This is a genomic window from Streptomyces sp. NPDC048516 (genome assembly GCF_043199875.1).
Lineage (GTDB): Bacteria > Actinomycetota > Actinomycetes > Streptomycetales > Streptomycetaceae > Streptomyces.
In genome coordinates, this window is the sequence record NZ_JBICWS010000005.1 from 57,672 (window position 1) to 284,420 (window position 226,749).

At 72.5% G+C, this 226,749-nt stretch carries 199 protein-coding genes and 1 pseudogene (2 of these 200 running past the window's edge); 106 read left to right on the forward strand and 94 right to left on the reverse strand.

Features of this window, described 5'->3' with window-relative positions; all coding sequences use genetic code 11:
* Both ACGFR7_RS11980 and ACGFR7_RS11985 read left to right on the forward strand, forming a co-directional pair.
* Positions 1-454, forward strand: the 3' end of a protein-coding gene (locus tag ACGFR7_RS11980; protein ID WP_393316659.1) for an aminoglycoside phosphotransferase family protein. It extends 680 nt beyond the left edge of the window; the window shows 454 of its 1,134 coding nt (coding positions 681-1,134); its start codon lies off the left edge, out of view; its stop codon occupies positions 452-454.
* Positions 455-872: 418 nt separating this feature from the next.
* Positions 873-2,879 (forward strand): N-acetylmuramoyl-L-alanine amidase, encoded by a 2,007-nt coding sequence (locus ACGFR7_RS11985; RefSeq protein ID WP_393316661.1) that lies wholly within the window; start codon positions 873-875, stop codon positions 2,877-2,879.
* A gap of 100 nt (positions 2,880-2,979) precedes the next feature.
* Here the strand turns inward: ACGFR7_RS11985 and ACGFR7_RS11990 are convergent, their stop codons facing one another.
* The 3 genes from ACGFR7_RS11990 to ACGFR7_RS12000 all read right to left on the reverse strand — a co-directional run bounded on the left by ACGFR7_RS11990 (position 2,980) and on the right by ACGFR7_RS12000 (position 4,591).
* The gene (locus ACGFR7_RS11990; protein ID WP_018090673.1) at positions 2,980-3,480 is read right to left on the reverse strand and encodes a hypothetical protein; all 501 of its coding nucleotides are present in this window, start codon (positions 3,478-3,480) and stop codon (positions 2,980-2,982) included.
* Positions 3,481-3,577: 97 nt separating this feature from the next.
* A complete protein-coding gene (locus ACGFR7_RS11995) occupies positions 3,578-3,973 on the reverse strand; it encodes an ACT domain-containing protein (protein ID WP_393316663.1) in 396 nt (131 codons plus the stop codon).
* Between the two features lie 9 nt (positions 3,974-3,982).
* The gene (locus tag ACGFR7_RS12000; protein ID WP_393316665.1) at positions 3,983-4,591 is read right to left on the reverse strand and encodes a CGNR zinc finger domain-containing protein; all 609 of its coding nucleotides are present in this window, start codon (positions 4,589-4,591) and stop codon (positions 3,983-3,985) included.
* 49 nt (positions 4,592-4,640) lie between these two features.
* Here ACGFR7_RS12000 and ACGFR7_RS12005 point away from each other — a divergent pair, with 49 nt between their 5' ends.
* The 3 genes from ACGFR7_RS12005 (at position 4,641) to ACGFR7_RS12015 (ending at position 6,510) form a co-directional block, all read left to right on the forward strand.
* Positions 4,641-5,294, forward strand: a complete 654-nt coding sequence (locus ACGFR7_RS12005) for a pyridoxal 5'-phosphate synthase (protein WP_393316667.1) — start codon at positions 4,641-4,643, stop codon at positions 5,292-5,294.
* On the forward strand, positions 5,291-6,037 hold the full coding sequence (locus tag ACGFR7_RS12010) for a maleylpyruvate isomerase family mycothiol-dependent enzyme (protein WP_393316670.1): 747 nt from the start codon (positions 5,291-5,293) through the stop codon (positions 6,035-6,037). Before ACGFR7_RS12005 ends, ACGFR7_RS12010 begins: the two co-directional genes overlap by 4 nt.
* A gap of 305 nt (positions 6,038-6,342) precedes the next feature.
* Entirely contained in the window at positions 6,343-6,510 is a 168-nt protein-coding gene (locus tag ACGFR7_RS12015) for a hypothetical protein (protein ID WP_393316673.1), read from the forward strand.
* Between the two features lie 3 nt (positions 6,511-6,513).
* Here ACGFR7_RS12015 and ACGFR7_RS12020 read toward each other — a convergent pair whose 3' ends face one another.
* The 5 genes from ACGFR7_RS12020 to ACGFR7_RS12040 all read right to left on the reverse strand — a co-directional run bounded on the left by ACGFR7_RS12020 (position 6,514) and on the right by ACGFR7_RS12040 (position 10,951).
* The gene (locus ACGFR7_RS12020) at positions 6,514-6,753 is read right to left on the reverse strand and encodes a DUF397 domain-containing protein (RefSeq protein ID WP_393316676.1); all 240 of its coding nucleotides are present in this window, start codon (positions 6,751-6,753) and stop codon (positions 6,514-6,516) included.
* A gap of 150 nt (positions 6,754-6,903) precedes the next feature.
* Complete coding sequence (locus ACGFR7_RS12025) at positions 6,904-8,070, reverse strand: thiolase domain-containing protein (RefSeq protein WP_393316679.1); 1,167 nt, start codon at positions 8,068-8,070, stop codon at positions 6,904-6,906.
* On the reverse strand, positions 8,067-9,152 hold the full coding sequence (locus ACGFR7_RS12030; protein ID WP_393316681.1) for a thiolase domain-containing protein: 1,086 nt from the start codon (positions 9,150-9,152) through the stop codon (positions 8,067-8,069). Before ACGFR7_RS12030 ends, ACGFR7_RS12025 begins: the two co-directional genes overlap by 4 nt.
* Positions 9,152-10,135 carry a Zn-ribbon domain-containing OB-fold protein gene (locus tag ACGFR7_RS12035; RefSeq protein WP_393316684.1) on the reverse strand — a complete coding sequence of 328 codons (984 nt, stop codon included), beginning with the start codon at positions 10,133-10,135 and terminating at the stop codon, positions 9,152-9,154. Before ACGFR7_RS12035 ends, ACGFR7_RS12030 begins: the two co-directional genes overlap by 1 nt.
* Positions 10,136-10,150: 15 nt before the next feature.
* The gene (locus ACGFR7_RS12040; RefSeq protein ID WP_393316686.1) at positions 10,151-10,951 is read right to left on the reverse strand and encodes a crotonase/enoyl-CoA hydratase family protein; all 801 of its coding nucleotides are present in this window, start codon (positions 10,949-10,951) and stop codon (positions 10,151-10,153) included.
* A gap of 165 nt (positions 10,952-11,116) precedes the next feature.
* Between ACGFR7_RS12040 and ACGFR7_RS12045 the strand changes: the two genes are divergently transcribed.
* Positions 11,117-12,745, forward strand: a complete 1,629-nt coding sequence (locus ACGFR7_RS12045) for an acyl-CoA synthetase (protein WP_393316689.1) — start codon at positions 11,117-11,119, stop codon at positions 12,743-12,745.
* 92 nt (positions 12,746-12,837) lie between these two features.
* On the opposite strand, the gene ACGFR7_RS12050 is transcribed toward ACGFR7_RS12045, so the two are convergent.
* Positions 12,838-13,503 (reverse strand): chorismate mutase, encoded by a 666-nt coding sequence (locus ACGFR7_RS12050; protein ID WP_393316692.1) that lies wholly within the window; start codon positions 13,501-13,503, stop codon positions 12,838-12,840.
* 210 nt (positions 13,504-13,713) lie between these two features.
* Entirely contained in the window at positions 13,714-14,403 is a 690-nt protein-coding gene (locus ACGFR7_RS12055) for an alpha/beta fold hydrolase (RefSeq protein WP_393316695.1), read from the reverse strand.
* 121 nt (positions 14,404-14,524) lie between these two features.
* On the opposite strand from ACGFR7_RS12055, the gene paaK reads away from it, so the two are divergent.
* Positions 14,525-15,871 carry a phenylacetate--CoA ligase PaaK gene (gene paaK / locus ACGFR7_RS12060; RefSeq protein ID WP_393317585.1) on the forward strand — a complete coding sequence of 449 codons (1,347 nt, stop codon included), beginning with the start codon at positions 14,525-14,527 and terminating at the stop codon, positions 15,869-15,871.
* Between the two features lie 112 nt (positions 15,872-15,983).
* Here paaK and ACGFR7_RS12065 read toward each other — a convergent pair whose 3' ends face one another.
* From ACGFR7_RS12065 to ACGFR7_RS12090, 6 genes are all read right to left on the reverse strand, one after another.
* On the reverse strand, positions 15,984-16,856 hold the full coding sequence (locus tag ACGFR7_RS12065) for an alpha/beta fold hydrolase (protein WP_393316697.1): 873 nt from the start codon (positions 16,854-16,856) through the stop codon (positions 15,984-15,986).
* Positions 16,857-17,015: 159 nt separating this feature from the next.
* Complete coding sequence (locus ACGFR7_RS12070; protein WP_393316700.1) at positions 17,016-17,816, reverse strand: VOC family protein; 801 nt, start codon at positions 17,814-17,816, stop codon at positions 17,016-17,018.
* A gap of 162 nt (positions 17,817-17,978) precedes the next feature.
* Entirely contained in the window at positions 17,979-19,589 is a 1,611-nt protein-coding gene (locus ACGFR7_RS12075) for an acyl-CoA synthetase (protein WP_393316703.1), read from the reverse strand.
* A gap of 77 nt (positions 19,590-19,666) precedes the next feature.
* Positions 19,667-21,226, reverse strand: a complete 1,560-nt coding sequence (locus tag ACGFR7_RS12080; protein ID WP_393316706.1) for an acyl-CoA synthetase — start codon at positions 21,224-21,226, stop codon at positions 19,667-19,669.
* 67 nt (positions 21,227-21,293) lie between these two features.
* Positions 21,294-22,397: an NAD(P)H-dependent flavin oxidoreductase gene (locus ACGFR7_RS12085; RefSeq protein ID WP_393316709.1), complete on the reverse strand. Its 1,104-nt coding sequence runs from the start codon at positions 22,395-22,397 to the stop codon at positions 21,294-21,296.
* 131 nt (positions 22,398-22,528) lie between these two features.
* Positions 22,529-24,100, reverse strand: a complete 1,572-nt coding sequence (locus tag ACGFR7_RS12090) for a phytoene desaturase family protein (RefSeq protein ID WP_393316712.1) — start codon at positions 24,098-24,100, stop codon at positions 22,529-22,531.
* Positions 24,101-24,279: 179 nt separating this feature from the next.
* On the opposite strand from ACGFR7_RS12090, the gene ACGFR7_RS12095 reads away from it, so the two are divergent.
* On the forward strand, positions 24,280-25,587 hold the full coding sequence (locus tag ACGFR7_RS12095) for a glycoside hydrolase family 27 protein (RefSeq protein ID WP_393316715.1): 1,308 nt from the start codon (positions 24,280-24,282) through the stop codon (positions 25,585-25,587).
* 141 nt (positions 25,588-25,728) lie between these two features.
* Here the strand turns inward: ACGFR7_RS12095 and ACGFR7_RS12100 are convergent, their stop codons facing one another.
* The 6 genes from ACGFR7_RS12100 to ACGFR7_RS12125 form a co-directional block, all read right to left on the reverse strand.
* On the reverse strand, positions 25,729-27,846 hold the full coding sequence (locus tag ACGFR7_RS12100; RefSeq protein ID WP_393316718.1) for a tetratricopeptide repeat protein: 2,118 nt from the start codon (positions 27,844-27,846) through the stop codon (positions 25,729-25,731).
* 25 nt (positions 27,847-27,871) lie between these two features.
* On the reverse strand, positions 27,872-28,720 hold the full coding sequence (locus tag ACGFR7_RS12105; protein ID WP_393317588.1) for an oxygenase MpaB family protein: 849 nt from the start codon (positions 28,718-28,720) through the stop codon (positions 27,872-27,874).
* Between the two features lie 227 nt (positions 28,721-28,947).
* The gene (locus ACGFR7_RS12110; RefSeq protein ID WP_393316721.1) at positions 28,948-30,171 is read right to left on the reverse strand and encodes an acyl-CoA dehydrogenase family protein; all 1,224 of its coding nucleotides are present in this window, start codon (positions 30,169-30,171) and stop codon (positions 28,948-28,950) included.
* 425 nt (positions 30,172-30,596) lie between these two features.
* Entirely contained in the window at positions 30,597-31,019 is a 423-nt protein-coding gene (locus ACGFR7_RS12115; protein ID WP_393316724.1) for an SH3 domain-containing protein, read from the reverse strand.
* 176 nt (positions 31,020-31,195) lie between these two features.
* The gene (locus tag ACGFR7_RS12120; RefSeq protein WP_393316726.1) at positions 31,196-31,960 is read right to left on the reverse strand and encodes a VOC family protein; all 765 of its coding nucleotides are present in this window, start codon (positions 31,958-31,960) and stop codon (positions 31,196-31,198) included.
* Positions 31,961-32,093: 133 nt separating this feature from the next.
* The gene (locus ACGFR7_RS12125; protein WP_393316728.1) at positions 32,094-33,251 is read right to left on the reverse strand and encodes an FAD-dependent oxidoreductase; all 1,158 of its coding nucleotides are present in this window, start codon (positions 33,249-33,251) and stop codon (positions 32,094-32,096) included.
* Between the two features lie 324 nt (positions 33,252-33,575).
* Here ACGFR7_RS12125 and ACGFR7_RS12130 point away from each other — a divergent pair, with 324 nt between their 5' ends.
* From ACGFR7_RS12130 to ACGFR7_RS12200, 15 genes are all read left to right on the forward strand, one after another.
* On the forward strand, positions 33,576-34,586 hold the full coding sequence (locus tag ACGFR7_RS12130) for a FecCD family ABC transporter permease (RefSeq protein ID WP_393316731.1): 1,011 nt from the start codon (positions 33,576-33,578) through the stop codon (positions 34,584-34,586).
* A complete protein-coding gene (locus ACGFR7_RS12135; RefSeq protein WP_393316734.1) occupies positions 34,583-35,659 on the forward strand; it encodes a FecCD family ABC transporter permease in 1,077 nt (358 codons plus the stop codon). Before ACGFR7_RS12130 ends, ACGFR7_RS12135 begins: the two co-directional genes overlap by 4 nt.
* Complete coding sequence (locus ACGFR7_RS12140) at positions 35,656-36,468, forward strand: ABC transporter ATP-binding protein (RefSeq protein WP_393316737.1); 813 nt, start codon at positions 35,656-35,658, stop codon at positions 36,466-36,468. The genes ACGFR7_RS12135 and ACGFR7_RS12140 overlap by 4 nt, the downstream gene beginning before the upstream one ends.
* A 60-nt stretch (positions 36,469-36,528) precedes the next feature.
* Complete coding sequence (locus ACGFR7_RS12145; RefSeq protein WP_393316740.1) at positions 36,529-37,542, forward strand: ABC transporter substrate-binding protein; 1,014 nt, start codon at positions 36,529-36,531, stop codon at positions 37,540-37,542.
* A 92-nt stretch (positions 37,543-37,634) separates the two neighbouring features.
* On the forward strand, positions 37,635-38,825 hold the full coding sequence (locus ACGFR7_RS12150) for an acetyl-CoA carboxylase biotin carboxylase subunit family protein (RefSeq protein ID WP_393316743.1): 1,191 nt from the start codon (positions 37,635-37,637) through the stop codon (positions 38,823-38,825).
* Positions 38,822-40,675 carry an IucA/IucC family protein gene (locus tag ACGFR7_RS12155; RefSeq protein WP_393316746.1) on the forward strand — a complete coding sequence of 618 codons (1,854 nt, stop codon included), beginning with the start codon at positions 38,822-38,824 and terminating at the stop codon, positions 40,673-40,675. The genes ACGFR7_RS12150 and ACGFR7_RS12155 overlap by 4 nt, the downstream gene beginning before the upstream one ends.
* Positions 40,672-41,967, forward strand: coding sequence for an MFS transporter (locus ACGFR7_RS12160; RefSeq protein WP_393316749.1), 1,296 nt, complete (start codon positions 40,672-40,674; stop codon positions 41,965-41,967). The genes ACGFR7_RS12155 and ACGFR7_RS12160 overlap by 4 nt, the downstream gene beginning before the upstream one ends.
* Positions 41,967-43,748 (forward strand): IucA/IucC family protein, encoded by a 1,782-nt coding sequence (locus ACGFR7_RS12165; RefSeq protein WP_393316752.1) that lies wholly within the window; start codon positions 41,967-41,969, stop codon positions 43,746-43,748. The genes ACGFR7_RS12160 and ACGFR7_RS12165 overlap by 1 nt, the downstream gene beginning before the upstream one ends.
* On the forward strand, positions 43,745-44,992 hold the full coding sequence (locus ACGFR7_RS12170) for a type III PLP-dependent enzyme (protein ID WP_393316755.1): 1,248 nt from the start codon (positions 43,745-43,747) through the stop codon (positions 44,990-44,992). Before ACGFR7_RS12165 ends, ACGFR7_RS12170 begins: the two co-directional genes overlap by 4 nt.
* Positions 44,993-45,763, forward strand: coding sequence for an HpcH/HpaI aldolase/citrate lyase family protein (locus tag ACGFR7_RS12175; protein WP_393316758.1), 771 nt, complete (start codon positions 44,993-44,995; stop codon positions 45,761-45,763).
* Between the two features lie 87 nt (positions 45,764-45,850).
* Positions 45,851-47,083, forward strand: coding sequence for an NAD(P)/FAD-dependent oxidoreductase (locus ACGFR7_RS12180; RefSeq protein WP_393316761.1), 1,233 nt, complete (start codon positions 45,851-45,853; stop codon positions 47,081-47,083).
* A 141-nt stretch (positions 47,084-47,224) separates the two neighbouring features.
* On the forward strand, positions 47,225-51,496 hold the full coding sequence (locus ACGFR7_RS12185; RefSeq protein WP_393316764.1) for a molybdopterin-dependent oxidoreductase: 4,272 nt from the start codon (positions 47,225-47,227) through the stop codon (positions 51,494-51,496).
* 175 nt (positions 51,497-51,671) lie between these two features.
* Positions 51,672-51,866: a hypothetical protein gene (locus tag ACGFR7_RS12190; RefSeq protein ID WP_393316767.1), complete on the forward strand. Its 195-nt coding sequence runs from the start codon at positions 51,672-51,674 to the stop codon at positions 51,864-51,866.
* A gap of 40 nt (positions 51,867-51,906) precedes the next feature.
* Positions 51,907-54,366: a phosphoketolase gene (locus tag ACGFR7_RS12195; RefSeq protein WP_393316770.1), complete on the forward strand. Its 2,460-nt coding sequence runs from the start codon at positions 51,907-51,909 to the stop codon at positions 54,364-54,366.
* A gap of 144 nt (positions 54,367-54,510) precedes the next feature.
* Positions 54,511-55,626: a cation diffusion facilitator family transporter gene (locus tag ACGFR7_RS12200; protein ID WP_393316773.1), complete on the forward strand. Its 1,116-nt coding sequence runs from the start codon at positions 54,511-54,513 to the stop codon at positions 55,624-55,626.
* Positions 55,627-55,698: 72 nt separating this feature from the next.
* Here the strand turns inward: ACGFR7_RS12200 and ligD are convergent, their stop codons facing one another.
* On the reverse strand, positions 55,699-56,595 hold the full coding sequence (gene ligD / locus ACGFR7_RS12205) for a non-homologous end-joining DNA ligase (RefSeq protein WP_393317591.1): 897 nt from the start codon (positions 56,593-56,595) through the stop codon (positions 55,699-55,701).
* Positions 56,596-57,430: 835 nt separating this feature from the next.
* Here ligD and ACGFR7_RS12210 point away from each other — a divergent pair.
* The 5 genes from ACGFR7_RS12210 to ACGFR7_RS12230 all read left to right on the forward strand — a co-directional run bounded on the left by ACGFR7_RS12210 (position 57,431) and on the right by ACGFR7_RS12230 (position 61,870).
* Positions 57,431-58,270, forward strand: coding sequence for a hypothetical protein (locus tag ACGFR7_RS12210; RefSeq protein ID WP_393316776.1), 840 nt, complete (start codon positions 57,431-57,433; stop codon positions 58,268-58,270).
* 98 nt (positions 58,271-58,368) lie between these two features.
* Positions 58,369-58,770: a hypothetical protein gene (locus ACGFR7_RS12215; RefSeq protein ID WP_393316779.1), complete on the forward strand. Its 402-nt coding sequence runs from the start codon at positions 58,369-58,371 to the stop codon at positions 58,768-58,770.
* Positions 58,771-58,813: 43 nt separating this feature from the next.
* Positions 58,814-60,208 (forward strand): DUF2252 domain-containing protein, encoded by a 1,395-nt coding sequence (locus tag ACGFR7_RS12220; RefSeq protein WP_393316782.1) that lies wholly within the window; start codon positions 58,814-58,816, stop codon positions 60,206-60,208.
* Positions 60,209-60,484: 276 nt separating this feature from the next.
* Positions 60,485-61,522, forward strand: coding sequence for a Ku protein (locus ACGFR7_RS12225; protein ID WP_393317593.1), 1,038 nt, complete (start codon positions 60,485-60,487; stop codon positions 61,520-61,522).
* A 120-nt stretch (positions 61,523-61,642) separates the two neighbouring features.
* Positions 61,643-61,870: a DUF6458 family protein gene (locus ACGFR7_RS12230; RefSeq protein WP_393316785.1), complete on the forward strand. Its 228-nt coding sequence runs from the start codon at positions 61,643-61,645 to the stop codon at positions 61,868-61,870.
* Positions 61,871-61,910: 40 nt separating this feature from the next.
* Here ACGFR7_RS12230 and ACGFR7_RS12235 read toward each other — a convergent pair whose 3' ends face one another.
* The gene (locus tag ACGFR7_RS12235; RefSeq protein ID WP_393316788.1) at positions 61,911-63,434 is read right to left on the reverse strand and encodes an alpha/beta hydrolase; all 1,524 of its coding nucleotides are present in this window, start codon (positions 63,432-63,434) and stop codon (positions 61,911-61,913) included.
* Positions 63,435-63,786: 352 nt separating this feature from the next.
* Here ACGFR7_RS12235 and ACGFR7_RS12240 point away from each other — a divergent pair, with 352 nt between their 5' ends.
* The 5 genes from ACGFR7_RS12240 to ACGFR7_RS12260 all read left to right on the forward strand — a co-directional run bounded on the left by ACGFR7_RS12240 (position 63,787) and on the right by ACGFR7_RS12260 (position 68,414).
* A complete protein-coding gene (locus tag ACGFR7_RS12240) occupies positions 63,787-64,785 on the forward strand; it encodes a histone protein (protein ID WP_393316791.1) in 999 nt (332 codons plus the stop codon).
* 6 nt (positions 64,786-64,791) lie between these two features.
* Positions 64,792-65,778 carry an SRPBCC family protein gene (locus ACGFR7_RS12245; protein WP_393316794.1) on the forward strand — a complete coding sequence of 329 codons (987 nt, stop codon included), beginning with the start codon at positions 64,792-64,794 and terminating at the stop codon, positions 65,776-65,778.
* Positions 65,775-66,704 (forward strand): Rieske 2Fe-2S domain-containing protein, encoded by a 930-nt coding sequence (locus ACGFR7_RS12250; RefSeq protein ID WP_393316797.1) that lies wholly within the window; start codon positions 65,775-65,777, stop codon positions 66,702-66,704. Before ACGFR7_RS12245 ends, ACGFR7_RS12250 begins: the two co-directional genes overlap by 4 nt.
* A 15-nt stretch (positions 66,705-66,719) precedes the next feature.
* Positions 66,720-67,688 (forward strand): SDR family NAD(P)-dependent oxidoreductase, encoded by a 969-nt coding sequence (locus ACGFR7_RS12255; protein WP_393316800.1) that lies wholly within the window; start codon positions 66,720-66,722, stop codon positions 67,686-67,688.
* A 150-nt stretch (positions 67,689-67,838) separates the two neighbouring features.
* Entirely contained in the window at positions 67,839-68,414 is a 576-nt protein-coding gene (locus ACGFR7_RS12260; protein WP_393316803.1) for a Dps family protein, read from the forward strand.
* 119 nt (positions 68,415-68,533) lie between these two features.
* On the opposite strand, the gene ACGFR7_RS12265 is transcribed toward ACGFR7_RS12260, so the two are convergent.
* The 9 genes from ACGFR7_RS12265 to ACGFR7_RS12305 form a co-directional block, all read right to left on the reverse strand.
* Complete coding sequence (locus ACGFR7_RS12265) at positions 68,534-68,707, reverse strand: CsbD family protein (RefSeq protein ID WP_393316806.1); 174 nt, start codon at positions 68,705-68,707, stop codon at positions 68,534-68,536.
* A gap of 17 nt (positions 68,708-68,724) precedes the next feature.
* Complete coding sequence (locus tag ACGFR7_RS12270) at positions 68,725-69,132, reverse strand: gas vesicle protein K (protein ID WP_393316809.1); 408 nt, start codon at positions 69,130-69,132, stop codon at positions 68,725-68,727.
* The gene (locus ACGFR7_RS12275; RefSeq protein ID WP_393316812.1) at positions 69,119-69,370 is read right to left on the reverse strand and encodes a gas vesicle protein; all 252 of its coding nucleotides are present in this window, start codon (positions 69,368-69,370) and stop codon (positions 69,119-69,121) included. Before ACGFR7_RS12275 ends, ACGFR7_RS12270 begins: the two co-directional genes overlap by 14 nt.
* Positions 69,367-70,185, reverse strand: coding sequence for a GvpL/GvpF family gas vesicle protein (locus tag ACGFR7_RS12280; protein ID WP_393316815.1), 819 nt, complete (start codon positions 70,183-70,185; stop codon positions 69,367-69,369). Before ACGFR7_RS12280 ends, ACGFR7_RS12275 begins: the two co-directional genes overlap by 4 nt.
* Positions 70,182-70,736 (reverse strand): gas vesicle protein, encoded by a 555-nt coding sequence (locus ACGFR7_RS12285; RefSeq protein ID WP_393316818.1) that lies wholly within the window; start codon positions 70,734-70,736, stop codon positions 70,182-70,184. The genes ACGFR7_RS12280 and ACGFR7_RS12285 overlap by 4 nt, the downstream gene beginning before the upstream one ends.
* Before the next feature lie 84 nt (positions 70,737-70,820).
* Entirely contained in the window at positions 70,821-71,075 is a 255-nt protein-coding gene (locus ACGFR7_RS12290; RefSeq protein WP_328388949.1) for a gas vesicle protein GvpG, read from the reverse strand.
* A gap of 19 nt (positions 71,076-71,094) precedes the next feature.
* On the reverse strand, positions 71,095-71,808 hold the full coding sequence (locus tag ACGFR7_RS12295; protein WP_393316820.1) for a GvpL/GvpF family gas vesicle protein: 714 nt from the start codon (positions 71,806-71,808) through the stop codon (positions 71,095-71,097).
* A gap of 3 nt (positions 71,809-71,811) precedes the next feature.
* Entirely contained in the window at positions 71,812-72,261 is a 450-nt protein-coding gene (locus tag ACGFR7_RS12300; RefSeq protein ID WP_393316823.1) for a gas vesicle structural protein GvpA, read from the reverse strand.
* Positions 72,262-72,348: 87 nt separating this feature from the next.
* The gene (locus ACGFR7_RS12305; RefSeq protein WP_393316825.1) at positions 72,349-72,741 is read right to left on the reverse strand and encodes a gas vesicle protein; all 393 of its coding nucleotides are present in this window, start codon (positions 72,739-72,741) and stop codon (positions 72,349-72,351) included.
* Positions 72,742-73,033: 292 nt separating this feature from the next.
* Between ACGFR7_RS12305 and ACGFR7_RS12310 the strand changes: the two genes are divergently transcribed.
* The gene (locus ACGFR7_RS12310; protein ID WP_393316827.1) at positions 73,034-75,202 is read left to right on the forward strand and encodes a SpoIIE family protein phosphatase; all 2,169 of its coding nucleotides are present in this window, start codon (positions 73,034-73,036) and stop codon (positions 75,200-75,202) included.
* 75 nt (positions 75,203-75,277) lie between these two features.
* Here ACGFR7_RS12310 and ACGFR7_RS12315 read toward each other — a convergent pair whose 3' ends face one another.
* On the reverse strand, positions 75,278-76,405 hold the full coding sequence (locus ACGFR7_RS12315; protein ID WP_393316830.1) for a PP2C family protein-serine/threonine phosphatase: 1,128 nt from the start codon (positions 76,403-76,405) through the stop codon (positions 75,278-75,280).
* 312 nt (positions 76,406-76,717) lie between these two features.
* Between ACGFR7_RS12315 and ACGFR7_RS12320 the strand changes: the two genes are divergently transcribed.
* The 4 genes from ACGFR7_RS12320 (at position 76,718) to ACGFR7_RS12335 (ending at position 80,817) form a co-directional block, all read left to right on the forward strand.
* A complete protein-coding gene (locus ACGFR7_RS12320; protein WP_393316833.1) occupies positions 76,718-78,226 on the forward strand; it encodes a glutamate synthase subunit beta in 1,509 nt (502 codons plus the stop codon).
* Positions 78,227-78,624: 398 nt separating this feature from the next.
* On the forward strand, positions 78,625-79,617 hold the full coding sequence (gene dhaK, locus ACGFR7_RS12325) for a dihydroxyacetone kinase subunit DhaK (RefSeq protein WP_393316835.1): 993 nt from the start codon (positions 78,625-78,627) through the stop codon (positions 79,615-79,617).
* A gap of 166 nt (positions 79,618-79,783) precedes the next feature.
* On the forward strand, positions 79,784-80,380 hold the full coding sequence (gene dhaL, locus ACGFR7_RS12330; RefSeq protein ID WP_350256725.1) for a dihydroxyacetone kinase subunit DhaL: 597 nt from the start codon (positions 79,784-79,786) through the stop codon (positions 80,378-80,380).
* A complete protein-coding gene (locus tag ACGFR7_RS12335) occupies positions 80,377-80,817 on the forward strand; it encodes a PTS-dependent dihydroxyacetone kinase phosphotransferase subunit DhaM (protein WP_393316838.1) in 441 nt (146 codons plus the stop codon). Before dhaL ends, ACGFR7_RS12335 begins: the two co-directional genes overlap by 4 nt.
* Before the next feature lie 37 nt (positions 80,818-80,854).
* Here ACGFR7_RS12335 and ACGFR7_RS12340 read toward each other — a convergent pair whose 3' ends face one another.
* Complete coding sequence (locus tag ACGFR7_RS12340) at positions 80,855-81,673, reverse strand: SAM-dependent methyltransferase (RefSeq protein WP_393316840.1); 819 nt, start codon at positions 81,671-81,673, stop codon at positions 80,855-80,857.
* 384 nt (positions 81,674-82,057) lie between these two features.
* On the opposite strand from ACGFR7_RS12340, the gene ACGFR7_RS12345 reads away from it, so the two are divergent.
* Together ACGFR7_RS12345 and ACGFR7_RS12350 are read left to right on the forward strand one after the other, a co-directional pair.
* Entirely contained in the window at positions 82,058-82,702 is a 645-nt protein-coding gene (locus ACGFR7_RS12345; RefSeq protein ID WP_393316843.1) for an RNA polymerase sigma factor, read from the forward strand.
* A gap of 2 nt (positions 82,703-82,704) precedes the next feature.
* Positions 82,705-83,457 carry a hypothetical protein gene (locus ACGFR7_RS12350; RefSeq protein WP_393316846.1) on the forward strand — a complete coding sequence of 251 codons (753 nt, stop codon included), beginning with the start codon at positions 82,705-82,707 and terminating at the stop codon, positions 83,455-83,457.
* Between the two features lie 76 nt (positions 83,458-83,533).
* On the opposite strand, the gene ACGFR7_RS12355 is transcribed toward ACGFR7_RS12350, so the two are convergent.
* A complete protein-coding gene (locus ACGFR7_RS12355) occupies positions 83,534-83,956 on the reverse strand; it encodes an STAS domain-containing protein (protein WP_393316849.1) in 423 nt (140 codons plus the stop codon).
* Between the two features lie 322 nt (positions 83,957-84,278).
* On the opposite strand from ACGFR7_RS12355, the gene ACGFR7_RS12360 reads away from it, so the two are divergent.
* From ACGFR7_RS12360 to ACGFR7_RS12380, 5 genes are all read left to right on the forward strand, one after another.
* Entirely contained in the window at positions 84,279-85,040 is a 762-nt protein-coding gene (locus tag ACGFR7_RS12360; RefSeq protein WP_393316851.1) for a DeoR/GlpR family DNA-binding transcription regulator, read from the forward strand.
* A 285-nt stretch (positions 85,041-85,325) separates the two neighbouring features.
* Positions 85,326-86,708, forward strand: coding sequence for an ABC transporter substrate-binding protein (locus tag ACGFR7_RS12365; protein ID WP_393316854.1), 1,383 nt, complete (start codon positions 85,326-85,328; stop codon positions 86,706-86,708).
* Positions 86,689-87,672 carry a carbohydrate ABC transporter permease gene (locus ACGFR7_RS12370; RefSeq protein WP_393316857.1) on the forward strand — a complete coding sequence of 328 codons (984 nt, stop codon included), beginning with the start codon at positions 86,689-86,691 and terminating at the stop codon, positions 87,670-87,672. Before ACGFR7_RS12365 ends, ACGFR7_RS12370 begins: the two co-directional genes overlap by 20 nt.
* Positions 87,669-88,556, forward strand: coding sequence for a carbohydrate ABC transporter permease (locus ACGFR7_RS12375; protein ID WP_393316859.1), 888 nt, complete (start codon positions 87,669-87,671; stop codon positions 88,554-88,556). The genes ACGFR7_RS12370 and ACGFR7_RS12375 overlap by 4 nt, the downstream gene beginning before the upstream one ends.
* Positions 88,553-89,545, forward strand: coding sequence for a zinc-dependent alcohol dehydrogenase family protein (locus ACGFR7_RS12380; protein WP_393316862.1), 993 nt, complete (start codon positions 88,553-88,555; stop codon positions 89,543-89,545). The genes ACGFR7_RS12375 and ACGFR7_RS12380 overlap by 4 nt, the downstream gene beginning before the upstream one ends.
* Before the next feature lie 321 nt (positions 89,546-89,866).
* On the opposite strand, the gene ACGFR7_RS12385 is transcribed toward ACGFR7_RS12380, so the two are convergent.
* Positions 89,867-91,315 (reverse strand): DHA2 family efflux MFS transporter permease subunit, encoded by a 1,449-nt coding sequence (locus ACGFR7_RS12385; RefSeq protein WP_393316865.1) that lies wholly within the window; start codon positions 91,313-91,315, stop codon positions 89,867-89,869.
* Positions 91,316-91,338: 23 nt separating this feature from the next.
* Here ACGFR7_RS12385 and ACGFR7_RS12390 point away from each other — a divergent pair, with 23 nt between their 5' ends.
* Positions 91,339-91,815 carry a MerR family transcriptional regulator gene (locus ACGFR7_RS12390; RefSeq protein ID WP_393316868.1) on the forward strand — a complete coding sequence of 159 codons (477 nt, stop codon included), beginning with the start codon at positions 91,339-91,341 and terminating at the stop codon, positions 91,813-91,815.
* A 23-nt stretch (positions 91,816-91,838) separates the two neighbouring features.
* Here the strand turns inward: ACGFR7_RS12390 and ACGFR7_RS12395 are convergent, their stop codons facing one another.
* The 5 genes from ACGFR7_RS12395 to ACGFR7_RS12415 form a co-directional block, all read right to left on the reverse strand.
* The gene (locus ACGFR7_RS12395) at positions 91,839-92,852 is read right to left on the reverse strand and encodes a winged helix-turn-helix domain-containing protein (protein WP_393316870.1); all 1,014 of its coding nucleotides are present in this window, start codon (positions 92,850-92,852) and stop codon (positions 91,839-91,841) included.
* 220 nt (positions 92,853-93,072) lie between these two features.
* Positions 93,073-93,543: an NUDIX domain-containing protein gene (locus ACGFR7_RS12400; RefSeq protein ID WP_393316873.1), complete on the reverse strand. Its 471-nt coding sequence runs from the start codon at positions 93,541-93,543 to the stop codon at positions 93,073-93,075.
* A 5-nt stretch (positions 93,544-93,548) separates the two neighbouring features.
* Complete coding sequence (locus ACGFR7_RS12405; protein WP_393316875.1) at positions 93,549-95,096, reverse strand: ATP-dependent DNA ligase; 1,548 nt, start codon at positions 95,094-95,096, stop codon at positions 93,549-93,551.
* 106 nt (positions 95,097-95,202) lie between these two features.
* Complete coding sequence (locus tag ACGFR7_RS12410; RefSeq protein WP_393316878.1) at positions 95,203-96,603, reverse strand: FAD-binding oxidoreductase; 1,401 nt, start codon at positions 96,601-96,603, stop codon at positions 95,203-95,205.
* A 10-nt stretch (positions 96,604-96,613) separates the two neighbouring features.
* A complete protein-coding gene (locus ACGFR7_RS12415) occupies positions 96,614-97,594 on the reverse strand; it encodes an antibiotic biosynthesis monooxygenase (RefSeq protein ID WP_393316881.1) in 981 nt (326 codons plus the stop codon).
* A gap of 94 nt (positions 97,595-97,688) precedes the next feature.
* On the opposite strand from ACGFR7_RS12415, the gene ACGFR7_RS12420 reads away from it, so the two are divergent.
* Positions 97,689-98,255, forward strand: coding sequence for a nucleoside deaminase (locus ACGFR7_RS12420; protein ID WP_393316884.1), 567 nt, complete (start codon positions 97,689-97,691; stop codon positions 98,253-98,255).
* A gap of 263 nt (positions 98,256-98,518) precedes the next feature.
* Here ACGFR7_RS12420 and ACGFR7_RS12425 read toward each other — a convergent pair whose 3' ends face one another.
* Positions 98,519-99,622: a hypothetical protein gene (locus ACGFR7_RS12425; protein ID WP_393316887.1), complete on the reverse strand. Its 1,104-nt coding sequence runs from the start codon at positions 99,620-99,622 to the stop codon at positions 98,519-98,521.
* Positions 99,623-100,050: 428 nt separating this feature from the next.
* Between ACGFR7_RS12425 and ACGFR7_RS12430 the strand changes: the two genes are divergently transcribed.
* Together ACGFR7_RS12430 and ACGFR7_RS12435 are read left to right on the forward strand one after the other, a co-directional pair.
* Entirely contained in the window at positions 100,051-100,740 is a 690-nt protein-coding gene (locus tag ACGFR7_RS12430) for a histone deacetylase (RefSeq protein WP_393316890.1), read from the forward strand.
* Positions 100,741-100,923: 183 nt separating this feature from the next.
* On the forward strand, positions 100,924-101,502 hold the full coding sequence (locus ACGFR7_RS12435; protein WP_393316893.1) for a dihydrofolate reductase family protein: 579 nt from the start codon (positions 100,924-100,926) through the stop codon (positions 101,500-101,502).
* 164 nt (positions 101,503-101,666) lie between these two features.
* Here ACGFR7_RS12435 and ACGFR7_RS12440 read toward each other — a convergent pair whose 3' ends face one another.
* On the reverse strand, positions 101,667-102,467 hold the full coding sequence (locus ACGFR7_RS12440) for an HAD-IIA family hydrolase (protein WP_393316895.1): 801 nt from the start codon (positions 102,465-102,467) through the stop codon (positions 101,667-101,669).
* A gap of 290 nt (positions 102,468-102,757) precedes the next feature.
* Here ACGFR7_RS12440 and ACGFR7_RS12445 point away from each other — a divergent pair, with 290 nt between their 5' ends.
* Positions 102,758-104,092, forward strand: a complete 1,335-nt coding sequence (locus ACGFR7_RS12445) for a phosphoribosyltransferase family protein (protein ID WP_393316897.1) — start codon at positions 102,758-102,760, stop codon at positions 104,090-104,092.
* A 133-nt stretch (positions 104,093-104,225) separates the two neighbouring features.
* Here the strand turns inward: ACGFR7_RS12445 and ACGFR7_RS12450 are convergent, their stop codons facing one another.
* Positions 104,226-104,549, reverse strand: a complete 324-nt coding sequence (locus tag ACGFR7_RS12450) for a putative quinol monooxygenase (RefSeq protein ID WP_393316900.1) — start codon at positions 104,547-104,549, stop codon at positions 104,226-104,228.
* A gap of 243 nt (positions 104,550-104,792) precedes the next feature.
* Here ACGFR7_RS12450 and ACGFR7_RS12455 point away from each other — a divergent pair, with 243 nt between their 5' ends.
* A complete protein-coding gene (locus tag ACGFR7_RS12455; protein WP_393316902.1) occupies positions 104,793-105,608 on the forward strand; it encodes a DUF899 domain-containing protein in 816 nt (271 codons plus the stop codon).
* A 148-nt stretch (positions 105,609-105,756) separates the two neighbouring features.
* Positions 105,757-106,815: a serine hydrolase domain-containing protein gene (locus ACGFR7_RS12460; protein WP_393316905.1), complete on the forward strand. Its 1,059-nt coding sequence runs from the start codon at positions 105,757-105,759 to the stop codon at positions 106,813-106,815.
* A gap of 103 nt (positions 106,816-106,918) precedes the next feature.
* Here the strand turns inward: ACGFR7_RS12460 and ACGFR7_RS12465 are convergent, their stop codons facing one another.
* The 4 genes from ACGFR7_RS12465 to ACGFR7_RS12480 form a co-directional block, all read right to left on the reverse strand.
* Complete coding sequence (locus ACGFR7_RS12465; RefSeq protein WP_370454205.1) at positions 106,919-106,996, reverse strand: 50S ribosomal protein bL37; 78 nt, start codon at positions 106,994-106,996, stop codon at positions 106,919-106,921.
* A gap of 209 nt (positions 106,997-107,205) precedes the next feature.
* Entirely contained in the window at positions 107,206-108,414 is a 1,209-nt protein-coding gene (locus tag ACGFR7_RS12470; RefSeq protein ID WP_393316907.1) for a 4-hydroxybenzoate 3-monooxygenase, read from the reverse strand.
* 129 nt (positions 108,415-108,543) lie between these two features.
* Entirely contained in the window at positions 108,544-109,263 is a 720-nt protein-coding gene (locus ACGFR7_RS12475; protein WP_393316910.1) for a class F sortase, read from the reverse strand.
* Positions 109,260-110,084, reverse strand: coding sequence for a hypothetical protein (locus tag ACGFR7_RS12480; protein WP_393316912.1), 825 nt, complete (start codon positions 110,082-110,084; stop codon positions 109,260-109,262). The genes ACGFR7_RS12475 and ACGFR7_RS12480 overlap by 4 nt, the downstream gene beginning before the upstream one ends.
* Before the next feature lie 231 nt (positions 110,085-110,315).
* Between ACGFR7_RS12480 and ACGFR7_RS12485 the strand changes: the two are divergent.
* A pseudogene (locus ACGFR7_RS12485) lies at positions 110,316-110,552 on the forward strand (VOC family protein); the annotation flags it as partial.
* Between the two features lie 25 nt (positions 110,553-110,577).
* On the opposite strand, the gene ACGFR7_RS12490 reads toward ACGFR7_RS12485, so the two are convergent.
* Entirely contained in the window at positions 110,578-111,354 is a 777-nt protein-coding gene (locus tag ACGFR7_RS12490; protein ID WP_393316914.1) for an SDR family oxidoreductase, read from the reverse strand.
* A gap of 493 nt (positions 111,355-111,847) precedes the next feature.
* Here ACGFR7_RS12490 and ACGFR7_RS12495 point away from each other — a divergent pair, with 493 nt between their 5' ends.
* Entirely contained in the window at positions 111,848-113,263 is a 1,416-nt protein-coding gene (locus ACGFR7_RS12495) for an MFS transporter (protein ID WP_393316917.1), read from the forward strand.
* 104 nt (positions 113,264-113,367) lie between these two features.
* Here the strand turns inward: ACGFR7_RS12495 and ACGFR7_RS12500 are convergent, their stop codons facing one another.
* From ACGFR7_RS12500 to ACGFR7_RS12510, 3 genes are all read right to left on the reverse strand, one after another.
* Entirely contained in the window at positions 113,368-113,562 is a 195-nt protein-coding gene (locus ACGFR7_RS12500; protein WP_393316919.1) for a CsbD family protein, read from the reverse strand.
* 131 nt (positions 113,563-113,693) lie between these two features.
* Positions 113,694-115,784 (reverse strand): helix-turn-helix domain-containing protein, encoded by a 2,091-nt coding sequence (locus tag ACGFR7_RS12505; protein ID WP_393317596.1) that lies wholly within the window; start codon positions 115,782-115,784, stop codon positions 113,694-113,696.
* Positions 115,785-116,246: 462 nt separating this feature from the next.
* On the reverse strand, positions 116,247-117,041 hold the full coding sequence (locus ACGFR7_RS12510) for a 3-hydroxybutyrate dehydrogenase (protein ID WP_393316922.1): 795 nt from the start codon (positions 117,039-117,041) through the stop codon (positions 116,247-116,249).
* Between the two features lie 396 nt (positions 117,042-117,437).
* Between ACGFR7_RS12510 and ACGFR7_RS12515 the strand changes: the two genes are divergently transcribed.
* Entirely contained in the window at positions 117,438-118,016 is a 579-nt protein-coding gene (locus ACGFR7_RS12515; RefSeq protein WP_393316925.1) for a hypothetical protein, read from the forward strand.
* A gap of 269 nt (positions 118,017-118,285) precedes the next feature.
* Here ACGFR7_RS12515 and ACGFR7_RS12520 read toward each other — a convergent pair whose 3' ends face one another.
* The 3 genes from ACGFR7_RS12520 to ACGFR7_RS12530 all read right to left on the reverse strand — a co-directional run bounded on the left by ACGFR7_RS12520 (position 118,286) and on the right by ACGFR7_RS12530 (position 120,579).
* On the reverse strand, positions 118,286-118,825 hold the full coding sequence (locus ACGFR7_RS12520; RefSeq protein WP_393316927.1) for an NUDIX domain-containing protein: 540 nt from the start codon (positions 118,823-118,825) through the stop codon (positions 118,286-118,288).
* Positions 118,826-118,995: 170 nt separating this feature from the next.
* Entirely contained in the window at positions 118,996-119,613 is a 618-nt protein-coding gene (locus ACGFR7_RS12525) for a hypothetical protein (RefSeq protein ID WP_393316930.1), read from the reverse strand.
* 117 nt (positions 119,614-119,730) lie between these two features.
* Positions 119,731-120,579 carry a glutamate racemase gene (locus tag ACGFR7_RS12530; RefSeq protein ID WP_393316933.1) on the reverse strand — a complete coding sequence of 283 codons (849 nt, stop codon included), beginning with the start codon at positions 120,577-120,579 and terminating at the stop codon, positions 119,731-119,733.
* Between the two features lie 368 nt (positions 120,580-120,947).
* Here ACGFR7_RS12530 and ACGFR7_RS12535 point away from each other — a divergent pair, with 368 nt between their 5' ends.
* Positions 120,948-122,150 (forward strand): glycosyltransferase, encoded by a 1,203-nt coding sequence (locus ACGFR7_RS12535; protein ID WP_393317599.1) that lies wholly within the window; start codon positions 120,948-120,950, stop codon positions 122,148-122,150.
* Positions 122,151-122,195: 45 nt separating this feature from the next.
* Here ACGFR7_RS12535 and ACGFR7_RS12540 read toward each other — a convergent pair whose 3' ends face one another.
* Positions 122,196-123,542, reverse strand: coding sequence for a TerD family protein (locus tag ACGFR7_RS12540; protein WP_393316936.1), 1,347 nt, complete (start codon positions 123,540-123,542; stop codon positions 122,196-122,198).
* Positions 123,543-123,788: 246 nt separating this feature from the next.
* Between ACGFR7_RS12540 and ACGFR7_RS12545 the strand changes: the two genes are divergently transcribed.
* From ACGFR7_RS12545 to ACGFR7_RS12560, 4 genes are all read left to right on the forward strand, one after another.
* Positions 123,789-124,271, forward strand: a complete 483-nt coding sequence (locus tag ACGFR7_RS12545) for a DUF6643 family protein (protein ID WP_393316939.1) — start codon at positions 123,789-123,791, stop codon at positions 124,269-124,271.
* 47 nt (positions 124,272-124,318) lie between these two features.
* Positions 124,319-125,143, forward strand: coding sequence for an MOSC domain-containing protein (locus ACGFR7_RS12550; RefSeq protein WP_393316941.1), 825 nt, complete (start codon positions 124,319-124,321; stop codon positions 125,141-125,143).
* 173 nt (positions 125,144-125,316) lie between these two features.
* On the forward strand, positions 125,317-125,910 hold the full coding sequence (locus ACGFR7_RS12555) for a hypothetical protein (protein ID WP_393316944.1): 594 nt from the start codon (positions 125,317-125,319) through the stop codon (positions 125,908-125,910).
* Between the two features lie 168 nt (positions 125,911-126,078).
* Entirely contained in the window at positions 126,079-128,511 is a 2,433-nt protein-coding gene (locus ACGFR7_RS12560) for a right-handed parallel beta-helix repeat-containing protein (RefSeq protein WP_393316947.1), read from the forward strand.
* On the opposite strand, the gene ACGFR7_RS12565 is transcribed toward ACGFR7_RS12560, so the two are convergent.
* A complete protein-coding gene (locus tag ACGFR7_RS12565; protein WP_393316949.1) occupies positions 128,481-130,898 on the reverse strand; it encodes a hypothetical protein in 2,418 nt (805 codons plus the stop codon). The genes ACGFR7_RS12560 and ACGFR7_RS12565 overlap by 31 nt on opposite strands.
* 358 nt (positions 130,899-131,256) lie before the next feature.
* On the opposite strand from ACGFR7_RS12565, the gene ACGFR7_RS12570 reads away from it, so the two are divergent.
* The gene (locus ACGFR7_RS12570; RefSeq protein WP_393316952.1) at positions 131,257-132,102 is read left to right on the forward strand and encodes a DeoR/GlpR family DNA-binding transcription regulator; all 846 of its coding nucleotides are present in this window, start codon (positions 131,257-131,259) and stop codon (positions 132,100-132,102) included.
* A 63-nt stretch (positions 132,103-132,165) separates the two neighbouring features.
* Positions 132,166-132,639 carry an SRPBCC family protein gene (locus tag ACGFR7_RS12575; protein WP_393316955.1) on the forward strand — a complete coding sequence of 158 codons (474 nt, stop codon included), beginning with the start codon at positions 132,166-132,168 and terminating at the stop codon, positions 132,637-132,639.
* A gap of 61 nt (positions 132,640-132,700) precedes the next feature.
* Here the strand turns inward: ACGFR7_RS12575 and ACGFR7_RS12580 are convergent, their stop codons facing one another.
* Positions 132,701-133,930, reverse strand: a complete 1,230-nt coding sequence (locus tag ACGFR7_RS12580; protein ID WP_393316958.1) for a PLP-dependent cysteine synthase family protein — start codon at positions 133,928-133,930, stop codon at positions 132,701-132,703.
* A 242-nt stretch (positions 133,931-134,172) separates the two neighbouring features.
* Between ACGFR7_RS12580 and ACGFR7_RS12585 the strand changes: the two genes are divergently transcribed.
* Together ACGFR7_RS12585 and ACGFR7_RS12590 are read left to right on the forward strand one after the other, a co-directional pair.
* Positions 134,173-134,460 carry a hypothetical protein gene (locus ACGFR7_RS12585; RefSeq protein WP_393316961.1) on the forward strand — a complete coding sequence of 96 codons (288 nt, stop codon included), beginning with the start codon at positions 134,173-134,175 and terminating at the stop codon, positions 134,458-134,460.
* A gap of 186 nt (positions 134,461-134,646) precedes the next feature.
* Positions 134,647-135,165: an ATP-binding protein gene (locus ACGFR7_RS12590; RefSeq protein ID WP_393316964.1), complete on the forward strand. Its 519-nt coding sequence runs from the start codon at positions 134,647-134,649 to the stop codon at positions 135,163-135,165.
* 55 nt (positions 135,166-135,220) lie between these two features.
* Here the strand turns inward: ACGFR7_RS12590 and ACGFR7_RS12595 are convergent, their stop codons facing one another.
* Positions 135,221-135,538, reverse strand: a complete 318-nt coding sequence (locus ACGFR7_RS12595; RefSeq protein WP_393317602.1) for an SHOCT domain-containing protein — start codon at positions 135,536-135,538, stop codon at positions 135,221-135,223.
* Positions 135,539-135,829: 291 nt separating this feature from the next.
* Here ACGFR7_RS12595 and ACGFR7_RS12600 point away from each other — a divergent pair, with 291 nt between their 5' ends.
* The 3 genes from ACGFR7_RS12600 (at position 135,830) to ACGFR7_RS12610 (ending at position 138,182) form a co-directional block, all read left to right on the forward strand.
* Positions 135,830-136,468, forward strand: coding sequence for a TetR/AcrR family transcriptional regulator (locus ACGFR7_RS12600; protein ID WP_393316966.1), 639 nt, complete (start codon positions 135,830-135,832; stop codon positions 136,466-136,468).
* 32 nt (positions 136,469-136,500) lie between these two features.
* Complete coding sequence (locus tag ACGFR7_RS12605; protein WP_393316969.1) at positions 136,501-137,085, forward strand: DUF4865 family protein; 585 nt, start codon at positions 136,501-136,503, stop codon at positions 137,083-137,085.
* Between the two features lie 74 nt (positions 137,086-137,159).
* On the forward strand, positions 137,160-138,182 hold the full coding sequence (locus tag ACGFR7_RS12610; RefSeq protein WP_393317605.1) for a phosphotriesterase: 1,023 nt from the start codon (positions 137,160-137,162) through the stop codon (positions 138,180-138,182).
* Here ACGFR7_RS12610 and ACGFR7_RS12615 read toward each other — a convergent pair.
* Both ACGFR7_RS12615 and ACGFR7_RS12620 read right to left on the reverse strand, forming a co-directional pair.
* Positions 138,172-138,555 carry a PPOX class F420-dependent oxidoreductase gene (locus tag ACGFR7_RS12615; RefSeq protein WP_393316972.1) on the reverse strand — a complete coding sequence of 128 codons (384 nt, stop codon included), beginning with the start codon at positions 138,553-138,555 and terminating at the stop codon, positions 138,172-138,174. The genes ACGFR7_RS12610 and ACGFR7_RS12615 overlap by 11 nt on opposite strands.
* Positions 138,556-138,818: 263 nt before the next feature.
* Positions 138,819-140,039, reverse strand: coding sequence for an ROK family protein (locus ACGFR7_RS12620; protein ID WP_393316975.1), 1,221 nt, complete (start codon positions 140,037-140,039; stop codon positions 138,819-138,821).
* A gap of 17 nt (positions 140,040-140,056) precedes the next feature.
* Here ACGFR7_RS12620 and ACGFR7_RS12625 point away from each other — a divergent pair, with 17 nt between their 5' ends.
* From ACGFR7_RS12625 to ACGFR7_RS12635, 3 genes are all read left to right on the forward strand, one after another.
* Entirely contained in the window at positions 140,057-141,292 is a 1,236-nt protein-coding gene (locus ACGFR7_RS12625; protein WP_393316977.1) for an MFS transporter, read from the forward strand.
* Between the two features lie 117 nt (positions 141,293-141,409).
* Complete coding sequence (locus tag ACGFR7_RS12630; RefSeq protein WP_393316980.1) at positions 141,410-142,177, forward strand: maleylpyruvate isomerase family mycothiol-dependent enzyme; 768 nt, start codon at positions 141,410-141,412, stop codon at positions 142,175-142,177.
* 646 nt (positions 142,178-142,823) lie between these two features.
* Positions 142,824-143,135 carry a DUF6332 family protein gene (locus ACGFR7_RS12635; RefSeq protein ID WP_393316983.1) on the forward strand — a complete coding sequence of 104 codons (312 nt, stop codon included), beginning with the start codon at positions 142,824-142,826 and terminating at the stop codon, positions 143,133-143,135.
* On the opposite strand, the gene ACGFR7_RS12640 is transcribed toward ACGFR7_RS12635, so the two are convergent.
* From ACGFR7_RS12640 to ACGFR7_RS12650, 3 genes are all read right to left on the reverse strand, one after another.
* Complete coding sequence (locus ACGFR7_RS12640; RefSeq protein ID WP_393316986.1) at positions 143,096-143,761, reverse strand: response regulator; 666 nt, start codon at positions 143,759-143,761, stop codon at positions 143,096-143,098. The two genes, ACGFR7_RS12635 and ACGFR7_RS12640, sit on opposite strands and share 40 nt — an antisense overlap.
* On the reverse strand, positions 143,758-145,095 hold the full coding sequence (locus ACGFR7_RS12645; RefSeq protein WP_393316989.1) for a sensor histidine kinase: 1,338 nt from the start codon (positions 145,093-145,095) through the stop codon (positions 143,758-143,760). Before ACGFR7_RS12645 ends, ACGFR7_RS12640 begins: the two co-directional genes overlap by 4 nt.
* A gap of 230 nt (positions 145,096-145,325) precedes the next feature.
* Positions 145,326-146,531, reverse strand: a complete 1,206-nt coding sequence (locus ACGFR7_RS12650; protein ID WP_393316992.1) for a geranylgeranyl reductase family protein — start codon at positions 146,529-146,531, stop codon at positions 145,326-145,328.
* 177 nt (positions 146,532-146,708) lie between these two features.
* On the opposite strand from ACGFR7_RS12650, the gene ACGFR7_RS12655 reads away from it, so the two are divergent.
* A complete protein-coding gene (locus ACGFR7_RS12655) occupies positions 146,709-148,061 on the forward strand; it encodes a dipeptidase (protein WP_393316995.1) in 1,353 nt (450 codons plus the stop codon).
* A 258-nt stretch (positions 148,062-148,319) separates the two neighbouring features.
* Here the strand turns inward: ACGFR7_RS12655 and ACGFR7_RS12660 are convergent, their stop codons facing one another.
* Entirely contained in the window at positions 148,320-148,766 is a 447-nt protein-coding gene (locus tag ACGFR7_RS12660) for a hypothetical protein (RefSeq protein WP_393316998.1), read from the reverse strand.
* Between the two features lie 220 nt (positions 148,767-148,986).
* On the opposite strand from ACGFR7_RS12660, the gene ACGFR7_RS12665 reads away from it, so the two are divergent.
* Together ACGFR7_RS12665 and ACGFR7_RS12670 are read left to right on the forward strand one after the other, a co-directional pair.
* Positions 148,987-149,550 carry a DUF5753 domain-containing protein gene (locus ACGFR7_RS12665; protein ID WP_393317001.1) on the forward strand — a complete coding sequence of 188 codons (564 nt, stop codon included), beginning with the start codon at positions 148,987-148,989 and terminating at the stop codon, positions 149,548-149,550.
* Positions 149,529-149,732, forward strand: coding sequence for a DUF397 domain-containing protein (locus ACGFR7_RS12670; RefSeq protein ID WP_393317003.1), 204 nt, complete (start codon positions 149,529-149,531; stop codon positions 149,730-149,732). Before ACGFR7_RS12665 ends, ACGFR7_RS12670 begins: the two co-directional genes overlap by 22 nt.
* Before the next feature lie 44 nt (positions 149,733-149,776).
* Here the strand turns inward: ACGFR7_RS12670 and ACGFR7_RS12675 are convergent, their stop codons facing one another.
* The 6 genes from ACGFR7_RS12675 to ACGFR7_RS12700 all read right to left on the reverse strand — a co-directional run bounded on the left by ACGFR7_RS12675 (position 149,777) and on the right by ACGFR7_RS12700 (position 157,705).
* Positions 149,777-150,862 carry a methyltransferase domain-containing protein gene (locus ACGFR7_RS12675; RefSeq protein WP_393317006.1) on the reverse strand — a complete coding sequence of 362 codons (1,086 nt, stop codon included), beginning with the start codon at positions 150,860-150,862 and terminating at the stop codon, positions 149,777-149,779.
* Between the two features lie 255 nt (positions 150,863-151,117).
* On the reverse strand, positions 151,118-154,327 hold the full coding sequence (locus ACGFR7_RS12680) for an efflux RND transporter permease subunit (RefSeq protein WP_393317009.1): 3,210 nt from the start codon (positions 154,325-154,327) through the stop codon (positions 151,118-151,120).
* Between the two features lie 151 nt (positions 154,328-154,478).
* Positions 154,479-155,165 (reverse strand): response regulator, encoded by a 687-nt coding sequence (locus ACGFR7_RS12685; protein ID WP_393317012.1) that lies wholly within the window; start codon positions 155,163-155,165, stop codon positions 154,479-154,481.
* Positions 155,162-156,463, reverse strand: coding sequence for a sensor histidine kinase (locus ACGFR7_RS12690; protein ID WP_393317015.1), 1,302 nt, complete (start codon positions 156,461-156,463; stop codon positions 155,162-155,164). The genes ACGFR7_RS12685 and ACGFR7_RS12690 overlap by 4 nt, the downstream gene beginning before the upstream one ends.
* A 108-nt stretch (positions 156,464-156,571) precedes the next feature.
* On the reverse strand, positions 156,572-156,850 hold the full coding sequence (locus tag ACGFR7_RS12695; protein ID WP_393317018.1) for a hypothetical protein: 279 nt from the start codon (positions 156,848-156,850) through the stop codon (positions 156,572-156,574).
* Positions 156,851-156,907: 57 nt separating this feature from the next.
* Positions 156,908-157,705 carry a PspA/IM30 family protein gene (locus ACGFR7_RS12700; protein WP_359459407.1) on the reverse strand — a complete coding sequence of 266 codons (798 nt, stop codon included), beginning with the start codon at positions 157,703-157,705 and terminating at the stop codon, positions 156,908-156,910.
* Between the two features lie 315 nt (positions 157,706-158,020).
* Between ACGFR7_RS12700 and ACGFR7_RS12705 the strand changes: the two genes are divergently transcribed.
* Positions 158,021-158,617, forward strand: coding sequence for a DUF3043 domain-containing protein (locus tag ACGFR7_RS12705; RefSeq protein WP_393317021.1), 597 nt, complete (start codon positions 158,021-158,023; stop codon positions 158,615-158,617).
* A gap of 121 nt (positions 158,618-158,738) precedes the next feature.
* Here the strand turns inward: ACGFR7_RS12705 and ACGFR7_RS12710 are convergent, their stop codons facing one another.
* A complete protein-coding gene (locus ACGFR7_RS12710) occupies positions 158,739-158,954 on the reverse strand; it encodes a hypothetical protein (RefSeq protein ID WP_262041320.1) in 216 nt (71 codons plus the stop codon).
* A gap of 159 nt (positions 158,955-159,113) precedes the next feature.
* Between ACGFR7_RS12710 and ACGFR7_RS12715 the strand changes: the two genes are divergently transcribed.
* From ACGFR7_RS12715 to ACGFR7_RS12735, 5 genes are all read left to right on the forward strand, one after another.
* The gene (locus tag ACGFR7_RS12715) at positions 159,114-160,454 is read left to right on the forward strand and encodes a bifunctional adenosylcobinamide kinase/adenosylcobinamide-phosphate guanylyltransferase (protein WP_393317025.1); all 1,341 of its coding nucleotides are present in this window, start codon (positions 159,114-159,116) and stop codon (positions 160,452-160,454) included.
* Positions 160,455-160,516: 62 nt separating this feature from the next.
* Positions 160,517-161,278, forward strand: a complete 762-nt coding sequence (locus ACGFR7_RS12720) for a class I SAM-dependent methyltransferase (RefSeq protein ID WP_393317028.1) — start codon at positions 160,517-160,519, stop codon at positions 161,276-161,278.
* Between the two features lie 21 nt (positions 161,279-161,299).
* Positions 161,300-162,346 carry a nicotinate-nucleotide--dimethylbenzimidazole phosphoribosyltransferase gene (gene cobT, locus ACGFR7_RS12725; protein ID WP_393317031.1) on the forward strand — a complete coding sequence of 349 codons (1,047 nt, stop codon included), beginning with the start codon at positions 161,300-161,302 and terminating at the stop codon, positions 162,344-162,346.
* Between the two features lie 144 nt (positions 162,347-162,490).
* Positions 162,491-164,257: a phosphatidylglycerol lysyltransferase domain-containing protein gene (locus tag ACGFR7_RS12730; protein ID WP_393317034.1), complete on the forward strand. Its 1,767-nt coding sequence runs from the start codon at positions 162,491-162,493 to the stop codon at positions 164,255-164,257.
* A complete protein-coding gene (locus tag ACGFR7_RS12735) occupies positions 164,254-165,030 on the forward strand; it encodes a hypothetical protein (protein WP_393317037.1) in 777 nt (258 codons plus the stop codon). Before ACGFR7_RS12730 ends, ACGFR7_RS12735 begins: the two co-directional genes overlap by 4 nt.
* Here the strand turns inward: ACGFR7_RS12735 and ACGFR7_RS12740 are convergent.
* Positions 165,005-165,742, reverse strand: coding sequence for a hypothetical protein (locus ACGFR7_RS12740; protein ID WP_393317040.1), 738 nt, complete (start codon positions 165,740-165,742; stop codon positions 165,005-165,007). The genes ACGFR7_RS12735 and ACGFR7_RS12740 overlap by 26 nt on opposite strands.
* Before the next feature lie 116 nt (positions 165,743-165,858).
* Here ACGFR7_RS12740 and ACGFR7_RS12745 point away from each other — a divergent pair, with 116 nt between their 5' ends.
* From ACGFR7_RS12745 to ACGFR7_RS12775, 7 genes are all read left to right on the forward strand, one after another.
* Positions 165,859-166,653 (forward strand): adenosylcobinamide-GDP ribazoletransferase, encoded by a 795-nt coding sequence (locus ACGFR7_RS12745; protein WP_393317043.1) that lies wholly within the window; start codon positions 165,859-165,861, stop codon positions 166,651-166,653.
* Between the two features lie 209 nt (positions 166,654-166,862).
* A complete protein-coding gene (locus ACGFR7_RS12750; RefSeq protein ID WP_393317046.1) occupies positions 166,863-168,407 on the forward strand; it encodes a leucyl aminopeptidase in 1,545 nt (514 codons plus the stop codon).
* Between the two features lie 325 nt (positions 168,408-168,732).
* The gene (lpdA, locus tag ACGFR7_RS12755; RefSeq protein ID WP_030083720.1) at positions 168,733-170,121 is read left to right on the forward strand and encodes a dihydrolipoyl dehydrogenase; all 1,389 of its coding nucleotides are present in this window, start codon (positions 168,733-168,735) and stop codon (positions 170,119-170,121) included.
* Positions 170,122-170,176: 55 nt separating this feature from the next.
* Positions 170,177-171,952 (forward strand): 2-oxoglutarate dehydrogenase, E2 component, dihydrolipoamide succinyltransferase, encoded by a 1,776-nt coding sequence (sucB, locus tag ACGFR7_RS12760; protein ID WP_393317050.1) that lies wholly within the window; start codon positions 170,177-170,179, stop codon positions 171,950-171,952.
* A 158-nt stretch (positions 171,953-172,110) separates the two neighbouring features.
* Positions 172,111-172,734, forward strand: coding sequence for a GntR family transcriptional regulator (locus tag ACGFR7_RS12765; RefSeq protein WP_088797323.1), 624 nt, complete (start codon positions 172,111-172,113; stop codon positions 172,732-172,734).
* A 262-nt stretch (positions 172,735-172,996) separates the two neighbouring features.
* Positions 172,997-175,696, forward strand: coding sequence for a pyruvate dehydrogenase (acetyl-transferring), homodimeric type (gene aceE / locus ACGFR7_RS12770; RefSeq protein ID WP_393317053.1), 2,700 nt, complete (start codon positions 172,997-172,999; stop codon positions 175,694-175,696).
* 343 nt (positions 175,697-176,039) lie between these two features.
* Complete coding sequence (locus ACGFR7_RS12775) at positions 176,040-177,152, forward strand: helix-turn-helix transcriptional regulator (RefSeq protein WP_393317056.1); 1,113 nt, start codon at positions 176,040-176,042, stop codon at positions 177,150-177,152.
* A 78-nt stretch (positions 177,153-177,230) separates the two neighbouring features.
* Here the strand turns inward: ACGFR7_RS12775 and ACGFR7_RS12780 are convergent, their stop codons facing one another.
* Positions 177,231-178,151 (reverse strand): SDR family oxidoreductase, encoded by a 921-nt coding sequence (locus ACGFR7_RS12780; RefSeq protein ID WP_393317059.1) that lies wholly within the window; start codon positions 178,149-178,151, stop codon positions 177,231-177,233.
* A gap of 134 nt (positions 178,152-178,285) precedes the next feature.
* On the reverse strand, positions 178,286-180,190 hold the full coding sequence (locus tag ACGFR7_RS12785; protein WP_393317061.1) for a hypothetical protein: 1,905 nt from the start codon (positions 180,188-180,190) through the stop codon (positions 178,286-178,288).
* 239 nt (positions 180,191-180,429) lie between these two features.
* Here ACGFR7_RS12785 and ACGFR7_RS12790 point away from each other — a divergent pair, with 239 nt between their 5' ends.
* The 3 genes from ACGFR7_RS12790 to ACGFR7_RS12800 all read left to right on the forward strand — a co-directional run bounded on the left by ACGFR7_RS12790 (position 180,430) and on the right by ACGFR7_RS12800 (position 183,619).
* A complete protein-coding gene (locus tag ACGFR7_RS12790; RefSeq protein WP_393317064.1) occupies positions 180,430-180,948 on the forward strand; it encodes a DUF4240 domain-containing protein in 519 nt (172 codons plus the stop codon).
* Between the two features lie 85 nt (positions 180,949-181,033).
* The gene (locus tag ACGFR7_RS12795; RefSeq protein ID WP_393317067.1) at positions 181,034-181,918 is read left to right on the forward strand and encodes a TIGR01777 family oxidoreductase; all 885 of its coding nucleotides are present in this window, start codon (positions 181,034-181,036) and stop codon (positions 181,916-181,918) included.
* Between the two features lie 297 nt (positions 181,919-182,215).
* The gene (locus ACGFR7_RS12800) at positions 182,216-183,619 is read left to right on the forward strand and encodes an FAD-dependent oxidoreductase (protein WP_393317070.1); all 1,404 of its coding nucleotides are present in this window, start codon (positions 182,216-182,218) and stop codon (positions 183,617-183,619) included.
* Between the two features lie 63 nt (positions 183,620-183,682).
* Here the strand turns inward: ACGFR7_RS12800 and ACGFR7_RS12805 are convergent, their stop codons facing one another.
* Positions 183,683-185,137 carry a regulator gene (locus ACGFR7_RS12805; protein WP_393317073.1) on the reverse strand — a complete coding sequence of 485 codons (1,455 nt, stop codon included), beginning with the start codon at positions 185,135-185,137 and terminating at the stop codon, positions 183,683-183,685.
* A 275-nt stretch (positions 185,138-185,412) separates the two neighbouring features.
* Between ACGFR7_RS12805 and lipB the strand changes: the two genes are divergently transcribed.
* The 4 genes from lipB to ACGFR7_RS12825 all read left to right on the forward strand — a co-directional run bounded on the left by lipB (position 185,413) and on the right by ACGFR7_RS12825 (position 188,523).
* Positions 185,413-186,228, forward strand: coding sequence for a lipoyl(octanoyl) transferase LipB (gene lipB, locus ACGFR7_RS12810; protein ID WP_393317075.1), 816 nt, complete (start codon positions 185,413-185,415; stop codon positions 186,226-186,228).
* Between the two features lie 173 nt (positions 186,229-186,401).
* Positions 186,402-187,352 (forward strand): lipoyl synthase, encoded by a 951-nt coding sequence (gene lipA / locus ACGFR7_RS12815; RefSeq protein ID WP_361136360.1) that lies wholly within the window; start codon positions 186,402-186,404, stop codon positions 187,350-187,352.
* A 222-nt stretch (positions 187,353-187,574) separates the two neighbouring features.
* Positions 187,575-187,793 carry a hypothetical protein gene (locus ACGFR7_RS12820; RefSeq protein ID WP_030990778.1) on the forward strand — a complete coding sequence of 73 codons (219 nt, stop codon included), beginning with the start codon at positions 187,575-187,577 and terminating at the stop codon, positions 187,791-187,793.
* Between the two features lie 10 nt (positions 187,794-187,803).
* Complete coding sequence (locus tag ACGFR7_RS12825) at positions 187,804-188,523, forward strand: DUF4191 domain-containing protein (RefSeq protein ID WP_393317078.1); 720 nt, start codon at positions 187,804-187,806, stop codon at positions 188,521-188,523.
* 284 nt (positions 188,524-188,807) lie between these two features.
* On the opposite strand, the gene ACGFR7_RS12830 is transcribed toward ACGFR7_RS12825, so the two are convergent.
* The gene (locus ACGFR7_RS12830) at positions 188,808-189,275 is read right to left on the reverse strand and encodes an RDD family protein (RefSeq protein WP_380936541.1); all 468 of its coding nucleotides are present in this window, start codon (positions 189,273-189,275) and stop codon (positions 188,808-188,810) included.
* Between the two features lie 340 nt (positions 189,276-189,615).
* Here ACGFR7_RS12830 and glnA point away from each other — a divergent pair, with 340 nt between their 5' ends.
* Entirely contained in the window at positions 189,616-191,025 is a 1,410-nt protein-coding gene (glnA, locus tag ACGFR7_RS12835) for a type I glutamate--ammonia ligase (RefSeq protein WP_244415224.1), read from the forward strand.
* 242 nt (positions 191,026-191,267) lie between these two features.
* Here glnA and ACGFR7_RS12840 read toward each other — a convergent pair whose 3' ends face one another.
* The 4 genes from ACGFR7_RS12840 to ACGFR7_RS12855 form a co-directional block, all read right to left on the reverse strand.
* Positions 191,268-192,068 (reverse strand): hypothetical protein, encoded by an 801-nt coding sequence (locus tag ACGFR7_RS12840; RefSeq protein ID WP_393317082.1) that lies wholly within the window; start codon positions 192,066-192,068, stop codon positions 191,268-191,270.
* Complete coding sequence (locus ACGFR7_RS12845) at positions 192,065-194,059, reverse strand: DUF6531 domain-containing protein (RefSeq protein WP_393317085.1); 1,995 nt, start codon at positions 194,057-194,059, stop codon at positions 192,065-192,067. The genes ACGFR7_RS12840 and ACGFR7_RS12845 overlap by 4 nt, the downstream gene beginning before the upstream one ends.
* Positions 194,060-194,359: 300 nt before the next feature.
* Entirely contained in the window at positions 194,360-195,058 is a 699-nt protein-coding gene (locus ACGFR7_RS12850) for a response regulator (RefSeq protein WP_393317088.1), read from the reverse strand.
* Entirely contained in the window at positions 195,055-196,089 is a 1,035-nt protein-coding gene (locus ACGFR7_RS12855; RefSeq protein WP_393317090.1) for a sensor histidine kinase, read from the reverse strand. Before ACGFR7_RS12855 ends, ACGFR7_RS12850 begins: the two co-directional genes overlap by 4 nt.
* 459 nt (positions 196,090-196,548) lie before the next feature.
* Here ACGFR7_RS12855 and ACGFR7_RS12860 point away from each other — a divergent pair, with 459 nt between their 5' ends.
* Positions 196,549-197,109: a hypothetical protein gene (locus tag ACGFR7_RS12860; protein WP_393317093.1), complete on the forward strand. Its 561-nt coding sequence runs from the start codon at positions 196,549-196,551 to the stop codon at positions 197,107-197,109.
* Positions 197,110-197,238: 129 nt separating this feature from the next.
* Positions 197,239-198,108 carry an Fpg/Nei family DNA glycosylase gene (locus ACGFR7_RS12865; RefSeq protein ID WP_393317095.1) on the forward strand — a complete coding sequence of 290 codons (870 nt, stop codon included), beginning with the start codon at positions 197,239-197,241 and terminating at the stop codon, positions 198,106-198,108.
* A gap of 111 nt (positions 198,109-198,219) precedes the next feature.
* Here the strand turns inward: ACGFR7_RS12865 and ACGFR7_RS12870 are convergent, their stop codons facing one another.
* Positions 198,220-200,028: a choline/carnitine O-acyltransferase gene (locus tag ACGFR7_RS12870; protein WP_393317098.1), complete on the reverse strand. Its 1,809-nt coding sequence runs from the start codon at positions 200,026-200,028 to the stop codon at positions 198,220-198,222.
* Positions 200,029-200,218: 190 nt separating this feature from the next.
* Positions 200,219-201,088, reverse strand: a complete 870-nt coding sequence (locus ACGFR7_RS12875; RefSeq protein ID WP_393317101.1) for an arpA protein — start codon at positions 201,086-201,088, stop codon at positions 200,219-200,221.
* Between the two features lie 472 nt (positions 201,089-201,560).
* On the opposite strand from ACGFR7_RS12875, the gene ACGFR7_RS12880 reads away from it, so the two are divergent.
* A complete protein-coding gene (locus ACGFR7_RS12880; protein ID WP_393317104.1) occupies positions 201,561-203,576 on the forward strand; it encodes an FAD-dependent oxidoreductase in 2,016 nt (671 codons plus the stop codon).
* A gap of 41 nt (positions 203,577-203,617) precedes the next feature.
* A complete protein-coding gene (locus tag ACGFR7_RS12885) occupies positions 203,618-204,202 on the forward strand; it encodes a PadR family transcriptional regulator (protein ID WP_393317107.1) in 585 nt (194 codons plus the stop codon).
* Positions 204,203-204,281: 79 nt separating this feature from the next.
* Here ACGFR7_RS12885 and ACGFR7_RS12890 read toward each other — a convergent pair whose 3' ends face one another.
* From ACGFR7_RS12890 to ACGFR7_RS12900, 3 genes are all read right to left on the reverse strand, one after another.
* Complete coding sequence (locus ACGFR7_RS12890; protein ID WP_393317110.1) at positions 204,282-204,554, reverse strand: hypothetical protein; 273 nt, start codon at positions 204,552-204,554, stop codon at positions 204,282-204,284.
* 175 nt (positions 204,555-204,729) lie between these two features.
* Entirely contained in the window at positions 204,730-206,304 is a 1,575-nt protein-coding gene (locus ACGFR7_RS12895) for an AMP-binding protein (RefSeq protein ID WP_393317113.1), read from the reverse strand.
* Between the two features lie 132 nt (positions 206,305-206,436).
* Positions 206,437-207,345 (reverse strand): Gfo/Idh/MocA family protein, encoded by a 909-nt coding sequence (locus tag ACGFR7_RS12900; RefSeq protein ID WP_393317116.1) that lies wholly within the window; start codon positions 207,343-207,345, stop codon positions 206,437-206,439.
* 366 nt (positions 207,346-207,711) lie between these two features.
* Between ACGFR7_RS12900 and glnII the strand changes: the two genes are divergently transcribed.
* The 4 genes from glnII (at position 207,712) to ACGFR7_RS12920 (ending at position 211,563) form a co-directional block, all read left to right on the forward strand.
* A complete protein-coding gene (glnII, locus tag ACGFR7_RS12905) occupies positions 207,712-208,734 on the forward strand; it encodes a glutamine synthetase (protein WP_393317119.1) in 1,023 nt (340 codons plus the stop codon).
* A gap of 120 nt (positions 208,735-208,854) precedes the next feature.
* The gene (locus ACGFR7_RS12910; RefSeq protein ID WP_393317122.1) at positions 208,855-209,781 is read left to right on the forward strand and encodes a DUF6891 domain-containing protein; all 927 of its coding nucleotides are present in this window, start codon (positions 208,855-208,857) and stop codon (positions 209,779-209,781) included.
* A 1-nt stretch (position 209,782) separates the two neighbouring features.
* Positions 209,783-210,577, forward strand: coding sequence for a rhomboid-like protein (locus tag ACGFR7_RS12915; RefSeq protein ID WP_393317124.1), 795 nt, complete (start codon positions 209,783-209,785; stop codon positions 210,575-210,577).
* Positions 210,578-210,915: 338 nt separating this feature from the next.
* On the forward strand, positions 210,916-211,563 hold the full coding sequence (locus ACGFR7_RS12920; RefSeq protein WP_393317127.1) for a winged helix-turn-helix domain-containing protein: 648 nt from the start codon (positions 210,916-210,918) through the stop codon (positions 211,561-211,563).
* Positions 211,564-211,676: 113 nt separating this feature from the next.
* Here the strand turns inward: ACGFR7_RS12920 and ACGFR7_RS12925 are convergent, their stop codons facing one another.
* The 3 genes from ACGFR7_RS12925 to ACGFR7_RS12935 are packed head-to-tail and all read right to left on the reverse strand — an operon-like array spanning position 211,677 to position 214,259.
* The gene (locus tag ACGFR7_RS12925; RefSeq protein WP_393317130.1) at positions 211,677-212,333 is read right to left on the reverse strand and encodes a DedA family protein; all 657 of its coding nucleotides are present in this window, start codon (positions 212,331-212,333) and stop codon (positions 211,677-211,679) included.
* Positions 212,326-213,402, reverse strand: a complete 1,077-nt coding sequence (locus ACGFR7_RS12930; RefSeq protein ID WP_393317132.1) for a lysophospholipid acyltransferase family protein — start codon at positions 213,400-213,402, stop codon at positions 212,326-212,328. The genes ACGFR7_RS12925 and ACGFR7_RS12930 overlap by 8 nt, the downstream gene beginning before the upstream one ends.
* Entirely contained in the window at positions 213,399-214,259 is an 861-nt protein-coding gene (locus tag ACGFR7_RS12935) for a GNAT family N-acetyltransferase (protein ID WP_393317608.1), read from the reverse strand. The genes ACGFR7_RS12930 and ACGFR7_RS12935 overlap by 4 nt, the downstream gene beginning before the upstream one ends.
* A gap of 608 nt (positions 214,260-214,867) precedes the next feature.
* Between ACGFR7_RS12935 and ACGFR7_RS12940 the strand changes: the two genes are divergently transcribed.
* The 3 genes from ACGFR7_RS12940 (at position 214,868) to ACGFR7_RS12950 (ending at position 220,573) form a co-directional block, all read left to right on the forward strand.
* Positions 214,868-218,128 carry an alpha-N-acetylglucosaminidase TIM-barrel domain-containing protein gene (locus ACGFR7_RS12940; protein ID WP_393317135.1) on the forward strand — a complete coding sequence of 1,087 codons (3,261 nt, stop codon included), beginning with the start codon at positions 214,868-214,870 and terminating at the stop codon, positions 218,126-218,128.
* 49 nt (positions 218,129-218,177) lie between these two features.
* A complete protein-coding gene (locus ACGFR7_RS12945; protein WP_030083635.1) occupies positions 218,178-218,408 on the forward strand; it encodes a DUF397 domain-containing protein in 231 nt (76 codons plus the stop codon).
* 194 nt (positions 218,409-218,602) lie between these two features.
* Positions 218,603-220,573 (forward strand): hypothetical protein, encoded by a 1,971-nt coding sequence (locus ACGFR7_RS12950; RefSeq protein WP_393317138.1) that lies wholly within the window; start codon positions 218,603-218,605, stop codon positions 220,571-220,573.
* Between the two features lie 48 nt (positions 220,574-220,621).
* Here ACGFR7_RS12950 and ACGFR7_RS12955 read toward each other — a convergent pair whose 3' ends face one another.
* Both ACGFR7_RS12955 and ACGFR7_RS12960 read right to left on the reverse strand, forming a co-directional pair.
* Complete coding sequence (locus ACGFR7_RS12955; protein ID WP_393317140.1) at positions 220,622-221,383, reverse strand: class I SAM-dependent methyltransferase; 762 nt, start codon at positions 221,381-221,383, stop codon at positions 220,622-220,624.
* A 7-nt stretch (positions 221,384-221,390) separates the two neighbouring features.
* Positions 221,391-221,792, reverse strand: coding sequence for a DUF4345 domain-containing protein (locus ACGFR7_RS12960; RefSeq protein ID WP_393317143.1), 402 nt, complete (start codon positions 221,790-221,792; stop codon positions 221,391-221,393).
* Positions 221,793-221,882: 90 nt separating this feature from the next.
* Between ACGFR7_RS12960 and ACGFR7_RS12965 the strand changes: the two genes are divergently transcribed.
* Positions 221,883-222,530 carry a TetR/AcrR family transcriptional regulator gene (locus ACGFR7_RS12965; protein WP_393317145.1) on the forward strand — a complete coding sequence of 216 codons (648 nt, stop codon included), beginning with the start codon at positions 221,883-221,885 and terminating at the stop codon, positions 222,528-222,530.
* Between the two features lie 77 nt (positions 222,531-222,607).
* On the opposite strand, the gene pulA is transcribed toward ACGFR7_RS12965, so the two are convergent.
* A complete protein-coding gene (pulA, locus tag ACGFR7_RS12970) occupies positions 222,608-225,241 on the reverse strand; it encodes a pullulanase-type alpha-1,6-glucosidase (RefSeq protein ID WP_393317148.1) in 2,634 nt (877 codons plus the stop codon).
* A gap of 111 nt (positions 225,242-225,352) precedes the next feature.
* Positions 225,353-226,749: the 3' portion of an alpha-amylase family protein gene (locus ACGFR7_RS12975; protein ID WP_393317151.1), read on the reverse strand. The gene runs 10 nt beyond the window's last position; 1,397 of the gene's 1,407 nt are visible here — the last part of the coding sequence; its start codon lies off the right edge, out of view — the gene reads right to left on this strand; it ends in the stop codon at positions 225,353-225,355.

Consider the following 226,749-nt stretch of genomic DNA (forward strand, 5'->3'; position numbering starts at 1 on the left):
GAAGCTGCTGCACGGTCTGTCGCACACCCAGGGCCAGTTCTGCCACGGCGACGCACTGCTCAACAACGTGCTGCTCTCCCCCGCGGGCCCGGTCCTGCTGGACTGGGACAGTGCGGGCTGGTATCTGCCGGGCTATGACCTGGCGACCCTGTGGTCGGTGCTCGGCGACGCGCCGGTCGCCCGCCGGCACATCAGCCAGCTCGCCCAGAACGCCGGCCCGGCCTCGCGGGACGCCTTCCTGGTGAATCTGATGCTGGTGCTCACCCGCGAGATCCGGCGTTATGAAACCGCGGTCCAACGGACCATGCGCGAACCCACGCCGACGGGGACACCGGGTCCGGGACTACCCGGCGTGCCCGCGGCGGGCGAGGAGCAGCGGCTGCTCCTCCGCCGGCTGCACGACGACTGCCAGATGGCGCGTCGTGCGGTACGGGCGGCGGTCGGCACCCGCTGACCGCCGGCAGGTGCCGGACGTCACCGGCACCTCAAGGGGGGACTATGAGCGGCGCACCCGGGTACGGGGTGCGCCGCTCACCCATGTGCGGCAACCGGCCCTCCCCCTGGCTTCCCCGCCGCGGCCGTCCCCCTCTCCAGCCGTCCCTCTCCGGCCCTGGCCCGAGTCCGGTCGAGTCCGGTCGAGTCCGGCCATTGGTCCATTCCACTGACGCCCCGCAGGCCGGACACCCGCTCGGGAAGGCTCCTGTGGAGATGCCCTGACATGCGGAATCGCGAGAGGGCGCGGTGATTGACGGACCCTCGGCAAACGTATAGCTCTAAGCCGACGGGGGCTCTAGTCTCGGGTCCCGCCCGTGCGGCCGTTTGCGCACCCACCGTCACACCGCCCCGGCTCGGGCCGGCTCGAGGAGGTTGCTTTGCGAGGATCCGCCCCGGAAGACGAGAAGAGATTCCACCGCCCCGCCCTGCGCAGGTCCGCCACCGCCGTTGCGGCGGCCGTGCTGTTGCTGCCGCTCTCGGGAGCGCCGTCCGCGCATGCCGGCCAGCCCCGGCCCGATGGTCTGCAGCGGGCCTTCACCGACGCCGCCGCCCGCTTCCAGGTGCCGCGCAGTGTGCTGCTCGGCGTCTCGTACCTGGAGTCGCGCTGGGACACCCATGGCGGCGCGCCCAGCGTCTCCGGGGGCTACGGTCCGATGCATCTGACCGATGCCCGCACCGCGCTGACGCGCACACCGGAGTTCAGCGGGGGCACCGAGGACGCCCGCGGCGACGGCGCGCGGCCCCGTAAGCGGGTACCTGCCGGTGCGGCGAAGCGCGCCGCGCTGCCTGCCGAACTCCCCGCCCGGTTGCGGACGTTGACGACGGCCGCCACGCTGGCCGGGCTGCCGGCCCAGCGGCTGCGTACCGACCCCGCCGCGAATGTGCTCGGCGGTGCGGCGCTGCTCGCCGCGGAGCAGCGCAAGCTGGGACACCGGACGGGCGGCGACCCGGCGCAGTGGTACGAGGCGGTGGCGCGCTACGGCGGCCAGGACAGTACGCGCGGCGGCCGGGCCTTCGCGGACGAGGTCTACGAGGTCATGCGCCACGGCCAGACGCGGACGACCGACGCGGGACAGCGGGTCACGCTGGCCGCCACGCCGGGGCTGATCCCCGACGCCGCGCAGCAGAAACGTCTCGGCACTTCGTCCTCGACGGCATCGCCGACGCGGGCCGGCCGCAAGCTGGAGTGCCCGCACAGCGTCGCCTGCGAGTCCGTCCCGGCGCCGTACGAGGAGTTCGGGGACGGAGACTACGGCAATCACGACAAGGCGGACCGGCCCGAGGACCTGCGGGTCAGCACCATCGTCATCCACGACACCGAGGGGTCCTGGGAGACCACGCTCAAGCTGATCAAGGACCCGGCCTATGTGTCCTGGAACTACACCATCCGTTCCTCGGACGGCCTGATCGCCCAGCATGTGCCGACCAAGGACGTCGGCTGGCATGCGGGCAACTGGTACATCAACTCGCACTCCGTGGGCATCGAGCACGAGGGCTTCCTCGCCGCGCCGGACGCCTGGTACACGGAGGCGATGTACCGCACGTCGGCCCGGCTGGTGAAGTATCTGAGCCGCAAGTACGACGTGCCGCTGGACCGGCAGCACATCCTGGGCCACGACAATGTGCCCGGCACGACCACGGCCACGATCCCCGGGATGCACACCGACCCCGGCCCGTACTGGGACTGGGCGCACTACTTCTCCCTGCTGGGCAAGCCGTTCAAGGCCGCCGCGGGCTCGCACGGCGGGCTGGTCACCATCCGCCCGGACTACGCCAGGAACAAGCCGGTCTACACGGGCTGCGAGAAGGCCGGCGACACCTGCGAGCCGCACGGTTCCGCGGCGGTCCGGCTGCACACCGCGCCGGACGCCGGCGCACCGCTGGTCAAGGACGTCGGTCTGCACCCGGACGGCAGTGACGCGACCACGGGCGTGAACGACACCGCTGCCCGGGCCTCCACCGGCCAGCGGTTCGCGGTGGCGGGCCGGTCCGGCGACTGGACGGCGATCTGGTACCTCGGGCAGAAGGCGTGGTTCCGCAATCCGCACCACGCGCCGACGGCACTGAACGCCGAGGGGATGATCGCCACGCCGAAGGCCGACCGGGAGGAGATTCCGGTCTACGGCCGCGCGTACCCGGAGAAGGGGGCCTACCCGGCCAAAGTGCCCTACCAGGCGGTCTCCGCCCTGCCGTACAAGCTCGCCGCCGGCCAGAAGTACGCCGTCGGGGACCGGATGACGGGCGACTACTTCTACGCGCCGACCTTCGACCTCGCCGAGCATGCGATCGTGCGCGGCGAGGACGTCTACTACGAGATCCAGCTCGGGCACCGGGTCGGCTATGTGCGGGCGGCCGACGTCGATGTGCGGCGCTCGGATTCCTGAGCCCCCGCGCACACCGATCGGGTGAGCGCGTACGCGCCCGGTGGACGGGTCTGCCGTCCACCGGGCGCGTACGGTGTCCGCTCCGGTGCCGTGCCGGGGCTCAGCCCTGCTGGAAGAGCTCCGCCGGCAGCGGCTTGAGCAGCGCGTAGAGATCGTCGGTGATCGGCCGGTCCCAGCTGGCGATGGTGACCAGCACGCCGTCGCTGCGGTCGAACTGGGCGCAGGAGATCCGGCTCTCGGAGCACTTGATGCGCTTGACGATCAGCAGGTTGTCCTCGTGCATCACGGGGGTGTCCTCGCTCTCGACGACCGTCACCGGCTCGTCGTTGCCGAGCGCGGCCAGCAGCTGGGCCACCTCGAAGGGCACCTGATCGTCCTCGAGCTCGCGGGCCGGGGACCCCTCCGGCAGATTGCCGATGATCATCGCGGGGCCGCGGCCGCCGAACAGGTCGTAGCGGAGGAAGACGCCCTGGCAGCTCCCGTCGGGCGCGGGCAGCAGCCCGGCTCCGAGATTGCCCGGCCAGTCCCCGGGGTCCATGGCGAGGACGTCGAAGTCAGGCCCGGCGGGCGTGGCTGCGCTGCGGCGGCGGAGGAAGGACATGCCGCCATCGTACGTGGCCCGGCCGGGCACGCGGCGCGGACGTCGGCGTGCGGCGCACCCCGCGTACGGAGCCGCCGCCTCCTCTTGCCGGCGGTCGTTATGCCTGGTCGGCCAGTGCGCGCAGCCGGCGCAGCGCCTCGTCGGTCGCGGCATGGGGCACGAAGAGGTGATCGTGGTGGAAGCCGGCGACGACATTGCAGCTGAGGCCGGCCTGGGCGAGTGCGGTGGCCACGGCGGCGGTCAGTCCGACGGCGTCCAGCGCGGAGTGCACCCGCAGGGTGATCCAGCCGGCGACATAGTCGTACGACAGGCCCGCGCGGTCGGCCTCCTCCTGGTGGACGACGAGGGTGCGGCCCTCGGGTTCGGCGACGGTGACCACCGGCGTCAGCCCGTCGGGGACCGTGCCGGGCACGCTCACAAAGACAAAGCGGCCCGCGTTCCGCTCGGGGCGCATCCCGCTCAGCAGGGCCCGGAGATCACGTTCACCCGTCATGCCACCACCCTATGGGGCCCCGTCCTGTCCTTCCTTGCGCCGCTCGTGGTGGCGGGCGACCCGGGCACGGTTACCGCAGGAGGGGGTGCACCACTCCTGGCGGGCGTGGTCCTTGACGAAGTAGCGCACACACCGCGGGGCGGGGCAGGCCCGCAGCAGCACCCGGTCGGGGCCGGCAAGGAAGCCGAGGGCGGCACGGGCCAGCGCGGCGACGATCCGGTCGGCGGGCGGCGGGGAGCCGGCCGGGTGGTGCCGGACGGCGGGCGGTGCGCCGGGCTCCCAGCTGAGCCGGGGTGCCGTGGGGACCAGGGCCGCGGCGGCGTTGAGCCGGCGCAGCGCCTCCTCCTCCGGCAGCAGCCGGTGGGCATCGGCGGAGCTGGGCGGCCCCGGCCGGACGGCGCGGGCGAACAGTGACCGGACCGCGGCCCGCAGCTCCCGCACGGCGGTGTGCAGCGCCTCGTCGGGGGCGGCAGGGCCGGCCGCGCAGTCCAGCAGTGCGGCCCGCTCGTGTACCCAGACCGCGAGCCCTTCCGGACCGGCCAGGTCGTCGGTGACGCCGCCGTGCCCGTCATGGCGGAGGGTGACGGCGAGTTCGAGTGCGAGCCGTGGTGCGGTCATGATGCTAATGGTAACGTCACGGCCAACCATTAACTACCTAGGGGGCGGTATGGCCGACGTACGTCAATTACTGCGTGATCTCCCGGTGTTCGCGGGCGAGCTGCCCGCATTCGATCCGCTGGAGACGCCCGACGACCCGGTGGAACTCTTCACCGCCTGGCTGCTCGGCGCCATACGGGCCCAGGTCCCCGAGCCTCATGCCATGACGGTCTCCACCGCCGGCGCCGACGGCAATCCGTCGGCCCGCACGCTGATCCTCAAGGACATCGACGCGGACGGCTGGCGGTTCGCCGCGCACCGCGACAGCACCAAGGGGCGCGAGCTGACGGACCGCCCGTACGCAGCACTGACCTTCTACTGGCAGCCTCTGGCCCGCCAAGTGCGCGTCCGCGGACCGGTGGTGCGGGAGAGCGCGGAGCACGCCGCCGCGGACTTCCTCGCCCGCAGCCCCGGCGCCCGGGCCGAGGCGCTGCTCGGGCGGCAGAGCCGTCCCCTGGGCGACCTGGCCGAACGGGACGCGGCGGTAGCGGAGTCGGCGGCCCGCCTCGCCCGCGAACCCGGCCTGGTGGCGCCCGGATGGACGCTGCACACGGTGCGTGCGGAGTCGGTGGAGTTCTGGCAGGGCGACAAGGACCGCAAGCACACCCGGCTGGCCTACCAACGGGCCGGCGGCGCGTGGCGGAAGGAGCTCCTGTGGCCGTGACGGATACGCACGCACTGCACGCCGAGGCGATACGGGTCGCAGTCGAGACGAGCCAGGAGCACCTTCGTGCCCTGTTGCCCGCCCTGACCGACGACGCGGTGCGGGAGCCGAGCGAACTGCCCGGCTGGACCCGCGCCCATGTCCTCTCGCACATCGAGGGCGTCGCGCGGGCCCTGGCCCGGCAGGCCCGCCATGCGCTGCGCGGCGAACTGATCGAGCCGTACGACGGGGGACGCCCGGCGCGTGCTGCCGCGATCGAGACCGGTGCGGTGCGTGGAGCGGCGGCGCTCGGGGACGCCGTACGGGCCGCCCTGGACGAGGCGTCCGCGGCCTGGGCGGCGGTCGGCCCGGCCGACTGGACGCGGCCGGTGAAGCATCGCGAGAGCGATCTCCGCGCCGCACTGCTGTGCTGGTGGCGGGAGTTGGAGATCCACACCGCCGACGCCCGGATCGGCCACGGACCGCGGGACTGGCCACGGGAGCTGTGCCACCACCTGCTGGACCATCTGGCGCCGCGCGCACCAGAGGATCTGCGCCTCGTCCTGACGGCCACGGACGACACCCTCACCCGGCGGTACGGTGCCGCCGACGCCCCGGCCGTCACCGTCAGCGGCGCGCTCACCGTCAGCGGCCCGCTCACCGACCTCGCGGCCTGGCTGGCCGGCCGCACTCCGCAGCAGCCCCTCGACTGCCACCGGTCGGGCAGGACCGTTCCACCGCCCGAACTCCTCGACTGGCCGTAGCCGGTCCCCCGGGCGCTGCCTCCGGAAGGACGCCTGCGCCCCATGTCCGGTCCCCGCGCCGCCCCACCTCCCGTCCTCCACCTCGGGAAGGCGGGTCTGCGTTCCGTACCCGCCCGCGGGATCAGCCGAGGGCGTGATCGTCCGGTTCGTCCAGCCGGCGCATCCCCCGTGCCGGCCGGTGACGGCGGCATGCCGGTGAACGCGGACGAGGGCGGAGTCGCGATCAGTCAGTTCGCGTCTGTGCTCCGCCGTCCGGCCAGCAGGTGATCTTTGATGGCGGCGCCGTGGGACCGCACGATCACGGCATGACCAACTCCGTCGAAGCGGCCTGGCGCAAGCTCCTGACCACTGCTGGCGAGCCTTCCCTGCCGGAGAGATCACCGCTCCTGGAACCATTTGCCGAGCTGATAAGGAGCGGGCCCATCGGCTTGGCGGAAGCGGAACCCGGGACCTTGAGCGGCTTTGCGGACTGACCCCTAGGTGAGATCGAATTCGCCCTCGCGGGCGTCGAGGACGAAGGCCCGCCACTCGGCGGGGGTGAAGATCAACGCCGGGACCTCCGGGCTGTGGCGGTTTCGCATGGCGATATAGCCCTCGACGAAGGCGATCTGGACGCCGCCCACGCCCTGGGTGCTCGACTGCCAGTCGGCCTGCGACAGGTCGAGATCGGGCCTCGGCCCGCCCACGAGCCGCTGCTCGGTGATGCTGTCGGTCACGTGTTCCGCTCCTCCCGGATCGTCGTCCGCGGTCAGCCTAACCACTGGGTCCGGGGACGGACAGGGGACGTGGCGAGGCGGTGGAGTGGTCGTGGTGTGACGGGTCCGGGGAGGGGCGCGCCGGTGCCGCGCGCCCGCCCCCGACGGGTGTCAGGTGGCCGGCGCCTCGGCGCCCACCAGCCACATCGAGAAGAACTGGGAGCCGCCGCCGTACGCATGTCCCAACGCCCGCCGGGCGCCGTCGACTTGGTGCGCGCCGGCCTGTCCGCGCACCTGGAGGGCGGCCTCCGCGAAGCGGATCATTCCGGAGGCGCCGATGGGGTTGGTGGACAGCACCCCGCCGGACGGGTTGACGGGGAGAGCGCCGTCCAGCTCGGTGGCGCCCGACTCGGTGAGCTTCCAGCCCTCCCCCTCCTCGGCGAAGCCCAGGTTCTCCAGCCACATCGGCTCGTACCAGCTGAAGGGGACGTACATCTCGACCGCGTCGATCTGCCGGCGCGGGTCGGTGATACCGGCCTGCCGGTAGACATCGGCGGCGCAGTCCTTGCCGGCCTGCGGGGAGACGAAGTCCTTGCCGGCGAAGAGGGTGGGTTCGCTGCGCATGGCCCCGCCGTGCACCCACGCCGCCGGGTGCGATGCGCGGGCGGCCCCGGTGCGGTCGGTGAGGATCATCGCGCAGGCGCCGTCGGAGGACGGGCAGGTCTCGGAGTAGCGGATCGGGTCCCAGAGCATCGGCGAGGCCCGGACCTTCTCCAGGGTGATGTCGTGTTCGTGGAGGTGGGCGTAGGGGTTCTTGAGGGCGTTGCGGCGGTCCTTGTAGGCGACGAGGGAGCCGACGGTGTCCGGGGCGCCGGTACGCCGCATATAGGCGCGGACGTGCGGGGCGAAGAAGCCGCCGGCGCCGGCCAGCAGGGGCTGTTGGAAGGGGATGGGCAGGGACAGGCCCCACATGGCGTTGGACTCGGACTGCTTCTCGAAGGCGACGGTGAGGACGGTGCGGTGGACCCGGGCGGCGACGAGGTTCGCGGCGACCAGGGCGGTGGAGCCGCCGACCGAGCCGGCGGTGTGCACCCGCAGCATCGGTTTGCCGACGGCGCCCAGGGCATCGGCGAGGTACAGCTCGGGCATCATCACCCCCTCGAAGAAGTCGGGGGCCTTGCCGATCACCACGGCGTCGATGTCCGCCCAGCTCAAATGGGCGTCGTCCAGGGCGCGTCGGGCCGCCTCACGGACGAGTCCGGCGAGCGAGACGTCGCGGCGCGCGGCGACGTGTGTGGTCTGACCGATGCCGACGACGGCCACGGGCTCCTTGCTCATCGCTCACCTTCCAGGACGGCGACCAGGTTGTGCTGCAGGCACGGACCCGAGGTGGCGTGGGCGAGGGCGCGGTCGGATGCGCCCCGCTGGATGCGGGCGGCGGCCTCGCCGAGGCGGATCAGGCCCGCGGCCATGACGGGGTTGGCGGCGAGCGCGCCGCCGGACGGATTGATGCACACCGTGCTGTCCGCCGCGTCGAGTTTCAGGGCGCGGCGCAGCACGACTTCCTGGGAGGTGAAGGGGGCGTGCAGCTCGGCGGTGTCCACGGTGGGGGCACCTCCCCTGCCCTTGCGGCCAGGGGGGAGTTCGAAGGCGCCGGCGCGCTCGGCGGCGAGCCGGGTGGACGGTGAGTCGGTGAGGTCGCGAACGCCCAGACTGTGTGCCTCGATGCGGTGGTCGAGGCCGCGGATCCAGGCGGGGCGGGCGGCCAGCCGGCGGGCGGTGTCGCCGGCGGCGAGGACGACGGCGGCCGCGCCGTCGCCGATGGGCGGGCAGTCGCCGGTCCGCAGCGGGGCGACCAGCGGATCGCCCACGGGCACCTCGCCGCGCAGCTGTGCGTGCGGGTTGGACCCGGCGGCGCTGCGGCGGCGGGCGGCGATGCCGGCCAGTTCCCGCTCGTCGGTCAGCTCCGCGTCGATCAGGGCCTGCGCCTGGAGGGCGGCGAGCGCGACGGAGTCGGGCCACAGCGGGGCGACGTAGTACGGGTCGAGCTGGCGGGTGAGGACGTCGCGGACGCTGCCCGGCGAGGACTTGCCGTAGGCGTAGACGAGTGCGGTCTCCGCCTCGCCGGTGAGGAGCTTCACCCAGGCCTCGTACAGCGCCCAGGCGCCGTCCATTTCGACATGGGATTCGGAGATCGGCGGCCAGGCGCCGACGCCGTCCAGGGCCATGGTGAAGGAGAAGGCCCGGCCGGCGAGGTAGTCGGAGGAGCCGGAGCAGGTGAAGTCGATGTCCCGGGCCGCCAGGCCGGTCTGCTCCAGCACGTCGTGGAGCACCGGCATCAGCATCTCGACCTCGGAGGTCTCCGCGCTGTCACGGACGTGATCGCTCTGCCCGAAGGCGACGATGGCGACGTCGCGCATCAGATCAGCTCCTTGTAGCTGTCGTAGCCGGCATCGGGTTCGCCGGTGGGGCGGTAGTGGTCGGGAAAGCGGCTGTCCCCGGCCCAGACGGGTTCGACGCGCAGCCCCATGCGGACCCGGTCGTAGGGGATGCCGCCGATCCGGGCGTGCAGGGCCAGGTCGGCGCCGTCCAGGGCGATATGGGCGTAGACGTAGGGGACCTCGATGTCGAGGTTCTTTGCCTTGATGTTGACGATGCAGAAGGTGGTCACGGTGCCGCGGGGACCGACCTCGACCTGGGTGTCGGTGGCGACGCCGCAGGTGGGGCAGGCGCCGCGGGGCGGGACGTAGACCTTGCGGCAGGAGGGGCAGCGCTCGCCCACGATCCGGTGGTCCGAGAGCGCCTGGAGGTAGCGGGACTGGGCGCGGCCGGGCGCATAGGTGTAGTCGAGCCGGGCGGGGGCGGTGATCCCGGTGACGGGGTCCGCGAACTCCCCGCTGTGCGGCACCGGCCGGCCGGCCCCTCCGGTGCCGTCGTCCGGCGCCGGCCCGCTCTCCTCGGCGGCGCCGTCGTCCGGCTCGAAGCAGGCGATGTCGGTGATCGCGCCGGTGCGCTGCGGAGCCCAGCGGATCCGGACCCGCATGCCGGTGCGGACGGCGTCGGGACCGGGCGCGTCCAGGGCGTGCAGCAGGGCGGTGTCGGCGCCGTCGAGCCGGACCAGGACCCAGGCGAAGGGGGTGGTGAGCGGCTGGCCACGGCGGGGGGCCGGGTTCCAGGCCCAGGTGGTGACGGTGCCGCTGGTGCCGACCTCGACCAGGTCGCGGATCTCCTCGGCGGTGACCGGGTCGTACTCGGCGGGCGGGACGACCACCCGGCCGTCGCTCGCCGTGACGCCGAGGACGGTGCGCTCGCGCAGTCCGGTGAGGAAGGCGCTCTGAACGGGGCCGAGGGAGCGGGTGAACGGGAATTCCACGACGAGGGGCGCCGTGAGGGCCTTGGGCATGCGGGGCTCCTTGGGTCAGGCGCGCCGGTAGACGGGCGGGCGCTTCTCGGCGAAGGCGCGGGAGCCCTCTTTGGCGTCGGCGGTGTCGAAGACCGGCCAGCCGCGGGCGAGTTCGGCCGCCAGCCCGTCGGTCTCGGTCATCCCGGCGGTTTCGTAGACGGAGGCCTTGACGGCCTCGACGGCGAGCGGTCCGCAGCCGTTGACCAGTTCCGCGATCTCCAGGGCCTTGTCCAGTGCGGTCCCCTCGGGGACGACATGGCCGATCAGGCCGATGCGTTCGGCCTCGCGTGCGGGGTAGGGCCGGCCGGTGAGCAGCATCTCCAGGGCGTGGGTGCGGGGAATCTGGCGGGCGAGGCGGACGGTGGAGCCGCCGATCGGGAACAGGCCACGACGCACCTCGAAGAGGCCGAAGGTGGCGCTCTCGCCGGCCACGCGGATGTCGGTGCCCTGCAGGATCTCCGTTCCGCCCGCGACGCAGTACCCCTCGACGGCGGCGATCACGGGCTTGCGGGGGCGGTGGTGCCGCAGCATCGCCTTCCAGTGCAGATCGGGGTCGGCGCGCAGCCGGTCGCGGTACTGCTCGCCGGCCATGCCGTCGCCCGCGAGGGCCTTGAGGTCCATTCCGGCGCAGAAGGTCTGGCCGGCGCCGGTGAGGACGACGGAGCGGATCGTGTCGTCCTCGTCGGCGGAGATCCAGCCGTCGTACAGGCCCACCAGCATCGGCAGCGAGAGCGCGTTCTTCGCCTCCGGCCGGTTGAGGGTGAGCACCAGTGTCGCGCCGACGCGCTCCACCGACAGATGTTCCGTACCACCCATGTTCCGTCCTCCCGTCTCACGACGGAGAACAGGTTGCAGTAGCGGCACACCGACTTCAAGACCTTTCTGACAGGTAGTCAGATTTCTTCGCCGTGGCCCTTCCCTGCTCCTTCCGGCGGCGCTCTAATGACCGCCAAGCCGACGCCCGCCCGGTCTGGAGGAGACGTGGAGTACAACCTTGCCGACCTCTTCGAGTCGATCGTCGACACGGTCCCCGACCGCGAGGCGCTGGTGTACGTCGACCATCCGGGGACCGGCAGCGAACGGCGGCTGACCTACGCCGAGCTGGACCGCGCCGCCAACCGCCTGGCCCACCACCTCGCCGACCGCGGCATCCGCCCCGGTCAGCACGTCGGGCTGCACCTCTACAACGGCATCGAATACCTCCAGGCCGTCTACGCCTGCCTGAAGATCCGCGCCGTTCCGGTGAACGTCAACTACCGCTACGTCGAGGAGGAGTTAATCTATCTCTACCGGGACGCCGACCTGGTGGCGCTGGTCTTCGACGCGGAGTTCACCGCGCGGGTGGCCGCCGCCCTCCCGCAGGCGCCCCGGCTGCGGCATCTCGTACGGGTCGGCACCCCGCCCGCCGGCGCCCCCGAGCCGCCGGTCGCGCCGGTCGCGCTCGCGGACGCCGAGGCCGCCGCCTCCCCCGCGCGCGGCTTCGGGCCGCGCTCGGCCGACGACCAGATCGTGATCTACACCGGTGGCACCACCGGTATGCCCAAGGGCGTGGTGTGGCGCCACGAGGACCTGTTCTTCGCCGGAATGGGTGGCGGGGCGCCGACCGGCGAGCCGGTGACGCGGCCGCAGGAGCTGGCCGAGCGGGTCGCGGCCGGCGGCGACGGCATCGTCTTCTTCCCGGCTCCCCCGCTGATGCACGGCACCTCCACCCTCACCGCCTTCATCGCCTTCCACTTCGGCCAGAAGGTCGTCGTCCACCGCAAATACGTGCCCGAAGAGGTGCTGCGGACCATCGAGCGGGAGCGGGTCACCAGCGTGTCGCTGGTCGGCGATGCGATGCTGCGTCCGCTCGTCGATGCGCTCGGCGGGCCGCTCAAGGGCACCGACTGCTCCTCGCTGTTCAGCGTCAGCAGCTCCGGCGCGATCCTCTCCGAGACCGTCCGCGCCCAGTTCGCCGCGCTGCTCCCGCACGTCATGCTGCTCAACAACTTCGGCTCGTCCGAGTCCGGGTTCAACGGCACCGCCACCGACGACTCCGGCCCCGGCAAGGGCTTCCGGCTGCAGGTCAACTCCCGTACGGCGGTGGTGGACCCGGCGACCCATGAGCCGGTACCGGCCGGCGAGGTCGGCCGTATCGCGCTGCGCGGGCATGTCCCGCTGGGCTACTACAACGACCCCGGGAAGACCGCCGAGACCTTCTTCGAGGCGCACGGCGACCGGTGGGTGCTGCTGGGCGATATGGCGACCGTGGACGAGGCGGGCATCGTCACCGTCCTCGGCCGGGGCTCGCAGTGCATCAACTCCGGTGGGGAGAAGGTCTATCCGGAGGAGGTCGAGCAGGCGCTGAAGGCGCATCCGGACGTCTACGACGCCCTGGTGGCGGGCGTGCCGGACGAACGGTGGGGCAACCGCGTCGCGGCCGTGGTGCAACTGCGCGCCGGTGCCGCGCCGTTGGACCTGGAAGGTCTGCAGCGCCACTGCCGGACCCGGTTGGCGGGGTACAAGATCCCGCGTGCCGCCGTCTTCACCGACCACATCCAGCGTTCGCCCAGCGGCAAGGCGGACTACCGCTGGGCGCGGGCGGTGGCGGCGGGCGGGGGGACGGGCTGAGCGGGGCGGCTCGACAGCGGGGCCGAGCGGGGACGGCTTGGCTGACGGGCTGAGCGGACGGCCTTGCGGGCGGGGCGCCGAGCCCCGGCGGGTCAGGCTCCGGCGCACACGGAGCGCAGCGAGCGCGCCAGGGCCGCCGCGTGCAGCCCGTCGAGGCGCCGCTGCTGGTGCACCCGCACCGCGGCCGCGGTCAGCAGCGGAGCGCAGTACGGCGCCGAACGGGCACGCGGGGAGCCGGCCAGGGCCCGTACCAGCGCGCCATTGATGCGGTTGATCTCCTTGCGGACCTCCTGGAGGTCGGGCCGCTCGGTGGGCGCCTGCCCCGGATTCGCGTCCCACCGGCGGTACAGCCCTCGCTGCACGACCTTGTTGGCCTCGATCTGATCCCGAAAGACCCGCACCGTGGCGGCCGGGTCGGCACCCAGCCGCCGGGCCTGGTCCGCCACCGAATCCAGCACCTCCTGCTCACGCGCCGGATCGTCGACAGGGCTGCCGGTGCGCCACTTCGCCGCGGCCACCAGATCGCCGGTGGCCAGCCGCTCGGCGGACAGCGCGGCGAGCGGCCGGAGTTCGCCGTACGGGGAGTGCGCGGCGGCGGCCGGCGGTACGGGCGCGGTCGGCGGTACGGGCGCGGCCGACGGTGCGGATGCGGCAGGCGGTACGGCCGGCGCCGCGGCGGCCCCGCCGGTCCCGGTGAGCAGGACGGCCGCGGCCGCGCCGAGAGCCAGGGCGCTGCGTAGCGAGGTGGTCAGGTGCACGGTCGGCGGCCTTTCTCGACCCCCGGAAATCTCGGGGAGATCAGCGAACGGGATGGGGCCGGGGCCCGGAAGAACCGGGCGAGCGGGGGCCCCGGACCGCGCAGCCCGCGCAGCCCGCGCAGCCCGCGCAGCCCGCGCAGCCCGCGCAGCCCGCGCAGCAGGCTACGGCTACGGCTACGGCTACGGCTACGGCTACGGCTACGGCTACGGCTACGGCGTCAGGAACGAGGTGACCGCGGCGAGGAATTCTCCGGGGCGCTCCTCGTGGACGAGATGGCCGGCTCCCTCCACCGTCACCAGGCGGGCGCCGGGGATCCGCTCGGCCAGGAGGGCGAGGTGGTCCTGCGGGATATGGCTGGACCCGCCGCCGATGATCAGGGTCGGTGCGGTGACCTTCGCCGGCGCGTCCCACCACGCGGGGTCGGGCGCATTGCGCTCCGCCACCACCGCGGCCTTGGCGTACCAGTCGAACGGCTGCGGGCCGGCCGGTTGCTCCGGCACCTCCTGCGGCGGGTCGGCGGGCAGCGGCAAAGGCACTTCCTCCAGCACCAGCCGGTCCACCAGCTCGGGCCGGTCCGCGGCCAGCAGCAGCGCGGCCACCGCGCCCAGCGAGTGCCCGATCAGGGCCACCCGCTCCAGTCCGAGCGCCTGCAGGAAACCGATCGCGTCGTCCCGCCACCGCTCGAAGCCGTACGCACCGGGCCAGTCACTGAGGCCGTGGCCCCGCTGGTCGGGGGCGTAGACACGGTGGGTGCCGGCGAGCCGGCCGACCACACCGCGCCAGTCCTCGCCGTCCTCCCCGAGGCAGTGCAGCAGCACGGCTGGGGGCGCGTCCTCCTCCCCCCATACCCGGTATGCCATCTGGACCTCACCGACCTGCACTTTCCGGATGTCACTCATGCGCCGGACGCTACCCGGGAGGTGTCGGCGTCACGCCCCTTGACGTGTTCGCCGCGCGCTGATTACTTGGATCAGCAGATGGCTACCGAATGATCGGTAGGGACACGAGGCGGTGGACTCCATGCCGGAAGCGGCTACGGGCAGTGAGACGTTCGACGAGGCGGAGCGGCTTTCGGCGGACGCGCTGCACAGCCTGCAACTGACCCGGCTGCGCGCCTCGTTGCAGCATGCCTACGACCACGTCCCGTTCTACCGCGAGTCCTTCGACCGGGCCGGGGTGCATCCGCAGGACTGCCGCTCGCTCGGTGATCTCGCCCGCTTCCCGTTCACCGTCAAGGATGATCTGCGTGCCCAGTACCCCTTCGGGATGTTCGCCGTCCCGAAGGAGAAGGTGCGCCGTATTCACGCCTCCAGCGGCACCACGGGCCGCCCGACGGTCGTCGGCTACACCGAGCGCGATCTGACGCAGTGGGCGGATGTCGTGGCCCGCTCCCTCCATGCGGCCGGCGGGCGGCCCGGGCACACCGTCCATATCGCCTACGGGTACGGCCTGTTCACGGGCGGTCTGGGCGCCCACTACGGCGCGGAACGGCTCGGCTGCACGGTCGTACCGGCGTCCGGTGGGATGACCAGCCGCCAGGTGCAGATCATCCAGGACCTCCGGCCCGAGATCATCATGGTCACGCCGTCCTACATGCTCACGCTGCTGGACGAGTTCGAGCGGCAGGGCATCGATCCCCGTACGACCTCGCTCGACGTGGGCATTTTCGGCGCCGAGCCCTGGACACAGGAGATGCGCCGCGAGATCGAGGAGCGGTTCGCGATCGACGCCGTGGACATATACGGCCTCTCGGAGGTGATGGGCCCCGGTGTGGCCCAGGAGTGTGTGGAGACCAAGGACGGGCTCCACATCTGGGAGGACCACTTCTACCCGGAGGTGGTCGATCCGATCACCGGCGAGGTGCTGCCGGACGGTGCGCACGGCGAGCTGGTCTTCACCTCGCTCACCAAGGAGGCGATGCCGGTCATCCGCTACCGCACCCGTGACCTGACCCGGCTGCTGCCCGGTACCGCGCGCGCCGCCTTCCGCCGGATGGAGAAGATCACCGGACGCAGCGACGACATGATCATTCTGCGGGGGGTCAATCTCTTCCCCGCGCAGGTCGAGGAGATCGTGCTGCGGACGCCCGGGGTCGCGCCGCACTTCCAGCTGAGGCTGACCCGGGAGGGCCGGATGGACCATCTGACCGTGCGCGCCGAGGCCCGGCCTGACGCGGCCCCCGAGGCGCGCACGGCCGCCGCCGACCTGATCGCACGGGGCGTCAAGGACGGGATCGGGGTGTCGGTCGCGGTCGAGATCGTGGACCCGGAGACCCTGGAGCGCTCGGTCGGCAAGATCAAGCGCATCGTGGACGCCCGGCCGCGTGACAAGGCAGCGGAGAGCCCCTGGCAGCGGGCTCACCAGTAGGGCCCCTGGCGGGGGGTGTCCCCCTGGGAACCACGGCTGAGAGGCCCTGCGGAGGCCGTACGGCCCCCGGGAGGGTTGGGCGTCCCGGGGCGCGGCGATGGGTCCGGGCCGCTCAGCCCGGCGGATCCAGTCGGCCGGCGAAGTCGGCGAAGGCGGTGCGGACGGCTCCGGGGTTCTCGATCCAGGGAAAATGGCCGGCGTCCGCTATCCGGCGGTGCTGGACGTACGGCCCGTGGAAGCCCGGCTCGTCCTGCCAGATCCGCTGGTCGACGACGTGGTCCCGCTCGCCGCTGACGATCAGGGTCGGCAGGTCCCGTGGGGTCCAGCGGGCCCGGTAGGTGTCGTCGAAGTGGGCATCGGCCCAGGCCACCGCGTCATGGCAGTACGGCAGGTCCGCGAGGAGCTCGCGGCCGGCGGCGGAGGCGGACGGGCGGAAGTTCCACGGCGCGGCGGCGAGCGTCAGGGCGCGCAGGTTCTGGTCGTCCGGCTGCCGGGCGTAGCGCTCGGCCGCGGCGTCGACGCCGGGGAGCGGGTGGTCCTCGGCATAGCGGGCGAAGGCGGGGCGCCAGCCGGCGTGTGGTGCGCTGCTGACCAGCGCCAGCCCCGTGAGATGTGCCGCGACTTCCGGGACGGACAGCAGGAACATGCCTCCGGTGGAGTGGCCGACCATCACCACGTCGTCCAGCGCCTGCGCGGCCTCCGCCAGGGCTCCCGGCCAGTGGGCGTAGGGATCGGCGGGGATCGCGGGAAGGCCGCGGTTGGAGCCGTCGCCGGGCAGATCGACCAGCCAGGCGGAACCGTGCACCCGGGCCGCCGCCACCAGGCCGTGCAGGGACTCGGAGCCCAGCCCCGGCCCACCGGGCACGAAGAGCCAGTTCCCGCGCCCGTCGCCGGAGGAGACCCGGCGCAGCCTGACTCCCGAAGCCGTCCACCGCTCCTGCCGCTCCGCTTCCACCGCGTCCGCTCGCTCTCCGTCATGCGGCATGCATGGACTCCCCGCCCTACGCCATGCGTTCCGCCGCCTCGGGGACGATAAGCGCTGCGGGCCGTTGCGGGCGCGGGATTTTCGGCCTCCGCGTCCGCGAGGCAGCGGCCGGGCCACGGGTCGGCTCAGCCCAGGGGGCGGTTCATCCCACGGGTCGGCTCAGCCCAGGGTCGGGTCCCCCTTGATGAGGGCGAACGGGGCCCCTGCCGGGTCCTTGACCATGGCCAGCCGGCCGACGCCCGGGGCATCGGTGGGCGGGATCAGGACCGTGGCTCCGCGCTCGGTGGCCGCGGCGAAGGTGGCGTCGCAGTCGGTCACCCCGAAGTACGGGTGCCACTCCGAGCTCGAACCGGCCTGCAGATGCTCCTTCTGCAACTGCATGATGCCGCCGTGCCCGGTGTCGTCGTCCTTGCCGCCGCCCGGCGCGGAGACGACGGAGTAGACGATGTCACCGCCCATCGGCATGTCCTGGTGGCTCCAGGAGAAGACCGAGCGGTAGAAGTCCTTCGCGGCGGCCGCGTCGGTGGTGTACAGCTCCGTCCAGCACAGGGAGTTCGGCTCCATGACCGTTTCCAGGCCCTGGGTGTCGCCCGGCTGCCACACGGCGAATTCGCCGCCCGTCGGGTCGGTGAAGGCGGCCAGCCGGCCCGCGGTGAAGACATCCATCGGCGGGACGCGCACGGACCCGCCGGCCTGCTCCACCGACTTCAGCGTGGCGTCCGCGTCCGGGGTGTGGAAGTACACCGTCCAGGCGGAGCGCGCGCCCTCGTCCATCAGCGGGCCGACGGCGCCGACCGTCTTGCCGTCGAGCTGGAAGAAGCCGTAGCCGCCGGCGTCCGGGCCGGCCGACCGGAAGCGCCAGCCGAACACGGCGCCGTAGAAGGCAACGGCGTCGTCGATATCGGGGGCCCCGAGGTCGAGCCAGTTGGGTGTGCCCGGGACGTAGTGGGTCGTCAGCATGGGTGGTCCTCCGTCGGTCTCCGTCGCGTCTCCGTCGATCCCCGTCGCGATTCCGTCGCCATCACGTCGCACGGATCGTGGCGTTCACGGCTGTTTCCCGCCGTTTCTCAGGATGGCAGGGGGCACTGACAACCGCCCTTCCGCGCGCCCGGCCGTCCCGGCTCAGGGCGCGCCGAACCGTGCGCGCAGCTCCCGCTTGAGGACCTTGCCGCTGGCGTTGCGCGGCAGCGCGTCCACGAACATCACCCGTTTGGGTGTCTTGAACGGCGCAAGGCGGGCGCGGACCGCCGCGATCAGCTCCTGTTCCCCCACACCCGCGCCACCCGGCTCACCCCCGGCACCACCCGAACCGGCTGTACCGCCCGTGTCCTTTGGGCCGTCCGTACGCAGCACGACCACCGCGGTGACCGCCTCGATCCAGCGCTCGTCCGGCAGCCCGATGACCGCGACCTCGGCCACCTGCGGATGCTCGTGGAGCACATCCTCCACCTGGCGCGGGGCGACCAGTACGCCACCGGAGTTGATGACGTCCTTGACCCGGTCGACCACCGTGAAATAGCCCTCCGCGTCCCGCACGGCGAGGTCACCGGAGTGGAACCAGCCGTCCCGGAACGCCTCGGCGGTCTCCTCCGGCTTGTCCCAGTAGCCGGTGCACAGTTGCGGTGAGCGGTAGACGACCTCGCCCCGGGTGCCGTCCGGCACCTCCCGGCCCTCCTCGTCCACCACCCGTGCCTCGACGAACAGCACAGGGCGCCCGCAGGAGTCCATCCGGCCCTCGTGTTCGCCGGGGCCGAGCACGGTGGCCAGCGGCCCGATCTCGCTCTGCCCGAAGCAGTTGTAGAAGGCGAGCCCGGGCAGCCGGGCGCGGAGCCGTTCCAGGACCGGCACCGGCATGATCGAGGCCCCGTAGTAGGCCTTGCGCAGCCCGCTCAGCTCACGGGTGGCGAAGTCGGGGTGGTTCGACAGCGCGATCCACACGGTCGGCGGCGCGAACAGGCTGTCGGCCAGGCCCTTTTCCACCAGATCGAAGATCCGGTCCGGGTCGGGCCCGTCCAGGATGGTGTTCTCCGCGCCGGCCGCCAGGTAGGGCAGCAGGAAGACGTGCATCTGCGCGGAGTGGTAGAGCGGGAGCGAGTGCAGCGGCCGGTCCGTCTCCTTCAGGTCGAGGGCGATGACGGCGCTGGTGTACTCGTGCACCAGGGCACGGTGCGTCATCATCGCGCCCTTGGGCAGGGCCGTGGTCCCCGAGGTGTAGAGGAGCTGGACCAGATCCTCGTCGGACACCTCGGCCGCCGGCTCGGAGGCGCCGGCCGCCGGCCCGCCGGTGTCCGCGGCCGGCTCCGGCTCGCCGCGGGCCGCAAGCCGCTCCAGCAGGCCGCCGGGCACCCCGTACAGCGGCATGGTGCGTACGGAATCCGGCAACCGGTGCGCGAGGGCGGCGTCGGTGAGCACCAGCGCACTGCCCGACTGTTCCAGGAGGTAGCGCAGATCGTCGCCGGCCAGGCCGTGGTTGACCGGCACATGCACCAGTCCGGCGCGGGCACAGGCCAGAAATCCGATCAGGTACGCATCCGAGTTGTGCCCGTAGGAGGCCACCCGGTCGCCGGGCCGCAGGCCGTCCGCCCGCAGCACCCGGGCCGCGGCGGTCACCGCGTCGTCCAGCTCGCGATAGGTCCAGGCCCGGTCCGCATACCGCACCGCGGTCCGTCCGGGCACCCGACGGGCGCTGCGCCGCAGGACTCCGTCGACCGTATTGCTCCGCGCTTGCGTCATGGCGCGATCCTGGGCCGCCCCGCACCGCCGGTCAAGCCACCCGACCGGAGTCCGGAGCCCTGACCGCGGGCCACCGGCTACACGGAGCGCTCCCGCCCCTCCCAGTACGGGTCGCGCAGCCGGCGCTTGTAGAGCTTGCCGTTGGGGTCGCGTGGCATGGCGGTGAGGAAGTCGACCGACTTGGGCCGTTTGTAGCCCGCCAGTTGCCGTGCGCAGTGGGCCATGATTTCGGCGGCCAGTGCGGGCCCGGGCGCGTGGCCCTCGGCGGGTTCGATGACGGCCTTGACCTCCTCTCCCCAGTCGTCGTGCGGGATGCCGAAGGCGGCCGCGTCGGCGACCGCGGGGTGGGCGAGCAGGGCGGATTCGATCTCGGCGGGGTAGATGTTCACCCCGCCCGAGATGATCATGTCGATCTTGCGGTCGCGGAGGAAGAGGAATCCGTCCGCGTCCAGGTACCCGAGGTCCCCGACGGTGAAGAAGTCCCCGATCCGGTTCTTCTTCGTCTTCCCCTCGTCCTTGTGGTACTGGAAGCCGCCGGTGCTCATCTTCATGTAGACGGTGCCGAGTTCGCCCGGGGGCAGCCGGTTCCCGTCGTCGTCGAAGACGGCCAGCTCGCTGATCGGCCAGGCCTTCCCGACCGTCCCGGGCTTCTTGAGCCAGTCCTCGGCGGTCGCGAATGCGCCACCGCCCTCACTGGCCGCGTAGTACTCCTCGACGCAGTCCCCCCACCAGTCGATCATGGCGCGTTTGACGTGGTCGGGGCAGGGTGCGGCGCCATGGAGGGCGTGCCGCATCGAACTCACGTCGTATGCCGCGCGAGTCTCCTCCGGCAGCGCGAGCAGCCGGTGGAACTGGGTGGGCACCATATGGGTGTGGGTGCAGCGGCGCGCCTCGATCAGGGCCAGCATGTCCCGCGGCGTCCACTTGTCCATCAGGACGAGGCGGTGGCCGATGTGCAGCGAGGCGCCGGCGAATTGCAGGACGGCGGTGTGGTAGAGCGGCGAGCAGACCAGATGGACGTGGTCGCCGAACGGCGTGATGCCGAAGATGGCGAGGAATCCACCGAGGTGGGCGGCCTCGGGCTCGGTGCCGGGCAGCGGGCGGCGGATACCGCGCGGACGTCCGGTGGTACCCGAGGTGTAGTTCATGACCCAGCCCAGCGTGCGCTCCCCCGGCGCGGACTGCCGCTGTCCGTCGAGGAGTTGGGCGTAGGGCTGGAAACCGTCGATCTGACCGACGGCATGGCGCCGGGACGCCGGCAGCTCCGCCTCGTCCGCGGCGTGCCGGGCCGCCTCGGCGAAACGCTCGTGGGCGATCAGCACCTTCGCCCCGGAGTCGGCGACGATCCAGGCGATCTCCGGGCCGACCAGGTGGTGGTTGACGGGAACGAGATAGAAACCGGCCTGGGACGCGGCGAGGTAGGCGGTGAAGAACTCGACGCCGTTGGGGAGGACCACGGCGAAGGCGTCACCGCGCCGCAGGCCCGCCGCACGCAGGCCGTGGACCAGCTGGTTGCTCGCGGCGTGCAGCCGTCCGGCGGTCCACTCCTCGCCGTCGGGGGCGATCAGGACCGTGCGGTCCGGGTCGGCGGTGGCCTGCGCCCAGAAGCCGTTGGGCGGTGGGGAGTCATGGGTCATTCCGCTGTCCTCCTCGGGATCGGGCGCGTCCGGGATCAGGCGCCCCCGGGATCAGGCGCCCTCGGGATCAGGCGCGTCCGGCGATGCGGTTGATGCGGTCGATGGCCCGCTCGAAGCCGCGGGTGAGGTCATCGAAGACGGCCTGGACACTGCGTTCGCTGTTCATCCGGCCGACGATCTGGCCGACCGGGGTGCCGAGCAGCGGCTCGACCTCGTACCGCTGGATACGGGAGTTGGCCTCGGCGACCAGCAGGCCCTGCAGCGGCATCGGGAGGGGAGCAAGACCGCCCGGTTCGTCCCAGGCGTCGGTCCATTCGGTGCGCAACTGGCGGGCGGGCTTGCCGGTCAGGGCACGGGAGCGGACGGTGTCGCCCGGGCCGGCGGCGAGCAGCTTCGCGGTCAGCCGCCGGGAGTGCAGATCCGCCTCCTCGGTGGTCAGCCAGAGCGAGCCCAGCCAGACGCCCTGGGCACCGAGGGCGAGCCCGGCGGCGATCTGCTCACCGGTGCCGATACCGCCCGCGGCGAGCACCGGCAGCGGGTCGACGGCGGCCACCACCTCGGGGGTGAGCACCATGGTGGCGATCTCGCCGGTGTGCCCGCCCGCCTCGTAGCCCTGGGCGACGACGATGTCGATACCGGCGGCCTTGTGGTGGCGGGCGTGGCGCGGGCTGCCGGCCAGCGCCGCGACGAGGATGCCGTGGTCGTGGGCGCGCCGGACGATGTCGGGCGGGGGTGAGCCGAGGGCGTTGGCCAGCAGCTTGACCGGATAGTCGAAGGCCACATCGAGCTGGGTGCGGGCGACCTCTTCCATCCACCCGGTGATCCGCCAGCCGGACGCCTCGCCCTCCGCGAGCCGCGGCACCTGGTGTTTGCCGAGGAGTTCGGTGACGAAGCGGCGGTGCTCCTCCGGGATCATCGCCTCGACCTCGGCCTCGGTGACGCCTTCCACCTTCTTGGCGGGCATCACCACATCGAGCCCGTACGGCAGCCCTTCGGTGTGGTCCTGCATCCAGTCCAGGTCGCGGGCCAGCTCGTCCGGCGCGGTGTAGCGGACCGCGCCGAGCACCCCGAACCCGCCGGCCCGGGTGATCGCCGCGGCGACCGCGGGGAAGGGGGTGAACCCGAAGACGGCGTGCTCGACTCCCAGCGCGTTGCTCAGCTCCGTCTGCATGGGCGAAGGATGCCGCAGCGGTCCGTACGAGGGAAGAGAGTTTCTGATGCAGCGTCAGAAACTTGGTGCCGCATCCTTGAACGAGCGGCCGCCCGCCGTCCCGGGACGCCGGGGCGGCCGGCCTTCGCCGCTCACCCCTCCTCCAGCACCGCCATCGCCGCGTTGTGTCCCGGGATGCCGCTCACGCCCCCGCCGCGCACCGCACCCGCCCCGCACAGCAGGACGTTGGGGTGCGTGGTCGCCACGCCCCAGCGGGCCGGGGCGGACCGGGCGTCACCGAGCGCTTCGTCCGAGGGATCCGCGTAGGGAAAGGCCAGGTCGCGGTGGAAGATGTTGCCGCCCGGCAGGCCGAGTTCACGGTCCAGGTCGAGGGGCGAGCGGGCCTCGATGCACGGGCGGCCGTCGGCGTCGTGGGCCAGGCAGTCGGCGAGCGGTTCGGCGAGGTGGCGCTCCAGTTCGGCGAGGGTGGCCGCCAGGAGGCGGTCGCGGGTGGTGTCGTTGTCGGCGGTGAACAGGCTCGCGGGAGCGTGCAGGCCGAACAGGGTGAGGGTCTGGTAGCCCTGCCGGACCAGGTCGGCACCGAGGATGGAGGGGTCGGTGAGGGAGTGGCAGTAGATCTCGGAGGGCGGGGAGTCGGGCAGGGCGCCGGACGCGGCCTGCTGGTAGGCGCTCTCCAGTTGGCGGTAGCCCTCGGCGATATGGAAGGTGCCGGAGAAGGCCTCCCGTGGGTCCACCTGGGTGTCACGCAGCCGTGGCAGCCGGGTGAGCAGCATGTTGACCTTGAGCTGGGCGCCCTCGGCGGGGGGCGGCGGGGCCTCGCCCAGCAGGCGGGCCAGCTCGCGCGGGGCGGCGTTGACGAGGACCCGGCGGGCGCCGATGGTGCCCTGCTCGCAGGTCACCTCCGCGCTGCGGCCGTCCGTCGCGATACCGGTCACCGCGCAGTCGGTGACGATCTCCGCGCCGGCCCGCCGGGCGGCGTCGGCCAGCGCGTCGGTGAGGGCGCCCATCCCGCCGATCGGGACGTCCCAGTCGCCGGTGCCGCCCCCGATGACGTGGTAGAGGAAACAGCGGTTCTGACGCAGCGACGGGTCATGGGCGGTGGCGAAGGTGCCGATGAGGGCGTCGGTGAGGACCACGCCGCGGACCAGGTCGTCGGTGAAGGTCTCCTCGACCGCCTCCCCCAGGGGGCGTTCGAACAGGGCGTGCCAGGTGGCGTCGTCGTCGACCGTGGCCCGCAGCGCGGCACGGGTGGGCAGGGGCTCGGTCAGGGTGGGGAAGACCCGCTCGGCCAGCCGCGCCGTGGTGCCGTAGAAGCGCTGCCAGGCGGTGAACTCCCGCTCTGAGCCGGTGAGTTCGGCGAAGGCCGTACGGGTCCGGTCCTCGCCGCCGCCGACCAGGAGACCGGTGGGCCGGCCGTCGCGCACGGCGGGGGTGTAGGAGGAGACGGTGCGTTTGCGGACCGCGAAGCGCAGACCGAGGTCCCGCACGATCTTCGGCGGCAACAGGCTGACGAGGTAGGAGTAACGGGACAGCCGGGCGTCGACCCCGGCGAACGCCCGGGTCGACACGGCGGCACCACCGGTGTGGTCCAGCCGCTCCAGCACCAGCACGCTGCGCCCGGCGCGTGCGAGATAGGCGGCGGCCACCAGTCCGTTGTGCCCGCCACCGACGATGACCGCGTCATACGAAGTCCGTTCCGGCATGCCCCTTGGTAGCACGCGGTGATCGCGGTCGCCAGGTGCAGGCGGCTGAAACCTTCACCCGGGGCGGTGCGGCTTCTTGACCGGGCAGGGGGCTGCTCCTAGCGTCCGGCCGTGCTCCGCCCCGGCCCCACCCCTGCCGCGCTCTCGTCAGACCGTCCCGCCCACCCGTGAGGTGACCCGTGTCCCACTCGCCGGTACCCCGCCTCGGCCGCACCTTCGCCGGACTGACCGCCGTCGCCGCCTGTTCGGCCGGGCTGCTCGCGGCCCCCGCTCCCGCCTCCGCAGCCCCAGGGCCGGCCCGTGCGTCCGACGCCCGGCAGCTCGCGGAGAGGTATCCGAACCTGGCGCCGAGACCCCCGATGGGCTGGAACGACTGGTCGTACTACATGTGCGACATCAACGAGAAGGTGATCCTCGACAACGCGCGGGCGCTGGTCCGTTCGGGGCTGGCCCGGCGCGGCTACCGCACCGTCACCGTCGACGACTGCTGGATGAGCAGGCAGCGCGGCCCCGACGGCGAACTGACGGCGGACCGGACGAAGTTCCCGCACGGCATGGCCTACCTCGGGCGGAAGCTGCACGAGCTGGGACTGAAGTTCGGGATCTACGAGGACGTCGGCACCCTGACCTGTGAGAAATATCCGGGCAGTCTCGGCCATTTCCGGGAAGACACGGAGCTGTTCGCCCGATGGAAGGTCGACTACGTCAAGGCGGACGGCTGCAATGTGCCCGTCGCCCCGGGGCACACCAAGGAGGAGACCTACCGGGACCTGTACGGCCAGATGAGCCGTGCGCTGCGGGCCACCGGCCGCCCGATCACGTTCTCGGTGTCGGCGCCGGCCTACTTCCAGTACGACGGTGACAGCGTCTGGCACCGGGTCATCGGCTGGTCGGCCTCGCTCGGCAATCTGTGGCGGGGCGGGCGGGACGTGGCGCTGCAGAAGAACACACCGGCCGTGAAGTGGTCCTCCATCCTCTACAACTTCCGCTACAACGCACGGCTGGCGGGCCTCCAGCGGCCCGGCCGCTGGAACGACCCGGACTTCCTGCTGGCCGGTGACACGGGCGTGACGCGGCAGGAGATGCAGAGCCAGATGTCGCTCTGGGCGATGATGGCCGCCCCCCTGATCTCCAGCACGGACCTGAGCCGCCTGTCCCCGGCGGCACGCAAGGTGCTCGGGAACAAGAAGGTCATCGCCGTCGACCAGGACGCACTCGGCGTCCAGGGGACCGTCGTGCAGGAGGACAACGGCTCCGCGGTGCTGACCAAGCCGCTGAAGAACGGCGACCGGGCCGTCGCCCTGTTCAACTCGGGCGACGCGCCGCGCACGCTGTCGGTCACCGCCGAGACGGCCGGACTGCCGGAGGCGGGCTCCTACCTGCTGCACGATCTGGTCAGCGGCCGCCGCTCGCACAGCGAGGACACGATCACGGCACGCGAGGTGCCACCCCACAGCACGGTGCTCTACCGGGTCACTCCGGACTGACCTGCCCCGGTCTCCGGGGGCCGGCCCGGTTTCCGAGGGCCGGCCCGGTTTCCGAGGGCCGGCCCGGTTTCTGAGGGCAGGCCCGGTTTCTGAGGGCGAGCCCGGTTTCTGAGGGCCGGCTCGGCCACCGCGGCCCGTCCCCTACCGCCGGCGTGCGGCGCGCTCCCGGCGCAGCGCCGCGCCCCGGCGGTGGAGGGCGGCCGCCTCGTCCGTACGGCCCAGTTGTTCCAGGCACTGGGCCAAATCGCCGTAGCTGGCCAGCGTGTCGAGATGGCCCGCGCCCAGGACCCGTTCGCGGGCGTCCGCGACCTCGCGGTAGAGGTCCAGCGCCTCGTCCCAGCGGCCGAGCCAGCCGAGCGCCACGGCGGTCTCCCGGCAGCTGACCAGGGTGTCGGGGTGGTCGGGCCCGAGCACCCGCGCACGTGCCGCGGCGACCGCACGCCCCTCCGCCAGCGCCTCCTGCCAGCGGTTCTGCCGTCCGAGGCTGACGCCCAGGCCGTGCCGGGCACGCAACGTCTCCGGGTCGTCCGCGCCCTGGGCACGGGTGCGGGCGGCGGTCAGGTCCCGGTAGAGCGCCAGGGCTTCGCCACTGCGGCCGAGCCGGCCGAGGCCGATGCCGACCTCGTAGCGGGCGGCGAGGGTGTCGGGGTGGTCGGGGCCGAGCGAGGCGGTGCGCGCCGCCGCGATGTCCCGGTAGGTGTGCAGGGCCTCCGTCCAGTGGCCCAGCCTGCCCAGAACATGGGCGAGTTCGCAGCGGGTGGCGAGGGTGTCGGCGTGGACCGCGCCGAGCACCCGGGCGCGGGCCTCGGCCACCTCCCGTGCCATGGCTCGGCAGTCCTCCAGCCGTCCCAGCCTGCCGAGGTTCAGCGCGACGTGGTGGCGGCAGCTCAGCGAGTCGGGGTGGTCGGGGCCCAGCGCGCGTTCACGACCCGTCAGCACCTCGGCGTAGATCTGGTGCGCCTCGAAGCTCCGGCCGAGTCGGCTCAGGGCATGACCGGCCTCCAGACGGCTGGTGAGCGTGTCGGGGTGGTCGGGGCCGAGCAGCCGCTCGCGTTCCCCGGCGAGCGCACGGTGTGCCTCACCCGCCTCCTCCCAGCGGCCCAGCCGGCCGAGGTTCAGCGCGGCGGTGTGCCGTCCGGCCAGCGCGGCGAGGGTGGCGCGGCGGTCGTCCGGCGGTGCCGGGCTGGCGATGCCGGCGGCCGGGGACGCCTCACCGCACTGCGGCTCCCTTCCGCCGGTCCATGTGTCGGTCAGGACGGTGGCGGACCGGTCCGCAGGGAACCCGTGCGCCCGCCGCCCGGGGGCCGCCAGGGAGCCGAGGGTCATGCCACGGGTCCAGGAGGGCAGCCGCCGGGCGGGGACCGTCGCCTCGCCCGAGCCGGCAGCGGTGCCACGGGCGGGGTGCGGATGGCGGGCGTCGGCGAGGCGTTTGCCCAGCTCGTCGGCGTCCCTGGGCCGGTCGTCCGGATCCTTGGCGAGCAGTTCGAGGATGATGCGCTCGTAGGCCTCGGGAAGATCGGGGCGCAGTGTGCGGGGCGGTTTCGGCGCCTGGTCGCGGTGTCCGACGAGCACCGCCCAGGCATCGCCCAGGTCGAAGGGCGGCACGCCGGTGGCGATCTCGTACAGCACACAGCCGAGGGAGTAGAGATCGCTGCGGTGGTCGACGCCGTGGGCGCCGATCTGTTCGGGCGACATGTAATGCGGGCTGCCCATGGCGATGCCGGTGCCGGTGAGGCGGGCGGTGAAGCCGATGTCGTGGCCGAGCCGGGCGATACCGAAGTCGCAGATCTTGACCGTGCCGTCGGCGGTCCGGACGATGTTCGCCGGTTTCAGATCGCGGTGCACGACGGCTTGTTCGTGGGTGTAGGCGAGCGCGGCGGTGACCTGCTCGGCGATCTCGACGAGGTCCGGTACGGGCAGCGGCTGGCGGCGGTTGTCCTCCAGCAGCTGGCTCAGGTTACGGCCGCTGAGCAGTTCCATCACGATGAAGAGGGTGCCCTCGTCCTCGCCGAAGTCGTGGACGACGGTGATGCCGCGGTGCTGGAGCGCGGCAGCGACCCGGGCCTCACGGCGGAAACGTTCGCGCAGTACCTGCAGGAACGACGGTTCGTGCCGTGGCCCTGTGGGCTTGAGGCATTTGACCGCGACCTGCCGGCCCAGCGACTCGTCCCGGGCCCGCCACACCTCCCCCATGCCGCCGCGCCCGATGGTGCCGAGCAGCCGGTACCGCCGTTGGATCAGTCTCTGGTCCGCACCCATGAATCGCCGCCCCCGTCCCCCGTGGTCAGCCGCGCAGTTCCCCCTGCGTGTCCTTCTGCCCATCCAGTATGGCGGCGGAAGGGCGGAGCTTGTAGGGCGCTGGGCGGGCGCCGGGGCCGAGTCGTGCGACGGCGCGCAGGATGTGCCGTGGCGGGAGCTGCCAGCGGACGGCGGGCGGAATGGCGCGAAGGAGGCGGCCGGTGGCGCGCAGCCGCCGGGTGACGGTTGCGGGCGGGGGTACGGGGCGCCCGTAGAGCTCCTGCGCATACGCAGGGAGTGCGCCGTAGGCGAGCTGCGCCACCCGCTGCCAGAGCAGGGCGCGGGCCGGCACGAGGGGCACCGGGGTCGGTGGCCTGCACAAAAACGCGTCCACCTCGCCGGCTTCGGGGGTCAGCGCCAACCCGGGCCGTACGCGGGCGAAGTAGGCGGCGAGCGCGGCCCGGCTGCCGGGCACACCGGCCGGGTCGAGGCCGACGAGCCGGGCGCTTTCGCGCTGCTCGTGGAGGTAGGCGTCGGCATGGGCGTCGCCGAGGGGGTAGCCGGAGCGGCGCAGGACGTGCAGGTAGGAATCCACCGCCGCGCAGTGCACCCACAGCAGCAGGTCCGGCTCGTCGACGCCGTAGCGCTCACCGGTGGCGGGGTCGGTGGCGGACAGCCGGCGGTGGATACGGCGGACCGTGGCACCGGCCTGTTCGGCGGCGTCGGTGGTGTCGTACGTGACGGTGCCGACGAACCCGGCGGTCCGCATCAGCCGGCCCCAGGCGTCACTCCTGAAGTCCGAGTTCTGGAGGACACCGCGTACCGCGCGAGGGTGCAGCGCCTGGAGGTACAGCGCACGGACGCCCGCGATCCACATCATCGGATCGCTGTGCATCTGCCAGGTCACGGAACGGGGCCCGAAGAGCCCCGGGTCGCCTGCCACCTGCCACACCTCCCGTGCCGGACCGCACCGCCGTCGGCGTGTCTCCATTGTCGGTCGTGCCGTGGTTCCTCTGCATCATGCGCTCGACGGGCCCGGTACGGCAGGCACGGTCCGGCCACTCGCGCGTACGGGGGGCCGAGCGCTCGGTCGATGTGCCGGGCAGCGGCGGTCGCACCGGTTCAGCGCCGTACGCGGGGCATCCCCAGGCCGATCCACGAGATGATCTCGCGCTGGATCTCGTTGTTGCCGCCGCCGAAGGTGAAGATGACGGCGGAGCGGTAGCCGCGTTCCAGTTCGCCGTGCAGTACCGCGCCGGCCGAGCCCTCTTTGAGCGGGCCCGCGGAGCCGACGATCTCCATCAGCCAGGCATAGGCGTCCCGGCGGGCCTCGGAGCCGTAGACCTTGACCGCGGAGGCGTCCTGCGGGGTGAGGGTGCCCTGCTGGAGCGCGTCGACCATCTGCCAGTTCAGCAGCTTCATGGCGTCGAGTCTGGCGTGGGTGCGGGCCAGCCGTCCGCGCACCCAGCCCAGGTCGATGACCCGGCGGCCGTCGCCGAGTGCGCTGCCGGCGGCCCAGCGCTGGACGCCGTGCAGCGCGCGGATGGCCATGGTCCCGTGGGCGGCGAGGGTGACCCGCTCGTGGTTGAGCTGGTTGGTGATGATCCGCCAGCCCTTGTTCTCCTGGCCGACGCGGCGGGAGACCGGGACGGTGATGTTCTCGTAGTAGCTGGCGGTGGTGTCGTGCGAGGCGAGGGTGTTGATCAGGGTGCAGGAGTAGCCGGGGTCGCTGGTGGGGACGAGGAGCATGGTGATGCCCTTGTGGGGCGGGGCTTGGGGGTCGGTGCGCACGGCGAGCCATACCCAGTCCGCGGTGTCGCCGTTGGTCGTCCAGATCTTCTGCCCGTTGACGACGTAGTGGCCACTCTTCTCGTCGCCCTCGCGTACGGCGCGGGTCTTGAGGGCGGCCAGGTCGGTGCCGGCGTCCGGTTCGCTGTAACCGATGGCGAAGTCGATCTCGCCGGAGAGGATCCGGGGCAGGAAGTAGGCCTTCTGTTCGTCGGTACCGAACTGCATGATCGTCGGGCCGACGGTGTTCAGCGCCATCAGCGGCAGCGGCACGCCCGCCTGGGCCGCCTCGTCGAAGAAGATGAACTGCTCCGTCGGGGACAGGCCGCGCCCGCCGAACTCCTTGGGCCAGCCGACGCCGAGCCAGCCGTCGGTGCCCAGCCGCCGTACGGTCTCACGGTAGAAGCGCTTCCGGTCGGCGGCGCCGGCGAGGGAGCCGCCCGACCCGGCCTCGGAGCCGTGGGGGCCGGCGAGGGCACCGTCCGGCACCAGCTCGGCGAAGTAGGTGCGCAGCTCGGCGCGCAACTGCTGCTGCTCGGGGGTGTATTCGAGGTGCACGGCCCCTCCAGTTCGTCCGGTCCGGTCGTCCGGTCCGAGGGGGCACAGGATGCTGACGGCCCGTCGGCTGCCGGATCGAGGGGCACAGTAGAACTTGTTTCAGTAATTCGGAAGGGCGCGGCCCTGCCGTGGGCGGCCATGCGGGAGGGGGTCGTTCACACGGGGGGGCGGTCGCACGGGGGCGGTCGTACGGGGGGGGACGGCCATACGGGGGGACGGTCGTACGGGGACGGTCGTACGGAGGCGGGGCGAGCCGGAGTGCGTCCGGATGGGCGGAGGTGGTCCGGACGGGCGGGGAACACTGGCGGGAGGCCCGCCCCCTCGGCCAGGGGAGGAACACCGCGAACGGCCGACACCGTCCGACGCGCGCACGAAGGCCCGGTCCGGTACCTCCGCGGCACCGGACCGGGCCTTCCGGGGGTCCATCAGCCCACGGTGTGCTTCGCCGCGCCGGGCGGCAGCAGCCGGCCGCGCTGGACGTCCTTGCAGTACCTGACGGCACCGTTGCTGGTCACATACCTGGCCGAGACCCAGGTCGCCCGCTCCTCGCGGGTCAGGTACCAGACGGCGTTGCCGCCGACGCTCTGGGTGCGGACCTTGCACACCAGGCCGACCTGCGCACGGTGGTGGAGGTGACCCCGCACCGAGGAGTCCGTACTGGGGTACTGACGCTGGCTCAGGCCCGTCTTGGCGGTGACCACACCGAAGGGCTTGGCGGGTCCGGGCGTCGTCGCGTGCGCCGGGGCCGCGGCCAGCAGCGTCGCGCCGAGGGCGGCGGCCGCGGTCAGTGCGCCCGCGCCGGCTGCGAGCTTCTTGCCGCGGGCCACGAGGAGGTCGGTCGTGGGCATAGGGGTCTCCTGTTCTCGACGCGCAATGCCACCCATTGCCGCGAAGTGGACATTACGCATAAACCACTCGTGGAATGTGGTGAAACGACGAACAGGCCGCCGATCGTGTGACAGAGCAAGTGCGCCCGTGGCACGAGCGGTCGCCGCACCACGGGTACACCGGAGCGCTACCGGACTCAGCCCTCCATGCCGGCGCCGTGGATCCCGAAGTGCCCTCCCTGCGGATCCCGGATCACCGCGACCCTCGGCCCCGCGGGCACATCGGTCGGGGGTACCAGCAGCATGCCGCCCGACTCGGCGGCCCGGGCGGCCGTCTCGTCGACGTCGGCGACCGCGAAGTACGGCAGCCAGTGCGCCCTGACGTCGTCCGGGTAGAACTCGTCCAGCGCGCTCATCCCGCCGAAGTCGGCGCCGTCGATCCCCCACTGCGGGTAGTCCTTGTGCGTGCCCACGGTCCAGCCGAAGATCCGTGTGTAGAAGGCCTTGGCGGCCTCCTCATCCCGGGTCGCGAGCTCGACCCAGCCGAGCGAGCCCGGTGCGTTGAACACCGCGGCGCCGGCGAACGACCGGCCCTGCCACAGCGAGAAGACCGCGCCTTCCGGGTCGGCCAGTACGGCGAAACGGCCGAGGTCGAAGACGTCCATCGGCCCCGTCAGCCGGCGCCCGCCCGCCTCGGTGACCGCCGCGGCCTGCGCGTCGGCGTCCCGCGTCGCGAACGACACGGTCCAGGCGGTCGGCTGCCCCGGGGTATGGAGCGGAGTCAGCGCGGCGACCGGGGCGGCCCCGAGGTACAGCATGGTGTAGCCGCCCGCCTCGGCGCGCGGGTCGGTCTCGGCGCGCCAGCCGAAGACCTGGCGGTAGTACACCTTGGCGGCGTCCACGTCCGACGTGCCCAGCTCCACCCAGCAGGGCGCGCCGGGTGTGGGCTCAGTGATCTTCACGGTGCGTTCCGTCCCTCCGCGCCCGGCCGTGGCCGGGCGGTGCCGCGCTCACGTCCGCGCGCTGCCGGTCGGCATTCGTACGCTGCCGATCGTCCGACGGGTGCGACGGGGCCGCAACCGGAGAGCCGGCAGGTCACCGCGGGCGGGCGCGCAGACGGCCCGGCGAGCCGCGCGGGGAGTCGGGGGCGAGGGCTTCGGCCAGGCCGCGGGCGGCATGCTCGGCGGCCTCGGTGGCGCGGGGCAGCAGGGCCGCTTCGTAGGCGCGTACCGCTTCGTCCGGGTCGCGGTGTCCGGCGAGGGCCCGGGCGAGTTCGGCGCCGTCGAGCATGGCCAGGCCGGCACCCGGGGCGGCGAACGGCGGCATCAGGTGCGCGGCATCGCCGAGCAGGGTCAGGCCGGGGGTGTGCGTCCAGGTGTGCGGCACCGGCAGGGCGAACAGCGGCCGGCCCGCGAACCCGCCGTCGTTGTCGCGCAGCAGCGCCAGCAGCCGTTCGTCCCAGCCCGCGAACCGGTCGAGGAGTACGGCGCGGACGGCCTCGGTGTCCGTCATCCGCACCCCGGCCTCCAGCGCCCAGTCCTGGGAGCCGCGGAAGGCGGCGTAGAGGCGGATGCGGCCGCGGCTGTCCCGCCGCGCGAACAGCGCCTTGCCGGCGGACGCCGCCATCATGCTGCCGGCGCCGACCAGACGGGCGATCTCGGGGTGGCGGGTGTCGGCGTCCTCGAATCCGGACTCGACGAAAGTGACCCCGGTGTAGTGGGGGGTGGCGTCGGAGAGCATCGGCCGGACCCTGGACCAACTGCCGTCGGCACCGATGACCAGGTCGAAGGTCTCGTTGTGGCGGTCGTCGAACTCGGCCCGGTGGCGGCCGTCGCCGAGCGGATGAAGGGTGCGCAGATAGCTGCCCCAGCGGACGGTTTCGGGGGTGAGGGAGTCCAGCAGCAGTCGGCGCAGCTCGCCCCGGCCGATCTCGGAGTGGCCGGCCGCGCCGGGGGCGGGGGCGGGGGTGGGGGCGTACGGGAAGGGCGCCGTCGCGGTGTGGTCGAGCATCCGCACCTCCTGGCCCGCGGGGCGGGCGAGAGCGGCGGACTCCTCGTCCAGACCGGCGGCCCGCAGCGCCGCCTGACCGGTCGTCATCTCCAGCTCCAGCGCGCCGCCTTGCGGGCGGGCGCCGGCGGCGGCGTCGTGCTCGAAGACGGTGACCGGTACGCCGTTGCGCTGCAGAACGCGGGCGCAGGTCAGCCCGCCGGGGCCGGCGCCGATGATCGCGATGCGGGGAGTGGTGGGGGTCATGGCGCTCCTCAGACGGGCAGGACGGCGGGGCCTCTCCCTCAGAAAAGCACATTGGCCGAAAAGGTCCATCGATGCGCTTTCCGCACAACTCTCCCCTTGTAAGCGAGGGACGCGAAGGGGGAACCGCGGTGATCCGCCGGAGTGAGTTGGGTGTGGAGGGGTAGATCACCCCAGGTCGGGACCTTGCGAGGGCTCAGCGGCAGGCATCCGCCGGGCAAAAAGGACAGTTGATTGTTTAACGCCGCCTCAGTTGCGGATTTAGGTATGCCTAACCTAATGTAACGACGCGTGCCGACGTTCAAACCACCTGCCACCGCACCCCCTGTGCCCGATGCGCGTCCCGCCGCGAACCTCCTGCGGCGCGTCCCGCTGTTCGTGGCCGGGCTCTGTGCCCTGGCGGCCTGTGCCGCCCTGAGCCTCGCCCTCGGTGCCCGGTCCGTACCGCTGTCCACCGTATGGGACGCGCTGTCCGGCGCCGTCCACGGACGGGATGCCCTCGTGGTGACCGGACTTCGGTTGCCGCGGACCGTGGTGGCCCTCGCGGTCGGCGCGGCGCTCGGCGTCGCCGGTGCGGTCGTCCAGGGCGTCACCCGCAACCCGCTCGCGTCCCCGACGACGCTCGGCATCAACGCGGGCGCGGGCTTCGCGGTGGTCACCGCGATCTACGCACTGCATCTCACCCGCCCCGAGCAGTACGTCTGGTTCGCGTTCGCCGGAGCCGCGGCCGCCGCGCTGTTCGCCCAGGCACTGGCCCGGCGCGCAGGTGATCTCGACCCGGCACGGCTCGCGCTGGGCGGCACCGTCCTCCAACTCGTCCTGATCTCCTGGACCTCGACGGTCATGCTGGCCAGCAAGCGGTCACTGGACGAGGCCCGGTTCTGGATGGCCGGTTCGCTGGCCGAGCGCCCGCTGTCGGTGCTCTACCCGGTGCTGCCGACCCTGGCGCTCGGCCTGCTCCTCGCGCTGGCCCTGGCCCCCGCCCTCAACGCGCTGGCGCTGGGCGACGACGCGGCGCAGGCACTGGGCGTACGGGTGACCCGGATCCGGGTGGCCGGCGGCCTGGCCGTCGTCCTGCTCGCCGCGTCGGCGGTGGCGGTGGCCGGTCCGCTCACCTTCATCGGGCTGGCCGCACCGCACCTGGTCCGCCAGCTGCTGCGCACCTCCGACCACCGGATCGTGGTGCCCGGCTGTCTGATCGCCGGTCCCCTGCTACTGCTCGCCGCCGACATCCTCGGACGGGTCGTCATCCGGCCGTCCGAGCTGCAGGTCGGCATCATCAGCGCGTTCCTGGGCGCGCCGCTGCTGGCACTGCTGGCCCGGAAGGTGGCCCGATGACCGACCTCGCACGGGACGAGAAGCAGCTCGGCTCGCCGTCCTCCTCCCCCTCCCCCGCGCCCCGAGGCGGGCGCACGGTCCCCCGGACCCTGCTGCTCGCCCTCGCCGGCCTCGTGGTGCTCGGCGCGCTGGTGACGGTGTCGGTGGCCAACGGCGATATGCCGCTGCCGCCCGCCGATGCGGTCCAGGGGCTGTTCGGGATCGGCGATTCCGCCACCGTGCTGGTGGTCCAGGAGTTCCGGGCCCCGCGGATGGTCGCGGCGATCGTCGCGGGCGCGGGCCTGGCGGTGGCCGGTGCCCTGCTGCAGCGGCTGTTCCGCAATCCGCTCGCCTCCCCCGATGTGATGGGGGTGACCGGCGGTGCCTCGTTCGGCGCGGTGGCGATGCTGGCCGCCGGGGCCTCGCAGGCGCTGATGCCGCTCGCCGCGCTCGGCGGCGGGCTGCTGGCCGCGGTCCTGCTGGGGGTGTTCGGCTGGCGCGCCGGGGTCAGCGTGACCCGCCTGGTGCTGGTCGGTCTCGCCGTGCAGGCGGGCCTGTCCGCGGCGGTGAGCTTCATGGTGGTCCGCTTCCCCACCGAGCTGGCCGGTTCGGCCCTCCAGTGGACCACGGGGTCGGTGTACGGGCGGACCTGGACCGAGGTGTGGTCCGCGGGCGGGGCGATGGCCGTGGCGCTGCTCGCCGCCTTCGCACTGCAGCGCCGGCTCGCGGTCCTCGACCTGGGCGACGACTCGGCGGGCGCGCTCGGTCTGCGTACCCACACCGCCCGCCTGCAGATCCTGGTCGTCGCCATCGTGCTGGCCTCGCTGGCCGCCGCGCTCACCGGCCCGGTCGCCTTTGTCGCGCTCGCCGTCCCGCACATGGTGCGGTTCCTCGCCGGGCCGCCGACCGCCGGGACGCTGGCGCTGTCCGGCCTGGCCGGCGCGGTGCTGCTGCTCGCCTCCGACCTCGTGGCGCAGTACCTGCTGCCGGTCGGCGGGCTGCCGGTCGGCGTGGTCACCGCCACGCTGGGCGCGCCGTGGCTGCTGGTGTTGATGATCCGTCAGAGCAGTTCCGTCAACAGGAGTGTCCGATGACCGCCAACCAGCTCTCCACCCAGGGACTCGATCTGCGCTACGGCGACCGGCTGATCGTCGGCGGCCTCGATCTGGTGCTGCCGGGCGGCGCCGTCACGGCCGTCGTCGGCCCCAACGCCTGCGGCAAGTCGACCCTGCTGCGCGGTCTGACCCGGCTGCTGACGCCGGCCGCCGGCACCGTCGCACTGGACGGCGCGGATATCCACCGGATGCCGGCCCGGGCGCTCGCCCTGCGGATGGGGCTGCTCCCCCAGCAGCCGGTCACCCCCGACGCGATCACCGTCGAGGCGCTGGTCCGGCTGGGCCGCTACCCGCACCAGCGGCTGCTGAGCCCCTGGTCGAGGGCGGATCAGCAGGCGGTGGAGGAGGCCCTGCGGCGCACCGGCACCCTGGAGCTGCGCGACCAGCCCGTCGACCGGCTCTCCGGCGGCCAGCGGCAGCGCGCCTGGATCGCGCTCGCGCTGGCCCAGGACACCGAGCTGCTGCTGCTCGACGAGCCGACCACCTTCCTCGATCTGCGGCACCAGCTCGATGTCCTCGACCTGGTCGCCGCGTTGCACTCCGAGGCGGGCCGCACCGTGGTGATGGTGCTGCACGACCTCGGCCAGGCGGCCCGGTACGCGGATCACCTCGTGGTCCTCAAGGACGGGCAGCTGGCGGCGGCCGGCGCACCGGCGGACGTCCTCGACGCGGAGCTGGTCAAGTCCGTGTTCGACGTGGACTGCCGGGTGATCCCCGACCCCGAGACCGGCACCCCGCTGGTCGTCCCCAAGGGGAGCGCGAAACGGCACACCGCCGTCTCCGCCTGACCCGGCCTCTCCCCCACGGCTTCTCCCCTTTCCGCTCCCCCTCAGGAAGTTGAACCCTTCATGCTGAACAGAGCCACTCTCCACGGCGCCGGCCGGCTGCCTGCCGCACTGCTCTCCGTCGTCCTGGGCGCGGGCGCCCTCACCGCGTGCGGCGGCGGTACCTCCTCGGGCGGCGATGACGCGGCGAAGAGCGGCGCCGGCTTCCCGCGCACCGTCAAGAGCGCCATGGGCGGCGACGTGAAGATCCCCGCCAAGCCCCGGCGCGTGGTCGTCCTGGACACCGGTGAGCTCGACGACGTCGCCACGCTCGGCATCAAGCCCGTCGGCGCGGTCTCCCCGCACATGAAGACCGAGGGCGGCTTCCCCACCTACCTCAAGGACGAGATCGGGGGTGTCAAGGACGTCGGTCCGCTGCTGGAGCCGAACCTGGAGAAGATCATCGCCCTGAAGCCCGACCTGATCCTGTCCTCCAAGGTCCGGCACGAGAAGATCTACGACAAGCTCCAGCAGATCGCGCCGACCGTCTTCACCGAGACCACCGGCGGCCCCTGGAAGGCCAATCTCAAGGTCCACGCCAAGGCGCTGGGTCTGGAGAAGGAAGCCGACCGGAAGCTGAAGGAGTACGAGACCCGGGCCAAGGCGCTGGGCGAGGCCATCAAGAAGAAGTACCACGGCAAGATGCCGTCGGCATCCGTGGTGCGCTTCGTCGCCGGCCCGACCCGCCTCTACCAGAAGTCCTCCTACAGCGGTGTGGTCCTCGACGACATCGGCCTGGCCCGGCCGAAGTCGCAGAGCTCCACCGACCCGGCCAAGACGATGCTCGACGTCAGCCCTGAGCAGATCGACAAGGCCGACGCGGACCTGGTGTTCGTCACCACCGCGGACACGCCGAGCAAGACCCAGCAGAAGGACGTCACGTCCAACCCGGTCTGGAAGGACCTGCCGGCCGTCAAGAAGAACAAGGTCATCAACGTGCCCGACGAGACCTGGATGTCCGGCATCGGCATCCAGGCCGCCGAGCACATGCTCGCCGACGTGGCCAAGGCCACCGGCGTGCCGCTGCCGAAGGCCTGACCCGCCCGAAACGGGGGTGGGCCGCCGTCCCCACGGCCCGCCCCCGTCCTCGATGTCCCCTGCACCACCCTTGATCCTGAAGGGCCGCGCCCATGCGGATGTACCTGCTCGCTCTCAACCCCACCGACTCGGTCACCGAGGGATTCCTCCCCGCCGCCGCCCGCCTCGGTCTCGATGTCACGCTGCTGACGGACCAGCCCGAGGCACACCGGCGCACCGGATGCCGGGCAGAGGTCCTGGAGTGCGACGTCCGTGACTTCCGTGCCGTCATCACCCGCATCGCCACCCACCACCCCGCCGCCGCGGTCTTCACCAACAGCGACCATCTGCAGACCCAGGCGGCCCTGGCCGCCGAGTACTTCGGGCTGCCGGGCAAGGACTGGCGGGCCACGCTGCGCGCCAAGAACAAGGCCGAGATGCGCCGTCACCTCGCCGCGTCCGGCGCCGACACCGTGCGGTCCGTGGAGCTCGCCCCCGGGCAGGACCCCTCGGCGCTCACCGCCGCCGGGCTTCCCTACCCCTGTGTCGTCAAACCCCGCGAGGGCGTGGCCAGCGAGGACGTGATGCCGGCCGGCGGCCCGGAGGAACTGGTGGCGCGCGCCAAGGAGATACAGGCCCGGCGCCCGGAGGCGGCGCTGGTCGCCGAGGAGTTCCTGGCCGGCGAGCTGTACACGCTGGAAACCCTCGGTGACGGCCGACGGCGCCATGTCCTGGGCGGTTTCCACACCACGCTCTCCGCGCCGCCCTCCTTCATCGAGGAGCGGCACGACTTCGTCGCCGCCCATCCGGAGCCCGTCGTCGCCCAGGTACTGGCCCAACTCGACGCCCTGGACGTCGGGTTCGGCGCCTGCCACACGGAGTTCGTGGTGCACGAGGGCCGGGCGCGCCTCATCGAGGTGAACTACCGCGTCATCGGCGACCAGTGCGATCTGCTGCTCGCCCGGGTCCTGGGCATCGAGCTGTTCGAGCACGTCCTGCGCACCCACCTCGGCGAGCCGCTGCCCGCCGACCTCGGTGCCCGGCGCGACGGCGCGGGCCGGGTGGAGTACGCCCTCGCCGACCGGGCCGGGACGCTCACCGCCGCGCCCGCCGCCACGGACCGCGAGACGGACGGCGTACGGCTGGCCTACCGGCCGCTGCGCGCGGTCGGCACCGAGCACCCGCACTACCGCACCAACCGCGACTACCTCGGCGTCCTGCGGGCCACCGGCACCGACCGCGGCGCCCTGGACCGGGCCGCCGAGGGCTTCTTCGCCGCCGAGCGCTGGGAGATCTCGTCATGACCGTCTCCCCGGACACCACCGCCGATATCACCAGCGACGTCACCACCGGCATCACCGGCGACGTCCCCGCGGGCTCGACCGGGCAGGAGCCGGCCGGGGCCGAGGAGTCCGAGCTGCTGGTGCGGGTGCTGGGCGCGCTGCTGCGCGAGGACGTGGTCGGTCTGCGCACCCGCGGCACGCTGCTGGAGCGGCCGGACGGCCCCTGGCTGCGGCTGCCCGCCGGCCCGGACGCCGGCGCCCTGCTGCTGCCGCTGGGCGCGGACGGTTACCAGAGCACCCATGCGGCCCGGCTGCCACTGCTCGTCCGCGAAGCCGACGGCGCCCGGCTCACCTCGGTCGACGCGGTCCTCACCGCGCTGCGCGCGCTCGCCGACCCGGCCGACCGCCCCGGCTTCGACGCCTTCGCCGAGGAGTGCCGGCAGACCCTGGCGACGATGCGGCTGCACACCCGCACCCGGGACGAGGTCGACCAGGTACTGACCGGGCGCCACGGCGCCTCGGCCGGTGCCTGGCAGGGTGTGGACGGCGGACTGGCCTACGACACCCTCGCCGCGCGCATCGACCACCCCGTCTACCCGGCCTCGCGGGGCCGCTCCGGCCTGGCCGAGGACCACCTGCGGTCCTACGCCCCCGAGTTCCATCCGGAATTCCCGCTGCGCTGGCTGGCCGTACCCCGCACCGCGATGACCGTCGCGGGCGGCACCGCGGCGCTGCCCGGCTGCTGGCCGACGCCGGCGGAGCTGGACCTGCCGCACCTCGACGACAGCCATCTCGCGCTGCCCGTCCACCCGCTGACGCTCGGCGGCCCGCTGGACGAGGCGCTGCGCGAGACCGGTCTGACGGGCGAGGCGGTGCTGTCCGGGCGCGCCCCGCTCCACGCGGTGCCGACCCTGTCGATGCGGACCGTGGCGGTGGACGCCGACCCCCGGCTGCATCTGAAGCTGCCGCTGGCCACCGCGACACTGGGGCTGCGCAACCGGCGCACCATCAAGCCCCGTACGCTCATCGACGGCGCCGAGGGCCAGCGGCTGCTGGACAAGGTGATCGCCCGCGAGCCGCGGTTCGCGGCATCGATCCTGCAGGCCGACGAGACGGTCTACGCGCACGCCGGCCATGAGCTGCTGGCCGTGCTGTGCCGGCGCTACCCGGCCGGGCTGGACGCCAGCGCCGTGGTGCCGATGGCCGCGCTGCTGGGCCGGGCGCCCGGCGGACGGCTGGTGATCGACGAGCTCGCCGACCGCTTCTACGGCGGTGACCCGCTGGCCCTGCTGGACGCCGTCCTGGCCCTGCTCTTCGACTGGCAGACCACGCTGTTCGGCTACGGCTTCGGCCTGGAGTCGCACCAGCAGAACATCTCGCTGATACTGGACGAGGGCGCGCACGGCACCCGGCTGCGGCTGCTGTTCAAGGACAACGACGCGCCGCGCATCAACGCCGTACGACTGCGGGAGACCCTGGGCGAGGACGCCCCGGACCCCGCGGACTTCGCCGATCCGCGGATCTTCGCGGAGCACGACCGGCCGGTGCTGGACCTGTTCACCACCATCACCCTGCATCTGTGCGCGGGCTCCTACGCCTTCGGGCTGGCCCGGCACGGACGGGCGCCGCTCGACCGGCTGCTGGGCCTGGTCCGCGACCGGCTCGCCGAGGCCGTCGCACGCCTGGGCACCGCGCCGGGCGGGCCGGGCGCCGCGCTGCGCGCACACGTCCTGGACGCCCCGGAGCTGCCGGTCAAGGCGATGGTCAGCGCCGGCAGCCTGCTGTCCAAGGAGCGGTCCGGCGCGGCCGACATCAACAAGCACTACACCACCGGCCCCAACTATCTGCTGCCGACGGGGATTTCCCGATGAGCCCGATGAGCCGGACGAAGACCGCCACCACCGCTCGGATCGAACCGGACGCCGTCGAGACCAAGGCGGGCCCCGGACTCGCCCGGCGCCAGGTGTTCGCCGTGGCCGGCTGCTACTTCGTGGCCTCGTTCGCCGCGCTGGGACTGCCGCCCTACCTCACCGAGATCCTGCCCGAGCTGGGCGACGGCGCCGCCCGCTGGGCCGGCCTGCTCTACATCGTGCCCACCATCTTCGGCGCCATCGGCGCCCCGCTGTGGGGGCGGCTCGCGGACCGGTTCGGCCGCAAGAAGCTGCTGCTGCGGGCCCAACTGGGCCTCGCCGCGGCGTTCTTGCTGGCCGGCTGGGCCGACTCGCTGCCCACGTTCACCGCGGCGCTGGTCATCCAGGGCGTGCTGGGCGGCACCTTCGCCGCGTCCAACGGCTACCTGGGGGCGGCGCTGGAGGGCCATGCGCTGTCCCGGGCGCTGACGCTGATGCAGGGAAGTGCCCGTGCGGCGCTGGTGTTCGCGCCGATCGTGGTCGGCTCGCTGACGCCGTGGCTGTCGCCGCACCGCCAGTACGCGCTGCTCGCCGTACTGCCGCTGACCGCCGCGGTGATGCTGGCGGCGCTGCCGGAGCCCCCGCGGACCCGGCCCGCCGCCCCGCAGGCCACCACCGCGGAGGCCGAGGCGGACGGAACGCCGGTGGCCCCGGCCGCGGCCGGGCCCTCCGGGCGCGCCCCCGCCGCTTCCCTGCGGGCCCTGTACGCGATCGAGTTCGCCTTCGTCTTCTCCACCGTCATCTCCTTCCCGTACCTGATCTCCCTCATCAAGGAGCGGATACCCGGCACCGGACCGATGGTGTCCGGTGTCCTCTTCGCCCTGCCGCACATGTGCTACCTGATCGCCGCGATCCCGGTGCACTCGCTCTTCCGCAACCGCCCCCGGGCCGGTATAGCGCTCGGCTTCGGCTGTATCGCGCTGGGCCTGGCCGGGCACGGCATCGCCGGGTCGCTCACCGCCTTCGTTGCGGTGCGTCTGGTGCTCGGCGCCGGCCTCACCCTGGGCCTGGTCTGCATGTCGGTGCTGGCCGCCGACTGCGCCAAGGGCCGCGCCCCCGGCGGGCTGTTCGGCTCGATCGAATTCTTCTCCAAGGCCGGCGCGGTCGCCGCCGGTGTGGCCGCAGCGGCCGGCAACGACTGGTTCGGCCCCACCGCGCCCGTCCTGACCGGCACCGCGATAGCGCTGGTCACCGTGTTGGCGACCGCCGTCCCCCGCCTTCCCCGTACTCTCCGCCCCCGCAGGAGCTTGTGATGCCCTCGCTGACCAATTCGCCCGCCCCCGCCGCGGACTGCGCCGCCCCCGCCGGTCTGCCCACCACGGACCAGGCCGTGGCGCACACCCTGCTCAACTGCCTGCTGCGGGAGGTGTCCGGACCCGAGCGCCAGACCGCCGTCGACCACGGCAGGCTGCTGCTGCGGCTGCCGCGCCGAGGGGTGCTGCTGCGGGTCGCGCTGCGCCGTACCTCGCTGCTCGGCGCGCACCGGTTCACCGGCCCGGTGTCCGAGCAGACCGCCGACGGCTGGTCCGAGGTCGGCTGGCGCCGGCTGGCCGAGTATGTGCACGCCGAGCTGTCGCTGCGGACCGGCGTCGACAACGAGGAGTTCCTGGCGCAGATCGCCTCCAGCCACCAGGCCGTCTCGGCGGCGCTGGCGGCCCGTACGGAGCAGGGCCCGTCCGTCCCGGCGGCCGGCGCGGACGACTGGCAGGCCGCCTACGTCGCCTCCGAGCAGACGCTGCTCTTCGGCCACCGCTTCCACCCGACCCCCAAGGCCCGCACCGGCGACCCCACCGCCTGGCAGTCCTACGCCCCCGAAACCGGGGCCGTCTTCCCGCTGCTGCTGCTCGCCGTACGGGAGGAGCTGATCGCCGAGGAGGGGTCCGGCGACGGTGCCACCGGCCCGCTGGACGCGCTGCATGCCGACGTCCCGGAGGGCTACCGGCTGCTGCCCGTCCACCCCTGGCAGTACGAGCTGCTGCGCGACCACGCGGGCCTGGCCAAGGCGCTGGAGCGCGACGACATCCGCGTCCTGGGCAGCAGTGAGACGCCGTTCGCCGCCACCGCGTCGGTGCGCACGCTCTACGACGGCAACGCGTTCCTGAAGTTCAGCCTGAACGTCCGGATCACCAACTGCCTCCGCAAGAACGCCCGTTACGAGCTGTCCGGGGCGGTGGCCCTCACCCGGCTGCTGGCGCCCGCGCTCACCGATCTCGCCACCCGGTTCCCCGGCGCCGCGGTGCTCCGCGAGCCCGCCTACCGCAGCCTCGCACTGCCCGGCGCCGACGGCCGCCCGGACACCGAGCTGCTGGAGGGCTTCGGCGTCATCGTCCGCGAGGGCCTGTCCCAGCGGCTGCTGCCGGGCACCACCCCGCTGCTGGCGGGCGCGGTCGCCGACGAGTACCCCACCAGCCCCGCGCACATCTCGCACCTCCTGGACGGCGCCGGCCCGCAGGCCGCGCTGGAGTGGTGGGCCGCCTACCTCAACCTGCTGGTGCCGCCGGTGCTCGCCGCCTACTTCGACCACGGCCTGGTGCTGGAACCGCATCTGCAGAACGTGCTGGTCTGCGTCGACGGCGACGGGATGCCCGCCCAGGTCCTCTTCCGCGACCTGGAAGGCACCAAGCTCGTCCCCGAGCACCACGCCGACCTGCTGGCCTCGCTGCCCGAGGACATCGCGGCGCCGATGACCTACGACGCCCAGCGCGGCTGGGACCGGGTGGTGTACTGCCTGCTGGTCAACCACGTCGCCGACATGCTCGCCGCGCTCGCCGATCTGCACCCGGACACCGAGACGGAGCTGTGGGCACAGGTCCGCCGCACGCTGCAGTCCCACGCGGACCGGTACGGCTGCCCGCCGCGGCTGGCCGCCCTGCTGGCCGGCGTCCCGCTGCCCGCGAAGGCCAATCTGCTCACCCGCTGGGAGCGCAAGGCCGACCGTGAGGCCGGCTACGTCCTGCTGCCCTCGCCGCTGGCCGAGGCCGTTCTGTCGGGCGCCGTGCGCACCGACGACACCACCCCCTGGAGCACCCGATGACCACCCCGAGCCCCGCCCTCACCGACGCCGTCCGCGACCGCGTCCGCTCCCTGACGGCCGACGAACTCCCGTCCTACGTCTACGACATGGCGGCTCTGCGCACGCACCTGGCCGAGGTCCGGGCCGCCCTGCCCGAGCGCGTCGAGCTGTACTACGCGGCCAAGGCCAACCCGGAGCCGGAGATCCTGGAGGCGCTGCGCCCGTACGTGGACGGCTACGAGGTCTCCTCGGGCGGCGAGCTGGCGCACGTCGGCAAGGCCGTGCCGGACGCGCCGCTCGCCTTCGGCGGACCCGGCAAGACGCCCGCCGAGATCACCCAGGCGCTGGAGCTGGGTGTCGGGCGCTTCCACGTGGAGAGCGTGTACGAGCTCCACATGCTCGCGAGCCTGGCCGTCCGCCTCGCGCCGCAGCGCCGGATCGCGGTGCTGGCACGCTTCAACCTGCCGGTCGACGACGGTTCCCTGGACGGCAGTTCGCTGGCCATGGGCGGCCGCCCCACCCCCTTCGGCCTGGACCCCGCGCAGGCCGGCGAGGTCGTCACCCTGCTCACCCACGGCACCTACCCGCAGCTCGAACTCCGCGGCATCCACGCCCACCTGGCCAGCGGCCTGGAGGCGCCCGAGCAGCTGGCCGTCTCGGAGGCCGTGGTCACCTGGGCCGCCGGCCTGGCCGCACACCACCGGATACCGCTCTGCGAGGTGACCATCGGCGGCGGAATGGGCGTCGATTACGCCGCCCCGGAGCGGCGGTTCGACTGGGCGGCCTACGGTGCGGGCCTGGCGCGGCTCGCCGACGCCCATCCCGGCTTCACCCTGCGCATCGAGCCCGGGCGCGCGCTGACCGCCTACTGCGGCTGGTACGCCACCGAGGTGCTGGATGTGAAGCACAGCCACGGCGAGGAGTTCGCCGTGGTCCGCGGCGGCACCCACCATCTGCGCACCCCCGCGACCAAGGGCCACGACCAGCCCTGCACGGTCCTGCCGTCCGGCGCGCCCTGGCCGCACCCCTGGCCGCGGTCGGCGGCGCAGGGCGACCTGGTCACCGTCACCGGGCAGCTGTGCACCCCCAAGGACGTCCTCGCCCGAAACGTCCCGGCGACGGGGCTGCGGGCCGGTGACCGGGTGGTGTTCGGGGTCGCCGGGGCGTACGCCTGGAACATCTCGCACCACGACTTCCTGATGCACCCGCGCCCCGGCTTCCACTTCCTCGGTGCCGGGGAGCCCGGTGCGGCCGGGGAGGTCTGAGTGCTCCGCCCCAATGAGGTCCGGCGCAGGCTCGCCGTGGGTGAGGAGGCGTACGGGCTGTTCAGCACGCTGCCCGAGCCCACCATGGTCGAGATGATCGGCTGCGCCGGCTACGACTTCGTCATCCTGGACACCGAGCACACGCTCGTCGACCCGCAGCGGCTGGAAAACCTCATCAGGGCCGCCGAGACGACCGGGCTCACCCCCTTCGTCCGGGTCCCCGAGGCCGATCCCGGCGCCGTGCTGCGTGCCCTGGACGCCGGGGCGATGGGCATCGTCGTCCCGCACGTCCGGCGGCGCGCGGACATCGACGCCACGGTCCGCGCCGCCCGCTACGCGCCCGAGGGCATGCGCTCGCTCAACGGCGGCCGGGGCCCCGGCTTCGGCAGCATCGACCCGTCCGCATACCTCCGCAGGGCCAACGAGGAGATCATGATCGTGGCGCTCATCGAGGACGCCGAGGGGGTCGAGGCGATCGACGGCATCCTCTCCCCCGGCGGCGTCGACCTGGTCCTGCCCGGCCCCGGTGATCTCTCCCAGTCCTACGGGGTTCCCTGGCAGGTCCGGCACCCCCGCGTGCGCGAAGCGGTCCGGAGCCTGCACGAAGCCTGCGCCCGCCACTCCGTTCCCTTCTGCGCCATGTCCACCACGCCGGAGCGCCGCGCCGAATGGCGTGCCGGCGGCGTCCGGGCCTTCGTCGTGGGCGAGGACCGCGACCTGACGGCGCGGGCGCTGCGGGGACATCTGGAGCGGACCGCCGGGCGGAACTGACGGCAACTCCTTCGGCGGTACCCGCCCGGGCCCCGGGCGGGTAACTGATGACCGGGTAACCGATCGTCCGAAGGAGCTGAGCGGGACATGGCCCAGAACACGGCATTCATCATCGCGGGAGCGGGGCTGGCCGGCGCGAAGGCCGCGGAAACCCTGCGGGCGGAGGGCTTCGACGGCCCCGTCGTCCTGCTGGGTGACGAGCGCGAGCGTCCCTATGAGCGTCCGCCGCTGTCCAAGGGCTACCTCCTGGGCACCTCCGAGAAGGAGAAGGTGTACGTCCACCCGCCGCAGTGGTACGCCGAGCACGAGGTCGATCTGCGCCTGGGCAACGCCGTCACCGCCCTCGACCCGGCCGGCCACGAGGTGACCCTCGCCGACGGCAGCAGGCTGGGCTACGCCAAGCTGCTGCTGGCCACCGGCTCCACACCCCGCCTGCTGACGGTGCCCGGCGCCGACCTCGAAGGGGTCCACACGCTGCGGCGCCTGGCGGACAGCGACCGCCTCAAGGAGGTCTTCCGCTCCGCGTCCCGGGTCGTGGTGATCGGCGGCGGCTGGATCGGTCTGGAGACCACGGCCGCCGCGCGGGCGGCCGGGGCCGAGGTCACCGTGCTGGAGTCGGCGCCGCTGCCCCTGCTGGGGGTGCTGGGCCGCGAGGTCGCCCAGATCTTCGCCGGTCTGCACACCGAGCACGGCGTCGCCCTGCGCTGCGACACCCAGGTCACGGAGATCACCGGCACGAACGGCGCGGTGGACGGGGTACGGCTGGCCGACGGCACCCGGATCGCGGCCGACGCGGTGATCGTCGGCGTCGGGATCACCCCCAACACCGAGACGGCCGCCGCGGCCGGGCTCAAGGTCGACAACGGCGTCGTCGTGGACGAGCGGCTGTGCTCCTCCCACCCGGACATCTACGCCGCCGGCGATGTCGCCCATGCCTACCACCCCCTCCTGGGCAGGCATCTGCGCGTCGAGCACTGGGCCAACGCCCTCCACCAGCCGCAGACCGCCGCCAAGGCCATGCTGGGCCGGGAGGTCCGCTACGACCGGCTGCCGTACTTCTTCACCGACCAGTACGACCTGGGCATGGAGTACACGGGATACGTCGGACCTGAGGGGTATGACCAGGTCGTCTTCCGCGGCGACACCGCGGCCCGTGAGTTCATCGCCTTCTGGCTCTCCGGCGGCCGGGTGCTGGCCGGGATGAATGTGAACGTGTGGGACGTCACCGATCCGATCCGGGCCCTGGTGGCGAGCGGGCAGGCCGTGGACCCGGAGCGGCTGGCCGACACGGACGTACCGCTGGAGGCACTGCTGTCCTGAGCGGCGGTCGCCGGCCGTTCTCACGGGGCGCGGCCGGCGACTGTGTGGCCGCCGTAACGACGGTTGATCACTCGACGTGACACCCGGTTAACGGGCGATTCATACCGTGGGCGGAGCATCCGACCACGAAGGGGACCACCCGTGACCGCACCGGAACCGCCGGCCGAGAGCATCACGCAGGTGCGGACGGCATGCTCGTACTGCGGCGTCGGCTGCGGGATCGTGCTGGACGTGGCGACGGGTCCGGACGGGCGGCGGACGGTCCGCAAGGCGACCGGCGACAAGGCCCACCCGGCGAACGGCGGACGGCTGTGCACCAAGGGCGCGACCAGCGCCGAACTGCTCGCCGCGCCGGGGCGGCTGTCGAGTGCCCTGGTGCGCGCGGACCGCGGCGACGAACCGGCGGCCGAGGCGATGGACACGGCGGTCAAGCAGACCGCCGGGCGACTGCGCGAGATCGTCGACGAGCACGGACCGGACGCCCTCGCCCTCTACGTGTCGGGTCAAATGACCCTGGAGGCACAGTACTTGGCGAACAAGCTCGCTAAGGGCTTCGTCCGCACCCGGCACATCGAGTCCAACTCGCGGCTGTGCATGGCGAGCGCGGGAAGCGGTTACAAGCTGTCGCTGGGCGCGGACGGCCCGCCCGGCTCGTACCAGGACTTCGAGCACGCCGAGGTCTTCTTCGTCATCGGCTCGAACATGGCCGACTGCCATCCGATCCTCTTCCTGCGGATGCGGGAGAGGATGAAGGCGGGCGCCAAGCTGATCGTGGTCGACCCCCGGCGCACCGCCACCGCCGCCAAGGCCGATCTGTTCCTGCCGATCGCGCCGGGTACCGATCTGGCGCTGCTCAACGGCCTGCTGCACCTGCTGGTCGAAAGCGGTGCCATCGACAAGGAGTTCATCGCCGAGCACACCGAGGGCTGGGAGGCGATGCCGGACTTCCTGCGGGACTATCCGCCCCCGGTGGTCTCGGAGATCACCGGGATACCGGAGGCGGACCTCCGCCTGGCCGCCGAGTGGATCGGCGCGGCCGGCGACTGGATGAGCTGCTGGACCATGGGCCTGAACCAGAGCACCCACGGCACCTGGAACACCAACGCACTGATCAACCTGCATCTGGCGACCGGTGCGATCTGCCGCCCCGGCAGCGGCCCCTTCTCGCTCACCGGCCAGCCCAATGCGATGGGCGGCCGCGAGATGGGCTACATGGGCCCGGGGCTGCCCGGCCAGCGCTCGACGCTGGTGGACGGGGACCGGGCCTTCGTCGAAGACCTCTGGGGCCTGGAGCCGGGGACCTTGCGGGCGGACGATCCCGGCCGGGGAACCGTCGAGATGTTCCGGAAGATGGCGGACGGGGACATCAAGGCGTGCTGGATCATCTGCACCAACCCCGTCGCCTCGGTCGCCAACCGCCGGACGGTCATCGAGGGGCTGGAGGCGGCCGAGTTCGTCGTCTCCCAGGACGTCTTCGCGGAGACCGAGACCCATGCGTACGCCGATGTGGTGCTGCCGGCCGCCATGTGGGCCGAGTCCGAGGGCGTGATGGTCAATTCGGAGCGCAATCTGACGCTGGTGCGGCAGGCCGCCGACGCTCCCGGCGAGGCCTGGCCGGACTGGCGGATCATCGCCCGGATCGCCTGCGAGATGGGCTACGAGGACGCCTTCGGCTATGAGAGCGCGGAGGAGATATTCGAGGAGATCAAACGCGCCTGGAACCCGCGGACCGGCTATGACCTGCGCGGAGTGAGCTATGAGCGGCTGCGGCACACGCCGGTGCAGTGGCCGAGCGCGGCCGCCGGCGGTCCCGACCGCAATCCGGTGCGCTACCTCAACGACGGCAGCAGCCAGACCCTTCAGGAGCGGCCGGACGGCACCCGTCCCCGGCTGTCCTTCCCCACCGCCAGCGGCCGGGCCGCCTTCTTCGCCCGTCCGCACCTTCCGGCGGCCGAGCTGCCCGACGACGACTTCCCGTATGTGCTGAACACCGGACGGCTGCCGCACCAGTGGCACACCCTGACCAAGACCGGCAAGGTCGCCAAGCTGAACAAGCTCAACCCCGGCCCGTTCGTGGAACTCCATCCGGACGATGCCCGGACGCTGGGCATCGCGGAGGGCGACACCGTCGAGGTCGCCTCGCGGCGCGGCCGGGCGGTGCTGCCCGCCGTGCTGACCGACCGGGTACGGCCCGGGAACTGCTTTGCGCCGTTCCACTGGAACGATCTGTTCGGCGAGTACCTCAGCGTCAATGCGGTCACCCATGACGCGGTCGATCCGGTCTCCTTCCAGCCCGAGTTCAAGGTGTGCGCGGTGTCGTTGGCCAGGGTGGCGGGCGAGGCGGGGCACGGGCCGGCAGGGGCGGGCTCGGCGCATACGGGCGGCGCGCCCGGGGCCGGGACGGACCAGGACGCCCGTACGGGCCAAGGCCCCGGCGCGGGCCGGAACCCGGACGCCCAGGGGGCGGTGGCGGTGCTGTCCGACGTCTTCCAGCTCGCCGGCGCAGCCCCGCCGGTGCTGGCCGACCACGAACGCCGCTACCTGTCCGGCTTCCTCGCCGGGCTGGGCTCCGGGACCGCCGCCGGCACGCCCGTCCTGCCCTCTCACGCCCCCTTCGCTCCGGAGAGCGCACTGTGGGTCAACGGCGTGCTGGCCGGGATGTTCTCGCGGGCGCCGGACACCCGGCCTGCGACGGCGGCGAGCCCGGCGGACTCCGCGGAAGGGGCCGGTGCCTCGCCCGCCCGTACGGTCCTGGTCCTGTGGGCCTCACAGACCGGCAACGCGGAAGAGGCCGCCGCCGACACGGCCCGGCGACTGCAGGGCAGCGGGCGGGACGCGACGCTGCTGAGCATGGCCGACAGCGCACCGGCCACCCTGCCCCGCGGCGCGGATCTGCTGCTGGTCACCAGCACCTTCGGTGACGGCGACGCCCCCGACAACGGGGCGGGTTTCTGGGAGACCCTGAACGCGCCGGACAGCCCGCGGCTGGACGGTGTGCGCTACTCCGTCCTCGCGCTGGGCGATTCCTCGTACGACGACTTCTGCGGCCACGGCCGCCGCCTCGACACCCGGCTCGCCGAGCTGGGCGCGGAGCGGCTGGCGCCGCGCACGGACTGCGAACCGGACTACGAGGAGCCGGCGGGGCAGTGGCTCGACCAGGTCCTCACGGCCCTGGGGCCCGGCACGGAGCCGGGCGAAGAGGCGGACACCGGCGCCGCCGGGGCCCCGGCCCCCGCGGCTCCCGCCCCGGAGGCCGCCGCGCCGGCGCCCGCCGCCCCGGCCCGCCCCTCCAAGGCCGCGCCCGCCACCGTCCGCCTCGTCGGCAATCAGCTGCTCAGCCGCCCCGGGGCCACCAAGGAGGTGCGGCAGTTCACCTTCGACACCCGTGACGGCGACGGTCCGCCCCTGGACTACGAGGTCGGCGACGCGCTCGGCGTGCTGCCGCGGAACTGCCCGGACCTCGTCGCGGAGTGGCTGGCGGTCACCGGCCTCGATCCCGCCGCCGGCGTCGACCTCGCGGGCCTCGGCACGGTGCCGCTGGGCGAGGCCCTGCACCGCCATCTCGATATCGCCCGGATCACCCCCGGGCTCCTCCGGCTGATCACCGAACGCACCGGTGACCGGGTTCTCAAGAAGCTGCTGCGGCCGGACAACAAGGGCGAGTTGGCCCAGTGGGCCTGGAGCCGGCAGGCCGTCGACGTGCTCGCCGAACACCCGGTGCGGGCCGGCGCGGCGGAGTGGGCGGGCGTCCTCACCCGCCTGCAGCCGCGGCTGTACTCCATCTCGTCGAGCCCGCTGAGCGATCCCGCCCTGGTCAAGCTGACGGTCTCCGTGGTCCGCTACGAAAACCGTCAGGGGCACCCGCGGAAGGGCGTCGCCTCCACCTTTCTGGCCGATGCCGAGCCCGGGTGCCCGGTGCCGGTGTTCGTCCAGCGCGCCGCCCACTTCCGGCCGCCGGCCGATCCGGCCACCCCGATGGTGATGGTGGGGCCCGGCACCGGCGTCGCGCCCTTCCTCGGCTTCCTCGACGAGCGGCGGGCCCGCGGTCACCGCGCCCCCAACTGGCTCTTCTTCGGCGAGCAGCGCCGGGCCACGGACTTCTACCACGAGGAGGCGCTGGGCCGGCTGCGCCAGGACGGGCTGCTCACCCGCCTGGACACCGCCTTCTCCCGCGATCAGCGCGCCAAGGTCTACGTCCAGGACCGGATGCGCGAACACGGCGCCCAGCTGTGGTCCTGGCTCCAGGACGGCGCCCATTTCTATGTGTGCGGCGACGCGTCCCGGATGGCCAAGGACGTCGACCGTGCGCTGCGGGACATCGCCGTCGCCCACGGCGGTCTGGCGGAGGAGGCGGCGGCCGGCTACGTCAAGCAGCTCGCGGCGGAGAAGCGCTACGTCCGCGACGTGTACTGACGTGTTCTGAGGCATCCGCCGGCCGGACCCGGGCACACGCCCTGTGTCCGTCATGAGGGGCAGGAACCACGTCATCACCCCGTGCACGGAGGGCTTCACCGCCTTGCCCGCGGATTCTTTCCTGAACGGGCCGACGACGTGCATTGGACGGACGATGGGGAGGAAGGAGAGCGCCATGACCTTGACGACCGTCCACGCCATGACCACCGAACCGACGCCCCAGGGGCCGGAGCCGGTGCCGAGTGACCCGCACCCGGTGCCGCACGACCCGGCCCCCGCCGAGCCGGAACCGGAGGAGCCGGGCCCGGAACCGGAGGAGCCACCCGGCGCGGAACCGGGCGAGCACCCGGCCCCCGAGCCGCCCGACTGAACGGGGGACGGCTCCGGTCGCACGCCACCGTGACAGGGAGATGAGCATGCACGATACGGAGAACTCGGCAGGGGCGGGGACGAGCGGGGCCCCGGCGCCGCCGGGGCCCCTCGACGCCGCCGAGCTGCACCGTCTCGACGCCCACTGGCGGGCCGCCAACTATCTGTCCGCCGGACAGATCTACCTGATGGCCAATCCGCTGCTGACGGCGCCGCTGCGGCCCGAGCACATCAAACCGCGGCTGCTGGGCCACTGGGGCACCTCGCCCGGCCTGAACCTGGTGCACACCCACCTCAATCGCGTCATCAAGGCCCGTGAGCTGGATGCCCTGTGCGTGTGGGGGCCGGGGCACGGCGGCCCGGCCGTGGTGGCCAATTCCTGGCTGGACGGCACGTACTCCGAGACCTACCCGGATGTCACCCGGGACGGCGAGGGCATGGCCCGGCTCTTCCGGCAGTTCTCGTTCCCCGGCGGAGTGCCCAGCCATGTCGCCCCCGAGACCCCGGGGTCGATCCATGAGGGCGGTGAGCTGGGCTACTCCCTCACCCATGCCTACGGCGCCGCGTTCGACAACCCGGAGCTGTTCGTCGCCTGTGTGGTCGGTGACGGCGAGGCGGAGACCGGGCCGCTCGCGGCGTCCTGGCACGCCACGAAGTTCCTGGACCCGGTGCACGACGGCGCGGTGCTGCCCGTGCTGCACCTCAACGGCTACAAGATCGCCAACCCGACGGTGCTCGCCCGGATCCCGCGGGACGAGCTGGACGCCCTGCTGCGCGGCTACGGCCACGAGCCGATCCATGTCGCGGGCGACGACCCGGCGACGGTCCATCAGGCGCTGGCCACCGCCATGGACGGTGCACTGGACCGGATCGCCGCCATCCAGCGCCGGGCCCGTACCGAAGGGGTGACGGAGCGCCCCCGCTGGCCCATGATCGTGCTCCGTACGCCCAAGGGCTGGACCGGTCCGCACGAGGTCGACGGGCAGCCCGTCGAAGGGACCTGGCGCGCCCACCAGGTACCGCTGCCCGGGGTACGCGACGACGCGGGGCATCTGCGGCAGCTGGAGGAGTGGCTGCGGTCCTACCGTCCGCAGGAGCTGTTCGACGACGAGGGCCGGCCGCGGCCTGACGTGCTCGCCTGTGTGCCCGAGGGGTCGCGCCGGCTGGGCGCCTCACCGCATGCCAACGGCGGTCTGCTGCTGCGCGATCTGCCCGTCCCGCCGCTGGAGCGGTATGCGGTGGAGGTCGGCACGCGCGGCAGCGGACTGCACGAGCCGACCCGGGTGCTGGGCGGGCTGCTGGCAGCGGTCATGGAGGCCACCGCCGAGCGCCGCGACTTCCGTGTCGTGGGTCCCGACGAGACCGCGTCGAACCGCCTGGAAGCGCTCTACGACACCACCGGCAAGGCCTGGCAGGCCGCCACCCTCGGCACCGACGAGCACCTTGCGCACGACGGCCGGGTCATGGAGGTGCTCTCCGAGCATCTGTGCCAGGGCTGGCTGGAGGGCTATCTGCTGACCGGTCGGCACGGGCTCTTCTCCAGCTACGAGGCGTTCGCGCACATCGTCGACTCCATGGTCAACCAGCACATCAAATGGCTGCGGACCGCGCGCCGGCTGCCCTGGCGGCGCCCCATCGCCTCGCTGAACTACCTGCTGACCTCCCACGTCTGGCGGCAGGACCACAACGGCTTCTCGCACCAGGACCCCGGCTTCGTCGACCACATCCTCAACAAGAGCCCGGAGGTGGTCCGGGTCTATCTGCCGCCGGACGCCAACACCCTGCTCGCGGTGGCCGATCATGCGCTGCGCAGCCGCGACTACGTCAATGTGATCGTGGCCGGCAAACAGCCGGGCTTCGACTGGCTCAGCCTGGACGAGGCCCGTGCCCACTGCGCGCGCGGCGCCGGTGCCTGGGAGTGGGCGGGCACCGAGGACGGCACCGTTCCCCGAGTTTCCGGCTCCGCTCGAAAAGCGGAGACCACCACCCCCGATGTCGTGCTGGCCTGCGCCGGGGACGTGCCGACGCAGGAGACCCTGGCGGCGGCCTCCCTGCTGCGCCGGCATCTGCCGGAGCTGACGGTGCGGGTGGTCAACGTCGTCGACATGGCGCGGCTGCTGCCGTCCGGAGAGCACCCGCACGGCATGCCCGACCCCGAGTACGACGCCCTGTTCACCCGCGACAAGCCGGTCATCTTCGCCTACCACGGCTACCCGTGGCTGATCCACCGGCTCTGCTACCGCCGCGCCGGCCACGCGAATCTGCATGTCCGCGGCTATCGGGAGGAGGGCACCACGACCACGCCCTTCGACATGGTCGTGCGCAACGATCTCGACAGGTACCGGCTGGTGATGGATGTGATCGACCGGGTCCCGGGCCTCGGGGTGCGCGCCGTCGCGCTGCGGCAGGAGATGGCGGACGTCCGTACCCGCCACCACGCCTGGATCCGGGAACACGGCACCGATCTGCCGGAGGTCGCCGACTGGACCTGGGCGAGCTGACGGCATCCGGCCGGACGCTCCCGCACAGCGGACCGGGGCGAAGGCGCCGCTGCCGTGGGGCGCACCGGCTCCGCACCGGATACACCGCCCGGCCCGGCGGCTACGATCGCTTCGGCTGTCCAACCGACGACGGGGAGGCCCCGCTTGTCCCAGCACGCTCAGACCGCGCATCACTCCACCGGCCGAACGGAGCAGGAGGAGGGCAAGGACCAGGAGGACAGCCGGACCGCGGTCACCGTTTTCGTGGCGCTCGGCGCCAATCTGGTGATCGCCCTCGCCAAGGTGCTCGGTGGGCTGTTCGCGGGCTCGCCCGCGCTGCTCTCCGAGGCCGCCCACTCGGTGGCCGACAGCCTCAACGAGATCTTTCTGCTCGCCTCGCTCAAGCGCAGCACGCGCGCGCCCGACAGCGAGCACCCCTTCGGCTACGGGAAGGAGCGGTACTTCTGGTCCCTGCTCGCCGCCGTCGGCATCTTCGTCATGGGCGGCTGCTTCGCCGTCTTCCAGGGCATCGAGGCACTGCGCTCGGGCAGCTCGGAGAGCCATACGGGCTATGTCGTCGGCCTCATCGTGCTCGCGGTCGCGCTGGTCGCCGAGGGCTCCTCGCTGGTCCGCGCCGTGCTGCAGGTGGCCGGCCAGGCGCGGCGGACCGGCCGGAGCATCCGGGAGGCGATCCGCTCGGCCGACGACCCCGCGTTGCGGACGGTGCTGGCCGAGGACTCGACGGCCTGCTTCGGCGTGGTGCTCGCCATGGCCGGCCTGGGACTGCACATGATCACCGGAGAGGTCCAGTGGGAGGCCTGGGCGTCCATGCTCATCGGTGCGCTGCTGGTGTTCGTCGCCTACCAGCTCGCCAAGGAGTCACGCGGCCAGATCATCGGGGAGGCCGCCGACCCGGCTCTGCGCCGGGCACTCCTGGAGTTCCTGGAGGAGCAGCCGGAGATCGACACCGTGGCCACCCTGCTGTCGATGCGGCTGGGGACCCGGTCGACGCTGGTCGCGGCCCGTGTCGATCTCGTCGCCGGCCTGGACAGCGAGGAGGTCGAGGAGGTCCTGGTACGGCTGAAGACGACCATCCGCGAGCGATGGCCGCTCGCCGACCAGGTCTTCCTGGACGTCACGGAAGCCTCGCCGGGGGACCGGGAACGGGCGCGTCAGGAGCGGCGGCGGCTGGACCGGGCGGTGGACGGCGAGCCCGGGCAGGACGGCGGGTCCGGGCGCGACGGCGGATCCGGGCAGGACGAGGCGGCGCGGGAGGGGTGAGGTGCGCCGGACGGGGCGGGCCCCGCCACCGGCGCCCACCGGACCCGCTCACCCGCTCACCCGCTCACCCGCTCACCGCAAGGCGTTCAGCCGCCGTCGTGCCGGATTCAGCGAACGCCCGCGGGCCGGCACCCCGGACCACGGCCGTGCCCCCGCCTGCTCCAGGACTCCGGCGATATCCTTCAACGTCCAGCTCCGCGCGGTGAGTTGTGGGTCGTCGAGCTGCGTCCGGCTGATCGGCACGGCGACCGGGGCGCCCGGCCGGGGCCGCAGCGACCAAGGGGCGACGGCCGTCTGCGCATAGGCATTGCGCTGCACATCGAGGTAGAGCCGGTCGCCGCGCGACTTCTTGCGTACGGCGGTGGTCAGCCGGTCCGGATGACGCTCTGCCAGCACCTGCGCCACCTCCTGGGCGAAGCCGCGTACCGCGTCGAAGTCACCGGTGCCGTCCAGTGGGACGGTGACATGCAGCCCCTTCGACCCGGTGGTCATCAGGAAGGACGGCAGGCCGAGCTCATCGAGCAGCGCGCAGAGCTGCCGGGCCGCCTCCCGTACGGTCTCGAAGTCCGGTCCCGGCGGGTCCAGGTCGAACACCAGCCGGTCCGGATGGCCGGGCCGGCCGGCACGCGACAGCCAGCGGTGGAAGGTGAGACATGCCTGGTCGGCGAGGAAGAGGAGGGTCGCCTTGTCGTCGCAGACGGTATGGGTGACGCTGCCGCCCTCCTTGGTGACCCGAGCCCGCCGGATCCAGTCGGGGTAGTGGTCCGGGGTGTCCTTCTGCATGAACTGAGGGCCGCCCAGCCCCTCCGGAAGCCGCTCCAGCATCAGCGGCCGTCCCCGCAGCTGCGGGAGCATCGACGCGGCCACCTGTCGGTAGTAACCGACGACATCGGCCTTGGTCAGGCCGTCGTCAGGAAACAGCACCTTGTCCGGACGGTGGATCTCCACCGTGCGGCGGCCCGCGCGCACCGTGTCCGTGGCCGTTTCCGCGGCCCGGTCCGTGGCCGTTTCCGTGACCGGGTCCGCGTGCGTGCCGGGGTCCGTGACGTTCATGCGGCGGGGGTACCCGCTCCCGGCCGTCCTAGGCTCGCGCGTCCGGGTGACGGGGTGCGCGGCGCCGCGCCCGCCCGCCTCCCGTCTCGCCGAGTGCCGCCCGCCGTCGCAGAGTGGGGACGTACGCCGGGCAGCCGCGCTCGTGGCGAGCGCTTCGCACGGCCGGCGTTCGCGGGGAGTGCTTCGCATGATCGCCTTCGTGGGGAGCGCTTCGCATGGCCGGCGCAGGACCGGCAAGGAGACCTGCATACCGCGCGGGGCGAGCGTGAGGGCTCGGCCGCCGAGGAGCGACGCGTGAGGAGCACATGACGGTGCGACAGCCACCAGGACCTCCAGGACCCGCCCATCCGGATCCGGTACCGCCCACACCGGGTCCGGGGCCCGGCCCGCCCGGCCCCACGCCGGGTCCGGCGCCCGGCCCGGTCCCCGCGCCGGGACCCGATCCGGTCCCCCCGCCGGTGCCGGCGCCCGAACCGGACCCGGTCCCGCCCCACCCCGCACCGCCGACACCGGGACCGGAGCCGGGGCCCGCGCCCGGTCCGGTCCCCGCGCCGGGCACCGGCGCGGCAGGCCGCACCGACGCGCCATCGAGCTGACCGGCACCCGCCTGGCACGGGCCTGAGCCCGGGGACTGCGAGCCCGTGGGCCGCCAGCCCGTGAACCGCTCCGCCACCAGGGCGGAGCAGGGGGAACGCCGGAGACCTGACGAGGCGCTACCGGCATTCCCGTACGGGATCGTTAGGCTCGGCAGGTGGGCCATTCCGAGGAGCGCGCCGAGGGCGCGGGACCGTTCACCACCCGGCTGACCTGGCCCCTCGCGGCAGGCGGCACCGCCATCTGGGAGTCGCGGGCGGCCCGCAAGCGCGGGACGCTCGCGGTGCGGCCCGCCGGGGCCACCCGCACCAGCGCGCGCCGCGCCGACGCCCCGGCACTGGTCCGGCTGCGCAGGCTCAACAACATCGCCGCGGTCTCCTTCCTTCTCGGCGGGGCGCTGTTCACCCTCGGTGCGGCGCTCGCCCAGTTCAGCTCCGAGCGGGCGACCGTGACCGCCACGATCTACTTCATCGGCGGCGCGTTCTTCACCCTCGGCGGCTATGCCTCACTCGTCCAGGCCATCAACGCGCCCCGCCGGGAGGGTACGGCGGGTGCGCTGACCACGCACCGTTTCCGCTGGTGGAGTTACGAACCGGGCCGGATCGACTGGCTGACCACCTTCCTGCTGTTCGCCGGAACCCTGGTGTTCGGCATCAATTTGCTGGATTCGTTTCTGCAGGGGCTCACGGCCCGGCAGATGAACCGGCTGGTCTGGACGCCCGACATGATCGGCTGCCTGCTGTTCCTGATTTCGGGGCAGCTGGCGGTCGTCGAGGTCTGCCATCGCCTGTTGTGCCTCCACCGGCGCAGTCTCGGCTGGTGGATCGTCGCGGTCAATCAGCTCGGTTCGGTGCTCTTCATGGTGTCCGCGGTGGCCGCCTTCACCCGGCCGGAGACCGACAGCCCGGTCAGCGTCGGTGTCGCCAACTGGGGGACCCTCACGGGAGCGCTGTGCTTTGCGGTGGCCGGGGTGCTCCAGGCCTTCGAACGTCCCTGACATGCGGCTGACCGGTACCTGTGCCAACGTGGATTTGCTGTATCGACGGTCGGCAGGTCCGGTTCGGACGGCCAGGTTTCTCAAGTGAGGAGTGACCCATGGCCACGCAGAAGCACAGCGTGAGCGGATGGACAGCCTTCGCCGCAGTACTGATGATCTTCGGTGGCGCCATGGCCTTCCTGGAAGGCATCTCCGCCATCGCGCACGACCAGCTCTTCGTCACCACGCGGAACTATGTGTTCTCCTTCAGCCTCACGGGCTGGGGCTGGATCCACCTCATCCTGGGCATCATCATCCTCCTCGCGGGTGTCTCACTGCTCGCCACCGGCGCGATGTGGGCACGGGTGATCGGCGTCATCCTGGCGGGCCTCGGCGCGCTGGCGAACTTCCTGTGGATCCCCCACTACCCGTTCTGGGCCATCGTGCTGGTCGCCATCAACATCTTCATCATCTGGGCGCTGTGCACGGACAACCACCATCACACCGCGGCCACCCGGTGACCTGACGCACCGGCCCGGCGCACGCACCGATCCGGCAACCACCATGACCTCCGGACCCACCCCGCAGGAACGCGCGGAACAGGGCAGGGCACTTCGCTCCGAAGTGCCCCGCTCGTGTCATGCGGAGTTCAGCCCGACGGCTTCCCGTACCGATCCGGTGGACATCATCGAACGCCAGTCGGCCCTGCGGGTACCGGAGTTGGTGCCCCTCCGCTACGGGCGGATGCTGGAGTCGCCCTTCCGCTTCTACCGCGGCGCCGCCGCCATCATGGCGGCGGACCTGGCCACGACGCCGTCCACGGGGCTGCGGACCCAGTTGTGCGGGGACGCCCATCTGCTGAATTTCCGGCTGCTGGCCTCCCCCGAACGCCATCTGATGTTCGACCTCAACGACTTCGACGAGACCTTGCCCGGCCCGTGGGAGTGGGACGTCAAACGGCTGGCGGCGAGCTTGGCCATCGCGGGGCGCGGGAACGGCTTTCCCGAGAAGGTGCGGGCCGGCATCGTCCGGGCCGCCGGCGCGTCCTACCGCGAGCAGATGCGCCGCTACGCGGACATGCGCACCCTAGAGGTCTGGTACGCCCATGCCGATATGGCCGATGTGGAGGCCGAGGAAGCGCAAGAGCTGACCAGCAGGGGCCGCGCCGGACTGGCCCGCACCATCGCGGAGGCCCGTACGCACGACACCGTGCAGGCCTATCGCAAACTGACCCGGAGGAGCGGCGGCGAGGTGCGGATCGCCGCCGACCCGCCGTTGATCGTGCCGCTGGACGATCTGCTGCCGGACGTCGAGCGTGACCAGCTGACGGACCAGATCCGCCGACTGGTCCAGGACTACGGCCGCACGCTGCGTTCGGATCATCGCCGGCTGCTGGAGCAGTACCGGGTCGTCGACGTGGCGCGCAAGGTCGTGGGGGTCGGCAGTGTGGGCACCCGTTGCTGGATCGTGTTGCTGCTCGGCAAGGACACGGACGACCCGCTGCTGCTGCAGGCCAAGGAGGCCGACGATTCCGTACTCGCCGCCTACGCCGGCCAGAGCCTCTGCCCCCACCAGGGCGAACGCGTCGTGGCCGGCCAGCGGCTGATGCAGGCCGCCGGTGACATCTTCCTCGGCTGGGCGCGGACCACCGGCATCGACGGGCGCCAACGCGACTTCTATGTACGCCAGTTGCGTGACTGGAAGGGCATCATGCCGGCGGATGGGATGGTGCCGACGGGTATGCGGCGGTTCGCCGTACGCTGCGGGGCCACCCTGGCCCGCGCGCACGCCAGGTCCGGCGACCGGATCGCGATCGGCGCCTATCTCGGCAGCGGCACGGTCTTCGAGGAGGCGCTGGCGCGGTTCGCTGAGCGCTACGCGGACCGCAACGAACTCGATCACCAGGCGCTCAGGGAGGCGGTCCGGAGCGGCCGGGTCGCGGCTGCCGCGTCCTCCTGAACGGGCGGCAGGCAGCCGGGTGCGGCAGGCAGCCGGGTGCGGCAGGCAGCCGGGTGCGGCAGGCAGCCGGGTGCGGCAGGCAGCCGGGTGCGGGAGGCAGCCGGGTGCGGCAGGCAGCCGGGGCGGCGGGAGGTGGTCGAGCACGGGTCCGGTGCCGGTCCAGGCCGGGCCGGGGCCGGGCCGCCACCGGATGGGCGCACCCTGATTCGTCCGGGATGTACGCTGCGTCCGCCCCGCCTAGCATGGTGCCGAATGGCTCCGATGAAGGCGGCCCCCATGCGCCCCACGGCGAAGTTCTCCATCAGCTTCGGCCTGGTCACGATCCCGGTCGCCGCGTACAACGCCACGGACAGCTCCACGTCGGTCAGCTTTGTGCGGATCCATACGGCGGACGGCGGCCGGGTGCGCAATCAGCCCGTCTGCTCGCTGGAAGGCATCGAGATCACCCCGGACCAGATCGGCCGGGGCTACAAGCCCGACGGCGGCGACACCGTCGTACCGCTGAGCGACGACGATCTGGACGCACTGCCGCTGCCGACCGCGAAGACGCTGACGATCCTGGCCTTCGTCGCCGGCGGCGACATCGACCCGCTGCAGATGGGCAAGGGGTACTACCTGGGCATCGACAGCCCCGCCGCGGCCAAGCCCTACGCCCTGCTGCGCGAGGCGATGGAGCGGCATCAGCGCGTCGGGCTCGGCAAGATCGCACTGCACGGGCGGGAGACGCTGGCCATGATCCGCCCGGTGGAGGGCGCGCTGGTCATGCAGGTGCTGCTGTGGCCGCACCAGATCCGCTCACTGGACGGGGTGCTGCCCGAGCGGCAGGCGGAGGTCGCCCCGGCCGAGGTGGCGGCCGCCGAGACGCTGATGGATTCCTTCGGTGGGCTGTCGGAGGACGATGTGCACGATCATTACCGTGAAGCGCTCGAAGAGATCGTGGCGGCGAAGCTGGCGCATCGCGAGCCGGAATTCCCGGCCGGCGAGGAGCAGCCGACCGGGCAGGTGATGGACCTGATGGCGGCCCTCCAGGACAGCGTCCGCGCGGCCAGGAAGTCCCGCGGCGAGGACGAGGACGAGGGCGCCGAGGGCTCCTCGGGCGGCGGCGCCGGGTCAGGGCGCACCGCGAGGAAGAGCACGGCGAAGAAGAGCACGGGAAAGAAGTCGGCAGCGCAGAAGACGGCAGCTCAGAAGACGGCAGCTCAGAAGACGGCATCGAAGACGTCCGCCGCCAAGACCGCCGCCAAGAAGACCACGGCGAAGAAGGCGGCCCCGGCGAAGAAGAGCGCGAGCGGGGGCGGGCGGCGGGCCGGCTGAGCCCCGCCCGGGCCCGGCACCACCGGCCGCCGCCCGCCCCCAGCGCACATAAGGCGCCCGCCCCGGGGTACGCGCTCCCTCAACAGGCCTTACGGGCCGGACAGTTATGGAGGCGACGCCATGGGAATCGGCGGGTGCATCGTTCTGCTCGCGGTGGGGGCCGTCCTCACGTTCGCGGTGGACTGGCACATCGCAGGGGTCAATGTCGACCTGGTGGGGATCATCATGATGATCGTCGGCATCATCGGCATCGCCACGTACGTGAGCATCCTGAAGCGGCGGCGTACCCAGCCGCCCTCGCCCGGCGCCCCCGTCGTCGACGTCGAGGACAACCGCTACTACAGGTAGCCGCCGGCGGAGGGGCGCTTCACCGCCGCCGGTACTGCCCTCAGCCGCAGGAGATCTTCCCCTTCGGCAGGGTGCCGTTCAGCAGGAAGTCATCGACCTGGCCTTGCACGCAGGGGTCGCCCGTGGTGTAGGCGGCGTGCCCCTCCCCGCGGAAGGTCAGCACGATGCTGGAATTGTCCAGCTCACGGGCCATGTTGAAGGCACCCTGGTACGGGGTCGCCGGATCATTGGTGGTCGCGACGAGCAGAATCGGCGGCGCGTCGGGCGCCGCGACATCCCGGGAGGCGTCGTCGCCGGCCACGGGCCAGGAGTAGCAGTCCAGCAGGGTCGGGGCGATGTCCGGGCCGAAGAGCGGGGAGGCCTCGGTGAGTTCGCGCTCCGCCCGGGGGTAATCGCGTTCGCCGTAGCGCTCCGAGGTGTCCCGGCAGGAGATCGCCCGCAGGGCCAGCTGATCCTGCGACGGCAGGTCGTCCTGGCCGACGCGCCGCGCCGGGACGGTGCCGGCGCGGGCGGCGCTGCCGCTCCCCGCGTCACTCAGGCGGAGGATCCCCGAGGCGTCACCGCGCCGCAGCTGCGCCAGGGCCTGCCGCAGCGCCGGCCAGTCGCTCTTGCTGTACAGGGCCTCGCGCAAGGCGTACACATAGGTGGTCTCGTCCACCGTCTCCCCCTTCACCTTCATCGGCTGCCCACTCAGCTCCCGGTACCACGCACGCAGTTGATCCTGCGCCTTGCGCTCGTCGGTGCCCAGCGGGCAGTCCGGCCGGCGGGTGCAGTCGGCGGCGAAGTCGTCCAGCACCCGCTGGAACCCCCGGGCCTGGGACAGCGCGGTCTGCCATTGGTTCTTGGTCGGGTCCTCGACGCTGTCCAGGACCATCCGGCCGACCTTGTGCGGGAACTCGTGGGCGTAGACCGCCCCTAGCCTGGTGCCGTACGAGAACCCCAGGTAGTTGAGCTTGCCGTCGCCGACCGCGGCGCGCAGGACGTCCATGTCCCGGGCGACATCAGGGGTGCCGACCCACCGCAGCAACGCCCCGGAGTAGCGGCCGCAGGCCTCGTTGATGCGCTTCTCCTTCGCGGCAAGGCTGTCGTCGGCGCCCTTGCCGGAGGGTGGAGCGAGCTTGCTGCCGCAGGAGACCGGGTCGGTATGGCCGGTGCCGCGCGGATCGAAGCTCACGATGTCGTAGCGCTGCCCCAGCCGGGCGAAGGCGCTTCCGCTGTCGGTCAGGTAGTTGACGCCGGAAGCACCCGGTCCCCCGGGGTTGAGCACCAGGGAGCCGATCCGTTTACCGGGCCCGGTCGCCTTCAGCCGGATCAGCTGGACCTGCATCCTGTTCCGTCCGGGGTTGCGGTAGTCCCGTGGGACCTCCAGCCGGGCGCACTCCAGACGCTTGCGGAAGCCGGGCGGCTGACCGGTGCCGTCGCTTTGCGCACCGTCCTGCAGATCCTTGCCGCAGGGTTCCCAGGACAGTTTCTGCTGGTAGAAGGAGGTCAGGTCCGGATCATCGGCTGCCGCCGCGACCGGGGTTCCGGCGAACCCGCCGAGCAGCGCCGCCACCGCGGCCACCGCCAACAAGCGCACCGATGCCCGGCGCCGGCGAACACACCGCGCTCCCCCTACTCCCATAGGAGACGGCGCACGGCGTGTTCCCGGCATAGTCCGAGCGTAGGTCGGTTGCCCGGCACCCGCACACCTGCCGTGACGCCGCTGCCGCCCTGCGCCGTACCCGTGTGCGCCTCGCCACGCAGCAGGTCCGGGCGCCTCCTCAGGGTGACCGCACAGAGCCTTTCGGACCGCTCGAGATGCGCCGGGCCGGACACCGATCACTCTGGAGAGAGGGCAGAACCGTGCCGCGCAGCGGCGGCGGCCCCTGCACGAACGCCGATCCGCCGCAAGTCCGGGAAAGGGTGACGCACCCATGAATGACGCATCCAAGGTCCTGCTGGCCGCCGCACTTGCCGGCGGCTATGTGCTGGGCCGTACGAAGAAGGGCCGGTTCGCGCTGACCGTGGCGTCCTATATCGCCGGACGCCAATTCGGGCTCGAACCACGCCAGCTCGTGGTCCAGGGGGTGCGCAAGCTCGGCGAGATCCCCCAGGTCGCGGAGCTGGGTGACCAACTGCGCGGGGAAGTGATGGATGCCGGCCGGAAGGCCCTGACGACCGCCGCCAACCGCCGTCTGACGACGCTCGCGGACACCCTCCACGACCGGTCCCTCAAGCTCGATGCCATCGGGCTGGAGCCGGAGGAGGAAGAGGAAGAGGAAGAGGGGGAGTACGCGTACGACGAGGAAGAGGAGGGCGAGGGGCCCGAAGACGAGTACGAGGAGGACGAGTACGAGGAAGAGGAGGAACCGGAGGAGGAAGAGCCGGAGGAGGAGTACGAGGACGAGGAAGAAGAGGAAGAAGAGCCGGAGGAAGAGCCCGAGGAAGAGCCCGAGGAGCGGCCGGCTCGGCGCACCCCGCGGGCCGCTGCGAAGCCGGAGCCGCGCGAGCGTGCGTCGGAGGCGAAACGGGGCGCACCGGAGAAGAAGGGCGCGCAGCGGCCGCCGGCCAAGAAGTCCGCAGCGAAGTCCGCAGCGAAGAAGACGGCCGGGAAGAAGACTGCCGCGGGACGGACGGCCGCGAAGAAGACGGCACCCGCGAAGAAGACCGCCGCCAAGAAGACCGCGGCGAAGAAGACGACGACGGCGCGGAAGGCTGCCGAGAAGGCCCCGGCAAAGAAGGCGGCTCCGGCAAAGAAAGCCGCGGCGAAGAAGACCGCGGCGAAGAAAACGGCAGCCAGGAAGACGGCCGCGAAGAAGACGGCGCCCGCCAAGAAAGCCACTGCCAAGAAGACCGCCGCCGGAAAGAAGGCAGCCCCGGCTGCGAAGAAGACCGCCAAGAAGACATCATCGCGCACCGAGCGCCGGAGGTAACCGGTCATGGCCAGGACGGGACAGGACAACGCGGACTCGGGACTCGATCGACTGCGCAGCGAACTCGGCGACTACGCCACGAAATGGGTGGGGAATCTGGCCGAGCGGGCCGGCGACAAACTGATGGATGTGACGGGCCAGCTCACCGATGTCGCCGAGAACGGCGGCTCACTGTCCAAGATCGCGGGCAATCTCCTCGGCGGTGACTCCCCCGTCAAAGCCGCCGTGAAGGGGACTGCGGAGAACGTCAAGGACACCGTGGTGGACAAGGCCAAGGGCCTCTTCGGCGGCAAGAAACGCAAATCGGGGGACAAGAAGGTCACCAATATCATCGAAGTCCTGGATGTCGGGGTGCCCCTGCGCACCGCCTACGACCACTGGACGCAGTACGAGAAGTTCAGCAGCTTCACCAAGGGCGTACGCAGTGTGTCCCTGCACGACGAGACGTCCAGTGACTGGAAGGCCAAGGTCGGCCCGTCGACCCGCGGGTGGAAGGCGACGATTCAGGAGCAGGTTCCTGACGAACGCATCATCTGGACGTCCGAAGGCGCCAAGGGATCGACCCGCGGTGCCGTCAGTTTTCACGAGCTGGCGCCCAATCTGACCCGCATCGTGCTGGTCGTCGAGTACTACGCCTCGGGATTCTTCGAGAAGACCGGCAATATCTGGCGGGTCCAGGGACGCCGGCTGCGGCTGGACTTCAAGCACTTCCAGCGCTACGTCACTCTCACCGATGAAGAGCCCGAGGGCTGGCGCGGGGAAATCCGCGACGGCGAGGTCGTACAGAGCCATGAAGAGGCCATCGAGGAAGAAGAGGCCCAGGGCGAAGAGACCGAAGACGAAGAGGCCGAGGGCTACGAGGGCGAGGACGGCGAGGAGGAGTACGAGGACGAGGAGGCCGAAGGCGAAGAGGGCGAGGAGGAGGAAGAGGAAGAGCCCGAGGAGGAGTACGAGGAAGAAGAAGAGGAAGAAGAGCCGGAGGAAGAGGAATGAGAGTGGCGTCCTTCTCGGCTCTCGCGGCGGGCGGCGCCACCGCAACAGGGGCCGCCGCCCGGGCTGCGGAATCCTGTGTGGCGGCCCTGGACGCGCTGGGCCGCCTGGAGAAGCTGGATGCGCTGACCCGCCCGTTGCAGCGGGTGGTACGCGGCCTGCCCCTGGGCCGCTACCGCGATGTGCTGCACGGCCTGCCGATCGGCCACCCGCTGCACCCCGCCCTGGTACAGGTGCCCATGGGCGCCTGGCTGTCCGCCGCGGTGCTGGACGCCGTCCCGGGTACCGGGCGCGGCGCCCGCCTCCTGGTGGGGGTGGGCATCCTTACGGCCGGCCCTGCCGCGTGGGCCGGCTGGGTGGACTGGGCCGAGCAGCACGAGGACCAGATGCGTACGGGACTGGTGCACGCGGCGTCGATCGCCGTGGCCGTAGGGCTGTACACACGGTCCTGGGTGCATCGCGGCCGCGGCCACACGGTACGGGGCAAGGCGCTCGGCTTCGCGGGACTGTGCGCGGCCGGGACCGGCGGCATGCTCGGCGGGCACCTCGCCTACCGGCAGGCCGCGGGTGCCAACAAGGCGGAGCCGGTGCCGCATCTGCTGGACGAGGGCTGGCACCCCGTGGGCAGGGTCGAGGACTTCCCGGTCGGCGTGGCGGTGCGCCGGGAGCTGGGCGAGGTCCCGTTGCTGGTGGTCCGCCTGCCGGGCGGGCACATCCACGTCCTCGCCGGGCGGTGCAGCCACCTCTCGGGGCCCCTGACGGAAGGCACGGTCACCGACGGCTGTGTGGTGTGCCCTTGGCACGGCAGCACCTTCCGGCTGTCGGACGGCGCGAACGTGCGTGGCCCGGCCACCGCTCCCCAGCCGTCCTTCCAGGTGAGCGTGGACGGGGAGGGCACCGTCCGGGTACGGCTGCCCGGCGCCGGCTGAAGGGAAGGGATCGTCATGCGTGTGCTTCCGGCCGCTCCCTCGATCGAAGGGCTCACCGCCGTCGTCACCGGCGGCTCGCGGGGGCTCGGGCTGCTCATGGCCCGGCAACTGCTGCGGCGCGGCTGTGACGTCGTGCTGCTGGCCCGCGACGAGGCCGAACTCGGCAGGGCCGTCGGCAGGCTGGCCCAGTGGCGCGGCGGCACGGTGCGCGGTGTGGTGTGCGATGTGCGGGACCGGGCGGCGCTGCAGGACCGCCTCGCGGAGATCGCCAGGGCCCACGACGGGCTGGACATCGTCATCGCCAACGCCGGGATCATCCAGGTCGGTCCGGCCGACGCGCTCGGCCCCGACGGATTCCATGAGGCGATGGACTCGGTCTTCCACGGCGCCCTGAACACCGCCCTCGCCGCGCTCCCCCACCTCCGGCGCAGCCCGGCCGGCGGCAGGCTGGCGCTCATCGGGTCCGTCGGGGGGCTGCTGGCGGTGCCGCATCTGCTGCCGTACTCCTGCGCCAAGTCGGCGGTGGCCGCGCTGGCCGAAGGGCTCCGCGCGGAGGAGGGCGCGCGCGGCGTCTCGGTGACCGCGGCCCACCCCGGCCTGATGCGCACCGGGTCGCATCTCCACGCCCTCTTCGGCGGGGACCGGCGCCGGGAGTACGCCTGGTTCTCGGCGCTGGCCGGGGCCCCGGTGCTGTCCATGAGCGCCGAACGGGCCGCGGAGCGCATCGTCTCCGCGCTGCAGCGGCGTCGTCCCCGCATCGTGCTGACACCGGCCGCCAGGCTCGGGGCCAGAGCACACGGGCTCGCGCCGGTGACGACCACCCGGCTGGTGTCGGCCGTCGCCCGGGTACTGCCCCGCGACGGCGCCCGCGGCACCGTCGACGGCTCGACGGTCGCGGCCGGGGAGCAGCCGCCCGCCCGGCGGCTGCGCAGTGTGCTCGGCGCCCTCAACGAACGGGCGGCCGACCGCTACAACCAGCGCTGACCGCGTCCGGTGCGGCCGCGCAGTCCGTGACCCGCCCACGGAGGCGGGTCACGGAAATCCGGGGGCGGGTGCGTGTTTTCTGACGGAGTTACCGGGCACGCGGATTTTCACCACAGGAAGACCCCACCTGTGGTGAAAGGAGAGTTCACCGTGCCTGCGAGCAATTCCCCCGAGTACACCGTTCCCGGCATGACGGAGGCCGAAGGCGGAGAGGTCATCGGGCGGCTGCGGCTCCGGCTGCATGCGCTCAATGACCTGGCACTCACCCTCAAGCATGTGCACTGGAATGTCGTGGGGCCGCATTTCATCGCCGTCCACGAAATGCTCGACCCGCAGGTCGAGGCCGTCCGCTCGATGGTCGACGCCACGGCGGAACGCATCGCCACGCTCGGCGGCTCCCCGACGGGTACGCCGGGCGCCCTGACCGCCGAGCGGACCTGGGAGGACTACTCCGTCGGAAGGGCGCAGGCGATCGAGCACCTGGGCGCGCTGGACGTCGTCTACTCGGGGGTCATCAAGGGCCATCGCGAGGCGGTGGCCGCCACCGAGAAGACCGACCCGGTGACGCAGGACCTGCTGATCGAGCATCTGCGGTCGCTGGAACTGTTCCAGTGGTTCGTCCGGGCGCACCTGGAGAGCGCCGGCGGCAAGCTCAGCACCGGCTCCGCCGACGGGGAGCTCGCGGCCGGCCGCGCGGCCGTCGACCAGGCGCGGCGAGAGCCCTGAGCCGCACCGGGGCGGGCCCCGGCCGCTGGGCCGGTCACCCCGCGCCGGTCACCGGGCCCGGCTCAGGGCTGTCGCACACGGTGCGACAGCCCTGAGCCGGGCCGTCAGTGCCGCAACCGTCAGTGCTTGAAGGTGTCCCTTCCCTTCTCCACTGCCTGCCGCATTTTCCCCAGGGCCTGTTCCGTTTTACCTCTCCGCTGCATGCTCTTGTTGCCGAGGGCCTTTCCGGTCGTCTCCTTGGCCTTTCCCTCGACGATATGGCCGATGTTCCTGGCCTTCTTTCCGATGCCCATGTCGTACTCCTTCGAGGTCATTCGGCGGGGGGCAACAGCGTCCCGAGCGGACCGAGATCCAAATTCAGGTCCTGCATCGATAGGTCGTATTGCGCGCAGAGTTCCACCATCCGGTCGTGGAGGATCATCAGTGTCGCTCCCAGGCGTTCCTCCTGTTCCTCGGTGAGATCTCCGGCGTCGACCCGTTGCAGGGCCTGGCGTTCCATGAGCTGGCGCAGCAGCTCGACCAGGGTGAGGACGAGCTTGATCAGGTCCCGCTCGACCGTGTCGGGGTCGGCGCTGACCCGGTGTGCCGGCCTTCGTGGTCCCGGACCTGCCGGGGGCCGGACGTCCTGCGGCGTGGGGGGCAGCAGCCGGAAGGCACGGGCGGCCGCATCGGCGACATCGTCGAAGCGGCTGCCGGGGCGACGGTCACCGGCTGTCATCGTCGTCCTGTGCCAGGGGTGCGGTGGAGCGCCACGGGGAGGGGTTCTGTTCGCTGATGGAGACGATCAGGGCGCGCAGCGAGACGCGTACGAGGTCGATATCGGCGATGGACAGGACGATGTCCCCGGTGAGGACCACGCCTCCGCTGAGCAGCCGGTCCAGCAGGTCGATCAGGGCGATCTGCCGGTCCGGCAGGGGCTCGTCCGCCTTGGCCGGCGGCCCGCCCGCCGGCCTCACGGGGCGGCTCGCTTCAGAGGTTCGGCTTCGGGGGGCGTGGCGAAGGAGTACGGGGCCCAGGGCCCGGTGACCTCGACGCGCACCCCGGAGCTTCCCTCCGCTGCCCGGGAGACGTCGGCCCGGAAGCTCTCGCCGTGCTCCAGCGGGACGAGGTAGGCGTCGTTGATGACGTTCTCCCCCGGGCCGCGGGCGAGTTCACCCTGCTGCACGCGGTGCTGGACCCGGTCGACCGCATGGCCGCGGGCCGCTTCCTCCACGCGCCGGGCGACCTCTTCGGCGTCCCGGTAGGCGTCCTCGCGGGCGTGCCGCTGTGCCTTGCGGTGGCTGAGATAGGCCCGTCCTGGGCTCAGGTCCGCGTCCGCGGGCGGCTCGGCGGGCCGGCCGGTGGCCGCGGGCGCCTCGACATAGATCTTCACGCCCCACTCCGTGTGCGCGGCCAGGTCGGACAGCCGCTCGGCGAATGCCTCCTGGCGGGTGTCGAGCATCTGCCGCACCCGCGCGTCGTCGAGGTAGACCGTCGCCAGACGGAGCGGCAGGACGGTGGTGCGGGCGGCCAGCGCCTCGATCACCCGGTGGTGGGCGCGGGCCACCGACTCCAGCCAGTCCAGGTCCTCCAAATGCGCGCGCAGTGCGGTCTCTTCGAAGTCCTGCTCGGGTACGGCGCCCACGGCGACCACCACCTCGCCGCGGTCTTCCGCGCGCACCAGGTGCACCGGCCCGTCCGCGACTCCCGGCAGCCCGGTCAGGGCCTCCTCCAGCGAGCCGTCGGGGTCCTGCGCGACGGCGTAGGCGTAGGTGACGGTCCCGGTCATCATGACTCGTCCCGCCGCTTGTTACGGGGTGCGGCTCGTTTGGTGCGTGCCGTGCGCGTGGGGCGTGAGGGGCGAGAGGAGCGGCGGGTGGCGGCCGGGCGGTCCGCCTCCTCGGCGTCCCCGGCCTCCTCGTACTCTTCGGCCTCCTCCGCCTCCTCCGCGTAGTCCCCGGCTTCGTCCTCGGCTTCCTCCTCGTCCTCGGCCGGGGACAGCTCGGTGCTCTCGCGCAGGGCCGCGATCTCGGCGCGCAGCCGCTTGTTCTCCTCCGCGAGCGAGTGGTGGCCGTCGGCGGCGCGGGAGGAGAGTGACGGGTCGTGCTCCCACCAGTCGATGCCCATCTCCTTCGCCTTGTCCACCGAGGCGATCAGCAGGCGCAGCTTGATGGTGAGCAGTTCGATGTCCAGCAGATTGATCTGGATGTCGCCCGCGATGACGATGCCCTTGTCCAGGACCCGCTCCAGGATGTCGGCGAGATTGGCCGAGGATCCCTGGCCGCTGTACGGGCCGGCTCGGGACGGGTAGTCACCCGTCCTGCGGGCGACGGGTTCGTTCACGGCCGCTGCACCTCGTTTCCTTCATCTCCCGGCGTGGCGACGGGTGCGCGTCTCCGCGTCCCGCCGCCGCGCCGGCCGTCGTGGTCAGGTGGTGTCGGTGCCCTGGGCATGGGCCCTGATCTCGTCCAGACGGTCCAGGAGTTCGTCCTCGCGCCGGTCGAACGCCTCCTCGGAGATCTCTCCCGCCAACAAGGCCCGTTCCAGCTCGGCGAGTTCCCGTTCGATGGGTTCGGGGTCGTAGTACTCGTTCTCCGCGGCCTCCAGCGCGCGTTCCATGACCCACGCCACGCCGCGCACCGGCGCCAGCGGAAAGGTGGCGATTTGGCTCAACAGGCCCATGACTCCTCCCTGCTCCTCCCTAGACGAAGCTGTAGGCGGGAAGCGGGCCGAGCAGCCGGAGGTCGAAGTCCTCCCCCAGCTCCTTGGCGAGATCCTGCTCAGCTGCGAGGAAGCTCTTCTCGTTGTCCCGTTCCACGAGGAAGGACACGCTCAGGAAATCGTTCCCGGCCGGCTGGGAACCGCTTTCCTCCTGGGCGAACCCGCGCAGCGCATCGAGGACTTGGCCGGCCAGCCGGTCCTGCCGTGCCTGCACTTCCTTGGAGACCAGTTCACCCAGGGCGAGCGGCAGGTCCGGGCTTCCGGTGCCGCTTCTGATCTGCTCGTTGAGCGCACGGGCCTCATCCGACTCCCGCAGGATCTGCCGCAGCATCGCCTCCTCCTCCTGGGCGGCCTTCAGGTGGTATTCGACGCAGCCCGCCAGCGCCTCCAGCCGCTCGGTGAATTCCTCCGCACGCTCCTCCAGCACGTCCCGCACGGCGTCGTCGTCGGTGGTCGTGAAGCCGAACTGCAGGGGCAGGACCGTCCCGTCGGCCATCAGCTGCTCCTGGACGGCCTGGTGGGCGGCGAGGTCGCGGCGTTTGGGACGCAGCTCCTCGGGAGCGTCGCTGACGACCGCGGAGAGCTCCTCGGTCTGCACCGTGCGCAGGGTGGACGGTGGTTTCCCCACCCCGTTCAGACCCTCGAGTCGTAGTGGGTGGGTGGTCGCGACAATGGAGTACACGTACACGGACATCGCTCATTCCTTTCGGCGCCGGGCCGGCCGGCGAGCCGGGCGCTCGCGCCGCTCGGCGGGCTCCTTGTGCCTCTCCTCGCCCTCCTCGTCCCCGCCGCCCTTGAGGGCGTCGGTCACCGCTTCCGCGGCCCCGGACAGCGCGCCCTTGGCCTTGCCGTGCGAACCGCCCTCGGTGACCTCGCCGACGATGTCGGTCAGCTGGGAGGGCGCCTTGCGTCCCTCCTCCAGGTCGAGGCGGTTGCAGGCCTCGGCGAAGCGCAGGTAGGTGTCGACGCTCGCCACGACGATGCGGGCATCGATCTTGAGGATTTCGATACCCACCAGCGACACACGCACGAAGACGTCGATGACCAGCCCGCGGTCCAGGATCAGGTCGAGGATGTCGTAGAGATTTCCGGAGCCCCCTCCGCCGCCGGTGGCGACGGGTCCTCCGCCTTGCGGCACCACAGTCACGGTGCCTCCCTTCATCGGCTCACCCCGTCTGGTGCGGAGTGGCCGTGTCATTCGCCTGGCGAACGCTTAGCCACGGCAACCGGGGCCTCAACGCCGGTCGATCTGGCCTCGGGTGTAGCGGCGGGTGCGCTCGTACGCCACCAGCTCGCCCTCCTTGTCCAGTACCACCCGGTAGGTCGCCATCACGCTGGTGGTCGCGGGGACACGTTCCAGCTCCAGGACTTCCACGTCCGCCTGCCAGCCGTCCTCCGTCGGCTTCACCGAGGAGACGGACTCGGGCGCCCGGCCCAGCAGCTCTTCCAGTTGCTCGGCCGCGTACCGCATCGCACGTGGCGCGGATACGCGGCGGGCCGTGCGCTCCGTTTCGCTCTCGCGGCTGCCGGCCCGAACACTGCTGGTTTTCCTGGCGGTCTTCCTGGCGGTCTTCTTACCGGACGGACGCCGGATTTCTCCGGCCTCGTCCTCTTCGTCTGCGGCCATGTTCCCTCTCCGGAATCGGAGGCGACATGCTGCCCGCGCCGCTGCTACACGACGCCATTACATGATATACGGGCTCAGCACACCGCATCTTGGGCTGGTCAGGGCGCTACCGGGAGGTATCGGGCAATCTTCGGAGGGCCCGGCAACGAGTGCCGTGGGCCGGCCGGCGGCGTAACGTCGGGACTGTCCCGTCAGAGACGCCAGGACACAGACGTCCTGACGGTCTCGGCACGGGGAGGACCGGCGCGCCGGAGTGAGCCTCGATGGCACGACAGCTGTGTGCGGGTGTGCGATGACCGGCGGCGCCGGAGCCGACCCGGTGGGCCGGGAACTGCTGTGCGCGCTGCGGGAGACCGGAGCGTCGGCCGGCGGGCTGTATGAGCGGGCGGACGACGCGCCGGTGCTGCAGCTGACCGTCATGAGCGGGCTCCCGGCACCCTTCCTGGCGCCCTGGAGCCGGGTGGCGCTGGCGGCGCCGATCCCGGTCGCCGTCGCCTCGCGCGAACAGCGCGTGGTGTGGGCGGGCGGCCGGCGGCAGCTCTCCCGTGACTTCCCCCGTACCGCGGTGGCCGTGCCCTATGAGTTCTCGCTGGCGGCCGCGCCGGTCGGCACCACCACCGGCCCCCGGGGCGCGCTGCTGTTGCTGTGGCCGGCCGGCCACGCACCGCGGCTCTCGGCGGACGAGCGCGCGGCGATGGAAGCCTCGTGCCGACGCCTGGCGGCACTGCTGCGGGAACGCCCCCGGGCCGAAGGCTCCGCGCCCCCGGCCGGTGGCCCCGCTTCCCGGCCCGATGCGTCCGCTTCCGCGTCCGATGGGCCGCGGGTGCTGACCATCCCGCCGGCACGGACCGTGGGCCCGCACGAGGCGCTGGCAGCGGCCGACTTCCTGGAGCGGCTGCCCGGCGGCTGCTGCGCCCTCGACCTGGAAGGACGCATCACCCTGGTGACGACCGGCGCGGCCGGGCTGCTCGGTGAACCCGACACCCGGCTGATCGGCGCGCGCCCCTGGGAGATCCTGCCGTGGCTGCGCGACCCGGCCTTCGAGGACCGCTACCGCGCCGCGGTGATCAGTCGGCGGCCGGTGTCGTTCACCGCCTGCCGGCCACCGGGTCAGTGGCTCACCTTCCGGCTGTTCCCGGACGGCAGGGGCCTGAGCGTGTGGATCAGCCCCTCGGGCAAGGACCACAGCCCGGTGGAGCCGTATCCCACACCGGCGGACACCATGCCCGCACGGGCCGGCCAGGTCTACCACGTGCTGCATCTTTCGGCCGCCCTCACCGAGGCGGTGGGGGTCCAGGACGTCGTCGACCTCGTCGCCGACCAGATCGTGCCGGCGTTCGGGGCCCAAGGCGTGATCATGTACTCCGCGGAGGGGGGCCGGCTGCGGACCATCGGCCATCGCGGCTACTCCGCCGAGGCCGTCGCCGCCTTCGAAGGCGTCGCCCTCGGCGCCGCCGTCACCCCCGCCGCCCATGCCCTCGCCACCGGGGAACCCAGCTTCTACACCACCCGCGAGGACATGGAACGCGATTACCCGGGGCTGCCGCATCTGACCGGCAAGGCGGCCCGGGCGGTGCTGCCGCTGATCGTGTCCGGCCGCCCGGTCGGCTGCTGCATCCTCTCGTACACCCGGCCCCGTACGTTCAGCCAGGACGAGCGCCAGGTCCTCACCTCACTCGCGGGCCTGATCGCCCAGGCGCTCGACCGTGCCCGCCTGTACGACACCAAGCAGGAACTGGCGCACGACCTGCAGGCCGCCCTGCTGCCGCACGGCCTGCCCCGCGTACCGGGCTTCGCCGTCGCCGCCCGCTATTTGCCGGCGACCCGCGGTATGGACATCGGCGGCGACTTCTACGATCTGATCCGCCTCGACGACGACAGCATCGCCGCCGTCATCGGCGATGTGCAGGGCCACAACGCGGCCGCCGCCGCCTTCATGGGGCAGGCCCGCACCGCCGTCCGCGCGTATGCGACCGCCGGCGCCTCCCCCGCCGAGGTGCTGGCGCGGACCAACCGGTTGCTGGCCGACCTGGACCCGGATCTGTTCACCAGCTGTCTGTACGTCCATATCGACCTGCGCACACGGCGGGCGTGCCTGGCCGGCGCCGGCCATCCGCCGCCGCTGCTGCGCCACCCCGACCGGCACACCACGGTGCTGCACATCCCTCCGGGGCTGCTCCTGGGCGTCGAGCCCGGCGCCCGGTACACCGCCACGGAGATCACCCTGCCGCCGAAGTCCGTACTGGCCCTGTACACCGACGGCCTGGTCGAAACGCCGGGCATCGATCCGGAGCACTCCGTCGCCGCCCTCGCCCGGCGCCTCAACGACGCGCCGCCGGTGGGTCCGGAACGCCTCGCCGACGCCCTCCTGGAATGCCGGCAGGACGATACGGAACGGCAGGACGACGTGGCCCTGATACTGCTCGCCGCCTTGCCGGCCGGGCCGGTCACACCCGGCTGACCCGCCGGTCGCACCGCCTGACCCGCCCCGTGCACCTGCCTGCCCCCGGCGGAGGACATGTGGCGTTGCGTCAGTTCAGTGGCACGCAGGGGAGTTTGCCGACAAGGACGGCAAGGACGCACCACGCCGGGTGACCGCCAGGATGGCCATGTCGTCCTGGTGGTGGTCCCCGGTCCAGCGGCCGACGTCCTTGGTCAGGGCCTCCACCAGCGCCTCCGGTTCGGTGAACCGTCTGCCCATGCGGCGCGAGGAGGCCGGATCGTAGAAGGTGCCCGCCGCGTCCCTGGCCTCGGTGACACCGTCGGTGACCAGCAGCAGTGAGGCACCCAGGGGCAGCCGCACCATATCGGTGGGAGCGGAGCCGGCCGGCGTGGCGTCCCCCAGCCCCATACCGAGAGGCAGCTGCGGGAGCGTCGGGTCGAGCCGTACGAGCTGCCCGCCGTGGACCAGGTACGGCGGCGGATGCCCGCGGTTGACCAGGCTCAGCGCCCCGCCGTCGTCGGACACCTCGGCCAGCACGGCGGTGGTGAAGCCTTCGGTGGAGGCCACCGGGCCGCTCCTGGCCGCGGCCCTGGCCATGGCCTCGTCCAGCCGCTGGACCAGTGCGGCCAGGGTGGGAGCGTACTCGGCCTCCTGACGGAAGGCGCCGATGGCGACGGACACGGCGGCGACGGCCTCCATCCCTTTGCCCCGCACATCCCCGATGATCATTCGCACCCCGAACGGCGTCTCCTGCACCGCGTAGAGATCACCGCCGATCCGCGCCTCGGCCTGCGCCGCGGTGTACCCGGCAGCCACCGCCAGCGGCCCGACCTCCCGGGGCGGATCGGGAAGCACCGCGCGCTGGACCGCCTCCGCGACATCCCTGGCCAGGGCGAGGTCGCGCCCTTGACGCAGCAGCAGCCGGTTGACCGCGAGTGCCAGCACACCGATCAGGCCGACCACGGCCAGATCGACATACCGAGCCGTCGCCGGACGCCCGCGTTCGAGATCCAGTCCCACCGAGACCACACAGGCGACACCCACGACGACGCACGCCGAACGGAAGGAGAGCATCGCCCCCGCGACCAGCGGTGCGGCGGCCAGCAGCGGGAGGCCCATGTACGGCTGGGGTGAGAAGAGGTTCAGCAGGACGCCGGCCAGGAGGGCCAGGGCCGCGAGCGTCCACGCCCCCGTCACCGGCGTGGGCTGCAAGCTCTTCACCGTGCACCTCTCGCTGCCGGGCCGCGCGTGACGCGGAAGATACGCGAGACCTCCCGATGGATTCACATATACGCCTTGTGGGCCGGATGCGCCCGCCGCTGGAACGGGGGGACGGGACGGGGAGCCGGCGCGGCCCGTGGCCGGGACGCGGCGGCCCCCTCTCCCGGGCGAGGTCCCCCCTCCAGGACGCAGTCCACGCTCCGGGGCGCGGTCCCCGCACCGTGAGCCCTCGACCGATGAAACCGGGACAAAGCAGGCGTAGGCTGACCTGAACCGCCGTATTGCACCGCGAGTGAGCGAGGGAGGCGGGGTATGACCGATCCTCGCGGCTTCCTCAAGTTCCCCCGCCGGCCCGTCCCGCCGCGCCCCGTCGAGGAACGGCTGAACGACTGGGACGAGGTCTACGCCGGGCAGGCACTGCTCCCGCTGGTGTCCGAGCAGGCGGACCGCTGCATGGACTGCGGCATACCGTTCTGTCACAGCGGCTGCCCCTTGGGAAACCTCATCCCCGAGTGGAACGCGTACGCGGCGCGGGGCGACTGGCGGGCCGCGGCCGAGCGGCTGCACGCGACGAACAACTTCCCCGAGTTCACCGGCCGGCTGTGCCCGGCGCCGTGCGAGGCCGCCTGCGTGCTGGCCCTCAACGCCGATCCGGTGACGATCAAAAATGTCGAGGAGACCATCGCCGACGAGATCTGGGAGCGCGGCTATGCGGCGCCGCATCCGCCGGAGCGGCTGAGCGGGAAGACCGTCGCGGTCATCGGCTCCGGCCCCGCGGGGCTGGCGGCGGCACAACAGCTCACCCGTATCGGCCATACCGTCGTGGTCTACGAACGCGCCGACCGCATCGGCGGGCTGCTGCGCTACGGCATCCCCGCATTCAAGATGGCCAAGCGGCATCTGGACCGCCGCATCGAGCAGATGCGGGCGGAGGGCACCAAGTTCCGCACCGGCGTGGACGTCGGCAGCGATGTCGACGCCACCGAGCTCCGCAGGCGCCATGACGCGGTGGTCGTCGCCGTCGGAGCCACCGAACAGCGGGAGCTGCCCGTGCCCGGCCGCGAGCTGTACGGCATCCACCAGGCCATGGACTACCTGCCCCTCGCCAACCGGGTCGTGGAGGGCGACTACGCCCTGCCCCCGGTCACCGCGGAGGGCAAGCACGTGGTGATTGTCGGGGGCGGGGACACCGGCTCGGACTGCCTGGGCACCGCCCTGCGCCAGGGCGCGGCCTCCGTCGTGCAGCTGGACATCAACCCGGAGCCGGGCGATGCCCGGCCGGACCGCGAGCCCTGGCCCGTCTATCCGAAGGTCTACCGGATCTCCCATGCCCATGAGGAGGCCCGGGGCCGGGAGGGCACGGATCCGAGGGTCTTCTCCTCCGCCACCCTCCACTTCGAAGGGACCACGGCCGGCCAGGTGTGCGCGCTGCGCCTGACGGAGGTGGAGCCCACGGCCAGAAGGCCGCGGCCGGAGACCGAGCGGGTGATCCCGGCGGAGCTGGTACTGCTCGCCCTGGGCTTCTCCGGGCCCGAGCGGGGCAGCGGCCTGATCCGGCAGCTGGGGCTCACGCTGGACGAACGGGGGAACTTCGCCCGGGACGGCGGCTTCGCGGCCGAGGCGGCAGGGACCGCCGGGCGGACCGCTCCCACCGGTCCGGACGGGGTTTTCGTCGCGGGCGACGCGGGGCGCGGCCAGTCCCTGGTGGTGTGGGCCATCGCCGAGGGACGGGCCACCGCGGCGGCCGCGGACCGGTATCTGACCGGCTCCACCGCGCTTCCCGCCCCGATCGGCCCCTGCGACCGGCCCCTGGTGGCCTGACGCCACGGGGAGCCGTCGCCGCTCGCGTGCCGCGGGGGTTGACGAGAGGCCCCGTGTGCGGATCGATGGTTTTACCCGGCACCGGACCAGGGAAGCAGCGCAGTCACCACGCCACACTGAGCACAACGACACCAGCACGCAACAGTGCCCCCAGCGCCCACCTCGCCCGATACTTGCACCACCGAGTCCCGGCACGTCGGAGGCCGAAGCGAACATGACTGACGGCCTGTCAGCAGGGTGTGAGGTCCGCCGGGCCCGGCCTCGGCCCGGCGGACCCCGCCCCCCTCACCCCTGTCGGAAAACGCCGGAGCATGTCAAGATCGGCACAGCTCGACACCCCACCTGACCTGGAAGAACGTCACTCAAAGCTCGCCTGCTCAAGTCACCGGGAGGTACCCATGAAGATGCTGATCAACGTCGCCGAGACCGTGGTCGCCGATGCGCTGCGCGGGATGGCCGCGGCGCACCCCGAATTGGTGGTGGACGCCGAGAACCGGGTGATCGTGCGACGGGACGCGCCGGTGGAGGGGAAGGTGGCGCTGTTGTCCGGGGGCGGCAGCGGGCACGAGCCGCTGCACGGGGGGTTCGTCGGGCCCGGGATGCTGGATGCCGCCTGCCCGGGCGAGATCTTCACCTCGCCGGTGCCCGATCAGATGGTGCGGGCCGCCGCGGCCGTGGACAGCGGCAACGGGGTGCTGTTCATCGTCAAGAACTACACCGGGGACGTACTCAACTTCCAGATGGCGGCGGAGCTGGCGGAGGACGAAGGGGTGCAGGTGGCCAGCGTGCTCGTCAATGACGATGTCGCGGTGACCGACTCGACGTTCACGGCGGGGCGGCGCGGCACCGGGGCGACGCTCTTCGTGGAGAAGATCGCCGGTGCCGCCGCGGACGAGGGCATGCCGCTGGAGCGGGTGGAGGCGCTGGCCCGGCAGGTCGTGGCGTCGTCGCGCAGCTTCGGTGTGGCGCTGAGCGCCTGTACGACCCCGGCCAAGGGCACTCCGACGTTCGATCTCCCGTCCGGGGAGCTGGAGTTGGGGGTCGGGATCCACGGCGAGCCGGGTCGGGAGCGCCGCGCGATGATGACCTCGCGCGAGATCGCGGACTTCACCGTGGACGCGATCCTGGAGGACCTGGATCCGAGGCTGCCGGTGCTGGTGCTGGTCAACGGCATGGGGGCGACCCCGCTGCTGGAGCTGTACGGATTCAACGCCGAGGTCCGCCGGGTGCTCGACGAGCGGGGGGTGGCGGTGGCCCGCACGCTCGTGGGGAACTATGTGACGTCGCTGGACATGGCCGGCTGCTCGGTGACGCTGTGCCAGGTCGACGGGGAACTGCTGCGGCTGTGGGACGCGCCGGTGCAGACGCCCGGGCTGCGCTGGGGGCGGTGACACCGCGGCCGTGCCCGCTCCGCAGGGTCCGCGGCGGGACGGCATCCGTCTTTGTATCTCTGTCCGTAGGGGGCCGCAGGCCGGTATCGGCTGCCTGTGGCCGTACGGCTCCGCTTTCTTCACTCCGTGCCCGAACAACCAAGGAGAGTAGTCCGTGTCCGAAACGGTGCTGGATGCCGCGTTCTTCGTACGCTGGATGACGGCGGCCGCCGCCGTCATCGACCGGGAGGCCGACCGGCTCACCGAGCTGGACTCGCCCATCGGTGACGCCGACCACGGAAGGAACATGCAGCGCGGCTTCACGGCCGTGGTCAAGACCTTGGAGGCGGAGCCGCCGGCGACGCCCGGTGCGGTGCTGACCACCGCCGGACGGCAGTTGATCTCCAGTGTGGGCGGGGCGTCCGGGCCGCTGTACGGGACGCTGCTGCGGCGCGCCGGCAAGGCGCTGGGCGAGGCGGCGCACGTGTCGGCCGAGGAGTTGCGGTCGGGGCTGGCCGCCGGGGTGGATGCGGTGGGGCAGCTCGGCGGATCGGCGCCGGGGGACAAGACGATGCTCGATGCGCTGGTGCCGGGTGTCACGGCGCTGTCGGCCTCCTTCGACGCGGCGGCGGAAGCGGCCGGGCAGGGCGCACTGTCGACCGTACCGATGCAGGCCAGGAAGGGCAGGGCGAGCTACCTCGGGGAACGCAGCATCGGGCATCAGGACCCGGGGGCGACCTCCTCGGCGCTGCTGTTCGCGGCGCTTGCGGAGGTGGCGAAGTGAGCGCGCAGACGGCAGGCGGTACGGCCGGCGGCGGGGGTGCGCCGGTCGGGGTGGTGCTGGTGTCGCACAGCGGGCCGGTCGCGGATTCCGTGGCGACGCTGGCGCTCGGACTGGCCGGCGACGGGGTCACGGTGCCGGTGGCCGGCGCGGGCGGTACACCGGACGGCGGGCTGGGGACGAGTGCGGAGCTGATCACCAAGGCGGCGCGGACGGTGGACCGCGGAGCGGGCGTGGCGATCCTGGTCGATCTGGGCAGCGCCGTACTGACCGTCAAGGCCCTGATCGCCGAGGGGGACGAACTCCCCGCGGGCGCCCGGCTGGTGGACGCACCGCTGGTCGAGGGCGCGGTGGCCGCCGTCGTCGCCGCGTCGGCCGGGGCGGACATCGACGCGGTCGTGGCGGCGGCCGGGGAGGCGTACGGCTACCGCAAGGAGTGAAGCGCCGGGAAGGAGAGGCCGCCCGCTCCCGCGGGGTTCAGGGTTTGCGGGCGACACCCGCGTAGCAGGCGGCCTCCGCGTCGGTGACATGGGTGGCGTCCTCGGGACGGTCGGGGCGCCACTGGTGGGAGAGGGTGACGCCCGGTTCCAGTAGCTCCCAGCCGTCGAAGAAGCGCAGGAAGTCGGCGCGGGAGCGGAACTGGAGCCGGGTGCCCGCGGCACCGTAGATCTTGATGATCTTGCCCATCGCCCCGGGGTCGAAGTCCGCCGTCGCATGGCTCATGGCCAGGGTGCTGCCGGACGGAAGGGCGGCCTTGAGGGTGTCGACGATGGTGTGGGCGTGGTCCCGGCCGTCGTCCGGGACGAAGTGCATCAGGGCGTTCAGGCTGAGCGCGACCGGACGGTTCAGGTCGAGGGTGTCGAGGAGCTGCGGCGCCTCGATGATGCCGGCCGGGTCGGTGACATCGGCCTGGACGTAGGCGGTACGTCCCTCGGAGGTGCTGAGCAGGAGGGCCGCCGCGTGCGCGAGGACGATCGGGTCGTTGTCGGTGTAGACGACCCGGGCGCCGGCGGCGATGCCCTGGGCGACCTCGTGGAGGTTCGGCGGGGTGGGGATGCCGGTGCCGATGTCGAGGAACTGCCGCATACCGGATTCGGCGAGGACGCGGGTGGCGCGGTGCATGAACTCACGGTTGATGCGGGCGGCGACCAGCGCGGCGGGGAAGGCGCTCAGCACCTCCCCGGCGGCCACCCGGTCGGCCAGAAAGTTGGTCTTGCCGCCCAGCAAGTAGTCATAGATCCGGGACGAATGCGCCCGGTCCAGCTGAAGATCCACCACGGATCCGTGCTCGCTCATCGTCTGCTGCCTCCCCAGTACGGCACCCCGCCCCGGCACGCTTCCTCGGCGTGCGATGACGCCGGCTTTGCGCACCGCGCACTCCGGCGGCGCATCAACCGACGCCGTGCGCCCGGCTGTTGGAGCACTGCCCCGTACGTGCCGGATCATGCCGGGGCGCACCCGGCGGGATTCCGGGCGGGCGGCACGATCGGCGCCGCCGGTCGTCACATGCCAGGGTCACGCGTAGTCATATGAATACGCAGCGGCAGATTTTTGCCCGGCCGATGCCACAAACGGGCTCCCTTTCCGGTTCATTGGAGGGTGAGGACCAACCATCCTCCCGCGGCCGGCGGCGCTTCGGCGCCCGGCTCGGTGCACGGCGAAACGGAACGAGGACTGCTCGTGAGCGCAGACCGGGACCGACTGCAACCGGCGTGCGCTCCGGCGCATGTCCATACGGCGGAGTTAGCTCCACTCCCCCGCGGTTCGCTCCCGGCCGTCACGCCGGACCCGTTCGACCGCCAGCTGTCGATCACCTTCGAGGCCTTCCTGGCCACGCATGCACGCAAATGGCTGACGTATGCCTATCTGCACACCGGCAGCGAGGCCGCGGCCCGTGAGGTGACCCGGGCGGCGTACGGCCGGCTCGGCCGGCTGTGGCCGCATGCGCTGCGGCAGGCGTCGGTGGAGGCGTACGCCTGGTCGGTCCTCAAGGAACGGGTGGTGGAGTGGCTGTACGACCACCAGCAGCCCACCGCCCTCACCGAGACCGCCGCGTTCGCCGTCGTCACCCACGCCCTGCTGCGCGAGTGCCAGCAGCAGTTCGCCCTGCTGGAGAGCCAGTTGGGGCTGTATGCGGCCATCGCCCGGCTGCCGGAGCGGCAGTGCGATGTGATCGTGCTGCGCCATGTCATCGGGTACAGCGACGCACAGATCGGCTCCTTGCTCGGCGTCGATGAAGTCACCGTCCGCTCCTACGCGAGCCGCGGCAAGCGCAAGCTCGCCGCCGCGCTCGGTATCGACCAGGGACATTGCAGGGGGAACTGACCATGTCGCACATCTGCCCCGCCGGCCGCCGGGAAACCGTCGAGACGCTGCTCGCCGCCGCGGCGGCGGTATCCGGTTTCGACGGTCCGGCTCGGTTTTGTGACCTCGATGACGCGGGGGTGCCCGGCGGCCTCGGAGCCTGCCTGCGGACGGCGGCAGCGACGCCGGACGGTCCGCCGACGGCCGAGCGGCCGGTCCGGGCCGGACAGGGCGCGCCCAGCACCTACGCCAGCGCCCGCGACGAGGCCACCCATGAGCTCCAGCTGGCCTGTGCGCTGGTCGTCAATGCGGCGGCGGCCGCGGCGAGCCTGGAACGGCTGGTCAACGACCACCACATCGACCCCGAAGGCGCACTGGTCTTTGCCTGTCTGCTGCACATCACCGGGCGCCAGGACGCGGCCCATTTCTGGTGGCACTTCGGCGCCGGCGCCGGGAGCCGGACCGCCGCTTACTGTCTGTACCTCTCCCACCGCCGCAACGGCGAGTACCGCGACGCCGCCTACTGGCGCGAACAGGCCGCGCATGCGCCCGACGAGGAGTGCCGGTCGGCGGCCGCGTTCGACGAGAAGCAGCTGCTGCCGGACGCGGCCCGCCACAACCTTCTCGTCCAGTGGCACAGCGGACTCGCCCCGACCCTGCCGAGCGCTCTGGAGAATGTGATCAACCGGCTCGTGGTGGACAGCGACGACGAGGATTTCGGTGAGATCCCCCGCCCCTCCCCCACGCTCGTCCGGGACCTCGGCCGGGCCCGGTAGCGACGCCACGCCACCGCCTGGCGACACCACGCCACCGGCCCGCCCCAGGCCGCCGGTCCGCCCCAGGCCGCCGGCCTCATGAGCCGGCCGGCCCCTCCTTCGGGTCCTCCGCCACCGGCGGCCACGCCGGGCGGCTGGCGTCGGGAACCGTGGCCAGCGCATGGCCGACGGTGGGGAAGCACGAGAAGACATTGAGGGACTGGGTGCCGACCAGCAGGCGCAGCATCCGTACGCCGAGCGAGGCCAGCAGCAGCCTGCCCTCCAGGCGTCGGCACAGCCATTCCAGAGCGAGCAGGCAGCTCAGCCCGCGGGAGTCACAGAAGCGCAGCGCGGTCAGATCGAGCACCAGGAAGCGGTGCCCGGCCGACACCACCGAGCGTGCCTCGGCGAGAAACGCCTGCTCGGTCCGGAGGTCCAGGTCTCCACTGACGCGCAGGACCGCGCACTCCTCCGCCTGCACGATCGCAGTGACCGCCAACGACCGCATCTCCGAGCTCATGCCGTCCAGACTAAGCGCCACGGTCCGCGGCACCACCGCTGCGGCCCTCCGGCGCACAACGGGCCACCCCGCGCGCCCCGGCCTCCTGGGCCCGTACGGACCCGCTACCAGGGCGTTACGGGCACCCGTTCGTGCAGGTGACCAAGGTGACAGCGCCCGCAGGCGGACAGAAACGGTCAAGTTTTCCGCCGTCGCGGGCAGCCTTTCGCACCTCTCTGGTTGCTATAAACCTGATGCGGGCGGAAACGGGCAGTCCCGTGACCGAACGGAATCCGGAAACAGTCGGATTCCGGAAGCCATCAGAATTCGGGCAGGAGTGATCATGAGGGCTGAGGAACGCCAGCACCGCATCCTCGCGCTCGCCCGGCAGTCCGGCCGGGTCGAGGTCGCCGATGCCGCGGCGGAATTCGGGGTCGCCCGCGAGACCGTACGGCGCGATCTGAGTGAGCTGGAGCGCCGGGGCCTGATCCGGCGTACGCACGGTGCGGCCTATCCGGTCGAGAGCGCCGGCTTCGAGACCACGCTGGCCCGGCGGGAGACCCAGCAGGTGGAGGAGAAACGACGGATCGCGGCGGCCGCCGCCGCACTGGTGGGCGAGGCCGAGACGGTATTCGTCGACGAGGGCTACACCCCCGAGCTGGTGGCCACGCTGCTGCCCACCGACCGTCCGCTGACCGTGATCACCGCGTCGCTGCGCACCGCGTCGCTGATCGCGGCGTCCGAGTCGACCACCGTCCTGCTGGCCGGCGGGCGGGTGCGCTCAGGCACCCAGGCGACTGTCGGCTCCTGGGCCCGGGACATGCTCGCCCGGTTCGTGATCGACCTGGCGTTCCTGGGGGCGAACGGCATCTCCCGGGAGCACGGTCTGACCACCCCGGACCCGGCGGTCGCGGAGGTGAAGGAGCAGGCCGTCCGCTCCTCGCGGCGGCGGGTGCTGGTCGGGGTGCACAGCAAGTTCGGCGCCAGCAGTTTCTGCCGGTTCGCCGAGGTGCGTGACTTTGACGCGATCGTCACCGACGTGGGGCTGTCCGCGCCGGAGGCACATCGCTATTCGCTCCTGGGGCCGCAGGTGCTCCGGGTCTGACCGGGACGGGGCCACCCGGACGATTTCGGCCACCGGCCCGGCACACCACATCCCCCCACAACTGACCGCCGTCGGCCGCCCCCGGCCGACGGACGGCTCCCCGGCGTACCCGCAGGACGGCGTCGTACGCCCCGGACCCGGCGCGGGTGCGTCCTCGCCGGGCCTCCCCGTCCGCCGTCACCGCCCCTCGTCCCTGTCCCCTCCCCCCGTCCCCTCGTCCCCTCCCCTCCCCCGTTCCCCTCCTCTCCTCGTCCCCCTCCCCGTCCCCCCAGAAAGGCACGAGCCGTGAGAGCAAGATCCCCCGGACCAGGCCGCGGCGGCCGCTCCCGAGTGCTGACCGCCCTCGCCGTCGCCGCCGCCCTGGCGGTGTCCACCACCGGCTGCTATCGCGGCGCCGGCGATGCGGGCAACGACAGCCGTCACACCATCAACGTCTTGATGGTCAACAACCCGCAGATGGTGGATCTGCAGCGGCTCACCGCCGAGCACTTCACCAAGGAGACCGGCATCAAGGTCCACTTCACCGTGCTGCCGGAGGGCGATCTGCGCGACAAGATGAGCCAGGACTTCTCCAGCCAGGCCGGGCAGTACGACGTGGCCAGCGTGAGCAACTACGAGACGCCCATCTACGCCCGCAACGGCTGGCTCGCCCCGCTCGGTGAACGGGCCGCCAAGGACCGCACCTTCGACCAGGGCGACATCCTCAAGCCGGTCCGCTCCTCCCTCACCGCCGACGGCAAGGTCTATGCGGAGCCCTTCTACGGCGAGTCGTCCTTCCTGATGTACCGCAAGGACCTCCTCAAGGCCGCCGGGGTGACCATGCCCGCCCGGCCCACCTGGCACCAGGTCGCCGCACTGGCCGCCAAGCTGGACGGCTCCCGCAAGGGGCTGAAGGGCATCTGTCTGCGCGGCCAGCCCGGCTGGGGCCAGCTGGCGGCCCCGCTGACCACCGTCGTCAACACCTTCGGCGGCACCTGGTTCGCCAAGGACTGGCAGCAGCAGGTCGACAGCCCCGAGTTCACCAAGGCCACCCGGTTCTACGTCGGTCTGGTGCGGGCACACGGCCAGGCGGGCGCCCCGCAGGCCGGCTACACCGAATGCCTCAACGACATGCAGCAGGGCAAGGTCGCCATGTGGTACGACGCGACGGCCGGCGCCGGATCGCTGGAGAGCGGCGGATCCAAGGTCGCGGGCAAGGTCGGCTACGCACCGGCCCCGGTGGAGCGGACCCGTGACGCGGGCTGGCTCTTCACCTGGGCGTGGGGCGTGCAGAAGGCCAGTACGCACCAGGACGCGGCCTGGCGGTTCATCCGCTGGGCCTCGGGCAAGGGCTACGAGCGGCTGGTGGGCCGCGAACTGGGCTGGTCGAGGGTGCCCGGCGGCAAGCGGGCCTCCCTCTACCGCAACCCCGAGTACGCCAAGGAGGCCGGGGCGTTCGCCGGCCCGACCGAGCGTGCGATCAGCTCGGCCCGGCCCGGCGACCCCGGCGTACAGCCGCGGCCCGCCCCCGGGATCCAGTTTGTCGGCATCCCCGAGTTCGCCGACCTGGGGACCAAGGTCTCGACCGAGATCAGCGCGGCCATCGCCGGCAAGCAGAGCGTGCCCGAGGCCCTGAAGAAGAGCCGGCGGCTCGCGCAGGAGGTGTCCGATGCCTACACGCACCACTGAACCGGCCCCCACGGCCGACGCGGCCGTCGCGCGCCGCGCCGGCGGTACGGACGCCCGCGCCCGCCGCACCGAGCGGGCCAAGAACTGGGCCCGGCGCGCGCCGCTGCTCCCCGCGCTGGTCTTCCTCGTCGTCGTCACCCAACTCCCGTTCCTGGCCACCGTGGTGATCTCCTTCACCCGCTGGAACGCACTGGCCCCGGACAACCGCGGCTTCGCCGCTCTCGACAACTACCGCGCGGTGTTCACCGACCCGGCGATGCGGGCCTCGGTGGGCACCACGGTGCTGCTGACCGTGACCGTGGTGCTGGTCAGCCTGCTGCTCGGGCTCGGCCTGGCGCTGCTGCTCGACCGTGGCTTCCGCGGGCGCGGCATCGTCCGCACCCTGCTCATCACGCCGTTCCTCATCGTGCCGGTCGCCTCCGCGCTGCTGTGGAAGCATGCGCTGTACAACGCCTCGTACGGGCTGCTCAACGGCTCGCTGACCTGGATATGGCGGCTGTTCGGCAGCGAGCATCCGCCGCAGCCGGACTGGATGACCGACTCGCCGCTGGCCGCGGTGGAGGCATCGCTGATCTGGCAGTGGACGCCGTTCATGATGCTGATCCTGCTGGCCGGGCTGCAGAGCCGGGCGTCGGACGCCGTCGAGGCGGCACGGATGGACGGTGCCTCCGCCTTCGACATCTTCCGCTATCTGACCCTGCCGCATCTGCGCCGCTACCTCGAACTGGCCGCGCTGCTGGGCACGGTGTACGTGGTGCAGAACTTCGACGCGGTGTTCACCATCACGTCCGGCGGCCTGGGCACCGCCAACCTTCCGTACACCATCTACCAGACCGTCTACCAGTCCCATGATTACGGACGGGCGTCCGCGCAGGGCGTGGTCGTGGTGCTGTGTTCGCTGCTGGTGGCGACCTTCGCACTGCGCACCGTGTCGTCCCTGCTGCGCGAGGAGGTCACGTCATGACCACCCTGTCCACACCGTCCCGGGCCCGCGGCCTCGCCGGGCCGCCCGCCGCGCGGCGCCGTCGGCGTACCGGCAGCCTGCTGGGCCTGGCGGCCTGGCTGTGCGGCCTCGCCTTCTTCCTGCCCGTCGCCTGGATGGTGCTGACCTCCTTCCACAGCGAGACGGACGCGGCGACCAACCCGCCCAGTGTCGGCGCCGGGATCAGCCTGCACGGCTACCGCGAGTTCTTCGGGGCGACGGGTGGCGGTGTCAGCCCCTGGCCCCCGCTGATCAACTCGCTGACCGCCTCCGTCGTCTCCACCCTGCTGGTGCTGCTGCTGGCGGTGCCCGCCGCCTACGCCCTGGCCATCAAACCGGTGCGCAAGTGGAGCGATGTGCTCTTCTTCTTCCTCTCCACCAAGATGCTGCCGCTGGTGGCCGGGCTGCTGCCGGTCTACCTCGTCGCGCAGAACACCGGGATGCTCGACAGCATCTGGCTGCTGGTCATCCTCTACACCTCGATGAACCTGCCGATCGCGGTGTGGATGATGCGCTCGTTCCTCGCCGAGGTTCCGGTGGAGATGCTGGAGGCCGCCTCGATCGACGGGGCGGGGCTGACCACCACCCTGACCCGGATCGTCGCGCCGGTCGCGATGCCGGGGATCGCGGCAACGGCCCTGATCTCCTTCATCTTCAGCTGGAACGAGCTGCTGTTCGCCCGGGTCCTGACCGGCGTCGTGGCCGGTACCTCGCCGGTGTTCCTGACCGGACTCGTGACCAGCCAGGGCCTGTTCCTGGCCAAGGTGTGCGCCGCCGCCACCGTCATCTCCCTCCCGGTGCTCATCGCCGGGTTCGCCGCCCAGGACAAACTGGTCCAGGGCCTGTCGCTTGGAGCCGTGAAATGAAAGCCGCAGTGATCAGCGCCCCCGGCAAGGTCGAGGTCACCACCGTCGAGGACCCGGCGCCGGGCCCCCGCGAGGTCGTGGTCTCCGTCGCCGCCTGCGGGCTGTGCGGCACCGATCTGCACATCCTCCAGGGCGAGTTCGCGCCCACGCTGCCCGTCGTGCCGGGTCATGAGTTCGCCGGTACGGTCGTGGCACGGGGCAGCGCGGTCACCGAACTCACCGAGGGCGACCGGGTGGCTGTCGACCCCTCCCTCTACTGCCACGAGTGCCACTACTGCCGCATCGGCCGCAACAACCTCTGTGAGCGATGGGCTGCCATCGGGGTGACCACGGCGGGCGGCGCCGCCGAGTTCGCCGTCGCCCCGGTCGCGAACTGCGTCAAGCTGCCCGATCACGTCCGTACCGAGGACGCGGCCCTGATCGAGCCGCTGTCCTGCGCCGTACGCGGCTACGACATCCTGCGCTCGGCACAACTGGGCACCAGTGTCCTGATCTACGGCTCGGGCACGATGGGCCTGATGATGCTCGAACTCGCCAAGCGCACCGGCGCTGCCGGGGTCGATGTGGTCGACATCAACCCCGCGCGGCTGGCCACCGCCCGCACCCTGGGCTGCAGCAACGCGGCCGGTTCCGCCGACGAGCTGGACCGCCCGCGCGGCTGGGACGTGGTCATCGACGCCACCGGCAACGAGCACGCCATCCAGGACGCCCTGGGACGGGTCGGCAAGGGCGGCACCTACCTCCAGTTCGGCGTCGCCGACTACGCGGCGCGCGCCACCATCGAGCCCTACCGCATCTACAACCAGGAGATCACCATCACCGGCTCGATGGCCGTGCTGCACAGCTACGAACGCGCCGCGGAGCTCTTCGGGGCCGGCGCCCTGGACCCGGAGGTCTTCATCAGCGACCGCCTCCCGCTGGACCACTACGCCGAGGCGCTGGCCCGCTTCCGGGCCGGCGAGGGGAGGAAGATCGTCGTACGGCCCTGAGCGGAGCCCGGGGCGGTCCTCGGGGGCCGCCCCGGGGGCGGGGCGGGCGCCAACTCGGAGACAGACGCGGGGACATGCGGCAATCCTGGCCGCACAGCCGTTGGTTGACAGTTCCTGCACCCGCGCGACAGCATCCGGCGGTGGAGATCACCAGGCTCACCCCAGCGGAACGCCGTGTCTGGCAGGCGTTCCCCCTCGGCTGGTCGTCACGGGCTGGACGCTGGCCACGACGAGCGCGACGGGCATCACCCGCTCCCTGGCCCGCCAGTAGCGGGCCCCCCACCCACTCCATCCTCTGCGACGCCACGCGCAACTCCCAGCTCACGTGCGGGAATCGGTCCTCGTGCCCGCGCGTACGGCCGTGGCGCGGGCACGAGGACTGGAACTGACGGCAGCGAGGAGGACGATGCCCGCGCCGAGTGCGACGAGCATCCACCAGACACGGTGCGCCGCGCCCGTGAACGCCCTTCCGCCATGCGCGATCCGCGGGCCGATGAGAGTGCCGGAGACCGCGACGCCCAGTGCGGTGCCGATCTGACGGCCGGTGGAAGCCAGCGAGCCGGCCAGCCCGGCCATCGAGCGGGGCATCCCGGAGAGCGCCGCGTTGGTGATCGGCGGGTTGACCGCGCCGAGGAAGACGCCGAACAGGAGGTGAACCGCCAGCACGGCCGGCAGCGGAGTCTCCGGGCCGAGCCACAGCGACATGCCGCCGCCGAGGGCCAGCGCCATCCCTGCCACCACCAGCGGAAACAGCGGACCGCGCGCGCCGACCACGCGCCCGGTGAGCGGCGCCACCACCAGGACCGGCAGCCCGACCGGGAGCAGGCACAGTCCCGCCGCCACCGGTGACAGACCGCGCACGTCCTGAAGGTACTGGGTGGTCACGAACAGGAACGCGCCGAAGCCGCACAGTGCGAACAGCGCCATCACCATCGCGGAGCTGAACGGCACGCTGCGGAAGAGGCGCAGTTCCAGCAGCGGGTCGGCGCGGCGCGGTTCGTATCCGAGGAGGCCCACCACGCCGAACGCGGCGACGGCGAGCAGCCCGAGGATGACCGGCGAGGTCCAGCCGAGCGCGCCGGACTCGATGACCGCGTAGACGACACCGCCCAGGACCAAGACCATCAGTACCTGCCCGACAGGGTCGAACCGGCGGGCCCGTTCGGCACGGGACTCGGGTACGAACAGCGCGGCGCACACGATCGTCACGGCCACGATCGGGACGTTGATCCAGAAGACCGACCGCCAACCGAGGGCGTCGACCAGCCCGCCGCCGAGGGTCGGTCCCAGCGCCAGCGCCAGGCCGGACATCGAGGCGAAGACCCCGATGGCCCGTGCCCGTTCGGCGGCCCCGGTGAACGTGTTCGCGACGATCGCCATGGCCACCGGATTGAGCATGGTCCCGCCGACGGCTTGCAGCGCACGCGCCGCGATCAGCCAGCCGATGTCCGGCGCCAGTCCGCACAGCACCGACCCGAGGCCGAAGGCCGCGAGACCGGCCTGGAAGACACGCCGCCGGCCGAACCGGTCGGCGGTGGCTCCGGCCAGGACGAGGAACGCGGCCAGCACCAGGGTGTAGGCGTCGACCGCCCACTGACGGCCGGATTCGGAGGCGTGCAGGTCGCGGCCCATACTGGGAAGCGCGACATTGACGATGGAAATGTCCATCACCACGACGACGATGCTCACGCAGCAGATCGCGAGCACCAGGGACTTGCGGCGCGGACTCAGTGCGGCAGCCGCCGCGGGGGAAAGCACGGATGAACTCATGGCCCGACGTTAGGATTTAGAGCGTGCTCGAAATCAAGCAGCACTCAGCATCCGGTGCCGCCGAACCGAAGGCGCGCCCCGGCGCGGTGCCCGCGGAGGGCGTGACCATCGCCGAGGCGGCCCGCCGCACCGGCGTGAGTGCATACACGCTGCGGTACTACGAGCGGGCCGGCCTGGTCATCAGCCCGGTCGACCGCACGAGCGGCGGCCGCCGCCGCTACCGCGAGCTCGACCTCAAGTGGATCGTCATCTGCACCAAGCTGCGCGCCACCGGCATGCCCATCAGAGGCATCCGCCAGTACGCCGAACTGGTCGCCGCCGGACCGGGCAACGAGGCGGATCGGCTCGCCCTCATGGAAGCCCACCGCGCCGATGTCCTGGCCAAGCTGGCGGAGACCCGTGAGAACCTGAAGATGATCGACTACAAGATCGAGATCTACCGGGGCAGCCTGGCCTCGGGCGACGCCGGCCGGCTCTGGGCACCCGTCAGTCCCCCTTGAGCGACGCGCTGCCTCGGCCCCTCTCAATTGGGCAGGCGGGCGGGGGCGAGTTCACCGTGCAGGAGCGCCGTGCCGAGCGGGGTGAGGGCGTGGATGACCGAGCCCCCGTCGCGCCGGCTGCGGGCCAGGTTCGCCTCGCGCAGTGCGCTCACATGCTCGCTGGCCGAGGGGGCGGAGACCCGTAGGCGGCGGGCCAGTTCACCGGTGGTGGCCGGGGCGTCCAGGGCGGCGAGGATACGGGCCCTGGTCCGGCCGAGGAGGGCGGACAGCGCCTGCGGATGGCAGCTGCGGGTGGTGTCCGGCGCCCAGTCCGTGGCGTGCTGGACGGGATAGACCAGCACCGGCGGGAGGCCGGGGTCGGCGAGCGCGATGGGTCTGCGCCAGCAGAAGTGGGAGGGGATCAGCCGCAGTCCGCGGCCGCCCAGGCGCAGATCGCGGTCCTGCGGGTAGTCGACGTGCAGGACCGGCGGCTCCCAGCGGATCGCGGGCCGGAAGGTGTTGAGCATGCCGTCGACGCCCCCGCGGCAGAGTATGCGGGTGCGGCCGCCCCGGTCGCAGTCGACCGTGGCGGCCGCGCCCGTCCAGTCGGGGGCGATCACCGCGCGGTGCACCTGCCCGAACGCGGCGGCCAGCTCGTCGAGCAGCTGCCGGTCTCCCCCGGCCAGCGCGGCGGTCCAGCGCGGGAGCCGGGACGGCAGCCCCGCCCGGGCGCACTCCGCGGTCAACCGCACCCGGGGGGTGTCCCGCAGCGCCTCCAGCCCCGCGGCCAGTCCGTCGCGGGCGGCGTCGGGGGTGAGGAAGTCCGGGAAGTAGCGGGCGTCGGCCGGGGCCAGCATGCTGATCAGCCGTGCGGCACGGGTCAGGCCCCGCTCGTCCAGCTCACGGCGCGCACGGGCCCTCCAGGCCCCGAACACCGGCACCCCGCGTCCCGGCGGCACCAGCTGGTGCAGGGCGAGCACCGTTTCCCACAGTGGGTCGGGCTCGGCGGCGATCTGTACCCGCGCGATGTCCCGGTCGTCGAAGTGCAGACGCAACATGCGGCCCCCGCGGCATGCTCATGACCCTGTTGCCAGGGCCCCCGTTCGGGGCCCGTGGTACGGCCCCGCCGCAAGCCTGCCCGGCGGCAAAGGCGGTGTCCAGGGCGGGTTGTGGCACGTGGGGTGCGCGGGTGGTGGAGGCCGGGAGTACGGCGCGCCCGGCTCAGATCCCAGGTGTCTTTCCGATCGTCGCAGGCCCACGGAGATCGGAAGGACACCCCTAGCCCTTGAGCCGTTCCGCCAGCCGCTCCAGGAACACCCGCTGGCCCGCCACCAGGCGCCGGTGCGCCTCGTGCGGGGTGAACCAGGCGACCCGGTCGATCTCGGGGAAGGTGCCGGTCACCCCGGATCCGCGCGGCCATTCCATGGCGAAGGTGCCGGGCACGATCCGCTCGGGGTCGAGATCACTCTCGACGGCCCAGACCGTCACCACCTTGCCGCTCGCCTGGCGGGCCTCGCCCAGCAGGACACCGGGCCCTTCGGGGGGCGGCAGCCCCAGCTCCTCCTCGAACTCCCGCCGGGCCGCGTCCCGCGCCTCCTCCGGCGGCAGGTACTCGCCCTTGGGCACCGACCACGCCGCGGCGTCCCGCCGTTCCCACAACGGCCCGCCCATGTGCGCCAGCAGCACCTCGACGCCGCCGTCCACGGTGCGCCGGTACAGCAGCAGACCGGCACTGCGCTTTCCCGCCACGCCGGTTACCCCTCCCCGCCGTCGTGCGCGGTGAGCACCGTCTCCACGGTGTCGGCCTCGGCCGCCGCCTTGTCCTCCCGGTAGCGCACCACCCGGGCGAAGCGCAGGGTCACGCCCGCCGGATAGCGCGTGGACGTCTGCAGGCCGTCGTAGGCGATCTCGACGACGAGCTCCGGACGCACCGTCACCACGTGACCGTCGTCCGCCACGGCGAGTTCCCGCAGCCGCTCGGTCTGCCAGCGCAGGGTGGCATCGGTGAGCCCCTTGAAGGTCTTGCCCAGCATCACGAATCCGCCGTCCGGCCCGCGCGCCCCGAGGTGGAGGTTGGACAGCTTCCCGGTGCGCCGGCCGTGGCCCCATTCCGCCGCGAGCACCACCAGGTCCAGGGTGTGCACGGGCTTCACCTTCAGCCAGGCGGCGCCCCGGCGGCCCGCGCTGTAGGGGGCGTCCAACGCCTTGACCACGACGCCCTCGTGGCCCCGGCGCAGGGTCCGCGACCAGAAGTCCTCGGCGGCCGCGCGGGCCGCGGCGTCGGACGGGTCGGCGACCACCTGGCGGCGCACCCGAAGACGCTCGGGCACCAGCCGCGCCAGCTCCGCGTGCCGTTGCTCGCCGGGCAGTTCCAGCAGGTCGCGGCCGTCGACCGAGAGGATGTCGAAGAAGACCGGGGACAGCGGCAGTGCGGCCTGCGCCGCGGAGACGTCGACCCGCGAGCCGAACCGTCCCGCGACCCGCTGGAAGGGCAGCGGACGGCCCTCGCCGTCCAGTGCGATCACCTCGCCGTCGAGGATGAAGCGGTCGGCCGGCAGCTCCCGGGCCAGGGCGGTGACCTCGGGGAGCCGGTCGGTGACCTCGTCCAGGGTGCGGGTGTGGATCCGGACGTCCGGCCCGTCCCGGTGCACCTGGACGCGGATGCCGTCCAGCTTCTCCTCCACCGCGCAGGCACCGAGCTTGTCCAGCGCCTCGGCCACCGTCTTGGCGCTGTGCGCCAGCATCGGCCCGACGGGCCGCCCGACGGTGAGCCGGAACTCCGCGAGCGCCGGCGGCCCCTCGGCGAGCAGCGCCCGTGCCACGTCCTGCAGGGATCCCGCCAGCATCACGGCCCGGCGGACATCGGCCGCGGGCACCTCGGTGGCGGCGGCGAGCCCTTCGACCGCGATGGCGTCCAGCGCGCCCTGCCGCACCTCGCCGGTGAGCAGACCGACCAGGAAGCGCTGTTCCTCCCGTGTCGCCGCGGCCAGCAGCTCCCGGACCAGGCGGCGCCGCTCGTCCTGCGCCCCGGTGCCCGAGACCCGCGCCAGCCCGGTCAGCGCGGTATCCACGTCGCCCACGGTCAGCGTGGCGTGCTCCGCGGCCGTGACCGGCTCGCGCAGCACGCTCCAGCCGATCCCGATCCGCCCCTGGGGAAGCCTCCCGGCCAGATACGGGATGACCACCGGGACGTCCTGCGGTGCGGCGGCCCGGAACAGCCCGGCCAGCAGCGCGATCTTTTGCGAACGTGCCGGTGTCGCCGCGACGTCGGCGGAGACCTGTGCGAGAGCGGCCAGCAGCATAGGGCCATGGTGCCCCCGCGGCGCCGTGGCCGCTCCCCCGGGCGCGGGGGCCACCGGGCCGGCAGGCAACCGCGCGGGTGCGCGCCCGGGTCGGACCGGCCCCGCGTCAGGGGGCGAGATACGAGTGGAAGAGGTTGTCCGGGTCCCACTGCGCCTTGATCTCCTGCAGACGGTCCCAGGCGGCGGGGGTGTACGAGCGCCGGGCCCGTGCCGCGTCGGCTTCCAGGTCCGTTTCGGCGATGTAGTGGAATCCGTCGCCCTGCGGGTCCGCGGCGGCCATCGCCTCGCGCAGCCAGCGCGCCTGGACCTCGTCGTCGGCCGGGTCGTCCCAGATCGCGTAGCAGACGAGGTAGGACGCGCCGAGCGGGGAGAAGGCCATGTTCCGCAGCAGAGCGGGGTGCTCGGAGACCGGCAGGACCGGGGAGAGCACCAGGGACTTCCCGGAAGGGGCGTCGGCGACCGCACCGGCGATACGGGTCAGCTGGGTGGCGTAGTTCTCCGGTGACCACAGGGTGTCCGCCGCATACCGGTGGGCCGGTGGCCAGACGGACACCGCGCCCTCGTGGAGCGCGGCAAAGGAGGTCGGTGCGACGGGCTGCCGGTCGACGGCGAGCTCGCCGAAGGGGCAGTCGGCGAACGGCGCCAGCGCCCGCAGGGCTTCGCTGCGTGCCGTGGCGAACGCGGTCGCGGCGACCGTGATCCGGGGCCCGGCCGGCGCCGTGCCGGCCCGTGGACCGGCCGGCATGAGGACGAAGGCCGTTTCGACGTACGGCGGGAGCCCGCGCGCGGTCCGCTCCGCCCACTCCGTCACCCGGGCCACCTCGGTCAGCGGGAAGGTCAGGGAGGTCGTCATGATCGAGGCGGGGTGGGGGTGCAGGGCGAGGCGGAAACGGGTGACGGCCGCGCAGAACCCCGGTCCGGCGCCCCGCGCGGCCCAGAAGAGGTCGGGGTTCTCGGTATCGCTGCAGGTGACCGTCCGGCCGTCGGCGGTGATGGCCCGGATCTCCAGGACGTCGGCGCAGGACGCCCCCCAGGCCCGGGAGTTCCAGCCCAGACCGCCGCTGAGCAGGAACCCGCCGACCGCCACGGTGGGGCAGTGGCCGACGGGGAACGCCAGATCCCGCGGGGTGAGGGCCGCGACGAGCTCATGACCGGTGGCGGCGGGCTCCACCGTGGCCGTCGCCGGGGCGTCGCCGGCCGCGGCCGCGATACGGCACTCCCGGAGCGCGGAGAGGTCGAGCAGCAGCCCCCGGTCACGCAGCGGCGAGCCGGACCAGTTGTGCCCGCCGGAGTACATCGAGATCCGCAGTTCCCGGGTGCGGGCGTAGGTGACGGTGTGTGCCACGTCCGCTTCCGTGGCGGCGCGCACGATGGCTTCCGGGAACCGCTGGGGGCGGCGCTCGTTCCACACGGCGGCGGACCGGGCTCGCTCGTAGCCGGCCTCGCCCCGCGTCACCGGCGTGCCCTGGATGCCCTCCCCCGCCGTTGCCGCTTCCCGTGGACACATCGTGGCCTCCTCACCAGATCTGGTGGGTGATCAGACCGAAGACGACGATGGACACCAGGTAGCCGAGCAGCACCAGCCCGACACCCAGCACCTGTTCCTTGCGGCCGGTGGCCCGGGAGGGCACCAGCCAGAAGGCGAGCGCCTTGTTCACCAGCGGCATCAGCAGCCAGGTCAGCGCGCTGACACTCAGTACGTTGGACAGGAACAGGCCGATGTACTCGCGGATGGTGAGCTTTTCCAGTCCGACGCCCACGGTCAGGTTGAGCACCATCACCGTCGGATAGAGCGCCAGGACGACGGACATCGCCTGTTTCCAGTTGGGCGGCGCACCGCCCCTGCGGTCGAACTGGAACCAGCCGCTGAACGCCGAACCGACCTTGCGCACGTCGTACGAGGTGAAGTACTTGCTCCCCTCGGCCAGCAGTTTCGTGCGTACCTCGGAGTGGAGCCAGTCGTCGAGGTGCTCGCGGGAGTCGAACCGGAAGACGACGACCCAGTGCTCCTGCACGCCCTCCACGGGTTTGAACAGTTCGGACCCCATGAAGCCCGGCGCCTTCTCCTGGGCCAGGAGGGTCTTCTCCTGCCAGCGCAGGAACTGCTGCTCCTGTCCCGGCCTGACCTCGTGGGAGATGACGGCCGTGACCACGTCGGTAGCCGGCCGTGCGGGACTGCCGCCCTGCAGCACTTCCTGCGTCGGAGGGCCTTCGAAGAGTCCGCGCGCCTCGTCGAGCAATTCCCGGCGCCGGCCCGACTCCAGCCACGCGGTCAGGCAGTCCATTCCGGAAAAACGAAATACGGCCACCCATTCGTTTTCTTCGCCGACGCCGGGCGAATACACCTCGGCGTCCACGAAACCCTCGAATTCACGGGCGGCCTGATTCGCTCCGTCCTGCCAACGCCGGTACTCGTCGGTGCGGCCTTCGCGCACCTTCTGCGAGGTCACAACGGTGGCGATGTCTGCCGCGGAATCACGGCTTGCACGGGCACTCACCTTGAGTAGCCTAGTACAGAAGAGATTTACACGGCAAATGGGGCATTTGCCTAACCGTTCCGCAGAGGAATCGATGCCGATCGGAGACTCCGTAATGGAACAGAAAGAACTTCTCGCTGAGGCTGTACGCCTGGCCACGGAATCCGTGGAGAACGGCTGGGGCGGCCCGTTCGGCGCGGTGCTCGCGCGGGACGGGAACATCGTCGCCCGCGGGCAGAACCGTGTGCTGCTGACCGGCGACCCCACCGCGCACGCCGAGATGGAGACGATCCGCAAGGCCGTGCAGGTCCTCAACCCCGAAGCTCCGAGCATCGCCGTGGAGCGTCAGAACGAGAGCACACTGGAGTACGTCCCGCGGCCCCCCGGGTCACCGGACCCGGTCCCCGAGCGGGCCCGGATGCTCCAGGGCACTTCGATCTACATCAGCGGCGCGCCCTGCCCCATGTGCATGAGCGCCATCTACTGGTCGCGGATCGACGCCGTCTACTACAGCTGCGACCTCGAGGACACCGCGAAGATCGGCTTCGACGACACGTTCCAGTACGAGGACTTCAAGAGGCCGCTCGACGAGCGCAGGATCAAGATCGAGCAGATCTACCCCGAGATGGGCGCCGAGTCGTACGCGGCCTGGACGAACCGGCCGGACAAACACCCGTACTGACGGAGGATCACCGGCAGCACCGCGCAGGCGGAACAGGACACGGCCCGTGACGGCCGCCCGGCGCACCGGGCGGCCGTCACCCCTGCGCGGGAGGCGACCCGGGCGGGCGTGCGCGGCGCCCGGCCCGGGCCGGCCCTCGGCCGTCCTGCCCGGGGCGTGGCCTCGGCCGTGCGGCCCGGGTCGTGTCCTCGGCCGTGCGGCCCGGGTCGTGTCCGGTACTCGTGCACGGTCCCGCCGGCAGGGCGCGCAGTGAGCCGGCCGGCTCACTCGTACATCACGTACTCCGGCTGCGGCCGCAGCGCCAGGACCTCCTTCGGTGTCATCAGGCGGCTGCCCTTCGCGTCCTCCTCGTAGAACAGCTTGAAACCGGTGTGGAGGCCGTCGGGCAGATCCTTGACCAGCCGGTGCCAGGTCCCGCGCTTCAGGTCCGGCGAGCCGATGCCGTCGGCGCTCTTGATGAGCGCCACGCCGGGCTGGGGCCGCAGGGCGGACTGCTCGCCCACGACGGAGGTGGCCACCTGGTGGAAGACCAGCGGCTTCTGCGGCAGATCGTGCGCCCGCACCAGCCCGGACAGGTAGCGGGCCACCTTGGTCAGCTCATGGCCGTCGGTGTGCCCGTAGGTGTCTCCCGGCACCTCGCCGGAGCCCATCTCCCATTCCGGGTCGAGCGCGATCCCCACATCGGGGTGGACGAGCCAGTCGCGCAGCGCCTTGACCTCGTCGAGCACCGCGGCGCGGCCCGGCTGGATGTTCAGCAGCAGCAGCGCCCGCCGGTCGCGGGCCAGGCGGTGGAAGCGGCGGATGGTGGCCGGGGGTGTCCGGGAGCGGTAGGCGCCGTCCGGGCCGGCCGTGGCGTTGGCCACCGTCGCCAGAAGTTCGAGCACGGGCAGTGGTTCGCGCCCCGCGGCGTACGGGTGCGCCACCTTCTCCGCCTGGGCGGCCCGCTGTTCCGGGTCACCGGTCCCCAGTCGGCCGAGCGCCGCCGCCCCGGGCAGCCCACAGAACCCGACCAGCCGGTAGCGCGGGAACAATTCCCTGCCACCACGGGGAAGTTCGGGGCGGCGCCGCTTCGTCGGGTGGGCCGACGGGGGCGCCGTCGCGGAACCGGACGGGCCCGGGGTGCCGGATCCGGCGGAGGCGGAGGCAGAGCCCGGGGAGCCGCCGGGTGGCGATGCCTTGGGTGCGGAGTCCGCACGGGAGGAGGACGGCCCGCACGCCGTGAGCACTCCCAGCCCCGCCGCTGCCGTGGCCGCGAGCAGATGACGCCGGCTCGCCTCCGGCGGTGAAGCGGGCGTCGCGGGGCGGCGGCCGGCCACCCCTGCCCCGCGTATCCCGGCGCCCTCGCGACCTGACACCTCGTCCGCCACACTGCCTCCGTCCCCCGGCGCCCGGCCGATGACCGGGCGCCGGCTGTCCGTCGGACCGGTCCTGTCCGTCGGTCCTGTGCGACCGGTCCTGTGCGACCGGTCCTGTCCGTGCAGTGCGCATCTCCAGACCACTCGCGGCAAAACCCGCAGGGGAACGATCAAGCCACGTCACACCGGCCGTCCGCTCCGTTCACCTGCGCTTCACCGCGTCGCCGCGCCGGTGCTACGGACGCCCGGCGCGGACGCCGGGACCCTGCCGGACGCCGGGACCCTGCCGCGCTCCACTGCCCCTGTCAGGCGCCGCTGCCGCTGTCAGGCGCCGCTGCCGCTGCCGGACTCGCGGCCCCTGCCGGACACCACTGACTTACCGGGCACCGCGGACCTTGCCGGACGCCGCCGTGGCGGTCCGGGCCGCGTAGCGTGAGGACGTGATCAGGCCCCCACGCCTCGAAGCTCTCGACCACTCCCCCGAAGCCGTCCGCCGCCTCACCCCCGTCCACCGCCTCTGGTACGCCGCATACGGCTCCAACATGCACGCCGAGCGGCTGGCCTGTTATCTGGCCGGCGGGCAACCCCCTGGCGGGCTGCGCACCTACCCGGGCTGCCGGGACCCCCGCCCGCCCGCACGTACGTCACCGGTCATGCTGCCCGGACTGCTGTACTTCGCCACGGAATCGCAGGTGTGGACCGGCGGCAGAGCCTTCTACGATCCCGGCCCCGGCGGTGCCGAACTGCCCGCCCAGGGGTATCTGCTGACACTATCTCAGTTCTCCGACATCGCCGCGCAGGAGATGTACCGGGAGCCCGGCCGGGATCTCGACCTGACGGCGGTCCTGACCCGCGGCCGGGCCCGGACCGGACCCGGCAGGTACGAAACGCTGGTGTGTGCCGGACTGCTGGACGGTTACCCGGTGCTGACCTTCACCTCCCCGTGGAGCAGCCAGGACATCGCCATGAACCCGCCCTCGGCGGCCTACCTGCGGCACATCGCGGCCGGCATCGTCGCCTCCCACGGATGGAGCGCGCGCCGGGCCGCCGAGTACCTTGCCGGCTGCCCGGGAGCCGAGGGGCACTGGACGGCCGCGGAGATCGCGGCACTGCTCGGCGACCCGCGGTGACCGGCGCGCGCCCTTCCGGCTCGCCCGGCGCAGCGCACAGCGGCCCCCTCCGCGCCCGCCCCGGGCACACTGGTGCCACCCCGGCCGGTGGACCCCGGTGAACCCCGGTGATCCCCGGTGGACTTCAGCGGACTTCAGCGGACTTCTGAGGCGCCGGCCCCGAGGACTTCAGCGAGGACCATGATGAGAAAGATCATCTTGTCGATGTCGGTGTCCCTTGACGGCTTCATCGAGGGACCGGACCGCCAGATCGACTGGCACCAGGTCGACGACGAGCTCCACCGGCACCTCAACGAGCAGTTGCGGCAGATGGGCGCCTTCATGAGCGGCCGGGTCACCCATGAGCTCATGGCGCAGTTCTGGCCGACCGCGGACACCGACCCCTCAATCACCGGTCCGATGGCCGAATTTGCCGGGATCTGGCGGGACACACCCAAGATTGTGTTCTCCCGGACCCTGGAACGGGCCGACTGGAACACCACCATCATGCGCGAGGTCGTCCCCGAGGAGATCAGGGCGCTCAAGGCGCAGCCGGGCGGAGACCTGGCGCTCGGTGGCGCCGATCTCGCCGCGGCGTTCATGGCGCACGGCCTGATCGACGAGTACCACGTCTACGTCCATCCGGTCCTCATCGGCCGGGGCAAACCCCTCTTCCCTGCCACGGACGCCACGACCTTTCTGCGGCTCGCCGGGACCCGGGCCTTCGGCAACGGCGTCGTCCTCCTCCACTACCGGCGCGCCGAGGATGCCGCCACGGAATGACCGCCCACGGCCGCACCGGTCCACGCGTTCACCGGTCCACGGGCTCACGGCTTCACGGCTTCACGGCTTCGCCGAACCGAACCGTCGAACGCGCACCGTCACGACACGCGCCACGCCCGTACCGTCCTCCCCGCACCCTCACGCTCCCCCGCACCCCCGCACCTTCACGTCAGGCCGAGCAGACCGGGCAGGTCGGCGAAGGAACCGAGCACATGGTCAGGCGTGCCGTCGGCCGCCCGGTGTGCCTCCGGCAGATACTTGCCGGTCCTGACGAGCACACCGGTGATCCCGCAGCGCTGGGCCGCCAGCACATCGGACTCGATATCGTCGCCCACCATCAGCGCTTCCGCGGCCGGGGCACCGACGTGCGCCAGGGCGGTGGCGAAGAAGGCCTCGGCCGGTTTGCCGGTGACCGTCGCCTCGACCCCCGCAGCCCGTTCCAGCCCCGGCAGGAAGGCCCCGGTGTCCAGGTCGAGCCCGTCCGCCGTACGCCAGTACAGATTGCGGTGCATGGCGACCAGCCGGGCACCGCGTTGCAACTGCCGGAAGGCGCTGTTGAGAGCCGGGTAGCTGAAAGCCTCGCCCGCGCCGCCGAACACGATCACCTCCGGTGGCTCCCCGCCCTCGTCACCGGCCTCCTCCCCCACGAGCGTCACGCCGGCCAGATCCGCCCCGACCTCACCGCTGTTGATCAGCCGGCAGCGTGCGTGCGGATGGTGTGCGCGCAAGTAGGCCGCCGTGACGGCGGGCGCGGTCAGAATGTCGTCGGCGCCGACGGGAAACCCCTCTTCGGCCAGCCGCCCGGCGACCGAGGCACGGGTCCGCGAGGTGGTGTTGGTGACCAGCACCAGCGGGAGTCCCGCGGCACGAAGCCGCTCCATGGCCGCCACCGCGCCGGGCAGCGCCTTCCAGGACACGGTGAGCACGCCGTCGATATCGATCAGGACCGCTCCGATTCCCTTCATACGCCGACGGTAACCACCATCCGGCCTTCCCGGGCGGTGAGCGGGCACTGCCCGGGCAGCCCGAGGGGCGGGCGCTGCCGGTGCACGGGCGCTGCCGGTGGACGGGCGCTACCCGTGGACGGGCACTGCCGGTGGACGGGCACCCCCGATGACCGAGGGCCGCCGCCGGCCGGGCAGTGCCGACGGCCGGGGACTGCCGCCGCCCGACTTGCGAAGCCCCCGCGGATGGGGTTATTTCGAAGTGAGGTGTGAACGCAGCTACCGTCTCCCCTGGCTAGGGGGTGCACACCGTGCTGTTCACTGACCGTGCGGATGCGGGGCACCGCCTCGCCGAATCGCTGGGGCACCTGCAGGGGGAAGAGCCCGTCGTGCTGGGCCTGCCACGTGGCGGGGTCCCGGTGGCCTTCGAAGTGGCCCGGGCGCTCGGCGCGCCGCTCGATGTGATCGTGGTCCGCAAGCTGGGGGTTCCCTACCAGCGCGAGCTGGGTTTCGGCGCCATCGGTGAAGGCGGCGTACGGGTGATCAGCGATGACATCGTCCGGCGCGGCCGCCTCGACCAGGCGGACCTGGCATCCGTGGAGCACGCCGAGGCGGCGGAGCTCACCCGCCAGGCGGAGCGCTTCCGCGCCGGGCGGCGACGGCTCGACCTCGCCGGCCGTACGGCGATCGTCGTGGACGACGGGATCGCGACCGGCGCCACCGCGGCCGCCGCATGCGAGGTGGTACGCGCGCAGGGCGCGGCCCGGGTGGTGCTTGCGGTACCCGTGGCGCCTCCGGACGCGGCCGAGCGGCTGCGCGGCTCGACCGACGAATTCGTCTGTCTCTCCACCCCGTTCGCCTTCTCCGCCGTCGGCGAGTGGTACCAGGACTTCTCGCAGACCCCGGACGACGAGGTCGTCTCCTTGCTGGCACAGGCCTCATCGGCACAGTCCGCGTCGGCACAGGCCTCATCGGCACAGGCCTCATCGGCCGTGGCGGAGGACACGGATGTGGCGGAGGAGGTGGCGATCGACGCCGCCGGGGTCCGGCTCACCGGCGACCTCACCGTGCCCGCGGGGGCCCTGGCGGTGGTGATGTTCGCCCATGGCTCGGGCAGCAGCCGGCACAGCCCGCGTAACCGCCTGGTTGCCGCAGCCCTGAACGAGGCGGGCCTGGGCACCCTGCTCTTCGACCTGCTCACACCGGCGGAGGAAGCCCACCGGTCGAACGTCTTCGACACCGAAACCCTCGCCGAGCGGCTGGCGGACGCCACCGGATGGCTGCGCGGCCGCTTCGCCTGCCCGATCGGCTACTTCGGTGCCAGCACCGGAGCCGCGGCGGCACTGCGGGCCGCCGCGACCCCCGACGCGGACATCGGTGCCGTGGTCTCCCGCGGCGGTCGCCCCGACCTCGCCGGACCGCTGCTCCCCGCCGTACGGGCGCCGACGCTGCTCATCGTGGGCGGCAACGACCCCCTGGTCATCGACCTCAACCGCGAGGCCGAGGCGGCGCTGCGCGCGGAGACCCGCCTGGAGATCGTTCCCGGCGCCACCCATCTCTTCGAGGAACGCGGGGCCCTCCAGCAGGTCGCCGACCTCGCCCGGGACTGGTTCGTCAGCCACTTGGTAACACCTGCCCGGCCGTAGCGGGCGGGTGCCTTCCCGTCCAGTGCGGTGCCCAGGGCGGGCCACTGACGGTGGTGCCTACCGGGCGGACCACGGGCTGGGGCGCATGCCGGGCGCGCGGCCCACGGACCGAGGCGTGTGCCCCGGACCGGCCTCAGTCGATGGTGATCTCACCCATCGCGCTCCAGCCGTCCGCACCCTCGATGGTGGTGCTGACAATGTCCGGGGTGCGGCGCAGCAGTGGGCGCATCGTCTCGATCCCGGCACGGAAGTGGTCGGAGTTGACATGTGCTTCGGCGGCGTCGTCCTTGAATGCCTCGACCAGGACATAGGTGTTCGGGTCCTCGATGCTGCGGGACCATTCGAACCACAGGTTTCCGGGCTCGGCGCGGGTGGCCCCGGTGAAGGACGCGACGTGCTGCGGCCACTCTTCGGCGTACTCGGGTTTCACGGGGAACTTGACGACAATAAAGATCATCCACCGAGTCTAAGAGCGCCTCCGTGAATTTGTCAGCCCGAGGTGGTCCGTGCAGGCTCGGCGAAGGGCGCCGCTTTGCCGCGATGAGTTTTGGCCGCGTCGCGAGTCTGTTCCGGTGAGCGTCGTAGAACGCCGGTCGTAGGACACCGGTCGCAGGACACCGGTCGCAGGACACCGGTCGCAGGACACCTGTCGCAGGACACCGTACGACGCCGCACGGCACGAGACACCACGGAGGACACCATGACGACCACGCCCGGCAACGCGAGCAGCGATCTCCCCGGTAAGCCGCCGGTCGTCGACCTGGCCACCTGGCAGGCGGCGCGCGAGGAGCTGCTGGTCCGCGAGAAGGCGCACACCCATGAGGGCGACGCGATCGCCGCGGCCCGGCGGCGGCTGCCGATGGTCGAGCTCGACGGCACTGTCGAGGTCACCGGCGCGGACGGGCCGGTCCCGTTCCTCGACCTGTTCCAGGGGCGCGACGAGCTCGTGGTCTACCAGCACATGTGGTACGACGGCGCGCCGCACCAGGGGCAGTGCGAGGGCTGCACCACCACGGCCTGGCACATGAAGGACGCCGCCTACCTCAACGCCCGGGGCGTCTCGTTCGCCGTCCTGACCTCGGGCCCGTGGGACGAGGTGGCGTCCTACGTCGCGTTCATGGGCTACACCCAGCCCTGGTACTCGGTGCGGGGCGTGGCGGCGCCGATCGGCGGAGACATGGGACACCTCATCTGCTTCCTGCGCGACGGCGACCGCGTGTTCCTCACCTACTCCACGACGGGCCGCGGCAACGAACCGGTCAACGGGTCCCTCGGCCTGCTCGACATGACCCCCTACGGCCGCGGCGAGGCGTGGGAGGACAACCCCGAGGGCAGGCCCGTGATCGGCGATGTCCGCGAGGGGTACCCGTCCGAGGGCCGCCAGGCCTGCTGGTACTGGCGCACGGACGCCGAGGGCGTCGCCACCTGGGGCCCGACCAGCCGGCCCGTACCGCAGTGGACCCGACCCGGCGCGACCCCCGTAAAGACCCTCGGCCGGCAGGGTCCCCACCACTGAACCACTGACCGGTGGTTCCGGAGGTCCGGGCAGGCCCTGTTCCCGCGCTGTGCGGTGCGGTGGCCGCCGTGGCAACGGGTCCCGCGCGGGCCTCTCCTCCCGTCCGCCCGCGGCCCGCTCGTCAGACGGTCCGCCGCGGCCCGGGCCCGTGCCCGTCCCTCCGCTGGACGTGCCGGCCCTGCGGGCCGCCGTCGGTGACCTCGCGCATCCGCAGCTGACCGGCTGCCAGCTGCGGGTGAGCGGCTCTGCCGGGCGGTGGTACGGCACCGCCGGCGTCGCCGACCGGGACACCGAACGGGCGATCCATGAGCGCGACACCTTCCGGATCGGCAGTATCACCAAGGTGTTCGTGGCGACGGTGGTGCTGCAGCTCGCGGCCGAACAGCGGCTCCCGCTGGAGACACCGGTCCAACGGTGTCTCCCGGGTCTGCTGCCGTCGCATTGCCCACCGGTCACGGTGCGGCAGCTGCTGCAGCACACCAGCGGGCTCCCCGACGAGCAGGAGCCGCCCTATGACCTGTCCACCCCGGAGTCGATCGCCCGGCACCGCTACGACCGGTGGACGCCTCACCAGATCGTGGCGATGGTTTCGCACGGTTCCATGAAGTTCACCCCGGGCACCAAGCAGGAGTACCGGGGCATCAATTACGTCCTTCTGGCACTGCTGATCGAGGGGCTGACGGGGCGCCCCTACGGCGAGGTGATCGCCCGTCGCGTTCTGCGCCCGCTGGGCCTGCGGCACACCTCCGTGCCCGGCAACGACCCGCGCCTTCACGGGTCCCATGCGCACGGCTACATGAAGATGACGGACGGGTCCCTGCTGGACGTCACCGCGTTCGACCAGTCGCTCGCCTCGGGGGAGGGCGAGATGATCTCCCACACCGGTGATCTGGACCGCTTCCTGACCGCCCTGTTCTCGGACGAACTCCTGCCGCCCCGCCAGTTGGAGCGGATGTTCACGCTGCCGCCCGACGAGGTGCGCATGCTGGACGGCAGCCCTGCGCGCTACTCCGCCGGCCTGCAGACCGTCACGATCAACGGCATCACGCTGTGGGGCAAGACCGGTGAACGGTACGGCCATTCCTCGGCCCTGTTCGCCACCCGCGACCAACAGCGGCGTGTGGTCATCTCATTCAACCCGACCCGTCGCGACGCCACCCAGGCACAGGCCACCCAGCGCATAGCCGAGGCCCTGACCAGGGCATGACCAGGGTGCGGTGACCACTGTGGGCTCCTCGCGTCCGCCGGAACGGAGGCGAGGAGCCCACAGAAACCCCCTCGGGGAGGTCCCTCAGGTCACCGTCCTTGACTCAGGACTGCGGCCGCTTGCCGTGGTTGGCCCCGTTCTTGCGACGGGCCTTCTTCTTGCGACGGCGCTTCGATGACATGGCGTCTCCCTTCCTCGGAGTTTCAGCGATGCTTTTCGCCGAATTTCTACCACTTCACAACGGTATCTCGCCCGGCGATCACGTGGCCGCGTACCCGGCCCGCCAGGGCCCACCCCACTCCGGAATGTGAATCACCCCACGGACGTGCGGTTTCGAGTACGTCGGTCACGACACTACCGATCCTCGTCCGCGCCGGGTTACGGACCGGACTACAGGTCCGCCTCCTCGCCGAGGTACAGCCCGGCGAACGCCTTGGCCGCGGACGGGGACCCCAGCAGCCGCCGCAGCCGCGCGGAGGCCGTGCCCGCCTGCATGCGGTCGCCGGACGAGGCACCGTGCAGCACGTAGGAGAGCCACTGCGAGAACTCCAGGTACTGCCAGACCCGCCGCAGACAGGCCTGCCCATAGCCGTCGAGGCCGCTGTCGTCGCCCTGGTAGTGGGCAATCAGCGCCTCGCCGAGCAGCAGGGCGTCGTGGAGCGCCAGGTTCATGCCCTTCGCGGCGATCGGCGCCACCAGATGTGCCGAGTCACCCGCCAGGTAGAGCCGGCCGTACGCCATCGGCTCCACCACGTAGTCGTGCATGTCCAGGACCACCTTCTCGATCAGCGGCCCTTCGGTCAGCGGCGGGGCCCCGGCGGCGGCGAGCCGGGTGTGCAGCTCGTTCCACACCCGGCTGTGCGACCAGTCCCCGGCGTCCTCACCCGGCTCGACCTGAAGGTAGTAACGGGTGACCTGGGGACTACGGGCCATATGGGCACCGAATCCGCGCTCATGGATACCGAAGACCACACCGCCGGCGGACGGCGGAGCCTCGGCGAGGAGCGCGAGCCAGGCGACGCCGTGGTCATGACGGGTGAGGACCGCCCGGTCGGCGGGTATGGCCGCCCGGCTCACCCCGCGCGCACCGTCGCAGCCCGCGATGAAGTCGCACGCGATGCGGTGCCGGGCGCCGGTCACCGGGTCCGTGTAGGAGACGGCCGGCCGGTCCCCGTCGATGTCGTGCAACTCCACGCCGCATACGCCGAAGCGCACCTCACCGCCCGCCTCGTCGACATACGACGCCACCAGGTCGGTGACGAGCAGCGGCTGCGGATAGACGTAGTGGCGCCGCCCCGACAGCCGTGCCGTCGGTACGGTGTGCCGCTCACCCTCGAAGCGGAACTCGAACTCTCCCTGGGTGTCGGCACGTTCGAGCAGCCGGTCGGCCAGCCCGTGCCGGTCCAGCGCCTGCACCGCCCACTCCTCCATGAAGCCGGCGCGCGGCCGCTGCTCGATGAACTGCCTGCTCTCCGTCTCCAGCACCACACAGTCGACTCCGGCGGTGCGCAGCAGATTCGCCACGGTGAGCCCGGCGGGCCCGGCCCCGACGATGACGACGCGGGTGCGCGTGAGGGGCAGGGAGGGGGTGGAGGACACGTCGCGGGGTTCCCTTCGGGACGAGCAGAAAGATCGCACGCAGTATGGCGGTTGCCGGTCGCGGGCGATCCGGCGGCCCGGCCTCCCGTAAGGGGCGCCGGACCGTCGGCCCGTTCTCAGGGGTTCGGCTTACGCACTGCCCGTGAGGCTGGCGAACACCACCACGTTGTCGGGGTAGTAGTGCCGGCCCTCGTTGTACTGGCCGCCGCAGGTGATCAGGCGGAGGCCGGCCCGGTCGATGTTCTTGTACACCTCGACCGTGGGGAACTTGTTCTTCGGGTACTGCGCGACACGGTCCACGGTGAACTTCGCCGTCTTCCCGTCCTGCCGGGCCACCTCGATGGTGTCCCCGGCCTTCATCGTCGACAGCTTCTCGAAGACCGACGGCTTGCCGTTCCAGGAGACATGGCCTGCGATCACGGCCGGTCCCTGGGAGCCGGGCGTCGGCCCCGGCCGGTACCAGCCCGCCTTGTCGGGGTCGCGCGGGGTCTCCATGGCCCCGTTCTTGTGCTGCCCCAGCGTCTCCAGCGTGGAGGAGACCTGGAGCGACGGGATGGAGAGCCGTTGCGGAACGGACTTCGGCATGCTCGCGGCGGCCTGGCTCCCGGATCCTTCACCCGTCGCTCCGTCCTGGGACGCGTCCCCGCCCTGGGCCGGGTCCCCGCCCTTGGCCGGGTCCCCGCCCTTGGCCGGCGGCTGGCCCGCGGGAACCGGCGGAGGCGACGCCGTTTCCTGTCCTCCGCACCCCGCGACGAGCACGCTCGCCAGTGCCGCGGCGATCGCGCAGCCGAGCACGCGGTGGCCCCGGCGCCGTACGGTGATCACGCTGTCCTCGCTCCGGCGGCTCATGCGGCGCTCCCGTTGCTCCCGGGACGCCCGGCGGCGAGCACGGTCTTCCGGCGCCGCATGACGGTCAGCACGCCGGTCAGCGCCACGAAGGCGACGCCTCCCGCACCCAGCACGGCCAACGGCACCCCTTGCTCCTCGGAGGGCCCGGTTCCGGTCTCGACCCCGCCGACCGGTATGGATCCCACCGCAGCGCCTTTGACCTCACCGCAGTTGGTCGGAGCGGTGGCCTCCTGGGGAAGCTTCGGATCGAGTTCGCTCTTGCCCGCACCGTCGAAGTCGTACTTCTGGTTGTTGTTGCGGTCGATGCCGTGCTGCACGATGTGCAGGTCCTTGATGTGGTCGACCACGGCCTGGGAGACGGTGAGCGTGCGCTGGTAGGAGAGCTTGCCCTGCGCGTCCGCCACGGGCATGCGGTCGACGGCCAGGCCGCTCATCATGTCCGTGGGTCCCTTGGTGGTGAGGGAGATGTTGATGTTGCCGTAGTCGACCGTGGCTTCGGTGTTGTCGATGACTCCGTCGCCGTTCGTGTCGGCGCTCGGATCCGGGCAGTGGAAGTCATGACCATCGGTGGAGCCGTGGAGGTGCTGGGCATGGGGCTGTCCGGGTACGAGTCCCTCGGACTCGATCTTCACCGTCAGCCGGTTGCCCTGGAGGCTGAGCATCGCCGTGCCCTTGGAACCGGAGTCGTTCAGCTGCGCCAGATTGATCTGGAACGCTCCGGTGCCCTCGGCGGCGGCCTGGGACGAGGCGCCCACGGTGAGGGCCATGGCGGCGGGCAGAGCGACGAGTGCGGCGAGGCGGCTGGTGCGCTTGGCTATCACGTTCGATCCTTTTCCGGCGGCCTCCGCGGGGAGGGGGGAGGCCGCACGTCGTCCGGGTCCGAGACCGACACCTCGGCGAGGTGTCTGCCGTGATTCGGAGCCGCAACGCCTCCGGATTGGTGGAGCGTTGAAAAACTTTTGACGGGCCTCTCCACGGGTCCCAGCCGGCACCGGCGCTACGCCACACACAGATCGGTCACCCGGTGGGGGGGAGATCGCACTGCGGGTGCACGGAAGCTGCCGGAACTCCCTGAAGCACCGCCCTGGGACCCGTTCGTCAACGTCCAGCTCTCCGACGGCGGGCTGCTTCCGTTCGCCGAGCCGCCGGTGGAGATCCAGATGCAGCATTACGCGTTCCTGATCGACGACGAGCTCTTCGACCGGGCGTATCAGCGGCTTGGTGATCGCGGCATCGAGCACTGCGCCGATCCGCAGATGCGGCGGCCGAGCGAGATCAACAACGAGCACCTGGTCAACGAGGTGAGACGAACCACTAGCGCAGCGTGTAACCGCCGTCCGGATAGATGGTCGAACCGGTCATGTAGCCGTTGGTGAAGAGAAACAGAACGCCATGGGCGATCTCGTCCTCGGTTGCTAGGCGGTGCAGCAGGGTGTCGTTGCGGTACTGGGTGAAGCCGGCGTCACGTTCCTGAGCCGGTCGCTGTGCCCAGAGATTGCCGTCTACGGTGCCCGGCGAGATCACGTTGACCCGCACGGGAGCGAGTTCGACCGCGAGTCCCCGTCCGAGTCCTTCGATGGCGGCATTGCAGGCGGCGTAGGCAGGAGCGGGCGCCGGCGGCCGTGCCCCCGCGGCGCCGGACATGAGGACGACGGAGCCGTCGGGCGGCAGCAGCGGTGCCGCGTACTTGGCCACGTGGTACTGACCCCAGAATTTGGAGGTGAAGGGACTCGCCGCGTCGGCGTCGTCCAGCTTCAGCATCGGCCCGACCCGATAGGACGCCGCGGTTGTGAAGACGTGATCGACCCGGTCGCGTGCGCCGAAGAACGAGGCGACGGAACGAGGGTCCGTCACATCCACCGTCTGCCAGGTGGCGGCCTCCCCCACCTCTCGTGCCGCGGCAGCCAGCTTCTCCGGTGTACGGCCCCCCAGCACCACCTTCGCTCCCGCCGCGGCAGCCTGATGAGCAACACGCAACCCGATGCCCGAACCACCGCCGATCAGTGCGACTACACGGTCGGTTAACTCATGGCGGCGAGGTGACGCATCTGCGGGGGAGGGCGTGGACGGCACGGACATCGAAAGCCTCATCAGGGAGCAGGTGTTGGTCGTCTTCCTTAACGGAGACCGCCACTCGCATATTCCTGACGGGTACCGCACCGGCGCCGGCCGGCAGCTTCCCACCGAGTACCCCACCGGCTGGGCCCTGTTGCCTTCGTGGAACGCCGCTGGGTGCTCAGACTCAAGGGGCGCCGGTGTCGGCTGCGTGCTGCCCCCTATTGACGAGTGGGCAGTCGAGGTACAGCAGGAGGAGCAGGCAGCCCACCAGAGCTATGGAAAGACCCGGGAGCACGGAGGAAACCGGGCCGGGCGAATGGCACGGGACCATACGGCGTCTCCAGGCGCCCATGCGCCCAGAGCATGTCACGGTGCCGCTCGGCCCCCTCTGCCCGCCCCGTCATGGTGCCCGCCCGCATGCTCGGGGACCGAAGTGTGGCGTCCCACCACATACGCCTCTGAACTGCGCGTTCCTACGGTATGGCGACACGAGAACGTCCCCGTCCCACGCCAGGAAGTGGTGCCGATGCCCTCCCCAACCGCTCCCCCCGCCCCCGCCCCACCACCCACCGACCTCAAGCGCATCGTCGCCGCGAGTCTGATCGGCACCACCGTTGAGTGGTACGACTTCTTTCTCTACGGGTCTGCCGCGGCGCTGGTGTTCAACAAGCTGTTCTTTCCCGGCTCGGATCCGCTCGTCGGGACCCTGTTGTCGTTTGTGACCTACGCGGTGGGGTTTGCGGCGCGGCCCCTCGGGGCCTTGGTGTTCGGGCATTACGGGGACCGGCTGGGGCGTAAAAGGCTCCTGGTGCTCAGCCTGCTGATGATGGGCGGCGCGACGTTCGCGATCGGGTTGCTGCCGACGCATGCGACGGTCGGTACCGCGGCGCCGGTGCTGCTGACCGTGCTGCGGCTGATCCAGGGATTCGCGCTGGGCGGTGAGTGGGGCGGCGCGGTGTTGCTGGTGTCGGAGCACGGTGACGCGCGGCGGCGCGGATTCTGGGCGTCCTGGCCGCAAACCGGCGCGCCCGCAGGGCAGTTGCTGGCCACCGGTGTGCTGTCGGTGATGACGGCGCTGTTGTCGGATGCGGCGTTCGCGTCCTGGGGGTGGCGGGTGCCGTTCCTGCTCTCGGGCGTGCTGGTGATCGTGGGGCTGTGGGTCCGGCTCTCGGTCGATGAATCGCCGGTGTTCAAGGCCGCGTTGGCGAGCGCCGAGGAACGGCGGGCGGAGGGTGCCGCGGTGGAGAGGCTGCCGTTGGTGGCGGTGCTCGTCCACCACTGGCGGGATGTGCTGATCGCGATGGGCGCGCGGATGGCCGAGAACATCTCGTACTACGTGATCACGGCGTTCGTGCTCGTCTACGCGACCGCGCACACCGGGCTGTCACAGCAGACCGCCCTCAATGCCGTGCTGATCGCTTCGGCGCTGCACTTCGCGGTCATCCCTGCCTGGGGTGCGCTCTCGGACCGGATCGGGCGCAGGCCGGTCTACCTCCTGGGCGCGGTCGGCGTCGCCGTCTGGGCGTTCCCGTTCTTCGCGCTGGTGGACTCCCGCCAGTTCGGGCCGCTGCTGCTCGCGGTGAGCGTCGGGCTGGTCTTCCACGGTGCGATGTATGCGCCGCAGGCGGCCTTCTTCGCGGAGATGTTCGCGACCCGGATGCGGTACTCGGGCGCCTCGATCGGGGCCCAGTTCTCCTCGGTCGCGGCCGGCGCGCCCGCCCCGCTGATCGCGACCGCGCTGCTCGCCGACTTCGGCAGCCCGGCGCCGATCGCCCTGTATGTCATCGCCGCGGCCCTGCTGACGCTGCTCGCGGTGGGCGTGGCGCGCGAGACCCGCAGCCGGGATCTCGCTGCGGTGGACGGCACGGCGACGGCCGGTGCGCTCCGTGCGACGGGCACGGGAGCGGCGGAAGGCGGGACGTCGTCGGCCGTACCGTCCTGAGGGTTGGCCGAGGGGCCGGGGAACCTGATGTTCGGCGGGGGCGTGGCGGGCCCGGGGACGCTCCGGGAGACGGGGCAGCAGGTCCGCCACGCCCCCGCCGGGCGTCAGGAGTGGTTCTTGCTCTTCAGGGAGTCCTTCATCCCTTGGACGTTCTCCTTGGCGTTGCCCATCGCGCCCTTGGCCTTGCCCTTGGCCTCGTCCGTACGGCCTTCGCTCTTCATGCGCTCGTCGCCCATGATCTTGCCGGCCTTCTGCTTGGCCTTGCCCTTCATCTTGTCCATGGCGCCTTTGTCACCCATGACGAACTCCTCTGTGCGGTGGGAAGGGGGAAGCTTCGGCCACCACGCTGCCGCAGGTCGCGGCGGCGCGCACCCGGAGGCGGCTATCGGTACGGACCGGACGCGGGCGCGGCGCGGAGCACCGTCCCCGTCTACCCGCCGGTATCGCCCGTCACGGCGGAGGACAGCTGGTGCAGCCGCAGCGCCAGTTGGATTTCCAGGGCGCGCGCCGGCGTCTGCCATTCGGGGCCCAGCAGCCGGCTCACCCGCTCCAGGCGCTGGGCGACGGTGTTCACGTGGACATGCAGGGCGTCCTTGGTACGGGCCGGGCTCATCCCGCAGGCGAAGTAGGCACCGAGGGTGCGCAGCAGCTCCGTCCCGCGGCGGGCGTCGTAGTCGGCGACCGGGCCCAGGGTGCGGTGGACGAAACCGTCCACATCGCGGGTGTCGGCGAGCAGCAGGCCGAGGAAGCCGAAGTCGGCAGCGGCCGCCCCCTGGCCCGCCCGGCCCAGTACGCGCAGCGCCTCCCGGCAGCGCCGGGCCTCGGCGTAGGCGTCCGCGACCGCCGCGGGGCGGGCGGCGGGGGCCGGGACCGGGGCCGAGGCACCGACCGTGACGGGCTGGTGCAGCGCGGCCCCGAGCCGGGCGGCGATCTCGCGGGCGGTGTGCGCCGGGTCCCCGTCGGGGCCGAGCGGCAGCAGCAGGACGGCGCCGCCGTCCCGTTCGGCGGCCAGTCCCTGGCGGGTGGCGGCGAGATGGGAGGCGGCCGACCACAGGCGGCGGCGATCGGCGCCGTCGGGAGGGGAGGAGGCCCCGTCCGGTGAGGCCCCGTCCGGTGGGGCCCCGTCCGGTGAGGCCCCCTCGGGTGGGGCCCCCTCGGGTGAGGAGGCAGCATGCGGCGGGGAGGCGGCCGTCGGCGGGGAGGCGGCGTCGCGGTCGGATATCGCCGCTCCGTACGCCGGGGGTGCGCTGACCCCGTGCGCCGGGGGTGCGCTCGCTCCGTGCGCCGGTGATGCAGCGTCTCCGTGCCCCGGTGGTGCACCGTCGGTCCGGGCCGCCAGGACGACATGCGGCGCATCGAGGTCCGCGCCGACCCGGGCCGCGCGTTCGCCGAGCAGGCGGGGGTCACGGTCGGCGGCGTCCAGCAGGTCGTCCAACAGCTCGCCGCGCACGCGCTGTTCGGCCTCGCCGGCGGTCCGCCGGGCGAGCAGGAGCAGCGAGGTGACCATGGCGGCCCGCTCCAGGGTGCGCTGGTCGACCGGATCGAGAGCCGGGTGACCGCGCAGGACGAGGGCGCCCAGGACCTCGCCGCCCGCCCCGACCGCCGCGACCCATTCGGTGCCCTCCCTCACGGCGTGGCCGCCGACGCGCGAGCGTTCCAGTGCCTCGGCCGGTGCCCGGCCGGGGTCGGCGAACTCGACCTCGCCGTGCAGGACTTTTGCCAGCGCGTCCGCCACGTCCATGACCCCGCCGCCGCGCAGTACCAGTTCGGTCAGCCGGTCGTGAATGTCCGAGGCTCGCTCGACGGCCGAACTGCGGTCGCGGATGATCTCGTTGGCGGCCTCCAGTTCGGTGAGAGTCTTGCGGGTCCCGGTGAGGAGGTTGGCGGTGTCGATCGCGACGGCGGCATGCGCCGCGTGGGCGGCGAGCAGGGCGATCTGACCGTGTTCGAAGACCCGCTCGCGGCGGTCGGCGGCGAAGAGGACCCCGATCACGCCGCTGCCGAGCATCAGCGGCACCCCGAGGATCGCCACCAGGCCCTCGTCGTGGACGCCCGAGTCGATGGTGCGGGTGTGCCGGAACCGCTCGTCGTGGAAGTAGCTGTCGGTGACGTACGGGCGGGCGGTCTGCGCGACCAGCCCGCCCAGGCCTTCGCCCATGCCGAGCCGCAGTTGCTGGAACCGCGCGGAGACCGAGCCGTCGGTGACCCGCATATAGGTGTCGCCGGCGGCGGTGTCGTGGAGGGTGAGGTAGGCGACCTCGGTGCCCAGCAGGGACCGGGCCCGGCGCACGATCGCACGCAGCACCGCGTCGAGGTCGCGCAGCCCGGCCAGGTCGTGGGCGGTGGCGTAGAGCGCGGACAGCTCGGCCTCGCGCCGTCGGCGGTCCTCCAGCTCGGCACGTACCCGCAGCGCGAGGAGCTTGGCCCGCTCCAGTGCGGCGAGCCGACCGGCCGGCTCGCCGTCGGCTCGGGCGCGCAGCACCGGCCGTTCGTAGTCCTCGGCGGGGGCGCCGGTGGCCAGGAGTCCGAGGAAGGGGTTCTCGGCCGGGGCGGGGGCGAGCGGAGCGGCTGGGGTAGAGGCGGGCGGGTCGGCCGGTGAAGAAGCGGGCGGGTCGGCCGGGGAGGAGACGAGGGGGTCGGCCGGGGCGTGGCCTTGGCCGTAGGGATCGGGAGCTTGCGGGCGTGCGTCCACGAGGCCGGGCCCCGACGGACGTGTACCCACGGGGCCGGGCGCCGATGGATGTACGTCTACGAGGCCGGGTGCCGGCGGGGGCACGGCGTGCACGGGCTCGGGGGGCGGCTCGGACGCAGGCTGATCGTTGGGCATGGTCACAGGGATACCTTCGGTGCGTCACGGTGCGCCAGCCTCCGCGGCCGGGAACCGGGAGCCGGGAGCCGGGAGCCAGGGACCAGGAACCAGGAGCCGGGGGGACCGGCAGGGGCGAACCGCGAACCGCGAGCCGGATCCCGGCCCGGCGGGCACTCAATGCGCGGTCCAGCCCCCGTCCATCACCAGCGAGGTGCCCGTCATGAAGGAGGCCTGGGGAGTACAGAGGTAGGCGACGGCCTCGGCGACCTCCTCCGGTTCGAGCAGCCGCTTGAGGGCGGAGTCGGCGAGCAGGAGGTCGGCCAGGACGCGTTCCTCCGGGATGCCGTGCGCCGCGGCCTGGTCGGCGAGCTGCCGTTCGACGAGAGGGGTGCGGACATAGCCGGGGTTGAGGCAGTTGCTGGTGACGCCGTGCGCGGCGCCCTCCAGGGCGGCGGTCTTCGACAGCCCTTCGAGGCCGTGTTTGGCCGCGACGTAGGCGGACTTGAAGGGGGATGCCCGCAGGCCGTGCACGGACGAGATGTTGATGACGCGGCCCCAGCCCTGCGCGTACATATGGGGCAGGGCGCCCCGTAGCAGCCGGAAGGGCGCCTCCAGCATGACGGTCAGCACCTGGTGGAAGACCTCGGGCGGGAACTCCTCGATGGGGCGGACGAGCTGGAGGCCCGCGTTGTTGACGAGCAGATCGATGCCGGCCGCGACCCGTTCGGCCGCGTCCAGATCGGTGAGGTCCAGCCGCCGGGGTTCGATGCGACCGCGGCCGCCGTCCGGGTGAGCCGCCACGAGGCCGGCCAGGCCGTCGGCGTCGCGGTCGACCGCGACTACCGTGGCGCCGGCCGCCGCCAGCCGCAGGGCACAGGCGCGTCCGATGCCACTGGCCGCGCCGGTGACGAGCGCGGTGCGGCCGTCGAGGTCGAGGGATACCGGGCCTGGGGTGCCGATCACGGTCATGTCCGCACCCTAGGCAGCGGACGGGTCCGGCTCCGATGTGCCCCGGCGCCACACTTCGCGGGCCTGAGGTGGCGGCGGACCACGTCAGACGGGGCGGCCGTGGCGACGGACCACGTCAGATGGAGCGACCGTGGCGACGGACCACGTCAGATGGAGCGACTGCGGCGGCGAACCACCTCAAATGGGGCGGCCCACGCCAGAGGTGGTGCCCGCACCCGCACCCGCCCGCACCCGCCATGGCGGGCCGCGAGCCGCCGTTCCTCGCGCCCACCCGCTTCACCCGATCGGTCGCCCCGGATAGCCGGCGCCCCGGTGGGCCCCTAGCGTCGTACGACGCAGCGTTCCGTCTGCGCACCGCCGCCCTATCCGCGCACCGCCGCCCCGAGGGAGACCGACATGCGGAGGCTCATCGCCGTGCCGACGGTGCTGCTCGCCCTGGCCGCGGCGGGCTGCGGGGACGCGGAGAACGACCGGAGCCCGACGGCCGCGGCGTCGTCCGCCGCGGGCAACGGTCCGGCACCCGACAGAACTCCGGACGAGGACACCGGCTCCGCCTCCCCCACCATCCCCGGGCAGCCGATGGACTGCGGCGAGCTCCCCGACGCGCTGGGCAAGGCAGGGGACGTCGTCCTCTACGCGGATCCCGGGGCCGGCGGCACCGTGGGCTGCGACGAGGCCCGCCGGGTGATGTCCGAGTTCTTCGTGCGGGCGCCGCACGAGGCCCGGGACGACCGGGGCACCCTGGCCGTCCGGGGCTGGTTCTGCCAGTACGGGAGCGGCCCCACCGGCACCTGGATCACGACCTGCCGCAAGGACAAGCGGGAGATGCACACCGAGGAGCCGGCCGATCAGCCCTCCGACCCGGGGCGGTCACGGGAACCCGGCGGACCGGACGGCCCCGACGGATCCCAGCTGCCGCCGCTTCCCGGTGAGCCCTCCGGCCCGATGGACGAGCCGTCGACGGAGGAGCTGTAGGCCCCCTCCGGTCGGCCGCCGGAGCCACTGCCGGGTCTCTCGCAGCCGGGGGAAGGAGGCTGGAGACGAAAACCGGAGAAGGAAACCGGAGGGAGAAGGAAACCGGAGAAGGAACCGGCCGGGGGAAGGAAGCCGGCCGCCGCCCCGGGGAGCTCCGGGCCCCACCCCGGGGAGCTCCGGGCCCCACCCCGGGGAGCTCCGGGCCCCACCCCGGGGAGCTCCGGGCCCCACCCCGGGGAGCTTCGGGCCCCGCCCCGGGGCGGATTTCCTCAGGCCTGGGGCCCCTCCGGTTCCGCCTCCGGCGCGGTCTCCGCCTGCGGCTCCGTCTCCGGCTCCGCCTCCATCGTGTGGAACCAGGTCGGCCCGGCCTCCAGCGCCCGCTTGATGCGGGTCAGCGCGTACTCCTCAAGCTCCGGCAGGGCGTCCACGGCGAACCAGCCCACGTCCAGCGACTCGTCGTCATTGACCTTCGCCTCGCCGCCGACCGCCCGGCAGCGCAGCGTCACGTCCATGAACTGGCAGACATCTCCATTGGGGTAGCGGGTGGGCGGCATGGTCTCGACGAGGACGACGCCCTCGGCCACGACCCGCACCGCGGTCTCTTCGTAGACCTCACGCATCGCGGTCTCGGCGGGCTGTTCGCCGGGCTCGGGGATGCCGCCGATCACCGACCAGCCACCGGTGTCGGCCCGCTTGCCCAGCAGGACGCGGCCCTGGTCATCGAAGACGACCGCGCTCACCCCGGGCAGCCAGAGCAGCTGCCGGCCGATGGAGTTCCGGAGGTCGCGGATGAATTCGGGGGTTGCCATGCTCCGACCCTACGGGACGCCCGTGACGGCCCCCTGTGCCCGGTGACGGCCCACGTGCGACCCCGGGAACGGCCCGCCTGCGATCCGGGGACGAGCCGCGTGGAGCACCGAGGGGAACGTGCCGCGTACAGCGCCGGGTGGACGGGCCGGGCGCCCCGACCGCTCGGTGCTCAGGCGCCCGCCGGGCTCCCCTTGCGCGGCCGCAGCCGGCCCCGGATGGCCCGGACGGCGCCTTCCGCGTCATCGACGGTGACGGTGAAGTCGCGTCCGTCGCCGAGCCGCACCACCACACCCTCTCCGCGGCGGACGACCACCGCCGTGCCCTGCTCGGGCCGCCAGCGGTAGCCCCAGCCGCCCCAGTGGCGCGGGGTGACCTGGGGAGTGAAATCGGCGCCGACGACGGTGTCGAGGGGGATCCGGCGGCGTGGCACCCCTATATGGCCGCACCGCACCTCCAGGCAGTCCTTGTCGATGCGTACCGCGACATGGACGTAGGCGAGCGTGCCGAAGAGCACCAGCAGGCCGACCGCGACACAGCCGACCACCGACATCACCAGGGGCGCGAGGCCCGCGGTCCAGTTGCTCTCGACGGCGAGCTCGATGCCCAGCGCAAGACAGCCCGCACCGACCGCGGCCAGCAGCCACTGGACGCGGTTGGTGGCACTGCCGTGCCAGACCTCGGGGATCTCCGCATGGGAGCCGCCGGTGGGACGCGCTCCGCTGTCGGCGCCATCGGTCGTACCAGGGTCGTCGGGGGCTGCTGCCCCCTCGTGGGGGTGGTCCCTCATGAGACGCAGCGTACGCGTCTTTGCACGCTACGGCAGCGCGTCGGACGGCCGTTCACGGCCCGGATTGCGGCGCCGCCGACGCCATGGCCGAGGTCATCGCCGACGCCATGGCCGGTGTCAGCGGCGGGCGGTCGCGGCGATCCCGTCGGCGGCGGAGTCGCCCTCGTCCGGGGCCCCCGCGGGGATGTCCGTACGGCTCTCGGCGAGCAGCCGGCCCTCGGCGAAGGTGAGCGCCGCGGCCGGCAGTCCGGCGGGGCGGCCGCTGAGGATCACGCTCAGAACGCCGGTCGGGGCGGCCGCCGGCGCCGGCTCGGCACCGATGCGGCGCAGCGCCTGGGCGGCGACCGCCTCGGCGGAGCCGTACAGGACGAGAGCGGGGGCAGCGGGCTGCTGGAGCGCGGCGCGAATCCGTTCGGCGACCAGTTCGTAGTGGGTGCAGCCGAGGACGACGCTGCGCACGTCCCGGGGGGTGCGCTGCGCGGCGGCCGCGATGGCGTCGTCGATCGCGGCCTCGTCGGCGGCCTCGATCGCGTCGGCGAGCCCCGGGCACGGTACGCCCGTGATCTCCACGCCCTGCCCGAACCGCTCGATCAGCTCCCGCTGGTAGGGGCTGCCGGTGGTGGCGGGGGTGGCCCAGATGACGACCGGGCCGCCACCGGCTGCCGCGGGCTTGACGGCCGGGACGGTGCCGATGACGGGGACATGGGGTTCCAGTTCGGCGCGGAGTGCCGGCAGTGCGTGCACGGACGCGGTGTTGCAGGCGACGATCAGGGCGTCGGGGCGGTGGGCGGCCGCGGAGCGGGCCACCGCCAGTGCGTGTGCGGTGACGTCCTCGGGGGTGCGGGGGCCCCAGGGCATACCGTCGGGATCGGAGGAGAGGACCAGATCGGCGTCCGGCCGCAGTCGCCGCATGACGGCGGCCGCCGCGAGCAGCCCGGTCCCGGAGTCCATCAGCGCGATCTTCACCCGGACACTTTACTCAGTCGCGCGTCCGGCTTGTATACCGGGCGCGGCGGCGGGCCCGCCGGGGCAGAGCGCGGGCGGCGGGCGGCCCGCCGGGGCAGAGCGCGGGCGGCGGGCGTCCCGCCGGGGCAGAGCGCGGGCGGCGGGCGTCCCACCGGGGCCTCCGGCCCGGCCCGGGTTCCGTGACACCGGCCTGGCCCGGGTTCCGTGACACCGGCCTGGCCCGGGTTCCGTGACACCGACCCGGCCCCGGTTCCGTGACACCGGCCTGGCCCGGGTTCCGTGACACCGACCCGGCCCCGGTTCCGTGACACCGTGCCGATCGCCCGTGCGCGCCGGTCGTGGTGCGGCAGACTGCCGCCGTGAGCGCGATGGAGTGGATCGGTGCCGGGTCGCTGCTGGCCTGGATGTGGCTGCTGCTGGGACAGGGCTTCTTCTGGCGGACGGACGTCCGGCTGCCGGAGCGCCGGGATCCGGAGCGCTGGCCGTCGGTTGCGGTGGTGGTCCCGGCGCGGGACGAGGCCGCGGTGCTGCCGGACAGCCTGCCGTCGCTGCTCGGGCAGAAGTACCCGGGCCGGGCGGAGGTGTTCCTGGTCGACGACGGCAGTACGGACGGGACCGGCGCACTGGCCCGGGAGCTGGCGGCCGCGCGCGGGGGGCTGCCGCTCACGGTGTCCTCGCCCGGCGAGCCCGAGCCGGGGTGGACGGGGAAGCTGTGGGCCGTACGCCAGGGGATCGCGCTGGCGCGGGAACGGGTCGCGCCGGAGTACCTGCTGCTGACCGATGCGGATATCGCGCACGAGCCGGACAGTCTGCGGGAGTTGGTGGCGGCGGCCCGGTCGGCGGACCTGGATGTGGTGTCGCAGATGGCGCGGCTGCGGGTGGTGACCTTCTGGGAGCGGCTGATCGTGCCGGCCTTCGTGTACTTCTTCGGGCAGCTGTACCCCTTCCGGTGGGTCAACCGTCCCGGGGCGCGGACCGCGGCGGCGGCCGGTGGCTGCGTGCTGCTGCGGCGGGAGGCGGCGGAGCGGGCGGGCATTCCGGAGGCGATCCGGCACGCGGTGATCGACGATGTGACGCTGGCCCGTGCGGTGAAGCGCTCCCGGTCGAACGGGGGCATCGCGCAGCGATCCGGCTCGGGGCGGCGGCAGGCGACGGGCGGGCGGATCTGGCTGGGGCTTGCGGACCGGGTCGACAGCGTGCGGCCGTATCCGCGGTTGGCCGAGCTGTGGCGGATGGTCTCGCGCAGTGCCTACGCCCAACTGCTGCACCAGCCGTTGCTGCTGCTCGGCACGGTCCTCGGTCTCGCGCTGGTGTATCTGGCGCCGCCCGGCGTGCTGGTGGCCGGACTCGCCGACGGCGATCCGACGGCCGCCGCGCTCGGCGGGGCGGCCTGGGCGGTGATGTGCGGGACGTATGTGCCGATGCTGCGCTACTACGGGCAGCGGCCGTGGTGGGCGCCGCTGCTGCCCTTCACCGCGCTGCTGTATCTGCTGATGACCGTGGACTCGGCGGTTCAGCACTACCGGGGGCGCGGTGCGGCCTGGAAGGGACGGACGTACCCGGCGCCCTGAACAGCCCCCGGTCCCCCGGTCCCCCTGGTCCCGCCGGTCCCGCCCTCATTTGCGGGCAGGTGACCAGTCCAGGCCCCAGCCGTAGGCGTGGTCGACGGTGCGCTGCGGACTGACACCGGGCTCGGGGACGAGGTAGCGGGCCTCGCGCTGGACGACGAGCTCGCTGCCGGTGTTGGTGATCAGGGCGAGCGCGCAGACTGTGGAGGGCACCGTGCAGGTGTCGAGCGAGAAGTCGACCGGGGCACCGTGCTGGGGCTGGAGGGTGACGGTGGCGCTCAGGCCCTCGAAACTGCGGGCGCCGGCGTAGACGGTGACGAAGATCAGGACGCGCTTGATGCGTGCCTGATGATCGAGGTTGATGGTCAGGTTCTCGCCGGCCGCGACGGCGCCGGTGCGGTCGTCGCCGTCGAGCTGGATGAACGGCGGGGCGTGCAGGGCGCCGAAGTTGTTGCCGAGCGGGTGGACCACACCGGCGGCGCCGTCGGTGAGTTCGTAGAGCGCGCACAGGTCGAGGTCGAGCTCGCCGGACGGGGGCAGCAGCGACCCGCGGGCGCCCATGGCCTGCATCGCCTTGCGGCCGAGCGTCTTGCCGAGTCGCTTGCCCGCCGAGCCCGCGCTCCAGTTGAGGTTCACCCGCATCGCCCCGGAGGTGCCGCCCTGCTTCGTCAAGGAGACGGCGGGGGCGTCCTTCGTGAGGGTGACTTTTGTCAGACGAACGGGAGGGGCGGGCGGTGCGGGCGCGGGCTGCCCCGGCGGGGGCATCGGGGGCCCGGGCGCCACAGGCGGGGCCATGGGCGGCGCGGGCGGCGGAGTGCCCATGGCGGTCGGCGCGGGAGCCGGGGCGGGCGGCGCGGACCGTTGCGGCGCCGGTTCCTCGACGCTGATGCCGAAGTCGGTGGCCAGTCCGGCGAGGCCGGTGTCGTACCCCTGCCCCACCGCGCGGAACTTCCAGGCGCCCTGGCGGCGGTAGAGCTCGCCGAGCACGAAGGCGGTCTCGGAACCGGCGTCCCGGCTGTCGAAGCGGGCGATCTCGGCGCCGCTCGCCGCGTCCAGCACCCGGATGTGCAGGCCGGGGACGCTCCCGAAAGGGCCGCCGTCGGCGGAGGCTGCCAGCACCACCGTGTCGACAGCGGGTTCGACCGAGGCCAGGGCCACGGTGAGGGAGTCGGTCATCGCGCCGCCGGACGCGCGCTTGCCGTCATGGCGTACGGCACCGGAGGCGTGCGCGGCCTGGTTGTAGAAGACGAAGTCTCCGTCGTCGCGGACCTTTCCGGACACCAGAAGCAGGGCGGAGGCGTCCACGTCCAAAGTCCCCGGGGCGGCCTGCCAGCCCAGCTCCACCCGGACCTGTGGGGCCGGGACCGGAACATTGCTGCCCTTGAGCATCGACATCGCCGCGCCTTCCTCTCGTCCGCCGCGCCCCCTCTCCGGTGGCCCCTCCAACCTACTTGGCCCGAACCGCTCCGAACGCCCCTTGTTCACCTGCGAGAAGCGGGGTCTTTACACGATCCCTACGGGCGATCGCGACCGATTTCCACAAGTTCGCTCCCATTGGTGCTCCAGAGCCGCTCCGAACACGCAAAACAACCCTCTTTCCAGGCTCCCCAATCGGCACATCGTGGGCTTAACTTATGAGGCATGACGTCCCCCCGCTCTACCTACGGCGGCTACTACGCTTCGCCTTCCTTCCCGGACACCCCGATCTACGACAGCCTCGTCGCCGAACGTGGTACGCCGCAGATCGCCCCGATCCGGGTGAACCCCTCCCCTTACGAGACGGGTTCGTCCTATTTGCCGGCGCTCCCGTCGGCGCTGCCGGCCCTTCCGGCCGCGCCCTCCTACCCGTCGCCCGCGCAGGGCTATCCGGGAGCCGCCGCGCAGCCGGTCGCCCCGCTGCAGCAGGCTCCGGCGCCGTACATCCCGCAGCAGGCGGGCAGCCGCGGCTACCAGGCCCCGCAGCAGACGGGCGGCCGCGGCTATCCGTCCCCGCAACAGCAGCAGCCCCAGCGCCCGCCCATGGGCACGGGGTACGAGGCGATGCGTCCGGCCGCTCCGGTCGCGCCCCGGCCCGCCTCGCCGTACGACGATCCGTACGGCCGGCAGTATCCGCGCGGGTACTGACCCGGCCGGTCGGTCAACTGTCCGAGGCCGCTGGCAGGATGGATGGCATGCCGAAGCCTGCGCTCCAGTCGATCCATCTCTACCCGGTCAAAGCACTGGCGGGGCCCGGTCCTGGCGAGGCGGTCGTGGAGCCGTGGGGGCTCGCCGGGGACCGACGCTGGATGCTGGTGGACGCGGCGGGCAGGATGATCACCCAACGGCAGCAGCGGACGCTCGCGTTGGCGCACGCCGAGGGGCTGCCGGGCGGCGGCCTGCGGTGCACCGCGCCCGGGAGGGAGCCGCTGACGGTCGAGGCGCCCGTCTCCGGGGAGACGATCCCGGTCGAGGTCTGGAAGGACGTGGTCGAGGCGGTGCCCGCCGGCCCGGCGGCGGATGCATGGTTCGGCGGGTATCTCGGCGCCGAGTGCCGGCTGGTGCATCTCGACGCCCCGGAGAAGCGCCGGCCCCTTGCCCCGGACTGGGGAGCGCCCGGTGACACGGTCAGCTTCGCCGACGGCTTCCCGCTGCTGCTGACGACCACCTCGTCGCTGGATGCCCTCAACTCCCTTGTCGCGCAGGGTGATCACGCCGACGAGGGACCGCTGCCCATGAACCGATTCCGGCCCAATGTGGTGGTGGACGGCACCGCCCCCTGGGCGGAGGACGACTGGCGGCGGGTCCGCATCGGCGCAGTGGTCTTCGAGGCGGCCGAGCCCAGCGCACGCTGCGTGGTCACCACCACCGACCAGTGCACCGCCGAGCGCGGCAAGGAGCCGCTGCGCACCCTCGCCCGGCACCGCCGCTTCGGTGACCGGCTGGTCTTCGGCCGCAATCTGATTCCCCGCGGGGCCGGCACGATCCGGGTCGGCGACCCGTTCGAGATACTCGGCTGACGGGCCCGCGCGGCTGTCCGCCATGGTCGCGCCGTGAGCGCCCCGGGACATGTGCCATACGTCCGGTTGTCGCTCTTTGTACGGGGTGAAGTTGCTCGCTCTTCGCGGAACTCTCGCATGGACCACCCCTGATGAGGTATCCACGGACACGGAGAGGGGGCACGATGCGAGCGATGAGAGGTGTATGGCGCCGGCGGCGCAATCCGCTGTGGCGCCGGACCGATCGGATCGAGGCCTGGACGGCGCTGGCCGCCGCCGTGCTGATCGTCCTCGGGGCGACCTCCGTGGGCTGGTTCGCCGGACGGGCCGCACACGGCGCGCTGCTGACGACCGTACGGATACAGCACCAGCAGCGGCATCTGGAGTGGGTCACGGTCGACCGGCTGATCTCCCGGACCCCGCTCGACCCCGATCCCGAGACCTCGTCGCAGCGCGATGCGCACCGCCGGGTCCTCGCCCGCTGGACGGCCCCGGACGGCACTGCGCACATCGGGCAGCTCGCCGCTCCGCGCCCGGTGGAGACCGGTGAGCGGTTCCGGATCTGGACGGACGGCCGCGGCCGGGTGGTGCCGCGGCCGATGGACGCCGACACGGCGGCCACGCATGCGGTACTGGCCGGTCTGGGCACCGCGGCCGGCGTCGGCATGATGATCGAGGGTGCCCGGCGGATGGTCGTCTGGCAGCTGATGGTGCATCGCTTCCGCCGCTGGGACGAGGAGTGGGAGCGCGCCGGACAGGACTGGGGCCGGGCCGGCGCGGGGAGTTGATCAGGCCGCCTTCCGGGGTGCCTGACCGTGTCAACTGCCGCCCGCCGGGCGCGCTACGGTGGTGGCGCCAGCCTCTCGGCTGGGGCCCCGCAGACCGGAAAGCGGACATCCGCGGACGGATGGTGCCGGGCCGACAACAGCCGCACGAGGTGGGGGCACGACAGCGCCATGGCACAGGGCTCGGTCCAGGTGACGCACTCCGGAACGTCGCGTTGGCGACGCCGCACGGGGGAGTACAGCTCGCTCGCCGCCGCCCTGGAGGCCGCCGGGGACGGTGATGTGCTGACCATCCCTGCCGGTACCTACCGCGAGAATCTGGTGCTGGTGCGCGCGGTGACCCTGCGCGGCCCGGACGGGGCACGCGGGTCGGTGCGGATCGCCCCGGCCGACGGCGTGGCGCTGACGGTACGCGCCTCGGCCACCGTCCACGATCTGCATCTGGAGGCGGCGGACTCCGCCTCGCCCGCGCTGCTGGTGGAGGACGGCGCCCCGGAGCTGACCGGTCTGCGGGTGGTGACCCGCTCGGCGTCCGGGATCGAGGTCCGCGGGGGCGCCCGCCCGACGGTGCGGCGCTGCACGGTCGACAATGCGGGCGGGGTGGGCATCAGCGTCCTGGACGGCGCGGGCGGCGTCTTCGAGGAGTGCGAGGTGATGGCCGCCGGGCAGACCGGGGTGGCGGTGCGCGGCGGGGCCCATCCGCGGCTGGAGAACTGCCGGATCCACCATGCCTCGGGCGCCGGCCTGTCGGTCAACGGCGAGGGCAGCGCGGTCGAGGCGGTGGGCTGCGAGCTGTACGAGATCAAGGGCGCCGGGATCCAGGTGGCCGCGCGGGCCACCGGCCACCTCACCGACTGCACGGTGCACCGCACCTCCGCCGACGGCGTCACCCTGGACACCGACGCGGTGCTCACGCTCGCCGACTGCGACATCCACGACATCCCGGAGAACGCGGTCGATCTGCGGTCGCGTTCGGTGCTGACGCTGACCCGCAGCACGGTCCGGCACTTCGGGCGCAACGGTCTGTCCGTATGGGACCCGGGCACGCGGGTGGACGCCAACCAGTGCGAGATCCACGACAGTACGGGCGACTATCCGGCGGTATGGGTCAGCGACGGCGCCACCGCCCTGCTGGACTCGACGCGGGTGCACGATGTGCCGGATGCCCTGTTCGTGCTGGACCGGGGCTCTCGCGCCGACGTCGTGGACTGCGACCTCGCCCAGGTCCGCAACACCGCGGTGTCGGTCAGCGACGGGGCGACCGTACAGCTCGACGACTGCCGGATCCGGGACGCCGCGACCGGTGCGTGGTTCCGCGACCACGGCAGCGGCGGCACGCTCGCCAACTGCACCATCGACGGGGCGCAGACCGGGGTGATCGTCACCAAGGGCGCGGACCCCACCATCGAGGGCTGCACGGTCAGTTCACCGGCCGAGGCCGGCTTCTACGTCTCCGCGGAGGGCCGCGGGACCTTCCACGGCTGCCGGGTCACCGGGAGTTCGGGGTTCGGCTTCCATGTGATCGACGGCTGCCGTACGGCGCTGACCCGGTGCCGTACGGAGCGGTGCGCGCGCGGCGGCTACGAGTTCGCCGAGGGCGGCGCCGGGCAGGGCGACGGGCCGACGGTCCAGGACTGCACCAGCGACGAGAGCCGCGCCGTACAGGCGCCGGCCGCCGGGGCGGTGACGGCCCCCGCGGTGCAGCAGGCCACGCAGACGGCAGGGCTGCTGGGCAACGTCCCGGCACAGGTCCCGCCCGCCGCCCCGGCCGCCCCGGAACCGGCCGTCAGCAGCCGGCCCTCCGACGAGGTGCTGGGCGAGCTGGACACCCTGGTGGGGCTGGAGAGCGTCAAGCGTGAGGTCCGCAGCCTGATCAACATGATCGAGGTGGGGCGCCGGCGCCAGGAGGCGGGCCTGAAGGCCGCATCCGTCCGCCGCCACCTGGTGTTCACCGGCAGCCCCGGCACCGGCAAGACCACCGTGGCGCGGCTGTACGGCGAGATCCTGGCGTCCCTGGCGGTGCTGGAGCGCGGGCATCTGGTCGAGGTGTCCCGGGTGGACCTGGTCGGCGAGCACATCGGGTCGACGGCGATCCGCACCCAGGAGGCCTTCGACCGGGCACGCGGCGGGGTGCTGTTCATCGACGAGGCCTACGCCCTCTCCCCCGAGGACTCCGGACGCGACTTCGGGCGGGAGGCCATCGACACCCTGGTGAAGCTGATGGAGGACCACCGGGAGGCCGTGGTGGTCATCGTGGCGGGCTACACCGCCGAGATGGAGCGCTTCCTGGCGGTCAACCCCGGTGTGGCGTCCCGTTTCTCCCGCACCATCACCTTCGGCGACTATGCGCCCGAGGAATTGCTGCGGATCGTCGAGCAGCAGGGCGAGGAGCATGAGTACCGCCTCGCCGAGGGGACCGGCGAGGCGCTGCTGAAGTACTTCACGGCGCTGCCCAAGGGGCCGTCGTTCGGCAACGGCCGTACCGCGCGGCAGACCTTCGAGGCGATGGTCGAGCGGCACGCGGGACGGGTGGCGGAGCTGCCCGCCCCGAGCACCGACGACCTCTCCCTGCTCTACGCGGACGATCTGCCCGAACTCCCCTGAGCGGGACGGCCGTCGGCACAGTCGTCGGCGGGCCGCTGTCCCGGCAGATCCGGACCGAGCCGGGCGATCAGTTCGGCGCGCACCCGGCCGAAGACCGGGTCCGCCTGGTAGTCGCCGTGGCCCAGGATCTGGGCGGGCAGCGGGTTCTGCAGGGTACGGCCGAAGGCGAGCGGGTCGCGCAGCGGGCCCTCGTCGATCCGGCGGCCGTCGTCGCAGGTGAGCCGGATCGGGCCGCCGATGGGGTCGGTGAAGCGCCACAGGTTGCGCCAGTCGTCCATCTGACGGTGCAGTCCGGTCAGCGCGGGCGGCCCGAAGAAGGCCGGGAACCAGCGTCCGTAGAGCCGTTCCAGGGGACTGCCGTACGTCAGCAGCGCGACCCGGCTGCGGGTGACCAGGTCCAGCTGCCAGACGGCGGCGGCCGCCAGCACACTCCCCTGGGAATGCCCGGAGAGCACCAGCCGGCCGTCGAACCGCTCGGTCCAGGTGGCCATCCGCCAGGTGAGGTCGGGAACGGCGCGCTCGGCGTAGCAGGGCGGTGCGAAGGGGTGGGCGGCGCGCGGCCAGAACGTGCCGACGTCCCAGAGGATGCCGATGGTGCGGCGGGCCGAGTGGTCGCGGTAGGCGCGCCGCCCCATGGTGATCAGCAGTATGACGCCGGCGCTCATCAGCCAGGAGCCCAGGGATTCCGCGGTCTCGGCGGCGGCGTGCACGACCGGCGGCGCGCCCTCGGTGGCGCGGCCCGGCGCCCGGTCGCTGAGCCAGGCGCCGGCCACCGCGCCGGCGCCGAGGACGAGGGTGACGGCGGCGGTGGCCGCGACCAGGACCGGTGCGGAGTCGGTGAGTCCGGCGCCGGCGATGGTGCCCGCGATCCGCTTCGTACGGCGCTCGTCGGGATGCTCGCGGGGGTCGTAGAGCCCGGGGACGTCCTTGGCCACCCGGCCGCCGACGATCACCACGCGGACGGCGGCGAGCACGACCACGATCGCGACGACCACCAGCAGGACGGGGATGACCGAGGCCTGCCAGGACAGCAGCACCGGCGGCCCGGGGATGGGAGCGTGGTCCTGGCCGGGCGTCGCCCCGCCGTCCAGCCAGTCCGCGAACCGCTGCGCCACTCCCCCGGACAGCACCCCGCCGACCGCACAGGCCAGCAGGGCGACGGCGGGCCCGCCCATGCCGCACAGGGCGGTCCGGGCGTCGTCGGGGGCGGAGCGCTGCAGGACCCAGGCGGTCAGCGCCAGCGCGAGGACCAACAGGCCCTGGAACACGGCGATCCCGCCGAAGGCGGCGGCACCGGGCAGGGCACCGTGACTGTGGGCTCCGGGGCGCGCCCAGCCGGTGTGCACGACGATCAGCGCCAGCGCACCGAGGGCGGCGAACGGCAGCGCCCGCACGACCAGATGGTCGGACTCGTTGTCCGGTACGGCCTCGCTGCGGGCGGTGCGCCACACAACCACGACGGTGGCGGCCGCGAGCAGGATGACCACGGCGGTCAGGGCCCGGCCGGTGACCGCGAGGGCGGTGTCGCCGCCGTGCCCGTCGGTCTGTGCGCCGGCGCCGAGGAGGACGGCGGCGATGGTCAGCACGCCGGCCGTGGTGTGGGCGGCGCGCAGCCGGGCGACCAGCCGGCGGCCGTACCAGAAGCCGTCGAGGCTGAGCGCGGTGCGCTCGGCGACCGGGGTGTCGCGGGAGGTGCCGGGCCTCCGGGGCGGCGGCGAGGCGGACTCGTAGGCGCTCCACGTACGGCGCGAGAGCCACCACAGGAAGCCGATGACGAGCAGCGGCACCATGGAGGCCAGCGCGAGACGGCGGCCCGGGGCGCTCCACCAGCCAAAGTTGTCGGGGCTGAGGAAGCCCATCCAGGATTTGTCCGCGGAGCAGACGGTGGTGCCGGCGCACTGCCAGGCGGTGAGGTCGAGGGCGACCTCGCAGGCCGCGGCGGCGAGCAGAACGGTGAGGGTGAGGGCGAGGATGCGGACCAGAAGGTCGTAGAGCCGCTGGGCCGGGTGCTCGGGCGGGGCGGCCGGGCGCATCCAGTGGGCGAGGTTGGCGACCATGAAGGGCACCAGGAGCAGCCACAGGGCACGGGCTCCGTTGCCCGAGGTGAGGTTGGACCAGCAGTACGCCTCACGGACCGGCTCGCCGCGGTAGTCGTCGGGCCGCTGCTCGGCGTCCGCGTCGTCCGTGCGGCGGTAGCAGGCGGCGGTGTCGTCGCCGGTGATCAGTTGGACGCGCGGGTCGCCGAGCATCTCCTGTGCGGTGGTGCCGCCGACGCCGTGCACCAGCAGCTCCAGGGAGAGGTGCGGCGGTGCGGCGGGCGGCGGCCCGTCTGCGGTGCTCTCATGGTCCGTTGGGCGCGCGTGCGGTGTCGGGTCCGCGGTCTCCACTGTTGTCCCCCGTCGTCGTGCTCGGACGTCGTGCCTGAAAGCGTGCTCTGAGGTCGTGCTCCGAGGTCGTGCCTCGCATGGGTGCGGTGCGGCGCCGTGCGGTGCGGCGGAGCGCTGTGCGGTGCGGCGGTGCGCACTGCCGTGCGGCGCCGGATGCGCGCCCCCGGATTGTCTCTTCCCCCGCGGAGCACATCCAGCCCCCACACCGGCCACCGGCCTCCGGCCACCGGCCCTCGCCTCCCCCGTCATCAGCATCGCTGTCAGTACCTCGTGCGAGGATGAGGGCACCAGTGATCGCAGGCGGCAGCCAGCGCGTACGACCCGGCACAACGAGCCGGGGCGGAAGGGACGGGCCGGGGTGAGCGACAACCAGAACCTCCTCGCGGAGCAGCGGCGGGCCCTGATTCTCGACGAGATCAGGCGGCGCGGAGGGGTGCGGGTCAATGAACTCACCCGCAAGCTGAACGTCTCGGACATGACGGTCCGCCGTGATCTGGACGCCCTGGCCCGCCAGGGCCTGGTGGAGAAGGTGCACGGCGGCGCGGTACCGGTCAGCGAGCCGAGCGCGCACGAGCCCGGCTTCGAGGTGAAGTCGGCGCTGGAGCTGAGCGCCAAGGAGGACATCGCCAAGGCGGCGGCCGAGATGGCGGCACCGGGCAGCGCGATCGCGCTGGCGGGCGGCACGACCGCGTTCGCGCTGGCACAGCAGTTGCTGGACGTACCCGATCTGACGGTGGTGACGAATTCGGTACGGGTGGCCGATGTGTTCTACGGCGCGCAGCGGGCGGCGGCCAGCGGCGGCGCGGGCCCCCGGGCGGGCGCCGCGACCGTGGTGCTGACCGGCGGAGTGCGTACGCCGTCGGACACCCTGGTGGGTCCGGTGGCGGACGCCGCGATCCGGTCCCTGCACTTCGATGTGCTCTTCCTCGGGGTGCACGGCATATCGGTGGAGGCGGGGCTGTCGACGCCGAACCTGGCGGAGGCGGAGACCAACCGCCATTTCGTGCGGTCCGCGCGCCGGGTGGTGGTGGTCGCCGATCACACCAAGTGGGGCACGGTCGGGCTGAGTTCGTTCGCGACGCTGGATCAGGTGGAGGCGCTGGTGACGGATGCCGGGCTGTCCGCCGAGGCGCGCGCGGAGTTCGCCGAGCTGCCACCGGAGCTGGTGGTGGCCGGTGAACCGTCGGCCGCCACAGACAGTTGACATACCGTCAGCTATCGTGAGCGACGCAGGCCCGCCGACCGTCCCGTAGGGGGTGCTCGTACCATGGCACGCCGACTCCGTCCCGTCGAGCTCGACTTCGCCGAATCCGCCCCGCTGCGGCTGGTGTTCACCGCTGAGGTCGCCGCGCCGCCGGAGGCGGTGTATGCGGCGCTGGCGGACGACGTGGCGGGCTGGTCGTGCTGGTTCACGGGCGTGGCACGGTCGGCGCCGGCACACGGCGGCCGGGGCCGGGAGGTGCGGCTGACCGGCGGCACCCGCTTCACGGAGACGGTCCTGGCGGCCGAGCCCGGCGCGCACTACGCCTACCGGGTCGACACCACCAACGCCCCGGGCCTGCGGGCCCTGTTGGAGGACTGGCGGCTGACGCCCACGGACGGCGGTACCCGGCTGCGGTGGATGTTCGCGGCGGACGGCCCGGCGCCGTTCCGCTTCCTGCTGACACTGGCCAGGCCCGGCCTGGGCCGCGCCTTCAGGGAGTCGGCGCGGGCCCTGGACCGCAGGCTCGCCAGAGCCTGACGCGGCCCCGGCGTGGATTCCGCACCACGGGCTCGGACCGGCGGACGCCGCCGCCCTGCCCTCAGACGGGCCAGGAGCCGGTGGCCAGGAACGTGTCGAGGGTGCGTGCGTAAGGCGTGATGTCCAGCCCCTGGGAGGCCAGCCAGTCGTCGGAGTAGTACTTGTCGAGGTAGCGGTCACCGGGGTCGCACAGCAGGGTGACGACCGATCCCCGGCGGCCTTCGGCGACCATCTCCGCGACGATCTTCAGGGCGCTCCACAGCCCCGTGCCGGTCGAGCCGCCCGCCTTGCGGCCGATCGCGGTCTCCAGGGCGCGTACGGCGGCGATGCTGGCCGCGTCCGGCACCTTCATCATCCGGTCTATCGCGCCGGGCACGAAGCTCGGTTCCATACGGGGCCGCCCGATGCCCTCGATGCGGGAGGCGGTGGCGCAGTCGGTCTTGGCGTCGCCGGTGAGCCAGCCGTCGAAGAAACAGGAGTTCTCCGGGTCGGGGACGCAGACGCGGGTGTCGTACTGCATGTAGTGGACATAGCGGGCGATGGTCGCGGAGGTGCCGCCGGTGCCCGCGGTCGCCACGATCCAGGCGGGCTCGGGATAGCGCTCGAGCCGCAGCTGCTGGTAGATCGACTCGGCGATGTTGTTGTTGCCGCGCCAGTCCGTGGCCCGTTCCGCGTAGGTGAACTGGTCCATGTAATGCCCGCCGGATTCCGCGGCGAGCCGGGCGGAGACCTCGTACACGGTCCGCGGGTCCTGCACCAGATGGCAGGTGCCGCCGTGGAACTCGATCAGCCGGGTCTTCTCGCGGCTGGTGGTGGCCGGCATCACCGCGATGAACGGCACTCCGATGAGCGAGGCGAAGTACGCCTCGGACACGGCCGTGGAGCCGCTGGAGGACTCGATGACGGGCTTCCCGGGGCGGATCCAGCCGTTGCACAGCCCATAGAGGAACAGCGAGCGGGCCAGTCGGTGCTTGAGGCTTCCGGTGGGGTGCGTCGACTCGTCCTTGAGGTAGAGGTCGATGCCCCACTCCTCCGGCAGCGGGAAGCGCAGGAGGTGGGTGTCGGCGGTGCGGTTGGCATCCGCCTGGACCTTGCGGACGGCTTCTTTGAGCCAGCTTCGGTAGGCCGGATCCGTGCGGTCGCCGTCCACGGTCGGCATCGGGGTCCCGGCGACCGCCCCGGCGACAGGCCCGTCGGACGCCGGGGAACCGGCCACGGCCTCGGTCGGGATCGGGGTACCGGCCACGGCCTCCTGGTCGGGCCGGCTCTGCGGCTGCTGTGCGGTGCTCACCGGCGCGCTCCTCTGGGGTTCGAAGACCCGCACACAACAGCGGGCCGACTCCGACTATAACCACCGTCCGCACCCTTCTCACCTGCATAAACATCACTTTGGGATACCCCAAGGAGGCCGTGGGGCGGGGCCGTGGCGCACCGTGCGCGCCAGGGGCACTGGTGCGACGGACGCCGCACCGGCAGACTTCCCCCCAAGGGGCGGTGGAGGGCAACTGCCCGTCTCACCGAGGAGGTGCCGGCATGGCGGAACCTGAGTTCAACGCGACCGGCGTACGGATCGAGCGATGGCTGCGATCCTTGACCCGCGCCGGACAGGTCGTCATCTCGGACGGCAGGCTGGCGCTGCTGACCAGCTACGGCACGGAGATCGACAGCGCCCCGCTGCAGGCCGTACAGGCTCATAAACCGCTGTTCGCGGCGCGGGACCGGGCGCTCGCCACGCTCAACGGCCACCGCTATTCGCTCACCCTGGGCACCCCGGAACTGTTCTTCAAAGCCCTGGAGGCGGCGCGGCCGCAACGCACCTGACGGGGCCCTCCGGACGCGGAGGTGCGGTTGCGGGAGCGCACCGGCTGACCGACCCTGGACTCGTATCACTGAGGGTTCACCAGCGGTGACGTTGTGGTGCAGTTATGGTGCAGCCGGCATCGCTGGATCCGATCTTCGCCCCTGCCCGGTGAGAGGGGCGCCCGGCCTCATCAGGGAGTCGCGGTCGTGATCAGGCAGCCCAGCAGGCACTGCACGGTGGAGCTCCAAGCCGTTCCGGCTCGCATCGGACATGTGCGCAGAATCGTCTCCGCGCAGCTGCGGTACTGGCGCCTCGACGCCTTGATAGACCCGGCGGCGCTCGGCGTGACCGAACTCCTCGCCAATGTCCACCGGCACGCCCGACCCAGCAAGCAGTGCACCGTGGAACTGCGCGTTCTTCTTGATCAGTTGACGGTCTCGGTGCATGACGAGGATCCACGGCTGCCGCGGATCCGGGTCGCGGAGAGCTGGGAGACCTGTGGTCGCGGCCTGGCGCTGATCGCGGCGCTCAGCGAGAGCTGGGGAACGCGCCCGGACGGCGGCGGCAAGGTCGTGTGGTTCACTCTTCCGGCCCTGACCGCCGCCCCCGAAGAGGCCCTTACGGTCCGCGGCTATCTGGAGCCCCTGCCGCTGGAGGACACCGGTGCGGCAGCCGGTACGGCGACCGGTCCGCGCTCGCGGACACGGGGCACGAAGGTCGGCTGACGGGCCGGGCCCACGGTGGACCCGCTGCCGTCATGCCGCGCGTCCCTTGCTGACGTCATGCCGCGCGTCCCTTGGGGCCGGCACCGAAGTGCTCCTCCAGAACGGAGAGCCGGCGCCAGTACTCCTCCTCGTCGATCTCGCCCGAGGCGAAGCGCCTGCCGAGAACGGCGAGGGGTGAGGGCACGTCGGCGGAGGCGGAGGCGGAGTACTGCGGGCCGTGGAACCGCCCGCCGGGTCCGCCGTGGCGCCGCCCGGTGCGGCGCAGCAGCGTCACCACGCCGACGATGACCAGCACCCAGAGGACGGGAACGAACAGGATCCAGGGGCCCGGGCCAGGGCCGCCACCGGTCCAGGGTTCGGCGAGCTCGAACATCACGATCAGCTCCTCGACGGAAGGTGCGCCGGGGCTCCCGGCGCCGGGGAAGACCGGGGTTCCGGTCTCCTTCGAGCCTCGCCCTCGGGAGGCCGCCGGTCGTCGTACGGCCAGCGGCTCCTTCCGTACGACGCAGGGAGTACACAAGGCGCCCCGCCTCCGCCTGCTCCGGCCTGACCCCGTCTGCTCCGGCCTGCCTCCGCCTGCTCCGACCGCTCGGCCGCACGTACCCCGCTCCGGGCGCGGCTCCCCCTCTTGTGCTCTGTAACTACTGGTATGTACAGTGCCGCCATGAGCACTCAGGATTCGCTCGGCAGACAGGCGTCACCCGGCACTCACGCCACTCCCAGCACGCAGGAACGCCTCGTGCGGAGCACCCAGGAGCTGCTGTGGGAGCGCGGGTACGTCGGCACCAGCCCCAAGGCGATCCTGGAGCGCGCGGGCGTCGGCCAGGGCAGCATGTACCACCATTTCACCGGCAAGTCCGGCCTCGCGCTGGCGGCGATCCGGCGCACCGCAGAGGGCATGCGGGCGACCGCCGAGGAGTGCCTGAGCGCCCCCGGCACGGCGTACGACCGGGTCGCGGGCTATCTGCTGCGCGAGCGGGAGGTGCTGCGCGGCTGCCCGGTCGGCCGGATGACGCAGGACCGCGATGTGGTGCGCAGCGCCGAGCTGCGGCAGCCGCTGGACGAGATGTTCGGCTGGCTCCAGGGCCGGATCGGCGAAGTCCTCACCGAGGGGCAGCAGCGGGGCGAACTGCCCCCCGGACTGGACCCGTCGGCCACCGCGGCGACCGTCGCGGCCGTCGTCCAGGGCGGCTACGTCCTGGCCCGCGCCGCCGATGACACCGCGCCCTTCGACGCGGCCGTACGGGGCGTGCTGTCCCTCCTCGCCACACAGGTCACGCCCGGCACGGACACCGCCCGCTGAGCGCCCCTCCCCCGCACCGTACGGAGTCCGTCATGCACGCCATGCAGTACGCGATCACCTTGCCCGCCGACTACGACATGCGGATCATCCGGCACCGGGTGAAGTCCAGGGGCCACCTCCTGGACGACTTCGCCGGACTCGGCCTCAAGGCGTACGGCGTCCGGGAGCGCGGGGTCGACGGCTCACCGGTCAACCAGTACGCGCCGTTCTACCTCTGGGCCGATCCCGAGGCCATGAACCGCTTCCTCCTGGGTGAGGGATTCCGCGGGGTGGTCCGCGACTTCGGACGGCCCGTCGTCCAGCACTGGCAGGGGCTCTTCCACCGCCCCGGCCCGGCCGCCGACGCCCCGCCCCGCGCCTTCACCCGGCGGACGGAGACGCTCGCCGAGGACGCCGACGCCGCCACCGTCATCGCCCGTGCGGTTGCCGGGCACGAGGAGCTGGCCACGACAAACGGCGTGCACACCACCGCGCTGGCCCTGGACCCACGGCACTGGGAGCTGGTCCACTTCACCCTCTGGGCGCACGACTCCCCCCGGTCCGCCGGGGACCGTTACAAGGTGCTGCATCTGTCCACCCCGGGCACCGGCCGGCTCGGCACGGGACGGCAGTGGTGAACGGGGCCCCGTCGGACGAAGCGGCCGAGCCCAACGGCCGTACGGCCCCCGGCGGCACAGGCCCTGCCGGCCATATGGCCTTCGGCGACACCGCCCCCACCGTCCCTACGCCCCTCGGCGACACCGCCCCAGCCGTCCGTACGGTCCTCGGCGACATCGCCCCCGCCGCTCTCGGCGTCTGTGACGCACACGACCATCTCTTCCTGCGCAGCCCGCAGTTGCCGGGCCAGGAACTGGACGACTTCGGGGCCGCGGCAGCCGAGCTGCGCGCCTTCCACGCGGCCGGCGGTACGTCGGTGATCCAGTGGACGCCGTACGGCATGGGGCGGGGCGCCGCCGAGCTACCCCGGCTGGCACGGGAATCGGGAGTGCACATCGTCGCGGCCACCGGGCTGCACCAGGCGGCCCACTACGCACCTGAGGTGCTGGAACGCCTTCGCTCCTGGGCGGCCGAACTGTTCGTCGCCGAACTGACCGAAGGGATCGGCGGCACCGGCCCGCGCGCCGGGATGATCAAGGTCGCCGGAGGATTCCACGGTCTGGACGCGCATGCCCGGTACACCATGGCGGCGGCCGCCGAGGCCCAGCGGGCGACCGGCGCGGTCATCGGCGTCCATCTGGAGCTGGGCACCGGGGCCCTGGACGTACTCGAGCTGCTCTGCGGCGAGTTGGCGGTCCCGCCGGACCGGGTGATCCTCGGCCACCTCAACCGCTCACCGGACCTCGTCGTCCACCGGGCGGCCGCGGAGGCCGGTGCGTATCTGGCGTTCGACGGTCCTTCGCGGGCCCATCACGCGACCGACTGGCGCCTCCCCGAGGCGCTGGCCGCGCTCGCCGAGGCGGGCTTCGGCGAGCGGATCCTGCTGGGCGGCGACACCACGACGGCCGGCGCCCGGTCGGTGAACGGCGGCCCCGGCATGCCCCATCTGCTGCGCCGTCACCGGGAACGTCTCGAAGTCGTCCTGGGAAAGGACCTGGTGGCACGGTTCCTGACGGCGAACCCGGCCCGCGCCTTCGCCGCCGACTGGACGCGGGTCCCGCGGGTCCCGCGGGACCCGCGCAAAGGCCGGGAAGCGCGGCGGGCGTCTACAGCGTGACCGAGATCCCCACATGCGGCCGCTTCCCGCCGCGGACCAGCGCACCGACGCTGTCCATCAGCCGGAAGCGCAGCCCGTATTTGCCCGCCATCGCCCGGCGCACCCGGCCGAGTTCGCCCTTCCCCTCCAGGAGCCGGCCGGTGCCTTCGACGCTCTGCGTACCCTCGGCGATCCGGCCCCGGACATCGCACGGGGTGACGGTCACCCGGCCGTCGTTGCGCAGCCGCTTCACCTTCCAGCTGTCGTCCCGCGTCCACACCAGTAGTTCCTCCCCCTCGGCCACCGCCCACACCGGGGTGGCCACCGGTGTCCCGTTCTTGCGGTACGTAACGAGGCTGACGTAAGGACTGCGCGCGACCGCTTCGGGAATCATGGCCACAGCCTAGGACGACGGCCGGACGACGGCAGGGCGCTGCGCCTTGAGGAGCAGGGCACAGGCAGCCCGCCCCTCCCACTGCATCGAAGGCCGCACCGGAGCCCGCGCCTGGGCCCGCACCGGGCCCGCAAGCAGGCGGAAACCGTCCGCCCACCGCGACCCCGGCCCCCGGCCTCCGGCTCCCGGTCCCGAGCCCCGCCGTCCCTCATGCCCCCGCGCCGCCGTGCCCCGTGCCGCCATGCCGTCGCGCCGCCGCCCCGCTACCGGTCGAGAACGACCAGCGGATCGTCCAGAACCGGCTGCCAGGCCAACTCCGCCGCGCCGACCAGGCTGTTGTGGTCGAGGGTGCAGGGCAGGATCGGCACCCCACCGCTGCGGCCCCACAGGCTGCGGTCGGCGACCACCGCGCGCAGCCGCTCCGGATCGGCCTCCAGCAGGGCGCGGTGCAGGCCGCCGAGGACGATGCGGTCGGGGTTGAGGATGTTGACGAGTCCGGCCAGGCCGAGTCCGAGGCGGTCGATGAGGAGATCGGCGGCGGAGCGGACGCCCGGGTCGGCGTACTCGTCCCGCAGCAGGTCGGCGGCCTGCTGGAGCAGGGAGACCTCGGGGCCCGGTTCGCGTCCTGCGGCGCCGAGGAAGGCGAGCGGGTCCGCCTCGACGTCCAGGCAGCCGCGGCTGCCGCAGTGGCAGGGCGCCCCCTCGGGGTTGACCGTCAGATGCCCGACCTCCAGCGCCAGGCCCGAACTGCCGCTGTGCAGACGGCCGTCCAGCACCAGCGCCCCGCCGACACCCCGGTGGCCGGACGCCACACAGAGCAGATCGCGGGCACCCCGTCCGACACCGTGCCGGTGTTCGGCGAGCGCCATGAGGTTGACGTCGTTGCCGGTGAAGCCGATCGCTCCGGTGACTCCCGGGATGCCGGCGTCGGCCAGCGCGCGCAGGAAGAGCGCGCGTACGGGGGCGCCGGAAGGCCAGGCGAGGTGGAGCGGCGCAAGGGCCTCACCGTCCGGTTCGGCGACCGCGGAGGGCACCGCGAGGCCGGCGCCGAGGCAGCGCCTCCCGGTCTCGCGCAGCAGGTCCGAGCCGGCCGCGACCACGTCGGCGAGGACATGCGCCGGGTCGGCGGGGATGGTGCCGCAGCCGGTCGAGGTCGCCACGATGCGGCCGCCGAGGCCCACCAGCGCGACCCGGAAGCCGTCGGCGTGGATCTGCGCCGCGAGCACGACCGGTCCCCTCTCGGCGACGAACAGCCGGTGGGAGGGGCGCCCCTGGGAGCCGGCCGAGGCGGTCGGCCGGGAGTCGACGGTGATCAGGCCGAGCGCTTCGAGCTCGGCGGCCACCGCCCCCGCGGTCGCGCGGGTCACGCCGAGTTCGGAGGTCAGGACGGCACGGGTGGGCGCGCGTCCGGTGTGTACGAGCTCCAGTGCGGGTCCGAGGGCGCCACGGCCCCGCTCCAGCCTGGTTGTCCGAGTCTGGGTCACCCCCCTATTCTGGCTTTGTGCCGACACTAAACAAAACACGGGCGGCCCTGACGAAGGACCTGGCCCCCGCTCCTCCCGCCGATCCGCACCTGACCCGCCTCCGCATCGCCCTCACGGCCTTCTTCGCCATGGACGGCTTCCTCTTCGCCGGCTGGGTGGTCCGGATCCCCGCGATCAAGGCACAGACCGGCGCGGGTGCGGGCACCCTCGGACTCGCACTGCTCGGCGTGTCGGCCGGTGCGGTCGCCTTCATGATGATCACCGGCAGGCTGTGCCGTCGGTTCGGCAGCCACGCCGTGACGACCGCCTCCGCGGCCGCCCTCGCGCTGAGCATCGTGCTGCCGCCGCTCACCCGCTCGGCGACCGCACTGGGACTGGTGCTGCTGGTGTTCGGCGCGGCGTACGGCTCGCTCAACGTCGCGATGAACAGCGCCGCGGTCGACCTCATCAGTGCTCTCCGGCGCCCCGTGATGTCCAGCTTCCACGCCGCCTTCAGCCTCGGCGGCATGCTCGGCGCGGGCCTCGGCGGGCTGATCGCGGGCGGCCTCTCCCCCACCGCCCATCTGCTGCTGCTCGCCGCGATCGGACTGCTGGTGACGGCCGTTGCGGGGAACGCGCTGCGCGCACACCCGGCCCCGGCCGTCCCCGAGCGGCTGCCGGCGGAGCAGGAGAGCCGGCCGCGGCACGACCGGGCGGGCCGCGGCCGCCGCCTGGTGCTGGTCTTCGGGCTGATCGCGCTGTGCACCGCGTACGGCGAGGGGGCCATGGCCGACTGGGGCGCGCTGCACCTCTCCCAGGACCTGGGCGCCGGACCGGGCACGGCCGCCGCCGGATATGCCGTGTTCGCGCTGGCGATGACCGTGGGCCGGCTGTCCGGGACCACGCTCGTGCAGCGCTTCGGCGCGGCGCGGGCGCTGATCGCGGGCGGGACGACCGCGACCGCCGGCATGCTGTTCGGCGCGCTCGCCCCCTCGGCCGGGGCGGCCTGCGCCGGCTTCGCCGTAGCGGGCCTGGGGCTCGCCAACATCTTCCCGATCGCCATTGCCCGGGCCGGCGAGAGCGGCGGCCCGGACGGGGTCGCCGTAGCTTCTACGGTCGGCTACGGCGGCATGCTGCTCGGCCCGCCCGCCATCGGGTTCCTCGCCGAGGCTGCCGGCCTGCCGGCCGCCCTGACGACGGTGGCGCTGCTGGCCGCGGTCGCCGCGGTCATCGCGTACGCCACCCGCGGGGCGCACCGCACCGGACGGCCGTGAACCGGCCGGCGCACCCGCACGGGCAGGCACGGCCGCCCGCCCGCTCCCCGCGTGCGCCCTGCCGCCGCCCGGACCCGCGCGGGCCCGTTGTCAGTGGCGGCTGGCACACTTCTGACCATGGAGATCACTGAGTTCGTCGAATCGCTGCGACTGGACGGAAGCCTGCTCGCCGACGCCGCCGAGGAGGCGGGGCCGGATGCCCGTATTCCGGCCTGTCCCGAGTGGCAGATGCGGGATCTGGTCACCCACATCGGCCGGATCCACCGCTGGGCGACGGAGTTCGTGACCCAGGGCGTACAGCAGCCCGGCCGTCCCCCCGAGGCTCCGGACCTGGCCGACGACGACCTCGTGGCCTGGCTGCGCGAGGGCCATCACCACCTCGTCCTGGCGCTGCACTCCGCCCCGCAGGACCTCGCGGCCTGGACCTTCCTCCCCGCTCCCTCGCCCCTCGCGTTCTGGGCCCGGCGCCAGGCGCACGAGACCTCGGTGCACCGCGTGGACGCACAGCAGGCGCTCGGTGCCTCCCTCACCCCCCTCCCGTCCGCCTTCGCGGCCGACGGGATCGATGAACTCCTGACGGGCTTTCACGGCGGTGACCGCAGCAAGGTCCGGTCGGACGTCCCCCGGACCCTGCGGCTGCGCGCGACGAACGCACCCGGCGCCGACTGGACCGTCCGGCTCTCCGACGCGCCGCCGCACACGGTGCGTACCGCCGCGGAGGCCGACGGCGCCGGGCCGGACACCGGCAAGCCGGCGGACTGCACGATCGAGGGCCCGGCGGAGGAGCTGTATCTCGCGCTGTGGAACCGTCTGCCGTGGGACGCGATAACCATCACCGGTGACGAGACGCTGGCCCGCCTGTGGCGGGAGCGCTCCGGGATCTGAGAGGCGTCCTCACCCGGTCATGCGGCTGCTGCGGACGGCGGCACGGCCTCGCATGCCGTGTGCCCCTGCGTCCACCCGTCATGCGCCTTCCCCCGGTGCGCCGGCCCAGCCGGGCTTCGCGCATCAGCCGTTCCATGGCGTACGCGCTGATGCGCGCGGCGATTTAGGGGCCATGTCGAGCTCACGCAGTCCGGGCTCAGCGGTGGGCACCGTTGCGATGAGGCACGACCACACCGGCCGACCACCGCCATCCGGCTTTCACTGCCCTGGGCGCCGCCTTCACCGCGGCGGGGGCTGTGGTTCGTCCGGATGTGGTGGCCACGGCTGTCGGATTCCGCGGGACGCGGCCGCCAACTGCAGCTCATCGGCGCGGTGCCGGCCTCCGTCGGCGCAGCGCTACTGGGGCTGAGCGTCCGGCTGTACTTCAACCCCACCGGCCCTGCGGCACAGGCGCCCCCGATTCGCCCGATGGGACCGGGTTGTACCGCCCCTTGAGGCAAGCCGAAGACCCCGTCAGCACCGGGTTCCGGAGTCCACGCCTGCTCAGGTCGACCCACGACATGACGTTCGGAAGGCGGAGAGCTTCTGTGCAGCGGGCGGACGGCAGGCAGGACCCACAGGCGGTGCCCCCTGGGAGACTGCCGGTATGTCACCCAGCCGTACGCAGGCCGAGCGCGACGCGGTCACCGTCGAGATCATGTTTGCCCTGGTCAGTGGCGCCTTCGTGGGTGCTTCAGGGTTCGGGGTGCTGGGCAGCGCGGTTCTGTGGGGTCCGGTGCCGGCCTCGTGGCGCGGACCGTGGCTCGCGGTGAGCGCTGCGCTCGGCGGGGGGCTGTGCTGCGTCCAGGTGGTGCGGGTGCTCCGGCGTCTGCCCGGCCGGCCGGGGGCCGGTCCGTCCCCCGGGGACGTCGTCTGGATTCAGCCCAGCCAGCCGGGCCGCACCAACCCCGACTCATAGGCCAGCACGACCAGTTGGGCGCGGTCACGGGCGCCCAGTTTGACCATGGTGCGGCTGACATGCGTCTTGGCGGTGAGCGGGCTGACGACCAGCCGGCGGGCGATCTCCTCATTGGAGAGACCGATGCCGACCAGGGCCATCACCTCGCGCTCACGGTCGGTCAGGGCGGACAGGGCATCGGACACGGCCGGCTCCTTGGAGCGGGCCGCGAACTCGGCGATGAGGCGGCGGGTGACACCGGGCGAGAGCAGCGCGTCGCCGGCCACGACCGCGCGCACGGCCCGCACCAGCTCCTCCGGTTCGGTGTCCTTGACCAGGAAGCCGGAGGCACCGGAGCGGATCGCCTCGAAGACGTACTCGTCCAGCTCGAAGGTGGTCAGCATGACGACCTTCACCTCCGGCAGCCGCGGGTCCCCGGTGATACGGCGGGTGGCGGCCAGGCCGTCCACCACCGGCATCCGGATGTCCATCAGGACGATGTCCGGGCGGTGTTCACGGACGGCCGCCAGCGCCTGCTGCCCGTCCGCGGCCTCGGCGACCACCTCGATACCGGGCTGGGCGTCCAACAGCACCTTGAACCCGGCCCGGACCAGCAGCTGGTCGTCGGCGAGCAGTACCCGGATCACGACTCCTCCTCGGTGGCGGCCGGGGTCACCGTATCCGTATCCGGGGACCGGCCCCGGTCGTGCGTCCCGGGCAGCGGGATACGGGCCCGCACCCGGAAGCCGCCGTCCGGGCGCGGGCCCGCCTCCACGCTGCCGCCCAGGGCTGCGGCACGCTCCCGCATCCCGACCAGACCGTTGCCGCCGCCGGCCGGCCCGTCCGCGGCGGCGGTCGCCGGGCCGTCGTCGTCGACCCGGATCTGAAGCGCTCCGGGCGTATGGACGAGCAGCACCCGGGCGGTACGCGAGCCGGAATGCCGAATGATGTTGGTCAGCGCCTCCTGGACGATGCGGAAGGCGGCGAGGTCGGTGCCGGGCGCCAGGGTGGCGGGGGCACCCTCCGTGATGACCTCCACGGCGAGGCCGGCGCCTGCGGCCTGCTCGGTGAGTTCGGGCAGCCGGTCCAGCCCGGGGGCCGGGGAGCGCGGGGCGTCCCCCGGGGTGCGCAGGGTGTCGAGGACCTGGCGGACCTCGCCGAGCGCTTCCTTGCTCGCGCCCTTGATGGTGGTCAGCGCGGACCGCGCCTGCTCCGGGTCGGTGTCGAGCAGCGCCAGGCCGACGCCCGCCTGCACGTTGATCACGGAGATGCTGTGGGCGAGGACGTCGTGCAGCTCACGGGCGATCCGCAGCCGCTCCTCGTCCGCCCGGCGCCGTTCCGCCGCCGCCCGCTCGGCCCGCGCCTTCGCCAGCTGCTCGCGGCGCACCCGTACCAGCTCGGACAGGGCCGCCACGGCCACCACCCAGGCGAGAACGAAGAACTCCTGCTCCCAGGAGGCGGGCCCGTCATGCGAGGGCGGCAGCCGGCGGTAGAGCCAGTGAACGACCAGGAGGTGCCAGACCCATACCCCGCCCAGTGCGCACCAGGCGACCTTGCGATGCCCGGTGACGATCGCCGCGAAGGCCCCGAGGGCGAGGGTGAGGAAGACCGGTCCGTACGGATAACCGGCCGCGAGGTAGACCGCGGTGGCGAGGGCGGTGCCCAGGGCGACGGTGCGCGGGCAGCGGTGCCGGAAGAGCAGCAGGGCCGCTCCGGCGAACAGCAGCACGCGGGCGAAGGCGTCCAGCGGGACACGGCCCGGCTGGTCATGCCCGGCGAAGCCGGAGCCGACCATCACGACGGCCGTGACGGCGAGCGTCGAGACCCATGGCAGCCGCGTGCCGGACCAGCTCCCTGACTTCCCGGTCGGGGGCGCCGGTTCCCCGGTCGAGGGCGCCGGTTCCCCGGCCGGCGGCACAGGGCACCGCTCACGCTCGGGCCCGAGGCCGCGCCGCGCCCACGGCGGCCATGCGTTCTCCATGCCGTCACGCTAGACCGCGGCGGGGGCCGGCGGCGTCAGCCCGGCGCGGTGCTCCGGCGTACTCCCGGGGGAGTACGCCGGGGATACGGGCCGGGAGGGACGGAGGGCGCCTCGGCCCGCGGCCGGCGACGGGGGCCGACAGCGCCTCCGCGCCGCCACCGGCCGACGGCCGGGCCCCGCCTCACCACTGCCTCACCACACCCCTGCCTCACCCCTGCCTCACCCCTGCCTCATCCCCGGTTCATCGCCTCCAGCGCCCGGCGCGCCATCGAATGGGTGCGGACGATCTCGGCCAGCGTGGTCGTCCCGCGGGTGATCTTCGCAAAGGCCTGCCAGGCCGGGCGGAAGCCGGTGATCGCGGCGTGCAGCAGGCCGGGCCGGCGCGAGAAGACCTTGAGCATCTGCCGCCCCACGCCCATCTCCACTCCGAGGCCCGCCTTGATGGCGAAGGCGTAATTGAGTGCCTGCCGGCGGGCGTCCACCGCGTCATGCGCCTCGGAGACGCGCACCGCCCACTCCCCCGCGAGCCGCCCCGACCGCAGCGCGAAGGAGATGCCCTCCCGTGTCCACGGCTCCAGCAGCCCGGCCGCGTCACCGCACACCAGTACCCGGCCCCGGGACAGCGGGGAGTCCTCGGCGCGACAGCGCGTCAGGTGCCCGGACGAAATGCTCGGCTCGAAACCGGCGAGGCCCAGCCGGCCGATGAAGTCCTCCAGATAGCGCTTGGTCGCGGCCCCCTCGCCCCGCGCGGAGATGACGCCGACGGTCAGCGTGTCGCCCTTGGGGAAGACCCAGCCGTAGCTGCCGGGGATCGGGCCCCAGTCGATGAGCACCCGGCCCGCCCAGTCCTCGGCGACCGGCGCCGGTACCGGAATCTCCGCCTCCAGGCCAAGGTCGACCTGGTCGACCTTCACCCCGACATGGGCTCCTATCCGTCCGGCACTGCCGTCCGCACCCACCACGGCGCGGGCCAGCACCACCTCGCCGTCGCCCAGCACCACCGCGACGGTCCGCCGGTCCGGCACCTCGGCGCCGTGCTGCTCCACCCGCGAGACCGTGACGCCCGTACGGACCCTCGCGCCCGCCTCCTGGGCCGACTCGACCAGCCGCGCATCGAAGTCGGGCCGGTTGATCAGCCCGAACAGCATGCTCTTGGAACGGCGGGTGCGGGTCAGCCGGCCGTTCAGCGAGAACGTCACCGCATGCACCCGGTCGCGCAGCGGCAGCTCGAAGCCGGGCGGCAGGGCATCTCGCGAGGGGCCGATGATGCCGCCTCCGCAGGTCTTGTAGCGCGGGAGTGCCGCCTTCTCCAGGAGCAGCACCCGGCGTCCTGTACAGGCCGCGGCATGCGCGGCGGAGGCGCCCGCGGGCCCCGCGCCCACCACCACGACGTCCCACACCTGCTGGTTGTCCTCGGCTGCGTGCTCGCTGCTCACCTGTGCTTCTGCTCCCGTTCGATGCCTGGCTGCGCGTACCGCCCGCATCCTACGGGCCGCTGTTGAGCCAGCGGCCTGTGGGAAGATCGGGGGCACTGATGCCCGTACGTCCGGCCCGTCCGGCTCACGAGGCCGGACGGCCCGTACGCACAACGTCGCGCCCACAAGGAGCGTTCCATGTCTGACAGCCCGCTCGCACGTACCGTCGCCGCACTGCAGCCCCGCGCCAGGACCGAGCTGGCCGAGCTGGTGGCCTTCAAGTCGGTGGCGGATCCCGCCCAGTTCCCCAAGAGCGAGTGCGAGGCGGCCGCCGACTGGGTCGCCGGGGCGCTGCGGGCGGACGGCTTCCAGGACGTGGCGCTGCTGGACACCCCGGACGGCACCCGGTCCGTGTACGGCTTCCTGCCCGGCCCGGCCGGCGCCCCGACGGTGCTGCTGTATGCGCACTACGACGTGCAGCCGCCGCTGGACGAGGCCGCCTGGGTCTCCCCGCCGTTCGAGCTGACCGAGCGCGACGGCCGCTGGTACGGGCGCGGCGCCGCGGACTGCAAGGGCGGCCTGATCATGCATCTGACGGCGCTGCGTGCCCTCAAGGAGCACGGCGGCGTGCCGGTCAACGTCAAGGTGATCGTGGAGGGTTCGGAGGAGCAGGGCACCGGCGGCCTGGAGCGCTACGCCGAGGCCCACCCCGAGCTGCTGGCCGCCGACGCCATCGTCATCGGCGACACCGGCAACTTCCGGGTCGGGCTGCCGACGGTGACCGCGACGCTGCGCGGGATGACGCTCGTACGGGTCCAGGTCGACACCCTGGAGGGCAATCTGCACTCCGGCCAGTTCGGCGGGGCGGCCCCCGACGCGCTGGCGGCACTGATCCGGATCCTGGACTCGCTGCGCGCCGAGGACGGTTCGACCACGGTGCACGGGCTGGCCGCGGACGCCTCCTGGGAGGGCCTGCAGTACCCCGAGGAGGACTTCCGCAAGGACGCCAAGGTGCTCGACGGTGTCGGGCTGGTGGGCAGCGGTTCGGTCGCGGACCGGATCTGGGCGCGTCCGGCCGTCACGGTGCTCGGCATCGACTGCCCGCCGGTGGTCGGCGCCACCCCGTCCGTACAGGCCGGCGCGCGGGCACTGGTCAGCCTGCGGGTGCCGCCGGGCACGGACGCGGCCGAGGCGACGAAGCTGCTGACCGCGCATCTGGAGAGCGCCGCCCCCTGGGGCGCGCGGGTCGCGGTCGAGCAGATCGGCCAGGGCCAGCCGTTCCGCGCCGACACCAGCAGCCCGGCGTACACCTCGATGGCGGAGGCACTGCGCGAGGCGTACGACGGCGAGGAGATGCAGACCTCCGGCATGGGCGGCTCGATCCCGCTGTGCAACACGCTGGCCGGGCTCTACCCGGACGCGGAGATTCTGCTGATCGGCCTGAGCGAGCCGGAGGCACAGATCCACGCGGTCAACGAAAGCGTGTCTCCGCAGGAGTTGGAGCGGCTTTCTCTTGCCGAGGCGTTGTTCCTCCGTCGGTACGCGAAGTGATTCCCTGCCGGTCCGCTGCGCTTTGCCTCGGGGCGTTTTTGGCTTTCCCGCCATGGGGGTTTGCCGCCGTTTCGCCTGCGGCGGGCCGGGTCCGCTGCGCGGGGCTGTGGGTGCGGTGACGGACCTCCGGGGCCTGGTGTGTGGACTGCTGCGCTTTACGTCCACACACCAGGCCCCTCCGGCCCGTCACCTCCCGTGGGTGAGTAAGCGAGGGTGAGTGGGGGGCGGGCCCCGTCTGCCCCTGCTTGGCCGGCCGGGCTACTCCAAGGTCCAGCGGACCTTGTCGCCGCCCTTGATCGCGGTGTGGCAGGGGCCCTTCTTGATCTTCTCCTCGTTCACGTACGCGTTCCACTTCTTCTTGCCCTCGGCGGCGTCGCCGTGGATCTCGGTGACGACGAAGTCCTGGGCTTTGGTGTCCCAGCGCGCCTTGACGCCGCCGAGGCCGTACTGCTCATCGGCGTCGACCAGGGCCGTGAGGGGCGTGGGCGAGAGGCCGTCGGCGGCGCAGTAGAAACCGCCCAAGAGCGTGCGCGGTCCCGTGATGACGAGTCCCACGCTCGCGGTGTAGGGGCCGCCGGTCACGCCGACGCGGACCCGGACGTCGCCCGACGAGGCGAGGGCGGACGGCGGCACCGAGAGAGCCAGGGCGAGACCCAGCCCGAGCGCGATGACGGGGGTGGCCCTGCGGGCCAGCACGGACGGCACGGTTGCACACCTTTCGTCGGTCCAGCACCACCCGCCACGAAACCACCGGCTCCCGCGATCGGCGAGAGGTGCACGGCCAAATGTGTGCACCGCCGTAGCCGTGCGCCGCCACATGGGTGTGCCGCCACGTCCGCGCGACGCCAATTGCGTGTACCACTCCGCCCGCAGACGGAGCGTCACGTGCTCCATTGAGGCGCATCCGGATCAGTACCGGCGATTCATGGACTTCGAGGCACGCGCTGAAGTAATCGAGGTCTATGAACCGCAGGCCGTGCCCGGATTGCTGCAGATCAAGGAGTACGCCCGGGACTCTCTGGGCCGCCAGGAGGACTTGACCGAGGGACAGGTCGAAGAGCGTGTCAACGCCCGGATGTCCCGTCAGGAGCGTCTGCACTCGGCCGCCCGGCCATACCGATGGGTGATCACCGACGAGGCTGTGCTCCGGCGGCACGCGGGCGGCAGGGAGTGCCTGCACAAACAACTGGCTCGGCTGCTCGAACAGGTGGATACTCCCGACAGTAAGGTGCAGGTCATGCCGTTCAGCGCGGGTCCGTACCCGTTGACGGGCGGCGCCCTGAATCTGCTGTCGCTTCCCGACGGCTCCACCATGGCTTACGAAGAAGGCATCGAGGCCGCGCATCTCCACGAGGATCCCGAAGCCGTGAAGAAGTGGCGGCGCCGGTACGAGGTGTTGCGTGCGAATGCCCTCTCACTGGCGGAGTCAGCGGACCTGGTCCGAAAGGCAATGGAGGACTACAAGCCATGCGACACACAACCGAGTTGAGCGCGGCTCGCTGGCGCAAGAGCAGCTACAGCAACACCAACGGCGGGAGCTGCGTCGAGGTCGCCGATGAGTTCCCCGGCCTCGTCCCCGTACGCGACAGCAAGGACCCCCACGGCCCCGCCCTCCTCGTCCCGGCTGCAGCCTGGACCGAGTTCGTGGACTCCCTCAAGCAGCAAGGCTAGGCGCGCCGTTCGGGCCGTTTCGGCGCCGCGCCGGGACGGGCCGCTCACACCGAGACGGTCTGGCCCTCGGCGGTGACGGTGATGCGATAGCGGTCGCGGGACGGGCTGCCCTGGGCCCGCCAGGCGCGGTAGGCGGATTCGACCTCGTCCCACAGGCGGCGCGGGCCGTGCTGTTCCGTCTCGTACACCGCACGGCCGGGGACGTATTCGGCGGTGGCCCATGAGCTGCGGGCGTCGTCGAAGAGCCAGTACGTGGCCTCGTCGCTGCCGTCGTCGGCGTGGCACAGCAGCGGCCAGGCGTCCCGCACCCGCAGTCCGACGGCGAAGCGGGCGTGCGGATCGTCCTCCAGCACCCGGGGGTCGAGCGTGGTCGTGGAGTGCTCGCCCTCCTCGCCGTGGTACCAGTCCCTGATGCGGCCGTAGGAGCGGCGCTGCTGGCGGGCCCACATGAAGGCCGGGCGGCCGGAGAAGCCGCCGGTGGCCCGCCCGTCGCGGACCGTCAGGGTGGCGAACGAGTAGGAGTGGAACGACGAGCCCCACGGGGTGAGGATCGTGCCGCCCGGGGCGGTCTGCTCCACCCAGGCGTAGGGGATGTCGCGGACCGTGCAGGTCGCGATGATCCGGTCGAAGGGGGCCCGCGCGGGGACGCCCGCCAGGCCGTCCCCGCACTCCATGTGGGGGTGCAGGCCCGCCCGGGCAAGGTTGTCCCGGGCGATGTCGTGCAGGCCCCTGTCGGTCTCGATCGTGGTCGTACGGTCCCCGCCGAGCCGGTGGGCGAGCCAGGCGGCGTGGTAGCCGGTACCGGTGCCGACCTCCAGTACCGCGTCGCCGTCCCGGACGATCGCGGCCATCGCCAGCATGAGGGAGGGCATGGACGTCGAGCAGGTGGGAAAGGCCACCTCGCCCGCCGCGCGCCGGCCGTCGTTGTGCTGGGTGATGAGGGGCAGGTCGGCGTAGACCATCCGGCGCCACTCCGCCTCGTCCGCGGCGCGGGAGACCGTTCGGTCGGCCACCTCGAAGGTGTCCGGGACGAAGTGCGCGCGGTCGACGGCGGCGACCGCCGGGGCCCATTGCGGCGGCAACTCGCCCTTGTTGTGCAGGATTTCCACCAGCCGGCTCGGCGAGGACATGGCGTCGCCCCCTACTTCTTCGGCGGATTGGTCACCGGCTTGGTCCACCGGCCGTCGGATTCCTTCGGGCTCTGCTGCTTGTCGCCCTCCTCGCCGCCCTTGCCGTCCCCGTGCTTGCCCATCGTGCTCCCCCTTCGCCGGTGCGGTTTGCGGACCCCGGGACGGGGATGCCCAGCACGATGCCCCCGCAAGCACCGGCCTGCGGGGGCATCGTTTCTGCGTCACCTTGTCGGTGGTGTCACACGCTCACCGGCGTCAGACGCTCGCCGGCTCCGGTGTGCGGTCGGTCTCCTCGGGCTGCGGGCCGTCCTTGGCGGACCGCTTCGCGGCCTTCTTCTTCGCCCGGCGCTCCTTGCGGAGCTCGATCATCGCGTAGAGCGTCGGGACGAGGAGGAGGGTGAGCAGGGTGGAGGTGATCAGACCGCCTATCACGACCACGGCGAGCGGCTGGGAGATGAAGCCGCCGTCGCCGGTGATGGACAGCGCCATCGGGAGCAGCGCCATGATCGTGGCCAGCGCCGTCATCAGGATCGGGCGCAGCCGGTGGCGGCCGCCCTCGATGACCGCTTCGACGACGCCGTAACCCTGCGCCCGGTACTGGTTGATGAGGTCGATCAGCACGATGGCGTTGGTGACCACGATGCCGATCAGCATCAGCATGCCGATCATCGCCGGGACGCCCAGCGGGGTGCCGGTGGCGACCAGCAGGCCGATCGCGCCGGTCGCCGCGAAGGGGATCGAGACGAGCAGGATCAGCGGCTGGATCAGCGAGCGGAAGGTGCCGACCAGGAGCATGAAGACGATGGCGATGGCCGCCAGCATCGCCAGGCCCAGCGAGGTGAACGCGTCGGTCTGGTCCTGGGAGACGCCGCCGATCTCGGCGGTGGCGCCGTCGGGCAGCTTCAGCGCGTTGATCTTGCTCTGCAGGGTGGTGCTGACCGCGCCGGTGTTGTCGCCGGTCGGCTTGGCGGTGATGGTCGCCGAACGGGCCCCGTCGATCCGGGTCATCTGGACCGGGCCGGGGACGGTCTGCACGGTGGCGAGGCTGCTGAGCTTCGCCGGGCCGGACGGGGTCGGGACGGTCAGGTCCTTCAGCTCGGCCACGGTGGTGGCCGGGTGGGCCGACTTGATCACGATGTCGCGCTCGGTGTCGTCCAGGACCGCCTTGCCGCTGGTGGTGCCGCGCACCGCCTGGGTGACCGCACCGCCGAGGGTGGTCTGGTTGTAACCGGCAGCGGCCGCCTTGTCGTTGGGCTTCACGGAGATCCGCGGCACGCTCTGGGCGAGGTCACTCTGGACATCCGTGACGTCGTCGAGACCGGCGACGGTCTTGCGGACCTGCTCACTGGCCTTCTTCAGGACATCGCCGTCGGCGGCCTTGACGACCACGCTCAGGTCCTGGCTGCCGAAGCCGCCGCCCGCGGTGACGGTGGTGTCGCCGATGGACTTGCCGAGCTTGCCGAGACCGGCCCGCAGGTCGTCGGTGACCTTTTCGGAGTCCCCGGCGTCCTTCAGCTTGAGCTGGTAGGAGGCCTGATTGGCACTGGTCCCGCCGCCGAAGGCCGCCATGAAGCCGGAGGAGCCGACGGTGACCTGGTAGTCGGCGATGTCGTCGTTGGCCGCGAGCAGCTTCTCGACCTTCTTGGCCTGCTTGTCGGCCGCGTCCAGGCTGGTGCCGGGCTTGAGCTCCTGCTTGAGGGTGAGGGTGTCCTGGTCGCCCTGGTCCAGGAAGTTCGTCTTCAGGAGCGGGCCCATGGCGAAGGTGCCGAGGAGGACCACGACGGCGATGACCAGGCTGGTGACCCGGCGGCGGGTCGCGAACCGCAGGACGGGGACGTAGAGGCGCTGCAGCGGGCTCTTGGCCTCCTTCTCCTCGGCCTGGCGGCGCAGGTCGTCCGGGGTGGTGCCCTCGGGGATCCGCGGGGCGCGCAGGAACCAGAACGAGAGGACCGGTACGACCGTCAGGGAGACGATCAGGGAGGACAGCAGGGCGACGGTGACGGTCAGGGAGAAGGAGCCGAAGAGGGCGCCCACCATGCCGCCGACCACGCCGATCGGCAAGAACACCGCGACCGTGGTGAGGGTGGAGGAGGTGATCGCTCCGGAGACCTCCTTGACGGCGGAGAGGATGGCCTCGCGGCGCTCCTCGCCGTAGCCCAGGTGCCGCTTGATGTTCTCCAGGACGACGATGGAGTCGTCGACGACGCGGCCGATCGCGATGGTCAGCGCGCCGAGGGTGAGCATGTTCAGGGAGAGGTCCCCGGTCCACAGCACGATCAGGGTGATGACGACCGAGAGCGGGATGGAGACCGCGGTGACCAGCGTCGAGCGCAGGCTGAGCAGGAAGACCAGGATGACGATGACCGCCATGGCGAGGCCGAGCAGGCCCTCGGTGGTCAGCGACTCTATCGACTTGGAGACCGCCGGGCCCTGGTCGGAGGCGACCGTGACCTCGGTGCCCTTGCCCAGGTCCTGACGGATCTTCGGCAGCTTGTCCTTGACCGCGTCGGAGATCGCGACCGCGCTGCCGTCCTGGTCCATCGTCACCCGGAGGGCGAGGCTGGGCCTGCCGTCGGTGCGGGTGATCGAGGTCGGGGTGGCGGCCTGCTCCTTGACGGTGGCGACATCGCCGAGCCGGACCGGGCCGGCCGGGCGGCCGGCGCTCGCGCCCGCCCCCGCACCGGAGTCACCGGCCGCCGCGCCGGAGCCCCCGGCCCCCGCGGACGGCGCGATCGACAGGTCCCGGATCTGCTTGACGGCGGTGAACCCCGCGCCGACCTGCACGGTCTTGCTCTTGCCTGCTTCGGCGAACGAACCGGCGGGCACCGAGGTACCGCCGGCCTCCAGCGCCTGGCCCAGTGCCTGGGGGGTCAGCCCGGCGGCGGCGAGCTTCTTGTCGTCGGGGGTGACCGCGACGATCCGGTCCTGGACGCCGTCCACGCTGACCTGGCTGACGCCGTCGATGTTCTTCAGGTCCGGCACCACGCTGCGGTTGAGCTGGTCGGCCAGCGTCTGCTGGTCCTTGGAGCCGGAGGAGACGGCCAGGACCACGGTGGGGATGTCGTCGGTCGAGCCGGACACCACCTGCGGGTCGACGTCGTCGGGCAGCTTGGCGCGGGCGCGGTTCACGGCCTGCTGGACATCGGCGACCAGGCGCTTGGAGTCATTGCCGTAGTCGAACTGCGCCATGATGACGCCCGAGCCCTCGCTCGACGTCGAGGTGACGGACTTGATGCCGTCGACCGCCTGGACACCGTCCTCCAGCGGCTCGATCACCTGCTTCTCGATGACCTCGGGGGAGGCGCCCTGGTAGGGGGCCATCACGGACACCATCGGGAGTTCGATGGACGGCAGGAGCTGCTGCTTGAGCTGCGGGATCGCGATGGCGCCGAAGGCGATCGCCACGATCGACATCAGCGCTATCAGGCCCCGTTGTACGAGGCTGAGTCGGGACAGCCAGGACATGGGTGGGGTCTCTCTTCTGTTCTGAAACGGTCGGCGGGGCCTTTCCCGGGCCCACCTACACCTTCCGCCATGCCCTGGCCGGTTTTCCTCGCTCGCAGGTCGGTTTTCGGCCGGGGCCCGTACCGCGTTGGGAGTACGGGCCCCTCCCCCTTCACTGCACCCGTGGGCGTACGAGTCCGGACTCGTAGGCGATGACCACCAGCTGGGCCCGGTCGCGGGCGCCCAGTTTGGCCATCGCGCGGTTCACATGCGTCTTGACGGTGAGCGGGCTGACCGCCAGCTGCTCGGCGATCTCGTCGTTGGACAGTCCGCCGGCCACCAGGGTCAGCACCTCCCGCTCGCGGCCGGTCAGCGTCGCCAACCGCTCGGTGCCCCGGCCACCGGGCCCGCCGTCCCCCGTACTGCCGCCCTGCGCAAGGAACTTGGCGATCAGGCCCTTGGTCGCGACGGGCGACAACAGCGCCTCGCCGGCCGCCGCGATCCGGATCGCGCCCAGCATCTCGTCCGGCTCGGCACCCTTGCCCAGGAAGCCGCTGGCACCGGCCCGCAGCGACTGCACCACATAGTCGTCGACCTCGAAGGTCGTCAGGATGACCACCCGGACGCCGGTGAGTTCCGGGTCCTCGCTGATCATGCGGGTGGCCGCCAGGCCGTCCACCCCGGGCATCCGGATGTCCATCAGGACGACATCGGGGCGCTTCGCCCGGGTCAGCTCGTACGCCTGGGCGCCGTCGGAGGCCTCCGCCACCACTTCCATGTCGGGCTCGGAGTCGACCAGCACCCGGAAGGCGCTGCGCAGCAGCGCCTGGTCGTCGGCGAGCAGCACCTTGATCGTCATATCGACTCCCCCGTACGGACGGTCTGCAGTGGAAGGGTGACCCGCACCTGGAAGCCGCCGGCCGCGCGCGGGCCGGTCACGACCGTGCCGCGCAGCGCGAAGACCCGCTCGCGCATCCCGATCAGGCCGTGGCCGCCGCCGCTGTCCCGCGGCTCACCGGGCCCGCCCTGCTCCGTGGGCGGCCGGTCGCCGCCCTTCTGCCGCGGGATGCCGGCCCGGCCCGCGCCGTCGTCCAGGACGGTCACGGTCAGCGCGGTCTCGCAGTGGAGGATCCGCACCGTGGCGCGGGCCCCCTCGCCGGCGTGCTTGTGGACGTTGGTGAGCGCTTCCTGGACCACGCGGTAGGCGGTGAGGTCGACGGAGGCGGGCAGCGGCCGGGGCGCGTGCGGGATCTCCAGATCGACGGGGATCCCGGCGCGGACGAACCCCTCGACGAGCTGGTCGAGGACGCCGAGGCCGGGCGCGGGCTCGGTCGGCGCCTTGGGGTCGTCGGACTGCCGCAACAGGCCGACCGTGGCGCGCAGTTCCTCCAGCGCCGAGCGGGACGCCTCGCGGACGTGCGCCAGCGCCTGTTTGGCCTGGTCGGGGCGGTTGTCCATGACGTGCGAGGCGACGCCGGCCTGGACGTTGACCAGGGCGATGTGGTGGGCGACGACATCGTGCAGCTCGCGGGCGATCCGCAGGCGCTCCTCGGCGACCCGGCGCCGGGCCTCCTCCTCGCGGGTGCGCTCGGCGCGTTCGGCGCGCTCGCGGATGGCGTCGACGAAGGCCCGGCGGCTGCGGACCGCGTCACCGGCGGCCGCGGCCATGCCCGTCCAGGCGAAGATCGCGATGTTCTCCTGCGCGTACCAGGGGCGGGGACCGCAGAGCATCGCGGCGGCCGTCAGGACGACGACGGTCAGCGCGCCGATCCGCCAGGTGGTGGGCCGGTCGGTGCGCGAGGCCAGGCTGTAGAGGGCGATCACGGCGGCGGCGGCCACGGGGGCGCGCGGGTCACTGGAGCGCGCGAGCAGTTCGACGATGGTGCAGACGCCGGTGACGGCCAGGACCGTACGGGGCAGCCGGCGGCGCAGGACCAGGGCGGCGCAGGCCAGCGCGGCGAACCCCACGGTCGTGGCGGACAGGTGGTGAGCGCCGAACCGCGGGCCGTGCGGGCCGTGCGGGTCGGCCACCGCGCCGCACAGGACGCACGCGAAGACAGCCACCGCCAGAACGGTGTCGAAGGCGAGCGGATGTGCCCGCTGCCACGGGAAGCGGCCGGCGCGGGGCGTGTCCGGGCGGGGGTCGAGGTGACTCACAAGAGCAAACGGTAGCGCCCCGGTCCGCCGAGGGGCCGGGGCGCCGTGCGCTGGAGTGGAGTGACCGGACCGGGCGGAACCGGGTCCTGGCCGGGACCTGGCCGGGGTTCAGCCCGGGATGAGGCCGTCGTCGTTGAGCATCTCCCGGACCTCTTCGAGAGAGGCGTCGGCGGACGGCAGGATGAGTTCGGACGGTTCGAGGGCATCGTCGGGAAGCGGTGTACCCAGTCGGCGCACCGCGTCCAGCAGGGCACCGAGAGTGCGCTGGAAACCCGCTTCGTCGTTGCTCTCCATCTCGGCGAGCAGTTCATCGTCCAGTTTGTTGAGCTCGGCGAAGTGGGCATCGTCCAGCTTCACCTGGCCCTCCCCCATGATCCGTACGATCACGACGGTCTCCCTTGGTCCGGTCCGACGATCTCCGGCGAGGCTATCCGCCGCCGGCCGTCACTGCTTGTCGAAACGCGGCCGGTCCTGCTGCGGGGCGGACTGTGCCCCGCCGTTCTGACCGCCCTCGATGGCCTGCTGGCCGGACGAGCCTCCCGCGAGCTCGGCCTTCATCCGCTGCAGCTCCAGTTCGACGTCGCTGCCGCCGGAGAGCCGGTCCAGCTCGGCGGTGATGTCGTCCTTGGCCATGCCGGTCGGGTCGTCCAGCGCACCGGAGGCCATCAGCTCGTCGAGGGCACCGGCCCTGGCCTGCAGCTGCGCGGTCTTGTCCTCCGCGCGCTGGATGGCCATGCCGACATCGCCCATCTCCTCGGAGATGCCGGAGAAGGCCTCGCCGATCCGGGTCTGGGCCTGGGCGGCCGTGTAGGTGGCCTTGATCGTCTCCTTCTTCGTACGGAAGGCGTCGACCTTGGCCTGCAGCCGCTGCGCCGCGAGCGTGAGCTTCTCCTCCTCGCCCTGCAGCGTCTGGTGCTGCGTCTCCAGGTCGGTGACCTGCTGCTGCAGCGCGCTGCGCCGGCTCAGCGCCTCGCGGGCCAGGTCCTCGCGGCCGAGCGCCAGCGCCTTGCGGCCCTGGTCCTCCAGCTTGGACGACTGGCCCTGGAGCTGGTTGAGCTGCAGCTCCAGGCGCTTGCGGGAGGTCGCCACGTCGGCGACGCCGCGGCGCACCTTCTGCAGCAGCTCCAGCTGCTTCTGGTACGAGTAGTCGAGGGTTTCGCGCGGGTCTTCGGCCCGGTCCAGGGCCTTGTTGGCCTTCGCGCGGAAGATCATCCCCATCCGCTTCATGACACCATCGCTCATGGGCCTCGCGCGCCCCCTTCTGGCCGAGTCACCTCGGGCTTAGGCTCCAGCACATCTACAGACCCCACAGTACGGGCCCTGGTTCCATTACCGCACTGTTCGCGCCCGGATGCGCTCCTCCTCCAGGACGATCGGGGCGCGTTCTTCTCCCGCGCAAGGAGTAGGGAGAGTCCGGACAATCGGCACGATGTCCGCTCTGTCCCGGTAGTGCAGGGGTTCCCGCCTGGTCAGACGCCGGCCTCCGGAAGCGCCGTTGCCGGATCGTGCCCCGTCGGACCGTGGCTCACCCGCGGCGAGCACGTACCCTTGGGTGTTGTGTTCCGAAGCCGTTCGAAGGATGAGCAGGCCGCGACCGCCAAGGTGACCGCGGACCAGCCCCAGCAGCCCCGCGATCCGCAGGCCCCCAAGGGCCGCCCTACGCCCAAACGCAGCGACGCCCAGTCGCAGCGCCGCTCCCGAGCGCATACGCCGGCCAACCGCAAGGACGCGGCGAAGGCCCAGCGTGAGGCCCGCCGAGTCGATATGGCCCGCCAGCGCGAGGCGATGGCCAGCGGCGACGAGCGGTATCTGCCGGTGCGCGACAAGGGGCCCGTGCGCCGCTTCGCGCGCGACTTCGTCGACTCCCGGTGGTGTGTCGCCGAGTTCTTCCTGCCGATGGCCGTGGTGATCCTGGTACTCACCATGATCCGGGTGCCCTCGATCCAGAGCATCGCGCTGCTGCTGTGGCTCGTGATCATCGTGCTGATCGTGCTCGACTCGGTGATGATCTGGTTCCGTCTGGGCAAGCGGCTGCAGGAGCGCTTCCCGAACGAGAACCTCAAGGGCGTGAAGGCGTACGCGGTGATGCGGACGCTGCAGATGCGGCGACTGCGGCTGCCGAAGCCGCAGGTGAAGCGGGGACAGCGGCCGTAGCCGCGTCGTACGTGGCGGTGCGCCGTAGCGGCGGGATTTGCTTCTCCGACTGCCGGGCCGGGTCCGTGCGGACCCGGCCCGGCAGTCGTCAGGGCTGCGGCCCCGGCCGGTCAGATCCGGCTCAGGCCTCCGCGTCCGCGTGCAGGCTCATCGGGCCCGCGTAGATTTCGGTGCCGTCCTCGAACAGCCTGACCTGGTCGACGCCGCCTTCGAGGAGGGCCTTCCACTCCTCGCCGATCCAGGACTCCGCGTCGCCCTGGGTGGTGAACTCCTCCGGTTGCACGGCCGGCGCCGTCTCCGAACCGTCGGCCTTCTCGAACCGCCACGTCCACGCCATGTGCGCCTCCTGGATCCCACCGAGTACGAATCTGTGCCACCGCGGGCGCGTCCTGACGCACCCCCGGTGCCGTGCTTCCGTGCTGATCGGCAGCCTAACGGCCGTGTCGAGTCCGCCCCCGCCGCGCCCGCCCGGCGTGGACGCGGGAAACTCGGCGGTGTGGATGTGACTCTCCTTGGCACCGGGGCCCCGCAGGGGCTGCCGCGCCCCGGCTGCCCGTGTGCCGCCTGTGCGACCGCCGTCGGCGACGAGGCGCGGGCGGCGACCGCGCTGCTCGTCGACGGCGCGCTGATGATCGACCTGACGCCGGGCCCGGCCTTTGCGGCCGCCCGTGCCGGGCAGTCCCTGGCGGGCGTTCGGCAGGTGCTGCTCTCCCATCCGCACGACGGCCCGGCGATGGAGGTGCCGGCCGGGCTGCCGCAGCCGGGCCGGGTCGCGGACGGACGGGAGCTGGCGCTGCTCGACGGGCACCGGGTGCGCGCCGTCGCGGTGGACATCCCCGGTACCGGCTACGAGATCTCCGGCGCGGACGGCGAGCGGCTGCTGTATCTGCCGCCGGGCGCGGCGCCGGCCGGACTGGGCAACGGCAACGGCCGGGCGGCGGGCGGCGGTGACGAAGCCGCCGGCGGCGCCGGTCCCTACGACCTGGTGCTGCTCGACGCGGTGCAGCGACCCGATGCGCTGGCCAGGCTACGGGCGAGCGGCGCGGTCGACGCGGCGACGGACGTGGTCGCGGTGCACCTCGACCACGGTGTGCCGCCGGGGCCCGAACTGCGCCGCAGGCTGGCCGCGGTGGGGGCCCGCGCGGTCGCGGACGGCAGCACGCTGGTGGTGGGCGAGTTTCACGCGGTGCCGGATCTGCCGCGGCGGACCCTGGTGCTGGGCGGGGCGCGCAGCGGCAAGTCGGTGGAGGCGGAGCGGCGGCTCGCGGCCTTCCCCGAAGTGGTGTACGTGGCCACCGGGGGGACCCGGGACGGCGACCAGGACTGGGCGCAGCGCGTCTCGCTGCACCGCGAGCGGCGCCCCAGCGGCTGGCGCACCGTCGAGACCTGCGATCTGCTGCCGCTGCTGGGGGCCGGACCGGGCGCGGACGACACGGGGCCGGGCCGGGAAGGCGCCGGCCTCGGCCGGGAAGCCGGCGTGCCCGGTGCGGGCCCCGGCGCCGGGCGCCGGGGCGGGACGTCGCCGCTGCTGATCGACTGTCTGGCGCTGTGGCTGACGCATGTCATGGACGACGTCGGGGCGTGGGACGACGCGACCTGGGAGGCCGGCGGCCGGGAGGCGCTGCGCAAGCGGACCGATGCGCTGGTGGCGGCGCTGCGCGAAACGCGCAGGCCGGTGGTGGCGGTGAGCAACGAGGTCGGTTCCGGGGTCGTCCCGGCGACCCCGGCGGGCCGTCGGTTCCGTGACGAACTGGGGCGGCTGAACGCCGCGTTCGCCGCGGAGTGCGAGCAGGTGCTGCTGGTCGTCGCGGGGCAGGCGCTTGCGCTGCGTGGATGACACGGGCCCGGCGCGGCCCGTGTCCGCTTGCCCGGGGGCGCGGCGCCGGGTGCTCTTGACCCGTGACCGAATCCGAGCGGACCGAATCCGAAGCGCCGGCCGGGTGGCAAGCGGGGCCCGTCCGTGAGCCCCGGGGGCGCGGGCGGCTTTTCGACGCGGCCGTGCGCGCCTATCTGGAGCGGTATCCGGAGGCGACGGTGGTCGCGCTCGGCGAGGGGCTGGGCACCGGTTTCTGGCGGCTGGACAACGGGCGGCTGACCTGGCTGACGGTGGTGCCCCCGAAGACCGCGGCGGCCCGCCGGATGCTGCTTCCGGACGGCGCCCGGCGGCGGACCGTCGCCCGCGCGGTGACCGATCATGCCTGGCTGGACGCGGTACGGGAGCCGTGGCGCGGGGTCGTCGTCACGGCTCCGGGAGTACTGATGCGGCTGCCGCCGCCCGCGGTGCGCGCGCTGCTGGCGGCGTGTGCGGAGCGGTTTCCCGGCGGTGTGCTGGTCTTTGACGCACTGCCGGGGCGGGCGGCCGCACTGGCGCGGCGGGCCGCCGCGGCGGGCGGCCGGTGGCCGGCTCCGCGCTGGGGGCTGGAGCGTGCCCAACTGCCGCGGGTGGCCTGCCTGCACCCGGGCATCGTCGCGGTGCGCGAGGTCGGCCCGGAGCCTGCTGTGCCGGGAGGCGCGGCGGCGGGCGGCCTGTGGTCCCGGCTGGTGTGGCGCGGGCGCCGCGCCCCGGTGGTGCGTGCGCTGACGCCGCTGGTGTGCGAGGTCCGCTTCGCCTCGGCCACTTCGCCCCGGGCCGTTCCCCCCGGTGCGCTTCGTCAGCGGTGAGTTGACGGTAATCTGCGCCCAATGAGCGCCTTGAACCTCGACGACTTCGCCCACCTGATCGAGCGCCCCGATGGCGGTGCACGCCGTGACGCCGAGGAGCGGCGGGCCCGGCTGGCCGTGCCGCCGGGTGCGCTCGGCCGCCTCGACGAGCTGGGCGAGTGGCTGGCCGCCGCGCAGCAGCAGGTGCCGGTGCGGCCCGTCGAGCGGCCGCGGGTGCTGCTGTTCGCGGGCGATCACGGGGTGGCGGAGCTGGGGGTGTCGGCCCGGCCGGCCGGCGGCACCAGGGATCTCGTACGGGCCGTGCTGGACGGGGCGAGCCCGGTCGCGGTGCTGGCCCGGGGCGCCGGGGCGCAGCTGCGGGTGGTGGATGTGGCCGTGGACTGCGACCCGCAGGAGCTGCCCGAGGACGTCACCCGGCACCGGGTGCGGCGCGGTTCGGGACGGATCGACATCGAGGACGCGCTGACGGCCGAGGAGGCCGAGGCGGCGTTCCGGGCCGGGATGGCCGTCGCGGACGAGGAGGCGGACGCGGGCACCGATCTGGTGGTGCTGGGCGATCTGAGCGTCGGCGGGACGACCGCGGCGAGCACGCTGATCGCCGCGCTGTGCGGCACGGACGCCTCGGTGGTCACCGGGCGGGGCGGCGCCCCCATCGACGATCTGGCCTGGATGCGCAAGTGCGCGGCGATCCGCGACGCGCTGCGGCGGGCCCGCCCGGTGCTCGGCGACCAGCTGGAGCTGCTGGCCGCGGTCGGCGGCGCGGATCTGACCGCGATGACCGGCTTCCTGCTGCAGAGCGCGGTGCGCCGGACTCCGGTGATCCTGGACGGGGTGGTCTCGGCGGCCTGTGCGCTGGTGGCGCAGCGGGTGGCGTTCCGGGCGCCGGACTGGTGGGTGGCCGGGCAGACGAGCGGGGAGCCGGCCCAGGCCAAGGCGCTGGACCGGATCGCACTCAACCCTCTGCTCGACCACGGCGTCACTGCTGGAGAGGGGACCGGGGCGCTGTTGGCCCTGCCTTTGGTACGGGCAGCCGCAGCCCTGGCGGCAGAACTGCCCGTACGCGACTGACCCGGCGCCGGCCCACCCCGGCCGGCCGCCGCAGGAAGCGAGCGGACGAGCGCCCGGCCCGGGCGCTCACCACGTCATGCCCGTACCGGACCACCGGCGGCCCCCCATAAGATCGCGCTTTACACGTTTTATGGGAGACATCGCTTGAGTCCGGACGAAGCCCGCCCTCGCGGCACGTGGTCACAACGGGGTGCCGCATTCGGCATCTGGTATCTGCGCACGGTTACCTTCATCAATCTGCTGAGCGCGGTATGGGTGTCGTTCGGCAACGACATCCGCCGGCACAACATCGCGGAATTCTTCACTCCGTACCTGCTGACGGCGGGGTTCGCCTCCGGCGTCTTCTCGCTCTTCTTGTCGGTGACCCTGCGGCGGGGCAAGCGGGCGGCCTGGATCTTGAATCTGGTGCTGTCCGGGCTGCTGGCGCTGCTCTTCGCCTTCGGGATGGTGGCGGCCCCGGAGTTCCGCGGGCATGTCCAGAACTGGGTGTCGCTGGGGGTGACCGTGCTGTTCGCCGCGGCGCTGGTGGTGGGGCGCCGCGAGTTCTCCGCGAAGGGCGACCGCGCGAACCCGAAGCTGGCGGCGACGGTCGCGGCCGGCGGTCTGCTGGCCGCCTCGCTGCTGGCGGCCCTGCTGGTGACCGTCACCAACACCGCCGGGGACGGCGCCTCGACGTTCGTCCAGCGCTGGCGCTACGGCCTGATGCGGCTGGTGTCGCTGGCCGCCGACGACCGCGCGTTCCCGGGGATCGCCACCCCGAACTGGGTCAATGTCGCGATCAATGTGCTCAGCACGCTGCTGCTGGTCGCGGTCCTGTGGGCGGCGTTCCGGTCCGTACGCAGCACCGAGGCGATCACCGGGGACGACGAGGAGCGGCTGCGCGCGCTCCTCGCGCGGCACGGCGACCGTGACTCGCTGGGCTACTTCGCGCTGCGCCGCGACAAGAGCGTGCTGTTCTCCCCCAGCGGCAAGGCGGCGGTCACCTACCGCGTCGTGGGCGGGGTGTCGCTGGCCTCCGGCGATCCGCTGGGAGACCCCGAGGCCTGGCCCGGGGCGATCGAGGTGTGGCTGGCCGAGGCACGGGAGCACGGCTGGGCGCCCGCGGTGATGGGCGCGAGCGAGGAGGGCGGCACGATCTACGCCCGGCACGGCCTGGACGCGCTGGAACTGGGCGACGAAGCGATCGTGGACACCGAGGAGTTCACCCTCGGCGGCCGCGCGATGCGGACCGTACGCCAGGCCTACCACCGCGTCGAGCGGGCCGGCTACACCGTCCGTATCCGGCGCCACGAGGACATCCCGGCAGCGGAGATGGCACAACTGCTGCGGCTGGCCGACGACTGGCGCGACGGGGAGACCGAGCGCGGTTTCTCGATGGCGCTGGGCCGGCTCGGCGACGTGGGCGACGGGCGCTGCGTGATGCTCGAATGCCGCGACGGCGGCGCGGGGGAGGAAGCCGGCGAGCTGCGGGCGCTGCTCAGCTTTGTGCCCTGGGGCGAAAAGGGCCTTTCGCTGGATCTGATGCGGCGGGACCGGAACTCCGAGAACGGCCTGATGGAGTTCATGGTGCTGGAGTTGATCCAGCGGGCGAAAGAGGTGGAGGTCACTCAGCTCTCGCTGAACTTCGCGATGTTCCGTTCCGTCTTCGAACGTGGATCGCGGCTCGGCGCGGGCCCGGTGCTGCGCCTGTGGCGCTCACTGCTCAGCTTCTTCTCCCGGTGGTGGCAGATCGAATCGCTCTATCGCGCCAATGCGAAATACCGGCCCATCTGGGAGCCGCGGTACATGCTCTTCGAAAAGAGCACCGATCTGCTGCGGATCGGAATCGCCGCCGGCCGTGCGGAGGGCTTTCTGGAAGCACCCGGTCTGCCCAAGTGGCTGAACCGCACACACCTGGAGAATGCGGGATGAGCGCGGCCGGGGCGGGGCCGGGGGAGGTACCCGCGCCGGGGCCGGGGAAGATGCCCGCGCCGGGGCGGCCGGAGCTGTCCGGCCTGCGCCGCGCCGCGGTGGCGGAGTGGGGCCCGCTCCTGCGGACGGTACGGTCCTCGCTGCTCACCGCCAAGCTGCGGGCGATTTTGCTGACGCTCACCGCGGTGTGCCTGACCCTGGCCTTCCAGTTCGTGCAGCACCAGCCCTGGGGCTACCGGACGGTCCAGGACATCGGCTCCGTACAGGCCTGGGAGCACCTGTGGGTGGCGTTGCTGCGCACCCCCCTGTCGCTGTTCGTCCCCGCGCTGGACCTTCCGGTGTGGGGGGCGCTGGCGCAGATCCTGGTGGTCTTCGGGATCGCGGAGATCTGCGTGGGCCGGCGGCAGACGCTGCTGGTCGCCTATGTCGCCACGCTCGCCGGGACGATGTACGCGCGGATCGGCATCTGGATCGGCCCGGAGAGCCCGCTCGGGCTGCCCGACTCGGACAAGTACGTCATCGACACCGGGCCGTCGGCGGCCGTGGTGGGGCTGGCGGTGTTCGTGTGCTGGCGCAATCGCGCGTGGTTCACCTGTGCCGCGGTCGCCGTGGCGATGGTCGTCGAGGTGGTGTCCATCAAGAACAACCTGGCGGGCAAGGAGCATATCGCCGCGGTGCTGGCGGTGCTCGTGGTGTGCGCGCTGTGGGAGCTGGGGCGGCGGCGCAGGGCGGGGGACGCACCGCGGGTCAGCGGCTGGGTACACCCCCGATGACATGCTCGACCTTGCGGCGCACGGCCGACCAGCGGCGGTCGTGACGGTAGGCGCGGACCCGGGCACGGGCCCGCGCCTTCGGGCGGGTGCGGTAGAAGCGCCTGGCCCAGGGCGAGTTGGGACGGGCCAGCCGGACCGCGCCGAAGAGCGCGACGAAGGGCACGAAGACCCCGATGACCGCGATCCGGCCTTTGCCCTTGGTGAGCGCGATGAGCGCGAAGAGGAAGTTGACGGCCACGGTCCGCACCACCGTGAAGCGGTCGGTGCTCTCCTCCGGGTCGATCTCATTGACGCCGAACGGCAGGAAACCGCCGAGGATCAGGGCCACCAGGGCGACGGTGAGGATGACGATCTCGACGCTCTTGGTCCCTTCCTCACTCCAGTACACGTCGTCGAGGTGGAGGATCAGCGCGAACTCGTCGAGGACGAGGCCCACGCCGATGCCGAAGAGCACCGCGGCGACACCGGAACCGAAGCCGCGCCGGCCGCCCGCGAGGGCGATGAAGCCGCCGAGGACCATCAGGATCACGCCGGGCACCACGTGATGGACGTGCACCCCGCCGGGGGTGATGTTGCGGAACGGCCCCTTGCCCGCCCGGATGAGCCGGGTGACGGCCCGGGTCACGAGGAAGGTCAGTACGAAGGAGGCGAGGGCGAGCAGCAGCGGCAGCTTCCCCGGCTCGACGATATTGCGGTACCACCAGTGGCCCATCCCACACGCTCCCCATTTGTCGGGTAGGGACACTTCATCACCATGCGGCCCGGTTCGGCGGGTGACGGTCCGGACCGGGCGGCCGCACCTGGCGGCCGCCCGGATAGCCTGCCGCGGTGACCGACACCCCCGCTCCCCCGGCCCCCCTCGACGCCCTGCGCTTCGCCTTCGGAACGCTGACCGTGCTGCCGGTACGCGTCACCCGCTGGGACCGGGAGGCGGCGCGCGGCGGCATGCTCTGCGCGCCGCTGGCCGGGCTGGCGGTCGGGCTGTGCGCGGCCGCACCCGGCGCGGCGCTGCTGCTGCTCGGCGGCGGTCCGCTGCTCGCCGCGGTCGCCACCGCCGTGGTGCCCGCCGTGCTCACCCGCGGGCTGCATCTGGACGGGCTCGCCGACACCGCCGACGGACTGGGCAGCGGCAAGCCCGCCGGGGAGGCGCTGCGCGTCATGAAGCAGTCCGATATCGGCCCGTTCGGGGTCATCACGCTGCTGTTCGCCCTGCTGGCCCAGGTGGCCGCGCTGGAGGCGCTGTACGCGGACGGCTGGGCACACGGCGCCGTCGCGGCGGCCGTTGCGGCCCTCACCGCGCGCTGCGCACTGACCCTCGCCTCCCGTGCGGGGGTGCCGGCCGCCCGCCCTGAAGGGCTCGGCGCGGCGGTCGCGGGCACCGTCCCGGTACGGGCGGCGCTGCTGTGCACGGGGGCGGTGGCCGCCGGATGCGCGGCGGCCGGCGCCGCGTTCGGCGCGTACGGCGCGCTGCACGCCGGGCTCGCGGCGCTGCTCGGCCTCGGGCTGGGCGAGCTGCTGCTGCGGCACTGCCGGCGGCGGCTGGGCGGGGTGACCGGAGATGTGTTCGGGGCACTCGCGGAGAGCGCGGGACTCACGGCAGTGGTGGTGCTGGCTCTCGGATAGCTCCCTGCCCACGCCCGGGCGCGCCTCCCGTTTCCCCCAACTCACTGACAAAGAAGGGCAGTTCACCCCGCATACCGGTAACTCCCCCGGCTCCGTTATGTGCCGGTGTGGTATCGGACGGGTCTTGTGGCGCCGCCGAGCGTAGGCTCGGCGGCAGCAGCGCGCTGCGCGCAGACGGATTCCCCGGACGGAACAGGACCTTCATCACCGTGACTGCACTGACCCTCAGTACTTCTTCCGCCGCAACGGTGCGTGCGGATGCCGTCGTCGTCGGCGTGGCCAAGGGCGCCAAGGGCGTCGTTGTCGCCCCCGGCGCGGAGGCCGTGGACAAGGCCTTCGGCGGCAAGCTCGCCGCTGTGCTGGAGACCCTCGGCGCAAGTGGTGCCGAGGGCGAGGTGACCAAGCTGCCCGCCGCCGACGGCCTCAAGGCGCCGGTCGTGCTGGCGGCCGGCCTCGGCGAGGCGCCGGGCAAGGACGACGGCTACGGGACCGAGGCGCTGCGGCGCGCCGCGGGCAGCGCCGCCCGCGCACTGACCGGCACCAAGAAGGCCGCCTTCGCGCTGCCCGTCGAGGATGCCGAGGCGGCCGCCGCGGTGAGCGAGGGTGCGCTGCTCGGCGCGTACTCCTTCACCGCCTACCGCAGCAACGGCAACGGGCAGAACGCCAAGGGCGGCAAGAAGAACGACGCCAAGTCGGCGCCGCTCGCGGAGGTCGCGCTCCTGGGCGGCAAGCCGCGTGACAAGGAGTTCAAGGCCGCCGCCGAGCGCGCCCAGGCGCTGGCGGCGGAGATCAACCGCGCCCGCGACCTGATCAACATGCCTCCGAACGACCTCGACCCGAAGTCCTTCGCGGCCGAGGCGCAGGCCGCGGCCAAGGAGTTCGGCCTCAAGGTCGAGGTGCTGGACGAGAAGGCGCTCAAGAAGGGCGGCTACGGCGGCCTGCTGGGCGTCGGCCAGGGCGCGGAGACCCCGCCGCGGCTGGTGCGGATCGCGCACACGCACCCCAAGGCGGACAAGACCCTGGCCCTGGTCGGCAAGGGCATCACCTACGACTCGGGCGGCATCTCGCTCAAGCCGGCCGGCCACAACGAGACCATGAAGTGCGACATGAGCGGCGCCGCCGCGGTGTTCGCCGCCGTCGTGGCCGCCGCCAGGCTGGGTCTGGAGGTGAACGTCACCGGCTGGCTGGCGCTCGCCGAGAACATGCCGTCCGGCTCCGCCACCCGTCCCGGTGACGTGCTGACCATGTACAGCGGCAAGACCGTCGAGGTGCTGAACACCGACGCCGAGGGCCGCCTGGTGCTGGCCGACGCGCTGACCCGCGCCTCGGAGGAGACCCCGGACGCGATCGTGGACGTCGCCACCCTGACCGGCGCGATGGTGCTGGCGCTGGGCTCCCGCACCTTCGGGATCATGGCCAACGACGACGCTTTCCGTACCTCGATCCACGAGATCGCGGAGGAGGTCGGCGAGCAGTCCTGGCCCATGCCGATGCCGTCCGAGCTGCGCAAGGGCATGGATTCGCCGGTTGCCGACATCGCCAACATGGGTGAGCGGATGGGCAGCGGCCTGGTCGCCGGGCTCTTCCTCAAGGAGTTCATCGGCGAGGGCATCACCTGGGCCCACCTGGACATCGCGGGCCCGGCGTTCCACGAGGGCGCGCCGTGGGGCTACACCCCCAAGGGCGGCACGGGATCCGCGGTGCGCACCCTGGTGCGGCTGGCGGAGCGTACCGCCGCGGGCGATCTGGGCTGACGGTCGCCCCGGGGAGCTTCCTCCCCCTTGCCCGTCATTTCCGTACGGCCCCGGGCATACCACCCGGGGCCGTAGGTGCGCCCGCGTCCGGTGTTCGCCCACAACGAAATCCGTACGCCAGTACGCGCCAGTAACCCTTACGGGGCGGCTGATCGTCCGCCCTGAGACCGGCCCGCCGTCCCGGCTTCGTTGAACAAGTGCGAAGATGGGTTCTCGGCAGGACAGGGCCCCCCTTACCCAGGGCCGAAGTAAAAGCGGCCGAACCACAGCCGCCGCCCGGTCATCGGAGACCGGCTCCGGCGTACCCATGCATGGAGGACGTGACGTGGCGAACGACGCCAGCACCGTTTTCGACCTAGTGATCCTCGGAGGCGGTAGCGGTGGTTACGCCGCTGCCCTGCGCGGGGCGCAGCTGGGCCTGGACGTCGCCCTGATCGAGAAGGGCAAGGTCGGCGGTACCTGCCTGCACAACGGCTGCATCCCCACCAAGGCTCTGCTGCACGCCGGTGAGATCGCCGACCAGGCTCGCGAGAGCGAGCAGTTCGGTGTCAAGGCCACCTTCGAGGGCATCGACATCGAGGCGGTCCACAAGTACAAGGACGAGGTCATCTCGGGCCTGTACAAGGGCCTGCAGGGCCTGATCGCCTCCCGCAAGGTGACGTACATCGAGGGCGAGGGCCGGCTGTCCTCCCCGACCTCCGTCGATGTGAACGGCCAGCGTGTCCAGGGCCGCCACGTCCTGCTGGCGACCGGCTCCGTGCCGAAGTCGCTGCCGGGCCTGGAGATCGACGGCAACCGCATCATCTCCTCGGACCACGCGCTCACGCTGGACCGCGTGCCGAAGTCCGCGATCGTGCTGGGCGGCGGCGTCATCGGCGTCGAGTTCGCCTCCGCGTGGAAGTCCTTCGGCACCGACGTGACCATCATCGAGGGCCTGAAGCACCTCGTCCCGGTCGAGGACGAGAACAGCTCCAAGCTGCTGGAGCGGGCCTTCCGCAAGCGCGGCATCAAGTTCAACCTCGGCACCTTCTTCGACAAGGCCGAGTACACCGCCGACGGCGTGCAGGTCACCCTCGCCGACGGCAAGACCTTCGAGGCCGAGGTGCTGCTGGTCGCGATCGGCCGCGGGCCGGTCTCGGCGGGCCTGGGCTACGAGGAGCAGGGCGTCGCGATGGACCGCGGCTACGTCCTCGTCGACGAGTACATGCAGACCAACGTGCCGACCATCTCGGCCGTCGGTGACCTCGTTCCCACCCTCCAGCTCGCGCACGTCGGCTTCGCCGAGGGCATGCTGGTGGCGGAGCGGCTGGCCGGTGAGAAGACCGTGCCGATCGACTACGACGGCGTGCCGCGCGTCACGTACTGCCACCCCGAGGTCGCTTCGGTGGGCATCACCGAGGCCAAGGCCAAGGAGCTGTACGGCGCCGACAAGGTCGTCGCTCTCAAGTACAACCTCGCGGGCAACGGCAAGAGCAAGATCCTCAAGACCACGGGCGAGATCAAGCTCGTCCAGGTCAAGGACGGTGCCGTGGTCGGCGTCCACATGGTCGGTGACCGTATGGGCGAGCAGGTCGGTGAGGCCCAGCTGGTCTACAACTGGGAGGCCCTGCCGGCCGAGGTTGCGCAGCTCGTGCACGCGCACCCGACGCAGAACGAAGCCCTCGGCGAGGCCCACCTGGCCCTGGCCGGCAAGCCTCTCCACTCCCACGACTGACCCCAGTCCCGGGCGCGACCACATCCGCACCACTTTGTAAGGAGCAACTGAAACCATGGCGGTTTCCGTAACCCTGCCGGCGCTCGGCGAGAGCGTCACCGAGGGCACCGTCACTCGCTGGCTCAAGGCCGAGGGTGAGCGCGTCGAGGCCGACGAGCCGCTGCTCGAGGTGTCGACCGACAAGGTCGACACCGAGATCCCGGCCCCGGCCGCCGGCATCCTGTCCGCCATCAAGGTGGCCGAGGACGAGACCGTGGAGGTCGGCGCCGAGCTGGCCCTCATCGACGACGGCAGCGGTGCGCCCGCGGCCGAGGCGGCCCCGGCCGCCGCCGAGGCGCCCGCGGCCGAGCCGCAGCCCGAGCCCGCCCCGGCTCCGGCCGCCGAGGCCCCCGCCCCCGCCGCTGCCCCCGCGGGCGGCGCCGAGGGCACTGACGTCGTCCTCCCCGCGCTCGGCGAGAGCGTCACCGAGGGCACCGTCACCCGCTGGCTGAAGGAGGTCGGCGAGGAGGTCCAGGCCGACGAGCCGCTGCTGGAGGTCTCCACCGACAAGGTCGACACCGAGATCCCGGCGCCGGCTTCCGGCACCCTGCTGGAGATCGTCGTCGGTGAGGACGAGACCGCCGAGGTCGGCGCCAAGCTCGCCGTCATCGGTGCGGCCGGCGCCGCTCCGGCCGCCGCCCCGGCCCCGGCCGCTCCGGCCCCGGCCGCTCCGGCCCCGGCCGCTCCGGCCCCGGCCGCCGCTCCGGAGCCCGCCCCGGCACCGGCCCCGGCACCGGCCCCCGCGCCGGCTCCCGAGCCCGCTCCGGCCGCTGCCGCCCCGGCGCCCGCCCCGGCTCCGGCTCCCGCCGCTCCGGCTCCCAAGCCGGCCGCTGCCCCCGCCCCGGCCCCGGCCGCCGGTGAGGGCGACGGCGCCTACGTCACACCGCTGGTGCGCAAGCTCGCCGCGGAGAACGGCGTCGACCTGTCCACGGTCAAGGGCACCGGTGTCGGTGGCCGGGTCCGCAAGCAGGACGTCATCGCCGCCGCCGAGGCCGCCAAGGCCGCCGCGCCGGCTCCGGCCGCCGCCCCGGCCGCCGCCTCCAAGGCCCCGGTCATCGAGGCGTCCCCGCTGCGCGGCCAGACCGTCAAGATGCCGCGGATGCGCAAGGTCATCGGCGACAACATGATGAAGGCCCTGCACGGCCAGGCGCAGCTGACCTCCGTGGTCGAGGTGGACATCACCGCGATCATGCGGATGCGCAACAAGGCCAAGGACGGGTTCGCGCAGCGTGAGGGCGTCAAGCTCTCCCCGATGCCGTTCTTTGTCAAGGCCGCGGTCCAGGCGCTGAAGGCCCACCCGGTCGTCAACGCCCGGATCAACGAGGACGAGGGCACCATCACCTACTTCGACACCGAGAACGTCGGTATCGCGGTGGACGCGGACAAGGGCCTGATGACCCCGGTCATCAAGGACGCCGGTGACCTCAACATCGCCGGTATCGCCCGCAAGACGGCGGACCTGGCGGGCAAGGTCCGCGCGAACAAGATCACGCCGGACGAGCTGTCCGGTGCGACCTTCACCATCAGCAACACCGGTTCGCGCGGCGCCCTGTTCGACACCGTCATCGTGCCCCCGAACCAGGTCGGCATCCTGGGCATCGGTGCGACCGTCAAGCGCCCGGTGGTCATCAACCACCCGGACCTCGGCGAGACCATCGCGGTGCGCGACATGACCTACCTGGCGCTCTCCTACGACCACCGTCTGGTGGACGGCGCGGACGCCGCCCGCTACCTGACCACGGTCAAGCAGATCCTGGAGGCCGCCGAGTTCGAGACCGAGATCGGTCTCTGATTCCGGCAGTCACGCCATAGGTGTGCAACAGGGGTCGGCCCCGGTTCGTACGAGCCGGGGCCGGCCCCTTTGCGCATCCCTGAGCATCTTTGCGCCGGGCCTTCCGCACGTCCCGGATAATGGCCCCCTCGTCACCACGCGCTCTGAAGGAGCACCTCATGACCCCGCCCGTCGTCCATTCGCTGCGCGAGCAGATCCGCGAGCACATCCTTGAGGGGATCGTCAGCGGCCGCTGGCAGCCGGGCGAGCGGATCGTGGAGCGGCGGATCGCGGTGGAGCTGGAGGTCAGCCAGACGCCCGTACGGGAGGCGCTGCGGGAGCTGGAGTCGCTGCAGCTGATCGAGTCGGCGCCGAACAAGGGCGTACGGGTACGGAATCTGACCGCGGACGACCTCAAGGAGAGCTATCCGGTGCGGGCCGGGCTGGAGCAGGTGGCCGCCGAACTGGCCGCCGGGCGGCTGGCCGAGGACACCGTGGCGCTGGAACGCGAGGTGGCGGCGCTGCGCGAGGCGGAACTGGCCGGTGACGGGGAGGCGCAGGTGCGGCACACGGTGGCCTTCCACCGGGAGATCGTGGGGGCCGCCGGGAACGCCGTTTTGCTGCACACCTGGGAGTCGCTGGGCATCGAGGTCTGGACGACGCTGTCGATCCGCTGGTTCAGCCCGGAGCCGCGCTCGCACGCCCAGGACCACCAGGAGATCGTGGACGCGTTCCGGCGGCGCGACCCGAAGATCGGCGCCTTGCTCAAGTCACACGTGCTGAGCTGCGCCCCTCGGGTCTGAGGGGGCGTCGGGGCGGGGGCGGCGCCCCCCCTCGGGCTGGCACGCGGTGCCCAAAAATGCGGCACCCCGTGCCGACCTGCGGTTATTCGTCCGGAGAGCGTTGATCGATCATCGATCAGAGGCGTATCGTCTTGCGTCGGGGCGCGACAACCCTGCCTGCCGAACTCGTAGGGGGTGTCGTCAAGGCCGCCGTCCACCCTGAAGGACGCGGCCGGTCACGACGGCACCCCCGAGCTACCTCCCGTCCGGAAAGGGGCCACCCATGCCCGATCCCGTGCGCCTGCCGTACAGCCAGCTCGACCAGCTCCCGGACCGCGACCCCGAGGAGACCGCCGAGTGGCGCGAGTCGCTTGACGCCGTCACCGAGGCGGCGGGCCCCCAGCGCGCCGCCTACCTGATGCGCCGCGCGCTGGAGCACACCGCGCGCACCGAAGGCACCGCCCTGCCGTCCCTCCTGGAGACGGACTACGTCAACACCATCCCGACCTCCGCCGAGCCCGCCTTCCCGGGCGACGAGGCGATGGAGGCCAGGATCACGGCCTGGAACCGCTGGAACGCCGCCGCGATGGTGACCCGCGGCTCCGCGCTGGGCCTGGGCGGCCACATCGCCACCTTCGCCTCGGCGGCCTGGCTCTACGAGACCGGCTTCCAGCACTTCTTCCGCGGCAAGGAAGGCCTGGGGGCACCCTCAGCGGTAGCGGGGGGAGGCAGCGGCGACCAGCTCTACATCCAGGGCCACGCCTCGCCCGGCATCTACGCCCGCGCCTTCCTCGAAGGCCGCCTCACCGAGGACCACCTCGACCACTTCCGCCAGGAGGCCGGCGGCGAGGGCCTGCCCTCCTACCCGCACCCGCGGCGGCTGCCCTGGCTGTGGGAGTTCCCCACCGTCTCCATGGGCCTGGGCCCGCTCTCCGCCATCTACCAGGCGCGCTTCAACCGCTACCTGGAACACCGCGGCATCAAGGACACCGCCAACTCCCACGTCTGGGCGTTCCTGGGCGACGGCGAGATGGACGAGCCCGAGTCGACCGCCGCACTGGCGCTGGCCGGCCGCGAGGGCCTGGACAACCTGACCTTCGTCATCAACTGCAACCTGCAGCGCCTCGACGGCCCGGTCCGCCCCAACTTCAAGATCGTGCAGGAGCTGGAGGCCCAGTTCCGCGCGGCCGGCTGGAACGTCGTCAAGTCGCTGTGGGGCCAGGCCTGGGACGAGATCTTCGCGCTCGACACCGACGGCGCGCTGATCCGCCGCCTCGGCGAGACCCCCGACGCCCAGTTCCAGACGTACGCCACCCGCGACGCCGCCTACCTGCGCGAACACTTCTTCGGCGCCAACGAGTCCCTGCAGGCCCTGGCCCGCGGGCTGACCGACGCCAAGCTGCTGGAGCTGTTCCAGACCTCCCGGGCCGGCCACGAGCCGCGCAAGGTGTACGCCGCCTACAAGGCCGCCGTCGAGCACCAGGGCGCGCCGACCGTCATCCTGGCGCAGACCGTCAAGGGCTACACCCTCGGCGCGGGCTTCGAGTCCCGCAACGCCAACCACCAGATGAAGAAGCTCACCATGGCGGAGTTCCGCACCATGCGTGACATGCTCGAACTCCCCATCCCGGACAGCGCGCTGGAGGGCGGCCAGGTGCCGTACTGGCGTCCGGCCGACGACTCCCCCGAGATGGTCTACCTGCGCGAACGGCGCGCCGCCCTGGACGGCCCGGCCCCCGCCCGCAAGGTCGTCGCCAAGCCGCTGCCGATGCCCGCCGACAAGGCCTTCGACGCCCTGAAGAAGGGCTCCGGCAGCCAGGAGATCGCCACCACCATGGCGTTCGTCCGGCTGATCAAGGACCTGATGCGGGACAAGGAGACCGGCAAGCGCTGGGTCCCGATCGTCCCCGACGAGGCCCGCACCTTCGGTATGGAATCGCTCTTCCCGACCGCCGGCCTCTACTCCCCCAAGGGCGCGACGTACGACCCGGTCGACCGTGACCAGCTCCTTTGGTACAAGGAAGCCAAGGACGGCCAGATCCTCAACGAGGGCATCACCGAGGCCGGTTCGCTCGCCGACTTCACCGCCGCCGCGACGTCGTACGCGACGCACGGCGAGCCGATGATCCCCTTCTACATCTTCTACTCGATGTTCGGCTGGCAGCGCACCGCCGACCAGTTCTGGGCGCTGGCCGACCAGTTGGGCCGCGGCTTCGTCATCGGCGCCACCGCGGGCCGTACGACGATGACCGGTGAGGGCCTGCAGCACGCCGACGGCCACTCGCACCTGATCGCCTCCACCAACCCGGCGGCGCTCTCCTACGACCCGGCCTTCGCCTACGAGGTCGCGGTCATCGTCAAGGAGGGCCTGCGCCGGATGTACGGCCCGGACGCCGAGGACGTCTTCTACTACCTCACGGTCTACAACGAGACCAAGGTCCAGCCGGCCATGCCGGAGGGCGTCGAGGAGGGCATCCTCAAGGGCCTGTACCGCTTCAACGAGGGCACCAAGCCCCAGGCCGACAGCCCGCAGCTGCAGCTGCTGGCGTCCGGTACCGCCATCCACTGGGCCCTGGAGGCGCAGCAGCTGCTGGCCGCCGACTGGGGCGTGGCGGCGGACGTGTGGTCGGCGCCGTCCTGGACGGAGCTGCGCCGCGACGCCCTGGAGTGCGATGCCGCCCGGCTGGAGGGCGAGGACCGTATCCCGTACGTCACCCGTGCGCTGGCCGGCGCCCCCGGCCCGGTCGTCGCGGTGAGCGACTGGATGCGCGCGGTCCCGGACCAGATCGCCCCCTGGGTCGAGCAGGACTGGACCTCCATCGGCACCGACGGCTTCGGCCTGTCCGACACCCGCGAGGCGGCCCGCCGCCACTTCGGCGTCGACCCGCAGTCGGTGGTCGTCCAGGCGCTCGCCGCCCTCGCCCGTCGCGGCCAGGTCAAGCCGGAGGCGGTCAAGGAGGCCAGGGAGCGCTACGGCCTGTGAGCCATGGGCCGCCACGTTGCGGCCCGTGCCTCGTCGGCGGCCCCGGCCCGCACCGGGCGCCGCCCGCCCTCCGGGGCACCCCGACTCCCGTGTGGAGGCCACCTTCCCGCGCCCGGGGCCTCCACACGGGAACCCACCACCGGCCCGGCCGACCACGCCCTGACTACGGCCGGGCCGGGCTGTCTTTGCGGCTGTGCGATGTTGCCGTCGGCGGTGGCCAGACCAAGTCGTCACCGCCCGGCCCAGCGCCGACCACGCCCCAGAGGGGCGCGGGGAACTGCGCGACCAGCCACGACGCACCCGCAGACAGCACATTGTCAGTGGCCCCCCGCATCATGGACCCATGCGTGCTGCCCGGCTGATCAGGATGGTGTTGCTGCTCCAGGCGCGGCCGTCGATGACGGCCGCCGAGCTGGCGCGGGAGCTGGAGGTTTCCGAGCGTACGGTCGCCCGGGACGTCCTCTCGCTCTCCGAGGCCGGGGTGCCCGTCTACGCGGACCGCGGCCGGGCCGGCGGCTACCGCCTCATAGGCGGCTACCGCACGCGGCTCACCGGCCTCGGCCGGAGCGAGGCGGAAGCCCTCTTCCTGTCCGGAGTGCCCTCCGCCCTGCGCGAGATGGGCCTGGCCGATGCCGCGTCCGCCGCCCGGCTGAAGGTCTCCGCCGCCCTGCTGCCCGAGCTGCGGGATGCCGCGAAGGGTGCCGCCCAGCGCTTTCACCTCGACGCCCCGGCGTGGTATCAGGAGCCCGAGACACCCGCCCTGCTCCCCGGGATCGCCGACGCGGTCTGGGACGACCGCCGGATCACCGCCCGCTACCTCCGCAAGGACACCGAGGTGGAGCGGGAGTTGGAGCCGTACGGCCTCGTGCTGAAGGCAGGCGTCTGGTATCTGGCGGCGCGTACGCAGGGCGACTACCGCGTCTACCGTGTCGACCGGTTCACCGCGGTGGCGCCCGCCGGGAGCGGCAACGCCTCCGGGGCCGGCGACGCCGATGACTCCGACCAGGCCGGCGGGCGGTTCGCCCGTGACGTTTCCTTCGACCTTCCGGAGTTCTGGGCACAGCGGGCGGCCCAGTTCGCCCGGTCGATCCTGCGCGAGGAGGTGGTCCTGCGGCTGTCCCCGCGCGGCGTCAGGCAGCTGCCGTACGTCACCGAACGCGCCGCGGCCCGTGAGGCGATCGAGCGGGCGCAGTCCGCGGACGGCCTCGATGAGCACGGCCGGCTGACCGTGACACTCGCCGTGGAGTCCGCCGAGGTCGCCTACGCCCAGTTGCTGACGCTCGGCCCGGAGGGCGACATACTCGCGCCCCCCGAGCTGCGTGAGCGCTTCGCCTCGGCCGCCCGCCGCATGGCCGCGCTGTACGCGGAGGGGAACGGGGCAGGGACCGGGCCGGACGGCGGCGGGCCGGACGGTGGCGGGCCGGACCGCGGCGGGCCGGACGGTAGCGGGCCGTGATCCGCCGGATGCCCCCGGCACCGGTGCCGGTGCCGGTGCCGGTGCCGGTACCCCTACCGGTACCGGTCCGCCTCCACCTCAGCGGTAGTCATCGGCGCTGCCCTCCTTCCCGCCGAAGACGACCTCCTCGAAATAACCGAAGCAGTCGGGCCGCGAGCCGTCCGTGTCGGTGAAGTCGTACTCCTTCGCCAGCTGCCCGCTGGAGAGCGACCGGCCGCTCCACCGCTCCTTGGCCGGGTCGGCGGCGAGCGCCCGTACGCCGCGGGCGATCAGGGCCGGCGATTCGGCGATGGCGAAGTGCGGCTCCCCGGCCACCGCGTCGCGCCAGTTCTCCTCCGTCACCCCGAAGTGGTCGAGCATCTCCTCGGAGCGGAGGAAACCGGGGGTGAGCGAGACCGCCGTGCCCCCGTGTTCCTTCAGTTCGGCGGCGAGCCCGAAGGCGATGCGGTGCGGCGCGTTCTTGGTGAGGTCGAAGCAGAGGTTGTCCCGGTAGGTGCGGTTGAAGGCGGCGGTGCCATCGGTGACCTCGACCACCAGACCGCCGGGCCGCCTGATCAGCAGGGGCAGGGCGTAATGGCTGGTGATGACGTGGGTGTCGATGCCGAGGCGGAACATCCGCAGCCCGTTCTCCAGGTCGAGGTCCCACAGCTTGGTGTGGAACTCGATCAGCCGGTCGCCGCCCCAGACGCTGTTGACCAGCACATCCAGCCGGCCGTGCTGCCGGTCGATGCGCTCGGTCAGCGCCTTGACCTGCGCCGGGTCCAGATGGTCGGTCGGTACGGCGATGCCGGTGCCGCCCGCCGCGCTCACCAGCTCCGCGGTCTGCTCGATCGTCTCCGTGGCCCGGCCGACCTCGCTGACCCGTTCCCTGGTCGTCCGTCCCGTCACATACACCAGGGCGCCGGCCCGCCCCAGCTCGACCGCCATCGCCCGCCCGGCCCCGCGGGTCGCCCCGGCCACCAGCGCCACCCGTCCCGCCAGTTCCCGCTGTCCCGTCATGTACGCCACTCCTCGCTGTCAGGTGCCTCGCATCCGTACACGGCGACCGTGGCAGTGAAACCCGACATCTCCTGTCCGGATTCATCAGCCGCCGGTCCGGATTCACCGGCGCCGTACAGCGATCCGCCCACGGCCTACGGACGGAGCGCGCGCACCGTTGCCCCGCTCCGCAGCCGTCCCACGACCTCGTCCGGGGCGTTCTGCCCGGCTGGCGCGGCGAGCGTGTTCGTGTGGCCGGAGACCCGTACCCCGCCGGTGGCGTCGATACCGCCGACCCCTTGGGTGCCGGCCGCGAGCAGGTACCACCTGCCGGACTGCGCCCGCCAGTGGACGTTCCCGACCACGGGGGCTCCGAAGCGGCTGCAGGCGGCGGTGTCCCTGGCCCGTCCGGCGATCCGGCCGGGCTCGGCCGGGCGCGTGGCGGGCGGCAGGAAGTGCAGTGTCACGCTGCCGGGCCCGCGCCAGGTGTCGGCACGGCTGCACACCCAGGTCGCGCTGCCGCCGTCCTCCGGGAGGCGCTGGCCGGCGAACGCCCAGTTGCTGACGGACCGTACGCCGGCGCCCCGCAGCGAGCCGAGCGAGCAGGCCGTACGGGCCCAGCCCTGCAGGGCCGGGGTGCCGGTCGCCTCGCCCGCCGGGTCGGCCGGTGTGCCGCCGGGCGGCACGGAGGCGAGGTGGACGGGGACGAGGTCGTTGAGGTCGGTCAGCAGGAAGGGAGGGTTCACACCGGTGCCCGCGATCCTGGTCGAGGGCCGGAACTGGGCCGCCGGCCAGTGCCCGCAGCCGGCGCCCCCCTCGGGCGGTACCGGGATGCGGTCGGTGACCCCGTCCGGGGTGACATGCAGGCCGTGCACCGGGGCGGCCGGGGCCAGCAGGTCGCGGACGCCGACGTCGGAGACCCACGGCGCCAGCAGATAACGCATCCAGCCGTTGCCGCGGCCGATCACCAGCGCGGCGCCGGTGGTCAGGTCCGCGTCGTCGACCCGTGCGAAGTGCAGGGTGGGCGTGGCGCCTTCGGGCTCGGCGTAGCGCACCAGCCGCTCGCCGTCGTGGAAGACCACGACCGTCACGGCGTCGATCAGGCCCGCGTACAGCAGCTGCGGCGGGTGGTCGGGCGGCCGGGTGGAGGTGCCCGCGGACGTCATGATCCGGGCGTCGGCGGGCGGCGCCGCCCAGACCCGCAGCGCCCGCCCCAGCAGCTCCTGGTCAGCCGCCTGCCGGCCGCGCACGGGCCAGGCGGTGAAGTCCACCCGGGAGGTGTCCGTCCACTCTTCGTTGGGGGTGCGCAGCAGCCGGCCCGGGTCCAGCGCCTGCTCCGCCGTGGTCGGCGGGTGCCCCGTCCGGTCCCCGTCACCGCGCAGCAGCCCGGCCGCCGCGGCGCCGACCGCCAGTACGGTCACCAGCGCGATCGCCGCCCGTACCCGCTGGCGGCGGCGCAGCAGGTCCGTCGGCCGCGTCTGCACCGTGCACGGGTCGAACTCCGCCGAGTTCAGCAGTGCCGCGGCGCCCGTCCCGGTCTCCCGGTCCAGCTGCGCCGCCGCCCGCTGTGCCGCGTCGGGCTCCTCGACCCCGGCCCGTGCCAGCACGCTGCGTGCGGCGTCCTCGTCCAGCCCTTCCAGATGCCACAGCCCGAGGGCGGCCCGTACCGCCGCGGGCACCGCGGACAGCGCCTGGTCCAGGGCGAGTTCTTCGGCGCCGCCGACCCGCGGGAAGAGCCGCAGGCCCCACACCTGGGGCAGGGCCACCGTCCCCCGGACCGGCCGCCCCTCGTGCGCCAGCGCCAGTCGCAGGGCCCGCAGCCGCACCACGTCGTAGCCCGGTTCGGCCGCCGGGCCGCGCTGCGCCGGCAGCCCGCCGTCCGGCCGGCGCAGCCGCGCCCGCGGCAGCGCCCGCTGGACCAGGCCGTGTGCGGTCAGGACCCGGCGGTGGCGGCCCGTCGACGGGGGCAGGACGAGGTAGGTGAGGCGGACGAGCCGTGGATAGTGCTCGACGATGGCCGCCTCGGCCCGTTCGACATCGGCCCGGGTGCGTTCGTCCATGGGCATGGCCTGGAACAGCCCTTCGCGAAATGGTGGATATGCCGTCGTTTGGTCGTTGCACGCCGTCCAACGAGTGATTCTTGGGACGGTCACACGGCGGAGCCGGCCCGGTGAGCGAACCCGATCCGAACACCCCGTCACCGGTGCGCCCGCCATGTCACCGATCCGGATAACGACCCCGTCGCATCCGGGGTACTCCGCATGCGACGGGCGCCGGCAGGGCAGATGCTGGAGCGGTGATGGACGAGACGGAGTTCTGGGAACTGATCGACGGTTCCCGCGAGGCCGCCGCGGGCGACCCGGAGGAGCAGGCCGACGCGCTGGTCGAGCGGCTCCTCGGGCTCGACCCGGATGCCGTCGTGGACTTCGCCCGCCACTTCGAGGCCCGCTACAACCGGGCGTACTCCTGGGATCTGTGGGCCGCGGCCTCGGTGATGCTGGGCGGCGCGGGCGACGACGCCTTCGACTACTTCCGCTGCTGGCTGATCGGCCAGGGCCGGGAGGTCTTCGAGGGCGCGCTGCACGACCCCGACCAGCTCGCCGAGCTGCTGGACGACTTCGACGAGGCGGTGGACGGCGACGCCGAGGAGCTGGGCTATGCGGCCGACGAGGCGTACGAGCAGCTGACCGGCGGGGTGATGCCGGACCTGGGACTGCCCCCGCCGCCCCGTGAACCGGTCGGCACATACCTGGACTTCGACGACGACCGGGGCATGGCGGAGCGCTTTCCCACCCTCTGGGACCGTTTCAGGCCGTAGCCGCGGGGCCGGTTCACGCCGGGGGCGCGGCGGGCCCGGCCCTCGGATGTCACCACCGGTCCGTCGCTGCGGGCAGTATGGCCCCATGCGGATCGCGATCACCGGCTCGACCGGACTCATCGGCACAGCGCTCGTACGGTCCCTGCGCGCGGGAGGCCATGACGTCGTCCGGCTCGCCCGGCGCACGCCCACGGCCGCCGACGAGGTGCGCTGGGACCCCGGGCGCCAGGAGGTCGACACCGCCGGGCTGGCCGGCTGCGGGGCCGTCGTCCACCTGGCCGGCGCCGGGGTCGGCGACCACCGCTGGACGGCGGCCTACAAGCAGGAGATCCGTGACAGCCGGGTCCTGGGCACCCGGGCCCTCTCCTCGGCCCTCGCCGCCATGGACAGCCCGCCGGGAGTCCTGGTGTGCGGCAGCGCGATCGGCTACTACGGCGACACCGGCGACCGGCGGACGGACGAGAGCGCACCGGCCGGCCACGGGTTCCTGCCGGAGGTCTGTGTGGCCTGGGAGGACGCCGCGAGGCCGGCCGAGGAGGCGGGCATCCGTACCGTCTTCGCCCGCACCGGTCTGGTCGTGGCACGCTCCGGCGGCGCCTGGGGCCGGCTCTTCCCCCTCTTCCGGCTCGGGCTGGGCGGCCGGCTCGGCGACGGCAGCCAGTACTGGAGCTTCATCTCCCTGGAGGACCACATCAGGGCGCTGGGCCACCTCATCGACACCGAGGGCCTGGCCGGGCCGGTCAACCTCACGGCCCCGGAGCCGGTCACCAACCGCGAGGTCACCGCCGTGATGGGCCGTGTCCTGAACCGGCCCACGCTGTTCACCGTGCCGGCGCCGGTCCTGCGGGCCGCCCTGGGCGAGTTCGCCGGCGATGTGCTGGGCAGTCAGCGGGTCATTCCGCGGCGGCTGCTGGACTCCGGGTTCGCGTTCGCCCATCCGCGCATCATCGAGGCGGTCCGGGCCGCATAGCGCTCCCGGCCGCATAGCGCTCCCGGCCGCATAGCCGGCCGCACCGGGGAGTCCTTCGCGTCCTGCCGTCGTCCGCACCGCGGAGTCGTCCGCGTCACACCGCCGTCCGGGCGGCATAGCCGCGGGGCCACACGGGAAGCTTTGGCCAAGGGGCGCGTAGATGCGCCCCTTGGACGCCCCCTCTCGAACGGACCGCCGCCTCCTGCCGACCTCGCACGCCTCACCTCGGTATCCCCCATGGCGGCACCGGGCACGACAGGGGTGCGCCGCCGTTGGGACCGACCTCGGGAGGGGCATGTGCTGCGTACCGCATCGGCCGTGGACGTCGTCATCGTGGGGGCCGGTCCGGCCGGACTCGCCGCCGCCCGCCATCTGACCGGGGCGGGGGTGTCCGTCACGGTCCTGGAGGCCGCGCCGCGGATCGGCGGCCGGTCCGCCACCGACCACCTCGACGGCTTCCGGCTGGACCGCTGCGGCCGGCCGCTGGCCGTCTCCGCCACCGATCTGTGCCGTACCCCGGGCCTCGGCGATCTGACGCTCCGTCCGTTCGCGCCCGGTCTGAGCGTCCACAACGGCCAGCGGGCGCAGCGCGTCAGCGCGCCCCGGAGCGCGAAGGGTGCGCTGTCCGCGGCCCGTGCCCTCTCCCGCGCCGATCGCCGTACGGAACGCCGGACGGAACGCCGGACGGAGCGTCAGACGGTCCGCCTCACCGACCGGCGGACCGCGCCGCCCCCGGACCGCCGTGCCGACCGCCGTACGGACCGCCGCGCCGCCGGCACCGCCGCCGCTCCCCCTGCCTTCAGCCCCCAGGCCCCGCCCGCCGACCGTCCGATCCACGATGCCCTGGCGAGCCGCCCCGCCTTCCCGCACCGCGGCCATGACGCGTTCCTGCGGCCCCTGCTGGCCGCGCTGTTGTGCGATCCCAAGCTGCGCGGCTCCAGCCGGGGCGCGGCGGCGGCGCTGCGCGCCTACGCCCAGGGCCGGTTGTGGCTGCCGGCCGGCGGTGCCGCGGCCGTCCCCGAACTGCTCGCCGCGCCGCTGCCGCCCGGCACGGTCCGTACGTCCGTGCAGGTCACCGCCGTTTCCACCACCGGCGTCAGTACCGCGGAGCACGGTCATATCCCCTGTCGGGCGGTACTGGTGGCCACCGGCGCGCGGGAGGCGGCCGAGCTGTTGCCGGGGCTGCGGGTGCCGGCCTTCCACCCGGTCGCCGTCCTGCACCACACCGCGGCGGCGGACGGGGGCCGCGGCGATCCGTCCCGCGACACGGCCCTGGTCCTGCCGACCCAGGGCCCCGTCGCCTACAGCTACGCCGCCGGCGCCATCGACCCGTCCCGTACGCCACCGGGCCGGTCCCTGATCACCACGACCGTGCTCGGCGCCGCCGCGATGCTGCCCCTGTCCGTACTGGACAAGACGGTCCGCCCGCAGCTCGACCGGATCTACGGCGCGCACACCGACGACTGGCAGCTGCTGACCGCCCATCACGACCCGAATGCGGTCCCCGCGATGCCGGCGCCGCACGACCCGGAGCGGCCGGTGCGGGTGCTCGCCGGCCTGTATGTGTGCGGCGATCACCGTGACACCAGCACGCTCCAGGGCGCGCTGAACTCGGGCCGCAGGGCCGCCCGCGCGCTCCTCCAGGACTTCGGGCTGCCGACCTTCACCACGGAGCCGGACGCCCTGCCCACGGCGGCCTGAACCCGGGCGTCCTGGCCCGCCCTCACCCGGGCCGCCGGGCGGCCGGGCGTCCCTGGCCCGCCCTCACCCCAGCGCCGCCACCCGTTCGCGATAGCCCCGTACCGCCGCCGCGTCCCGGTAGGGCTCCAGGCGGCGCTCGAACTCCCTGACGTACTCGTGAGCCCGTACGGACCGCATCTCGGAGGCCTGGAGCGCCGCCTCGGCACCCAGCGTGCAGGCCTGCTCCAGTTCGCCCAGGCCCAGCCGCGCGGTCGCCAGCACCACCCGGCAGAAGAGCCTGCTGCGGGCGAAGCCGGCCGCGCGCAGCTGGAGGGAGCGCTCGGCATGCTGGGAGGCGGCGCGGTACTGCTGGAGATCGCGGTGGCAGTGCGCCAGCTCGTCGGCGAGCTGCGCCTCGTCGAAGAAACGCGCCCAGTACGGGGTGTCGTCACCGGGGCGGACGGTCTCCAGGGCCCGTTCGGCGCGGGCCAGCGCCGTCGTGCAGGCCCGGACCTCGCCCAGGACGCCGTGGCCGCGTGCCTCCGCGGCGTGCAGCAGCGCCTGCACGGCGGGCGGCGCGCTGCCGCCGATGCCCTGCTGGGCGACCCGCGCGAGCTGCACGGCTTCCCTGCCGTGCCCCAGGTAGACGGCCTGCCGGCTCATCGTCACCAGGACGTAGGACCCGTACGCCCGGTCCCCGGCGGCCTGGGCCAGCCGCAGGGCCTGGACGAAGTACCGCTGGGCCAGCCCGTGGGCCGCGATGTCGTACGAGGTCCAGCCGGCCAGCCGGGTCAGATCGGCGGCGGCCGCGAAGAGCCGGCGGCCGGTGGCCTCGCCGTAGCTGCCGCGGAGCATCGGCTCGGCCTCGTGCTCCAGATAGCGCACCAGGGCCTGGCGGGCGTGGCCGCCGCCGTAGGCGTGGTCCAGCGCCCGGAACAGCTCGCCGACCGAGCGCAGCGCCGCGATGTCACCGGAGGTGACCTTGGAACCCTGGGTGCGGTCGACGCGGTCGGTGCGGCGCTGGCGGGGCACCGTGACCCGGCCCTGTGCGGGGACCCGGCCCGCCCCGTCGCCGGTGGGCTCGCCGCGGGCGACCCGCTCGTCGGCGCGCCCGATCAGCCAGTCGCGGCTGGGCACCACGAGCCCGGCCGGGGTGAAGGCGATCTTGCGGAGCTCGGCATGGCTGCCGGAGTCCTTGCGCCACAGGCCGCTGACGATGTCCACCGCCTCGCTGGGGCTCGCGGCGAATTCCAGTCCGGCGTACACCGGCGCACAGGCGTCCAGGCCGAGGTCCTGGGCGGACAGCCGGCGCCCCAGCCGGCGGGTGAACACCTCCGCGATCAGGGCGGGGGTGGTGCCTCTGGGCTGCTGCCCGCGCAGCCAGCGGGTCACCGACGTCTTGTCGTACCGCAGATCGAGGCCGTGCTCGATGCCGAGCTGATCCACCCGTCTTGCCAGCCCGGCGTTGGAGAATCCCGCCTCGGCGATGAGCGCGGCGAGCTGGCGGTTGGGGGTGTGGTGCGGGGGTCGTTCCGTCATCAGCTTTACCGGTCTCCTGCCTTCCGGGCCGCTGCCGGGTTCGGCGGACCCTGTCCGGCATGCTCATTCGCCCTTGTGGAACGGCGTGAATGTAACGGCCTTCGGCGCCCCGATCGCCGCCTCCTCCCCGCGTTCATCCGATCGTGTGAGCAGGGGCGGGCGGTGCGGACAGCGGCCGCCTGCGGGGACCGGGAGGGGCGGCCGTACAGTGGCATGGGCGCGAAGTGGCATCAACGTTGCAGCAAAGTGCAACAAAGGTTCGAAGAGGAGCTGCCGTGACTGCGATCTCTCGGGGGGAGACCCCCGTACCCGAGGGGCTGCGCTTTGTGCATCTGGGCTTCGGCGCCGACGCCGTCGAGTACACCTCGGCATGGCAGGAGCAGCGCCGGGTGCACGCCGCCCGGTTCGCCGACGAGCTGCCCGACACCTGCCTGCTGCTGGAGCACCAGGCCGTCTACACCGCGGGACGCCGTACGGCCGACGAGGAGCGCCCGCTGGACGGGACCCCGGTCGTCGACGTGGACCGCGGCGGGAAGATCACCTGGCACGGGCCCGGCCAGCTGGTGGGCTACCCCATCCAGAAGCTGCCGCGCCCGGTGGACGTCGTGGCCCATGTCCGCCGGCTCGAAGAGGCGCTGATCCGGGTCTGCGCCGAGTTCGGCGTGGCGGGCACCCGGGTCGAGGGCCGCAGCGGCGTGTGGATCCTGGGCGACCCGGTCGAGGAGCGGGCGGCCCTGGGCGGGCTGAACCTCGACTTCGATCCGCGGCTGGCGGACGAGCTGTTCGACCCGCGGCTGAACGGCCCGGAGTACGCACCGTCCAACGCCGGCCAGCGCCGCGAGGACCGCAAGCTCGCCGCGATCGGCATCCGCGTCGCCAAGGGCGTCACGATGCACGGCTTCGCGCTGAATGTGAATCCGGACAACACCTCGTTCGACAAGATCGTGCCGTGCGGCATCCGGGACGCCGGCGTGGCCTCGCTCGCGGGCGAGCTGGGCCGCGAGATCACCATCGCCGAGGTGCTGCCCGCCGCCGAGAAACATCTGCGGGACGTCCTGGAGGGCGCCGAACTGCTCCCCCGTGCGGTCTGACCGGACGGTCGCCGGCCCGGCCGTCCCGGGCCGGACGGCCGTCCGGCCGGGGTCCTCCCCGGGCCGCCGGGAATGCCACCCCGCCATACGGGGTTGCCCCGCACGTAAAGACGTGCGAATCAACGGGCGTACCCTGGTGTACGCCGAAGAAACGAAGTCGTAGGGAGCCGGTCGTGTCCGCAGTCGCACCCGACGGACGCAAGATGTTGCGCCTGGAGGTCCGGAACAGCCAGACCCCCATCGAGCGCAAGCCCGAGTGGATCAAGACCCGGGCGAAGATGGGTCCCGAGTACAACCACCTCCAGGGCCTGGTCAAGAGCGAGGGCCTGCACACGGTCTGCCAGGAGGCGGGCTGCCCCAACATCTTCGAATGCTGGGAGGACCGCGAGGCGACCTTCCTCATCGGCGGTGACCAGTGCACCCGCCGCTGTGACTTCTGCCAGATCGACACCGGCAAGCCTCAGGAGCTGGACCGCGACGAGCCCCGCCGGGTCGCCGAGTCCGTGCAGACCATGGGTCTGAAGTACGCCACGATCACCGGCGTGGCGCGCGACGACCTGGACGACGGCGGCGCCTGGCTCTACGCCGAGACCGTCCGGCAGATCCACGCCGCGATGCCCGACACCGGCGTCGAGCTGCTGATCCCCGACTTCAACGCGGTCCCCGAGCAGCTGGCCGAGGTCTTCTCCTCCCGCCCGCAGGTCCTGGCCCACAACGTCGAGACGGTCCCGCGCATCTTCAAGCGCATCCGCCCCGGCTTCCGCTACGAGCGCTCGCTGGAGGTCATCTCCAAGTCCCGCGAGGCCGGCCTGGTCACCAAGTCCAACCTCATCCTGGGCATGGGCGAGGAGCGCGAGGAGATCAGCCAGGCGCTGCAGGACCTGTACGACGCGGGCTGCGAACTGATCACGATCACCCAGTACCTGCGCCCGACCGTGCGCCACCACCCCATCGAGCGCTGGGTCAAGCCCGCCGAGTTCGTGGAGCTCCAGGAAGAGGCCGAGGAGATCGGCTACGCCGGCGTGATGTCAGGACCGCTGGTCCGCTCCTCCTACCGCGCCGGCCGCCTCTACCAGCAGGCCATGGAGCGGCGCGAGGCCGAGGCGTCCAGTCAGGCGGTTTGATTTCCCCGGCGCGCCGTCTTGTGAAACGTGGCACATGCTTGAGGACGCGGCCCGCACTCCCCCTGACGGGGGGCGTGGGGGCCGCGTCAACGTTTCATCGGTGTTTGACCGGCAGGTCATCCGTTGGTAACACCTTTCCGTGACGATGGATGCACGCACCGCTCCCGCACCACTCCCGTATCACTCCTGCTTCTCCGAACGAATCAGAGGGAGTCACCCACCATGCAGGCCGCGCCGCTCCGCGCCAATCCCGCCCTCCCCATCCCTTCGGTCACCGGTGCGCTGCGTGCCGTCGAGGCCGTCCTGATGCGCGGCGGACAGCGCACCGCCCGCCGTAACGCCTGGACTTCGGTCCTGGAGGACCGCCGCCGCGCCAAGGACCGCCACGAGGCCGAGTACGTACTGGAGGCCGCGGCGACCCACCGCCCGCACGCCACGTAGACTGCGCTGTATGGCGAGGAAGGTAAATGCTGAGGGCGCTGCCGGCGCTGCCGGCGCTGAGAACACCGGGCGGCTGAAGCAGATCGCCCTGACCTACAAGATGACCCGTCGGGTCGACTCGAAGGTCGGTCTAGTCGTCGCTGGTGTAGGCATCGTCGTATTCGGCGTTCTCCTTGCCATCGGCTTCGCGATCGGCCACGAAATCTACGCGGGGATCCTGGGCTTCGTCCTGGCCTTCCTCGCCATGGCGATCGTCTTCGGACGACGCGCCGAGCGGGCTGCCTTCGGGCAGATGGAAGGCCAGCCCGGTGCGGCGGCCGCCGTGCTGGACAACGTCGGCCGCGGCTGGACGGTGACCCCCGCGGTCGCCATGAACCGCAGCCAGGACGTGGTCCACCGCGCCGTTGGCAAGGCCGGGATCGTGCTGGTCGGCGAGGGCAACCCGAACCGGCTGCGCGGCCTGCTGGCCGCCGAGAAGAAGCGGATGGCGCGCACCGTCGCCGACGCCCCGGTCCACGACATCATCGTGGGCGACGGCGAGGGCCAGGTGCCGCTGAAGAAGCTCCGTACGACGCTGCTGAAGCTGCCGCGCGTACTCCCCGGCGCCCAGGTCACCGCCGTCAACGACCGGCTCAAGGCGCTGGGCGACCTGATGAGCAACATGCCGGTCCCGAAGGGCCCCATGCCGAAGGGCATGCGCATGCCCAAGGGCGGCGGCAAGACCCGCTGACCGTGGCGGCCGGCCGCACCCGCGTCCGGCCGGCGGACCGACACCCTGACCGAACGACGGCGCCCCGGGGCCTGTGGCTCCGGGGCGTTTCGTCATGCGGGGCGTTTCGCATGCGTGGGGGCGTGCGGGCGTACGGACGTGATGGCCTCGGGACGGGCGTACGGAGGTGACGGCCTGCGGGACGGGCGTACGGACGGTACCGGCTCAGGTCTCGCCCCGGAAGCTCAGGTAGCGCGCCCGGCCGGGCCGGCGGGGCCACCGCGGCCGGCTCACGGTATACGGGCTCAGATGCGGACCTGTACGGCGCGCGAGAGGCGGTCGTGCAGCCCCCGCCCGTCCCGGTCCCAGACCACGGCCGGGATGACCACGACGAGCAGCACCGTGCGCAGCACGACCCGCGGCAGCGAAATCCGGCCGCCGCCTTCGGCGACCACCCGCAGGCCCAGCAGCCGCTTGCCCGGTGTGAACCCGACCGTGCCCACCGTCAGCACGCTGAGCACCGCGAAGACCACCAGCGCCCAGTTGCTCGCCGACTGCGCCTTACCGCCGCTGAGCAGGCCGTAGGCGATGAGCATGCACAGCGCCCAGTCGAGGAAGAGCGCGGCGAAGCGGCGCCCGGGGCGCGCGATCGAGCCCGGCCCCGTCTCCGGCAGCCCGAGCTGCTGCCCGCGGTACCCGAACTCGACACCCATGTCCTCGGCTGCCGCGCGGGGCCCGGAGATCCACGATCCGATTGCTTGCCTGTTGTCCACCCGACCACGGTACTGCGACCGCATACATTCGCTGCGCCGAGGTCCGGTGCGAGGCGGCTCGGGCCCCCCTTCCGGGCCGGGACCCGGGGGCGTGCCGCCAGGGGCGGAACGACTCGGCACGGCGCCGCAACGAACGGCCGCCACCCCGGGCCAAAATGCCCCTTTATGGGTCACACTGGTGAATAAAGGCAGGCGTGCGCCGGTTAACCTCGGCGAAACAAATGGGTCATGCTTGGGAAATCCCGCCTGCCTATGGTCGGGCAACGCGCCACCGCACATGGTCGCGTTCCGAGTAGCAATCCCGCGTCCGCCGACCGGTGACCGGGCTAGGAGGAGTTGGATGTTCCAGAACGCCGACGAGGCCAAGAAGTTCATCGCCGACGAGGACGTGAAGTTCGTTGACGTCCGGTTCTGCGACCTGCCCGGTGTGATGCAGCACTTCACGATCCCGGCGAAGGCGTTCGACCCGGCCGAGGAACTGGCCTTCGACGGTTCCTCGATCCGCGGCTTCCAGGCCATCCACGAGTCCGACATGGCGCTGCGCGCGGACCTGTCGACGGCTCGTGTGGACCCGTTCCGCCGCGACAAGACCGTCAACATCAACTTCTTCATCCACGACCCGATCACCGGCGAGCAGTACAGCCGTGACCCGCGGAACATCGCCAAGAAGGCCGAGGCCTACCTCGCCTCGACCGGTATCGCGGACACCGCGTTCTTCGGCCCCGAGGCCGAGTTCTACGTCTTCGACAGCGTGCGCTTCGAGACCGGCGCGAACCAGTCCTTCTACCACATCGACTCCGAGGCCGGCGCCTGGAACACCGGTTCGGAGGAGAACAACCGCGGCTACAAGGTCCGCTACAAGGGCGGCTACTTCCCGGCCCCGCCGGTCGACCACTTCGCCGACCTGCGCGCCGAGATCTCCCTGGAGCTGGACGCGGCCGGCCTGCAGGTCGAGCGCCAGCACCACGAGGTCGGCACCGCCGGCCAGGCCGAGATCAACTACAAGTTCAACACGCTGCTCGCCGCGGCCGACGACCTGATGCTCTTCAAGTACATCGTGAAGAACGTCGCCTGGCGCAACGGCAAGACCGCGACCTTCATGCCCAAGCCGATCTTCGGCGACAACGGCTCCGGTATGCACGTCCACCAGTCGCTGTGGCAGGGCGGCAGCCCGCTCTTCTACGACGAGCAGGGCTACGCGGGCCTCTCGGACACCGCCCGCTACTACATCGGCGGCATCCTCAAGCACGCCCCGTCGCTGCTGGCCTTCACCAACCCGACGGTGAACTCCTACCACCGCCTGGTCCCCGGCTTCGAGGCCCCGGTCAACCTGGTCTACTCGCAGCGCAACCGCTCCGCGGCCATGCGTATCCCGATCACGGGCTCGAACCCCAAGGCCAAGCGCGTCGAGTTCCGCGCGCCGGACCCGTCCTCGAACCCGTACCTCGCCTTCTCCGCCCTCCTCCTCGCGGGCCTGGACGGCGTCAAGAACAAGATCGAGCCGGCCGAGCCGATCGACAAGGACCTCTACGAGCTCGCCCCCGAGGAGCACGCGGGCGTCCCCCAGGTCCCCACCTCCCTCCCCGCCGTCCTCGACGCCCTCGAGGCCGACAACGAGTACCTCCAGCAGGGCGGTGTCTTCACCTCCGACCTGATCGAGACCTGGATCGACTACAAGCGCACCAACGAGATCGCCCCGATCCAGCTCCGCCCGCACCCGCACGAGTTCGAGCTGTACTTCGACATCTAGAAAGTAAAGCTCGAACTCGGCAAGCCGACGGAAAAGATCAGAGCGGTTGCCTCCACCCGAGTGGAGGCAACCGCTCGTCGTCTGTCGCGACCCTCTGCTTCATAGACATCCAGAGCCCAGCTGGATTCGCTATGTGGCCCAGGCTGCAGATCAGATACGCGTCTGGCTCGCCCACTTGGGTCCGCCGTGGATGGTTGCCGACTGTCCTTTGCCGACCCTGGACCGTCGACGCGACACGGACGCTACCCCACCTCGCGCGCCGGCTCGGCCTCGAACGCCATGAGCGTCAGTCCTGTGACGTGGATGACGGCGTTCCACTCGTCCTGGGTCAAGTCCGGGAATTCCTCCAGTACACAGCTGGGGACAGGACAGCCACCAGCGCTCAGCACTACCTCCGCGACGGCCAACCCCGAGCGGCTGAGGCACAAGCGCGGTCCTTGCTGAGGCTCCCCGGTGCGCAGCACCGCGATGCGCTGAGCGGCGTCCTTGTTGTCGGGTGTCTCCGACGCGAAGTTCAGGAGCGCGGTACGCAATTGCTCAGTGAGTTCGTCCTGGTGCAGGTCAGCGCGTTCTGAAATGGCAGCCAGCGCCTGGCAGAACTGCTCTCTCGCTACCGACCGGGGCGGTCTCGGGGTGACCTGCGGACGTTGGCCGGCATCGTCGCGCACAGGCTCGGGCTCCGACTGAAGACCCATGAAGATGAGCTTGGAGACCAGCAGTACGGCCTCCCACTCCTCCTGGCGCAAAGTCGGATAACTCTCCTGCACTTGGGGCGGAAGGTCGCTCTGGTCTGCGTACAAGAGCACATCCGGCAGCTCTACGTCGTAGTCCGCAAGCCGAAGACCGAGGCTTCGTCCCCAGGGGTGGTCCTCAGCGCCAACGGTGATCAGTTCGACACGCGATCGCTCGCCCAGCGCCTCCGAAGCCAGTTCGCGCAGCGCGGTGGTGACTGCCGCACTGAGGCCGGCCTCGTTTACGTCACCCCTTTCGCCGACATACAGCAGGGCATCGCGCAGGCGTCCGCGCGGCGATGACGGATTCATCGTCTCCTCCTACGGCCACCGCCTGAGTCGAGCGGCTGGACGTTCGTCTTCTCCACGTACTTGTCGAACTCATCGATCTTGTCCGCCGGTACCGCATAGCGGCCTGGCTCGTTGGTCGGCTTGATCTCGTACTGTTTCAGCCAGGCCAATACCTCTGGCTTGCAGTGGAACTCCATTTTGTGGGTGTAATTCTTGCTCTTGCCCAGCGTGCCGGGGTTGACCTTGCCGGTCTGGGCGATCCACTTTGGCTGCCGTTCGTGGCCGGGCCTCGGGACAAGGCCCCCGTTCGGCTTCACTGCTGCGCTCGCCTTCGCTTGATGCCCGAACGAGCCGTACTCATAGCTGGTGGTGGCTCCGGCCGGATCGATGATCTGCAGCAGGTTTCCGCAATCGTCGTAGGCGTACTGCCAGCCCGCGCCGTCCGCACCGACCATGAGGAGGGGCTGGTGGATGTCGTTGTAGACAGCGGTCATCCGCGAGCCGTCGGGGCGGGTGACCGCGGTGGCGTTGCCCGCCGCGTCGTACTCCATCGTGACCGTACGGCCCAGCGGGTCCGTACGCCGCAGCAGTCGGCGGTACCGGTCCCATTCGAAGGTGGTGACCGCGCCCGAGGGATCGGTTTCCCTTGTCGTCTGACCGCGCTCGTTGAGGTGGTAGACAGTGACCTGTCCCAGTGCATCGGTCACCCGGGTGCAGCGCGCCTCGTCGTCGTACACGAAGACGGCATCGAGGAAACTGCCCTCGCCGCGGGTCTCGACACAGCGCCCCGCCGCGTCGTAGAGGTAGCCGTACCGATGCCGATTGCGGTCGGTCCAGGAGGTGATCCTGCCGTCCTGGTCATACGTGAAGCGCATTGGTACACCGGACGAGTTGGTGACCTCAGTGAGATCCCCGTTACCGTCATAGGCGAATGCAGTCAGCAGCAGTCCCACCGCGGAGTCGTCCTCGGCCTCCGCACTACCGGTGGGCTCGGCGGCCAGTGCCACCGCGTCGGAACTCCTCGCACCCAGCAGGCGCAGTCCGGTTATCCGTAGCCCTGCGGTCTCGACACGGATCCGGCATCCGCCGCTGTGCCAGACCTCGCTGGGGGCGCCGTCGTCGGAATAGTCGATGTCGATCTGATTCCCGTACCGGTCGGTGATGGCCGTCAGCGGGAGCTGTGAGGCGCTCAACCCTCTCAGCTCACCCGTGACGTTGGCCGGCTTGGCAAAGTGCCAGGAGCGTCCCTCCTGCGGGTCGCTGATGCGGAGTCCACCGGGCGTTTCCGGGTCCCAGCCAAGCGGCCATCGGGGGCCCTCGACGGGGAGGACCGGCTCATCATGCCCGGGCACCGGGTAGACCAAGATCATGCCGTCCTCGGCAGCGAAGACGACACCTTTGTCGTCGAGCTCCAGGCGCTGGTCGAGGGTCGAGGACCACGACGGACCGAACCACCCGCCACAGCGGTACGAGGACACATGGGTTCGCGAGAGCAGTAGCGGCAGAACAGCCGGCAGGCTGACGTCCTCTTGAGCCAGGACCATCTCACCCGAGGCGATGTCGATCGGGTCGCTTCGACAGTTACGGCTGTCCGCTGGGGTGCTGGTCTTGTGCGGTTCTGCTGCCCCGTTCCGCAGGGGCGATTTCGGTGAGCTGCTTCCCGGCTTCTTGCCGCCGACTCGGTTACCGATCCCGCCGCTGCCACCCCCCGGCGCCTTCGGGTCCTTCTTGTCGCCCTTGCCGATTCCTGTGAAGTGCTCAGCCAGCTTGCGGTCGTTGTCCTGATGGTTCTTGGCCATCTGCTTCACACCACGGGTCATGTTGTCGTCGAGGTGCTTGGCGGTCTTCTTGACGCCGTCCTCGATGCCGTCGATGACCTTGTCCAACATCGCGTTAGCCGCGTCAGCTATGGCGTCCTTGCCACGGGTACGCCCGTGGTGACTTCTGGCCCGGCCGATCTTGCCGCCTGCCTTGTTACGGAAGGTGCCACCTGCGCTCTGCAGGCCGGTCACTACGCGGTCGTGCTCATCCGGATCGAAACTGAACCCTCCGCCGGCGCCTCCGCCCCCACTGCCGCCGCCGGCACTGAGGAGTTCCATCGGGTTGTCGCGGCCGATTTCGCGGAGTCCTTGGCATCCTGCACGCCCTGCTGGAGACCTTCCTTGCCGGCCTTGGCGGTCTGCCCCAGGTCCACTCCGTCCTTGGTTCCGAGGGCATTGGCGCCACTTATCATGCTTTACTTCGACATCTAAGCCGGAGTCCTGCGAAGGCCGCCGCCCAGTCTTTGGGGTGGCGGCCTTCGCCGTTGGGGCTCACGAGGTGTCAGGCCGGGCCGGTGGTGCGGGGTGTGGTGGTTGCGCCGGGAGGGTCCCTGGAGTTGCGAGGCCTGATTGCCAGGACCAGGCGGCGATTCCTACGCGGTTGCGGACGCCCAGCTTGGCTTGGACGTTGGCGAGGTGGGTCTTCACTGTGCCGGGGGTGATGACCAGTCGGGCGGCGATTTCTGCGTTTGTCAGGCCGTGGGATGCCAGGCGGGCGATTTCGCGTTCGCGGGTGGTGAGTGGGCCCGGGGCCGGGGTGGCGGTGGCCGGTGGGGTGAGGTGGCGTAGGAGACGGACGGTGATTTGGGGGCTGATCAGGGTGTCGCCTGCCATTGCCGCCCGTACCGCCTCGATCAGGAGGGTGGGGCCGGAGCGTTTCAGCAGGAAGCCGGCGGCGCCGTGGCGGAGGGCGGCGTGGACGTAGTCGTCGAGGTCGAAGGTGGTGACGACCACGACCCGGGTGTGCGCGGCGAGTCGGCGGGTGACCTCCAGGCCGTCGAGGCGGGGCATCCGGATGTCGGCGAGGACGACGTCGGGGCGCAGGGTGCGGGCGAGGTCGACGGCGTGGATGCCGTCCGCGGCCTCTCCGACCACGGTCATGTCCGGCTGGGAGTCGAGGATCATCCGGAAGCCGCTGCGGACGTCGTGCTGGTCGTCGGCGATCAGTACGCGGGTCGGGGTCGGCGTCATACCGGGTCTCCAGGGGCGGGAAGTGGGGCGGGGAGGGTCGCGGTAAGGCGCCAGGTGCCGTTGTCGCCGGCGGTGTGGAGGGTGCCGTTCAGGGCGCGGACGCGTTCGGTGAGGGCGAGCAGGCCGGTTCCGCCGTTGTCGCGGGCGTGGCTGCGGGTGCGGCCGGTGTCGTTGGTGATGGTCAGGCGGACGGATTCGTCCTCGTGGGTGAGAGTCACCTCGACAGCGGCCGCGTCGGGGGCGTGCCGGCGGACGTTCGTCAGGGCTTCGGTGACGACCCGCTGGATCGTGGCGGCGGCCTCGCGGGAGAGTGCCCTCTGCGCCGCGGGGGTGACGGTGAGACGGGCCCGGGTGCGGCCGGCCGCGTCGAACCTGTCGACGAGTTCGGTGAGCCGGGCCGTGCCGGGGAGGGCCGCGCGGCCGGCCTCGCGGCCCGGCTCCCGCAACAGGTGGACCGTGCGGTCGATCGAGGCCAGCGCGGCAAGGCCCGCCCGCTCGATCCGCTCCAGCGCACCGGCCACCAGCTCCGGGTCCCGGTCGGCCACGAAGCGGGCGGCCTGGGCCTGCGCCACGATGCCGCTGATGTCGTGGGCGACGAAGTCATGGAGGTCGTGGGCGAGTTCCAGCTGCTGCCGGTGCCGGGCCTCGCGGACGGCCCGGGCTCCGCGGCGTTCCATCAGCCGGGGGTAACCGCCCACTGCGGCCGCCGCCAGCGTGGGCAGGAACCAGAACGCCCCTATGCCGACCCGTTCGTAGAGTGACGCGGCCGGCACGAGCGGCTGGGCCCAGAGCATGAGCGCGGCTGCCGCGAGGCCGGTGCCCGCGGCCGCCTCCCGGCACGGCGCCCACCGGAAAGCGGCCGCCTGCAGCACGACGAGCGCCGTCGCCGCCGCGAAGAGCGGGCCGGAGTAGTCCTGTGCGGTGTCCGGGGCCCCTCCGAAGGTGGCGGTGAGCAGGAGCGCCGCTGTGAGCGCGGTCGCTCGGCCCGACCAGGCACGTACCGACGGTAACGACGCAGGGCGATGTCTCATCGCCGCCCTCTCCCCCGGCCCGCGCGGGCACGTGCCGCTGCAAGGCCATGTGCCAGTCCCATCAGTGGTCCTCTCCCCCGGCCCGCCTGGTCCCCGCCCGGCGGGCACCTCCCCACGGTCTCGCGGGCGCGTCCTCCGCTCGGTCTCGCGGGCGCGTCCTCCCCACGGTCCCGCGGGCGTGTCCTCCGTCCGGTCCAGCTTATGGAGCGCGCTACGGGTGCCGCCTCTGCCGATCGGCACAGTCCGCCGCTTCCCGCGCCCGGAGATCTGCCGGTTGGCCGATGGCCGCGGACCCGCCCCGCCTCGGAAGCTGATCGCGTCACCGGGGCGATGCGGCCCCAACGGGTCCTGGAAGGCGGGTTGTTCGGTATGCGATATGTGAGGACGACGGTGGGTGGCGCGTCAGGGAGTGCCGCTGCCGAATCAGCCGGCAGGTTGGGCGCATCCGGTTCATCCCGTGTGGCGGCCGCGAAGTCCACGGCCGTCACCGAGCCACCGCGCTGGGTGGTCCGGCTCGCGCGCCTCGCCGCGTTGGCCCCGCTGCCGAGCGGCCTGTGGCGGATCGTGGCGGCCCTGGGGATACCGGTCGGCTTCACCGGTGACGAGGCGATGGCCACGGTGACCTTCGGCAGCGGGTTCTCGCTCTACATGATCGCTCTGACCCTGTTCGCCGAGGGCCTCGGGTTGCTGACGCTCGGCCTGGTGCAGCGCTGGGGCGAGGTCTTTCCCCGCTGGATCCCGCTCCTCAGTGGCCGGCGGGTACCCACGGCGGTGGCCGTGCTCCCGGCCGGGCTGGGGGCTGCCGTCCTCACCGCCTTCGGCGGGCTGGGGGCGCTCGGCTGGAACGCGCCGCAGGCCATGGGCCACCCGGACGCACCGGACGGCATCGCGTACTGGATCATGACCGCCTGCTATCTGCCGCTGACGGCCTGGGGTCCGCTGCTCGCCGTGGTGACCGGACATTACTGGCTGCGACGTCATCGGGCTCGGCTGGTTCATCTGGTTCGCCGGTCACGGTGACAGCCAAGAACGCCGGTCACGGTGACAGCCAAGGACTCCGCCACGGTCCCCGCCATGGTCACGCTCGCGGCACCGAACCTCCACCCGCCGCGAACGGTGTCCACCGCACTTCCAAGGCACACTGGCGTTATGCCTGAATTGCCGGAGGTTGAGTCGCTGTCGCGGTTTCTGGGTGAGCGGCTGGTCGGCCGGTCCGTCGCGCGGGTGTATGCGGTTGCCGTGCATGCGCTGAAGACCTATGAGCCGCCGCTGACCGCGCTCGAAGGGCGGTCGTTCGAGGGGGTGAAGCGGCACGGGAAGTTTCTTGATCTTCGGGTCGGCGGGCTGCATCTGGTCATGCACCTCGCCCGGGCGGGGTGGGTGCGGTGGAGTGACCGGCTGCCGGAGGCGCCGCCGCGGCCCGGTAAGGGGCCGTTGGCCTTGCGGGTGCGGCTCGGGGAGCCCGACGACGGGGCGGGGTTCGAGGTGACCGAGGCCGGGAGCCAGAAGCACCTTGCGGTGTATGTCGTGCGGGAGGTGCTGGAGGTACCGGGGGTTGCGCGGCTCGGGCCCGATCCGCTCTCCGAGGGGTTCACCGCGGAGGCCTTCGCAGGGCTGCTGGCGGGGGAAAGCCGGCAGATCAAGGGGGTGCTGCGGGACCAGAGCGTGATCGCCGGAATCGGGAACGCCTACTCGGACGAGATTCTGCACGTGGCGCGGATGTCGCCGTTCAAGCTGGCCGCCAAGCTCTCCGGGGAGGAGGTGGCGCGGATCCACGAGGCGATCGGCAGCACGCTCCGTGAGGCGGTCGAACGGTCGCGTGGGCTGGCGCTCAAGGACCTCAAGGCGGAGAAGAAGAGCGGGCTGCGGGTGCACGGGCGCAAGGGCGAGTCCTGTCCGGTGTGCGGGGACACGATCCGCGAGGTGTCGTTCAGTGACTCGTCGATGCAGTACTGCCCCACCTGTCAGACCGGGGGCAAGGTTCTGGCGGACCGGCGGATGTCGCGGTTGCTGAAGTAGGGGGATGGGCGCGCTCCCCGCCACCGGGCCGGCGCCGTGGCGGCCGACCGGTGGCGGATGCCCGATGGCGGATGGCCGGTGGCGGCGGGCCCCGGTGGCGGGGAGGACGTGTCAGGCCCCGGCCGGACCGGTCGCCAGCAGCTCGCGGAGTTCCGCCACCGCCTCCCGGAGCCGGTCGGCGAAGGTGTGCATCTGGTCGGCCACGGCCAGTGGCGTGCTCAGGTAGAGGTGGAAGCGGTCGGGCAGGAGGACGTAGGCGACGCCGATGCAGCGGCTGCTGGTGGAGCCGAAGCCGAAGTACTGGATGTTGGCGGACGGGGCCGAGCTGGTGCTCAGGTAGTCGTCGCGCATCGTCAGCCAGCCGGGCGTCCGGTAGAGGGCGGGCTGCTCGGTCACGCCGAGTTCCGTGCCGCGGCGGCGCTGGATCAGCTCCAGCTCCCACAGGTGCTGCTCGGGTGCGTCGCCGGCCTGGCACTCCTTGGCGCGGGCGACGTGCTGCGCGGCGGCGGCCCGGAAGGCGGCCCGACGGGTGTCGGCGTCGGCCGCCGGGTCCTCCATCGCGGCGACGAACGCCTGGATCTCCGGGGTGACCACCCGCATCGCCTCGGTGCGGCCGCGCCGCCACTGGCGGGTGGCGATCGACTCGTAGGTGGCGCCCAGGTGGCCCTTGGCGCGCTGGTGGGCCAGTTGGTAGGCGAGCTGGACGAAGGCGTCCGGTGAGGAGCCCAGGGCCTTGGCGGTGGTGCTGCCGAAGTCGTCGAAGGAGACGGTGCGGGTCGCGGTGCTCTCCCCGTACGCCGCGAACGCCTCGGCGGCGGAGCGCACCTGGTCCCGGAGGGCGTCGTCCAGCTCGAAGACGACCGGTTCCAGGGTGGGGAGCCCCTGGGGGCGGGCTCCTGAGCGGCGGGAGTGTTCCTCGGCGGGGGCGCTGAGCAGGGCGTCGGTGAAGCTGAGGATGGTGGTGCCGTCCAGCTCGCAGTGCTCGACGTTGATGCCCGCCCGGCCGTCCGCGAAGACGATCAGGGAAACGGCCTTGTCGAACCAGCGGTTGCCGCGGTCGCCGTAGAGCAGTTGGTCGCAGGTCTGCTGGGTGTCCTCGGGGGCGAAGTCCTCCAGGCAGACGCAGAACAGGGCGGTCTCGATGTCGTCCAGGGCGTCCGCGTTGCGGGGGTGGCCGGCGCGCAGGGACTCCCGCGCCGCGGCCCACTCGGCGCGGGCCATGGTGGTGAGGTGGCCCACCGAGGTGCCCTCGGGGGCCGGTTCGGCGCCGGCCTTCTGTACGGCGCGCAGCCCCGCTTCGAGGTCGTCGAGGCTGTGCGGGGCACCGTCAGGGCCGAGTACGTCCATCCGGAACGCGTTGCCGCGGAAGAACACCACGATGTGCCGGGCGCGGGACGGGCCCGGCCAGGCGGCCGTGTAGGGGCTGCGGACGGAGTCCTGCTGCGCACCGGGGATGCGGGTGGCGGAGAACAGGTACTTGTTCTGGATCATCGACTGGGGTGCGCCGCGCTGCACCACGGGAGGAATGAGTTCCGCATCGAGCTGCCGCTTGTAGTCGACGGCTCCGGCGATGAGACCGGCGGCCCGCTCCACCTGCGACGGCCGGGGTACGGCGTCCTGGAAGAGGAAGAAGAAGTTGGCGTTGAGGGCGATCCGGTCGCGGCGGCCCAGGTAGCGGTACGGCCAGAAGGTGTCGAGCCAGCTGTGGACGCCCTCGGTGGCGTCGTACTCCTCCAGCGCCGCGTGCAGTGCCCGGCCGGGGCCGCCGGGCCGGAGGAAGGCGGCCACCTCCGCCTCGGTCGCCGCCAGCTCGTCGGCGGTCAGCAGCGGTGCGCACCAGGCGAGGAACCGCTCGGCGCTGGCCTCCAGCGTGGGCAGGGGCACCCGCGGCAGGCTGTCCTCGTGGGCGAAGGTCGTCATGACTGCGGGCCTTTCCTGACGGGTGTTCAATTCTGCTCTCTCGATTCCGGTCGTGGGGACCTGTGGGCCTGTGAGCCTGGGGGCCTGTGATGTCACTCGTCCATGGTCGCGCCGTTACCGACCGTGTCCGACGCCGCGGGGAGCGCGGAGCGGGCGGCGGTGCACGGCGACGGCGTGTCCTCGCCGGCCGCTAATCCAGCAGCCGGTCACCCCGCACGGCCCGGCCCTCGGCCGCCAGATGCTCGGGCAGCACCCGGCCGAAGAGCTGCCGGGTCCGTGCCACGCTCCCGATGACACCGGGGCGCTCGCTGTAGGCGAAGATCGCGGAGTGGCGCGCGAGCTCCCCGCGCACCGGGCTCACCCGGTGGAGCGAATAGCGGCCCTTGAACAACTGGAGGTCGCCCGGGTGCAGGGGGAGGCGCCGGGTCAGCCGCTCGCCCCGGCCGTCCAGGACGTCGCGGACGTCGTCGAAGTGCTCGTCCTGGGCGGACCGGATGTTCGGGCAGTACTCGAAGACGCCGCCGTCCTGCGCCTGGCGGGTGAGCAGGCTGACCGTGAACTCGTTGGTGTCGAAGTGCCAGGGGTGCTCCATGCCCGGCGCGACGACGTTGAGGACCAGCCCGGAGAGCGGGTCCGCCAGCTCGTGCAGCTGCGGCAGTCCGAAGCAGCGGGCGATGAAGTCCTGGAACGCCGTGTGGGAGTAGAGGCGCCCGATGAGGGAGTTCGCGGGGACGCGGTCGCGGGGGACGAACGCATTGCCCCGCTGGAAGGTCCGGCGGCCGGGGTGACCCTCGGGCAGCGCCCGGTCCACCGCGATGTTGTAGACGTTGACGGTCTCGACGTCGTAGTGCGCGTGCGGCGCGAAGGCCGCGCACTCCTGTTCCAGCGCCTCGCGGAGTGACGGGCGGATGAAGTCCGGCAGCACGGTGCAGCCGGTCTCCGAGAGTTCGCGCCGGGCACGGGTGATCACGGCCCGTCCTTCGGCACTGTCGAGCTGCGACAGGGGGTACCGGGCGGTGTCGACCACCTGGTCGGGCGTGATGGCTTGCACAGTGCTCATGCGACCCTCTCCACGTACGGGCAGACCGTCTTGAACCGGAGGCCCGCCACCGGGCCCGCGGCCTCGCCCCGGACGCCCCCACCAGGCGATCCGTGCGGTCCGCGTGCCGTCCGGCCCGCACCTTCGGCTCTTCGGCAACTCCATTGAGGAGTAGCACAGTTGAAGTTCCCACAGCGCCCCTGTGTTGTCTGTGATACGTCACACTGCGCCGATGCGGCCGGTGCGCGCGGTGAGGGGCACAGCAAGGAGTGCGGCGAGGCGCACGGCGAGCAGTGCAGGCGAGGCGCACGGCGGGGAGTGCGGCGAGGGGCACGACGGGGAGTGCGGTGAGGCGCACGGCGGGGAGTGTGGCGCGAAAGGGTGCCGGGCGGGCGCGCCGGCGTCGCCTGCGTCACGCTTTTATGCAACTTGTTGCATAAGGCTGGCGGCTGGTCTACAACTGCTGTCACGACCACCGCGCCAGGAGGCCCCCATGAGTCAGTACCCGCACCTGATGAGCCCGCTCGACCTCGGGTTCACGACCCTTCCCAACCGGGTGCTGATGGGGTCGATGCACATCGGCCTGGAGGAGGCCGAGAACGGCTTCGACCGGATGGCCGCCTTCTACGCCGCCCGCGCACGGGGCGGCGTCGGCCTGATGGTGACCGGCGGTATCGCGCCGAACGAGGCGGGACGGCCCTACGACGGCGGGGCCAAGCTCACCACCGAGGAGGAGGCGGCGCAGCACCGGACCGTGACCGATGCGGTGCACGCCGCGGGCGGCCGGATCGCGATGCAGATCCTGCACTTCGGGCGGTACGCGTACCACGCCGATCTGGTCGCGCCGAGCGCGATCCAGGCGCCCATCAGCCCCTTTGCGCCCCATGCGCTCACCGACGACGAGGTCGAGCAGACCATCGAGGACTATGTGCGGGCGGCGGAGCTGGCCAAGTCCGCCGGGTACGACGGTGTCGAGATCATGGGCTCCGAGGGCTATCTGATCAACGAGTTCATCGTGGGCGCGACCAATCAGCGCACGGACCGGTGGGGCGGCTCGTACGAGAACCGGGTGCGCTTCCCGCTGGAGATCGTCCGCCGTACCCGCGAGCGCGTCGGCACGGACTTCATCCTGATCTACCGGCTCTCCATGCTGGACCTCGTTCCGGGCGGCTCGACGCTGGAGGAGGTGGTGGCGCTCGCCAAGGAGATCGAGGCGGCCGGCGCCACGATCATCAACACCGGTATCGGCTGGCACGAGGCCCGTATCCCCACCATCGTGACCTCGGTGCCGCGCGGCGCCTACACCTGGGTGACCAAGCGGCTGATGGGCTCGGTCACCATCCCCCTGGTGACCAGCAACCGCATCAACACCCCTGAGGTGGCCGAGGAGTTGCTGGCCGACGGGCGCGCCGACATGGTGTCGCTGGCCCGGCCCTTCCTCGCCGACCCGGACTTCGTCGCCAAGGCGCAGGACGGCCGGGCCGAGGAGATCAACACCTGCATCGGCTGCAACCAGGCCTGCCTCGACCACACCTTCAGCGGGAAGATCACGTCCTGCCTGGTCAACCCGCGGGCGTGCCACGAGACCGAGCTGGTCCTCGCCCCCACCCGGCGGCGCAAGCGGCTCGCGGTGGTCGGTGCCGGGCCCGCCGGGCTCGCCTGTGCCGTTTCCGCCGCCGAACGCGGCCACGAGGTCACGCTGTTCGACGCCGCGGACGAGATCGGCGGACAGCTGAACCTCGCCAAGCGGGTGCCGGGCAAGGAGGAGTTCGAGGAGACCCTGCGCTACTTCCGTACGCAGCTGGCACGGCAGGGGGTGGAGGTCCGGCTGAACACCCCCGTGGCGGCCGGGGACCTCGGCGGGTACGACGAGGTCGTGGTGGCCACCGGAGTCACCCCGCGCACCCCGGAGATCGAGGGCGTCGACCACCCGAGCGTGGTCAGCTACCTCGATGTGCTGCGCGGCGGCGCGCAGGTCGGCGAGCGGGTGGCGATCCTCGGGGCCGGGGGCATCGGCTTCGATGTCGCGGAGTTCCTGACCGACGCCGGCGACGCGGCGAGCCAGGACCCGGAGACCTACTTCCGCGCCTGGGGCGTCGACACGGAGTACGGCGAGCGCGGCGGCCTGCGGGCGCCCGAGCGCCCCAAGTCCCCGCGCCAGGTGCACCTGCTGCAGCGCAAGACGTCGAAGGTCGGCGCCGGCCTCGGCAAGACCACCGGCTGGATCCACCGTGCGGAGCTGCGGCACCGCGGCGTGACGACGGTCGCCGGGGCGACGTACGACCGGATCGACGACGAGGGCCTGCATGTCACCGTCGACGGCACGGCCGGCACCCTCCCCGTGGACACCGTCGTGCTGTGCACCGGGCAGGAGCCGCGCCGGGATCTGTACGAGGAGCTGCGGGCCGAGGGGCGCGCCGTGCACCTCATCGGCGGTGCGGACGTCGCCGCGGAGCTGGACGCCAAGCGCGCCATCGCGCAGGGGACGGAGCTGGCGGCGGCGCTGTGACCTGCCGCCGGGACCTGCCGCCGGCTGCCTAGGATGGCGGCATGTCACTCCCGCACGCCATCCTCACCGCCCTGCTGGAGAAGCCGTCGTCGGGGCTGGCGCTGACCCGCAGGTTCGACCGGTCGATCGGCTACTTCTGGTCGGCCACGCACCAGCAGATCTACCGGGAGCTGGGGAAGCTGGAGCAGGCCGGGTTCATCCGGGCGCTGCCGAGCGCGCAACCGTCCCGCGGGCAGAAGAAAGAGTTCGAGGTGCTGCCCGCGGGACGGGCCGAGCTGACCCGGTGGGCCGGCGGCGAGCAGGACCCCAAGCCCATCCGGGACGCGCTGCTGCTGCGGCTGCGGGCCTCGGCGGTGGTGGGGCGGGCCGGGCTCGACGAGGAGCTGCGGCGGCATCTGACGCTGCACCGGCGGCAGTTGGCGGAGTACCAGGAGATCGAGGACCGCGATTTCGGGGCCGCGGCGGATCCGGAGGACCGGTTGCGGCGGGTGGTGCTGCGGGCCGGTATCGGCCTGGAGACCTTCTGGGTGGAGTGGCTTGAGGAGGCGTTGGCGGAGGTGACGGAGCTGGATGCCGCCGCGGAGGGCCGCAGCGGGGGAACAGCGGACGGTGGCTCGGGCGGGTGAGCCCGGGCGGGCACGGCAAGGGGCGGCCGGCCCCGGGGAAGTCCCGGGACCGGCCGCCCTGTGGTGTGCCGGGGAGCTGTCAGCAGTGGTCGTAGAGGAGGGCGCGCACCAGGCGGCAGGTCGTCTCGGACGGGGCGTGGACCCCGATCTCGGCCGCGGTGCCGCGGATCTTGCGGTTGTGGGCCTGCTCGGGGCGGTAGACGCCGGTGTCGAGCAGGGCTATGGCGAGCCGCATGGCCTTCAGGCGGCGGTTGTGCGATTCGTACCGTTCACGCGGCCATCCGGCGGGCAGCGGCTTCTTGGGCAGTGGGTGGGCCGGGAGAGGCTTCGTCATGAGTGTGGCAGCGGCCATCGGCGGACCTCCTGGAGCGTGGATGAACCCTCACTGACTGGTTCCCATTCTACTGCCGGGCACTGACAAAAGCCCCTGGCCAGGGGGGATTTGGAGCCCGGAACGGACCGTGCGGAGGGCGCTTGCGGAGGAGCCTTGCGAGGGCCCGTGGAGGAGCCGTGCGGAGGGCTGTTCGTCAGGCCGTCGCGGCGGTCGCGTCGGTCGCGGCCGTGGCCCGCAGCAGTGCCTTGTCCGGCTTGCCCACGGGGGTGAGGGGGATGGTGTCGAGGACACGGACGGCGGCCGGGGCGTACAGGGCGCCCTTGTGCTCGGTGACGAAAGCGCGGAGGCCGTCGGCGTCCACCCGGTGGCCCGGGGCCGGGACGACCGCGGCATGCACCTCTTCGGCCTCGTCAGCCCCACGCACCCCGTAGACGGCGCAGTGGGCGACCGCGGGATGGGTGTGCAGCAGGTCTTCGACCTCCGCCGGGTGGACGTGCCCGCCCACGACGATGATCAGGTCCTTGACCCGGTCGACGAGGTAGAGCCGGCCCTCGTCGTCCAGCACGCCGACATCGCCGGTGCGCAGCCAGCCGTCTTCCCGCAGGACCTGCGCGGTCACCTCGGGCTGCTTCCAGTAGCCGTTCATCACCGCGTCGGAGCGCACATGGACCTCGCCCCGCTCCCCCGCCGGCAGGTCCCGCCCGTCCGCGTCGCGCACGGCGAGGGTCACACCGGGCAGGGCGCGGCCGACGGTGATGCGTCCGCCGGGGCCGGTGCGCAGGTGGTCCTCCGGGCGGGCCTCGGTGATCGACATCGCCTCGGCCTGGCCGTACAGCCCGAACAGCACCGGCCCGAAGGCCTCGGCGGCCTGCGCCAGCCGGGTGGGTGAGGCCGCACAGCCGCCGTAGGAGATTCGGGTGAGGGAGCTGAGGTCGGTGGTGGGGAGGGTGGGGTCATCGAGGAGCCGGTAGAGGAGCGGGGGCAGCAGCCAGAGGTGGGTGATGCGGTGGCGGGCGACGGCGGCGAGTACGGCGGTGGGGTCGAAGGCGCGGTGCAGCACGACGGTGCCGCCGGCCACGAGCGTGGCATCGGCCAGGATGCCCGCGAGGTGGGCGAGCGAGGTGCAGGCCAGGAAGCGGGGCGGATCGCCGGCGGCCTCCATGCGCTGGTGGATCACCATCCGGGCGTACGGGGCGTGCCTCATCCGGACGCCCTTGGGGATGCCGGTGGTGCCACCGGTGTGCCGGACGCACCAGTCGTCCTCGGGGCGCGCCGCGCTCGGCACCTCGGGGGTGGCGGGGAGTGCGGCACCGGCGGCGAGCAGGTCGGCACCCAGCTCGGCGGCGCCCTCCCCCAGGGTCATGACCTCGGGGAGCGGGCCCCTGAGGTGGTGGAGCAGCGTGCGCCCGGTGTCGTTCAGGGCCGGGTCGACCAGGAGCAGGGTGGTGTCCACGCTGGTGACGATCCGGGCCAGGGTCTCGGCTGCCATGCCGTCGTACAGGAAGACCACCCGGGCCCCGAGGAGGCCCGCGGCGTAGCGGGCGGCAAGCACCTCGGGGCGGTTGCCGCTGAGGAGACAGACGGTGTGGCCGCGGCCGATGCCGCGGGCGGCGAGCACCGCCGCCATGCGGTGGACGGTGGCGTGCAGGGCGCCGGCGGTGATCTCTTCGCCGTCCTCCCCGACGGTCACCGCGGTGCGGGACGGGTCACGGGCGAGGGCGGCGAGAAGGGCGTCGGCGTAACTGGTGAAGCCGGTGACGGGCGTCATGGCGGTGGGTCCCTTGGTCCGGTGACGGGGAGCGTGACGAAGCGGTCACGGCCTTGACGCTACGGACGTTCACTGATGCCCTCCACGACCAATTTCGCCATGTGGTCATGACCCGCCAGGCATGACGAGTGGTCATGACCCGTCAGGCGTGAGGGACGGGAGAGTTTCCTCCGCCGCCGCCAGGATTTCGGTGACCCGGAGGCCGAAGCGGAGGTCGCAGGCGTTGGGCAGACCGGTCTCGACGGCGGCCAGCAGGGCGTCGACCGCGTGCCGGTAGGCCACGTCGGGGCCGTCCTGGCGACGGGGCAGGGAGGTGATGCCCGAAGTGCCGCGGAGGGTGATCTCGACGCCGGACGCCGCGGCCGGCGCGGTCAGGCCGAGCGTCGCCGAACTGGCCGCGCCACTGCTGTGACGCATCGTCAGCAATACGGCATCGGCGGGGCCGCGGGCCGCGGTGACCGTTTCCGCATCACCGAGGACCGGCAGGAGCACCGACAGCGCATGCGGGCCGACGTCCCACAGCCCGCCCTTCTCGCGACGCCAGGGCGAATCGGCGTACGGGCTGGAGCTGTCGTCGGCGAAGACCGAGCCGAGCCAGTCGGCATGGGCGGTGAACCAGCCGCCGGCCGCGGCCTGCGCGGCGATCCACTCGCCTTCCCGTGCCCCGAAGCGCGCCGTGAAGAACACCACCGAGGCGATACCCGCCCGGTCGGCGGCGGCGGCGAGGGCCCGGGCCTCGGGCACGGTGGTGGCCACCGGCTTGTCCAGGAGGAGATGACAGCCGGCCTCGGCGGCGCGGAGTGCCAGCGCGGCCTGGACGGACGGCGGCAGGGCGATCGCGAGGGCGTCGCAGGCCTCGAACAGCTCGTCGGGGCTCTCGTACGGGCGGGTGCGGTGGACCTGGGCCAGCGCCGCGGCGGCCTCCGCCCTGCGCCCCCAGATGCCGGTGAACTCGACGCCGGGGTGGGCGGCGAGGGCGGGGGCATGGACGCGTCGCGCCCAGGGGCCGGTGCCGAGGAGTCCGATGCGTGGGGTCGTCATGGGGCCAGTGTCCCGCGGGGGGCGGGCGGGGCCGGGGATTGAGCGGCCCGGGGCGTACCGCGGAGGCGGGGGACGCCGGCGGGGAGAGGGCCCAGCGGCGAGGAGCCGACGTGCCGGGTGAGGCACCTGGGGTCCGAGGGGCCGCTGAAGCGGCGGACCTGAGGCCTGGGGCACATCGGAAAGATGTGAAGACGAGCACATTGACTCATGGAATCCCAGGTTCTCGGGGCGAAAATCCTTAGGAAAGGCTGGATGTCCGGCTCGGTAACCTGTGGTTCACAAACGGGCAACGGACGAGAAATGGCGCGTTGCGAGAGTGCGGCGGTACGCCCGCACCGTACCCGCACCGACCGTGAAGAGGACCCCGTGAGCATCAAGGCCGAGTACATCTGGATCGACGGCACCCAGCCGACCGCCAAGCTCCGTTCCAAGACCCGGATCCTGTCCGACGGCAGCAAGCTGCCCCGGTGGGGCTTCGACGGTTCCAGCACCAACCAGGCCGAAGGCCACTCCTCGGACCTCGTGCTGGAGCCGGTGTTCAGCTGCCCGGACCCGATCCGCGGCGGCGACCACCTGCTGGTGCTGTGCGAGGTGCTGCACACCGACCTCACTCCGCACCCCTCCAACACGCGGGCGCTGCTGCGCCCGGTGGCGGAGCGGTTCGCCGGCCAGGAGCCGATCTTCGGCATCGAGCAGGAGTACACCTTCCTCAAGGGTGACCGTCCGCTCGGCTTCCCCGAGGGCGGCGGCTACCCGGCCCCGCAGGCCGACTACTACTGCGGCGTGGGCGCCGACGCGATCTTCGGCCGGGAGATCGTCGAGAAGCACCTCGACCTGTGCCTGGCGGCCGGTCTGGGCCTGTCCGGCATCAACGCCGAGGTCATGCCCGGCCAGTGGGAGTTCCAGGTCGGCGCGCTGCCGCCGCTGGAGGTCTCGGACCACATGTGGGTGGCGCGCTGGCTGCTGCACCGGGTGGCGGAGGAGTTCGGCGTCACCGCGTCGCTGGACGCCAAGCCGGCCAAGGGCGACTGGAACGGCGCGGGCGCGCACACCAACTTCTCCACCCGCGCCATGCGCGAGGGCTACGACCCGATCATCACCGCCTGCGAGGCGCTGGGCCAGGACGGCAAGCCGCTGGAGCACGTCCGCCAGTACGGCACCGGCATCGAGGACCGGCTGACCGGCGCGCACGAGACCGCCCCCTGGGACGCGTACTCCTACGGCGCCTCCGACCGCGGCGCCTCGGTGCGCATCCCCTGGCAGGTAGAGGTGGAGAAGAAGGGCTACATCGAGGACCGGCGCCCGAACGCCAACGTCGACCCGTACGTGGTCACCCGGCTGATGGTGGACACCTGCTGTACGGAGCTGGCGCGGCGCGAGCAGATCTGACGTCTTCACCACCGCGGGTGCGGGGCCGGACCGGTGCGGTCCGGCCCCTTCGCCGTGCCCACGGTCGTTCCGAGGGCGGCTCAGGGGGTGTTTGTCAGTGGCTGCTGGCAGGCTGGGGTCATGCTTGAGATCAGCGTCAAGACCGAGTCCGGCCCGGACCGATCACGCCCGGACGAAGCCGAACTCACGGGGCTGCTGCGGCGGATCGGCGCCGACGACGACCATTTCGTGGTCGTCGAGCGGTTCCCCGAGGAGGCCCAGGCCTTCGTGCAGGTCTGGCGGGACGACGAGGGGCCGTTCACGGTCGAGTACCGCGACGGCGCGCCGGAGCGGCACTTCCGCGCGGAGAGCGGCGACGCCGAGCGGGTCGTGGAGGTCTTCCTGGACTGGGCGCGCGGCGGGGAGGCCTGGCGTACGGCGCTCGACTGGCAGTGGGCTGACCTGTACTCCACGCCCGGTCTGGATCCGGAAACCCGTGCCGTCGCCGAGCAGCGGGCGCGTCAGCAGATCCATGGCGGTTTCCGGGACTTCCACGAGGTCGCGCAGGGCGTCTGCGAGGCCTTCGGCCCCGAGGACCCCCCGGTCTCGCTGGACGACGCACGCCGGATCGTCGGCGGCCTGTGGGAGGAGCGGCTTGGCGAACAGGCCGAGTGGCCCGAGGTGACCGACGCCGACCGGGTGGAGCGGGCCTTCGGGGCACTGGACGCCCAGGGGCTGACCGCCCGGATGAACTTCAGCTGTTGCAGCAACTGCGCGGTGGGCGAGATAGCGCACGAACGTGCCGGAGGGGACCGGGGCTTCGTCTTCTTCCACTTCCAGGACACCGAGGCGGCAGCGGAAGGCCATGGGCTGGCCGTGCGCTACGGCGTCTATGCGGATACCGGCGAGGCCTCCGCGGAGGACCGCACCGCGGTCGGGCGGACGGTGGTGGCGGCGCTCACCGGGGCGGGCCTGCCGGCCCAGTGGGACGGCAACCCGGACCGGATCATCGAGGTCGCCCCGCTGGACTGGCGCAAGCGGCTGCCGAGAACGGGAGCGGGAGCCTGAGATGCCGACGGCCGCATCGCGGATGACGCCCGGTGGCCCCGTGTCACGGGCCGCATCGCGGATGACGCCCGGTGGCCCCCTGTCCCGGGCCGCATCGCGCGTCCTGACGTCCGCGGCCGCCGTCCCTCGTGGTCGGCCGGTCGCCGTGCCCTGGGCCGCGCCGCTCTATGTCGGTGCCGTACAGCTCGGGGCGTACGCCACCGCGCGGCTGCCCGGACGGCAGCGCACGGAACTGCTGCGGGCGCACTCCACCAACGTCGCCAATCTGCGGGCCGGAAGGTGGCAGACGCTGGTCACCAGTGCGGCGTTCGTCGAGGAGCCGCTGCCGGTGGCCTACGGCGCCGCGCTGCTCGCCACCCTCGGCACGGCCGAGGCGCGCTGGGGCACCTGGCGTACGGCAGGGGTGTTCGGGGCCGGTCACGTGGGGGCCAGTCTGCTGGTCTATGCGGCCTTGCGCTGCCGGCCACCGGACGGAACTCGCCCAACCGGCGCCGGAGCCCGCGCCGTTCAGGGCGCCGAGGCCACGGGAGCGGAGCCGCCGGACGCGACCGCGCGGGCCATCGACGTCGGAGCCAGCTACGGCTTCAACGCCACGGTGGGCGCCCTGGCCGCCACCGTCCCGCACCGTGGCGCGCGCACCGCGGCAACGGCCGGTCTGCTGGCACTGGGGACCTGGCCCGTGCTGCGCCGCCGGCGCACGTTCACCGACGCCGGGCATCTGGTGGCGCTGGCGCTCGGGTTGGCGATGGGGACAGGGATGCAGGCGGGAAGGGGGAGACGGGCGGGAGCGAAGTGACACGGGTACGGGCGAGGCGAGTGCGGGCGCTCCCGGTCCCGGCACCTGCGCGGCTCGGGTGCGGCGACTCCCGTCACAGGGTCCGCCGCACGAGGGACAGATCACCGGCCGTCTGGTTCAATAGGCCCATGGCCAGCCTCACCGACACCGCGACAGGTCGCAGCGACCTCGAGCCTTTCTGGCCGTCCCGGCAGGCGCACGCATTCGACCGTCTGTGTTGCCGCGCGCACTGAGCGCGGGCCCGCACACCCTTTATCGACGCCGCTGACCGGCGTTTCACGCCCTGCCCGCGCGCATGACGTCCCCGACGCCCCTCTGCGCGAAAGAGCTGACTTCCGATGTCGAACCTCCGTACCCTGACCGCCGGTTCCGCCACGGCTCCCCTCCCCGCCCACGCTGCCCACCCCGCCTCGCACCCCCCGCACCCCCCGCGCCACCGGCTGCGCGCCGTGGCGCCGGACGAGGCCCACGCGTCGCCCGCCTCGGCCCCGGGCGAAGGCGCCTCGCCCCCCGGCGTCCCCTCGGTCGCCGAGCTGCTGGACTCGGGCGCCACCTGGCTCCCGGCCCCGCAGCACAGCCTGCCCGCGCTACCGGGCCGGCCGCCGATGGTCGGCTACCTCGTTCTCGTACCGGCCGAGCAGGTCGCGACCGTCCCGCCGCCGGCCACCGCCGGCCCCGGAGTGAGCACGCCGACCGGCGACGAGATCGTGCGGATCGACCCGGAACAGCGCACCGCGCAGGTCCAGGGCCAACCGCTGGACCTGACGTACCTCGAATTCGAGCTGCTGGCCCATCTGGTCGCGCATCCGCACCGGGTGCACACCCGCGACCAGTTGGTGTCCACGGTGTGGGGCTACGGGCACGTCGGCGACGGCCGTACCGTCGATGTCCATGTCGCCCGGCTGCGGCGCAAGTTGGGCGCCGCGCACCGGGCGTCGATCGTGACGGTGCGGAGGGTCGGCTACAAGTACGTGCCGGGCATCTGAGGCCGGGAGGCCTTGAGACCGGGAGGCCTTGAGACCGGGAGGCCTTAAGACCGGGAGGCCTTAAGACCGGGAGGCCTTGAGACCGGGCGGGGGAACCGCTCCCCCGCCCGGTCTCACAGTGCGCGTATCCGGGGTCCGCACCGCTTCGGCGTGCCCCGTTCCCCGTCCTGTGGTGCGGACCGGCGGTGCAGAGCGCCCACGCAGCCCGCCACCACCAGCCCGGCCCCGGAGGCCAGCAGCATCCCCTCGGCCGGGGAATCGGTGAGCGCCCTGCCGCCCAGACCTCCGAGCGCCGCGCTGCCCACCGCCCAGATGCCCGCGCCCACCGCGTCCAGCGCGACGAAGCGGCGCAGCGGGAAGCGGACGCTCCCGGTGGACAGGGCGGCGATCACCCGGCCGCCGGGCAGGAAGCGGCCGGCGATGATGAGCAGGGCGGCATGCCGTTCGACCAGCGCCCGGGCCCTGGAGTGCCGGGCCCGGCCACGCTCCCCCCGCAGCAGCCGGGCGACCGCACGCGGCCCCGCGTACCGTCCCACGGCATGGCCGAGGCAGTCACCCGCCAGTGCCCCGGCCGCCGCCACGCCCGCCAGCAGGGCGAGCAGCGGCAGGTCGGGGCCGATGAGTACGGCGAGCAGAACGACGGTGGTCTCGCTCGGCATGAACGGCAGCAGCGCGTCGAGACCGGACACCAACAGGACGACCAGCCACAGCCAGGGCGAGCCCAGCATGCCCTGCAGCGGCTCGGTGAGCTGGTCCAGTTGCTCAAACACGGGCCGGGGCATCCGGTGTGGCGGGCCCCGGTACCAAAACCTCCGGCACGGGGACCTCCGGCACGGGAACCTGCGGTACGGGGACCTCGGGGACTGCCACCGCGCCCGCCTCCGTAACCGCGCCCGCCTCCGGGACCGCGCCCGCCTCCGGGACCGCCACCGCACCCGGCTCCGGCCGGCCGCCCAGCACCGCGCGCGCCGCCCGCTCCGCCAGCTCCCGCCGGTCCCAGAACCCGTCCGCCGGGTTCAGCACCGGATGTGCCGTGACGCGAACGGCCAGCGCCCGGGCGGCGAGCACCCTGCGCAGCGAGGCGGCGAAGGTGTCCTCGCCGCAGAACGCGGCGACCGTGCTGGGCAGGCCCTGCTGGGTGTATTCGAGAGTCACCGGGCGGACCGGCGCGCCCGCGTCGAGGGCGGCCTGGAAGGTGGCCCGGCGGAAGCCGCCCCGGTCGGCGGTGCACCAGGTGGTGGCCTGCGGGAAGACCGCCACCGACCGCCCGGCGCCGAGCAGTTCGGACACCTCCCGGACGGTGTGCCGCAGTCGGCGGGGGCTCGTACGGTCGATGAAGTGCGTACCGGCTCCGCGGGCCAGGCCGCCGACGACCGGCCAGGTGCCGACCTCGCGCTTGGCGAGCAGGGTGACCGGTTCGACGGCGAGCAGGGCGAGGATGTCGAGCCAGGAGATGTGGTTGATGACGATGAGGGTGCCGGGGCCAGGGCCAGGGCCGTTGGCGGTGCCGAGGCCGGAGCCAGGACCGGAGCCGAGGCCGGTGCCGGTGCCGGTGCCGGAGCCAGGGCCGGAGCCAGGACCGGTGCCGTCACCGTCGCGATCGCCCGCGGTGAGCGCGGCCGCGCCCTTGACGCGGACTCCGAGCGCATCGAGCAGCGCCCCGGCGTGGGCCCGCAGCCGTACCGGATCGGCCATCCGCTCCCCGTCCGTCAGCGCCCGCCGTACGCAGCGCGCGAACGCGGCGCCGCGCCGGGCGATACGGGTCGCCGGTACCCGCGGCAGGGCGTGGGTGGCGCAGTCCGGAGTGCAGTCGGACCAGACGTCCCAGGGGCCGTTCACCGCTCCCCCAGAAAGTAGCGGCGGTAGCGGTCGCCGAGCCGTTCCATGTCCAGGACGACGAAGAAGTCGGCGACGTCGAACTCGGGGTCATGGGCGGGCGCGCCGCAGATGAAGGCGCCGATGCGCAGATAGCCGCGGAGCAGCGGTGGCAGCTGGGCCAGGGTGGGGCGTGCGGGGACGGGGACGGAGGGGTGCCAGGGGTGGTGCGGGGTGACCTGCAGCCCGGGCGGGGCGGCGTAGCGGGAGCGGCCGAGGCCCCAGGCGTGGGCGGCGGCGGTACCGCCGTCGGCTAGCGGTACCGAGGCGCAGCCGGCGAGGTAGCGGTGGCCGGAGAGCAGGGTGTAGCGGGCGAGCGCGGCCCACATCTGGGTCATGACGGCGCCGTTGCGGTGGGCGGGGTGGACACAGGAGCGGCCGGCCTCGATGAGGGAGGGGCGCAGCTCCGCCAGCGCACCGAGGTCGAACTCACCGTCGGAGTAGAGCCGCGGGCCGCGGCCGGGCGGCAGCAGCCGGTAGGTGCCGACGACGTCGCCGGTGGCGGTGTGGGTGACGATGAGGTGGTCGGCGAGATCGTCGACGGCGTCGATGTCGTGGCCGGCGAGCGGAGAGTGCAGGGTCGCCCCCATCTCGCCGGCGAAGACCTGGTGGCGCAGCCGCTGCGCGGCGCGGATCTGCTCGCGGGTGTCGGCGATCTCCGCGGTGTAGCCGGGGTCGTCAGCGGGTGCGGGGCCGGGAACGGCGGGTGCCGGGCCGGGAACGGCTGTGGGAGCGGGAACGGCGGGTGCCCGGCCGGGAACGGCTGTGGGAGCGGGAACGGTTGTGGGGACAGCCGCGGGCGTGGGGACGGGAGCGGGCACGGAAGCGGAGGCGGTGCGGGGAACGGCAGCCGTGCGGGAAACGGAAGCGGAGGCGGTGCGGGGAAGGGCAGCCGTGCGGGAAACGGAAGCGGTGCGGGAAACGGCAGTGGACGCGGTCGATGCCATGCTCATGAGAGCCCTCCTTGGGGAGTGGGGAGGCTGTGCGAGTCGACGGGCGGTGAGACAGCGGGGCCGACGGGCCGTACGGAGCGAGCAGCCGGTGCACCGCTCCGCTGCTCCGCAGTGGTCCGGGTACGCCCTGGGTACGGGCGCAACCCGATGACCTGGCCCTTCTCTACGCGGCAGACTGTTCCCGGGCCCGCCGGCCGGGCGCGTGAAGCCCAGGGAGCGAACGGATGAGGGTCCGCGGAACACTGGTCGCCGCGCTCCGGGGCCGGGCGCGCGGCGGCTGTGCGGGCCGATGGCCCGGCCGGTGTGTCCGGGGCCTGGCCGCATCCCGCCTCATCCCGCCTCATCCCCCGCGTCCCGCCGCATCCCGCCGCATCCCGCCGCATCCCGCCGCACACCGTCTTGGACTGAGGCCGGGCGACCGTTAGCGTGCCACCCGCACGGAGACTGTTTGTTACCACCGAGCAGTGGGAGCACGCATGAGCCGACCGTCACGACGCGCACTGTTGGGAACCGCCGGAGCGATCGGGGCCGGGGCGGCGCTCGGCGGGGCCGCTCCCGCCGCCGGCGCCGCGGCCGTAGGGCGGTTGGCCCGCCGCCAGGAGCGGGCACCGGCGGACGACACCGGAGCGACGGATGACACCGGCACGGCGTACGGCACCGGAGCCGCGTATGACACGGAACCGGCGCGGGCCGCGCTGACCCGGCTGCTGCCCCGGCACGCCGACCAGTTCCAGCTGGTGCCGCTCGCCCCGGAGGGCGGCGCCGACCGCTTCCGGGTGGACGGCCGGGCGGGCCGTATCACGGTCGCCGGGACCACCCCCGCCGTCCTGCTGACCGGCGTCCACTGGTACCTCAAGTACACCTGCCGGGCCCATCTGTCCTGGGCCGGCAACCAGGTGGAGCTCCCCGGCCGGCTGCCCGCCCCGGCCTCGCCGGTCGACCGGTCCACCTCGCTGCGCCACCGCTTCGCCCTCAATGACACCCACGACGGCTACACCGCTCCGTACGCGGACTGGCCGCACTGGGAGCGGCTGATCGATGTGCTGGCGCTGCACGGGGTGAACGAGGTGCTGGTCACCCCGGGCGCCGAGGCCGTCTACCACCGGCTGCTGACCGACTCCGGCTACTTTGACGCCGAGGCCCGCGCCTGGCTTCCCGCGCCCTCGCACCAGCCGTGGTGGCTGCTGCAGAACATGAGCGGCTACGGCGGCCCGCTCAGCCGCGAACTGATCGACAAGCGCGCCGGGCTGGGCCGCCGGATCACCGACCGGCTGCGCGAGCTCGGCATGCACCCCGTCCTGCCCGGCTACTTCGGCACCGTCCCGGACGGTTTCGCCGCCCGCAACCCCGGCGCGCGCACCGTGCCGCAGGGCACCTGGTCCGGCCTCAAGCGCCCCGACTGGCTCGATCCGCGCACCGACGCCTTCGCCGCAGCCGCCGCCTCCTTCTACCGCCACCAGCACCAACTCCTCGGCCCCGCCGACCACTTCAAGATGGACCTGCTGCACGAGGGCGGCGACCCGGGCGATGTGCCCGTGCCGGAGGCCGCCCGCGCCGTCGAGAAGGCACTGCGCGCCGCCCGCCCCGATGCCATCTGGGTGATCCTGGGCTGGCAGGGCAATCCCCGGCGCGATCTGCTGGACGCCGTCGACCACGACCGGATGCTGGTCGTGGACGGCCTCAGCGACCTGGACACGGTCACCGACCGGGAACGGGACTGGGGCGGGGTGCCGTACGCCTTCGGCTCGATCCCCAACTTCGGCGGCCGCACCACCCTCGGCGCCAAGACCCATATCTGGGCCGAGCGCTTCACCACCTGGCGCGACAAACCGGGCAGCAAGCTTGCCGGGACCGCGTACATGCCGGAGGCCGCCGAACGCGACCCGGCCGCGTTCGAGCTGTTCAGCGAACTGGCCTGGCGGGAGCGCCCGGTGGACCGCGCCGCCTGGTTCGACGGCTATGCCGACCTGCGCTACGGCGCCCGCGACGACGGGGCCCGCGCCGCGTACGCCGCACTGCGCACCAGCGCGTACGAGATCTCCAGCAAGGACGGCCGGCCCCACGACTCGGTCTTCGCCGCCCGCCCCTCGCTGGCCGCCCGCTCCGGCACGGTCTACGCCACCCACACCCCGGCCTTCGACCCGGCGGCGTTCGACACCGCCTTCGCCGCGCTGCTGACGGTCCGCCCCGCGCTGCGCGGCAGCGACGCCTACCGCCACGATCTGACGGACGCCGCCCGGCAGGCCCTCGCCAACCGGTCCTGGCAGCTGATCGGGCAGCTTCAGGAGGCCTACCTGCGCAAGGACCGTATGACGTTCCGTGCGCTGTCGGAGCTGTGGCTGCGGCTGATGCGGCTGTGCGACGAGGTCACCGGCGCGCACCGGCTGTTCCTGCTGGGGCCCTGGCTGGCACAGGCCAAGGCCATGGCGACCGGCGCCGGGGAGGAGGCGCGGCTGGAACACAGCGCCCGGGCGCTGGTCACCACCTGGGCGGACCGGGCCACCGCCGACGGCGGTTCGCTCGCCAACTACGCCAATCGCGACTGGCACGGCCTGATCCGCGAGGTCCATCTCCCGCAGTGGCAGGCGTACCTGGACGAACTGGCCGACGCGCTGGCCGCGGACCGGCCGCCGAAGACCTTCGACTGGTACGCCCGGGAAGAGCCCTGGACCCGCGCGCGCACCACCCATCCGCTGCGCCCGACGACCGATGCGTACCGCACCGCGCGGCGGGTCCACGACACCCTCGCCAAGGCCCCCTACCAGGGCACCGTCACGGTCACCGCCGAACCGCCCGCGCTACCGCCGGGCGGCCGGGCCACCGTCACCGCGGCGCTGCGCAACGTCAACGGGCTGCGGGCGACCGGCCGGGTGGACTTCGCGCTGACCGGCGTCGCGGCCACCGCTTCGGGCCCGGCGTCGCTGCCTTCGCTCCCGCCCGGCGGCACCGGCCGCGCCCGCTGGCAGGTCACCGCCCCCGCCGGTCCGCTCAAGACCCCCTTGCACCCGCTCCCGTACGACCTGGCCGTCGACTACGGCCCGAAGGGCGAACCCCGGATCCGCGCGGCGCGGCACGGCACCCTGTACGTGGCGGGGCCGCTGGACGACGAGCTGCGGACCGTCACCACCAATGCGGCGGTTTTCGGCCAGTTGGGCGACCGGCTGGCCGTCAACGGCGGCGGCGCCGACCTGTGGAAGGCCACCGCCGAGTTCGGCGCGGTCTACCGGCCGGGCGCGCTCACCGCGGGCGGCTCGGTCACCGTCGAGGTGACCTCCCAGGACCCGACCGGCCCCTGGGCCCGCGCCGGCCTCGTCGTCCGCAACCGCCTCACCGCGCCGTCCGCCCCGAGCGCCCCGTCCGCCCCGGACGCCTCCTCAGCCACAGGCGCTGCGGATGCCGCGGACGCCCTCGGCTTCCTCAACCTCTCCGTGACCCCCGCCAACGGCGCCGTGCTGTCCTACGACGCGAACGGCGACGGCACCCTGGACACCTACCGGCGGATCACCGGCGTCGCCGCGCCCGTCCTGCTCCGCCTCACCCGCGGGAAGGACGCCGGGGCCGCGGGCACCTATACCGGCTCCTGCTCCACCGACGACGGCGCGACCTGGCACGAGATCGCCACCGTCACCGTCCCCGGAGCCGCCGCCCGCCAGGACACCGGTCTGCACCAGTGTGCCGCCAACTCCTCGACGGGGGACCGCGGGACGGCGGAATTCCGCCGCTGGAAGCTCGCCTGACCGCCGCGTACCCTGACCGGGAACGCACCACGAGCGAGGGGATCACGGTATGAGTGCCGCAGCTGAGAAGGAGTGGCTCTACGCCCTCGACATTTCCGACGCCACCTGGCAGCGCGCCCCCGGAGACGCCGAGGAGGCCGTGGAGATCGCCTTCCTGGAGCGGGGCGCGGTGGCCATGCGCAACTCCACGGACCCCGATGTGGTACTGCGCTACACCGAGGCGGAGTGGCGGGCGTTCGTACTCGGCGCGCGCGACGGCGAGTTCGACCTGCAGCGCTGAAGCCGGGCCTGCAGCGCCGAAGTCCGACCTGCAGAGCACCGAAGCCCGACGTGCAGCACCGAAGCCGGCCCGTCCGGCAGTCATTGCGGCCACCGCGGTCCACCCAACGCGGTGGCCGCGGCCGTGTGGTCGTCACCCGTCAGGGCGCCCCGGAGGGCCGGTGACCATCACAGGAATCACTCGTTTCACCGAACGTGAAGCAGCAGCAAGCGACACCCCAGCGTCCGGACCGCACCTCCCCCGGCAGCCTTGAGGACATCGGTGACGTCATCGACGTCGAGCAGGCCGAGGCGGCGCTGGTCGAGCACTACCCCCGGCTGGTCCGGCTGGCCTACCTCGTCCTGCCGCCGGGCCAGAGCCGCGGCCGGCGGGTGCTGGCCGCGCATGCCGTCGTGCAGCGGACCCTGCCGCGCCAGCGCAGCTCCACCCGCGGCCTGGGACTGCCCGCCCAGCGCGCCGGCACGGACGCGGCGATCGACCCCGGCTATGCCTTCGTACGGCTGCGGGTCCTGCGGGCCGCCCTGGCCGCCGGCCGCTCGCGCCGGTGGCTGCCGGCGGTGCCGCCCCCGTTCCCCCAGGTCTGGGGCCTGCGGCTGTTCCCGCGCTCCGGCGGGGCCGATGAACTCGCGCTGGACCAGGCGCTGTCGGCGCTGTCCGGCCCGGGGCGGGCGGCGTTCGTGCTGCGCGATCTGGAACGGCTGAGCAGCCCCGAGACGCGCCGGGTGCTGGAGGCCGTCGGCGTGGCACACCCCCGTGCGGCGCTGGACGAGGCGGAGCGGGCCGCCACGCCGGCCGGCAGCCGGGACCGGTCGCTGCTGGAGTCGCCGGAGTTCGATCCGTGCGCATTGCAGGCCAGGCCGACGGATCTGATCCGGCGGCGGCAGCACGGCCGGGCGGTGCTGACCGCCGGGGTGGCGGTGCTGGTGTGCGGGGCCCTGCTGGGGATGCCGGGCGACGGCTGGGGTCCGGACGGCGCCGCCGCCCCGCCGTACGCACGCAACGCGGCGTCCGAAGCGGCCCTGGACCCCGGCAAGCTCATGGTGACCTCGGCGACCGCCTGGAAGAACGCCGCCCGGCAGGACTTCTCGGCCTGGCCCGCCCGCGGCGACCGGATCCACGACAAGGCGCTGCTGCGGCGGGCGCTGGCCGTGTGGGCCAGGCCCGGTGCCGGGGTCCCGGTCTCGGCGACGCCCGGCACCCCGACAGGACCGGCCGCGGGCCCGGCCCAACTGCTCTTCGCGGGCGTGGTGGACCACGTCGTCGTGGTGCTCTTGCACGACGGGCTGCGGGTGGTGCGCTACGCGGAGGCGGCAAACGGCGAGGGGCAGAGCGACGGCACCGGCGCGGCGGTGGACTTCGCGCGGACCGACGGCGCGGCGGCGGATTCCGCGAGCGCGCTGGTCGTGAGCCGTACGCAGGGCAATGTCCGGTATCTGACCGCGCCGTGGGTGAAGTCCGCGCGGCTGGTCGATCTGATCAAGCCGGACGAGCCGGGCAGCCGGTTGCGGATCGGGGCCGACGGCACGACCGGTCCGGTGCCCACACCGCGGCCCGCGGCGACGTGCACGACCTGGCCGGCGCTGCGGATGGGCGGCCGCCTGCTCACCGACCTCGGTGAACTGGCCCCGGCCCGGCTGACGTACGGCACCCCCCGCAAGCCGCGCGAGGTGACCGCCCCGCGCGCCAGGACGGCCTGGGCGCGCACGGCCTGCCAGCTTGCCGCGGTGCGCGGCCAGGGCGTCCGCGCGGTGAACGCCTGGGAGTTCGCCCACCAGCCGCTGCCCGGGGGCGCGGGCAGCGCGGCGTGGCTGTGCACCCGCGCCGAGACCTGGCGCGGTCCGGGCAGCCGGACGATGGCCCAGATCCAGACACCGGCAGCGGGCGGCCGGCCCTACGCACCCGGCACGGTGGCGGCCCGCGCCGAGGGCGGTACGGCCTGCGGTCCCCGGGCACCGCGGGCCCTGGCCGGGGTGCTGTGGAAGTCCGCCACCGGTCAGTGGTGGCTACTGGCCGCGGGCAGCAGCCAGGTCACCTCGATCACCACCACCGGCGACGTACACGGCCAGGCCCCCGGCCGCCTGCTGACCCTCCCGGCGAAGTCGGGCGACCGGGCGGAACTGAAGGGCCGGCTGGCGAACGGGAAGGAGGTCGGGGCGGTGGGCTAGCGCATCGCGCCACGGATCCCGGACAGACGTCTGCAGCCTCCGTGCAGGTCACGGGCGGGTGGCCACCAACAGGTCCACCACATAGGCCTCTTCCACCGCTCCGTCGGGGAAGAGCTCGCGCAGTCGCTCGCGCTCCACGCGGAGAAAGGACCGCCTGTCGTCCTCGGCGAGGACCAGGAACGCCGAGCGGCTGGTGATGTTGGCGAGGTGTGTGTCGAGCGGGACCGTGCGGCTCCACCGCACCCGGCGGCGCACGGCCCGGAGCCCCGACAGGCCCGCGAGCCGGATGGCGTCGCCGTCGTCGGGACGCGCCCGGGGAGAGGGTGCCACTCCGCAGTGGTGCGCGATCCGCTCGTGCTGTGCACGGATCCAGGGCACGTCAAAGGCGGTGGTGTTCCACCAGACCGCGAGCGCACCGCCCGGGCGCAGGACCCGCAGCGCCTCCGGGACCGAGCGGGCGGTGTCGGTCCACTGCCAGGACTGCGCGTAGGTGATGAGGTCGTGGGAGGCGTCCGCGAGCGGGAGGGCGTTGCCGTCGCCCCGCACGATCGGTACGTCCGGGAGCCCGGTGCGGAACCGGGCGGCCATGGCATCGCCCGGCTCCACACCGGTCACGTCAGCCCCGCGCGCACGCAGCAGAGCGGTGGCGATTCCGGTGCCCGCGCCGACATCGGCGACGCGGGCACCCGCCAGGGGCCGGCGCATGACCTGTTCGACGAAATCGAAAAGCGCGGGCGGATACGAAGGCCGGCCGGCCGCGTACTGGTCAGCGGCCGCGTTGAACGAATGGGCGCGGGAGTCTGCGGACATCCTCACATCATCGTGCACCGCCCGCCGCGTCGGCCACTCGCTCGTCGGCGCCCGACAGCCAGAAGTACAGCGGCGGCAGGGCGAGTTCGAGGACCGTCAGGACGATCTGGAAGCTCTGCGGCGGTCCGTGGACCGCCATCGACAGCAGCCGGCCGATGCCCCCGAGCAGGAAGATGCCGGCGAGCCACCGCACCGCCGTGGACGGGACCGGCGACTGCCGTGCCGCCCAGATCCAGGCGAGGCCGTAGCCGAGGAAGACGGCTCCGTAGTACCGCTCCCGGCTGTCGACGGTCGCGCCGGCCGCGCCCTCGCCCGGCACCGAGTCGATGCCGAGCGCGAGATGAAAGACGCCGATCGCCGCGCAGGCAGCCCCCATCGCCAGCACCAGCCACTTGAGAAGTCCGGCCATGAGGCGGCCACCTTTCCCCGCTAGTGGATGCCTGTCTACTAGCGGGGAACGTACGACCGGTAGTAGACAGGTGTCAAGTAGCCTGGAAGTGTGACCGCGCGCCGCAGACTCCAACCCGCCGAGCGCCGACGCCAACTGCTCGGCGTCGGCGCCCAGCTCTTCGCCGCGAAGCCGTACGACGAGGTGCTCATGGAGGAGGTCGCCGAACGGGCCTGCGTCTCCCGCGCGCTGCTCTACCGCTACTTCCCGAACAAGCGCGATCTGTTCGCCGCGGTCTACCAACAGGCCGCCGACCGGCTGCTGGCCCGGACGGAACTCGACCCGGACCGCCCGGTGCGCGAGCAGCTGTCCGCCGGACTCGACGCGCACATCGACTACTTCGTCGCGCACCGGAACACCGTGCTCGCGGCGAACCGGGTGCTCGCCGGTGACCCGGTGATCCAGGCCGTCATCACCGACGAGCTGGCCGAGCTGCGACGGCGGCTGCTCGACTCCACGCTGCTCGGCGAGGGCCCCCGCCAGATGGTGTCGGCGGCACTGATGAGCTGGCTGGTGTTCGTCCGCACCCTGTGCGTGGACTGGCTGGCGCACCAGGCGTTCAGCCGCGCCGAACTGCACGACATGTGCGTCGGCGCCCTGCTGGGAGCGCTACGGCCGGTCATGGACCTCGACGGACCGCCGGCCGATGGCGAGGAGCGCCCCACGGACCGTGAGCCCGGCGCTGCCGACGCCCGTTGACACCCACAGCCCGCGCAGCGGACCCGGCCCGCCGCAAGATGAGATCACCTTCCGGCTCGCCGACGACGGTGACGATCTCAACCACGCCGGAATACCGCCACGGTGCGCGCCGGCACGGTGAAGGTGCCCGACGTCCGCGCGTACGACGCAGCAGCGGCGGTGATCCGGTCCGCGCCATGGGCCTGCACGGGGTGCAGGGCATAGCGCTCGCCCGCGAGTGCGCGGACGGTCTGGTCCTGGCGGTCCGGGGTGGCGTTGAAGACGATGACGAGGTTGCCGAGCCGCATGGTGATCACACCGGGGGTCTCGTCCTTCCCGGAGAGCGGGAAGGACAGCGCCGACTGCACCCGGGCGGTGGTCGGAAGGCCGAAGGCCGGTTCCGTGGCGTGGATGCGCAGCAGGTCGCGGTAGGCGGCGGAGGTCTGGTGGATCGCGGTGCAGCCGGGGCGGAGCGCGGGGTCGGCCAGCAGGGGCCGGGCGTAGGGCCACTTGTCCTTGTTGCCGGCGGCCGGCGGCAGTCCGCGGCCGAAGCCGTTGCCGTCGGCGCAGTTCCAGTGCAGGGCGTTGAACCAGTCGCCGCTGTCGAAGGAGTTGCGGTCCAGGGACTTGGAGCGCAGGAGGTCGGAGCCGGCCTGGGAGAGCGCCGGGCCCTGCGAAAGGGCGGCGGTGGCGAGGGCGAGCACCTGCATACGGGAGCGGTCGGCGGCGCCGGTGCGCGGCGGGAGCTTGTAGGCGAGGGCGTCGTAGAGGGTTTCGTTGTCGTGGGCGTCGGCGTAGGCGAGGGCGTCACCGGGGGCGGCGGCGTAGCCGGCCGGGGCGCCGTTGTAGTCGATCCGGGAGCCCTTGACGCGGTGGCCGGTGGTGTCGGTGAAGGTGTAGTCGGCGAGGTTGCCGGTGAGACCGACCTTGATGAGGTCCTGGTAGTGGAGGAGCCGGGCGCGCTGCTCGGCCGGACTCCCGTTCTCCTCCGAGGAGTTGGGGTCGGTGTAGAGGCCCGAGGCGAAGCCCTGGACGCGCGGGTCGCCGTCGAAGGGGCTGCCGCCGCGGACCGCGTCCCGGGCCCGGTCGCTGAAGGTCGCGATGCCGGTGCCGGCCATGTTCCGCTGGGTGGCCTGGACGAAGCGGGCGTCGTTCGCGGCCTCGCCGAAGTTCCAGCCCTCGCCGTAGAGGATGATCTTCTTGCCGTCGACGCCGTCCTTCTCGGGGGTCAGTGCGTCGAGGGCCTTCCGGACGGCCAGGATGTTGGCCTTGGGGTGGTGCCCCATGAGGTCGAAGCGGAAGCCGTCGACCTTGTACTCCTTGGCCCAGGTGACGACGGAGTCGACGACGAGCTTTCCCATCATGGTGTGTTCGGGAGCGGTGCCCGAGCAGCAGGTGGAGGTGGCGACGCCGCCGTCGTCCATGAGCCGCTGGTAGTAGCCGGGGACGATGCGGTCCAGGACGGAGTGCGGGTCCTGGCCGCTCGCGGCGGTGTGGTTGTAGACGACGTCCATGACGGTCCGCAGTCCGGCGCCGTTGAGGCCCTGGACCATGCGGCGGAACTCGACGGTGCGGGCCGGGCCGCCCGGGTCGGAGGCGTAGGACCCCTCCGGGACGGTGTAGTGGAGCGGGTCGTAGCCCCAGTTGTAGGCGTCGCGGCCGGCCGTCTTGCCGACGCAGTCCTGCTGGCGGTCGGAGTCGGGGGCGTAGGAGGCCAGGTCGCAGCCGGGGCGGGACTGGCCGGCGGGCCGCTCGGGTGTGGTGGCGAAGTCGAAGGCCGGCAGGAGGTGGACGTAGGAGGTGCCGGACCGGGCGAGGGAGGCGAGGTGCCGCATGCCGTCGGAGCGGCGGTCGGTGAAGGCGAGGTACTGCCCCGGGTGGCGGGAGGTGCGGTCCTCGACGGAGAAGTCGCGGAGCTGCAGCTCCTGGATGCGGGCGCGGCGCAGCGGTACCGCGGCGGGCTTGGTCAGCCCCGGCCAGCCGGGCGGGGCGAGCTCCGGGTCGTCGAGGTCGGTGACCACGCTGCGGGCCGAGTCGGCGGTCAGCGCGGTGGAGTAGGGGTCGGTGACCTTGTTGGTGACGGTCTTGCCGACGGTGGGCGCCCAGACCGTGACGAGGTAGCGGTACGGCTTTCCGGTCCAGTCGCGGGGGCCGGTGACGCGCCAGGTGCCGGTGGTGTCGTCGCGCCGCATCGGGACCCTGCGGCCGTCGAGTTCGAGGGCGACCGTGCGGGCGGTGGGGGCCCAGACGGAGAGGGTGGGACGGCCGTGGCGGAAGACCGGGCCGAGCACGGCGTGCCGGGCGCGGGCGCCGTAGAGGTCGTCCAGGACGCCGGGTATCTGGACGCCGGTGGTGGCACGCCCCCCGTCGGCCGTGCGCTGGGTGGCGAGCAGCTTGCCGCGCAGTGCGGTACGGGCGAGACGGCGGTCACGGGGGTCGACGGTGAAGGCCGGGTGGCCCGTCAGATGCGGATAGGCGAGCCGTTCGGACGGGCTGAGGGTGCCGGGGGTGAGCCGGATGCGCCGGCCGTGCGCCCCGAACTCCAGTTGGGAGGTGGTGTGTTCCGCGCCCTTCCAGACGACGGTGTCGCGGTCGATCCACTGGGCCAGGGCCTGGTCAGCGGGAGGCGGCGCGGACGCCGGCGCGGCGCTCGCGGAGGACGCGGCGGGAAGAGCGGCGGCGCACAGGACCAGCGCCATGGCGGCGACGGTACGGCGCAGGGGGCCGTTCACGAAGAGGCTCCTTCGGGGGTCGTACGGGGGTGGTGGTGCGGGGCGCGCGGGCCTGCGCGCCCCGCAGGCAAAGAGGCGGGCCGGAAATGCGCGCGGCGGCCCGCGGCCGGATCAGGAGCAGCCCGTGCGTGCCCCCGTATGCAGGGCGAGTGCGGTGTCCGGGCCCAGCGTGGCGGCGAAGCGGCCCGAGCCGTCCACCGTCACCGCCCGGCCGCTCTGCACGTCGCAGTAGCCGCCGGCCGGCAGCGAGGTCTGGAACGTGCGGCTGAGGGTGGTGGTCTCGTGGTTGATCACCACGTATCCGCTGCTGCCACGGCCGAAGGCGATGGCGTCGGCACCGTTGTCCCACCAGTGGGTGACGGCACCGCCGCGCACGGCATTGCGGAAGGCGACCATGCTCGCGATCTCGGGCCACTTGTGCTGGCACTTCCAGCCGTCCTGCCAGCAGGCGTTCACCTTCCCTCCGTTGGGCGGCCCGGCGTCCCGGTCGGTGAACCCGTAGCCGGAGTGCACGTCCGGTGAGCCGTAGGGCCAGGCCAGCATGAAGACGTGGGCGAGGGTGTAGTCGGCGCCGTCCTGGTAGGTGAGGGTGTCGCCGCCGCGCTCGGTGTCGTGGTTGTCGACGAAGACGGCGGCCTCGGCGGACGGGAGGTAGCCCCAGCCCTCGCCGAAATTCTTGAGGTAGGCGAGGTTCTCGTTCCGGAAGACCCGCTTGAGGTCACGGGCGTAGCGGAACTCCTGCACATCACCGGTCCTCTGGTACTCGGCCGGGGAGACGGCCTCACCCGCGCCGTAGATGGCTTCCTGCTTCCAGTAGGCGTGCGGATCGCTCAGCCGGCTCTTGATGTCGGCGAGGTCGTCGGCCGGGATGTGCTTGGCGGCGTCGATGCGGAAGCCGTCGACGCCCAGGGACAGCAGGTCGTTGAGGTAGGCGGCGATCCGGCCGCGGACGTACGGCTCGCCGGTGTCGAGGTCGGCGAGGCCGACGAGTTCGCAGTGCTGGACGTTCCAGCGGTCGGCGTAGTTCGAGACGGGTGCCGTGCAGTCGTCGAAGTCGAAGACCGAGTAGGTGCCCGGGTAGTCGTACTTGGTGTACGGGGAGCCCCCCGTGCCCGTGCCGGAGCCGGACGTCATGTGGTTGATGACGGTGTCGGCGACGACCTCGACCCCCGCGCCGTGACAGGCGGCGACCATGTCGGCGAAGGCCGTACGGTCGCCGAGCCGCCCGGCGATCTTGTAGCTGACCGGCTGGTACGAGGTCCACCACTGGGGGCCCTGGATGTGCTCCTGGGGCGGCGACACCTGGACGTAGCCGTATCCGGCCGGGCCCAGGCTGCTGCGGCACTCCGCGGCGACCGAGTCGTAGCGCCACTCGAAGAGGACGGCGGTGACGTCCTTGGCGCCGGGCGGAGCGGCCGCCGCCGGCTGTGGTGCTGTCAGGAAGGCCGCCGCGCCCGCCGCGAGGGCGAGCGCGGCAGCCATGGGTCTGCGGGCGGCGTTTCCGATCC

What these genes read in the sequence shown, in the direction of transcription:
- ACGFR7_RS11990 (WP_018090673.1), bottom strand. Translation starts at nt 3,480, where the DNA reads ATGTCCTTCCTCCGCCGCCGCAGCGCAGCCACGCCCGCCGGGCCTGAC.
- ACGFR7_RS11995 (WP_393316663.1), bottom strand. Translation starts at nt 3,973, where the DNA reads ATGACGGGTGAACGTGATCTCCGGGCCCTGCTGAGCGGGATGCGCCCC.
- ACGFR7_RS12000 (WP_393316665.1), bottom strand. Translation starts at nt 4,591, where the DNA reads ATGACCGCACCACGGCTCGCACTCGAACTCGCCGTCACCCTCCGCCAT.
- ACGFR7_RS12005 (WP_393316667.1), top strand. Translation starts at nt 4,641, where the DNA reads ATGGCCGACGTACGTCAATTACTGCGTGATCTCCCGGTGTTCGCGGGC.
- ACGFR7_RS12015 (WP_393316673.1), top strand. Translation starts at nt 6,343, where the DNA reads ATGACCAACTCCGTCGAAGCGGCCTGGCGCAAGCTCCTGACCACTGCT.
- ACGFR7_RS12025 (WP_393316679.1), bottom strand. Translation starts at nt 8,070, where the DNA reads ATGAGCAAGGAGCCCGTGGCCGTCGTCGGCATCGGTCAGACCACACAC.
- ACGFR7_RS12030 (WP_393316681.1), bottom strand. Translation starts at nt 9,152, where the DNA reads ATGCGCGACGTCGCCATCGTCGCCTTCGGGCAGAGCGATCACGTCCGT.
- ACGFR7_RS12035 (WP_393316684.1), bottom strand. Translation starts at nt 10,135, where the DNA reads ATGCCCAAGGCCCTCACGGCGCCCCTCGTCGTGGAATTCCCGTTCACC.
- ACGFR7_RS12040 (WP_393316686.1), bottom strand. Translation starts at nt 10,951, where the DNA reads ATGGGTGGTACGGAACATCTGTCGGTGGAGCGCGTCGGCGCGACACTG.
- ACGFR7_RS12055 (WP_393316695.1), bottom strand. Translation starts at nt 14,403, where the DNA reads ATGAGTGACATCCGGAAAGTGCAGGTCGGTGAGGTCCAGATGGCATAC.
- paaK (WP_393317585.1), top strand. Translation starts at nt 14,525, where the DNA reads ATGCCGGAAGCGGCTACGGGCAGTGAGACGTTCGACGAGGCGGAGCGG.
- ACGFR7_RS12065 (WP_393316697.1), bottom strand. Translation starts at nt 16,856, where the DNA reads ATGCCGCATGACGGAGAGCGAGCGGACGCGGTGGAAGCGGAGCGGCAG.
- ACGFR7_RS12070 (WP_393316700.1), bottom strand. Translation starts at nt 17,816, where the DNA reads ATGCTGACGACCCACTACGTCCCGGGCACACCCAACTGGCTCGACCTC.
- ACGFR7_RS12075 (WP_393316703.1), bottom strand. Translation starts at nt 19,589, where the DNA reads ATGACGCAAGCGCGGAGCAATACGGTCGACGGAGTCCTGCGGCGCAGC.
- ACGFR7_RS12080 (WP_393316706.1), bottom strand. Translation starts at nt 21,226, where the DNA reads ATGACCCATGACTCCCCACCGCCCAACGGCTTCTGGGCGCAGGCCACC.
- ACGFR7_RS12085 (WP_393316709.1), bottom strand. Translation starts at nt 22,397, where the DNA reads ATGCAGACGGAGCTGAGCAACGCGCTGGGAGTCGAGCACGCCGTCTTC.
- ACGFR7_RS12090 (WP_393316712.1), bottom strand. Translation starts at nt 24,100, where the DNA reads ATGCCGGAACGGACTTCGTATGACGCGGTCATCGTCGGTGGCGGGCAC.
- ACGFR7_RS12100 (WP_393316718.1), bottom strand. Translation starts at nt 27,846, where the DNA reads ATGGGTGCGGACCAGAGACTGATCCAACGGCGGTACCGGCTGCTCGGC.
- ACGFR7_RS12105 (WP_393317588.1), bottom strand. Translation starts at nt 28,720, where the DNA reads ATGCACAGCGATCCGATGATGTGGATCGCGGGCGTCCGTGCGCTGTAC.
- ACGFR7_RS12115 (WP_393316724.1), bottom strand. Translation starts at nt 31,019, where the DNA reads ATGCCCACGACCGACCTCCTCGTGGCCCGCGGCAAGAAGCTCGCAGCC.
- ACGFR7_RS12125 (WP_393316728.1), bottom strand. Translation starts at nt 33,251, where the DNA reads ATGACCCCCACCACTCCCCGCATCGCGATCATCGGCGCCGGCCCCGGC.
- ACGFR7_RS12135 (WP_393316734.1), top strand. Translation starts at nt 34,583, where the DNA reads ATGACCGACCTCGCACGGGACGAGAAGCAGCTCGGCTCGCCGTCCTCC.
- ACGFR7_RS12140 (WP_393316737.1), top strand. Translation starts at nt 35,656, where the DNA reads ATGACCGCCAACCAGCTCTCCACCCAGGGACTCGATCTGCGCTACGGC.
- ACGFR7_RS12145 (WP_393316740.1), top strand. Translation starts at nt 36,529, where the DNA reads ATGCTGAACAGAGCCACTCTCCACGGCGCCGGCCGGCTGCCTGCCGCA.
- ACGFR7_RS12150 (WP_393316743.1), top strand. Translation starts at nt 37,635, where the DNA reads ATGCGGATGTACCTGCTCGCTCTCAACCCCACCGACTCGGTCACCGAG.
- ACGFR7_RS12155 (WP_393316746.1), top strand. Translation starts at nt 38,822, where the DNA reads ATGACCGTCTCCCCGGACACCACCGCCGATATCACCAGCGACGTCACC.
- ACGFR7_RS12160 (WP_393316749.1), top strand. Translation starts at nt 40,672, where the DNA reads ATGAGCCCGATGAGCCGGACGAAGACCGCCACCACCGCTCGGATCGAA.
- ACGFR7_RS12165 (WP_393316752.1), top strand. Translation starts at nt 41,967, where the DNA reads ATGCCCTCGCTGACCAATTCGCCCGCCCCCGCCGCGGACTGCGCCGCC.
- ACGFR7_RS12170 (WP_393316755.1), top strand. Translation starts at nt 43,745, where the DNA reads ATGACCACCCCGAGCCCCGCCCTCACCGACGCCGTCCGCGACCGCGTC.
- ACGFR7_RS12180 (WP_393316761.1), top strand. Translation starts at nt 45,851, where the DNA reads ATGGCCCAGAACACGGCATTCATCATCGCGGGAGCGGGGCTGGCCGGC.
- ACGFR7_RS12190 (WP_393316767.1), top strand. Translation starts at nt 51,672, where the DNA reads ATGACCTTGACGACCGTCCACGCCATGACCACCGAACCGACGCCCCAG.
- ACGFR7_RS12195 (WP_393316770.1), top strand. Translation starts at nt 51,907, where the DNA reads ATGAGCATGCACGATACGGAGAACTCGGCAGGGGCGGGGACGAGCGGG.
- ACGFR7_RS12215 (WP_393316779.1), top strand. Translation starts at nt 58,369, where the DNA reads ATGGCCACGCAGAAGCACAGCGTGAGCGGATGGACAGCCTTCGCCGCA.
- ACGFR7_RS12220 (WP_393316782.1), top strand. Translation starts at nt 58,814, where the DNA reads ATGACCTCCGGACCCACCCCGCAGGAACGCGCGGAACAGGGCAGGGCA.
- ACGFR7_RS12225 (WP_393317593.1), top strand. Translation starts at nt 60,485, where the DNA reads ATGCGCCCCACGGCGAAGTTCTCCATCAGCTTCGGCCTGGTCACGATC.
- ACGFR7_RS12230 (WP_393316785.1), top strand. Translation starts at nt 61,643, where the DNA reads ATGGGAATCGGCGGGTGCATCGTTCTGCTCGCGGTGGGGGCCGTCCTC.
- ACGFR7_RS12240 (WP_393316791.1), top strand. Translation starts at nt 63,787, where the DNA reads ATGAATGACGCATCCAAGGTCCTGCTGGCCGCCGCACTTGCCGGCGGC.
- ACGFR7_RS12245 (WP_393316794.1), top strand. Translation starts at nt 64,792, where the DNA reads ATGGCCAGGACGGGACAGGACAACGCGGACTCGGGACTCGATCGACTG.
- ACGFR7_RS12250 (WP_393316797.1), top strand. Translation starts at nt 65,775, where the DNA reads ATGAGAGTGGCGTCCTTCTCGGCTCTCGCGGCGGGCGGCGCCACCGCA.
- ACGFR7_RS12255 (WP_393316800.1), top strand. Translation starts at nt 66,720, where the DNA reads ATGCGTGTGCTTCCGGCCGCTCCCTCGATCGAAGGGCTCACCGCCGTC.
- ACGFR7_RS12265 (WP_393316806.1), bottom strand. Translation starts at nt 68,707, where the DNA reads ATGGGCATCGGAAAGAAGGCCAGGAACATCGGCCATATCGTCGAGGGA.
- ACGFR7_RS12270 (WP_393316809.1), bottom strand. Translation starts at nt 69,132, where the DNA reads ATGACAGCCGGTGACCGTCGCCCCGGCAGCCGCTTCGACGATGTCGCC.
- ACGFR7_RS12280 (WP_393316815.1), bottom strand. Translation starts at nt 70,185, where the DNA reads ATGATGACCGGGACCGTCACCTACGCCTACGCCGTCGCGCAGGACCCC.
- ACGFR7_RS12290 (WP_328388949.1), bottom strand. Translation starts at nt 71,075, where the DNA reads ATGGGCCTGTTGAGCCAAATCGCCACCTTTCCGCTGGCGCCGGTGCGC.
- ACGFR7_RS12295 (WP_393316820.1), bottom strand. Translation starts at nt 71,808, where the DNA reads ATGTCCGTGTACGTGTACTCCATTGTCGCGACCACCCACCCACTACGA.
- ACGFR7_RS12305 (WP_393316825.1), bottom strand. Translation starts at nt 72,741, where the DNA reads ATGGCCGCAGACGAAGAGGACGAGGCCGGAGAAATCCGGCGTCCGTCC.
- ACGFR7_RS12310 (WP_393316827.1), top strand. Translation starts at nt 73,034, where the DNA reads ATGACCGGCGGCGCCGGAGCCGACCCGGTGGGCCGGGAACTGCTGTGC.
- ACGFR7_RS12320 (WP_393316833.1), top strand. Translation starts at nt 76,718, where the DNA reads ATGACCGATCCTCGCGGCTTCCTCAAGTTCCCCCGCCGGCCCGTCCCG.
- dhaK (WP_393316835.1), top strand. Translation starts at nt 78,625, where the DNA reads ATGAAGATGCTGATCAACGTCGCCGAGACCGTGGTCGCCGATGCGCTG.
- ACGFR7_RS12340 (WP_393316840.1), bottom strand. Translation starts at nt 81,673, where the DNA reads ATGAGCGAGCACGGATCCGTGGTGGATCTTCAGCTGGACCGGGCGCAT.
- ACGFR7_RS12350 (WP_393316846.1), top strand. Translation starts at nt 82,705, where the DNA reads ATGTCGCACATCTGCCCCGCCGGCCGCCGGGAAACCGTCGAGACGCTG.
- ACGFR7_RS12355 (WP_393316849.1), bottom strand. Translation starts at nt 83,956, where the DNA reads ATGAGCTCGGAGATGCGGTCGTTGGCGGTCACTGCGATCGTGCAGGCG.
- ACGFR7_RS12360 (WP_393316851.1), top strand. Translation starts at nt 84,279, where the DNA reads ATGAGGGCTGAGGAACGCCAGCACCGCATCCTCGCGCTCGCCCGGCAG.
- ACGFR7_RS12370 (WP_393316857.1), top strand. Translation starts at nt 86,689, where the DNA reads ATGCCTACACGCACCACTGAACCGGCCCCCACGGCCGACGCGGCCGTC.
- ACGFR7_RS12375 (WP_393316859.1), top strand. Translation starts at nt 87,669, where the DNA reads ATGACCACCCTGTCCACACCGTCCCGGGCCCGCGGCCTCGCCGGGCCG.
- ACGFR7_RS12380 (WP_393316862.1), top strand. Translation starts at nt 88,553, where the DNA reads ATGAAAGCCGCAGTGATCAGCGCCCCCGGCAAGGTCGAGGTCACCACC.
- ACGFR7_RS12385 (WP_393316865.1), bottom strand. Translation starts at nt 91,315, where the DNA reads ATGAGTTCATCCGTGCTTTCCCCCGCGGCGGCTGCCGCACTGAGTCCG.
- ACGFR7_RS12395 (WP_393316870.1), bottom strand. Translation starts at nt 92,852, where the DNA reads ATGTTGCGTCTGCACTTCGACGACCGGGACATCGCGCGGGTACAGATC.
- ACGFR7_RS12405 (WP_393316875.1), bottom strand. Translation starts at nt 95,096, where the DNA reads ATGCTGCTGGCCGCTCTCGCACAGGTCTCCGCCGACGTCGCGGCGACA.
- ACGFR7_RS12410 (WP_393316878.1), bottom strand. Translation starts at nt 96,603, where the DNA reads ATGTGTCCACGGGAAGCGGCAACGGCGGGGGAGGGCATCCAGGGCACG.
- ACGFR7_RS12420 (WP_393316884.1), top strand. Translation starts at nt 97,689, where the DNA reads ATGGAACAGAAAGAACTTCTCGCTGAGGCTGTACGCCTGGCCACGGAA.
- ACGFR7_RS12435 (WP_393316893.1), top strand. Translation starts at nt 100,924, where the DNA reads ATGAGAAAGATCATCTTGTCGATGTCGGTGTCCCTTGACGGCTTCATC.
- ACGFR7_RS12440 (WP_393316895.1), bottom strand. Translation starts at nt 102,467, where the DNA reads ATGAAGGGAATCGGAGCGGTCCTGATCGATATCGACGGCGTGCTCACC.
- ACGFR7_RS12450 (WP_393316900.1), bottom strand. Translation starts at nt 104,549, where the DNA reads ATGATCTTTATTGTCGTCAAGTTCCCCGTGAAACCCGAGTACGCCGAA.
- ACGFR7_RS12455 (WP_393316902.1), top strand. Translation starts at nt 104,793, where the DNA reads ATGACGACCACGCCCGGCAACGCGAGCAGCGATCTCCCCGGTAAGCCG.
- ACGFR7_RS12465 (WP_370454205.1), bottom strand. Translation starts at nt 106,996, where the DNA reads ATGTCATCGAAGCGCCGTCGCAAGAAGAAGGCCCGTCGCAAGAACGGG.
- ACGFR7_RS12475 (WP_393316910.1), bottom strand. Translation starts at nt 109,263, where the DNA reads ATGAGCCGCCGGAGCGAGGACAGCGTGATCACCGTACGGCGCCGGGGC.
- ACGFR7_RS12490 (WP_393316914.1), bottom strand. Translation starts at nt 111,354, where the DNA reads ATGAGGCTTTCGATGTCCGTGCCGTCCACGCCCTCCCCCGCAGATGCG.
- ACGFR7_RS12495 (WP_393316917.1), top strand. Translation starts at nt 111,848, where the DNA reads ATGCCCTCCCCAACCGCTCCCCCCGCCCCCGCCCCACCACCCACCGAC.
- ACGFR7_RS12500 (WP_393316919.1), bottom strand. Translation starts at nt 113,562, where the DNA reads ATGGGTGACAAAGGCGCCATGGACAAGATGAAGGGCAAGGCCAAGCAG.
- ACGFR7_RS12510 (WP_393316922.1), bottom strand. Translation starts at nt 117,041, where the DNA reads ATGACCGTGATCGGCACCCCAGGCCCGGTATCCCTCGACCTCGACGGC.
- ACGFR7_RS12515 (WP_393316925.1), top strand. Translation starts at nt 117,438, where the DNA reads ATGCGGAGGCTCATCGCCGTGCCGACGGTGCTGCTCGCCCTGGCCGCG.
- ACGFR7_RS12520 (WP_393316927.1), bottom strand. Translation starts at nt 118,825, where the DNA reads ATGGCAACCCCCGAATTCATCCGCGACCTCCGGAACTCCATCGGCCGG.
- ACGFR7_RS12525 (WP_393316930.1), bottom strand. Translation starts at nt 119,613, where the DNA reads ATGAGGGACCACCCCCACGAGGGGGCAGCAGCCCCCGACGACCCTGGT.
- ACGFR7_RS12535 (WP_393317599.1), top strand. Translation starts at nt 120,948, where the DNA reads ATGGAGTGGATCGGTGCCGGGTCGCTGCTGGCCTGGATGTGGCTGCTG.
- ACGFR7_RS12540 (WP_393316936.1), bottom strand. Translation starts at nt 123,542, where the DNA reads ATGTCGATGCTCAAGGGCAGCAATGTTCCGGTCCCGGCCCCACAGGTC.
- ACGFR7_RS12545 (WP_393316939.1), top strand. Translation starts at nt 123,789, where the DNA reads ATGACGTCCCCCCGCTCTACCTACGGCGGCTACTACGCTTCGCCTTCC.
- ACGFR7_RS12550 (WP_393316941.1), top strand. Translation starts at nt 124,319, where the DNA reads ATGCCGAAGCCTGCGCTCCAGTCGATCCATCTCTACCCGGTCAAAGCA.
- ACGFR7_RS12555 (WP_393316944.1), top strand. Translation starts at nt 125,317, where the DNA reads ATGAGAGGTGTATGGCGCCGGCGGCGCAATCCGCTGTGGCGCCGGACC.
- ACGFR7_RS12560 (WP_393316947.1), top strand. Translation starts at nt 126,079, where the DNA reads ATGGCACAGGGCTCGGTCCAGGTGACGCACTCCGGAACGTCGCGTTGG.
- ACGFR7_RS12575 (WP_393316955.1), top strand. Translation starts at nt 132,166, where the DNA reads ATGGCACGCCGACTCCGTCCCGTCGAGCTCGACTTCGCCGAATCCGCC.
- ACGFR7_RS12585 (WP_393316961.1), top strand. Translation starts at nt 134,173, where the DNA reads ATGGCGGAACCTGAGTTCAACGCGACCGGCGTACGGATCGAGCGATGG.
- ACGFR7_RS12595 (WP_393317602.1), bottom strand. Translation starts at nt 135,538, where the DNA reads ATGTTCGAGCTCGCCGAACCCTGGACCGGTGGCGGCCCTGGCCCGGGC.
- ACGFR7_RS12600 (WP_393316966.1), top strand. Translation starts at nt 135,830, where the DNA reads ATGAGCACTCAGGATTCGCTCGGCAGACAGGCGTCACCCGGCACTCAC.
- ACGFR7_RS12605 (WP_393316969.1), top strand. Translation starts at nt 136,501, where the DNA reads ATGCACGCCATGCAGTACGCGATCACCTTGCCCGCCGACTACGACATG.
- ACGFR7_RS12610 (WP_393317605.1), top strand. Translation starts at nt 137,160, where the DNA reads ATGGCCTTCGGCGACACCGCCCCCACCGTCCCTACGCCCCTCGGCGAC.
- ACGFR7_RS12615 (WP_393316972.1), bottom strand. Translation starts at nt 138,555, where the DNA reads ATGATTCCCGAAGCGGTCGCGCGCAGTCCTTACGTCAGCCTCGTTACG.
- ACGFR7_RS12630 (WP_393316980.1), top strand. Translation starts at nt 141,410, where the DNA reads ATGGAGATCACTGAGTTCGTCGAATCGCTGCGACTGGACGGAAGCCTG.
- ACGFR7_RS12635 (WP_393316983.1), top strand. Translation starts at nt 142,824, where the DNA reads ATGTCACCCAGCCGTACGCAGGCCGAGCGCGACGCGGTCACCGTCGAG.
- ACGFR7_RS12645 (WP_393316989.1), bottom strand. Translation starts at nt 145,095, where the DNA reads ATGGAGAACGCATGGCCGCCGTGGGCGCGGCGCGGCCTCGGGCCCGAG.
- ACGFR7_RS12655 (WP_393316995.1), top strand. Translation starts at nt 146,709, where the DNA reads ATGTCTGACAGCCCGCTCGCACGTACCGTCGCCGCACTGCAGCCCCGC.
- ACGFR7_RS12665 (WP_393317001.1), top strand. Translation starts at nt 148,987, where the DNA reads ATGGACTTCGAGGCACGCGCTGAAGTAATCGAGGTCTATGAACCGCAG.
- ACGFR7_RS12670 (WP_393317003.1), top strand. Translation starts at nt 149,529, where the DNA reads ATGCGACACACAACCGAGTTGAGCGCGGCTCGCTGGCGCAAGAGCAGC.
- ACGFR7_RS12675 (WP_393317006.1), bottom strand. Translation starts at nt 150,862, where the DNA reads ATGTCCTCGCCGAGCCGGCTGGTGGAAATCCTGCACAACAAGGGCGAG.
- ACGFR7_RS12680 (WP_393317009.1), bottom strand. Translation starts at nt 154,327, where the DNA reads ATGTCCTGGCTGTCCCGACTCAGCCTCGTACAACGGGGCCTGATAGCG.
- ACGFR7_RS12685 (WP_393317012.1), bottom strand. Translation starts at nt 155,165, where the DNA reads ATGACGATCAAGGTGCTGCTCGCCGACGACCAGGCGCTGCTGCGCAGC.
- ACGFR7_RS12700 (WP_359459407.1), bottom strand. Translation starts at nt 157,705, where the DNA reads ATGAGCGATGGTGTCATGAAGCGGATGGGGATGATCTTCCGCGCGAAG.
- ACGFR7_RS12710 (WP_262041320.1), bottom strand. Translation starts at nt 158,954, where the DNA reads ATGGCGTGGACGTGGCGGTTCGAGAAGGCCGACGGTTCGGAGACGGCG.
- cobT (WP_393317031.1), top strand. Translation starts at nt 161,300, where the DNA reads ATGAGCGCCTTGAACCTCGACGACTTCGCCCACCTGATCGAGCGCCCC.
- ACGFR7_RS12735 (WP_393317037.1), top strand. Translation starts at nt 164,254, where the DNA reads ATGAGCGCGGCCGGGGCGGGGCCGGGGGAGGTACCCGCGCCGGGGCCG.
- ACGFR7_RS12740 (WP_393317040.1), bottom strand. Translation starts at nt 165,742, where the DNA reads ATGGGCCACTGGTGGTACCGCAATATCGTCGAGCCGGGGAAGCTGCCG.
- sucB (WP_393317050.1), top strand. Translation starts at nt 170,177, where the DNA reads ATGGCGGTTTCCGTAACCCTGCCGGCGCTCGGCGAGAGCGTCACCGAG.
- ACGFR7_RS12765 (WP_088797323.1), top strand. Translation starts at nt 172,111, where the DNA reads ATGACCCCGCCCGTCGTCCATTCGCTGCGCGAGCAGATCCGCGAGCAC.
- aceE (WP_393317053.1), top strand. Translation starts at nt 172,997, where the DNA reads ATGCCCGATCCCGTGCGCCTGCCGTACAGCCAGCTCGACCAGCTCCCG.
- ACGFR7_RS12775 (WP_393317056.1), top strand. Translation starts at nt 176,040, where the DNA reads ATGCGTGCTGCCCGGCTGATCAGGATGGTGTTGCTGCTCCAGGCGCGG.
- ACGFR7_RS12780 (WP_393317059.1), bottom strand. Translation starts at nt 178,151, where the DNA reads ATGACGGGACAGCGGGAACTGGCGGGACGGGTGGCGCTGGTGGCCGGG.
- ACGFR7_RS12785 (WP_393317061.1), bottom strand. Translation starts at nt 180,190, where the DNA reads ATGGACGAACGCACCCGGGCCGATGTCGAACGGGCCGAGGCGGCCATC.
- ACGFR7_RS12790 (WP_393317064.1), top strand. Translation starts at nt 180,430, where the DNA reads ATGGACGAGACGGAGTTCTGGGAACTGATCGACGGTTCCCGCGAGGCC.
- ACGFR7_RS12795 (WP_393317067.1), top strand. Translation starts at nt 181,034, where the DNA reads ATGCGGATCGCGATCACCGGCTCGACCGGACTCATCGGCACAGCGCTC.
- ACGFR7_RS12805 (WP_393317073.1), bottom strand. Translation starts at nt 185,137, where the DNA reads ATGACGGAACGACCCCCGCACCACACCCCCAACCGCCAGCTCGCCGCG.
- ACGFR7_RS12820 (WP_030990778.1), top strand. Translation starts at nt 187,575, where the DNA reads ATGCAGGCCGCGCCGCTCCGCGCCAATCCCGCCCTCCCCATCCCTTCG.
- ACGFR7_RS12825 (WP_393317078.1), top strand. Translation starts at nt 187,804, where the DNA reads ATGGCGAGGAAGGTAAATGCTGAGGGCGCTGCCGGCGCTGCCGGCGCT.
- glnA (WP_244415224.1), top strand. Translation starts at nt 189,616, where the DNA reads ATGTTCCAGAACGCCGACGAGGCCAAGAAGTTCATCGCCGACGAGGAC.
- ACGFR7_RS12840 (WP_393317082.1), bottom strand. Translation starts at nt 192,068, where the DNA reads ATGAATCCGTCATCGCCGCGCGGACGCCTGCGCGATGCCCTGCTGTAT.
- ACGFR7_RS12850 (WP_393317088.1), bottom strand. Translation starts at nt 195,058, where the DNA reads ATGACGCCGACCCCGACCCGCGTACTGATCGCCGACGACCAGCACGAC.
- ACGFR7_RS12855 (WP_393317090.1), bottom strand. Translation starts at nt 196,089, where the DNA reads ATGAGACATCGCCCTGCGTCGTTACCGTCGGTACGTGCCTGGTCGGGC.
- ACGFR7_RS12865 (WP_393317095.1), top strand. Translation starts at nt 197,239, where the DNA reads ATGCCTGAATTGCCGGAGGTTGAGTCGCTGTCGCGGTTTCTGGGTGAG.
- ACGFR7_RS12870 (WP_393317098.1), bottom strand. Translation starts at nt 200,028, where the DNA reads ATGACGACCTTCGCCCACGAGGACAGCCTGCCGCGGGTGCCCCTGCCC.
- ACGFR7_RS12875 (WP_393317101.1), bottom strand. Translation starts at nt 201,088, where the DNA reads ATGAGCACTGTGCAAGCCATCACGCCCGACCAGGTGGTCGACACCGCC.
- ACGFR7_RS12880 (WP_393317104.1), top strand. Translation starts at nt 201,561, where the DNA reads ATGAGTCAGTACCCGCACCTGATGAGCCCGCTCGACCTCGGGTTCACG.
- ACGFR7_RS12885 (WP_393317107.1), top strand. Translation starts at nt 203,618, where the DNA reads ATGTCACTCCCGCACGCCATCCTCACCGCCCTGCTGGAGAAGCCGTCG.
- ACGFR7_RS12890 (WP_393317110.1), bottom strand. Translation starts at nt 204,554, where the DNA reads ATGGCCGCTGCCACACTCATGACGAAGCCTCTCCCGGCCCACCCACTG.
- ACGFR7_RS12895 (WP_393317113.1), bottom strand. Translation starts at nt 206,304, where the DNA reads ATGACGCCCGTCACCGGCTTCACCAGTTACGCCGACGCCCTTCTCGCC.
- ACGFR7_RS12900 (WP_393317116.1), bottom strand. Translation starts at nt 207,345, where the DNA reads ATGACGACCCCACGCATCGGACTCCTCGGCACCGGCCCCTGGGCGCGA.
- ACGFR7_RS12910 (WP_393317122.1), top strand. Translation starts at nt 208,855, where the DNA reads ATGCTTGAGATCAGCGTCAAGACCGAGTCCGGCCCGGACCGATCACGC.
- ACGFR7_RS12915 (WP_393317124.1), top strand. Translation starts at nt 209,783, where the DNA reads ATGCCGACGGCCGCATCGCGGATGACGCCCGGTGGCCCCGTGTCACGG.
- ACGFR7_RS12920 (WP_393317127.1), top strand. Translation starts at nt 210,916, where the DNA reads ATGTCGAACCTCCGTACCCTGACCGCCGGTTCCGCCACGGCTCCCCTC.
- ACGFR7_RS12940 (WP_393317135.1), top strand. Translation starts at nt 214,868, where the DNA reads ATGAGCCGACCGTCACGACGCGCACTGTTGGGAACCGCCGGAGCGATC.
- ACGFR7_RS12945 (WP_030083635.1), top strand. Translation starts at nt 218,178, where the DNA reads ATGAGTGCCGCAGCTGAGAAGGAGTGGCTCTACGCCCTCGACATTTCC.
- ACGFR7_RS12955 (WP_393317140.1), bottom strand. Translation starts at nt 221,383, where the DNA reads ATGTCCGCAGACTCCCGCGCCCATTCGTTCAACGCGGCCGCTGACCAG.
- ACGFR7_RS12960 (WP_393317143.1), bottom strand. Translation starts at nt 221,792, where the DNA reads ATGGCCGGACTTCTCAAGTGGCTGGTGCTGGCGATGGGGGCTGCCTGC.